Origin of the sequence: Paenibacillus hodogayensis, from assembly GCF_039536325.1 — a bacterium.
Classification (GTDB): domain Bacteria; phylum Bacillota; class Bacilli; order Paenibacillales; family NBRC-103111; genus Paenibacillus_AB; species Paenibacillus_AB hodogayensis.
This window is the reverse complement of the sequence record NZ_BAAAYO010000007.1, coordinates 1-180,985: the sequence shown is the minus strand read 5'-3', so window position 1 is coordinate 180,985 and position 180,985 is coordinate 1. Positions and strand designations below refer to the sequence as shown.

The window sequence follows — 180,985 nt, the reverse complement described above, 5'->3', positions numbered from 1 at the left end:
GCCTTTTTGTCGCTGGCCTCTATTTTGCTTTGGCTCAATTAGGTTTGAAGACACGCTCTAGTACGCCAGCTCCAGCATGATTTGAATCGACAAGGGAACCGGAGACAGGCTGTCCGTTTGGATATCGACTCCGATAGCGTCGTTCGGCAGGAACACGCCGGCGGATAGCGGATTTAACAAATACCCTTGCTCGGTGCCGTCAGCCGACTTTACCGTGAACTGGTCCGGATAAATGAAGGTGGCCTCGGTCAAACCGTTTCTCTGCAGCTTGATGCCGAGAGAGCCGGATACGATTTGTCCGTCGGCAATTACTTTGATTCTGCTGATCCAGCAGTCCCGCTCCAGCTGATAAAACCGCGTTGCCTGAAGATCGTCGAGCCTCATCGCGAGGCCGGAAGAAGGAACGTTTGCGGAAGCGGCGAACCGCAACGTCTCCTTGCGGACAGACTGCGGAGCATCGGCCGAGCTTATGCTGAAATTGCCGACCGTATGAACGATTCGGATCGGCACATCCGGACTTTGCAGGTTGATGCATTTGTCCACATGAACCGATTTGGCGTTGCCCGCATTCCGGATCGAAGCGATCGTATAGGAGTTGTCTCCGAACCGGCAGCGTTCCAGTTCGACAACACCAAGTTTTTTGGTACCGCTTTCAATTTGTACGCCATATCGGCAACTGGCAGACTGGAAGTTGGAGACGCCAGAAAAATGGCAGTCGGCAATCAGCACCTTATCCACATCGGCAAGCGTTGGTTTGATCAGAACCGCGGCATCATGATCCTCGAAATAGCAATGCTGGAACGAAGCGTTGCCAATACGAACGGATACGTTCGCATTGAATTCGCGCGAAGTGACGGGACGACTCGGATTGACCGCAAACTGGCAGCTGACGAAATCGGCGATATGGGCTCTCGTCTCGACTAACCCGTTAAACAGGCACGATTCAAAGCGGACATTATCCCACTTGGCGCCCGACGACTCCGGCTTTACGGCGTAAACTTCGGCCAGAGCATCATTGGCGAACCATTCCGAATTATAGTTGCTGCGGAAGCTGCACTGGACAAAACGAGTGCTCATTTGCGCGTAAGAGCCGGAGGATGAGATTCGCAGAGCAAGTCCGTTGGCTCCTTTGCATAGGATGCGTCGCGCTTCGAAGAATTCCTTGCAGTCTCCCACCCGCAGGCAAAACGCCTCGGGGCTGCCGTTTTTCATCCTCAGCGTAATATCCGATATGGCGATATCGACGGCATAGGAATTGCTGGACCCGAGCAATTCGAGTATGGCCCGGCCGGGCGTCTGGATCGTGCCTATAATATTCGTATTTTTCCCTTCCCCCCTTATCGAGGAAATAGCCGGTCTGGCTACTTTTCCCGTCTGTGGCGATGGTGTCCAATGAATAACGAGCGGGGATGTCGTCTTGTAATCGCCATTGGGCAAGTAGACGGAGCCTCTGTTGGCCGAAGCGGCGTCCAGTGCGGCTTGTATGGCAGAAGTATCGTCGGCGACCGCATTGCCGAGAGCACCCCACCATTGGGGAATGAGCGTTTTGCCGAACGCCTTCCCTTTCACGTTTCCGCTGCCCTGGAATACGGCTCGCGGCGGCGCATCAAACATTCCGTTTATCGTGACCTCCACGCTTGCGTCCAGGACGAGTGAAGCGCCTGCACTAAAGAACAGTCCGATATGATCCGGGAAAACGAAGCTCGAGGCAAGCCGGTAATTCCCTGGCGGGAAATATAAGGCGGCGGCTTGTCCCGCGACTGTCAGATTTATAAGATTGTACAAGGCCGATCCGTCGTCGGTGCTTCCGTCCCCTTTCGCCCCGTACTGCCGCACATTGTACCAGTCTTCCATACAACACGGAACAGTGTCATTCGGGCCGTATACATTAGAAGTGACACTCGCAGCCATCGTGTCTCCGATCCATAGGCTTGAAGAAGCCATTGCCAAACCTGCCGTTGCGCCGATAGCGACGAGCAATTTTCTGCGATCGGTCGACTGTACCCGATGCTCTTCCTGCAAACGACTTTGGTCGTTGTCTTGCTGCTGATTTCGGTTGATCATCCGTAAACCCTCCCCTATAGTCCTTTATTTATTGTACTTCCCGTTCTAACCTTGCATCTATGTATGAACATGCGTCGAATTGGTACGATTTTGCACGCTGCGGACATTCGCGGGCTCCGCTCCATCCATTCACATAAAGATAAACGCAAAACTGGCTCCAATAAAAAATCCCCCTGTTCGGCAATCATGCCGGAGACGGATCGCTCCGTTTCCTGCACAAAGAATACACCGACTTAGGGGGAAATTTCTTAACTTTGCGATCGTTTCAGGGATTCAGCCCTATTTCGCATCGTGAAAAATAATACCCAGGCTGTATCTCTTACCTGTCGTTACCGTGCTTACGCCGTGGCGAAGCGTTGTTTTATAATAGCCACGCGTTCCCGAAACGGGCCGATGACGGGTCGGAAAAATCAGACCTTCCCCTTGCTGCAGCGCGATGGCGTGACCGCGGCTTTGCGCCCGCGGTCTTTGTTCCACCAAAAGAAACTCCCCGCCCGTGTAATCTTCTTCTCGTTGATTGAGAGCGATGACGACCTGAAAGGGAAAATATACGTTTCCGTACAAGTCCTGATGCAGGCAATTGAAGCCCCCGGCTTCATATTTCAAGAGCAATGGCGTTGGGCGGTTCTGCCCCTCTCGATGGCACCGGTCGAGGAATTCCGCCAATGCAGCGGGATAAGAAGCAGGCTCGCCCAACTGCTCCAGCCAGCGATTGGCGGTTGCCGCAAGCCCCGGATACAGTCCCTCGCGCAGTTGTTCCAGCAGCAAGGGAAGAGGAGCGTTGTAATATTTGTACTCCCCGATCCCGAACCGGTAGCGGGCCATGTCAATCTTCGTTCGAAAACGCTCTTCTTCCTCATAAGTGCCGATCATTTCCGCGCACTCGGTTTTGCTGATCAAGCCGGGGAGCTTTGCGTAGCCCTGCTCATCCAGCGATTGCCCGATCAAGGCCCAATCCAAATTCGCTATGCTTGGCTTCACACCGTTCGCCGTGTTCGGCAAATTGGCCGAATTATCCGGGTTATGGGCAGCTTTCTCCGTTTCCCGTCCGGTTTGCTTCGTCATATGGGTTCACCTCAGCGTACAGTATAACCCCAACGGCGAGCTTTTGTACGTATTCTCGCATGTGACAGCAAGATAACGAAAGGACGCTTCCCGCTTTCTATTTCGTCTCTAGAAAAGTGTGGTCAAAATACGTTTTGAAATCGGGATACACATAGACCAGCGACCTTTCCAGATCGCGGCGTTCCGTACGGTCTTCATCGAAACCGAACAAGATGTCATGATCAATCTCGTAGATCGCGCCGGGCTCTTTGTCCGCGCTCCCTTTCAAGTCGATGCATAGGATGCAGCCGTACTCGCTATCCCATGTAAACGGGAGGTAACCCAGCCTGCATAACAACGGATTATACATATTTTGAATGCCGGTCAAAGGCTCGTCGCTGCCCTGCTCGGGGATGACGTCGAAGTAAGCCTGCCTCCGTTACCTTCATGTCATCGGGAATGTCCGGCCGCATCCATCTGCAGAAGCCTTGTTCGGTAACTTGACTGAAACGGGCATAATAGGTTTCAAACCCTGTTTTGACGTATTCTCTTAGATCCACCCGTAAAGCCCCTTTCCAGTTTATGAAAACGTCGATCTGCTTCTTTATTTAACCAAACAATTGACTATGGTCAAAGTCCCAATTTACACTTACTATATACGTTGAACGAATGAACTTCCTGGAAATAGCCGGCTTTCGACTCCATTCCGCTGTGTCTTTTTTCAATCCAGGAGTTGAAAACAACATGTCTGAGCAGCAAGGCAGTCCTTTCGGAATGAAAGGGGCTTCCCAAACATTCGTTCAACTTATATAGATGACTCAATGAAAAGGAGCGTACCAAACGATGACTAAGCCGAAAATTTCCACGTTTCTGATGTTTACCGGACAAGCCGAAGAGGCGATGAAGCTGTATACGACCTTATTCGAAGGCTCGGCTATCCAACATGTGCATCATAATGAAGACGGCACCATCATGCACGCCACGTTCAATATCAAAGGACAATCGTTTATGTGTATCGACAGCCAGCCGGTGCATGCCTTTACCTTTACGCCTTCCATCTCCTTGTACGTAAACTGCGACACGGAGGAAGAAATCGACCGCGTATTCGAGACGTTATCCCGGGACGGTCAAATCCTCATGCCGCTCGGCGCGTATCCGTTCAGCGAGAAGTTCGTTTGGCTGAACGATAAATACGGCGTTTCCTGGCAACTGAGCCTCGCCCGCCCAGAATAGCGGATATCGGGGAAGGGCAGAGGAAGCGGAGACCGGGATGAGCGGCCGAAATAACCGCAACTATTCGGCGCTATATTCCAGAAACACGTCCCGCCCTTCCCATTCTACAAAAAAGACCAGCTTCCCGGCCTTCCAGAACCGCGTACTGATATCCGTATAAGCCGGTCCTTCCAGCAAACCGGATAAATAGATCGGCTTCCCGTCCGGTTGCGAAGCAGGCACGGGTACGATCGCAATGTCAAACTTGGCGTTATCCCGTTCCAGCTCCACTACGACGTTCTTGCCCGATTCATCCACGAGCATCATCACGGACCGCGACTCGCCTTCCAAGCTTCCCAACGCCTGAAATTGCCCGCTGTCCCGGTCGAAGCTCATCAGCCTCAGCCGTACGCTGTCGTCATCGGCCTTCGTTTGCTTTATCAGAAACCAGACTCGTTTCCGATTTTCCGTAATACGGTACACCATATGCTCCACTTCCTCGTTAGTCCACCCTTTATCGGCCGGCACATCCGTAAGAGCGAACAGCAGCTCGCCGCGCTGGTCGTTAACCGTCGTCACCACCTCCCGGCCTCTCGCCCAGGCTGCAATGGTTGTGCTGTCCTCTTCCCGCATATCGTCGATGCGATAACCCCGCTCGTACTTCGTCAGCGTAAACGCCATCGTGCGCACCGAATAATACGGGTCCTGGGACGCATAGTCCATATTGGCCGTGACCGTCCATTTTCCTTGCTTATCTTTCGCCTTGTCCACGATCGTATAGCCGACTTGACGCGGAGAGGTCCCTTTCAAATAGCCGGGATCATAGCTGAAAAAGCTGTGCGCATACCGCTCATCGCGATAAATAAGCGCCTCGATCGCTTTACCGACCACTTCTTCCGGCGCAAGCTCCGTCGTCGACAGCGTATAGCGCACGAAATCGCGGGAAAGCTGATTGGTCTCCTTGATCTGGTACATGCCGATCTCCCGGCCATCCCGGCTCCAAGCCAGGTTTCCCACCCGGAAGTAGGGCTGGAGCGAACCTTCCTTCAGCTTCCCGTTCTCCCACGCATCGATCGCTTCATTATGGGTCACCTGCTGCTCCGTCTGCCGGTCCAGGTCGGCGATCCATACATCTTCCATTTGCAGTTCCCCGCCGCTGCGTACGTACAACACATACTGGCCGTCCGGCGAGACAACCGGTCTCCGGCCTTCGCTCCATAGACGCTCCTCTTTGGAAGCCAGCTCGCGCACGTAGATGCGGTCGTTTTTCTCGTACAGCATCTGCTTGCCGTCCTTCGTATAGCTCGGGGAAGCTCCTTTCCCGATGACGGTCTGCGTCCCCTTGTTCAGATCCGCTTCCGCAACCAGGACGGTTGCCGGATCGTCGCGCACAAAAGCCAGCTTGCTCTCGTCCGGAGACCAAGCCAATGAGCGGATCGCCGTAGAGCTCTCGGGAGCGGCTGCAGCCGTCCTGGATTGCAGCGTACTTACATTCAGCACAAAAATGTCATGTCCGATTACGTAGGCCAACTGCTCGCCGCTTGGCGAAAGCGCCAGCTCGGCAATATTGCCGTCTACCAGCTTGGTGTACGACAGTCCGCTCTGCCGGTAAATGCCTTGGCCGGGGACGGCGTAATAGGTCGTGCTTGCGTCGATGGCGGCTGCGGTACTGGGCTCCGTGCCTAAACTTTTGGCGCTGCTCCATTGCAATTGAACCAACAGTTTGTCCGCATGAACCCGACTGACAGCAGGGCCGGTCAACACATTCAAGATAAATACGATCGCTGCAATCGCACCGATAAGGCCTGCGCTTCCCCAGATCGCGGCAAGACGCCGGCGGCCTTTACGCGCTTGTTTCATTTGCAGGCGCAAACGCGGTTCATCGGCTTGGGCGTCTTGGGCGTCAACGTTCGGAGCCCTCCCTGCTTCTGTAATCAGCTTGTGCCGCAGCTGTTTCTTAAAATCAAGATCCGCCGGCAGCTGCTCATGAACGCGGCGCAAGTCGTCCACCCACTTTGGTCTGCTCTCGTCCACTAGACACCCTCCTCCATGCAGGCTGCTATTTCGCCGGCCAGCTTCTTTCGAATGCGGTGCACCCGATTGCGCATCCATTCCTCCGTCCGACCGAGGATTGCGCTCATCTCTTGATAGGTGAAGCCCATCATATATTTGAGCTGAACCATTTGACGATCCTCCTGTTTGAGCTGCTGCAAAGCTTCCTGCAGGCAGTCATTCCGGACCGATGCGGCTTGAAACAGCTCGGGAATGTGCTCCGCATCCATGCCGGCCGCCTCGGGGTCCGTCCCGTACGCCTTCTCCGTCTTTTGCCGATAGTGGTCGATAACCCGATGATGGGCGATCGTGAATAACCACGACCGTTCATGTTCCGGGATAACGCCTTGTTTGCTCGTGTACTCCATTACCTTGCGAAAAATATCGCTGACCAGATCCTCCGTATCCCACCGGTTGCCGACTCGGAACAGGACGTAACGATATACGTCATCGAAGTAACGGTCGTACAATCGCAGACATGCCTCCATTTCAATTCGTCCCTTCAGCTAGTTGTTGCCTGTTCATCCTGTATAACGGGGCGACCGTCGCTTTTGTATCACCGCAAATAAAAAAATAGTTGGATGTACCGGCGGCGGCCCGTAAATAAAGATAAAGCCTCCAATCCCGCTGTTTCCGGCGCGGCTTGGGGCTTCATTACATCCATATTGATATCCATTGCGGATCGGCTCCTACAGGTTCAATTCCAGCTATTCATCGGTTTCCCGAAAACCAAGCTTTTTGTAATCGTGCTGTATGGAGTTTAGCACATTTCAAGGCCAAAGTCATGGCGTGAAGAAGGATGGGACGAACGAATGGGATAAAAGGCAATCCATAAGAAATGCGGCATGCGCGGCTATGATACATTAGGTTTGTAGAACACTATCTACGTTGAACGAAAGATGAGGAAGTCCGTTGCATTCCCTTCTCCATTGCACTTGGCCCTTTCCTTGAAGTTATTTCGTTCAACTTATCTACCATTCAAATGGAAAGGATGTTGAAGATGGGAAGCTTGAAGCCTTATTTGATCTCGGAGGATGCCAGAGCGCAGGCCGCGTTTTATATCCAATCGCTCGGTGGCGAGATCATATCCGTAAGTACGCATGGAGAGTTGATGGGGGTACAGAACGAATTCAAGGATAAAGTCATGCACATGTGTATTCACGTAGCCGGAGGAAACTCCATCTTCATGGCGGACTCCATCGAGCCTTTTACTTCCGGAACCGGCATTTCGCTCACGATAGCGTACTCCACCGAAGCTGCAGCCGGCGAGGCATTCGCGAAGCTTGCAGCAGGCGGTAAGGTGAAGTACCCGATAGGCATGCAGCCGTTCGGCTTGTTTTTGGGAGAGCTTACGGATAAATACGGTATCGTGTGGATGATTACGGCCGAACCGAAGGCGCCTCGCCCCTGATCAGGTCTTCTCCTCTTGAAGAAGCGCAGCGTATGGCAGAGAATAAAACAGCGGCGGAACAGGTCATCATGACGTACCTGGTCCGCCGCCGTCCGTTTAACAGCCGGGTTTTGTCGTTTATGCCTATTGGTTTGATTTCCCGCTCCCCGGGGCAGGCGAACAGTCTGGGGGCGGACCGAGGATCACCGGCTTCTGGATCGGCGCAACAGTCTGCGCATAAGCAACCGGGTTGATGCAGAACGCTCGTGCCGCTACCTCGGGCGGCAGCGAGCGGAGAAAGTCGCCGCCGTATACGATATCCGGGGTCGGGACGTCGAAGATCGTCAGCAAGTGCGTGTTATCCGTCAGCGCGACAAGCCAATGGAACCAACCGGGCGGAAACTGCGACACTTGTCCCGGTCTTAGTTGATACGTCATCAATTGCTGGGTAAACGGATTGAAGACGGACGTCTGCAGTTCCCCGCTGATCAAGAACACCAGCTCTGTCGCGTTCGTATGCCAATGCGGCGTAATGACGACGCCCTGGCTCATATGAACGTTGAAGAAGCCCGTCTTGATGACGGGCAGCTGCTCGGCAAAAACCTGCGTAATGAAATTGCTCATATCCTTGGCATAGGTCAAAGTCTGATTCGAGTCGGCGGCCAGCGACAGCGACGGCGACATCAGCCCGGATTCCATCGGTCATTCCCCTCCCGCTTCTACACAAAGTCCCATATCGCGGGTAGTATATGCACGTCCGGGCAGCAATAGTCCGATTACTTTCCGCCTGCCTCCAAGTCCAGAGTCATGAACACGCTGTACGGGTCCTCCGTATAGTCGGAGAACGGTTCGCAATACACGAAGCCGCAGCTTTCGTATAGCTTCCGCGCCGGTTCGTGCGCCACCATGGACCCGGTCTCCAGGCTCAGTCGACGGTAGCCGCGCTCCCTCGCCTCCGCGATGAGAAACGCCAGCACCCTCCGCGCCACCCCTTTCCTTGTATGTCCCGATGCCGTTCGCATCGACTTCACCTCTCCGTGCCCGTCATCCAATTGCTTGATCGCGCCGCAGCCGACCAGCCGCCCCTCGTCCCAGGCGCTATAGAACGTAACGCCGGGCGCTCTCAGCCCCTCGGGATTCAAGGCATGCACGCTCTCGGGCGGCGAATGCCGCGCCATATCTTCCAGATGCTCCCGAAGCAGAGTGAGAACGTCCGTTCCCGTCAAATCGTCTTGTATGATTTTCATCGGCTGTCCTCCCGTCGCAGATCCGCCTGCTCCATCTCCAAATCCGCTGTTCACTCTCCATTCGACGAAAGCAAATCCAATTCCTTCCTGCCTCTCATGCGGACAAGGACCTTGCCACCCGTTGTGCAACTCGCTCCTTTTCACTATGATAGAGAGAGCTGTCCCGCCCGATCATCAAAATCCGCGAAAGCGGTATGCGGGTGGCGGAACGCATGCTGTGGCGCATCACCAATCCGAACGAGCGTTACGAACACATTTTACTGCAGGGCGATTTTTTCGAAGGGGTGACCGTCCAAGCGGTCGCGAGGCAAGCATGACCGGAGCGACACGCCAACGAGCGCCTTCGGCGAAAAGGCGCTCGGAATCGGCGGGGACAGCTTTGCCCCCATTCTCGCCGGGCGGACTACTGCTTCCTGGAAGACAAATGCTCGCGATCGGTCAGCAGCTTGCCCGTCTCCGCGTACCGACAGGACTCGGCGGAAACCTGGAAGGCATAAGCCCTTCTCGGCTTGTCCGTATGGTTCGTCTTGCTGTGATGCAGCGTCTCGCGATGGAAAATGACGGCGTCTCCGGGTGCCATCGGCCTGCACGGCATCCCGTTCTCCGGGTCAGCGGCACGGCGATGCTCGGCGCCCTTCTCGTTCAGGTCGGGCTGGCGGCCCTGCCGGTGGGAGCGGGGCGCGAGCCACAAGCCGGCGTTCTCCTCGCTGATCGCATCGAGCGCGATGAACCCGTTGAGCATATGGCCCAAAATATGGGTATACATATTGTCCTGATGCCATGCCAAGCCTTCGCCGCGCGGCGCAACGACCGCATACATCCCCATCCATAGCCGGACTTGGTCGCCGAGAATACGTTCGTACGTCTCGATCAGCGTCTTGGATGAGAGCATTGCCGCCGTCTCGGGGAATTGCTCCTCGCTTTTGTCGAAGTGAACAAAGGCGTTGGATTTCCAGGCGCCTCCGGCTTCGCGGTCGGCAAACTGCGCCTGCTCGCGGTTGATCCGTTCCACCGTTTCGGGGGTAATAAAGCCGGGCGCATAGAAGAAGCCTTCCCGGTAAAATTCTTCAATCATCTGTTCCGTCAGCACAAACTGGGATACGACCGAGTTACTCATGCGTACGCCTCCTTCAATGGGTTCGTACTCACTATATCGAAACGCAAACGGAAAAACCGCTCGCAACCCCGGCCTAAAGTTGTAGTATCGTACACGCCGGCGAAAGCGGCGATGGAGGCGCTTATGTTTTACGAAGAGGTCGCACTGAAGCGGGAGCTGAATTTTGTACCGAAGATCGCCCGCTTGACCGAGCACGCGATGCATGTGCACGATGCGTTGGAGGTCAGCATTTTACTGGAGAACGAGGCCAAATACCGTTTGGCGGACCGCGACTATTACGGAAAACCGGGGGACGTGTTCGTCTTTCGGCCCTTCGAGCCCCACTACAACCTGGTGCGCGACAAGGACAAGCCGGTTCGCTGGATCATGCTGCTGTTCTCCCCGGCGATCGCCCGCCACATTCCTGAGGGCGGCATGCTGCTTCGCCCCTTCTATACGGCGGCAGGCCGATTTCCGCCGTTGATTCCAGCCGACTCTCCTTGCGCTCGGGCGATCCAGCGCGCGGCGAGGGAGGCGGTCGCGGAGGAGGAACACCAGCTTTCCGGCTGGCAGGCCAAACAATTTCAATGTTTCATCGACATTCTCGTGCAGTTGTACCGCCACTACGCCGCGATGGAACTCGACTCGCACAAGCCCGACGAAGGCGTGCTCCGGGTCATCGACTACGTGCTGTCGCATTTCGGCGAAGAGCTGACGATGGACCGCCTCGTCGACATGTCGTCGTTAGGCCGGACGATTTTTTTCAGACGCTTCAAAGAAATCACCAGTCTGTCGCCGAACGCGTTCATCAGCCGGCTTCGCCTGCAAGCGGCCGTCTACATGCTCGACTACTCGGGCAAAACGGTTACCGACATCGCCTTCGAATGCGGCTTTCAATCGTTGAGCTATTTCAACAAGCAATTCAAGCCGTTCAAGGGCATGTCCCCCCGGGAGTACCGGAGCCGCAAGCGCGAAGAAGCGGACCCGGTCGCCGCCGAAGGCGACGCTTCCTTGCCCTCTCCCCGCCCGCCAGAAAGCTGAACGCGTGACTCCGCCGTACCCCTTACTCGGCTCGGCGGAGCAGTCCGCACGCCCTCTCGTCCCCAGAACGAAATCCTCCTCCGTCAGCTCGCGAAAGCGGGTCCGGCTCGAAACGATGCCGTGACCCGCTTTTTTGTGCGAGCGCTTACTTATCGGTTCAGCTCCTCCTGAATGACCTTAGCCGCCTCTTCCTCCATGGCGCGCAAGGCAGTATTGAGATCCTTCTCTCCGGCAAGAAGGGCGTTCAAATGATTCGTGTAGACGTTGCGAACCTTATTGTCATATTTGGTCAGCGGCGCCAGCGGAGAAAAAGGATTCCGTGTAATCGCTTTCCAGTTTTTATCGGCGAATACGGACTCCGATCCCAATACGTCGATGACGTCCTTCGATTTCGAAGCCATCAGCTTCCCTTTCTTCGACATTTCGATCTGATAGTCGCTTGACGTCCAAAATTGGATCGCTTCCATGGCCGCATCCGGGTTTTTCGATAGCGAGGTGACGCCGAAATAAATGGGATTGGCCCGGGAACCGGCATTCGGAGCATTGGCAAACGTCGGCATCGCGACCATATCCCAGTCCAGCGGCTTGAACTCCTCCTCCAACGCATTCGGAACCGACGCGGTGTACAAAATCATCGCCAAATTGCGATCTTTGCTGAACGAGGCCCAGTTCGGCAGCTTTTTGGCCTGCTGGTACGTTGCGGTCATCGTCGGGTTCAGGAACACGGATTGGAACAACGTTTTCCAGCGATCGTCGCTGTTGATCGTCGGTTTGTTCGTCTTCCCGTCCGCATACGGAATCGACAGCGAGTTCATACCCAAAAATTGCGCCGTTCCGTTCATGCTGAAGCCGTAATAGGAATTTTGCCCATCCGAGCGCGTCATGGTGCGGGCCAGCTCGAACAGCTGCTCCCAGGTCATGCCGTCTTTCGGATAAGCGACGCCAAACTGGTTGAAGATCGTTTTGTTATAAAACACGACCAGACTGTTCAAAGAGATGGGGATTCCGTAAAGCTTGCCGTCGAACGCTTGCTTGATGGAATCGACCGCCGTCGGCTCCAGCCGACCGAGATCGACGTTATGCTTGCGGGCCAGTTCGGTCATGTCATACATCAGATGGAATTCCTGCAATTTTTCCTCATACGGTCCCCGGCCGTGATAAAATATATCGAATTTTTCATTGCTGGCCAACATATCCGCCATGGAGGTGCCGGAAGACGCCCGGATATATTTGACGCGGATATGCGGATATTTTTTGTGCAGCGGCTCGATATAGACGCGGTTTACTTCTTCTTCCGGGTCGCCGACGTCCGAATAAAGCGTCAGCTCCACCTCCTTTGGCGTCTCCTGCTTGATGGCCGTTGGGGCGGCGTCGCCTTTCCCCGGTTTGTTGGATCCGTCGGATTCATCGCTGCAGCCGGTCAAAGCTGCCGCGGTAACGGCCGCAACAGCGACAACATGCCGAAATCCGATACGCTTTTCGGACATTCCCATGGTGAAGCCTCCCATAGTGTTCGTTTGGCCTATCCTCCACCGTTCACATTCGCCATGTCTCATCCCCTTCGAACGATCTGGTTACAGTTTAATTGAAAGCGAAGCGTAGTAACTAGTTGTAAAAAACTTTGGTTTTTTAAGGTACGATGCGGCTGCCCGCGACCTTCGAAGCCGGAAGCAGACCGGCTTTGGCCGTACCGGTCAAGCGGTCGCCATGGACAACGACGGAAAATTTCAAGAGTAATCGCATCGGCTTTCTTATACTTAACGACCAGGTCAGGCAGCCATTGTCCCATGCAGGATCGGTCATCTCGGAGAGCTCGTCCCCCTCCCGAAACGTGCCGCTGATCCTTCCGTTCGTCGTGGTCACCTCCATAACCAGCTCGAACTTCCCGACCGGAGTGGCGATGACGATGTCCCATTTTCCGTCATAAGGCGCGCTAACGTCCGTATTGACAAGGCTCACCGCCGCCTCGCCGGGAAGCTCGGCAAGCTCCGGTTGAGCTTCTTTCGTTTTTTGAATGGGCGTTATGCCTGAATTGCGCCATACGGTTCCTCTTCGCTCATATTCGAACAGCCTCTCGACGGCATGCGAAATCTGCGGTCCCAGTTCGCGCTCTACGAGATGCAGAGCGACATCGAGCCCCGAGGTAACTCCCCCTCCGGTCACGAGATTTCCATCCTCCACGACTCTGGCAAATATCGGCTTCGCACCCGTAGCCCCCAGCACCTCCATCCCCAGATGGTGGGTGACCGCATAACGATCCTCCAGCAGCCCGTCCATGGCCAGCAGCAATGAGCCTCCGCATACGGACGAAACGATCAGATCGCTTCTCTTCATCGCTTGCCTCAGCTCGTGGACCAGGTCCGTCTCCAGTGCCTGTCTCAATAAAACCGGGATCGAATCCGGACCTTCATCGTCCGGATCGACCGTTCCCATAGCGCCGGGGATAACGAGAATGCCTCCGCGCTCCACGTCGATTTTGCCGCTGCTCGGCAGGGGCGGTCCGTTCATCCCGCCTTTGACCAGTCGCTCGCCTTCGGCGCTTACGAATTCGACGCGGACTGCGCCGGTAAGCATTTTGGCTGCGGAAAATACCTCATACGGTCCGATAACGTCCATATAATCGAACCCATCGAACAAAACAATTTGTACGTTCAGCATAACGCTCCTCCTTCAAACCTTATTTCATCCATTTCTTGCGAATGACCAGCTCCGCCAGCGCCAGATTCAGCACAAAGCTGCTCCAGACAGCCGCGGTGTATGCCGTATCGTAAGGGAGCTTCAGTCCGGAATGGGCCACAGCCAGCACCACATGAATTGTCAGATTGGCAAAAGTCAAAAAGAAGCTTCGCGTCATCCACCCCGTATGCTTCGCTACTTGTTTGCGGCGGATATGGACGTACCCCAATACCGTCGTGCCGAGCCAAAGCGAGTTCAACATCAGGAACCCGAGAACGCTCAGCCAGCCGCCCGTGGCGAAGAACGAAACATAGAACCCGGGGACGACGTTCAACAGAATGGACAGGACGTAGAGACGGCCGCTCCATCTATGCAAGGCCGGCCTCTGGACACGAATCCTGCGTATCGTTCCGATCGGCCCGGTAACGAGAGAAACGACGGCAAGCCCAATATGGACGCGCAGCATCGTCCGAAAGAGCTCGGGGTCGGGCACGGGCCGATCCTTATGCGATAGAAACTTGAGGAAATCGGGATCTGTTACGAAATTTTTGGTCACTGTATGCATAATCCACATACAAGCCATAAGAGCTAACACGACGATTACGGTATTTCTGGTTCTCATTTGGCTGGACACACTTCCTTTCCTTGGAGTAGAATTCGATATATCATTTCCAGTATCGGACCGGACCGTCCGGTCCGTTGATTACATTTCAACTATATGCGATTTCGTCCGTATTTTAAACCGCAATCTTTGAACCTTTCATGACAAACCGTCCCATTGTCCAACGCCTCCGTCTTCGTGTTATGATAACTTTACCGATACCGACTATACATTTATGATGGACGGGTGATTTGACTATGGAGAAAAAGGATGCCGTTCGAGAATCGATTATTGCCCATGCGCTGCATCTGTTTAATACGAAAGGGTTCAGCCAGACGTCCATACAAGATATTATGGAGGCCGCTTCCCTCCCGAAAGGGGCCATTTACCGCCGTTTTGAAAACAAAGAGCTAATCGTGCTCGCCGCTTTTGAGCGGGCGGGGCAAATTTTGCAAGAGTTTTTCGTCCGGGCCGTCGAGCAAGCTCCATCCACCATCGACAAGCTGTTGGCCATTGCAGCGATTTATCAGGATGCCGTTCATAATCCCCCGATTCCGGGCGGCTGCCCGCTGCTGAACACCGCCATCGAGAGCGACGGTACGTTTCCCGAACTGCAGAAGCAGGCTGCCCAAGGTTTTATGGGCACGATCGCCTTTGTACAGTCGATTATTGAAGAAGGCATGGAGAAAAAGGAGCTGCGTCCCGATATCAACTCCTTTTCGCTTGCTTCCTACTTGATTACCTCGATGGAAGGGGCGATTATGGCAAGCCGCTTAACAGCAAGCAATGAACATGTTTTGTATAACATGGAATATACGAGGACTTTATTGCAGAGCTATTCGTTGCCGCAAGAATGATCCGCAACGGGAAAGGACCGGGGATGCCCCGGTCCTTCGTACATACCTACACTGCCTGCGCATCTGATGACCAAATGCGGCTATGCACAGCTGGCTTCTTATCGGGTATTTGTCGGGGCATCCATTCCAGTTTACACGAACCGTTGTGTCGACTACCAGAAAATACGATCGCTTTTGCGCTAAAAATCTTCATCGGTCAAATCCATGTGGACCCCCATGGCGGTGCGGCTGCCCTCCGCTGCGGCAAAAACGACCTGGGAAGGCGCGAAGTACGAAGCATCTCCGGCAGCGTATAATCCGGGCACCGAGGTTCTCCCCCCACTATCCGTGCGGACTCCTCCAAGTTCCGTAAGTTCGCACCCTAACAGCTCGCCAAACGGTGCGCTCGGTACAAACCGGGGAGTCACGAAGCCGCCGCTTCTCGCGACCTGCGTTCCATCCGCAAAGCGCACCTGCTCCAGACGGCCGTCCCTGCCGATAAAAGCCGCGACAGGCTGCTCGTTCACGACGGCTCCCTTCGCTTGCAGCCGCTCCTTGTGCTCGCCCGACAAATTCGCCTGGCCGTTCGTGCAGACGATCAGATCGTTGCCCCAGTTGAGCAGCAGCTTGGCCGTATGAAACACGTTCGAATATTCGGAAACAAGGACAAGCGGCTGATCCCGCAGCTCCCACCCGTCGCAAAAGGGGCAATTGAACAAGCTTTTTCCGTAAAGGGGATAAAAGCCTTCGATCTCCGGAAAAATCTCCTTCACGCCGGTAGCCAGAACCAGCTTCCGCGCTTGTATGCGAAAGCCCGACGCATCGAGCATCGCAAAGCCGGAACCGATCTTGGCAACCGAAACGACCTCGGTCCGCACATGCTCGACAGACGGATAGCGCAGCACCTCCTCGTAGGCAATGCGGCGGAACTCGCCCGGCGTTGCGCCGTCCCTCGTAATAAAGCCATGCGAGGCGTGCGTCACGGCGTTTCGCGGCCGGTTGTTGTCGATCAAAGCGACGCTGCGTCTTGCTCTTCCAAGCATCAAGGCCGCATTCAAACCGGCGGGTCCTCCGCCAATAATCGCGCAATCGTATATCATCGTGATCGGCTCCCCCACGGTAGCTTATGAACCAAGTCCGAAAGCTTCGTATTTATAGCATAATATCTCAGAGTGCAGCCGTGTCAAGAACAAGCTAAAAAAACCAACCCGGTCCGAACTGCACCGGGTTAGTCGAATGCGCCATTCCTGGCGGCAATCATTAATGCATGTCGGCGGAGCCTGCGGCTTGTCCTTCCGGCGCCTTTGTCCGGCGGATGAAAAAGCCGATCACCACGGCGACGAGCGAGATGACGAAGCCGATCCAGAACGATTGGTGAACGCCGGCGACGACTCCTTGGGCCTGCTCAGTCAAGGATGTCGGATCTGACGACGATTCCAAGTAATTTTTCGTTCCCATCGACATGATGCTGATGAACAAGGCTGCTCCGATCGCGCCCGATACTTGCGTGAGTGTATTCAGAATGGCAGTCCCGTGCGGATACAACTGAGGCGGCAGCTGGTTCAGCCCGGTCGTCTGCGCGGGCATCATCACCATCGAGATTCCGATCAGCAGCAGGATATGGACGGTGATGATGTAGCCCGTGCCGGTCGAGATCTCGAAGCCGGTAAATAAATACAAAGTGATGGCCACGAGCACGAGTCCGGGAATGACGAGCACCCGAGGGCCGAACTTATCGAGCAGCTTGCCCGCTATCGGAGCCATGATCCCGTTGACGACGCCCCCCGGAAGCAGGATCAGGCCGGATTTGAACGCAGTGAGAAGCAGAGCCCCCTGAAGGTACAGCGGAATCAGCGTCATCGTAGAGAAGAGGGTCATCATCAAGACGAACATCAGGACGGTCACGATCGCAAACATCGGATATTTGAATGCCCTCAAATCCATGACCGGCTGCTTCAGCCTCAGCTGCCTCCAGATGAACAGAAGAAGCGCGATGCCTCCGACGATCATCGGCCAGTACACTTCCGGCTTCGACCAGCCGCTCTCCCCCGCCTTGCTAAAGCCGTATACGATGCCGCCAAATCCTACCGTGGACAGCAAAATCGAGAAGACGTCGACTTTGGGCTTCGTGATCTCGGAAACGTTTCTCAAAAAAATCGCCGCAATGACGACCGAGAATGCCGCCAGCGGGAGCACCAGAATAAACAACCATCTCCAGGATAAGGAATCCAATATTAAACCGGACACCGTCGGACCGATGGCTGGAGCGAACATAATGACCAGTCCCATAAGCCCCATAGCCCCGCCGCGCTTCTCCGGTGGAAAAATAACGAGAATCGTGTTCATCATCACCGGCAGCATAAGACCGGTGCCAAGAGCCTGTACGACCCGGCCGGTGAGCAGCAGGCCGAATCCGGGCGCGACCGCCGCAAACAGCGTCCCTGCGAAAAACAAGATCATCGCCGACAAAAACATTTGCCGGGTCGTAAACCATTGCTGTAAAATCGCCGTAACCGGCACGAGGACGCCGATCACGAGCATATAGGCGGTAGTCAGCCACTGAATAGTCGAATAGGGCACGCCCAATTCTTTGACCAGATCCGGTAAGGCATTTCCGAGCAGCGTCTCGTTCAGAACCGCGACGAACGCCCCGATAATAAGCGAGAAAACGATCGGGCCGCGTTTGATTCGGCTTGCATCGATTTTGGGCGATGCCCCGCCGACATGTGAAGCATTCATTTTTCCTACTCCCTCCTGCGTATCCTTTATCTGTATTTTTCTACACTTGTATATTTAAATTTACAAATGTATATTTTATACTATACACGCTTGCCCTGACGTCAGGTCAAGAATCAATTCCGGACGGATTGTCGCCTAAATCTACAAAGGAGGACCATATGTATACGAACACGCTCGAAGTCAAAACCGATTTACGCGTAAGGCGTACCCGGAAGCTGTTGTGGAATGCGCTGAAAACGCTGTTGGAGACGCGCTCCTTCGATTCGCTCAGCGTTCAGGAAATTTGCGACGAGGCGATGGTGCATCGCACGACATTTTACAAACATTTTCAAGATAAACATGCTCTCTTATCCTTCGGAATCGAGGAGGTGAAGGAGCTGTTTAACGGGCGAAGCTATGAGGATCGGATTCGGCAAGCCATGAGATTGATCGAGGAAACGAAGCAAGTTGGCAACCTCCATATGCTACTCAATACCGAACAAGGGAACAGTTCGCTGAACTGCATTTTGCAGCAGCATGCCTCCGATTCCCTCCGCCAGCAGCTGATTGAAGCCGAGCAGAACGGAGTCCGTTTTCCCGTCCCGATCGACATTATGGCCGCCTTCATTTCTGGCGCGATTTGCTCGCTGGGCGCTTGGTGGGTCAACCAGGATAACCCCTTCACCGCCCAGGACATGGACGCCTACTTGAGCCAATTGATCAATCCCAAGACTTTCTTTCCCGAATGATGCCGATCGGCTTGCCGAATTTCGGCTTCTTCCCGCATGATCCGGCCCTCCTCCATCAGAACGAGCAAAAAGGGCTCCTAAGGTAGCCCGCACCTGAGAAAGTCCCTTTTTGCACATGAGGATTACACCGATAAATGGCGGGACCGGATTTCTTCCCGGGCCGGTCGTTCATTTTGGCTGGGGTCCATTTCGGTTCCCAGACGAGCGAAACCTCGACTTCATGGACGCCTGGGACGGCAGAGGCGGCCTCCCGTACATTCCGTACAATATCGTCGGCCAATGGACACTCGGGGATTGTCAGCGTCATCTCGATGTCAGCCCGGCCTTGGTCATTCACCGTCACTTCATAAACGAGACCCAAATCGACGATATTCACTTCCACCTCGGGATCGATCACTTCCTCCAAGGCCGTCCAAATCGCATCCTCTGTTTTCATAGTCTCCCGTTCTCCTCTCAGAAGCATTCTCGGTTTACTGCTCCGGCGTTCGATCAAGGAACAACCGGGTCACTTCCGTGTACTCGCCCCGTCTGCGCTCTTCTTCGGTAGGTTCATCCTCGAGCGTATTATGCGTATCCATGCCGGGTGCGATCGTCGGCTCGTTTTCATGGTCAGCGTCTTGATTAGTCGGCATTTCGGGCCTCCTTTAATCGATTTGGCTTTACTATACCCGGAAATCACGAAATGTAATAATGCTTTATTTATGGATTAATAAATAACAGTTGTAACGGTAACGGGTTTAATTCCCCATACCAATAGCGTGCCAAGCTGCGATTCGTCCAGAATAAAATCGAACTGAATGCGCGGTGGCCGGTCCTTTACTATTTTCCGAAAAGCCGAAAAACGATAGCCGGACGCAAAAAAAAGCCCAATTCGCATTGGGCTTTCATTTTGTTCAGCATTCATTCTGCTTTCATTCGTTCAGCTTTCTTTACCGGCATTCTCGACGAGCTCCTTCACATCCGTACCTTCCAGGATAACGGCGGCGTGCAGACCGATTTCCGGGAGGACAAAGCGGATTTGACCTTCCTCCTTGACGAAGGACAGCTCGGTGTTCCCCGGAACGACATATACGCGATCGGCTGACGCTCTGACGACGGCCTCGATTTGTCCAGCCGGCACAATCTCCTCGATGAATGTCTTCGAGCCCGCCGCTTTATCTTCCCGGACATTTGTAAAATGGATCACGATACGGGAAGACTGGCGCATCGCGTTGACTTCTACCGAGAGGGGAGCGTCGACCTTTACGAACGGATCGGGATAAAGCCTGCGCAGCCCGTTCAGGTAAAGCGTTCGCAACCAAGGCGAACCCGTTCTCCAATACGCGGATTCGATCGGGCCGGACACGTATAGGCTCGCTCCTTTGCCGTATGTATGGGCAACGACGGCCGGATGCGGCGTCGGATGAGCCGGGTGCGCGTGCTGATGGTAGACGTGACGATGCGTCTTTGCCTCCAACGCGGGGTCCGTGAACCTGGCCCATACGTCCGAGCCTTCCTTCGCCTCAATCCGGAGCGCTTTGTGAGCCGGGTCTTTCAGCAGGATCGGCATGTCCGGTATCGCTTCGGCTATCGCCGCGTCAATCGGATAAAAGTAGGACACACTGTAGCGGGACACATCTCCGAATCCGATGCCGAGTACGTCCGCCAAGCCGAAATCCGGCCTTCGCTCTCCGGCAGCGTCATACAGCGATGAGCGGTTCGAGGCCAGCAATCGTCCTCCTCCCCTGACGAATTCCCGTATCCGCTGCTCGACCGGATCGCTGATATAAGCCTGATCGGGCAAAATAAGCAGCTGGTAGCTATCGATTCGGCTCAACAGCGTCGTTTCGTCGATAATATCGAAGTGAATATGCCCTTCCGTCAATATCCGATGAATCCCTTGCAAATGCGGGTCGTCGGCCGGACCCGATAGAGCGGACGCTTCGAGCATTCGTTTGCTCTCTATCGAATAAAGGACGGCGACCATCGGCACGCTTTCAGCTCCAGTCAACCAGGGCTCGAGCGATTGGACCCATGCGTTGGATTCGCCGATTGCGTTCATGACTGCTTCCGGCACTTGTCCCCGCATAAATCCCGAGGGATAAGCGACATGGCCGAAACTGATCGACCCGCCGTTCGCGACGGCGATCGCGGCCGTCGTCCTGAGCGTTGCGGCCGGCGCGACCGTCCACTCCCCCCAGCTGCCCATCTCGCTCGGCATCATCAGCTCGAAAGGCTTGCCGAACGAACGCTTCCATCTTGCCAGCAAGCTCCCGTAAGCGTATTGCGGGGGATGAAATTCGGACGTAAAATAATCCGCATACCGATCTGCCTCCACTTGACCGAACCGAGGATCTCCGGCATGATTCCAACCGACCAGCAAAGCCCTTGATCCTTGCATTTTTGTGACCGATCCGCGTGTTGAAATAACTATTGCCAAAGGCGTCCTTCGTCATGAACGTGATCGTCTGGATGCCTGCCTGGGCCGCCTGCGCAAAATAGTCGGCCACATTCAGCTCTACTTCCGGAACGGCTTCGCCCGCGTGAAAATCGAACAACCCCCGTCGAAACGTTCGTCTGTACAAATCATTCCCCATTGCCGATTCCCTCCTTCGTTCCCCTTATCTATCCAGTTCCTGAATCGCCTTCGTCAGCTTCTCGTCCGCTTCCCTCAGCGCCGTGTTGATGTCTTTCCCGGTCGTGACCACGTCTTGGAACGCCTTCGATACGAGTACGGCGGGGTTCGTTTCGGCCGGGAACTTGTATTTGAACGGTTGAATCACGGCTAGTTTCGGCTTCGTCATCGCGATTACGTTCTTGGATTGATATTCCGCCGAATCTTGGCCGAACGCCTGCTGCACCTTCTCGTCCTTCAGTACGGATACTCTCGCATATCGGGATAGATCCGTCTGTACTTCGTTCGACAATAAGGTTTCAATCACTTGGAACGCCGCCTCTTTGTTAGGACTTGCATTCGTGATCGAGAAAACGAGGGAATCGACCCGCTGCCCGGTTCCGGGCGCTTTCGGATTGACCGGATAGGCGACGACGTCCCAATTGAAGTTTTTCACGGTTTTCAAGCTTTGCAGTGTCGCGGAATGCCCGGCCAGCATGCCTACCTCCCCTTTCAGGAACGCTTGCGTCGCTTGCGTCGGCGGATCGCTTGCCAGTATAGTCGTCGCACCGGAAATGTTGTACAGGCCGGACCACATCTCGAACAGCTGCTTCCAGCCATCCGTCTGCAAGGCGCCTTTCTTGCCCGCGAAGTCGATAAACGGCAGACCGAGCTGATACGCCCCGCGAAACAGTTCCCCCGGATACAGCCCCCAGTATTGGACGCCTCCCTCGGTTCGCGTCATTTTCGCTGCGATGGCGCGCGCGTCTTCCCACGTCATGCCGTCCTTCGGATACGGTACGCCCATTTTGTCGAACAAGTCCTTGTTGTAGAACAAGGCGAACGAGTTGTTGTAGACGGGAAGACCGATCAACTGATTCAAGCCGCTGGCAGTCTTGATCGATTCCAGAAATTCCGGACGAATTCGGTTCAGATCGAATTTTGAGCTTTTGATCACATCTTCCATATTGAATTCGACCTTCATATCGAGCAGTTGGGTCAACGCGAGCGGATAGTCGACGCTGATGTCGGGAATTTCCTTGGAGGCTGCCATATTGGCCAAGGATGTTTTGGACGAATCGACCCATTGTACCGTGAGATGCGGATACTTTTTCTTGACCGGCTCGACGATAAATCGTTTGAATTCTTCCTCGGTCAGGTGGCGTTGGGCAATTTTAACCGTGGCGGGCTTCGGACTCTCGATCTTCGGATTCTCGGTCTTCGGCTGCTCCGCCTTCGCTTCCGGGGAAGCCGGTTCCTTGTTCCCCCCGCAGGCGCCGAGCAATATGGATAGCGACAATATGGCCGCTGTTGTATAAAGCGACGATGTTCTCAACAAGTGTCACCACCTACTCAATATTTATCGGAAATCGATTGCTTTTTGCGCGAGCGTAAAAAGGCTAAGCTTATGCCGGAGCAATCGTCGTCACGGTGCCGTTCGCGCCGCGGACTTTGAGCGCTCCTTCGTGCACGTATACATACACCCCTCCCGACGGATTGTCGACAGGTTCTTCGGCCACATCGGCGATGAACATCCCGTGCGTTTTGTCGACCGTCATGTTGGGCGACGAACCGCCCATATAAATGCCGAACTGTGCCTCCGCTGCGGGCGCATAGCATAGGATGCCCTTCGGTATTTCCGTTCCCGTCCCGGTACCTTGAATCACGACGTTGCCCGAGGCAAAAGCGCCCAAAGTCGAGTTCGCGGCAGGGAAATAGCCGAACGATGCGCTGCCCAGATTGGAGGAAGTCGGACCTGCTTTCGCCTGGAACTGGGAGCTTGCGGACACGCCTCCGTTCGTGTTCGTATTTTGGATCAAGCTGGCCGAATCGAACGAAATGCTTTGGTGCAGCGTTCCCGGATCGGCTGGGCCGAAATTTTGCTGATCGGTTCCGAACTGACCGGCACTCGTCCCATTCCACCTCAGCTTGCCGCCTGCGGTAATGCCCATTCTCCATTTGATCGGGTCGGAGTACGGCTCCTGAGCATAAACCGTAAGCGCATTCAAATTTGCTCCTGCCGTATTGGACAACGCGAGCGTACCGAAATCGGTTGTCTTCGACTGATCGATCACGAACCGCTGGCCGATCGTGCGAAGCTGATTATTGGAAGCAAGCGGCCCCTTATAGATCACTTCCTGCGCGTTCGGAAACGCATAGGTGCCACCGATGATCTCGTTGTTGCTGGCCTGGTAATAGCCCGCTGGACCGTCGAAATAGAACCGTACCGGAAGCGTAAACCGCACCGTATTGCCGACAGTCGTAAACGCCCGGGGAACCGTATCGCTCGGCGATGTCGATAGTTGAAACGTACCGCCCGCCCCCGTCGAGTTGATAACGTAGTAAGCTTCCCCGTTGGCCAAGCCGACCGGGGCCGTAAGCGCTCCCAGTACGATTTTATCCCCATTATTGAACGTACGGTATAAAGGCTGGGTAAAGGTGTTCGCAGGACTTGGCGAAGCGGCCGAGTCGAAAAAGTTGCCTTTAGTGCCGGGAGCTAGGTCGGGCACCAGTCCCGATTCCCAGCGGCATCGGTCGAAGAGGCAGTATTGGGCGCCATTTGCATAAACGTGGTATTCGCTTGTATATCCTTCCAGACTGGTCCCTCTGAATCGGATGTTGGTTACCGTGGACACACCGGTGCCGTACAGAACGACGTGTCTCCATCCCGGCGTCCGGACCCCGTACATCGTACCGACCTGTTGAATTTCCCCTCCAAAAAAGTCCAGCTCATTGCAAAATGAAGCATTGATCGGACCTGTCGGTTGAATCAAATAGGCAACTTTACAGTTTTGGATAAACCCGCCATAGATCCGGTTCGATAAATTCCCGCGACCGTTGGCATCGTAATGCTGTCCTGTCTCGAAATAATAGATGCGACCCGGGTAAAGGTCGGAGCTCCACACGTTGCAGACGCGGAGCGCCTTGCTTCCTGCCGTCAAGGTCAGATTCAGCGGCTTGATCAAATCCGGCAACGTAATAATGGCGTCGATCAGGCAGTGATTGGCATCCGTTCCGCCGATGGTGATCGCGGTAGCGGCAAAGCTGTCCGGATATTTGAACACGGCGCCGCGAGCTTCCAAATGACAAAATACCGTAAACGATTGGCTGACCGCATAGGTGCCTGGAGGGATGATCAGCTTTGCCCCGGGGGATTGATATACGGGGTTCACGGTATTGTTCCTTTTGGAGTTGCAGTATTCCAGCGCCGCCGCGATTGCCGCGGAATCGTCCGTCACCCCGTCACCCTTCGCGCCGAAGTCGAGCACACTGACGCACTCACGCAGCTTCTGGCCGACTGTCCGTTCCGGCAATCCTTCCGAGACATGGTAGTCAACGCAATCGGAGTCGATATTCGGAACGCAGCCTTCCCCATAAACAGCGTTTTGTACGGAAGGCCCCCTATCGATAGCATCTGCCAATCCCGCAATCAGCGTACCGGAGGCTACGGCAACGCCGGTCACGCCGATCGACGTCAACATTTGTCTGCGGCTAATCTTCGCGTTCGCTTCGGCTTGCGCCTGATTCGCCTCTGCACCTGTGCCGTGCTTCTCTAAGTTGACGTGCTCGACTCGCTTGTTCGAATCCATGTTCATTCCTCCCAATTGTTCATGGTTTTCAGCTTGTGCCGGGAATGATAGCAGTAATCGTTTACTATACGGATATGGCATGGCGTTTATCTTGCCTAGAGGAGATCCCCTTCCTCTAATAAAGCTCTCTGTTCCCTTCTGGCAGTCTTCCTTCCCGTTTCCGATTCCGAGTCGCACTCACCCCCTTTGATTGTTATTCGAGGCTTTTAATGCCAAAAAATTATATATACTACCTTTAAATTATATATAATGTATCATATAATCTAATTATGCACAATAAGAACCTTAAGTCCGGGGGCGACCGAAACCAGCCATTGGAAAAGACATTGATCACGTTTTTTAATTCGACCGCATGGGTCCAATTCGGGTGTGTCCGGTTACACATGGTCGAGACGAGTCGGGTATGCCGATATGAGGCTACGCAAGGATAGTAAAAGGAAGGAATGATGATATGCTTCTGCAAGCACACATTCCCATGGCCGTTCAAGTCGTAATTGACGATGTCGGCTGGTGGTCGGGAACGGATGATCATGCGACGGGAGGACCGTATCGGACCGGCATGGCGCGGGATCACACCATTGAAGATTATGCGGCCATTATCGAGTTGGGCCGCAGGCTGTCAATCCGTCCCCAAGCCGCCATGATTCTTGGCGAGTGGGATCGAACCAATATGCTGCGCCGGATTCCTTCGGCAACGTGGCAAGGCGGAGCCTGGGACAACCGGCGCTGGACGGGGCCTTGGTTAGAGGAGACGGCGGAGCTCCTTAGGCAGCATCGCGGGCAAGTGGAGTTGACTTTACATGGGCTTTGTCACGAGTATTGGGATAACGGCATACCGACTCGCGCGGAATGGTTCGATTCCAACGGACAGATGCGGCCGGAGTCCGAGGTGCGCGCTCATCTGGAGGCTTGCGCGGCAATTTGGGAGCAGAACGGGCTGGGGCCGCTTCCGGAATCGTTTGTGCCTCCCGCCTATCGGTACCGCTTTCAGGACAAGGACGGTTTTGCGGATATTTTGGCCGAGTACGGCATTCGGTATTTGACAACCGTCTTCGAACGATCCGCCCCCTCATGCAGCAGACTCGTCTCGCCTTGGTTTGGCTTTGACGGACCGCTACTCGCCGTTGAGTGGCGGGCCGCCATGGGCAACGAAGCAAGCGGAGTTCTCCCCTGGTACGAAGCCGACCCCACGCTGGCAGCGACCAGAGCAATCGAAGGGCCTGTACTTGGACTTCACTGGCCGAACTTGCTGCATCCCGATCCGGCGCGAAACGGCGAGGTCATCGATCGTTGGGTCGCCTATCTGAAACCATTCGAGCTCCGTCCGGATCGCATGCTGGCCCGCAATACGGCGGAAGGCTACGCCCAACTGCTGTATCACTGGGGAACCGACCTATCGACGGAAGCCGAGGCCGTTCGGTTCGATTTCTCCCGTCTCGATTCGTGGAACCGACAGCTTCCAAGTTTCTTTACCCTGAAAATCGTTGCCGAGCGACCGCCTTGCTTGGAGTCTCCGGACGGCAGCCTACTGGTTGCGGCGCAGCCCGTCAGTCCGAGCGCCAGCTGCCATGTCTTCCGAATCGAGCGACTGGCGGACAGCGCCGGTACAATGGCCTCCAAAGCGACGCTGACTGTACGCAGCTCATAAAAAAAGCGCCGGCATCTTTTGTGCCAACGCTACTTACCTATGAACGGATCGACGACGTTTTTCCTTAATAAATTACCACAAAATCGGCGTCAGCTGATCGTACGGACCCAGGCCGGCATCATGGGGGGTGAGATCGGTATGGCTGCCGCCGTTCGTAAAGACGCGGCGGATCGCGTCCAAATAGCCGAAACCGGCCAAATTGCTCGGCATTAAAGTATGGCCTTCCGACAGCTCGCTCCAGTTGTCAAGAAGGATCAACCGGCTGCCCAGAGAAGTCGGGGCATAGCCTGGCATGAACGAGTCTCTTAGCCACGTCAAGCCCGCCTCCCAATCGGTTAGCGGAACGTTCGTTTTCCGGCTTCCGCCCCAGGGCTCGTCGCCCCAGCCTTGGGTCAGTACAGGAATCGGATCGATGATGTTCCAGCCTTTTTGCGTCGTCAATCTACTTTGCTGCAGCGCCATATCGCCCGTAGACCATGTGTACGAATACGTGTAGTCGTAACCCATATCGCGGATGGTTTGGGCCGTAGCCGCAGTTCCACGGTTCTCGGCAATAAAGATCGCTCCGTCAAACCCTTCGGCGCGCAGCGCCGCTTCGACTTCGTCGAACACAGTCGCCGTATTGCCGCCAAGCTCCGTATTGAGCTTGTCGTATTTATATACACCGATAACGGGTTTGTTATCGATCTTCAAATAAGAAGGGTTTTTGAAATAATGCTCGATCCAGAAATTGAGAACATTCGTCTTGAAGTCTGCTGCATCTTTGACGCCCGTGCCGTTCTCGAACATAATCGCGAAATGGATCCGATCCTTATATTTGGCGTTCAGAAAGCCATCATTCAACGATGCTCCGTTTCTGGACGATTTGATCGGGAAGCCTTCGCTTCCGGGCGGTCTATACCAGCAATCGTAATACAAGGAAATGCCGTGCTCGACCATGTCCTTGATCATCCAGTCCGCTACTTCGGGGTTGCCGTCCTCATAGTAGCCGTACAAAGGCAGACGATTGTCGTAGGGCTTAAGGGCGTCATATCCGAAGTGCTGTCCCTCGCGATAGCCGCCGAACCCTTGCACCCCGATGATATACGGGGATACGACGGATACCGGTTCGGGTTCGGGCACGGCACTCTCGTATTCCCCGGCGAATACGGCGATATCGTCTACCCACCATATACCGGTACCGTTCATGGATGTGGCGAAAGCAACGGCGTCCAGGTTAGCCGCCGCGCTCCGGAACGAGACTTGCGAAGCTTTGAGCACTTTGTTGACATAGATGTCGACTTTGTTCGTAACCGGATTGGCCACCACCCGCATATCGTACCAGACGTTCGCTTTATAGTTGCTCCATACGGAAACGAACGTTCCAAGCGCATCCTCGTAGCCGATATCCCCGCCGTAAGTGGCTATCGTAACGGCCGAAGCGCCGCCGCTGCGGAGCTCGGCTTTCATCCCGTCTTTCTTCTCGGGCAGCATAAACGAATATTCGGCGGTAATCTTGGCTTCTTGGGCGGTGAAGCTTCGGCCAAGCGATACGTTCGCGGAAGTACTTGTGTCGTTGAATCGGAAGGAATTGTTTTCGTGCGGCAGATCGCTTCGAATCGTCTCCACGGTTCCGCTGCCTCCCCCGCCGCTCACCGTCCAGACAGAAGGGGCGCTGCCCGCCGCCGCGGACAAGAAATCGTCGTAGACGAGATAACCTTTGTAAAGCTCTACCGCATTCAAATACATCGTTGCCAAGCCCGAAGCCGATGTATGGACATAGAAGTTGTCCAACTCGCCCGCCGCATTGCGGAAAGGCACGCCGTCGGCGGCATAGGTCGCCCCGTTTACGTAAATATCGGCTGTTTGAGCATTCAGGTCGGCCACTACTTTCACGCCGTACAGTACATTCGCGCTATAGCCCGCAAGCAGAGTGACGGCAGAGCCCCCCGCATCCTCGTAGGCGATATTGCCGCCCGAGGTCATGATTTTGACAGCCGTCGTCGTGCCGGAACGAAGCTCCCACGATACACCGTCGGCTTTGGACGGCATCATGAATTTGTATTCCAGCACAATCTGCCCTGCGGATTGCTTTAAAAACCTTCTTTGTCCAGCGACGGAGGAAGAAGCGCTCGTATCGTTGAATTTAAGCGCTTTCCCATACGAGAGTACGGGCATATCCAAAATCCGTACCGTCCCTCCGCTTTCATCGACCGTCCAGCTAGACGGAAGTTCGGCATCTTTGTTCCAATATTTGTCGTCGATCAAATGGCCTCTGTCGAGAACGCGGGGAACGGCATCGGCAAACCGAACATCGACGTCGACCGTCTGATCGAAATCGCCTTCCACGACGAATGTATCGCCGTTGCCGACATACCAATACTCTTTCGCTTTGCGGATATGGGACGCCGCATCGCCGTACTGCCCCTTCCAATAGTCGATTTCCTTTCCGTTTTGCTTCAGGGTGAACTCGCTATTGTTGGTGCTCCCCGGTTCGGTATAGGCAACGTTGACGGCGTAATACCCCGATGCTCCGCTAAACGTAAACGAGGCGCTGTTCTGCGGGTTTGCCTTGTAAACCTTAATACTATCGAAATAGAAAGTGCCCGTATGACCGCTGCCGATTCCGATCGTAAGCTTGGAAATATTCGTTGCCGGGCTTCGAAAACCGACCTGAGCATTCGTCAACGAGCCGTTTACGTATAGGTCGAACGTATTCGCATTGGTGTCCATGACGAGCTTCAGATCGTACCAGGCGCCGGCGGTAACCGCCTGAACGGTCGTCGAGACGGAGCCGTTGTAGATCTGGATATTCCCGCCATTAAACACAATGCTTGCCGCCCAGCTGCCTTTCGAGCTGCCGATATATAGCGCATTCACCCAGCCCGCAGTCTGTTCAGCCCTCACCCTCGCTTCCACCGTTGCCGTCCCGCTGAACGGCGTGAAAGTCCGGGTCGCCGACGCATCGTTCGCGGAGCTTGTTTTGCTGATCCTCGCGCTTCTATTCGTCGCATCCGGCACATTCTCCACGGTAACCGCCCCGCCTGTCGTTACCGTCGTCCATCCTGTGGGTACGCTGCCTGCCGCCATATTGTCGAACGTATCATTCACGACATCTTTGGCCCATCCGATCGTCTCTCTTCCGAAGAACACGGGTTGAACGAGCACAAAAATCAAGAGCCATATCCAGGCAATACGCTTCTTCGTTATCATGCATCTCTCCCTTTCCATTGTTCGTCTATGTTCGGGCATCGAATCGGGCCAGTCCGTTCCGTTCGGTTCGGTTCGGTTCCGGCGCGGTTATTATTTCTTCTGCTTCTCCAATTCCTTATCGGCCAATTCCTGAATTTCCCGAAGCGCGGTATTCGGATCTTTGGCCCCGCTTCCCGCTTCGCTAATGACGGTGAACATGAACTGCTCCGCTGCCGTTTCCAATAGCGGCACGGTTTTGGGAACGGGAGTGAACGGGAGCTTGAAGACCGCCTTTACATTGATGCCTTCGATGCCTGGCAAATCGGCGCCAAACTGATCTTTGGCGGTCTGCAGCTTGAGTGCGGGAGCAAATCCGATGCGGCTGTTCGCAATCTCCACTTCATCCGAGGTCAGAAATTTGATGATCTCGAATGCCTGGTCCTTATGCTGGCTTTTCGATGAAACCGCCCATGCCGCTCCAATCCCTGCGGTGCCTCTTCCGGGAGCATCCGGCCAAGTCGGCAAGGAAACGACGTTGAAGTTCAAACCGGTTTTGCGGGCATCGATAAAGGGCTGGAAATAGGCCGACCAAGGCAGCATGGCGACCGTCATACTGTAGCAGAATGCGGAACGGTTCATGACCACCTTGTTGTCCGCCGGGTAATTTCCCGGCACCTGGTAAGCGGTTCGCAAAAAGTCCAGTATCGTCTTCCATTTCGGGTCCGTGGCAAAGGTCGTTTTCCCCGTGTTCCAATCGTACACGGAAAGGCCGAATTGCTGTTTGTATATCGGATAATAGCCCGGATCGAACCCCCGATAGTTGACGCCGTTGTCCGTTCGTGTCAATCTCTTGCCCAGCTCCAGTACTTCCGGCCACGTCATGCCGTCCTTCGGATACTCGATGCCGAATCTGTCGAAAATGTCCAAATTGTAAAACATGGTAAAGCCCTCAACCTGCCACGGGATGACATACATTTCGCCGTTGTCTCCCTGCCGCCGGGCATTTTCCAGTGCTGCGTCGTCAAACCGGCTTAGATCGAATTTGTTTTTTCCGATCAGCCCGTTCAAATCGTAGGCAAGACCAAGATCTTTCACGATTTGCACGTCGTTAGGCTTGGGCAGCCAGAGCAGGTCCGGTATATTGTTATTGATGATGTGCTGCGTCAAGCTTTTCTCGATCCCATTCTTGTCCCCCAACAATTCGATGGTCACGTTCGGAAACTTCTGCTTAATCCGCTCGGTGACCTCCAGGTCGAATGTCGTTTGGAGCGCTTGCGAATAAATTTTAAGCGTAATCGGCGTATTCATATCCACGACCGACGGAACATTTCCTTGCTGCGAGCCGTTGGCGGCTTGATCGGCATCAATGGCCCCCGCTTTGCCGCAGCCGGATGTTACCAGTATCGCGAGCAGTACCGCGTATTTTGCCATTTTTTTGTTTTCTAGTCTTTTCATACAGGTCCCCTTTCTTGTTTTGAGCAGGATCAAACGACGGAGACGCCTGCAGGCGGCTGCAATTCGGCCTTGCCGTCTCGCACGCGAACCGTAAGCACGCCCGTTGCCACAGTCAGAACTAGCGTAAGATCGCGCATGCTCCGCGGAATGCGCGGGCGGAAGCGGATCGATGTCCAGCCCGGCTCGGCAGGCGTTATGCCCAGCACGTCTTCCACCAGCAGCGGAATCGGCGCGCTCGCCCACGGATGGCACAAGCTCGTGTTCCACTTCAAACGCTTCGACCATGCTTCAAAGCAGGTCGTCGCCCCTTCTCGCAGCATGTTCGCCCAGTATCCCGTCAGTTCGATGGTCTCGTTGGTTCCGGGAACATCGGCGGCTGTTACGAGATGCTTTTCCTGCGATACGATCGTATGATAAACGAATTCGTGTTCTCCGGCCGTCGCGAGCGCTTTCAAGTAAAAATAAGCCATATATACGCCGCAGCTGAGTTTCTTCTCCTTGAGAAAGGCAACGACTGCATCGCGCTGATCCCGCGGTACGAGACCAAAGCAGAGCGGAAGAGCATTCGCATGCAAGGAAGCGTGCCCGGACATTTCGGCATCGCGGAACAAGCCGGTCGACGGATCCAGGAACGCTCTCCGAAACGATTCCGCCAACGAAGCAAGCTCGTAAAGCTCCGGCTCGCCCAATTCCCGCATGATACCGTTCGTCGCTTGCATGGCTCCGTAGTAAAACGCATTGACGACATTGTGGCAGCCGTCGATAACCGGCTTCGTCAGCGGAAAATCGTAGCCATCCCGCGCATTCGGCGGCCAGTCGACCAAATTCGCTTTATCGCTCCCTTTGCGGAGCAGCCCGTCTGCGCGGGCATAACGCCTGAAATAGTTAATGATGCCGACCGCAAGGGGAGCCATCTCCCGTAAAAACGGACGATCGCCGCTGTAGCGGTAATACTGCAACAGTTGGGCCGGCCATTGCAGCGAGTAGTCCGCATATTCCTGCATCAGGTGTCCGGGGGCTACCGCCATGAAGCCGGGACAAATGCGCGACGACAGGGCAAAATCTTCAAGCGCCTTCCGGTAAAGACGAAGGTCGCCGGTCAGCAGCGCATGGGCGGGGGCTGTAATGGAGTTGTCGCCGAGATACTGCCCCTTCTCCCGCGTCGGACAATCGACGAAGTGCTCTTGAGAGCCATACTTGACCGCGTTCCGACATATGTCCCAAATACCCTGCAAGAGCGGATCATCCGATTGGAACCGACACGCCTCCTCCGGAAAAGGATAGTGACGAACGATCGCAGCGATGCTTTCCGGCTGGACCGCATCCACCCCTCCGATCACCTCCGCCAAGCGGAACCCTTTGTAATCGTAGACTTCCAGTTCGTCCTCCCCGCCGGACAGCGTCCACGCCTCGCGGTACGTGCAGTTGCAGCGCAGCTCGCAGCGCACCCCAGAGCTGTCTTCGAGCCATTCCTCCCCGCAGCGTATTTCCAACTGCTGCCCCGATAGGCCGCGCGCGATCATGGTCAACTGGCCGGTAATTTCCCGGCCGAAATCAATGAGATAGCGACCGTCTGCCGTCGTTTCCACTTTCGTCGGGGAAACCCGGTAAACGTCAACCGACGGCGTAGACTGAAGTTGCAGAATACAGTCGCTCTCCCTGCGCACGCAAGCAGGCTTCCACGCGCTGTCGTCGTAATGAAGGTGCCTCCAGTTTGCCTCCTTCAGCCTGCTGTCGATATGCTCTGCAAACTGGGTGTCGTAGCCGATCGTAGCCGCCTCGCCCGTTCCGTACTCCAAAGACTGCATGTATTTCCAGGTTGCGTCTGTCGCAACGGTCAACGTGCCGTCGCAGAACAGCTCGGCGATTACGCCTTGACGGTAATCGGCGCTGTTCAGCGAACGATTGCACAATCCTTGATAATACGCGTGGACGGCAATAACGTTCAGCCCTTCCACCAACCATTCCGTCAGATCGTAACGGTTGTAATAATAATGAAAATGATAGCCCTGCGCCGGACCTTGACCGACAAAACGTCCGTTCACAAACAGCTTGTAATAATCGTCCGCCGAAATATCGATGTAGGCCGCACGGACCGACGCTTCCAAATCGAACGTCTTGCGGACGAGCATATGAGTATGCTTCAAATCGTTGCGGTGGGCCTCGTTGTCCGGTGAATCCGACTCTTTATGCAGCAGTTGACGGGGCTCCAAGCCTACAAATCGCTCATCCGCTATCCAATGCGCACTCCATATTTTCCTAGATGACAAAACAGTTCTCTCCTTTTCTCTAAAACCAAGCGTGCCGTTAGGCGTTAGCCTTGGCATTGGAACGATATACGCTTGGCGAGCAGCCCACCTGTCTGGCGAACAACCGGTTGAAAAACGACGGACTTTCGTAGCCGACCAGAGCCGCGACTCCGATAATCGTCTCATCCGTTTCGCGGAGCAGCTGCTTGGCCCGCTCCATCCGATTCCGATGCATCGTTTCCATAACGCTCATTCCCGTTTCGTTTTTCAATATCCGGTTGAGCTGGCGGGAGCTGACGTGAAATAGTCGGGCAATCGATTCCACATCGATCGGCTGGTAGGAATGCCTCTCCAAATATCCCCCGATGCGGCGGGCTCTCATGTCGTCGCCCGGGTCCGTCGTATCGCCCGCAAACGTTTCGTTCACTTGCTTCTTATGATACCGGGACAACAAAACGAGCAGTTCGACCAGCTTCATCTTGATCAATGTGCGGTAACCGGCGCATGTCTCCTCCTGCTCCGCGATCATGCTTTCCAGAAGATGCAGAACGGTTGCCGATTCGCGTCCGGTTAATCGCAGACGATGATGAAAGCGTTTACGATCGTTCAGAAACGGAAGCACATACAGAAAATCCATAGCCGTCATCAGCTGCAGCTCGTTCAGTAACGATTCGTGGATGAGGGCCGGGGTAAACAAACAGTTGACGATGTCCAACGTTTTGCCGTTCCTGATCCTGTAGGTGTGTACTTCGCCCGGATTAATGATAAACACATCGCCGGGTCCGATTGCATAACGTTCGCCTTCGAATTCGTGGACGGCCTCGCCTTTCTCCACGTACACCAACTCCACGAAATCGTGAAAATGAGGGATGCGGTCCGAATCGTGCCGGTATTTTTTGATCCAGAACGGAAACTCGGCATCCATAAACATGCGGGTGACATACTTGAACGCCATGCTGCATCATCATCCTTCGAAATCGTTTTTTATTTTGCCGCGTCCTTCTTATTTTCCCGTGACGGCCCGCTTCGACGCACCTCCCTACTGCCCTCCTTCCGGAGCGCAATGCTTCCCCACAGCGGATGAGCCGACATCCTTTGTTCGGACATCCTTACTGTTAGAATAGATGGAACGGCGGTTGCGATCTACGCGGATTCGGACATCGCGCACGTCCAATTCGGACAACGGCATGTCCGACAAAAGAAAAGGGGCCTCGCCCCTTCTGTCTGTTCTGTTGAGTTTCACTTCAATAGCCCCATATTTAGTTCGACAAAAATAACACATATCCTTCCAATTTTGACGCGTGAAGACTGCCGCAAAAGCTGAACTTTGACCAGGTGATTCACGGAAATAGAAAGTCCGGAAGCTTGGGCTTCCGGACTTTGGACGTTTGAACGGGACCTATAGAGTCGCGAAGGCGACGTTGTTTTGGATGGACGTTCCGGCGCCCAAATCGTTGATGCCGCTTGAATCGGGGAGGGTCGTTCCGAACAATAGCTGGTTGCCGTGAATCGTGTTGTATGTTTCGGCAGGCGACGTAACGAAGATCGCGTTCGTCGATCCGTACCGGATCTCGTATTGCGAAGTGGTATCCGGCACGATCGTCCAGTTCGTGCTGCATGTGGCCGTCTTGTTTGCCCCGTTATATGCGGCGATACTACGCTTCTGGCCGATGCCCGTTCCTCCCGTGATCGTGATCAGCATCCCGTTGTATTCGCCGCTAACCGTGGAGGCTCCGGCAGCGAGAACGATCGTGTTGCCGGTTCCCGAAACCGCTGCCCCGGCATGCTTCAACCGGTTGCGGACCATATTGCCTTGTATGCTATTGTAGCTGGAGGAAGACGTCACGATCAGATCGCAGCTGTTGGTCGTTTTCCCGCATTCGTCGATCACGTTGCCTTCGAACAGGCAGTAGTTCGATTGGCTGAGCCGCAAGCTGTTCGATTGTATATTGTAAAAATGATTATTCGCCATGGCGATCGAAGAGGAAAATCTCACATCCATACCGCGATCGGTGCTGTTTTGGATTTGATTGCCCTCAATAATATGATTGGTGCTTTTATAAATATGAATGCTCCGGGCCGGGGTATCGATCCAATTGCCGCTTATCCGGACGTCGCTCGCCTGCTGCGACGAGATCCCGCCTACCAGGCCGCGGAACCGGCTAGATGCGACGACGATTTGCTTGATCGGCCCATTCATCCCGTTAAGAATCAAGTTTCCGCCGGCATTGTTGTCGAACAGACAGCTCGCAATCGCCACTCCGCTGACGGCGGTGCCGGTATCGGGTTCGATATCGATGCCCGCTTGGGGGAGCGTTCCATTCGTATTGCCGAAGTAGCAGTCGCTGAAAAGGACCCCATCTGCGGCAACGACGCTGACGCCCTGCCTGCGATTGTTGTCGCAGCGTACGTTGTGGAATGTAACGCTGCGGGCCACGTTCGTTTTTACCTGATAATAGACGAGAACGGCTCCATCGCCCCAGCAGTCGCTGATCCGGATATCGCGCACGAGCACCTGCTCCGATCCGCCGATAGCGATGCCATACCCCCATTCTCCCGACGTGCCGGTATGCTCGTTTCGCTCCCCGACGATTTTGCCTCCGCCTTCCACCGTGACGTTCCGCTTGCCGAAAATATTGATGATCGTATATCTTGGGGAAGCGCTCGGCTTTGCTTTCAGCACGGCATTTGGACTAATGACGATCGATGTATCGTCCTTGGCTTGGATTCCGGCATTAAGCTGCCCGGAAGACGCGGCATCGGCGTTGATCACGTAGGTGCCTGGCGGAATATGCACGGTTACGCCGCCGTTTCCGATCGCCCGGTTGATCGCCTCCGTATCGTCGGTCACCCCGTCCCCTTTGGCTCCGAACCATTTGACATCGACGTATCCCGGTTCCCGGATTCGTTTGAACCGCGCTCCCAGAGCGGAGACGATTACCGTGCCGGTGTTATCGACCGATGTCGTATCGGCGGCATCGTACAGGAACGGTCCCTCCTGTCCGGCGTCGATGACGTAATATACGACGTCAGCGAGAGGATTCGTTTCCGCCCTCAACTCCGCAATCGTCGTGGCGAGGCTGGGTTCCGACAGCAAATGGCTTGGTCCGTAAACCGAAGGCAATACTGAATTCCCCGTTCCGTCCGCTTTTCCTATGGAAGAACCGTACATCGCCGCAGCCGCGCCGGTCATGCCTATGGCGGCCAACAATTTCCTTCTGCTGATTTGACGTTCATCGAACATCCGGCAATCGCTCCTTTGATTTTGTACTCGCTTACATCTTGGATCTCACCATTCCGAAAACGGTTTACGCAGCTGTTATTGCGGCGCTTCCTTGATCTTCCGATTGATTTCTTCCTCAACCTCGCGCAAAATCGTATTGACATCCTTCGTGCCGCTATAAAAATCTTTGCCCAGCGCCGTCTTGTAAAATACGTCCTTGGCGATGCCGTCGTATTTGGTCACGACTGCGGGCTTCCCGATTTTATCCTTGAGAAACGCCCCCATGTTTTTCCCGGAAACTCCCGGCAAATCCGCGGCATATCCTTGCGTCGCGGCCGGACTATCCACGATCGGCACTTTCCCCTGTCTAGCCTTGGCCGTCTGCACTTCTTCCGACAACAGATAGGAAATGAGCTGGAACGCTTCGTCCTTGTGCTTGCTGCCGGGAGGAATCGCATAGAACGGCGCAATCATCTGCGTCCCGCCGCTCGGGTTGTCGGTGAATTGGGGCAGCGTGACCACATCCCAGTTCAATCCGGTGCTTGAAGCAGCCTCGACCACGGACGATACGATGTTCGCGCCGGTCCACATCGCAACCGTCTGTTCCTTGTAAAAGCTTAGGTTTTTGTAATCGTTGTTCGGCAGAAAATAAAAGCCGCCCATCACGTCCAGCCATCGTTTCCATTCCGGCGTGTTCGTTGCCGCTTTGTTCGTCTTCGGGTCGACGAATGGAAGGCCCAATTGGTTTTTCCACACCAGATTCTGGTGCTGAAAAATAAATCCTTTGTATTCCGTCCCCTCTTCCTTGCGGGATACTTTGCGCGCAAGATCGGAAATTTGTTCCCAAGTCATCCCGTCTCGCGGATAAGCGACGCCGAATTTGTCGAATATCGTTTTATTATAGAACAGTACATTGCTATTCAGCTCGAATGGCAGCAGCAGCATCTCGCCACGGTCGGAATAGGACCGCACGCTCTCCATTACGCCCGGAAGAAACCGATTTTCGTCGAAACGGTATTTTTTCATCAGCGGGGTCATGTCGGAAATGAGACCGTAGTTTTTCAAATCCCAAAACGAGCCGAGACTGAACGAGAGGAAGTCCGGGATATCCCCGACGGTCACCAGTTGATCCATTTTCAGCTCTTTCTCTTGCGTTACTTTCAAGGTCACGTTCGGATATTTCTTGGCGATCAGCTTTTGCTCCAGCTCCAGCCACTTCGTGTTGTCGTTCGTATAATAGTGCAGCGTAACGGGTTCCGAGAAGGACGGCGCCGGTGCGGGATTCGCATCGTCTCCGGAGCCCTTCTGCATGTCGCCCGCGTTTTGCGAACAGGCGGCAAGGAGAGCCGCGCTCGCGACCCCTATGCAGCCCATCCGACACATTCTTGTCAACGTCATCATCCGACTATCCCCTTTGGCATCATTTCTTCCAAGCCAGCACCTGTCTATCTTCGAGCAGTTTCGCTTGCAGCTTCGGGTATTCCACGTCCTGCACGGCGCAGCCCGCTTCCAGAGCGAGAGCGGCCGCCGTCGCCGCCGATTGCCCCAGTATCATGAATACCGGCTCCATCCGGATCGAGCCGAACGCGATATGGGAGGCGGACAAGCAAACAGGCACGAGCAAATTGACGCACTCCTCCCCTCTCGGTACGATGGCGCGATACGAAATCGGATAAGGCGCAGCGGGAACCGTTTCCACATTCCCTTCATTGACGCATCTCCCGTCAATGACGAGACGGCGGCAATTATGCGAATCCATCGTATACGCCGCCAGGCCGACCGGATCGTCCACCACGTCATATCCTCGGCAATGATGCTCGGTCATGACGACTTCCGACACCATACGGCGCGCTTCCCGGACATATAACTGCGGCGTCCAATGTCCGCTGTCCGGATATTCGTCCGCGGGAAGGCCCCATTGTCCGACTTCGCGGCGTATCGGTTCAGGTACCCGTTCGTCGTGGCTGAGGAAGTACAGCATCCCCAGATTGTAGCGGAAATGCTCCTGAAACAAACTCTCCCGGATATGCGTACCGCCTTCCGGCCACTTATCGCCGCCCCCGATATAATCGGTGGAAACCGCGCCGAAATTATTCAAATCGGTTTTCCCGTTCGGCATCGTTTTATGCAAGCGCATCGCGTCCCACACGCCGGCCTGAATATACCGGGCCAGCAGCGTATAGGTGTCCGGATCGTAACCAGGAGGCTGCGGAAACGGAATGCGGTTATCGGGCACATTCGTCAGGCATATGCGAAAGTTGTAAGCTTGCACGCTTGCATCGCCCTGCCCCTGCCGCAGAACGGGAGCGTCCGTCACGCCCGGTATCAATCCGCTGTCCGGTTTTCCCGGGATCGTATAAGGATCAACCCAAGCTTTGAAATTATGGTTCGGGTGCCCGTAATGCACGCCCCCAAGCGTTTCGCGGTAAATCGAGTTCGCTTCCCGCCCGACATGATATCCGACTCCGGCGCGTGCCAGCAGATCCCCTTCGTACGAGGCATCGATAAAGACCGCGGCCTCGAACCGGTTGCCGTTGCGCATCGTCAACTGCGTTATGTTCCCCTCGCGCATGTCCACCCTGTCCAGCTGCTGATTGAAGTAGACAGCCACCTGAGCCGATTGCAGCCAAGCTTCATAAATCCGTTTCGCAACGCTCGGTTCAAAGGTCCACTTCGTTCCATCCGGTTCCTCGCTTCCATAATGCTTGCCGACCGCTTCGTAAAATTCGCGGGCAATCCCTCCGATCGCAGCTTTATTGCCAATATCCGTCGCGCCCAATCCGCCTGCCGTCAAGCCGCCCAAATGACGGCCGTACTCGACTATGACGACGTTCAGCCCCATCCGGCGAGCTTGGATGGCTGCGGCAATCCCGGCCGAGGTCCCCCCGTAAACGCATAAATCCGCGTGTACCAAAGACGGGCTCGCTTCGACGGCCGAATTGGCTTCGTACTTGATCTTGCCAAAATCGATGCTGTGCATGGCTCCCTCTCCCCTTGCTGTGTCGATCGTCTTTTTTTGTATCCGATTTCAATTCGATTTTATTGGAATGCAAGTTTTATTTCCAGTTGAAAAATACTTGCATTTTATATAAAATGAAACTGGAAAAATTAATGGCATCCGAGAAAGGAGCTCCCGCATGCGTAAGAAGAAATCGGTTACCCTGCAAGATTTGTCCCGGAAGTCGGGACTGTCGGTACATACGGTGTCCAAAGCTCTGCGAGGTCTGTCCGGCATGTCCGAGGAGACCCGGAATCATGTCCATAAAGTCGCGCAGGAAATCGGATACCGGAGCAAGGATCAGGAACGGGTTCATGCCGTCGAACGGATTCCGCTGCATCCCCATAAGCCCTCCCGGTTCAAGATGGTTATTTCCGACTGGACCGGATCGTTCGATATGATTCACTTGATCTTAAACGGGCTGCAGGAGAAGCTGTCGGAATACGGGCATTCGATCGAAACGGTGACGATTCCTTATCGTCTCGAACCAGGCGTCACGCTGCAAAATTGGGCGAAACTGCAGCAATTGGAATATTGCGACGGCGTTTTTATTACGCCGATGATCGGGCAGGAACAGGAAGCGCATTTGCTGCGCTATTCGATTCCGCGTATCTTGATCAATTTCCCGGGGCCTGCGGCAAAGGTGGATAGCGTCGTATGGGATGTCGGGACAGCGATTCACGAATCGGTGCGTTATTTGCTGGCAAAAGGCCATACCCGAATTATGTATATTGGCAATATCTACGTTCACAGGGGATTTATTTTGCGCTGGCAGTCTTTCGTCAATGCGATGAGAGAGGCGGGCCTGGAAGTGAACCCCGACGAGCATATCACCACGGGTTCGGGAGAGCAGGTCAACTGGACGACGCGGTTAATCGATAAGCTGCAGCAAGTGCAGCCCACAGCCCTATTAAGTGCGGTCAATCACGATCTCGTCTGGATCTACAATGCTTGCAGCTTGCTCGGCAAGCGCATCCCCGACCATATTTCCCTGATCAGTCTTGCGCATACCGAGAACGCCTTTGTACCCGAGCTATCGCGGCCGCTGCTTATGATCCGGGAGGCCGGAATCCGTGCCGCCGAGCGAATGCTATGGCGAATGGCAAATCCGCATTTGCCCTACGAGCATATTTTGCTGCAGGGAGGCTTTTATGAAGGTTCGACGGCGAAGAGGCTTTGATTCCGCGCATGCAAAAAGGGCTGCTGCTCGCAGCCCTTCCGATGATTTGAGATTATTCGCCAGTCATGGGAAGACGCATCCTGCCGTTGACGGCAAGCGTATACCACTCATAAAGCTCGCGCATATTCCGCACGATCAAGTCAGGCGCCAGATCCGTTTGCCCCAGTCCAACAGGAGTGTGATCTCCCGCCAGCCAGATCGATCGCATCCCCGCCCGGCGGGCTCCCCGTATATCGGTCTCCGCATTATCCCCGACCATGATGCATTGCTCCGGGGAGCTTCCGTGCAGCCGCATGCCGCGAACGAACAAATACGGCTCCGGCTTGCCGATTATTTCCGCGGCCGTACTGCATACCGCCTCGATCGCCGCGACCAGCGCGCCCGTCTCCGGAACGCGAATGCCATCGACGCCGGGGTGGTGCAGATCGGGATTAGCTGCTACAATCATTGCCCCCCGCGCCGATTCCGCCGCGATCCATTGCAGCTTCTCGTAGGTGAAATCCACATCCCGGCTTACGGCGACGAAGTCTGCCCTCTCGTCAGAGCGGTCCGAAAGAACCGCGTGCCCGCAAGCGGCGATCGACTTCCGCAGCGCCTCGGAGCCGGCAACTTTGACCTTCGCTTTGCCATAACGTTCGGCGAGATAATAACCTACCGCATCCGCCGCGGTTACAATCTCGCCGGGAGCGACCCGGATGCCGAACCGCCGCAGCTTCGCGGCGACTTCTTCCGCAGTCTGCCGCGAGTTGTTCGTAATAAACCCGACGTTACGCCCTTCCGACCGGAGTCGTTCGAGCAGTTCCCTAGCCCCCGGCGCGGGCTGGTCTCCGTAATACACGCACCCGTCCAGGTCGAAAAAATAAGTTTGCAGCTGAGCCAGATGCCCCACGTTCACTTCGATTGCCCTCCGTTCCTGCACGGCGCATGCCGCCTACTTTTTCAACAGCGCATTGGATTGCTCGGCTGCGATCGATTTCAATCGGCGCTTCGCTTGTAACCTTCCACGCTTGCAAAAGCATGCAGCGGAATGACGGAAACGCTCGGAGTCCCGTCCTTCATGCTCACCCACAATATGCAGGGAGGAGTCCCCTTTCCGGAAAAATTCCCGTCTTTGACAGACGGCTTGCCGCCGTAAATGCTCTCGGCGTGTGAATTGTAAGCGCCTGCGCTGCCGACTTGAATGTGCGGGTTGCCGTCCTCCTCGCTCAGCTCCACGTAATGGAGATGACCCGCCGCAACCGTATATGATCTTCCCTGCAGCATGCCCATCAGGCGCTCATACTGCCGCACGTTCGTTTTCCAGCCCGGCTGATGCATGAATACAAAGGTCCAGCGAACATCTTGATTGTGCGAAAGCACCTCTCGGAAAAACTCGATTTGCCCGTCGTCGATTGTCGGAAATCCGGCCGTTTCGCGATACGGGTGCTCGCCAGCCGCCTCCAAATTCCGATGGTACGCTTCCAGAAATTGCGTCGTCAGCTCTTGGAACCGTTCCTGCTCGCGCCGGATCGAACGGATATAGCGCCTCCAGAACTCGAATTCCCCAGGCTCGCCTTCCTTCGAAGGCTCCGTATTCACGACCAGAAACAAACAGTCATGACGGCGGAAAGCGTAGTATTCGCTGCCTTTGCGCTCGCGCCACACATCCCGCATAAACTTGTTGCCGCTATAGTCGTGATTGCCAATAGTTTGGAAAAAAGGCAGCGACAGCGCCCCAATCAGCGAATCAATCTCGTCCCATTCTTCATGCGCTTCTTCCGCATCGCTGCAGTAGCCCTCCACCAAATCCCCGACGGATACGACAAAATCGGGCTGCAATGATTTGACGGCCTGCATGGCGCTTTCGAAGACGCCGGGAACGGCGATTCCCGTCCGGTCGCCGACGATCGCGAAAGCAAAGTCCGCTTTCGTTTCAGCCCGAAGCTCGCCGGTCAACGGTATTTTGCCGGTATGCGTCAGCTTATCGTCTGTAAAAAAGGCAGTGGAATTATTCAAATTTGTAAGCATCGGTATTCTCCTCTCAATTGTAAAGGGAATCATTCCCCTCTTCAGTTGTCCGCTAGCGGATCAACGGATTGGCTTGCGCGGCCGCATCCTTCATCGCTTGCTCGGGCGTCTTTTGGTTCTGCATCGCCGCCTGCACTTGGTCCGATATGATTTTCGCAAACTTCGATCCGCCCGTGCCCGGGAAATTGAACCAAGGCACCATTTGATCGACCTGATCGTAAGTCGCCTTGGCCGCAGGCTTGTCTTTCAAGTATTGCGCCATATCCGGATCGTTTAGCGAGCTCTTGCGCGATACCATATAGCCGGTCGACTTGGCGTACGGAATCGCCTGCTTCGTATCGGTCAAATATTTGATAAAATCCCACGAGGCTTCCTGCTTCGCCTTGTCTGCGGCAAATATCATCAGATTCGCCCCTCCTGCCGGTACGAACCGTTTGCCCTCGTGCATCGGGAAAGGCGCCGTGCGCAGCTCGTATTTCGCTTGGGAGCGAATCGTTTCCAAGCCGGACGAAGTATTCACGAACATGGAGATGCTTCCTTTGCTCATCGCTTCCCATCCTTGTGTGTTCGTCAGAAGCGGCATCGATTTGTCGGCGTTAATCAGATCGGAGACGTATTTCATCGTTTTGACTCCCGCTTGCGAATCGATTCCGACCGTTTTGCCGTCCGGTGCCATCATGGAGCCGCCTAACGTTTGCAGCAGCGCCTGAAACAGCCAGGCGTAATCAATGTTGACACTGACGCCGTAATGACCGTTTGTCGTCAGTTTTTTCGCGTATTCACTCAGCTCGTCCCACGTTTTTGGCGGCGCGTCGGGGTTCAGGCCGGCTTCGCGGAACTGATCTGCATTGTAGAACAGCACCGGCGTGCTGATGCCGAAAGGCATGCCGATTTGTTGGCCTTCGCTCGTCTTGCCGAGATTCAGCATGCTCGGAAAATAGTCGCTCGTATCATACGCATCTTTTTTGATGAACGGCTCGAGCGAAATGGCATGCATCGTTTCGATGGCAAATTTCGTATAGTTCAGCCCCATCGTCACGACATCGGGCATTTTTTTGGCCGCCGCCTGCACCTGCAGCTTTTCGACGATGCCGTCATAGTAGTTGGGCACGACGACCGACTTCACGATCACCTTCGTCTGCGAGCGGTTGTACGCTTCGGTCATTTTGTCGATTAATTCGGAAACGCCATGCCAGAACTCGATTTCGATTGGAGTCGCCGCAGCTGGTGCGATCGTCTCCGATGCTCCTCCATCGGCAGTGTTCTTCGCGTTACCACAGCCAGCAACGAACAAGATGAACATAAGGATCAGTACGATAGCTTGCATTCCTTTGATCGGCTTCTTCATGTTAAAGAACACCTCTTCAGATTAATTTGTCAATCTTCCATTCTCCTGTGTTCGATTGTCAAACCACGAGCCACTACTCCAACTCGTCGACGCCGTCCAGCTTGATCGGCAGAAAATGCGGCACCCCGTCACGCATGCGAACCCACAGGACACGATGGGAATCACGAAGCCCTGATCCACCGCTTTTGCCTACTTGAATATAGAGGCTGCCTTCGACATTCGTAGCTTCCAAGAAATGCAGATGCCCGGCGAAGATCGTATGCTTCCGCCCGGCGAGCAGCGTTTGCAGACGTTTGAAGGAGGCGTATTCTTTTTTCCAAAGAGGCTGGTGCATGACGACAAACGTCCACCGTACGTCTTCATTCTCCCGGAGCAGCTTCTCGAAAAAGTCGATCTGGGCGTCCTCGATACTGCCGATAATGTAGTCCTCGACGTTGGCAGGGGGAGTCCATCCGCTTTCTTCCATGTATTCGTTTAATGCTTCCGTGTACCGGTGAGGTTCCCGGCGGATCATCCGGTTCATTTCTTGCAGCGAAATCAGGATGTTTTCCGGCAGCGAGTGTTCGCCTGATTCGGTATTCGAAATGAGGAACAATACCTCTCGAACCCGTATGGCGTAATAGGTGAGACCTTTGCGCTCCCGCCATACCTTGACCATCGTCTCGCCTGCGAAATCGTGGTTCCCGACAGTCTGAAAGAAGGGGATGTTCAGGTCTCTGATCAAGGCGTCGACTACATCCCATTCTTCGTGAGCTTCCGCTTCACTCGTCCAGTAGCCTTCGACCAGATCGCCGACGGATACGACGAAGTCGGGCCGCAATCGCTTCGTCAGCGCCAAAGCTTGCTCGAAAACGCCTGGAACGGCTGCGCCCGTGCGGTCGCCCAAGATAACGAAGCTGAAATCTTCTCCTTGCGGCGCCATTGGCTCCCCGAACCACGGTCTCATCGTCGTTCGTTCCGCGAGCTCCGGAACGATCACTTGCATCCCTTTGTCTTGATTCTTCATGACGAACACTCTCCTTATTTGTGAATGAGCGGCTTTCAGCTTGTCAGCCTTTCAATCCGCTCTGCGTGAAGCTTTGGATCATATGCTTCTGAGCGACGAGATACAGCAGCATGACGGGAACCATGGACATCGTGGCGACAGCCATTGCGGCTGTCCAATTTTTGTTCGTCTCGGCTTGGAAATATTGGACGGCGAGCGGCAGCGGCATCCGCTCCGGATCCGTCAGCACAAGCAGCGGCCAGTTGAATTCGTTGTAGCTTTGGAGAAAAACAACGATCGCAAGCGTCCATATCATCGTGCCCGACAACCGGACGTATACATGCCAGAGCACCCGAAACGAGCCGCAGCCGTCGATTGTCGCCGCTTCCGCAAGCTCCTTCGGCACCGTCAGAAATGTTTGCCGCAGGAGGAAGATGACGAAGCCGCTGGCCATGTGCGGCACAACAACGCCGGCGAGCGTGTCGAGCAGATTCAGCTTGCTGACGATCAAATACGTCGGCACCATCGTCACTTGCATCGGGATCATCATCGTCATCAGCACGAACACAAACAACGCATCTCTGCCGGGAAACCGGTAGTAAGCGAATGCAAACGCGGCGCTAACGCCAATGAAAAGCTCCCCTAGCGTCTGCGTGACACCGATCTGCAAGCTGTTGGACAGCCAGCGGAAAAAGGGGATCGCGGTGAATGCCTTCACATAGCCGTGCCAATCGACGCGAGTGATTGCAAACAGGTGACCGAATGCCTCCTCCGGCGGACGCAGCGAAACGGACAGCATCCAGACGAGCGGGATGAGCGCAATAAAAGCAAGAATGGCAAGCAGCGCGTGTTTAAACGTTTCCTCGGCAAAACGCATGGATCGCATCGTGGTGCGCCCTCCTTCGCCTTTTTATTGGTAGTGGACCGTATTTCGCGACAGCCGCAGCTGCACGACCGTAACGAATGCGACCAGCAGGAACATCACGATCGATATGGCGGCGGCCTTGCCGACGTTAAAATATTGGAACGCCTCCTGATACACTTCGTACACGAGCACATTGGAGGAGTTGTTCGGGCCCCCTTTCGTCAAGATTGCAATGAGCGCAAACGACTGGAAGGAGGAAATGATGCCGACAATGACAAGAAACAAGAGAACGGGCGAAAGCAGCGGCAGCTTAATGCGGACGAGCTGTTGAAACCGGCCTGCCCCGTCGATCGAAGCCGCCTCGTACAAACCGCGGTCGATCGATTTTAAACCGGAAATGAAAAACAGCATTTCCGCGCCGAAGCTTTTCCAGATGCCGACGATCGCCACCGCCCATAGCGACGTCCCGGACTGGGAGAGCCAATTGGGTCCCCGGATGCCGAGCATGCCCAAGTTTTCGTTCACCAGTCCGTCGTGGGGATTATACATAAAGCTCCACACGAGCGCGATGACGGCGATAGAGGATACAACCGGCAAGTAGAAGACGAAGCGATACACGGCGCGTCCCCGAATCAAGCTTTCGGTAAGCAGCGCAAGCGTCAGGCCGATTGCCATCGACACGGGCAGCGTCATCAGCACATAGCGGACCGTGTTCTTCAGGACGGTCCAGAACGTTTCGTCGTGAAGCAGCTGCCGGAAGTTGTCCAGTCCGACGAACGTTCGATCCGGGCTGATCATGTCCCATTCGTGGAAGCTCAGAAACAGCGTGTACACGAACGGATAAACGAAAAAGACGGCATACAGCACAAGTGCAGGCAGCAAAAAAAGCAGCGGCTTCAGCACATAGCGGTAGCGCCAGCCTGATCGGACTGCCGGAACCCTGCGCCTGATTGAAACAGTGGTTAACGATTCCATACTCTTACTCATTCCTCCAATATCCCCATATTCAAGCGCCCAATCGCCTCGGCAGACTCGTCCCGAATCCGTACCGCAGGCTGTCCGGCGGGCACCCGTCCAGTCTTGCTTGCGGGCCGCGTCATGGATCGTCTCCCGCCGTACGGCCTCTCCCATCGTCCTCATCCGCTCCCCGAAATGCTCGCCTGCGCGGCGGTTCGGGCGGTCGACGACCCAATTGCCATGCATGCCGTGCTTGCAGCAATGGTTTCATAGTGCTGATTCCTCCTTAGTTGGCTGTTGCCGGGACAACAAAAAAAGAGAAAGTCCGTCAACAAACAGGCGCTTGCGCCTATCGTTGTCGGGAGCTTTCTCTTCGTCATCACTCCGAGCAACCGAATTTCGGTCGGATTATGCAATTTGGGGAAAATCGGTAAACGTTGCGTTCCATAACGTCTTGCTGCTTACGGACAAACAAGTGGCGCCCGCCTGCAAACTTTCGGCCGCTTCTTCCACGGTCTGGATCAGCCCGCTGGCGATGATCGGAACCCGGTCGAGCGTATCGGCGAACTGCCGAATCACTTTGGGAACAACGCCCGGCATCAGCTCAATCGCGTCCGGCAGCAGCGAATTCGCCAGCCGCAGCCCGTTCTCGAGCGCCAAGGAATCGAGGACGAACAGGTGAAGCACACCGTACAAGCCGATCTTCTTCGCTTCCTTGATTTGATGGCTCTTGGGAGAGACGATTCCGTCCGCACCGACGTATTCGGCGATAAAACTGACCGCTTCCTTGTCCGTGCTGGACAAGCCGCGGATCAGATCGAGATGGACGAAGGTGCCTTTTCCCGCTTTCTTGGCGATTCGCACGGCATGAATGATGTCATGAACCGTTCCGCCCATGAAAAAGAGATGGTCCACCTGACTTTCGATCGCCAGCTGTACATCGTCCGGCTCGCGAATGGCCGCAATAATCGGTTTTTGCCCGATACGATGAAGTAGTGTCACGAGTCCATCGTTCCTTCCTAGACTTGTTCCTGTTATTTAGCATAATGGGGTATTGTTATCGCAGTATTAACGAGAAGTCCAGATTTTGTAAAACTGGACCTTCCAAAGCTTGCGCGTTTGGAAGGCCCTTGCCCAAATCCTATAGAAGCGTCGGTCCGCCTTATGCTTCCACCGGCTCAAATTGCTGCCGGTTAAGCGGAGGCGGCGTCATCCATCCCTTATTTTTGTTCAATCGGAGCAGTCGCAGACCGATTATGGCCTTGGCGGCATGAAATTTGGCAAACAGCGCGCCGACGTCCTCGCGCATGCTGGAGCCCATGGCTTGGCTGCAGGCGGCGAGACCGACCGCGTGATCCGTGGAGATGACGGTGGCGATCTCCGCGTCGGTGAAGCGGGCTCCGACCGGAATGGCTTCCGGGTTCGCCCTGGGCTTCTCCGGCAATGTAGGGGACGGGACGATCCCGTTATCGACAAGCAGCCGGTCGCAATCCTGATGCTCCTTCCTGGCTTGATCGGCCAAATCCTCCAGCAGCTTGACGAGCTCCTTATCGCCGGCATGATTCAAATATGTCTGGTAGCAGGAGACCGCGTTTTTGGCGTTCGACGACATGCTCCACAAAAAAAAGACTTCGCCCTCATGCAGCGGCTCGTGCTTAGGATTTCCGCTCAAAATACCCATGATCTTGTTCCTCCCTGAAATAGATTCCATCGGGTATAGAATAACCTATTGGGTATTTCGCTATGCTGCGTTTTTGATAATGATCGGTAAATGCGTACCGCTTTGGCCGGCAGGAAGAAGAGAACGTCGTTCTTGATTAACTGGCATCAGGGCAAACTTCACCGTCTGCTTTTCTCCTCGCGAACGAGCAGATGTTCCAGACGGATGAGCTTCTCTTCCATACGGCGAACGGCCTGCTGGAGCTCTCTGTTTTCTTCCTCGGCCTTGAAATTGATCGCAAAATCCATAATGGCATCCTGCTTGTCTTTTTTCTGCTGCCTGTTCTGGCTCATCAAAATAATCGGGGCTTGAAACCCTGCCGTGAAAGATAAAATCAGATTAAGCAAAATAAACGGCTCCGGGTCAAAATGAAAAGTGAAGCTGAGCATATTCCACACAATCCACGAGGCAAGGAAAACAGCCATCCATATAATAAAGGTCCAGCTTCCCCCGAAGGATGCCACTTGATCCGCCAGACGCTCCGACCATTTGATACGCTTGTTATCTTCAATATCGAGTTGGCTTTTAATACTGCCCTTGTATTCCTTAACCATGTACTGAACTCTTTTGATATGTTCGCTGCTAAGCTCGTCCGGATCGATCTCTTCAATGATTAACGATTCGTCCATTTCGGTCGTTTTGACTTTGTTTTCTTCCTTCAAAGCAGGCAACCTCCTCGTCGAGTCCATTTCATTAGACTGTATTCACTACAAGTTAAGTACCCGATGCCGTCTGATTTTAAACTCAAGCACACCAAAGATCAGGAACGAGCTTATCGAGTTTTACGGGAAATATATAAATCTTGAAAACAAAAACGGCGTGCAAAATGGGTTACCCCATCTGTACGCCATTTGATAGTACACCTTTTTGATATCGAGCTTCCCTCTTCCGTTCCTTCCCCCTGGACTCTCTCTCCCCTCTCTAGCGCCGGCTCCGGTTTGCAGCCCACTGCCTGCACCCATAATAGAAAGCCAAAATACCCATGAGAAGCAGCGTCGCGATCGAGGAATGAAGCAACAGCATGGCGATGAAAACGATGGCGAGCAAGAGGCCGCTTATCCGGATGAACATGTTGCGGACGAGCACGATTCCCGCCCCGATGCCGATCAGCGTATGTATCGTCAAGAAACTGTTCGCGAACGCCACAAGCTTTTCCAAATGAAATACGTCTGCCTGTACGAGCAGAAGAACGAAGAAATTCAATATAAAAATAACGATAACCGCCGCAAAAGGAACGTTGGTTTTGGTGCGTTTGCCAAGCAGCTGCGGGAGCACCTTCTCCTTCGCTAATGAGGCCACCAGCCTCGATATGCCTCCGACATACAAAAAATAAGTCGAACAGCACAAAAACAAGGCCAAAAGCGCAATGACAAGATGGCTCCAATGGCCGAACAGCGTGTAAACGACGGCCGTGACGGTCAATTCGCCCTTCCACACTTCGCTTAGATCGGTCCACTGAATCGCCGCCGCGACTACGAGATAGACCAGCGAAATCGCCGCCATGCTGATAAGGATCGCTTTCGCGATCGTTTTCTTGGGCTCGATGACATCGGCGCTGTAGTTGCCGATAACCTCCCAGCCAAAAATAGCCCAAAACAACAACAAGAGCGCATAGCTGAAATCGCCAAGATCGAAGCTGCCGGTTATGACCATCGGCTTCGGGTAGTCCAGCAGGCTCTTGACGCCGCCCGCGAATAACACGACAGCGCACAAGATGGACATGGCAAACGCAAGCTTGCCAAGCAGATCGATGCGAGCCAGCAGCAGTGCTATGCAGACCGGCAAAACGATATAACTGACCGTGAGCGCCGAAATCCCGCTCAGCTTCTCCATATATTGCCCGGCCGTCAACAACACCGCGGACGCTCCGAACGTTACGCCAATAATGAGATAAAACGCCGCCAGACGCTTCACGTAAACGCCGAATACATGCTCGATGGCATTGGTCGTGCCTCCGTCGCCCGGGAATTGCATGCTGAGAAACCCGAACAGAAACGCGACGAGACAGCTGATGACGATAATGGCAATCCAGGCCAAAATGGCCCAATCGCCGGCAATGCCGTATACAATCGGTGGCAGAATGAATATCCCCGATCCCAGGACGGGGCCGATGATCAAGCCGCTCAGGGCGACTGGCCCCATTTTATCCGATCTCATTGTATGACGTCCCCCTGCGCGAAGCTTGGCTTCCTTTTCCATAAAGCCGTACATTCAAGCATTATACCTCGTTCGCACCTGGCGCGATACAACAAGAAATAGCCCGTTCGTTATCGGTTTTACCGATAACCAATTGATCCGGTCTCCCGAACTCGCTAAGATAGAGCTAACGATTCGCAGGGGGGACTCAAGCATGACGCTTCAACAAATGAAATATGCGGCGGAAGTGGCTCGGTGCCGTTCGATCAACCGGGCGGCCAGCAAACTGTTCGTCTCCCAGTCCAGCATCAGCAGCGCCATCAAAGAGCTGGAGTCGGAGCTGCATATTACCCTCTTCAAGCGGAGCAACCAAGGGGTGGAATTAACGCCGGAAGGGCGACAATTTCTCAGCTACGCCAACTCGCTGATCGAGCGCCATGCGTACATCGAGAGTGTGTACGCGTCCAAGCAGGTAGAGCCGGAGCTGCAGTTTTCGGTTTCGACGCAGCGATATCCGTTTGCAGTCGACGCCTTCGTGCGGCTCGTGAACGAGATTCGCGATCCCCGGTTTAATCTGACGATCCGGGAAACGAGCATGGACAAAGTGATCGACGATGTGTACACGGCGGTTTCCGATCTGGGCGTTATTTTCACCTCCAATGCGACCGAGAAAATCATCAAGCGATTTTTGCAAGCGCGGAGCATGGAATTTCATCTGATCAAGAAAATCCAGCCATGCGTTTACGTTCGAAAGGGACATCCGTTGTCCGGCAAAGCTTCGGTAAAAGCAGAGGAACTCGCCCGCTACATTTATATGGCGTTCGAGCACAAGCAAGGGGAATCGATCGATTTCTCGGAAGAATTCAATTTCATTGCCGACCGTCACCCCGATAAAGTGATCGTGGTGAACGACCGGGCGACAGCGGTGAACATCGTATGCAATACCGACGCCGTCTCCACCGGAAGCGGACTTCTGGTAGAGGAGTTCATGGACGGGCGCATGATGTCCATTCCTCTGGAGGACTACGGCGACAGGATGAAGCTGGGCTGGATCAAGCTGAAGAACCGCCATCTGAGCGCGGAAGCGGAACGGTTCGTGGACATGCTGCACGACTCGATCGAGAACGCCCTCTCGTTCACCCGGAAGGTGCGATCGCAGGTTTAGCGCGAACGCCCTGAATGCCAAATAGCCGAACGATTCCCGGGAACGTTATCCCGAACATCGCTCGGCTATTGCTGCGGCCTTACTCTCCCTCCGTCAGTTACGAAGCGGGAGCGGCATTTCTTGCAGCTCCTTGACCAGGCTGTTCAAAGCATCCGCCCGTTCATGCGCCTGTTGGGGGTCGTGGATCAACTGCTCGCTCCACTCCCATATATCCTCCAGCCGGCGCCGGCCCTGATAAAACTGCAAAAGATGCGGGTTGAGCGCAAATTCGGGATGACGCCGGCGATACGCGCCCAGAAAAGCCTCAATGTACGGCTCGTCCGCCACAAACATCAAATCGGCCTCCACCGGCGCGAGCCGCAATCCTTCCCAGTCGATCAGGATCAGCTTCCCGTCGGATACCATGAGGTTCCAGTTATGCAGGTCGGTGTGGCACAATGCGTATCGTAAAGGCTGGTCCTTCCACTCGCGAGACAATCGGTCGACGGTATCGATCAGGGCGGACAACGGCCGGACATAGGAGCGCAAGACTTCGGCGACGTCCGTCGGGACATTCGGGTATCTTCCGTCCAGAACCTGCTTGAGCGGCTCAAGAAAGGGAACCGCAAAATCCTCTTTTATCCGCTTTGCAGGTACCGGTACTTCTTCCCCGTAAGCATGAAGCTCTGCGACAATGTCCGCCAATTGCGCCACTTGATCGTCCGTTAACTCTGCCGGCCCGATCGTATCCCCTTCTATATAAGCATAAAGCAAAAAAATCCCTTCTTCGTTCTCGCACCGGTACCCGCCGCTTTTAGTTGGAAGCGGCTCGGGAATTTTTCCTTGTAACGCACTATGCTCTTGGAGCCATAGCAGCAGCGGAACGTAATCGTCGATCAGCGCGGTCCATTTCGGCGTGGACGCCCTGCTTTTCTCGTATATCTTCAAAAAATAGGTTTGGCCTTCGGCAATGACTTTGTAGGCCAGAGCCGCCCAGCCGCCCTTCTGCGGAGAAAGGTGCGACACTTTCAGCCCGTAGTGCCGCTGCACGATTTCCTTGATCTCGTTCATAGTTCCCCCCAATGGCGCTCTGCCGGATTGTTATCCTTATAAAGTTAAACCCGAACATGGCAATCCCTGCCTGCCCGAAACAGTTTCCGGACAATTCGTCAAAAGCCCATGTCCGGCCGTTATCGGAGCTGCTCTTGATCTATACAGTACCGGTTACATTGGCTTCCTTGCTGAGCAATAGCGGGATTCGCTTTGGCGTCATACCCCGCTGATCCCGGAATGGCGTTATCCTTCCAACTCTTCCCCATTTCGTCGCTGTCGAGCACATGCAGTGAAGAGGAGCGCCCCTCTGCGAAGCCGTAAATGATAGCCGTCTTCTCCTCCGAGATATAGAAGCCCGTGTCGTTTTCGCCCCTATCATCGTTTCATCAGGATATACCCATACATCGCAGCACAAGGTTATGGTAAGTTACCAGAAGAAGCTTCTAAAGGGAGGGCGTTCCAATGTCAAATCCGTTCGATTGCATTACGCAGCTTATCTTTGTCGAAACCGTAATAGAACCTGCTGATGTCATACTGATCCCCGGAGCAAGTCAACCTCAATTGATGGAAAAAGCCGCCGCGCTGTACCATTGCAAACTGGCTCCTATTCTTCTGCCATCGGGCGGTGCCACTCCTCATGTGAAAACGACGGAATGGGAGTTTTTGCGCGATATAGGACTGTCTCTAGGCGTTCCCGTAATTGATCGGACTGGAATTACGAAAGACAACTGGTTTCTGGAGGAGGATAAGATCAAACGCGTCATGACGGAGGTCGAAAAGATCGGGAGCTATTTTGGCCAGCATATTCTCTCCTGGACACGGAATACCGACTAAACTCCATTTCGAAACTGGGCTTTCAATTCCTACCGCGACAAGGGAGGACACGGATACGCGTCATCGCTCTACGTTCCACCTTTACCATTCGGATCGTTGGAGCCCGGCAAGCCGTGCGGCGGGAACAAGTCGAGCGTGGTCCGGATAAACAGCTTGACCGCGTGGGAGGATTCAGCGATGGAAGGCACCGCGAGCCGAATGTCGCGATAGGCTTCAGGATCAAGCTCCCGCTTGACAAGCCGGGAAGGGAGCGTCTTCAGCGCGAGCTCGGAAAGTATCGGAAAGCCGAGGCCTTCCTCTGCCATGTGGAGAGCCATATTGACGCTCTGAACGATGTATTTCGATTGCAAGTGGGCTTCCGCCCGCTCGAACAGGTCGACGATGGGCGACTCGTATCCCGCTTTGCACATAATGATAGGCTCCATAGACAGCCGTTTGACGGGGATGACGGGTAAGCTGCTTAACGGATGATCCTCGCGAAGCACCGCGAACATATTCTCGCGATAGAGTGGAACCGTCTCCCAGTCTCCATCCGGCGGAATGAGAAACGCTACGTCGATTACCCTCGACTCCAGCCAGCTTCTCAGCTCGTCGATGTTCCCTTCGTGCAGCTCGAACTCGATGCCCGGATGCTTCTTGGCAATGTCGCCAATAATCCGCGGAAGGAAGTGGGCGGCGGCCACGGGAAAAGCCCCGACGCGGATCGTGCCGACCTGAAGCCCTTTTTCGTCGGCCACGGCTTGATCTATCTTGGCGAACGTGCCGAGAATTTCACGGAACAGCAGGAGAATGCGCTTGCCCGCTTCGGTTACTTGCACGCCGCTGCGGCGATCGCGGAGAAGCAAAGGAACATCCAGCTCCGATTCCAGCGATGAGATCGCGCGACTGACCGCCGGCTGCGTCATATTCAGCTCAAGGCCCGCTTTCGTAAAACTTCCCGTCTCCGCGATTTTGACGAACAGCTTGATTTGCGTATTGGTCATAACGTGAATGATATGCCCCCCATAAGAAACATTTATTTTCATCATGTCAGGAAATAGTGTATCATTCAGTTTGACTCTTTAACAAGGAGAAACCTCTTATGTCAGAAGCTGCAGCACTATCCCGTAAGCAACTCCTATTCTATTTATTGTTCCTGATACTGATGTGGGGGATCAATTGGCCTTTGACGAAATACGCGCTGGAATTCTCGCCGCCGCTTCTGTTCGCCGGCCTTCGAACGCTGATCGGCGGGACTCTGCTCCTCGTCGTCGCGCTTCCTCGCTGGAGGAAGCTTCGGTTTCGGGAGACATGGCCGTATTATTTGTGCTCGGCCTTTCTAAGCATCGTTTTCTACTACGGCTTCCAAACCGTCGGCCTTCAATACATGCCCGCCGGCTTGTTCTCGGCCATCGTATTCCTGCAGCCGGTGCTGCTCGGCTTGTTTGCTTGGATGTGGCTTGGGGAGAAGATGTACACCCGGAAAATGATCGGCTTGCTGCTCGGCTTCGCCGGAGTGGCCGCGATGAGCATCGGCGGATTGACGGGAGGCGTTTCCTTCATCGGCATCCTGCTGGCCTTGGCATCCGCGCTAAGTTGGGCTCTCGGGACTGTCTACATCAAGCGCCAATCGGCCAAGGTCGACTCGTTGTGGTTGACCGCTATGCAGATCCTGATCGGCGGCGGCGTCATGACGGCGTATGGCTCGACTGTGGAGAGCTGGTCGGAGGTCCGATGGACCGGGGCATTCCTGTATGACACGCTGTTCATTTCCGTCTTCGTCATCGCCCTGGGCTGGCTCGTCTACTTCAAGCTGATCGCCTCGGGCGAGGCGTCGAAGGTCGGATCGTTCACCTTCCTCATCCCGGTCGTGTCCATCATCTGCAGCGTCCTGTTCCTGAACGAACGGCTGACGGTGAACCTGCTCGCGGGAATGGCGCTCATCGTCGCCAGCATCCTGCTCGTGAACGCGAGGCCGAGGCGGCTCTCGAGATAGGGATGTCCGGGAATTAGTGGTAATGAACATGGGGTTTAATAAGAACCGGCAATCCGAGATGAATCCATCTAATCATCCGCATTTACATTGAAGCAGTCTGAGAAAGGCCGATAGTTCCGAACGGAAACGCTAAACGAGGCAATGCCGCCTATTCGCTCGAACGATTCGTCGCGCCCCAACCCAACTGGCAAGCGGACTCGAACCTCTACAGCATCCCCCCGCCCCCGCCCGGCTTATTGGGCAAATGAACAACCACTGTCGTGCCGCTCCCCAACCGGCTATCGATCCCGATCGTTCCGCCGTGCAGGGTCACGATTTTTTTCGCGATGGCGAGCCCCAGGCCGTTGCCTCCCGCATTGCGATTGCGGGAAGGGTCTGTCTTGTAGAAACGTTCGAACACGTGGCCAAGATGCTCGGGCGCTATGCCGATCCCCGAGTCGTCAATCCGGAAGCAGATTTCTTTCGGAGTCCGGGTCAGGCTTATTTCAATACGCCCGCCGTCCGGCGTAAACTTGATGCTGTTGCCGAGCACATTCATCCACACCTGGTTCATCTGGTCCCGGTCCGCGGTAATTTTGACCGCATCGGCGAGCTCCAGCTCGATGGACAATCCTTTGACCGACCATTGGGGCTCGCACGTCACGACGACTTGCCTGATCTGCTCGTCGAGATTGTAGTTCGCCGCGTGGAACGGATGGTGTTGCGAATCGAGCGAAGCGAGGTTCAGCAAATGATCGCTCAGCCTGGACAGCCGCTCGCTCTCTGCGAGAATGATGTCCAAGTAATAGTTGCGATCGCTCTCCGCTACCAGATCGCCATGCTTCATAGCGATGGCGAACCCGGATATAGACGTTAACGGCGTCTGAATTTCATGAGAAACGTTGGATACGAAATCTTGCCGCATCTGCTCGAACTGCTTAAGCTCGCTTGCCATTTCGTTAAAGCTTTGGGTCAATTCGCCTATTTCATCCGCACGTTTCGTTTGGATCGCCACCTCGAAGTCGCCCTTCGCCAGCCGCTTGGTCGCCCGCGTCAACGCTTGAACGGGCTTCACCAAATATCTGGCGGCAATCAGAATGCAGAGGCTGCCGATGACCAGAACCAGCAGCAGAACGAACCCTATCATCCGGTTCATCACGTTTTCGTTCTGCGGGGAAAACTGCATAAACATGGCATGAGGCTGTCCGTCGTACGAAAACGGGACGCCGATATACGCGATATCGCCGGAAGAACGGTAAACGCCTCCCTCCAGTACTTGCCGTACCGCTTCGGGCCCGATTTGAATGCTTTTTGTACCTTTCAATCCGTAGTACGCAACCTGGCCGGACAATCCGTACATATGAATCGGGTAGGCGGATAATTTCACCATACTGGCCAAAAACGCCTCGCGGTCAGCGGGCTTCAACTGCTCGTAAAGACGAATGACCTCCTCGCCTGCCGCTATCATATCGTTTTGACCCGTTTGGTTAATCTCTTTCTTGAATACAAACAGCCCGATATAAAAGGAGACGATCAGGCTGAAAAGAATAACCGCCAAAAAGGTGCAAATGACGCGAACGTATAAGGTTTTGATCATGGAACGACCAGCCTGTACCCGAGGCTGCGGGCCGTTTCGATCTGGAAATGGCGAGAATCGCCGGCGAACCGCTCCCTTAGCCGTTTAATATGAACATCGACGGTGCGGTCGTCGCCTTCGTAATCGAGACCCCATATATGCGCAATCAGTTCTTCTCGGGTAAAAATCTGACCCGGGTGATTGGCCAGCTTGAATAGCAGCTCGAACTCCTTTAGCGGCAGATTCAGTATCTCTTCCCCTCGGATCACTTGAAAGTTGCGGCGGTTCAATACGATGCCGTTCAATTGGATGATCTGTGAGGATACGATCAAATACCGTTTCAGCAGCGCTTTTACGCGCAGCACCAGTTCCAGCGGGTTGAACGGCTTCGTCAAGTAATCGTCCGTCCCGAGCTGGAAGCCTTTCACCTTTTGACCCGGTTCGCCCTTGACCGTCACCATCAGGACAGGAATATCCGAATTCAGCCGTTTGATCTCTTGGCATAATGCCCATCCATCCATCTTCGGCATCATGATGTCGAGAATTACCAGATCGATTCTCGATGCTTCCATGATCGCTAGTGCTTCCATCCCGTCGCTCGCTGTCACGATGTCAAACCCTTCATTGCGCAAAAACAACGTGATAAGTTCCCGAATGCGGTCATCGTCATCCGCGACTAAAATTTTGGTCATCGCGAGCCTCCCGAACGGGCGGTTTGGGCTTACCCAAAATGCCACCCCAATAAGTTCCAATGATAGAAAAACAAGCTGGTGCCTGCTGCCGATAACGCTACAAGCGTATAATGCACGCGACCCGGCAGCGTCCAATAGCGGCGGACCCATCCCAGTATACATAAACCGATCAAGACAATTGTTAGTCCGACAAGCACTAACGGCATAACAAGGTAAAGGTGCAGCGATAACGGGATGCCGCTAAGCCGTTCCATCGTGTCCATGCCCAAGACGATAACGACCGTAGCGACGCAAGTGGCCAATGCCCAGCCGGAGGCAACCGCCGATAGCACTATGGCCCGCTTCTGCGGTTTCGGCATCGTCTTGATCCGGCGTCTGCAAACAACAAGCGCCGACAGCGCGCTAAGAAACAATATCCCCGAAATACCGAGTAAAGCATACCAGAATTGAGAGCGATCAAGCAAAGGCGTCCGTTCGAGCGGCATATACGAAAGAAAATCCAAAGCCATATGGGTGACCTTTCCCGACGAATCGGTGCGGAACCCGATCTGGTGCGCGCCTCCTACTTCCTGAAACAAATTCGGACCGATGGGTGCATACAGCTGTTGCTCGGCGCCGCTTCCCAAGGATAACCGGTTGCCCGATGCCTTGATGTTAAACTGCGACATCATGCTGAAAAACTTATCTATATGCGAATGGTTCCTTCGCGTGAACTGATAAGACCCGGCGTATTTCTCCACGTCCTTCTCTAGCTCGGCCGATACCGGCGGGACGGAGCCTTCTCGCACCGGAAAATAACGGTCGAAAAAAGCTTTCGACAACCCTTCCGAGGCCGCTCCCCCATCGCCGCCGCTATAGGATACGAAAAGGCCGATTTGCTGCTCCGGTACGAGATACAGTTCGGTAATGAATAGCGGATCAGCGCCCCCATGGGAAATGACGCGCTGCCCGTTCATGTTTAGCTCGTAGAAGCCGAGATCCATGCCCGGCAGACGCGGATCGAACTGAAAAGCGGGCGAATGCATCAATCTCGCCGTTTCCGGTTTCAGGATTCGGTTGCTGCCATATTGTCCGTTCTGCAGATGGGCGATCATGAACCGGGCCATGTCCAGCGCTGAGACCGTACCCGAACCGGCGGGACGAAACCCGCCCTCGTAGGTAGCCGGTTTGGTCGCGAATCGACCGTTCTCCCATGAGTAACCCGTTACCGCAAAAGGCTGCAAACGAGCCGGGACCGGCTCGTGGACAGTCGCGTATTTCATGCCGAGCGTATCGAAGATATGGGTTTGAACGTAATCATTATAAGAAAGACCGCTAACCTCTTCGACAATCAGCCCGGCCAACGAAGCGCCGTAATTGGAATAAGCGGCCATCTCGCCCGGAGGCCGAACGCGCTTCAGCATATGCTTAGCAAGCGTATCCGAGATCGAGCCCGGCAATTTTTGAGAGTCTGTCGTAATTTGATAGCCTACGCCTCCTTCTTCAAACCCGGCGGTATGGGTCATAAGGTGGCGCATCGTAATCGGCTGGGGATACGTTTGGGGAATGGTCAACGTCTTTAAATAAGTATTGACGTCGGCATCCAGATCGATCTTGCCCTGCTCGACCAGTTGCATGACGGCCGTCCACGTAAATAGCTTCGTGGTGGAAGCGATCCGGAACAGACTTGTTTCCGGGTCTACGGGCTTGCTTACGGCGATATCGGAATGCCCGTATCCTTTCGCGAACAGCGGCTTCCCGTCCTTGACGATTGAGATAACGGCGCCAGGGATGGTAAAGCTGTCCATATGCGTTTTCATGATATCATCGATAAATGCGCTAAGCGCGGTCGCATCGTTTAAATCCGCCGCTCCCCGCTCCGGAGTCGACGACACCGGCGCAGCGGCCCGGGTTTGGGGCGCGAACATCCACGCTCCGCCGAACAGCAGCGTGAGCAATGCGATCAAAGCGACTACTTTTTTAATTAAGGGTGACATGACAAGCCTCCAGCATTCCGGTATTTTGATTGCCAAGTCGCGACTGTAAGTAAAAGGTACCATATTAGTATGAACGGAGAGTGAACATCCTACCAGGCCTTCCATCGGACTATCAAACACGTTGAACACGTGCAAGGAATGCGGCTTACATCATGCAGTGGGCTATGCTATAATAGCTTTGTTTTATTTTTACATTTTTATCAGGAGGTTTTCTTCTATGCGGCAAATGATCATGACAAAAGGGTACACCTTAAGGGGATAACGCATCAATGACCCTATAAACTGCGGCTCCCCTTCCTGGTAAAGGGGTACGGAGCAAGTGCAACATCATAAACCAATCTATTCATCCCAATTCATCTTCTGGCTGAGCTTGTTGACGTTTTTCAGCGTCATGAACGAAACGATGTTTAACGTTTCCTTGCCGGATATTGCAGCTGCGTTTCAAATTGCGCCTTCGGCGGCCAATTGGACCAGCACCTGCTTCTCGCTTTCCTTCGCTATCGGCGTGGTCGTGTATGCCCGAATATTGGAATATACGGGGATGCGAAAGCTGCTGTTGTTCGGCATGCTCACCTATGGCTTTGGTTCGATCGTGGGGCTGCTCTGTCATTCCTGGTATCCGGGCGTGCTCGCGGGGCGCTTTTTGCAAGGAGCCGGCGCTGCGGCTGTTCCATCGCTCATTATGGTCATGATCGTCAAGGTCGTCGAGCCGGACAGACAGGGCAAGGCATTCGGCCTGATCGGCTCCGTGGTTGCTTTCGGAGAAGGGCTGGGTCCGGTCATCGGAGGCGGAATCTCCGGGTATATGCACTGGTCCTTGTTATTTGCGCCGCCGCTGCTTGCGCTGCTGGCCCTTCCTTTCGTTCTCCGCACGCTGCCCGGCGAGACTGCGGACAAACCTTCAGACAACAAAAGCTTCGATCTTGCGGGGGCGGTGCTGCTGTCCGGCGGCATCCTGGCGTTTGCGCTGTTCATGACGCTGTTCCACTGGCTGTACTTGGCGGCAAGCCTCGTGCTATTCGCGCTTCTTGCGCTGCATACCCGACGGCGGCAAGCCCCGTTTCTGGAGCCTTTCCTGTTTCGGAACAAAAGGTATATCGCCGGTGTGCTCAATGGGGCTTTGCTGCTCGGAACGGTCGCCGGTTTTATCGCCATGGTGCCTTATCTGATGAGAGCGGTATACCAGATGCCGACCGGCCTGATCGGAAGCGCCATTTTGTTCCCGGGCACGCTTAGCGTCATTCTGTTCGGTATGCTCGGAGGAATGCTGGCAGATCGCCGGGGGCATACAGTCACGATGCTGACCGGGCTCGGCATGGTTGCCGCCGGTTTTCTGATCGTCCTGTTCTTTGCGGACCGCGCGTCGTGGCTCATTGCAGGCGTCATGATCTTGACGTTCGGCGGACTTTCGTTTGTCAAAACCGTCGTCTCGGCCAGCGTGGCCCGAACGCTGAATCCGGACGAAGCGGGCTCCGGCATGGGCATGCTCAACTTTGCCTGCTTCCTGGCGGAAGGGATCGGCATTGCCGGCGTGGGCGGAATGCTGACCCGGCCGTGGCTGAGCTCCCCTCTGCTCTCGACGGTAACCGCTCCGGCGGGCGGGCTTTACAGCAATATGATGCTCGTTTTTATCGCGCTCTTGGCGTGCGGAGGCATTCTGTTCGCCGTATCGTATCCGCGGAATCGTCCGTAATACACGGCTCGGGCCGCTCCTGGATTCATGAATGACAGAAGCAAAGCTTCCGACATCCAATGCCGTTCTGGAGGTCAAAACCCAATTTAGTGGACAGTTATGAAAAACCCTATTAAACAAGCTGGCACCGGTACTCTACCGGAGTCAGCTTGTTTAATTTAATTTTCTTTGTGGTCTGTGAGGGTTGTAGAAATAGATGAAATGGACGCGAAGATGAAGGGCCAGTGGGCCTCTTCGTCCCTAACGTCTTATGAAACATGAAGAGATTTGTATGGTTTTTCACACAAGTTGTCTCCAAAGCGATTCCAATTCATGCCTGTTGTGCGAAAAATCGTACAAAAAGCAAGACGCGGCATTCAAAAAGCGAAAATTTGTACGGTATTCACTCGTCATTGCCTGGAAGAGACCGTTTCCTGTGTGAAATATCGTACAAAGCGGCGGCCTTCCTTCCAACGACCTTCTCTCCCTGTGCGCTCCAGTCAACATTGTCATGGATCAAGCGCTGATTTCGGTTTTGAGCCAGGCTTTATCTTGGAGCTGCTTTAAAAAAGTATCCGCTAGACAACGGGTTAGCGTCTAGCGGCGTCGCCATCATTGAGGTGTATCGAAATAAACATACCAGCGCGCATAGCGCGCTGGTGCTGTGCAATTGGACATTGCAGAAATAGCAGCCTTACTTTCAGATTCTCGCTTGGTACTACGGCAGCTCGTGAACCTCAATGTCATCGACCCAGGCCGGTCCGTTGGTCTGCTGGTCCATCTTGAAGTAGACAGCGACTTGCCTCGTCTGCGGCTGCGCAGTAAAGGTTGTCTGCACCTGGACCCAGTCTCCGTGCGGCACCGCCTCCGCCCAATCGTACTGCACAGACGCGCCGGTCGCATCAATTTGCCGGATGCCCAGCTCCACGGCCCCGGAGGTCGAACCGTTCTTCACCCACCCGGACAACGTATACTGCCGCCCTGACGTAACCGGCATTTCTCTGCCTACGCCCGTGTTGATGACATTCCAGCTGTTGCTTACGTCCGGGTTCAGTTTGGCCGACGCCGATCCGCTGCGAGCCGTCGTGCGATCCCACACGCCCACACGCATATGCCAACCGTCCGGGATACCCGGATCAGTAGCTTTGGCTGTTTCGAAGCCCCCGTTGTACACCTTGTTCGTATCAATACGGATCGTCAGCGGCAGATAACCATAGACCGCATCATTTACCTTGGGTACAACCGACAGTGTATAGACGCCCCGCGTCACGCTTGGAACAATCGCATTCCCCTGCACCGTCCTCGTCTCTCGCCCGGAGAGCGTTACCGCTTCCGCCAATTCGGCCGTCAAGCCGCCAGTGACCGTCCGAGCCAACTCCACAGTGATCGGTTCGGCCGAGCCGTTCTTAAGCTCAATCGCGAACGGATAAGCACCGCTTTTCTTTGTATCGATCGATTCCGGTGTCAGCTTTGCCTCAAGCAGCGGCACAATCCGAAGCGTGCGATCGGCAGTAAAATGGAGCGGCGTACCGTGATGATGGAAGTAGACCGAAGTAGAGACCGTATAGGAACCCGGTAAAACAGAATGCGGGATGACGATCGTCTCCGAGTCGGAGGCTGTAGCTTCGCTTGCGACAGAACCAACCTCCCTCTCCGTCGGCGCGATCCCGAATACGTCCGGCCAGTCAATGCGCAGCCAGGGTTCGACAGCCGCAGCGCCGCTGTTACGTATGTGCACATGTACAGTCGCCGTCTCCCCCGACACCTTCGCTGCGGCGAACGGCTGTATCTCCACTCGCATGGTCGATCTCGCGATCGGCAGCAATCTCTCATACAGATCATCCAGCAGCGCGAGCAGCAATTCCCGTTTGCCCTCCAGCACAGTATCGTTTTGCCCTTCGACCCATGACTTCAAAATGACCGTGTCGTTTAAGGCTTGGCTGGCCATGCCCGCCACCATGTCCATGTCCGGAACCGCAGCGGTCAACGCTTGCTGTATGGATTCCAGGCTAGTCGACAAATCGCCGGCTTCCTGCTGCCAATGCGTATGCGACAGCAGAACTTCTCCATCCAACATCGCTTGGATTGCCTTTTGAACATCGGACTGAAACGGGGTGATTCGGTAAACGAGCACCTGCTCGGGTCCAAGCTCGACGGTCAGTTCCTCGTCCCAGCTTTCCCACTCCCCGGGCTCGTCTCCGAACAGCAACCGAATCCGGTTGCCCGTATCGGCCAGCGGGATTTCCGCCGACTGCGCCGTTTTCGTCACATTGATCGCAATCGCGAATTGATCGCCGCCCTTGCTCCATACCCCCCATTGCACCGTCGAACCGATCTGTTCGGTTGTCTTGCTGCCATATGTCGCCAGATCGGCAATCAGCGGCAATTCGTCCTTGAAGGAGGTCAGTCCCGGCCACAGCTCGGATTCGCTCAGCTTCCAGCCCGGATCGTTGATCGAGTAATAGCCGAGCCCCCGGCTGCCGGCCAGCAACGCCTGATACGCCATATTGCGCACTTGACCGATCGTCGGCAAATAGTTCCAGGTCGTCGGTTCAGGGTAGCGGAAGGTTTGCAAGATCGTCCATACCGGCTTGACGCCGTCCGTATCCTGAATCACCTTGCGCACACCATTCCCGACTGAAGCAAGCGACCGGGGGTACGAAGTGCTGTATGGATACACATCCGTTACAAGGATGTCCGTCGCCTGGCCTGTCGAGCGGTAGGCGTACGCCTCGGATTCGACCATATAGGTTGGATGATCCGGGTCGATGGCACGGATTCGTTTGTATGCCTCCAGCAGCTCCCACTGGGGAATGCCGTTCGCAGCCGGTTCATCCATAATCATCCAGCCAAGCAGAGCCGGATGGGTTTTGAAACGGGCGACCATCTGCTCGGTCAAGGAAAAGCTTTCCTTTACTTTCAAATTGTAATAAAGCGGTTGCAATACCTTAAGGCCATTCGCCTGCGCTGTGTCAAGCAGTGTCTGCACTGTCTCCTCGCTGGAGGTGTTCACGCCTTGGATGGTATTGACTCCGATCTGCTGTATGTACGGAAGATCGTTCAACTCCGCATGGTAGGCGATCATCGGGAAAAAGGGCTGGCTGTTCACCAGAATCGGCCCGTTGTCCGGCACCGTCGTCGGGCGATTCCAGCGGTAAATGGTCTTCTCCGCAAGTTCGATCGTCTGGTTGGCCGCGTTCTTCAACTCCGCCGACAACCGGTACGGCTGACCGATCGCCAGTACATTCGGCTGGAAAGATACAGTTAGCTCCGATGCGGCGGTCATGTCCGTCTGTTCGAATACGACTGCGCTGTCGGACTCCCTCACAAGCCGGACATCCGCTTTTTTGCCTGCAAGCACCCCATCGGTCGGTCGAAGCGATACCTGAACGCTGCCGGTCTCCGCATCCGGATAATAATAGATTTGATTCGGCGCCAGGATAATTTGCGGCGCGTGCTCCGACTTTATAACGGAAGCGTCATCAAAGTACACAGTGCCGGTACCGTACAGCCGCAAATAGACATACATGTATTTCGCATGGGACGGCGCCTTTATTTCATATTCAAGCTCGTGCCACTGCCCGTCAAGACCGGAGGTCGGAGCGCCATGCGTGAATCCGGTTAGCGCCGCCTGCGGCGTAGGGGCATAGGACGAGTAGAACTCAATCTTGTAGCCGGGCGTGCCAATGACGCCGAGCGCCTTGTAAAAAGACGAGATCGTATACGTCGCCCCTTCCTCCACAGGCACCGGCTGCACCACATAGGGATTGCCTGCTGTATCGGTTTCTATTGCAATGCCGTAGCTACCCGTCTTGGATGCCGCAGCATCCACTCGCACGATGCCGTTCCATGTGTTTCCATATGGAATCCATGGCATGGCGGCTGCCGCGCTCACCGTTTCAAATCCGCCGTTCTCTAGCAAATTGTGTGTGGACTCAGCTAACACTTGCTTGCCCTCCCTCGGTAGTATCGAACATGTCAAACACAATGTCAGCAGCATGGAACACCAGATTTTGGCGCTTTTTATACTCATTCCAGTTGCCACCCGCTTCACTTATTTTTTTTCATTTGAATCTCCGCTTCGATTGCACGATTAGATGCCTCTTCCGCTTGACGCAGCGCAGTGTTGATGTCCAGCGTACCGTCCATAATACTTTTCGCTGCATTGTTCAGCGGAACATTTGTAAGTCCATCGTAGGTGGTCGGCTGGTACGGCGGCGCAAATGCACTTTTGAACACGGCTTCAATATTTTTTCCCTTCATCGACTTCATGTTCGCCCCGTACTTGTTCTTAATCGCCTCGGAGCTGAGGGCAGTAAACCGTCCATTCTCCGTTATTTTCGTCTGTATGCTATCATCCGTCAGCAGTTGGATAACCTGGAGTACCTCCTCCTTGTGCTTGCTTAGCCTAGATATCCCCAAAAAATGACCGGTGGATTGGAAGCTTGTATTCGGCCGCTCGGGAAAGCTGGGAAATTGCGTCACGTCCCAATTGAACTGTTCCGGAGTTCCATGCAGCTTTTCCAGGGCGGCAAACCTCGCATCATAGCTCGCCACCAATGGAAGTGTTTGCGTTTTCAAAAAATCATCCAACGTCGCGCCTTTATTGCCGGGAATCGAATGAATCCCTTGAATGACCTCGGCAACCTTTTTCCAGCCGTCCGTCAGAAACAACGACTTGTTCGTCACAGGATCAACACGAGGCAATGTTAGCTGGGTCGCGATCTCTCCCATCGAGCTCGTAAACAGCGCCTTGTATTGAACGCCGTTTTCGCTGCGGGCAAACCGCGTTCCTAATGTAATAATGTCTTGCCAGGTCATGCCTGCCTTCGGATATGGCACGCCGAAGCGGTCGAACAGATCCTTATTGTAGAAGGTCGCCAGGAAATTCAGCGAGAACGGAAGCGCATACAAGTTCTCGCTCTCTCCAAAAACGCGTGATGTTTGCAAGGCGGAGGGATCAAACCGATCCAGTCTTATGCCGGCTTTCTGCAGGTACGGAGTAAGGTCCTCCGCTGTCCCTAAATCCCGATGCACCTTGATCTGGTACATCGTCATAAGCATAAAATCAGGAAAGCTTCCAGCTGTGATCATTTCGCTCAGCCCGGCGTCGCTTTTCGTATTGCGCACGAGCTCCACCGTAATGTGCGGATACTTGGCTTTCACCGGCGCAGCGATGAAATTGGCAAATTCCTCGTCCGAGATCGTCGCCACATCCTGCAGCATGTACAGCGTAATCGGATCTTTCGGCTTGGAATCTGTATCGTTCGGGACGCCGCCCCCTCTATCGCTCCCCGTTTCCCCGCATCCGGCTAACAGCAGCGCGACCAAGCCCACAGACAGAATCGAACGTTTCATCTGTACCATTTGACCTCTCCTTTTCTCCTTTAAAACCTGCATCGATTTCTTGGAAAAGCGCTTTTGAAAAGAAATAAATGGAATCGCTTTCAAAACACTTTCTACAAGTGATCTTCTACAACGGATCTTCTACAATGGAGTCCTCCTTCCAAGCTCGGATTTAGAACACGTGTACAATAATAAAGGCCGTTATTACGAGTTAATAATAGCACACGTGTTCAAAAAAAGTAAAGCCATCCCATAAAAATCATTTACAGGATGGGCGGTGCAACCGACTGACGCACGACAAGCCGAGTTTTGAGCTCTTCATTCCGCCACTCTCGAGCCTGCCCCTTCACATTCCCGCTATGCCCGGTCAGCATCGCAAGCGCCAGCTCCGCCAGTGCTTGCAGCGACGGTCCTATCGTGGTCAGCGGCACCTCGAACATTTGCAGCTCCGGCACGTCGTCGTAAACGATAAGCGACAGTTCGTCGGGAATTCGTATTTTGCGCTGACGCAGCAGTTTCGCCATTTGAAAAAATACGCTTTGGCCTTCCAGCACAAATGCCGTGGGCCGGTTTGAATCGTCCAGCAGCTCGGATACCGTCCGATTATGAAAAATTTCCGTCTCGGGCTGCGTGTTGACAGGTATGAGATACTCCCGGCGAAGCTCCAGCTTGCAGTCCACGAGCCCTTCGGTAAAACCGACCAGCTTGTCGCTTGTCTCCCCGATAAAACCGATTTGCGTATGCCCCAGCGCGGCCAAATGCTTAACCGCCTCATTCACGCCGTGCCGTCGATCGATTTTCAGCAAATGGGTATCCGCTTCTTCTCCTCCGCCCATCAGCAGCATGTCTCCTTTGAACAGCTGCTTCTGCTTCAAAAACTCAGCCGAAGGCACCCAGTCGGGACCTGCCCAATAAATGACATGGTCGACGAACTGTTGATTCAGCGTCTGCATCGCTTTAACCGGATCATCCAGCGACAGCAGCACGCTGAATCCCTTTTTCGCAGCTTCATTCCGTATTTGAATGAACAAATTGTAAAAAAGCATCGAGTCGATCGCCGGCCAAATGACGCCGATGCAGTTCGATTTCCGCTCGGCCAGCCGTCTGGCGGCCAAATTCGGCACATAATCGAGCTCCTCGGCAATTTGCAGGATTCGCCTTCTTGTCTCCTCGTTGACGCCGGGATCGTCATTCAGCGCCCGGGATACGGTCGGATGACTGACACCGGCCATTCTGGCGATGTCTTTAATGGTTACTTTCACGATGAGGAACAGCTCCTTTGTTTCGCTTCCTCCTGATTATAATACACGTGTGCAATAATAGTAAACGAGAGCGCTTCTTGTCAGATGCGTTGGCCGCCGCATCTCGCAGAAATGCGGTCGCCGAATTCGGGCGCCAACCCATAGCGAAAAGCACCTCCTACCATTTTTAACGGTCATTAACACCTGGGTGTTTTACCAATGTCCATTAGAAGGGGTGCAGTTCACTGGAGTCGGAGGCTTTATCCCGTTTATCCTTTAATCCACTTTCGCCCCGTAAGAACGCAAAAAGACAACGGCCTGAGAGCTATCCATTCGAGCTCCCTTAACGTCAAACGACTTAAAATCGACGCCACTCATGATCGCTCCGCGCAAGTCTGCTCCGCGCAGCGTTGTTTTGGCCAGATTGGCTCTGGTTAAGTCGCAATTCCTCAGATCGGAATTTTCCAAATTAGCTTCATAGAGATCCGCTTCGAAAAAACGGATGTTCCTTAAATCTTGTTTGTTTAATCTTACTTGCCGGAGGTTCGTATAGGACCAATCCCCGTTCGTTAACGTGATGCCGTCCAATTTCGCATTTGAAAAGTCGGATCCTACCATTTTGCAATCGATGAATTTGGCTACGAAAAGGTTAGCTTCCATAAAATTGCAGTTTTCAAAAGCTGAACCCGTATGATTGGAAGCATTCAGCATCGCGCCATGAAAATTGCATTGTTCGAACCGGCAGCTGTTTGTATAGGTTTCCTCCATGGAAGTATGGGTAAATTGGCATCCCTTAAACGTACAGCGAAGATAATCACCGTCCCTTAGATCTTGTCCGTTAAATCGAATGGCTTCGAAATGTTGATCGACATACTGCCCCATCGTTGCGTACCTCCATGTACCTATTTAATAATCAAGCCCAAAAGACCGATGAACGAAGAGGCCTGCTGCTCTGAAATCATACAGCCGTTCAAGTCTTCGATCTCCACATTCAATCCGTCGAATCGACAGTCGCTCAGATCGATCCCTTCCAGCTTGGTGCCTGTAAAAACAGCCTGATCGATATGGCAAGCGGTAAAAAACATTTTTTGCAACGTGGAATGACTCCAGTCGGCGCCGATCAATGAACTGTTCTCCAAAGCAGCCCGCTTGAAATGGGTAAACCGGAATGATGCGTAATCGCCTATGCATGCCATGAATCGAACGCTCTGGAAGCGGCTCCTTGTAAAGTCCGTCCCTATCAGCTTGCACTGTATGAATTCCGTCCGGTGCAGAAACGAATCGGTCAGGGAAACGTTGGAGAAATCGCATTTTTCAAACACGACGTCCGTCAGCTCGAGCCCCGTCAACGAACATTCCGTAAAGGTTGTATGCCTAAACACGAATTTCTCAAACGAAACTTTCTCGGCGTGCTGACTGTCCAGAACGATATCGCTTACGGACCCTTGACTAAAATCGTCTTTCGCCCGAAGCGAGCGTACGTCATCGTTCCTGTTTTCCAGACGGTCGGGCATTTTCGGCGGGTCAATTTTGGCTGCTCCGGCGCTCATCCTTCTCCTCCTCCAACTCGTTGGCTGCCCTTTGTACGTATATCCATTTAAACGGATTCAGCGATAAATGTATATCGGATTAGCTCAGGACAAGTCGAGTTCATCTCATCAACTCGAACGAACGTTCCTGTTCATTTTATCAAACATACGTTCCTTTTTCCAGCTTGTACTGGTCATCCTTTACGCTGCTTGTTCAGGTTTCTCCGCTCCGCTTGCAAGCAGTCGGGCTCATGCCGGTCTTCTGCTTAAATTGCCTGCTGAAAAAGTAAATGCTGTGGTACCCTAACGCCTCCGCCACCTCGCTGACGCTCATCCCTTGATATTGCAGCAAATATTCCGCGCGTTCGACTTTTTTGTCAATCAGAAACGATTCGATCGTCTGCCCCATCAGCTCCTTGAATTTTAAGGCAAAATAACGCGCCGACAGTCCGGCCTTCTCTGCCAGCTTCTCGATCGTATGACCGCCCCCCGGATTTTGGCGCACGTACGATGCCGCCTCCAGCATCGTCCGGTACAGCGCATGCTTCGTCTCCGTTTCCGTCCCCCGCCCCATACGGCTACGCCTGTCGTAGGAAAGCAGCAGCAGTCGGAGCAGAATGGCCGCCTCTTCCTCGTACCCGTATTGCTTTGTCACCATCACATGGATAAAGCGGTCGAGATCGTGCTCATGTGAAGTGTCCGAGTGGCGGTCGAATCGGACAACGCTCGGCAATTCTCCCATTAGCGCCGCCAGTCCGCAATCGGCCTTCAGCGAAAAGTGGATATACGTTACCGATAGCGGCTTTTCCGGCCGGTGACTGGCGACCGTTACATCGCCCGGGCGGAACAAATAGCAGGCGCCGCGGCTCACTTGACGGGAAACGCCGTTTAACGTCACTTCGCCGACTCCTCCCCATACGTACCAGAAGTCGTAATCGTGGAAAGGAAGCTCCGAGCGGTTCCACTTCCAATTCGGTTCGCACAGAACCTTTCCATAGGACGCATCCAGCTGAATGCCAAACGGCAGCTCCGACATACTATACGCCTCTCCTTATGTAGAATAATGCAAATAATTCAGACGGTTAATGCATTTATTTTACTAGATCGTTTATCTAAAATAAACATTAGAAAACGTAAAATAAATTAAACGATGAGGTGCGTTAACGATGACAGTGGCTAAAACCCCCGAAGAAATTTCGCGAGAGCTTTACCGCTATGATCGGCTTGCCGTCAAGCTGCCGGGCTTGTCCGCCATAGGTGACGAACAACTTGCCCAATATCACCGCGAAGGCTATCTGGCCGTGGAACATGCTCTGACCTCCGACGAAGTCCAGGCCGCTCTGGAGGGGCTGCATCATATTGTGTTTATTGACAATAAAGGGGCGAAGGTGCAGTTTTCGAAGCCTGTGGCCGAGCTGACGACGGAGAAGGAGCGGGAGCTTGCGGTCCGAAAAGTATATGATTTCGTCGATTTCGAAGAGCGGCTGAAGGCGGTCGCCTACCATCCGGGCATTATAGCTGCCGTCGAGCGGCTGCTCGGCGAACGCGCCGTTCTCGCCCAGGATATGGCTTTGCTCAAGCCTCCGCAGGGCGGCGGAGAGAAGCCGTGGCACCAGGATATGGCATACGGCGGCCTGGCGTTCGATAAAGCCGTCGTCGGCGTATGGATCGCGCTGGACGAAGCGGCGTTGGACAACGGCTGCATGCATGTCATTCCCGGTTCCCATGCCGACGGGGCGACCCCGCATTATGCGATCCGCGATTGGCAGCTTTGCGATGCGCACGTCCAGGTAGAGAAGGATGTGGCCGTGCCGCTGCAGCCGGGCGGGCTTCTGTTTTTCCATGGGCTCATGAAGCACGGCACGCCTTACAACTTGTCCTCCAAGCGTCGGCGGGCCCTGCAATTCCATTATGCGGCCGAATCCGCGGTGAAGCTCGGACCGAAGGAATACAAGCGGTTTTTCACCAACGAAATGACGAATGCCGAATGTTGATGCGCAGCATGCGTTCTTGTGAGTTGGTGGAAGCAGGGCATGCGGTGCTGCTTAACGAATTGAACTGATCGTTTAATCCATGAAGAGCCAAAACCATCCTCTCGTACGAAAGGATGGTTTTGGCGTCTGGTTTGATGCGGTTATTTTTTGAATTTTTCCGTCAGCAGCTGCGCTTGCACTTCCATCTGCTTCTCGATCGAGATGGGGTCGCCGGGCAAAAAGTCTTTGACGTTAACCTGGATCACTTTGTTCCCGGTAACCGCAGGCAGACTGCGCCATACGGGGGATCGCTTCAACTCTTCCTCCAGCTTCGCGTTGTCCCCGCCCTGCCAGTCGTATACGGTCAGGAACACGTAGTCGCTTGCGTAATCCGGCAGCGCCTCCGGCGAAATTTTCAGATAGGACGGCTCCTTGTCCATGACTGCCTCCTGCACCTTGGGAGGGGCCTTCAGCTTCAACGAATTGTACAGACTGAACGTCCCCCGGCCGAACCGGTTGCCGAAAACCATAATTTCCGACTTCGGCCATATTTCCATGATCGTAAAGGTCACGTCCGGACCGATCAGCTTCGCCAATTGCTCCCGGTATTGCGCCGCCTTCGCGTCGTACTTGGCGATCCACTGCTCCGCCTTCTCCTTCTCCCCGACAATATCGGCAATTTCCCTCAACTGGTCGGGCATCGTTTTGGAGCCGTAGCTCAAAATCACCGTAGGCGCGATTTTGGAATATTCTTCGTAATTTTTTGCGCTCTCGGCGGCGTTGTTTTGCAAAATGATCAAGTCGGGATTCATGCTGAGCGCCTTTTCCAGCGATAGCGCGTTGCCCAGGTCCTCGACCCCTTCCGTCAGCCCGAGCGGCTTCAAGAAAGACGAATCTTTGAACTGGCTCAATTGATTCGAGGTCGCCCCGAGCGGCTTGACGCCCACAGCGAACAGATGCCCCATAAACTGATTGACCAGAATCCGCTTCGGATGAGTCGGGATCGTCACCTCATGCCCGGCATAATCTTTGAATACCCGGGTTTCCGCTTCTTTCGACGGCGTTGAGGGCGAGGACGATGCCTTGCCGCTGTCGGTACTCGAAGCGGAGCCGGCATTGTTCGCGGGCGAGCTTGCACCGCAAGCGCTCAACAGCGTCGCGGACAGCACGGCGGCAGCGATCATGGCGGTCATTTTACTGAATAGTTTCATCGGTTTTTTCTGCCCCTTTATAGTGACAATGAGAATCAGTTTCAATTACGAAGTATACCTGATCCTATCGCCCCTTAACATGGACAATTGTGCTTACTTTCTATGGATTATGATGGCGTGAAATGGCCCTCCGCAGCCGGACAACCCCTTCCCGAATCAATTCGGCCGTCAATCCGCCGTACCCCATTACGATCTGGCGCTCGTGCCGGCCGGGACGCAGCGCGTAATGCTCCACGGCGTACACCTGCACTCCCTCCGCCCGGATACCCTCCAGCAGCTCCCTCGTGAACCGCGTATCCGGCAGCTCTACGACGAGATGCATGCCCGCGGATTGCCCCAAAATTTTCGCCTGCGGCAGCTCCTGCCGCAAGCTGCGTACGAGCGCTTCGCGCCGCTGTCGATATATTTTTTTCATGCGCCGGATATGGCGCTCGAAGTAACCCTCCTCCATGAAGCGGGCCAAAATCAGCTGCTCCAGCGCAGAAGTGTGCCGGTCGGCAAACCATTTGAGCCGGCGGTATTCGGGAATAAGCCGCTCGGGCAGCACGGCGTAGCCGATCCGCAGGGCGGGCGACAAAATTTTGCTGAACGTACCGACGTAGACGACCCGCTCCGGCTCCAAACCTTGCATCGAGTGAACGGCGGTGCCTTCATACGTAAATTCGCTATCGTAATCGTCCTCGACGATGTAGCAATCCCGAAGCCGGGCGTACTCGAGCAATTGAATGCGCCGTTGAATCGGCATCGTGCCGCCAAGCGGGAACTGATGGGACGGAATGACGAAAATAAAATCGGGCTTCTCGTTTGCGGGCAGCTCCTCGGGTATCATTCCCTTGTCGTCGACGGGTACCGGTAATACTGTCGAGCCCGCGTAGGTGAAAATGGCCCGCATCTCGTCCGTCACCGGGTCTTCCACGGCAACGCATCCGCTTGTTTGGCCCGACAGCAGCTCCGTAATGAGGTGCAGCGCCTGCGTGGCGCCCGAGGTTATGACGATCTGGTCGGGATGACAACGGACGCCGCGCGCTTGCAGCAAATATCGCGCCAGCACGCTGCGCAGCTCGGGCACCCCTTCGGCCCTCGTATAGCCAAACACGCGCTCCGGGGCGTCCAGGCACACTTCCTTGGCCAAGCGCCCCCATACGGTTCGCGGGAAATAGTCGGCGGCCGGATGCGCCGCGCGGAAATCGATGGCCGCGTCTTCCACACCGCTTCCTGTGCCCGCAACGGCCGAAAAGGCGTTCTTCCGTTCCGTCTCCTTGTGCCGCTCGAACGAAGAACCGGGAGCGACGTAAGTGCCTGATTGCGGGCGTCCTTCCACAAAACCTTCGGCGGCCAACCGTTCATACGCCTCCAGCACGACATTGCGCGATACGCCGATACGGGTCGCCAGCTCCCGGCTGGACGGCAGTCGTTCGCCTTCCGCCAGCTCCTGCCGCAAAATGCGCGAACGCATCTGCCCATACACTTGCGCCGTCAATGGAACGGCGGCGCTTCGGTCCACGGCAAACCATAACATCGGCGATCCCCTCTTTTCTGACGCAGACTCGAACTGGTACTTTGCAAATGGCATGTTCCTGGCACTTCTGCCAACCAGTATAGCATGATAAGCTTGGAATCAAAAAAAGGAGAGTGACCGGCCATGAAAACGATCGGTTTGATCGGCGGCTTAAGCTGGGAATCGACCGCGTATTATTACCGTTATCTTAATCAAGGCATTCAAGCGAGGCTGGGGGGATTGCATTCGGCGAAATGCATGCTGCATTCCTTCGATTTTGCCGAGGTCGTACGGCTTCAGGAAACGGGACAGTGGCAGCAGGCTGCCCGGCTTCTGGCGGAAGCTGCCGCGAAGCTGGAAGCGGGCGGCTGTGAGGCGGTGCTGATCTGCTCGAACACGATGCATTCGGTCGCCGGGGTCGTCCAGGACGCCATCCGTATTCCGCTGCTGCATATTATCGACGCTACGGCGGACAACGTAAAGAAGCAGTCGATCCGCAAGGTCGGACTGCTTGGCACGCAGTATACGATGGAGCAGCCGTTCTACCGGGAGCGGCTGTTGAAGCTGGGCATTGAAGCGATCGTACCCGAGGCGGCCGACCGCGAACGGGTGCATGCGATCATTTTCGAGGAGCTGTGCCGCGGAGTGCTGAAGCCGTCATCCAGAGAAGAATATACGCAAATTATCGAGCGGCTTCGGGAGCGGGGAGCGGGGGGCGTGATTCTCGGCTGTACGGAAATCCCGCTTCTCGTTGAGCAAGGGGACAGCCCTTTGCCGCTTTTCGATACGACCTATATTCATGCCAGCGCCGCTGTGGACTTTGCCTTAGGATGAGCCGGCACCTTCAGTAGGATGACCGTCAAGCGGCCAGCCGGAGCTATTACGGCTTTATCCGCTCCCGTCGGATTCCTCAGATTGCTCCGAAAAGCTGCCGCAGCTCGCTGAGCCATTGCTCATGCCGGTAGGCGTTATTTTCGTTCCACGGGCAATCGAACCATTTGCAGGCTTTGGTTGGATGGACGCTGCCGCTTCTTACCGCGCTCAACTCTCGCCAGCCTTCGGAGCGTTCCAGCAGTCGCCAGGACATCTGCGAAGCGTCGTCCTCCCCGACATGAATGACGATCCGGTCGGCCTCGAACGCATCAAGCTGATGCACGGTAATTTCCTTGACCCATGGAATATCCTCTACGTGCCGCGCCGGCTTCCGTTCCAGGTCGTCGTAAAGCACCGTCCCGGCTCTGCGGCCCCAAGCAAGGAGCTTATGGCGGCAAATGCCCAGAATTAAAATTCGCTCCTGCCCCAGAAGGGGCGCAATGAACCGCTTGAGGTCGGCCAGCTTCCCGTCATATCGGTCCAGCCAACGCTCGGCTTCAGCGGGCTTTCCCAGAAATTCGGCCGTCAACCGGAGGTGCCGGCGCCAGGAGGCGTTTGACGGGAGAAACAGCGCAGGCGCTATTTGGCTCAACCGCTCCCGCTCCTCCTCCTCGATCAGCCGGTCCACTCCCAGAATAAAGTCCGGACGCGCCTTATGCAGCGCTTCGCGGTTAAAGTCATACTGATGGCTGAGCGATACTTTGACTTCAAAGGCGAATTTATGCCGGTATTCGTCCGTCCAATATTGGTCCATCGGGGCGGCGTAGGGAATGATCTGAAGTGCCAGCAATTGTCCGAAATTCACCCAACTGTAAGCGGCGACCTTCAACTGGCGGTTTTTCATATAGACCGCCGGCGAGAAGCCGGTTTGCTTCTTGAACGTGCTGCTGAAATACGTTTCGTTTTTATAGCCAACCCTGTAAGCCATTTGTCGAAAAGACAAATGCGGTTCGTTCTCCATCAGCCGCTTCGCTTCCGCCAGTCGAAGCTCCGTCAAGTAGTCGATGACTCCTTTGCCGAAACGATCCTTGAACAGGCGCATGAAATGGTAGCGACTCAACCCGGCGGTGTCGGCCAGACGCTCGACCGTAATCTCTTCGCGAAAATGCTTCTCCAGCTCCAGCCGGACGCACTCCAGCGCGATCGCCGTCTTGTGCTCCTGGTGCTTCAGTATCATGGCTAGCAGCTCGTGAAACCCGGCCTCGCTGCGGAACCGGTCTGCCCGGCTGCCGGAGTTCCAATGGGACAGCATCGTCTCGCATAAGCCGATCGCAACGGCAGACGGCGCAAGGCTGATTTCGCCCTGCGCCGGAAACATGGACATGCCGGTCTCGTCATCGAATAGTCGGTCATTGACGGGCTGACCGTGCGCGGTCATCGTCCGGAACCGCAGCACGTACACCCCCAGCTCGTCCCCGGGGTAAAGTCCGATCTCCACCAGCTGGCCGGGATGAGCTACGAATATAGCCCCCGGCTTCAGCGGGTAATAGCGGCCGTCCAGCACCAGCCGCCCGTCCTGAGCGGCTACCACGATCAGTACGGGACTGTCCATGACGAGGAAATCTCTCGTCCGGGGAAAGCTCAGATGGCTTTCCTGAATCGACTCGATGGAAAGCAGCTTGAACCACAGGTCGGAGAGCAGGCAACCGTCATTGCCTTCCGCTTCATTTCGCGACATAGCGGAGCACGTCCTCCACGATCAAGCCGTTGGCGATGACGTTCTGGTTGAACCAATGGCCGGAATCGGCCTCGAAGACATGACCTTGCTTGACGGCAGGCAAGTTTTTCCACAACGAATTGTCTTCCGGCGGCTTGGCGCGTCCCGGGCCGGACAGGACGAAGATATAGTCGACATCCTGCATCTCCGCCAGCGTCTCCAGCGAATACGTTTCGTAATCGCCCTTCAGCACTTTCGGCTGCTTGAAGCCAAGACCTTGGTACAGCACGGCGCCGCCGTAGAACTCGGGACCGAACAGCTTGAAGTTTTTCTCGTTGCTGCCCTGCAGCAGCACCGCCGTCTTCTCGCCTACGGTCGAGCGCAGCTTCTCCTTAGCGTCGGCCAGCTTCCGATCGTGCTTTTGCAGCGCCTGCTCGGCCTCGTTCTTCTTGCCCAACACCTCGCCCAGCTTCACGACCAGCCCGCGCCAGTCCTTCGTATCGGTAGAGAGCACGAACGTCGGGGCGATTTTGGCGAAATTTTCGTATGCGCCGCCCTTGAGATACGAGGCGTCCGGGAAAATAATCAAGTCGGGAGTGTAGCTGAGCGTCTCTTCCGGCTTCATGCCTCCGGTCATATTCAGCGAAGGGATGCCCTTCAGCTCGTTCTGCAAATATTGCTGCGGGTTGCCCTGCATCGACCATTGCGCGACCGGTTTGATGCCGAGCGCGGTGAGCGGGTCCTCGAGAAACGGCGCTATAATGCGCTTGGGCTGCGCCGGAATTTGCACCTGGTTGCCCAACGCGTCCTTCAGCGTGCGCGGGGCGGCTGCCGCTTGCTTGTCCGTACCCGCTGCAGCAGGCGTTCCTCCGGACGCCGGGGCGCCCGCTTTGGAATCGGCGGCCGAGCCGCAGCCGGCCAGCGCCAGCGATGCCGACAGCAGAAGCCCGGATAACGCGAGCAAAGGTCGCTTTCTATTTGTAAACGATTTAGTGCTTGACAAAAACATTACGTGTTCCCCCATTTGTGATAGTGATAATCATTATCGATATAAATGAGTATAATAGATGACCTCCCTTTTGTGAATAAACGAAAATGCTGATTTTCCCCGGCTCCCCCGCACAATTCCGTAATCCATGAGGGGCCGTCTCCTATCCCCCAATGTCCGCCGGCGTTCCGTCCGATATACGGAGCGGCAACCGCACAACCATCTTCGTACCCGAGCCCGCCTCGGACTCCACCCTGATGCTGCCTTGATGCGCCTCCGCGATCGCCTTGGCTATGCTCATCCCAAGCCCGGCCCCATCGGCTCCTTCTTCCGTATTCGTGCCGCGGTAGTACCGTTCGAACAAATTTCTCTTCGTCTCCTCATCCATCCCCCTGCCGTTGTCCTCCACCACGATAACCGCTTGCTGCGCGTCCTTTCCGGTGCTTACGACGATCCGTGTCCCTTCCGGGTTGTGCTTGATCGCATTCGTAATCAGATTGTCCAGCATGCGCCCGAACCACTTGGCATTGGCTTGAATGAACAAATGCTCCTCATGCTCTTCGAATACGAAGTCCACATGCCGGATCGTTACGTCATTCACATACCGCAGTACGGTTCGGCGGACAAGCTCGTTCAGCTCGATCGTTCCCCGCTGCATCTGGTCGGCATTGTTCTTCAATTGAAACGTCAAGGAAAAATCGTGGAGAAGCTCCAGCATGTAATCTCCCTTTCCGCGGATCATTCCCCCCATTTCCTTTAGCTCCGTGTCCGAGAACCGGAACTGGCCGCTCTCCAGCAAATGCCCGTAGCCTTGTATCGTCGCAAGCGGCGTCCGCAGGTCGTGGGAGATGCCGGTCATCCACTCCTCTCTCGTTTTCTCCAGACGGCGGCGCTCCTTCTCCGTTGCCTCCAGCTTGGCGGCCATGTTGTAAAAACCGGCAATGACTTCTTTGTACAAACGATACCGTAAGCGGATCGCGCCGTTTTTGCGAAACACTTTTTTACGGTCTTTCTCCGTTAACGCTTCATGGTAACGTCCCTTGCCCATCCGCGCGAACCAATCGGTAAATAACAGCAGCGGCTCGCCGTAACGGTACCCGTGCCAGATGGCGAAGGCTAGCGTCAGCAGCAGCATGCCCAAGCCCATATAAACCAAAGATACGATCACATCGTGCAAAATCGGCTGCCGAATCGCGCTGCGGCTTTCCTTCACGGTGTGCAGAATCCATGCGTTCCCGGTCGGTCCGTCATAATAGACGGAAATATCGGATGTCTGCAAAGCCGGTTCGGCGCTCATTGCTACGAGCTCCAGCGGACGATACGGCTCGCTGCGTCCCGGGGCACCCGCTGTCTGCAAGACGTTTCCTCCGGAGTCGACCACTTCGACGTAGTCGCCGGAGCTGCCCAGCTGCCTTTCCAGCTCCTGCATCGCATCTTGGCGAATAGAGCCCCCTTGGGCAAAATCGCGAACCCAGCCGCGCAGCCGATCCGCGCCCGGGTCCTCCACGCCGAGCATAAACAAAAGCCGTTTATCCGAAGTATCCAGCTCCGTCATAATCCGGTACGATTCAAAACGGCCGGTTTCCCTGATTTGCAGCAGTTCGGTCGCTCCATACGACGCCTTCACCCGGTCGGGCGTATTCGACGTATAGATGACCCGGCCTTCGCCATTGACGATTTGCAGCCAATAGCGTTCTGCCGACAACTGGTCCACCCATCGCTGGGGGATGGTGACGCGATCCCCTTCGACAGTCGCTTCCGTCGCGATGTTGGACACCGCCCCGTACGGAAACGTCCTTTTTAAATCCTGATTGACAAGGTATTGAAGCAGCAGCAGCATCCCGGCGAACAGGCAAAGCGCGACGAACACCCACAAGAAAAAAAACTGAAACGTAAAATGCATGGCGATCCTTCTGCGGATCCGGCTCATCCCTCTTTCTCCTTCATCAGCTTGTAGCCGAGTCCGCGCACGGTGACCAAATGGACGGGCTCGCCCGGGTCGGGCTCGATGCGTTCGCGGATTTTACGGATATGCACCATCACCGTGTTGTCGTCGCCGACGCCGTCGATTCCCCAGACGGCTTCGTACAGCTGCGATTTGGAGAATACCTTATTGGGATACTTGCACATATAAAGCAGCAGTTGGTAAGCCAATGCGGGAATCGCAACCGGTCTATCCCGAACGAGCAATTCCCCGGCATACTCGTCTACCGTAAACTGTCCGAATTCGTAACGATTTCGCGTATCCTCTTCTCTCGACAGAGGGGATGCGGAAGCACGGCGCAGCCTCGCTTTGATTCGGGCCGCAATCTCAAGCGGGTTGAACGGCTTGGTCACATAGTCGTCGCCGCCTGTCGCGAAGCCTGTTAACACGTCCAAGTCCGAGGTCCGTGCCGTTACATAGATCAGATGCGCATCGGACATTGCGCGAATCTTCGGCCCCAGTTCGAAGCCGGATTGATCCGGCAGCATCACGTCCAGCAAAATAATGTCCGCTTTATGCCTGCCGAGCAGCTTCAGCGCTTCCTGCGCCGTTCCGGCCTTGTATATATGATGAAAGCCTTCTTTGCGCAATACGATTTCAAGCAGTTGCAAAATGGATGTTTCGTCATCGATCAATAAGATTTTGGCGTTGTGCATACGATCCCTCCACACGCATTGTACCAGACATTCCTTAAGTTTAGCTAAACACCCCGGCATCGTTAAGGAAACGGTAAGCTTGCATTTAGGGGTCCTTCAGCACGCGCTGCTACAATCAAACACGAGGTGATCACAATGATCGAGAGAAATGGCCGCAGCGGCATCATCGACGGCTTGCGCGGGTTCAGCCTGCTGGGCATTTTGTTGGCAAACATGCTTGTTTTTCAGTACGGCATCTGGGGAAAAGACAAGTTGGAGCTGTATGCGCCCTCCTTTTCCGATACCGTCCTTCACAAGGTGCTGCTCGTTCTGGCCGAGGGCAGCTTTATGCCCATATTCACGTTCATGTTCGGCTACGGCATGATCAAGATGCAGGAAAGCCTGCTGGCGAAGGGCTTGAAGCCCAAGCGCTATTTGATCCGCCGTTTTCTGATGCTGTTCGCGATCGGCATGCTGCATAGCTATGTGCTGTGGGAAGGCGATATTTTGAGCTTTTACGGCATGATCGGCTTCTTCCTGCTGCTGTTCCTGAACCGGAAGCCGAAGACTCTCTTCGTTTGGGGGACGGTGCTGCTTGTCCTTTTCGGTCTGCTGGGGCTTGCGCCGAAGGAGGATACGAATGCGGCCTTCACCGAAGCCCAGACACGCATGGAAACGTACGTGAAACAGACGATCACCGTCTACGGTACGGGTACTTATCCAGAAATCCGGCATCATCGGCAAGCGGAGGACCCTCTCGGAGACGACGCTTTGGTTGTTATCACGATGCTGCTCGTCGTCCCGTTCTTGACCGCGCCCTTGTTTCTTTTCGGCATGTATGCGGCAAAGAAGCGGTGGTTCGACCGTCCGGAAGACGAACGCCGAGCTTACCGGAACCGGATGCTCCTCTTCCTGCCGGCGGGCTTGCTGCTGAAGGCATTGAAATATATATTGCCGGGCTATTGGTGGAGCGATGCAGGCGAGCTGCTCGGCGGCAATGTGCTGGCGCTCGGTTATCTTTTCGCCTTTGTCTGGATTTTCTCCCGAGCGAAGAGGTCGGTCTGGTTAGGCCGTTTCGAAGCGGTCGGCCGGCTCTCGCTAACGAACTATTTGCTCCAGTCCGTTATTTGCACGACGCTGTTTTACGGCTACGGGTTCGGTTGGTTCGGCAAGCTTGGCGTGCTGGCGGGGTGCGGAATCGCGTTCGCGCTCTATGCGGCTCAGCTTCTGCTCAGCACGCTGTATGTGAGACGTTTTCGCTCCGGACCGGCGGAACGGCTGCTGCGTATGGGGACGTATTTTTCCATTGCCGGAAAGCCCGGCCAGCCGAAGCCGCCGATCGCGAAGCCAAGCTGACTTTCGGAATGCGAAAGCAAATCGGCTGCCGGCCGATGGGGTTTGCAGACAACTGTCCCCATGGCCGGCAGTTTTTGCGCCTCTTGACAGTTCGCTTTGGGCATCGTTGCGTTGATGATTTAATCACGATTTCAAAATGGATAAACGAAAATACGGAATTCCTGGTGTACACGGATCAAGATTTTTATAGGGAGGTTTATCCGCAACTACAAAGCGATCTTAAGAAACATTTTTTTTGATACGACGCTTTCGCCTGCCTTATCTTACGTTAGGCAAGAGAAGTTCCGTCAAAAGCGCCAACTGCCCCTCCAACGAGATGGGATCGAAGAAAGAGTAATTGCGGTAATCCAGCTCGAAGGCCCGACCGGAAACGACTGCGGGCAGTTGACGCCATTCCGGGCGATCCGCAAGCGAAGCGATGCCCTCGCCTTCATGGATGACGAACAAAACATCGCAGCCGCCCACATAGTCCGTCAATCGCGCCATGCCGACCTCCTTTTCGATCTGCTCGCCGCTGTCGATCAATTGCCGCACCTGAACGGGCGCTTGAAAGCGTAGTCCCCGGTATACCGCCCATCCGCTGCGCCCGTATCCGTCGCCGAATATGGAAAACGAACGGCCGCCGTTCTCCACGCGAATGATGGCGGCTGCTTCCCGCTCACAGTGTAAGCCGGCACGTCTCAGCCGCTGGCGCGCGCGTGCGGCGCTTCGCTCGTATCGATGAATAAACCGTTCTGCCTCCTCTCTCCTGCCGATCAAATCGCCGATCAGTAGCGCTTCTTCGAATACGGTCCTCCTGCCGTCGTACGGGATCAACACCGTCGGCGCGATCCCCTGAAGACGGTCATAGTCCGGCAACTGCTTATTATTCATCAAAATCAGATCGGGAGCGAGCTCGGCCACCGCTTGCAGCGACAAGCCGACATCGACGATCGCCGCCTCCTGCTGGCGCAAAAACACTCTGCCCCCCCACCAGGTCAAATTGGCGCCAACAGGCGGCACGCCGAGCGAGATGAGCAGTCCGCTATAGTATAAAGCCACGATTTTCGGTCCCGCCTCCCCTCGACGGGCAAAACGGTTCGGAGACATCCCGGTCACTTGCTTGAAGCGGCGGCTGAAGTAATACGCATCTTGAAAACCGTTCCGGCCGGCAATGGCGCTGACCGGATCGGATGTCGCCAACAGTTGCTTCTTGGCCTGCTCGACGCGCAGCGCGGTCACGTACTCCGTCGGACTGCTGCCGGTCAGCAGCTTGAACCAATACGTAAATTGCCGAACGCCTAGGTTGGCACATCGTGCCAACGCCGGGATATCCAGCTTGTGCTCGGGAGCTGCATGCAATTCGTCAATCGTCTCCTGCACGGCGCTTCTGGCGTCCTTCACCGTCGGCGAATCGTTCCGGCTCCACATGTAATAGAGCAGCTCCTGCAAACGAATATGCTGTCGGAAGCCCTCAATACCGTCGGCATCGGTATGCGCTCCATAGCGATGCAGCTCGGCCAGCATAGCCTGCCATTGGCCGAAAGGCTGGATGTGGACCAACCCAGTCGGCGGCAATTCGGCTTCCTCGCCTGCCCCGGCTGCCGCATTGGTTTCATCGGGCGATCTGTCTCCTCCAACCCTCGTCCCCGCCGTCCGTCGCGCGCAAAACACAATTCGGCTGTATACGAGCTCCGACTGCCCGGAGCAGCGGCAATCCAGCAGCAGGCCGGGCTTGAGCAGCAAGCAGTCTCCTTTTTGCAGTCTCCAGCTTTTTTCATTCAACCGCCACGTCCCCTCGCCCTGCAGCACACTATACAGCTCGTAGTTTTCCGTATACGGCTTCGTACCTGGTCCGTCCGAGCTAAGCCGGATTTCCTCGACCTCCGACAGCGTAAACAAAATCGTGCGGAACGGCAGCGCTTGAAGGCTCATACCGTGTTCTCCCCCATATGTTGAGAATCATTATCAATTCATTCCCCTCCTATTGTAGTGAATCCGGCTCCCGCCTGCAACTCTTCAACGACTAGGACAAAAATAAGAGCCTGGCCCCTAAAGGTTTTCAGCGAGTGAACAAGTCCCGAATGATAGGCAAAGACGCTTCCATCACCACCGTACAGGCGGGATGAAAGCGTCTAGGTTTAACAGAGAAATCGTTTCAGCTCCTTGACCGGGTAGCGACGGTCGAGGCTTGCGGAAACAGGCAAGGTCGTTCGTCAAAAACAGAGAAGTAACTTACTTCGGCTTCGACAACAGCTGCGTGATCACATCCAGCTGCCCTTCGATCGAGATCGGATCGAAGTAGAAGAATTGCGCCTTGCTCAGTTCAATCACTTTGCCGTTTTTAACTGCGGGCAGCGATTTCCACACGCTGGACGCCTTCAGCTGCTCCGTCCCTTCGCCTTCGTCGGACAGGAATAAGTAGTCGGCATCGCCCACGTAGTCCGAGAGCTGCTCCAGCGACAGCTTCTGTACAATTTGCTTGCCGGAAGTAATGGCTTCCTTCATCTTATCCGTCACGACGAACTTCAGTCCGCGGTAGATTGGCCAGCCCCCGCGGCCGTAATTGTCCCCGAATACGGAGAAGCTGTCCCCTTTTCCGTCGGCGCGCACAATCGCCGCCTTTTTGCCTCCCCCGATCGTGTCGGCGAGCGACTTGCGCGCTGCGGACGCTTTCTGCTCGAACCGCGCCGCCAATTGATCCGCTACCTGGGGCTTGCCGATCAATTCTGCCACCAGCTTGGCGTCGTCATACGCGCTTCGGTTGGCGTCGTACGGGATCAGCACCGACGGTGCAATTTTGGAAAACTGCTCGTAATCGTTCGCATTGTTCGAATTCATGATGATCAAGTCCGGCTGAAGACCCACCACGACTTCAAGAGAAGGCGGTCCGCCCACGTCTTTAATGCCGCTCTCCTGCTGCTTCAGAAACGGACTGCCGCCCCACCATGCCAAATTGGCGCCGACCGGTTTTTCATCCAGCGCAAGCAGCATATGATGGTAGTACAAGGCAACGATTCGTTTCGGTTCGGTCGGAATTTCCACCTCGCCTTTTTCCGTCTGCACTTTGCGCGTCTTTGGCTTGGCTTCCCCCTTCGGCTGCTCGGACGTCGAGCCGGCCTGCGACGCTCCCTCGCTTCCCATCGATAAAGGGGCTCCCTGCTCTCCAGCGCCGCAAGCCGATCCCAGTACGGCCAGCGCCACCAGCAGCAGCGACAGCAGCCATGCAGCAGCAGACCTCCTTTTTCTCTCTCCACTCCGCATAATACGCCCTCCAATTGTGAGAATGATTATCACTAGAGTTCATTATAGGGAAGGCGCGAAGCCGAAACAATGGACATAACGGAGGAAATCCGGCGTTTTTTTGCGCATTTGCGTCAAATTGTACAACCTGCCTGAATGCCGTGGGCATCTTGTAACAAGGCATTCCCTGCACGACAGCATCCGCTTGACTTGGCCGGCATTATTTAATAAATTCAACAAGGAGTCGGCGGGGCGGTGAAAGTCAGCCTGATCGAGTAAGGTTGTACCGACGGCCGAGTTCGCCCGGGAGCCAAATGGCTGGGACCGCTGTAGGCGAAGAGAGGAGATCGTCTGTCGTGCTTTGGGCAATCGTCATTTTTGTGCTGGCCGGGCTCGCCGAGATTGGCGGGGGCTACCTGGTCTGGCTGTGGCTGCGGGAAGCGAAGCCGCTTTGGTATGGTATCGCCGGGAGCCTGATCCTGGTTTTGTACGGCATTATTCCTACGCTGCAAAGCTTCCCTTCTTTCGGTCGGGTATACGCGGCTTACGGGGGCGTCTTTGTCGTGCTGGCCGTGCTGTGGGGGTGGCTTGTCGATAAAAAAGCGCCCGATCTGTACGATTGGGTCGGCGCGGCCATCTGCATCGTCGGCGTATCCGTGATGCTCTGGGCGCCGCGAAGCTGAAGTACGCGCAGGGGCAGACTACACCAGCAGAAGTCAAAAAAACCGCTCGGCGGCTACGGTGACGTGAGGTCCCGATCCGGCAGAGCGGTTTTGGCTGGCGTATACCTGCTCCTTAAGCAAAAAGACTGATCAAATTGCCGTCGGGGTCTTGAACGATCGCGTAGCGCTGCCCCCAGAATGCATCCCACGGGTCGCGGTGTCCGTTATATCCGTGCTCCGTTATCTTATGAAACAGCTCATCTACCTCTCCGCGACTGTCGCACAGAAACGCCAGCTCTATGCGATGACCGGTGGGCTCGTCCCAACCGCCGTAAACGTCTCTAATCGTTTCCTGTACGTCAAAGGCCAGCCGGAAGCTGCCTTGCGCCACCTCAACATGCTTCTCGTCGTTCGCATTCTCCGGTATTTCCAATCCAAGTAGGCGGTAGAACTCCAGAGCCTTCCGCATGTCCTTCACAACGATGCCGACCATATCGAATTTAATTCCCATCACTTCAGCTCCTAACATAAGGTTTGACTTTGCGCATGCGCTTAGCGCCAGATTCGATGTATATCATACCCTTTTCCGTGCTGTCGAAATAGTAAAAAACGGACATCTTGCGATTTTTTTTCTGAACCGCCAAGCCGGTTACGGCCAGCCTATTCACCCGGCTTCCTCCGCTGCGCATGCAGCCCGTCCGCTTCCGACCACTCCGCGTACCAGACGTCCCGAGGGCTTATGATCCCTTGCTCCTTCAGCAAGGCCAGCAGCCATGCCTGATCGCGGCCGATCTCCCGGAGCGTATCTTGTTGAATATACCCCTGATCCATCACGATAAAAGCGAGATCGGCCGGTTTAGCCGGCACACCCATCTCCTCCCGCGTCGGATTGTCGATGCCGGGCATTTTCATGACGCTCAGATTGCCGTTCGTCTCGAATATCGCGTAAGCGACCTCCGTCACGCTGAATACGCTCTGCTCCCTCAGCATCATGCCGACCTGATGCATATCGAGCTTGTTGCGCTTCATCGCCCGTACGTCGATTACTCCGTTGCGGATAATGATGTCCGGTCTCCCGCTAAGCGGCACCGATAGCCAAGGAAGCAGCTGAACCGCCTTCTCCAGCGCAAGCGACAAGAACATCCATAGCGCGAGCGCGTAAAGAAGCATCGGGAGACTGGCCTCCCGGTCATAGATGGTATTGCCTACCAGCTCGCTGAGCATAAGCGAGGAGATGAAATCGAACGGCGTCAGCTGGGAAATCTCCTTTTTGCCCAACAGCCGGGCCATGATCCACAAACCGATAAAGGCCGTCGCCAGCTTGATCGTAATCCACATATAATCCATGTCCTCGCCCGCCCTCCGTGGTCGTTTACTGGATAAATACCCGGATGGCGCGCTCGTGAAGCTTGGCGGCCGCATATGCCAATCAGTATCTATGGTTCGCGCTGCCCGACTCGAGCACGATCCAAGAAGGAAGCCTGCCTCCGATTTCTCATGGAGGCAGGCTTCCTTGGACAAAGCTTGTTCACGGTCCGAATAGCTTTACCTCTGTAATGCTGTTCCAATCCGTTCCGTTGCTGGTGCCGAAGCAGACGATTTTCACGAATTTGGCGGCGGCTGCCGACGCAAGCGCGTACGCTTCCATGCCGTTTGTCGCCCTCTGCGCATACGTAAGCGTTCTGCCCGCGATTACTTGTCCGGCCCCCCGGCAGGCTGCCGCTCCAGCTCAATCAGCCAACAGTCTCTGTACGCGCCTTCGTGCCATTCGTGCTCAGGCAAATACGCTTTCTTGACGAAGCCGCACTTTTCGTACGCTCGCAAAGCGCGTGCATTCCACGCTTGCGGGTCCATCACGATCTTATCCGCTTGCTTGCTCGTCATTAAGTAATTCGCCGCGAATGCGATAAGCGCCGTGCCGATCCCCTTGTTCCAATAAGGCGTTTCGCCAATAAATTGATCCATCCCGTACAGGTTCCCGGCGAATCCTTCGTAGCCGTAGGCCTGCCGCTCTTCCTCTTCTACGACATAAAATTGCATATAGCCGATAGCTTCTTCGTTATACTGAACGATACATCCGGTTATATTCCCCGCACGGTCATAATAATGCTCCTGCACCATCGCCAGGTCGTGAGGGCGGTCCCGCCCCTCGTAATAGGCCAATACGTCCGGATCGCTCAGCCATTTGACCAACAAATCCGCATCCGTATGCGTCAAAGGTCTTATCGATAACGTTTTGCCTGCATACAGCGTCGCAGCGATCGTGTCCAATGCTGTTTTCATCCCTTTCTGCAATTGCTAGGCTTATTTCTTCTTATTCCCATTATACCAGTCTGTCATTTCCTTGACGACCGCGTTTCCTCCCTTTGCTCGCCTGAAAAGCAAAGAATACGGCCCGACCTTCGCGCCGTACCTGTTGATCGACTGAAGCCGATGAACTAAAAAAGCGAGCCGGGGAAGGCGCGGCGGATTCGTTCCGTCCTCACCCTCTTCCCGGCTCGCTTGCTTATTCTTACTTCCTTATCGTCCCGGCCTTTTGCACAGGCTGCCCCGCGCACCGCCAAGCCGCCGTCTGCCGCAAGCGCAGCGTCTTCGCTGGCCGCGCAGCTCGCTCCGTACGACCGACAATTCGGCGGAATCGTCGGCCTAGGCTCTTACAGAAAAGGCTGTCGGGCGGATCGGGATGTCCAGCTGCCGGGGCTCCTCGGACCAGTCGGCGGTAACGCTGGCCCGCTCCTTTCCGGCGGACACTGTGTAGGCAGGGATGGGCTTCCCGACCGAGAGAGCGAACAGAAACGCTCCGGCAGCCATTGTCCGGAAATCGAACGTCCGCCTGCTGCCCTCGTAAAGAACGAAGTCTAGACAAATGGTGTCCTCCTCTTGAAGCACGCTCCATTCGGGCACCGGCATGTACTGCTCGCCGTCATGGTACGAGGCGAACAGCCGTTGCAGCTTCACCGTCGTGCCTCCGATGGCGATTTCGGCCGACGCTCCAGCGGAGCGGACTTCCACTCGCTCCCTATGGCCTCCGATTTCCAGCCGAATACGCAAATCGGACGCTTCGATCGTGCCGTGCATTTTGTCCAGATTCGGATGCGTATCCCCGCCCTCCGTCAGGAAACGGATGCCGAATACGGCATCCGGGCCATTCTGGATGCATTCGAAGACAGCGGAGCAATAATCGTAGCCGTCATGCAGCACGCGCAGTTGAATCGAGGTCGGACTTCCACCGTTATCGAAGTAGCCGACGAGATTGCGGCATTGGTTCCACATGATATCCTTGCGGAATGTGCCGATCGCATAATTCGGCGTCATGTAGCTCGTCGCCTCTTTCTCCAGGCCGCGCTCCAGATCGCGGGCGTATATCCGCCGGACCGTGACCGTACGCGGTTCCCGAAACTGCGGAAAGTAGCGCTCCGGGCACGACACCCCGCTTTCGTACCATTCCGCGGAATAGCGCAGACGCTCCGGGGCGACGAAGCCGACTTGACCGTCCGTCGCCACTTGCAGGAACGACTTCGTCTCCTCGTTAAGCAGCGTACGGTAACAGCGGCTGTGCGGTCCGCTCCATTGGCCTGTCGCCGGATGGTGATGCTCTGCCGCCATCCCCCACGCCAGATCGAGCAGATCGCCGCTTAGCTGCGCAGCGCGCGGCGTGGCGGTCATTGACCGCAGACGCGACAGCTCCAGAATCGCTACAACCGCATAAGTCGGGCTGTTGTACTCCTGGAACGTTTTCAGCTCAAACGTGAATTCGTGAAACCGTTCGAGCCGCCGCAGGCCGTAATCGGCGTAAGCCTCGATGCCGTAATGCTCGCCGGCGACCAGCGTGACGAGCGCGCCCATAATGGCGATGTTCGTATAGGAGGGTCCGACGTTCCGTTTGATAATGGCGTCGCAGGCGTTGCCGATCGCTTGCTTGATCCGGCTGCGCAGCGGCTCCGGGATGCGCGGCCCGTGCCGGTATTCGGCCATCAGCAGCTGCTTGCCGCAGAAGTCGGCCCAGTTCCAGTCCGGCGGCGCCATCCGCTCCAGCGGCTCCTCGTAAAACCACGGCCATATGCCGAACGTGTCGCGGCTGCGATCCGTCTCCTGCAGTGGCAAAATCGTTTCGATCACGTCGAACGCCCGCCGCTCGTATTCGGCAAGCCCGGTATCGAGCAGCGCGAGGGCGTAGATCAGGTTCGCATAGGTGCCGTGGACGGTCTCGACGTTTTTCAGCGTCGTATGGTAACCGGGACTACTGAAAGGAACCCGCAGCAGTTTCAAGTCCGGGTTGTACTGGTCCTCCCATTCCCGGACCCGCTCCAGAAGCAGACGTTCATGATCAATCGGCTGAATCGCATTCATCAGGCATTCTCTCCTATTATTCGGGCGCTTCGTTCACCCGGAATTCGACCGGGGCGGATTCCGCCGTCCAGCCGTTGTGCCGCACGACCGCTTTCAGCGAAGCCGTGCCGTTCTTCTTGCCCGTAACCGTTCCGTATACGGACCCGTACACGGTGTTCGTTACGGTTGCTTCCAATGTATCGGGTTCGCTGCTGACCAAGCTGACCTGCGCTGCCGCCAGATTGACCGGCAAGCCCCGCATGGTGCCGCGAACGGTCGCTTCCGCCGAGATTCCCCGCGTCAGGGCCGCCACCGGCGCCTGAAGACTGACTCCATCGAACCATTGCAGCAGCATCGGGTTGAACAGCGACGATTGCTTGCCCGACCCGATTCCGCTCCCCCATTCGACATAGCCCTTTCGACTGGTACCGTCATTCTCGTTCACGACGACGGACAAGCTCAGCATGCCGTCGGTTGGGGCGATCGGCTTTAATTCCGTCCAGGGCAATGCCAGTCGATACATGGTCAGCTTGGCCGTCTCATCCCGCGTCACCTGCAGCTGCCGGTTCGTCACGGTACCGGTAGTCATGCCGGAGGGGGCCATCCACCGATAAAGCTCCGGTCCTTGCGGCGTCAAAGCCATGCCGTATTCGTACCACTGCACCGCTTCGCCGGGCGTCCCAGCGGACACCGCAAACTGGATGCTGTCTCCCTGCCACATGGCGTCGCCCGCATACGGCTGCGAGAACACGTCGTCGCGGACGCGCGCATAGACGTACAGATTCACCGTGTCGTAGCCAAACCACAGCTTGCCGCTCAGATCGTTCGGGCCGTTGTAGCCGGTAATCCGCGAGCGCACGTCGGTTACGAGATCGATGCCCTCCGAATCCGGCAAAGACGTCATTTCCTGCGAGGTATGGAAGGAAAGCGGCTTCATATCCGCCGAAGCGATGATGCGCACGCTGCCGTCGGCCCGTGTTATCGCCCCATCCTCCCAAGCGACTGCAACGGCATAATCGAGCGGCGTTCGCTCGGGCAACCCCGCAAGCGGCAAATACAGCGTTTTGACGGAATGAGCCGGTATGGCGATTCCATACGTTTGCGTGAACGATACGCCGCCAACCTTCCAATCCGCTCCCGCCAAGCGCCGTTCCGTCGGCTTTGCGTTCTCGACGCGGACCTCCAGCGCGTCCTCGCCTTCTTTTTTCACATGCTTGACCGTCATCTGCTCGGCCTTCGCGACCTGGAAGCGCTCGGAAAGCCCTGCTATCGGCTGCCCGGAACCGGTAATTCGGGCGAACGAGGCATGCGTGCCGGCCTGCCCTACCGCCGGGAACGTTACCGGGTAGCTGCCTGGTCCGTTAATGGCGATGTTTGCGGAAGCTCCCTGGAAATAGACATGGGCCGTGACCGACGTCTGCGCCGGATCGTTGGCGACAAGCGTGACGGTAATCGGATCGCCGGTATAGGCCGACGGGCTTTGAAGCGTAAACCGTGCGCCCGGAATGACGCTTTGGACTTGGCCCCGTACGAACAGCGGCTCGCCGTTCAAGGTCAATACGACCTCTCCTTCGGCGGGAGCATATTCCGCGATTCGACCCATCATGTCGGTTACGGTGACGGAGCCGGTCGTTCTCAGCGTGACGTCCTGCTTCGCAGGGGACCACATTGCCTGAACGTGCTGGCCGTCCTTCTCGAACGTATACCGGTAAATGCCGTCCGCCGTGCTTTGCCCGGTGAGGGTCGCTCCGGTAAGCTGCCGCGCCATCGTCGCATAAGCGACGTAAGCCGGCTTCGGCGTATAGGCGCCGAGCGCGTCGCCCGGATTGTGGACAATCCCGAAGTTGTGCTCGTTGTTCTGCTTATCCGTGCCGTCGTCCATCATGTCGTACCAGAACAACTTCTCGACGCCGGAGGCGATCGAGACTACATAGCTGCGGATCAAATAAGCCGCCTGCGTATTTTCGTCCACGCCCTGCGGACTCAAATGCGTCGGCCAGCCGAGCTCGGAGAACCAGATCGGAATCGTCTGTCCGTTGTTGTACGCTCGCACCAGATCGTTCAGCTGCGCGATCTCGTTCGTCAAGCCTTCCGGACTGTTCGGATAGCGGTATGGATGTACCGATAAGGTGTCCATGTAATTCAGCCCGCCCAGCGCGAATACGTCGCCCAGCCAGGCGCGGGGAATGCCCGACGTGGCCCCGCCTACGACGTTCAAATCGGGCCGTACCGCCTTTGCCGCCTCGTAGCCTTTCTTCAACAGTTCGAAATACATATCCGCCCGTGAAGCCGCCGGGCCTTTGCCGCCGAAGTACGGAAGGTCGAATTCGTTCCACATCTCCCCCGCCTTCACCTGGCTGCCGTACTTGGCCAATTGGGCTTTCACGTAGTTGGCGTAGCCGGTCCGGGCATCATCCGTATAGGGCGTCTGGAAGTTGTCGTAGAATTGGTTGCTGAAGGCGAACGTGAGGAACGGCTCGATGCCGTGCTCCTGAAAGCCCTGCATAGGCAGCGTGTGCTTCGGATTGAACGTATACGTTCCCTTGGCCAGCTCGATTTCGGACCAATAGAACGAATCCCGGGCGTGCTTCGCTCCGGCATATTTGACCAACGGAATCGATTCGCGATTCCAGCCGATGCCGTAATGCGTCTGCATGCCGAACGGAGAGTCGGCGACAGCCGTCAGATCGAACGACGGCAAGGCCGCAAACGTCGTCTCCGCGGTGCGCGTTTTGATCCCGCCCTTGTACGAATCCGCTTTCAAACGATAATAGCCGTCTTCAGGCACCGTCACGGCCAGCCGCAGACGTCCCCCGGCGACCGGACTGCTGCCGGAGGCGACCGGTTCATTCCATGCGTTGAATGCCGTCCAGCCGATCGTATCGCCGGTCGTCAATACATCGAACGCCGCGGTCCGCGTCCCCGCGAACACATTGCCGACCTGCGTCTGCGCGATCGTCAGCTCCGGCGTATCGACCTGGGCCCGCAAATCGTCGAACCAGATCGTGCCGGTCGTCCTGCCCACCTTCAGCTGCGGCTTGGACAGCTTGAAGCTGATCTTCTTCAGCGGTCCGCTCCAAACGCCGTCGTTTTTGCCGCCCCAATGCGTATAGCCGATTCCCGAAACGAAGGAGGAGATCGTCACTTTCTGCCAATCGGTCGTCGGCTGCAGCCTGACGGTCTGCTGATGGTTCTGGTTCCCGTTGTCCAATAGGATGAGATCGAATGCCGTCATATCGGCGGTTTTCACCCAGAACGACAGCTCTCTCGCATCCGTGGGCAGTACCCGCTTGAACAAATAACGCTCCAGCGTCACCCAATAATATTGGTTGAAATCGAGCTGCAGCTTCCCCGAGGCCGCGCCGGAGTGATGCACGCTCGTATCGAGACTGTACTCGCCGCTCCCGAGCGCATACGTGCTTCCGATCAAGAAGTCCCACGTCTCATCCTTGCTTTCAAAATCCGCCAAAGGCAGTTCCGTTACAGCCGCGTCGGCATTTGCCAGCGGCAACTGCCTGCCGGGAGATGCCGTCAAATCGAGCCATGCCGTCAAAAGCGCCACAATAAGCGCCAGCGCCAACGGTTTCCACGTCTTCATACCGGTCCACTCCATTCGTTAGGACGGCTGATCCCGCTCTCCCCTTTTGGCCCACTCCAACTCCCTGTATTCGCTCGGGGTCAGACCTGTCATTTTTTTGAAAATGCGCGTAAAGCTGTTCACATTGGCATAGCCGACCGCTTCGGCGATATCGCGGACTTTGCCGCTGCCGCCGGCGAGCAGCTCCTTCGATTTGGCGATACGGATTTCCATCAAATAATCGATAAAATTGCCGCCGGTATAATCCTTGAACATTTTGCTCAGATGGGAAATGCTCATATGAAACCGCTCGGACAAATAATTGAGCGACAGATCGCCGTGCATGTAATTGTCGCGGATGAACCGCGTAATTTTATCGATCGCCTCGTTCTTCTCGCGGCTGCTGCGCTTCAGGCGAATCCGCTCGATCAAGCCCGTCAGCACCCCTGCGGTAAAGTCGCGGATATGTTCCAGCGTCTCGTGCTGCTCCAACGCCTCCTGGAAGTTCTGCGCCGGAACCAGCTCATCCTGGTTCATCCCGATCTCGCCGGCCACCCCGGCCGCCTTCATCAGCAATTGCACGACAAGCTGCCGGATAATGTCGGGGGGCACGTTGGAGGTCGCCATCGCCTCGAACCAGCTTGCCACTTGCTCCCGCAGTTTGTCCTCGTCCGGCTGCTTGATCGAATCGATCATGTTGTCCGTAAGGGAGAACAGCCGGTGGAATTCGCCCGCGCTGTAATCCTGGATATCGTCTGCGGAAATAATCGTATTGTTGCCCATGACCAGCTTGTATTTGAGCGCCTCCATCGACTGCCGGTGCGACATCCGAATGTCGCGCAGCTCCCGCACCTCTCCTCCGATGCCGATCGTCACCGTTTTGCGGAAGTTTTGCTCCGCAAACTTCTTCAGCATGTCGGCGACCGCCATGGCGCGTACCGCGTGCATCTCGGGATCGTCATCCTCGAAGCTGACGATGATCGCGCATTGCCCGTCGTCCCATTCGATCGCCGCTCCGCGGCTTTCGGCATTGATCAGCTCTTCCGCCACGTTGCACAGCGCATAGGCGTACAAATGCAAATCCGCCGAGGAGCCGATAGCCGATTTCCGGTCGAATTCCGCGCTCATGACGATAAAATGATTCGGATGCAGCTGCATGCCGACCAGATCCATATACTGCTGGATGTCGCGGCTGTACGGCGGATGCTGAGTCAACAGCTCGGTATAAAGCCGCCACTTCATAAACGGCTTCGTTTCCTTGATTTGCTTCTGCAGCTGCTCGCTGTCGGACAAAATATCGTTGACGATCGTCTCCAAATAAGCGAATTCGTTGCCCTGCTTCGCTTCCGACGCGGAGAAACGCGGATGCATGCCGAGCCTGCTCGACAGGCTGGCCGCGAACCGGTTGAACGGATTGAGCGTCCAGTAGCCGACAAGCGCGGCCAGCAAAGCCGCGGCGACGAACAGGAAGGCGGCGACGACAAGCAGCACGTTGCGGATGTTGATCAGCGGCTTGTTCAGCTGAATTTCCGGAACGACGTTGACGATTTTCCAGCCCGTATAGTCCGATGTCACATAAAAGACGGTGCTCTCCTGGTCATCGGCTTTCGTCCGGAAATGCCCTTCGGCGGGACCGTTCAGTACGCCGGCCACCACGGCCGATTCGCTGGCGTCGCGCCCCAGTTTGCTTTTGTCATCATGAGATACGATGACCCCTCGACCGTCCACCATAAAGGTTTCGCCAAGTCCCTTGTGCGGGGAATCGCTCAGCAGCCCGTACAGGGCCTCTTCCTTGATGTTGACTGCGATCGCTCCCCGGCGGTAGCCGGGGGAATGGACGAGCGGATACGTTCGCACCAGCGTGGCGACATTGCGGTAAATCGGGAACGAAGAACCGTACATCGACAGCTTGCGCGTCGACAGCCAGTTCGAATAGCCCAAGTAAGGCTCGAACTGGCCGATCCATTGATAATCGTCGGGAATTTCCGAATCGAGCAGCATGTTGTTGGAAAACAGCCGCTTCTTCGTATACGAATACAGATCGATGGAGAAGACGTACTCCCCGCCATTGATGATACGGTTCAAGGAGCCGCTCAGCCGGTAGTCGTTCTCCCTGCCGGTCCCGTCGTTATCCAGCGTATCGAAAAACGTCTTGATCTCGTCGGTGCCCAGCATCTGAATCGTTTCTTTGTCGATGATCTGCAGCATCAGCTCCATCTTGTGCTCGATCTGCCCGAGCAGCGCCATATGCGTGTCGGTCAGCTCGTATTTGAGCCGGTTCGTCGTGACCCGGTACGACAGGAAGGAGATGACAAAGACGACGAGGAACAGGAGCGAGACGAGCAGCAAAACCGTTTTCTTCGTAGAACGGTATCGAAAAATGCCCATGTCCTGTTCCCCCTCGTCTATCGTTTAACGAAAATCGACTTTATTTTTGTCGTACCATTCCTGTGCCAGCTTCTCCGCATTGTCGCCGCCAAGACGCTTCCATTCCTTGCGGATGTCGTCAAGCGCTTTCTCCGCGGAATAGCTTGGCTGCGTAACCGTCTTGGCGCGGATTTCGTCGATCGTTTTCTGGAACGACGCCTTCAGCTCGTTGATCTCGGTAATGTTCGGCTGGTACGGAATGTCGCGCCGGAATTTGTTTTTGAGCGCGGTTTTGAGCGATTCGACCTCGAGCTTGGCGATCTGCTGGGACATGGCGTCCTGGGCCGCCTTGATCGGCAAGTCTTCCGGTTTCTCGATAAGCGGCTTCAACACGGCGTACTCGGCCGCGTAGGTCACTTCCTTCTTGAACTTGTCGGCGTCCAGCTTTTGCGGAATGTTGTTGACAAGCTTGTAGTGAACCCCTTCTTGACCGTACGACAGCGTAAACCAGCCTTTATCCACGAGCCAATCCAAATATTGCACGGCGGCTTTCGGGTTTTTCATGTTTTTGTTAAACGTGACGTAAATGTTGGCAGGCGTCTCCTGATACAAGCCGTACTTGCCGTATTTCGTCGATACCGGCTCCAGCGGAACCGGCTTGGCGGACGGATCGTTCAGCAGCAGATCTTTCACCATGGCAGACGCATTGCCGCCCCATTGACACATGCAAATCCCCGCCTTGCCGGTGGACCAGAGCTGCTTCGCCCGGGAATTGTCCTTATCGGTAAAATATTCCTTATCGGCCAGGCCGAGCTCGTATACTTTTTTCTCGGTAGCCAGCGAGTCGCCAAAGCGGTCCGTCGTCGGCCCGTACTTCATCTTGCCGTTCTCCAAATACCAGTCGACCCAGGTAATGCCGTGCAGCGCGTTGTAGACGTCTCCGGTCGTGTAGCCGATGATCGGCACCGTGTCGGCTTTGCCGTTGCCGTCCGGGTCCCGGTCCTTGAACGCCTGAGCGACCGCTATCAACTCGTCCATCGTCGTCGGCGTCTTTAGGCCGAGCTTGTCGAGCCAATCCTGGCGAATCCACATCCCGTGGTTGGCAATCGAGCTTACGGTGCGCTTCGTTGTAGCCGCATACATTTTGCCGTCAAAACTAATATACGGCTTCAGATCGGGATTTTCCTGCAAATACTTTTTATAGGACGTGCTGTATTTTTCGATATATTCGTCGATCGGCTGAATGACGCCTTGCGTGACCAGATTTCCGATGTAATTGCGGTCGAATTCCCAGATCAGATCGGGCGCCTGCTTGGAGGCGATCAGTACGTTCAATTTGTCCTGCGCCTGATTGCGCGGCACCGGGACGATCTTCACATTGATGCCGGACTGCTCGCGTATCCACTTCACCCAGCGGTTCTCCTCGTACGTGCCCTCGTCGCTCGACACCTGGCCGCGGTCGAACATCGAGATGCTGACCTCCTTCGGCAGCTTGTCGTACTTGTCGTCCTGCGACGAGGCCGCAGGCGTCCCCGAAGGCGTGCTTGCCGGCGTCTGATCCGCGCCCTTGCTGCATGCGGACAGCACCGTTACGGCCACCAGGCCGACCGGCAGCGCCGCCGTCAACCATCTCTTTTGTATCGCTTTCATACAAATCCCCCCTGCGCCTTTTTCCGGCAATTTAATCATATAGCAAAACATAATATTTGGACAAACGTCCGGGCAGCCGTCGCGGTTTTAACCTTTGACGGAGCCCATCAGAACGCCCTTCACGAAATGCTTTTGCAAAAACGGATAGACGCATAGGATCGGCAGGATGGCCACGACGATCGAAGCGGCACGGATGCTTTCCGGCGTGATCGTCGCCTGCATGACGCCTTCGCCGTTCATCGTGTTGAGCAGCTGCGAGCTGACGTTCTCGAGCATCTGGTACAGCTTGACCATCAGCGACACCTTGTCGGTGCTTTTGATGTAGATCAGCACGTTCATATAGGAGTTCCACCAGCCGACCGCATAGAACAGCGTCAGAGCGGCGATGACCGGCATCGACAGCGGGAGGATGATCTTCCACAAGATCGTCGCATCCGACGCCCCGTCGATCGAGGCCGATTCCTCCATCTCCTCCGGCAGCCCTTCGAAAAACGTTTTCATAACAAACATGTTGTACACGCTAATGAGCGCCGGCAGCCAAAGCCCCCAGTACGAATCGATCAGGCCGAGTGCGTTGATCAGCAGGAAGTTCGGAATCAGTCCTCCGCCGAACAGCATCGTGAATAAAATACCCCCCAGCATAACGTTCCGTCCCTTGAGGCGCCGCTTCGACAACGGATAAGCGGCCATGACGGTAAACAGCATGTTCAGGGCGGTGCCGACGACGGTGATCAGAATCGTATTCTTCATCGCGATCAGCAGCTGCCCGTCGGCGATCAGATTGACGTAAGCGTCCAGATTGAACTCGACGGGCCAAAACGATACTTCGCCGGAATTGATCGCCCGGCTGCTGCTGAACGATACGGCGACCATATTGACGAACGGCAGCAGCGTGGCGCTGGCGAACAGCGCGAGCAAGAGAGCGTTTAACCTTCCGAACCAGCGGGACGAATGCTGCATGCTACCATAACCCCCTCTCCCCCATCGCCCGGATCAGCCGGTTGACCGTCACGACCAGAATAAGCGACACGACCGATTGGAACAGGCCGAGCGCCGTCGTATAGCTGTATTGCAAACCGACGATACCCCGCTTGTATACGTACGTGCTGATAACCTCGGAAACGCCGGTGACGGCTGAGTTTTGCAGCGCGTAAATCTGCTCGAAGCCGACATCCATCATCCGCCCCATCTGCAAGACGAGCAGAATGGCCATCGTGCTGCGGATGCCCGGCAAGGTCACGTGCCAGATTTGCCGCCATTTGCGCGCACCGTCCATTGCGGCCGCTTCATACAAATGCGGATCGATGGACGACATCGCCGCGAGGTACAGAATGGTGCCGAAGCCCGCTTCCCTCCAGATGCTCGACCCGACGAAGGCGACCGGCCACCATACCGGACTGGCCATGAAATAGATCGGCTCGAATCCGAGCAGCTTGAGCAGCGCGTTGACGATACCGGTGCTCGGCGACAGCAGTGCGATGACGATGCTCCCGAGTACGATCCATGACATGAAGTGCGGGATGTACAGCAAGTTTTGCAGCAGCCGCTTGTACCACTCCTTGCGCAGCTCGTTCAGCATTAACGCCAACGCGATCGGCACCGGGAATGCGAATACGAGGTTGTAGACGTTCAGCAGCAGCGTATTTCGCAGAATCTGCCAAAAATCGCGACTCGTGAACAGCTTGCGAAACTGCTCCAGCCCGACCCACGGGCTGTTCCAGATGCCCTCGGAGAGCCGGTAATTTTTGAACGCCATCACTTCTCCGAACAGCGGGGCGTACTTGAACAATAGGAAATAAATAGCCACCGGGACTAGCAGCAGATATAGCGTCTTGTCCCTTCTCCAGCTTCGCCGCCAGCCGGCCTTGTTGCCCGGCCCCGCATGCGGCGCCGCTTCCTCTGTCGGCGCTTTGGCCAACCGTTCGGCTATCTGATCCATATCCCCCCTCCTTTGCTTGCGACTCGCTTGCTGGATCTATCGGCGGAATACCGCCGGGCGAATCGTTGAGATGACCATACCAGCCGGTGGGGCAGGAGGAAAGCTTCACTTTTTTTTCGGCAATGCACGTTTTCTTCGGGGCACGCTTCTTTTTTTGCGAATGCCTTCTTTTTTTGTTCAAAGGCGTTAAAAGCCGCCCCAGGCGGGCTGTTTCAGCATGAGGAGCTGCGAGGAAACCGTGAGCGGTGTGCCCGGAAAAGGCACTCCGCTATGGGCCGAATCGGTCCCGATCGTCCGGTATTTTCTCGGCACAAAAGGTCGCACATCGTTTTACTGCTTAACGAAGTTAAATTTTCTGTAAAGTCAAACGACCCGGATACACGAAAAAGCCGCGGACCTCGGCATATCCATCGGCATTGTTTTATAAAAATAGTTAAAAAACAAACAAAATGATTCTTATTTCCTGCCGATAAACGACATAATCCGGGATTTTATAGTTCAATGGGACCATTTTATTTTAACGCATCCGTCAATGATAATCGGCGAGCCGTATTTGCTTTTTGCCGAAAAAGCGATACTCTTAAAAGACGGCTCAACTAAATGCGTCCCTAATCAGAACAAGTCAGCGAGGATGAAAGCATTGAAAAAGAGCGACTTTCCGAACCCGTCCGCCAGTCCTTTTCAAAGACAGACGAGGTGGAGCAAAAGGTTTATAACCACCTATTGGACTGTCATTGCGGTACATGCTGTGGCGCAGCTGCTTTCATTCCTGCTGCTGCCTTATCCTGCGGATGCGCATACGTTTTATTATTCGATATTGCTTTACCCGACTCTGTTCATGGCCGGGATCGTCGCTTTGGCCCACTATATTCAGTACGTGTCCGGTAAATACGCCTACTATTCTCTACTTGTAGCCGGAACGGTCATTTCTATGGTGTTGATTCATCTGAACGCAGATATCCGGATCATGTCGGCTATAATGCTTCTGCCGATATTTGCCTCAACCTTTTTCTTTCGGCTGAGACTGACCTTTTTCTCCGCATCCCTGCAGATCGTTGGCTTTGCGGCGCTTTACGTTTGGGACGACTGGTTCCGGTCGTTCATCAGTCCGTTCGACCTGATCGCCATTCCGATTTTTATTGCGGTCAGCACCTGGGTAGCTTGCATCATTATAATAAGCGGACGCGAGGTATGGAGAAATCTGGAGCATACCCTTATCGCAAAACAGGATCTGATAGTGGAGAATGCCATCATCTCGCAACTTTCGAAGACGGACGCCTTGACCAAGCTTTTCAATCATATCGCGTTTCACGAGTTCTATGAGAAGGCGCTTGAGTTCGGAGACGAAGGAACGCCGTTTCACCTGTGCCTGATCGATATCGATAACTTCAAGACAATCAACGATACGTACGGCCACCGCGTCGGAGATATTATTTTGTCGCGGGTATCCGAGACGATCCAGGAGCGCATTTCACCGGTCGATATCGCTTGCCGGTACGGAGGAGAAGAGTTCGCCCTATTGCTGTTCGAGCAAACCTTCGACGAGGCGTACGCCGTGATTGAAAGCATCCGGCTCCGGCTCTCCCAGACGATGCACGAGGAGCTGCGAGACACGCCGGTTACGCTTAGCATCGGGCTGAAGAGCTATGCCATCACCGATACGAAGCAAAGCTTGTTCGAGGACGTGGACGCCCTGCTGTACGCAGCCAAACGGTCCGGGAAGAACAGAACGGTCACTCCGTTCCATCCCGCACCTGACGCCGAGTCGCTGGCCAAACGCGGCGCAAACAAACCGTCATCCGACATCGTTCAGGGATGAACGACTGGCCCCCCTCAAACAAAAGACGCTTCCAGCCCCGCTTATAACGGGATGTTGGAAGCGTCTTTGTTCATGATTCGGACCGACTGACCTGCCGATGCCCGATTGGAAAAGCTTCGCTCGATTAACGACCGAACGCATCAAACGGAATTTCGAATTCCGGCATGCCCGCCGCGTACGGGGTATATTCGTACTGTTCGAAATAAATGACGACCGCGTCGTTCTTGAGAAAAAAATCCCGTTCCGGCTCAATCGATTCGAAGGGCGCCAGCATCGTCAGTCCCGCCTCGCTAATATGCGTGCGGATGATCTGATTAATCGTATTCACATAGTTGGGATCGCCTTTGGCGACGTCTTTCAGCGACAACAGCTTGCCGGTTGTCAGATCGAACGTATATGGCTGCCGAACCGTCAACCCGTGTGCCCCGCCCGTAAAAATATAATAATCGACGTATAGGCTCAGCCGATCGTCCCGATTATACGTAATCCGATAATTCCCCTCATAGCTGACCGGCCGTATCGTTTCCTCCGCATTCGCAGCCGCAGCCTTGGCCAGCTCTTCCCGCCCCCACTTGGCATGCGTTTCGGCTTCCTCCTTCAGGAAGGCGTTTATGCTGTGCTGCACGTCCTCCTTGGCGAAACCGGCGATTTGCGGATAATGCACCCGAAGCGATTGCTTGGTTTGTTCCTCGGTAATAGTGGACGTCTGGATCGTCAAAATGTTCTCGGCAATCGTCTCGATGCCGATCGCCCGCGTGGCCGGATCGTACGAGATGTCGTAGCCCATCATTTCCAGAAGCAGGCGAAGCGGCACGTAGGTCGTGCCGTCCTGTATAATTGCCGGCAAGCCGTACACATGCTGATCGTTCAGCGTATAGGTGCCGCTATCCGCTTCCAGCGTCAAGGATCGTCCGCGCCCGGTTACCGTTATGATGCGCTTGGCCGCATTCCAGTCCGTCGTCAGATTCAGCTTCTCGTTCAAGGAGCGCAGGCCGATATACGTATTGCCGCTCACGTTCGCAGTCGGCAGCGTGACCGATTTGCCGTCGATGGCGATGGACCGGGAGACGAGCGTCAAGGAGCTTCCCGCCTCCGCCTGTACGTGCGCGGAAGGCAAACCGATCGCAACCGGACCGGCCGCGGCGAGCAGGAATCCCGCGCAAAGTGCGAGCAGCATGCTCCGGCTGCGCCGGACCGGCTTGCGGGCTCCGATCCGGGATGTCGTTTCATAGTCGGGTATCCGTCTCATCTGTCCTCTTCCTTTCCGTTCCGTATTTGCTGGAAAGATTAACCTTATGCGCTACATTACCCGCATTCGAGGCAGCCGACGCAGTGCTTGTCCGCCTCTTCAAGAACGGAGCGGGTCGGGCTGCGGTCTTCGCTCCAGCAGCGCGAGCGCAATCATCAGCGCCAGCATAACGACCGTCATGCCGGCAAGCATGGTCAGCGTCGAAGCGGCATCATACTTGTCCATGATCCAACCGGTCAGCTTAGGGAACAGCGCCCCTCCCAAACCGCCGAAAGCGACGAGCAGGCTCGTCGTCCTTCCCGTAAAGCCTGGCAGCAGCTGGTTGACGTAGACGAGCCCAACGGCGAATACGCCGGCCCAGACCAGACCGCTCAAACCGATAAGGAACAGGCTCCAGCCCGCTTGCCCGGTCAAACAGAGCGCGATCATGGATAGCATGCCGGCTCCCGTAGAAAACAGCAGAAAGCGCCCGTAGCCGCTGCGTTCCGCCATCCTTCCGGCGATTAGCCGCCCCGCCACCATCAGCCCCCAGAACATGCTGATTGTCGAAGCCGCTCCCGCCTCCGGCAGCCCGAGCCGTTCGATCATGATGGAAGGCAAGTAATTGGAGAAGCTCATCTCCATGCCCACATATAACATGAAAAAAAGCAGGCTTAACAGAAGAATCGGCCTGCCGGCAGCGGGATAGCGCAGTTTCGCCGGACGATCGGCGTCTTTATGCAGGTGCTGCGGCTTGCGGGCCATCAGGGCGTCGGCGCGGCCGAAGGACGTCGTCAGCCAAAGGACCATGGTCACCGCCGAGACGATAGCTACGATAGGAAACGAAAGCTCCCATATGCCGTTCTTGATCAGCAGAGCGGCAAAGATCGGCATGGCGAGCGCGCCCACGCCGAAAAACGTTTCGATAAACGTCATAGCCGACGCCTTCTTCTCCTCGACGTACTCGATAATGACCGCCCCGATAATCGCCTCCGTCATGCCAAAGCCGAAGCCCGCAAACGGCGCGATCGCCAGCATCCAGCCCCACGGAAGGAACAAGCTGTACAACGCTTCGGCTGCCGTCAAGGTTCCTAAAGCCACCAGCAGCGTATTACGCGCTCCGATCCGGCCGGACAGCCATGGCGTAATGAGCACGCCGCCCAGGAAGCCGAGAAATTGATTCATAATAAATTGGCCGCCCGATTGGTAATCGAGCCCGTACTTGGAGAGGAGCGGCTCCAGAATGGCTCCCGCCACCACGTGCGCCATGCCGATGACCAAATACGACAGGCAGCTCATCCAGATAAGCTTTTTCATGATGCACACCTTTCTTCCTGTCTCTGCCCTTAAGTATACAAGCTAATAACGTTCAAGTGTCAAGCCGTGTTGCGGCGTCCGGCAACGGCTAACCGACGCCTCACAGAAGAACAGCCCGTCTGCCCATGCGGGAGAGCCGGACTGCTCTATCGATTTCAACCTAATGATCGCGGCTGTGCGCGATTCCATCGTAATACAGCCATATCTCGAAGATAAGCAGAGAGACCGCCAGGAATAACAGCGCGTAGCCGGTCGCTTGGACTATGGCTCCATTGCCGCTGCGTCTGCGGCCCGCCTTCGCGGGAGCGGCGAACAGCCATCCGGCCCCGGCCAGCAATACGATAACGACGCCCGATGATACGATGTTAGCCAGTATGACTTCCTCCTTACCGTGTGCAGCTAACGCTCTTGAGGCTCTTGCTGCGTCAAGCCGGCGCTCCGTTATCGGTTCGCAACGATCAGACGTTCGTTTTTTGTATTCTCCGCCGCTTGTCGGATTCCTTCCGTTCACGCGAAAAAAGACTGCGGCCCCGATGAGCCGCAGTCCGGATTATTTGATTTTTTGCAGCTCCTCGGCGATCACCTTCGTCATTTTCTCGTCGGCTTCGCGCAGCACGGTGTTGACGTCCTTGCCGGCATACAGCAGGTCGGTGAAGGCGGCGATCGGAATGCCCGCCGCGCTGCCGACCGGCACGAAGCCGAACGGCTTCAGTACGGCGACCTTCGGCTTCGTGAAGGCGACGACGTTTTTGGAAGCCAACTCCGGAGTCGCTTTGCCGAATTGGGCGTTGATTTTCGGGTCCTTCAGAACGGACGATTGCAGGTTTTTGGTCATCTCCGTCTGCACCTCGTCCGACAGGATGACGGAGATGATCTGCATCGCCGCGTCCTTCACCTTGCTCGTATTGGTGACCGACATCATCGGCGAATCCACCCGCTGCCCGACGCCGGGGGCGCTCTTGTTGGACGGGTAAGTGACAACGTCCCATTTCAGATCCTTCATGGACAGCAGATCCGGCAATTGGCCGGAATAGCCGGAGAACATGGCGATCTGGCCGGTTTTGAAGCCGTTGACCGTGTTCATTTCCTTCGGCATGATCGGCGCGCCCGGGAACGTGTATAGGGTATACCAGAGCTGGAACAAGTTTTTCCATTCGTCGGTCTGAAATACCGATTTATTGTTTTTCAAATCGACGAAAGGCAGGCTAGCCTGGTAAGCGCCGCGGTACACGTTATCCGGGAAAATGCCGTAGTACTGCACGCCTCCCTCGTTCCGGGTCAGCTTGACGGCCACCTCGCGGACGTCCTCCCACGTCATGCCGTCCTTCGGATAAGCCACCCCGAACCGGTCGAATATATCTTTATTGTAATACAAGGCGAACGTATTGTTGTTCATCGGCAAGCCGGTATAATAGTTGAAGCCGTTTACAACCTTGATCGACTCCAAATATTCCGGGCTGATCCGGTTCAAGTCGATCCCTTGTTTTTTGATCAGATCGTCCATATTGTAATCGATGCCGAGCTTCGTCAGGTCGGTCAGGTTGTACGGGTAGTTGATGACCATATCGGGCGTCGTTCCTGCCGCGACCAGCTCGTTGAGGCTGGAGCCTTTATCCGCGACGTTGATGCGCTCAATCGTGATGTGCGGAAATTTCTGTTTGACCGGGTCTATAAAATAACGCTTCAGGTCGGCGTCGTTGACGATGCCCGCATGGACGGCGATCTTGACCGTGACCGGCTGGTTGTTAACCTTCGGGGTCTCGGGTGCGGCTGGCTCCTTCTTCGCCGTTTCTGTCGCATCCGAGCTTCCGCAAGCGCTTACAAAAAGAGCGAGCAATGAAAAAGAGGCTGCCGATACAAGGATCCGTGGTAATCTCAAAAGAAACACTCCTGTCCGGGTTGGGGTGAGAAGCCGGGAAGATCGGGTACTGTCGATCTAATACAAAGTCAGACCTTAAACGGTATCCTTGGAATGAACTGAATCCCTTGCACCCCAAGGGATTGTGCCTACCGGAGTACACAGGATTAGCTCTGACTTTGTACTAGTGAGGTGGGCCGCCCACCGCCCGCATCAGATTACAGACGCGGCCGAAGGGCGGAAGGAATGTGTTAGAACGTAGATGCTTTCGATGTAGCCGGACACCAGCGGGCCGTCTGCAAATAAGGCAGCAGTACGTCCAGCGCTTCATCCGTGCGGATACGCTGTAATGCGGCCGCGGCAATTGCCGATACGTACCGCGTACCTTGATCGGCCTTCGGGGCGGACAGAAGCGGCACGACATCGTCCTGACGGAGCGCACGCTTCAAGGCCGGAACGGCCGCCCCCGCTTCCGGTCCGATCCGGGCCAATGCCAAACCAGCCGTGAACCGCACATATGGATCGCGGTCTTCAAGCGCCTCGCTCAAGGCGGGTACCGTGAGCGAAACCGGCTGACGGATCGTGCCGAGCGCTTCGGCAACATGCTGGCGTATAAAGACGGAGTCGTCCTTCAGCAGCGGGAGCAGCTCCGGTACGGCCGAAGAAGCCGCTTCCCCGATTTCGCCCAAAGCAAAGGCGATTTGTCCGAGGACGTCCTTATTGGCGTACGGACGGGCCAGCGCCTCGGTTAACGCCGGAACCGCCGCCGCCCCGATCGCCGCCAACCCGTGAGCGCACAGCCGGGTAACGGAAAACGAAAGCGGGTCGGTCGCGCCGGGACCGGAATGCTCCAGCCCGGCGATCAGTGCAGGGATGCCCTTCTCGCCTAGAGCAGCCAACGCATAAGCGGCGTTAAGCGCCTCGTTCTCGTCTGCCCCGGTCAAAGCTGTCTGCAGCTCGGCATCGGACTTGCCGTCGGTCGAAGCGGCGGGCGCCGCTTGGCCGGCAGCGCGATCCTTCCAGCCCGGCGAGCCGGACATCCAATTCCACACATGGTTCCAGAGCAGCGTATTGTCCTTGACGGGCAGCATGTCGGAAGGCGTCTGCCAGACGGTTCTCCGGTTGTTCCACTCCGGTCCCTTGGGCGCCTCCATACGGAAAAACAAAAACTTGAGCATATACCGTGCGTTCGCCGACGTATTGGCCGTCGCCCTGTGCCATATATCGTAAGAAATCAATGCCATTGTACCCGCCTTGCCGATGACGGGAAGATTACCCTCTGCAGCCGTATCGGCGTGGTAGCGATTTTGCGATCCGGGTATGATGTCGGTCGGTCCCATATCGGCGGTTACATCCTGAGGATAATAGAAGATCATCGCCGACCACGGCACATGGTTGCGGGTCTTCTCATTGCCCCAGTAGTTATCCTTGTGCCATCCCCCGTCGCTCGTGCCGGGACGGTTGTAATGCCCGTGCCGGTGGGCGTGCATGATATAGTTCGGCCCCAGAATGCTGGTCAAGGCACCCTTCACCGTCGGATGGTCGAAGAAATCCTGAATTTCCGGGATGCGCGGCACGAGATTGTTGCCGAGATTGCCTTCGCTGGCATACACTTCATTCATTTTACGCAGGACGGACTGATGAAACGGCTCGGAAAAATTGGTCTGAAGCTGCAAAAAACCGTGAGCGATAAATTGCGCCATCTGTTCATCGGTTAGCAAGTGTGCAGAATTGATCATTGCGGATGCCTCCCCCAAGTTCAGTGCTATACCTTTTTGAAAACGTTATCAAAACGATTTTCCATTGCTGACTGAACGTATGACCGTGCGGCTGACCAAACGCTTTTTCACGCCTCCTGTCGGATGATTCATAATATATTATATATAATATACTCAATATTTATTTAATCGTCAATCATTCCATATACAAATTTCAGGGCTACCGATTAGCCGTATTTTCTCGTCCGGGCTTCGCCTTGGCCCCGAAATCGTTTATAGTGAATATAGCGACGAAATCGAGGTGATGCGAAATGTCCAGAATCCGAAACGGCCACGTGCTCAAACTTGCGGACGGCAGCTTTTTTATCGAGGAAGCGCCTTATCGCACAGAGGTATTGGAGGAAGCGGAAATTTACTACAAATATTTCGACCTGATGGAAGCCCAGGGCCGGGCGAACATGCGCACCGGTCTCGAATCGACAATGCAGCGGGTTTCGTTCACGATTACGCTCGTCAGCGAACCGCCCGCGATATAGATGAAGCGGACGGCCAGATTCAAGAACGCGAGGTGAGCTTTCGTTGAACGTCATCAAACAAAAGGACCGCCAGGAGCTGGACAAAAAAATTCCGTCCATGCCCTGGTATGTCGAGCAATTCGTCAACTACAAACTGCCTGACTTATCCCCCTCCTCCCTGCTGGAGTACGTGCGGGACTATGAGACGTTCTTCAACTGGCTGATGGCCGAAGGACTGTGCGACGCCACCGCCATGAAGGACGTGCCGATTGCCGTTCTGGAAAAGCTCCGCATGGAAAATATCGATACGTACCGGATGTTTTTATCCACCAAGCGGGACCAGGCGAATACGCGCACGACCATATCGCGCAAGCTGTCCTCGCTGCGCTCGCTGTTTCACTATTTGAGCCAGATTGCCGAGGATGAACAGTTTTATCCGCTGCTCAAGCGGAACGTCATGGCCAAGGTGGAGATCAAGCGGACGCACAAGCCGAAGGATACGGCGGCCAAGCTGGAGGGCAAGCTGCTGCAGGAAGCGGAAATTGTCGAGTTTATCGACTATGTAAAAATCGGCTACCCCCACACCGTGGCGCGAAACAAGCAGGCTGTATACGCCTACGAGCTGAACAAAATCCGCGACGTCTGCATCGTCAGCCTGATTCTGAACTCCGGACTCCGTGTGTCGGAGGTTGTCAATCTGAACACGGAAGATATGGATATGAAGAAAAAACTCCTTTACGTGTACCGCAAAGGGAAAAACGACGAGACGTTTAAAACCCCTGTTTACTTCCGTCAGGAGGCGATCGCCGAATTGACCGCTTACCTGGACGTGCGGGCGATCCGCTACAACCCGGACAAAAAAGAAAAAGCGCTGTTTCTCACGGTTCCCAACGGGTCGAAAGAAGGCAAGCGCATGACGAAACGGGCCATTCAGGAAATGGTGATCAAATACGCCAAATATTTCGGCAAGCCGTACTTGTCCGTCCATAAGCTGCGCCATTCGTTCGCCACCGATTATTACCTCCGCAACGATCTGTACAAAACGCAGGATCAGCTCGGCCACGCTTCGCCGGAAACGACGCAAATTTATGCCCACCTGACCGACAAGACGATGGCCGAAGCGATCGATAGATCGTAGTCCGGATTCTTTACAGACGGTATGCCGCAGCAAAAGAAAGAGGCCGAGCCTCTTTCGGCTACGGCCTTTTGCGGTACGTATCGTTTGTTACCGTTTGCGTCTCCTCCCGCTCTACTCCGATAACGTCGGCCGGACGGAACGAAGGGTTTTCTGGCAGCTCCAGCTGCGCCCGCAGCGCGTTAACGGCCGCTTGCACCGCGCTCTCCGCAGGAACGATGTACGGACTGTCCCACTTGCCGTCGATCGGAACGAAGTCGATCCGCTCCGGCTTCAGCTGGCGGAACTGGCCAATCCAATCACGCAGGACGGATTCGGGAATGTCGGTTTTCAGGCTTTGCCCGGCGATGTCCAACACTTTTCCCCACTGCGTAATGCCTCCAAGCGTCGTCAGCTTGTCGAGCAGCTGCTCCAGCACGATATGCTGCCTCTCGTTGCGGGCGATATCCGATGACTCCGCGGTGCCCTGATTCGATTTGCGGTATCGTACAAAGTCCAGCGTCTGGCTGCCGGTAAGCGTCTGCAGTCCTTTTTTCAGGTTGATGTTCGTTCCGTCCTCGTCATCGATGTAGCGCATGTCCATGTCGACTTCGAGACGCACGCCTCCCAGCGCGTCGACAAGCTTGCGAAATCCGTCGAAATTGATGACCGCCATGTAATCGACAGGCAGGCCGAGAAGATCGCCGAAAAAGCTTTTCGTATTCGTAATCGCCTCGTTCCGATCTTTGTTATAATAGTAAGCATAATAGTAGTTGGCTTTCTGCGACGACAGTCCCTTCGGCTTCAGCTGCACGTCGCGCGGCAGCGAGACGATCGTAGCGGCGCGGCGCTCCGGATTCAGGGCGGCCAGCATCATGACGTCGGTGTTCATCGATCCGCCGCCTCCTTCCCGATTGTCCACGCCGGCAATGAGGAACAGCATCGGTTTCATCGCCGGATCTTTTCCCTTGTCGGGAACGATCGGAGCCGCAGGCGCCCCTTCCCCCGCTCCGGCGGAAATCCGGCTGAGAGCCGTATCCGCCTTATGGGCCAAAATCCCGGCATAAGTCGCAGCTCCGGCAACGAGAACGCCGCATACCGCGACGGCAGCTATCGCTATTCTTTTCCATAGTCGTCTTGTCGGTGCAGCTTTCATAGCGCAGTACTCACTCCCGGAAAACCCGTTCCATGTCGGTTCATGGACGAATATGTAGAATGCGGTTCTGATTGTATAGACGATGGAAACGGTTATCGGGTTTATTGAGCCTTACCGGGAACGCGTTTCTTTCACGCTGTTGCTCGAACCGTTCAACAATGGTACACTAAGCGAAATTGTCCTTTTCATTCTATACGATAACAAGCCATTCGTCGCCCTTCCGGACCGCACAAAGGGCGTGTTGCCGATAGCAAGAAATCAGGAAAGAAACAAACGAGGTGATTCCAATGAGGCCGATCTCCGACCGGTACGAGTTGAAGCAGCAGCTTGCGCCTCTCCGCGACGGGCAGCTGTATGAAGGCAAAGATCTTTCCCTGCAGCGTACCGTGTTCGTCTATTCGCTGAAACTGCAGGACGAGCCGGCCGTCCGCGAGTACGTGCGCAAATTGGGCAGCGCGGCGCACCAAGGCGGGACCGACTCGCCCTTTCTGCATGTGCTGGATGCCGAAATCGGAACGGATTCGATCCATGTCATTATTTCCTATAAACCCGGGTGCTCGCTGCGGCAGTTTATCGCAAAAGAGCCGTATTCCTATCAGAATGCGCTGACCATGGCCGCCGATCTGGGTCAAGCGCTGCTCGACGCGGCGACCGAACGCCCTATGGACTTCTCGATTGGGGCGGATAACCTGTGGGTCACCGAAGATGGCGTCATCAACGTCATCAATACGTGGGAATGCCCGGCGGAAGGCTCTCGGCTCGCCCACGAGCTCAGCTCTCTGTTGACGCAACTGCTCGCCCATTCGCAGCAGCCGCCCGCCGGCACGGACGAAATCGCCGCTCTGCTCGGAAATGCGCTGCCGGCGCTGCCCGCGGCCAAAAAAGAGGACTTCGTGGCGACGGTACAGGACGCTTGGAAGGAGAAGCTGACGCTCGCTTCCCTGCTTCCGTTCATCCGGATGCTGCAGCCGTCCGCGCCAGGTACGGAGCCGATAAGTAGCGTTCCGTCAGCACCCGCAGCCCCGCAGACTACGCCGCTCTGGACGGAAGAGGAGCAGGAGGAGGACGACGAGCCGGTCCGGTCGCGGCGCAGATCGTTCCGGACCGGCAAGAGGCTGGCGGTCGGACTCGCGTCGGTAGTGGGAGTAGCCTTGGTCGCCGTTATTTCAGTGCCGCTGATCGACTCGCTCAACCGCAGCTCGAAGAAATCGGAGCCGGCGCCTGTCGTAGCCGAGCAGACACCGAAGACGAGCGAGCCGGTCAAGAACGTCCCCGCTCCGCCTAAGGATACGTCCCAGACTTCCGCGTCGACCAACAATCCGATCATCCCCGTACCAACGATTACCGGGCTTTCGAAGGAAGTCGCAGAGAAGCTGATGTTGGATTCGGGGCTGCGTTATGAATTTTATTTGGAGACGAACGACAAAGAAGCCGGTCTCGTGTTCAAGCAGGAGCCTTTGCCTAACGCGCAAGTCGAGAAAGGCAGCAGCGTCACGTTCTGGATCAGTAAAGGTCCGGTCAAGCAATAAATTCTATGCGCATAAGCAAAAAAGCACCGCACGAGGGGTTATTATCTCCCTTCATGCGGTGCTTTTCAGGTTGGAAGCAGCTCCGGCTTACGGAACGTTAACCACGAACGGCACGATGAACGTTTGGCCGTTTTGCTGAAATTGCCCCCATATTTTGTACGTTCCGGCTGCCGGAAAGGTCGTCATAAACGAGGCGTCGGGACCTTTCGCCTTCTCGTCGGTCGGATGCACGTGGAGATAGCGCTCCCCATCCGCGCTCAAAATGACGACGTGGCCAACCGCCCCCAAGTAAGGCTGCAAATCGGTAATCGGCTTCTTCGTCTTCGCATCGACGAGATGGAAGTTCAGCTTGATCTCCATATTGGCCATCAGATGATCGTAGGACAACGTCACTTCCTTGCCCTCCAGCGTCTTCGTCAGCTTGGCGTCGGCCGCAATCGGGACGGGAGCCGCTTTCGGACCGTCCACGGCGATCCGCTCGCTCTTGGTGACAGCCGCTCCTCCCGTCGGTACGTAGTCTGCAAACAGCTTGTATTCCCCGCCCGACGGAAAACGGGTGTCGATCTCGAATAGCCCCCCGCCCTTATAAACCGGATGAATATGGTCGAACACCGACAAATCTTGACTGACGATAATCAAATGCATCATCTTCTCGTGGTTCAGGTCGAATTTCTCGACCGGCTTTCCTTGAGCGTCCTGAATTTGCACGGAAACGGTCGTATTTGCCCCGGCCTGCGGCTTGGCGGCCGATAGCTTCCAAACCGCTTTAGTCGAGTCGGGAACAGCAGCCTCCTTGCCGTCCCCTGCATGCTGCCCATGACCGTCATGCCCGGCAGCGGCAGGGTCTGCGGCTTTGCCGCAGGCGGATACGAATACGAGCGATAAGGCTAAAGCGATTGCGGTCCAATGTCGTTTCATTGTTTTCCTCCGGACTGTAGTCGGATTCGCTGCAGCCGCAGCGCGTTCAGGACGACGGATACCGAGCTCAAGGCCATCGCGGCTCCGGCTAGCCAGGGAGCAAGAAAGCCCATGGCGGCGATCGGAATGCCGATCACATTGTAGGCGAGCGCCCAGAACAAATTTTGCTTAATGTTGCCCATCGTTCTCTTGCTCATGTAAATAGCGTCAGGAATCGCGTTCAAATCTCCGCGCATCAGCGTAACGTCGGCCGATGCGATCGCCACGTCGGTTCCCGTGCCGACCGCCATGCCGATGTCCGCCGTCGCGAGCGCTGGAGCGTCGTTGATGCCGTCCCCGACCATGGCGACATGGCGTCCGCTCTGCTGCAGTTTCTTCACCTCGGCGGCCTTTCCTTCGGGCAGCACTTCCGCAAGCACCTCGTCGATTCCGGCCTGGCGGGCGATAGCAGCAGCCGTGCGCTCGTTATCGCCGGTCATCATGACGACCTGCAGCCCCAACTCCTTCAGCCTGCTCACTGCTTGCTTCGACGTCTCCTTAATCGTATCGGAAACCGCCAGCATCCCGGCGTACGTTCCGTCCACGGCGGCAAGCATGACCGTCTTGCCCTGTTCTTCCAGTTCGGTCATCCGTGAAGCCGAATTTCCGAGCGAAATGCCGTGCTGCGCCATCAGCTTACGCGTACCGACCAGCAGATCGCGCCCTTCCGACACGGCGCGAATGCCGTAGCCCGGTATGGCTTCGAACGATTCGGATGCGGCGATGGCAATTCCCCGGCTTTCGATACCGCGTACGATTGCCTCTGCCAAAGGATGCTCCGAATTCCGCTCGGCCGCCGCAATCCAGGAAAGCAGCCGCTCCTCCGGCCACGACGATTCGAGTACGGTGTCTGTCAATTCGGGCTTGCCGTTGGTGACCGTGCCGGTTTTGTCCAGCACGACCGTCTCGATCCGGTGCGTCGCCTCCAGAAATTCTCCGCCTTTGAACAAAATACCCAGCTCCGCAGCCCGGCCGGAGCCGGCCATAATCGAGGTCGGCGTGGCCAGTCCGAGCGCGCAAGGACAAGCGATAACGAGAACGGCGATCGCCTTCTCGAGCGCCCCGGCGAAATTGCCGGAATCGACCCCGAAATACCAGACAAGGAATGTAACGATAGCAAGCCCGACCACGATCGGAACGAAAATGCCCGAGATGACGTCGGCGATGCGCTGGATCGGCGCCTTCGAGCCTTGCGCTTCCTCCACCACCCGGATAATCTGCGCCAGCGCCGTTTCCTTGCCAACTTTGGTGGCGCGAATGCGCAGCGCTCCATTGCGGTTCAAGGTCGCGCCGATCACTGCGTCGCCGGCCCGCTTGTCGACCGGAATGCTTTCCCCGGTCAGCATCGATTCGTCTACGGCGGACGATCCTTCCAGCACTTCGCCGTCGACCGGTATTTTCTCCCCCGGCTTGACGATGACGATGTCGCCGGCGATAACGTCCTCTACCGGAACGACCGCCTCCTTGCCGTCCCTCACGACGAGAGCCGTCTTGGCCTGGAGCCCCATCAGCGCCTTGATCGCCTCCGAGGAGCGGCCTTTCGCCAGCGCCTCGAACAGCTTGCCAAGCAGGATCAGCGTAATGAGCACCGCGCTCGTCTCGTAGTACATATCGACCTGATGAGCATGCTGCTCTCCGATCGAGCGCAGCGTCAAGTATAGACTGTAGAAATAGGCGGCGGACGTACCGAGCGCTACCAGCACGTCCATATTCGCGCTGCCGTTGCGCAGCGCTTTATAGGCGCCGACGTAAAACGTTCTGCCGATCACAAACTGCACCGGCGTAGCCAGCGCCAGCTGGAACCACGGATTCATAAACCATTCGGGCACCCACAGCCAGGAGGTAAAGGAGAAGTGTCCCGCCATTGCCCACAGCAGCGGCAAGGACAGGATCGCCGAGACGATCAGCTTCCGCTTTTGTCTGCCGAGTTCCTTCTTCCGTTCAGCCGCCGTGTCCTTGACTTCTTCCTTCGGTTTGGCGTGATACCCGAGCTGCTCCACTTTCTTGATCATATCGGATAGCGTCGCATCGGCCGGGGCATAATCGACTTGGGCCGTTTCCATCGCCAAATTAACGGTAGCCCGCTGAACGCCAGGCAGCTTGTTCAATCCCTTCTCGATCCGCGTAGCGCACGCGGCGCACGTCATACCAGTAATTTGCATCGTAGCCTGCCGCGTTTGAGCCGAATCGGCTGTTTGCTCGTTAGCGCTCATCTTCATCACCTTCGCTGCTTATGTTGTCATATACCCCCACGGGGTACTTTTTAGAGTAAAAGAGAGAGCCACCGTAAGATGGCTCGCTTGCTTGAGTGCGTCAGCGGATCAATCTTTCGTTCCGCTATTAGACGACGTCGTAGCCTTGATCCTCGATAGCGTCTTTAATCGCGCCGAGCGTCAGCTTGGCATCATCGTATTGGACGGCGACAGAATGGCTGGCGAGGTCTACTTTGGCAGTAGCCCCCAAGTTTTTCAGCGTGCTCTCAATAGAGTTTACGCAATGACCGCAAGACATTCCTTTGACTTGCAAATTGACGTTTTGCATATCGGTTCCTCCCTGTTCTCATAAAAGGATGCATGATTAGCAGCTGCATCTACAATATACAATACCCCCAGGGGGTATGTCAAGGCTTTAGCGTCAATTGTATTTCGGTCTTACTGATGCTTTAAATGCTGGAGCGTTTGCACGAATATTTGCTCGATATGGTTGTCGTCCAGCGAATAGTAGACGGTTTTGCCCGCTTTCCTTCTCTTGACGATGCGCAAATTGCGCAAATAACGGAGCTGATGGGATATCGCCGATTGCCCCATTTCCAACAGCACGGACAGATCGTGGACGCAAAGCTCCTTGTCCAACATCGCGTAAATAAGCTTGATCCGCGTAGGATCGCCCAGCGCTTTGAATAGATCCGCCATGCCGCTGGCCGTCGTTTCCGTTATCATCGTTTGTTTCAAGCCGAGCAGATCGGTTTCGGTCCCTGTGCAAGTATCGTCGCAGGACTCCGGGTTGAGCAGCTTCTCCAATAGGACACCACCTATACTTAATCGTAACCATTTCGTTATAGATGTATTATACCAAAAGTTGCCTGAATCGCATCCATTACTCGGTTATGAATAAAGTTTGCACTTGCAACCATACTAAATGAGACATATAATTACATATGAATACATGTTCATATATTATTTTAAGGTGGTGCTTACATATGGAACATAGCCCCGTTTATCAAACTCATCGCGGTCACGATCATCCCCATAATCATGACCACGGTCACAGCCATGGTCCCAGCGATAACCATAACCATCACGGCCATTCGCATGGAATCGGCGGCCATCACGCCCCGAACAACAAGAAGGGGCTGACGATCGCGCTGCTGATTACGGCTTCCATCATGATCCTCGAATTCGCGGGGGGCTTATGGACGAACAGTCTCGCCCTGCTGTCCGATTCCGGGCATATGCTCAGCGACGCCGGAGCGCTGGTCTTAAGCTTGATGGCCTTATGGTTTGCCGTTCGTCCGCCCGCTCCGAACAAGACGTACGGCTACTACCGGTTTGAAATATTGGCAGCCCTGTTCAATGGCGCGACTTTGTTCGTCATCGCCGGATTCATTATATGGGAAGCGTACCATCGGCTGTGGAACCCCCCTACCGTATCCAGCGGCTCGATGATCGCCATTGCCTGCATCGGGCTCTTGGCTAATCTGGCTAGTGCCTGGGCGCTGCTGCGACAAGGAGATGTCAAAGACAACATCAACGTGCGCAGCGCCTACCTTCATGTGCTCGGGGATGCCCTCGGTTCGGTAGGAGCGATCGTGGCCGGCGTGCTGATGCTGGCATTTTCCTGGTACGTTGCCGATCCGATTATTAGCGTAGTGGTGGCGCTGCTCATTCTGAAAAGCGCTTGGGGCGTCATCCGGCAAGCGATCCATATTTTGATGGAGGGGACGCCGGCGACCGTCGATTGCGCGCAGGTAAAGAAGGCTTTGCTGCAAATCGAAGGCGTCCGCGAGGTGCACGATTTCCATGTATGGACGATTACGTCCGGACTCGATTCGTTAAGCTGTCATATTGTCATCGACGAGCCTTCCGACAGCCAGACCGTTTTACAGCAAGCAATCCATATCGTAGAGCAGCAATTCCGCATTATGCATACGACCATACAAGTGGAGACGCCAGCTCTTCAGCATGGAGACATGAAGGTTTAGCGGGGAAAAGGAAGATAAGACCCGGCTGCGATCATTTTGAAAATAAACCGGATATGGGCCTCTGTTTCTTGTATAGAGGCCCGGCCGAATATCCCTTCAGTCAAATCGTCTTGATCATCCGACGGAACAGGCTTCCGCTCACTTCCAGCAATCCGTCCTCACGGTAGCCCATTTTCTCATAAAGACCATAAGCCCGCTCGTTCTCTTCCTCCACGATCAGCGAAAGCCGGGGGAACCCGTCCGCTTTTCCTTTCGCTTCGAAAGCGCGCATCAGCGCCTTGGCAACGCCTTGTCCCTGGAACGCTTCGTCAACAGCGAGCGAGTCCAAGTAGTATTCGCCTTCCTGCGCTTCCTTTACGATCGTGTAGCCGGCTTGCCCCGGCTTGACGCGAATTCGTTCCAGCAGCGGCTCGTCCAACCGCTCAGCCCGGCTGCCGTCGTACGCAACCAATAAGCCGGCTAACTGGCCTCCGCGATCGTCCACGATCGTATTCTCATAGCTGATCCGGTTCTCCCTTGAACCGAAGAAATGCTTTAACGTCTCCATCGCCTGCTCATGGTCGTTCGTGCCCGCGAGCGAATAAGCGATCGAGCCGATCGCACTGTATAACAATGCCAGCGCCTGCTCCGCGTCTTTGGCCGTCGCCTGTCTGATCATTTGTGTTCGCCTTCCTTTCCAGCTACAGGTAGTCTTACCCACTATACCATTCCGGAACCGTTGCGCCAAAAAGCAGGTTGACCAACAACGCCTATCGTTTGAACCTTTCCAAAACAAAAAAACCGGGACCCGGAGGTCACGGATTTTTGCTTTGGAACTCGGCGAAGGCGCCTGCGAACGTCTCCTTCGCCTTCAGTTCCATGTCGAATGCATTGGCATAGCTGGTAATGTAATAATCCAGAAACTGCGACTGGCCCGACGATACGTACCGGCTGAAATGATCGACTGCGTTTTTGTAGTTCTGCATGGAGGTTTGGGCATTGTCCAGACTTTCCATCAGCTTCTTGTCCAGCAATCCCTTCTGCCTCGCTTCGTTCATCGCGCTGCCGCTCGTCTCGGTTACGATCGCCCAATACCGGTCTTCGAACGATTTCCAGTAAAATTCGTTCATCGGCTTGAAATAGTGGTCGTTTTTCTTAATATCGTAAAACTCTTTGGCAATACGGATTCGCTCGCGGATTGTCGATAATTCGTCGATGTAGGCATCGATCTTCTTGGACAGATCGCGCACGCTCTGCACGAGTTTCCGTTTCTCCGGATCTTCCGCTTGGCCGGACGTTGGGCTGCCGGCCGGGCTTGAGGCCGCCGCCGTGGTCGTAACGGTCGCGGTTGCCGTCGCCTGATCCCAGCCTACCTTTGCTCCCAGCGCTTCGCTGACAACCTTCAGCGGGATGAGGGTGTTGCCCTCCATATTAATGCCCGGTACCTCGCCGCGCACCTCTTTGCCGTTGACAACCACATTCACGACCGGATACCCTTTGTATTCCCCGGTCGTTCCTGCCGCAGCGGCTACACCCGATACGGCAAGGAGCAGACCGGCCGCGGCTAGCAAGCCCGTTTTCTTCTTCATCGCTCCACCTCTCCCTTCTCTCCCCTCTATTGTAGAGGAGAATCAAGAGACAGGCAACGCCGGCATCGACTGAAGGCGGGACTGTTCTAACCGCGCGCCGTAACGCCTTGAGCACGCAAAGCCGCTTAGATTTACATTATTACATTAGCCAAGTATTAATGGAATTCGGTCAGCTTGCGCTTCACGACTCCATTCGGCGTCTCGATCGATTCATAAACCACAACATAGTTAGTCGAATTGAATTGGTTCAGTTTCAAGTTCGAGAACGTGAGCTCGTTCATGCCGTTGACCAGCTTCGTCCCGCCGAGGAAGCCGATCGATTGGGTGGACATCACCTGACCGGTCGAATCGAGCAGATCGAATTGCAGCTTGGACAAGTTGGCGTCGGCAATAATTTGCTCGTTGCGCTTCAGATCGAGATCCATCCGCAGCGTGTACGAGAACGTCGTGCTAAGTACGCTGTGGAACAGCGTTTGATTGCCGAGCTTAACTTGGTACGGGTACACGTTCCAGACGTCAGACTTCAGATCGTCCTGCTGGAACGCCGTCTTGATCGTATCCAAAGGCACCTTGCCCTTATCTTTGGCGTTGTATACCCGCAGCAGCAGCGGTCCGGACGGATCTGCCGAAGACATCAGGAACGAATAGCTGACAAGGTAGCTGCTATTGGTGGACATCTGCGCCGGCACATTCACCTGCTTCGTGCCGGAATAGACGTGGCCTGCGGCATCCACCAGTTCCAGCGTCAAGTCCGGGGTGGCGAGCACGGTCGTGTCGGCATTCGTCAGCTTCAGCTTGGCGACGGCCGTACTGAAGCCGTTGTTTTCGTTGTCGTACAGCTTCAGCTCTGAAACGGCGACGTCGACCTTCTTGTCGAGCGCCAAAGCCAGTTTGCTGCCGATCTTATAAGGGGTGCCGCTGCCCTGCGTATAAATATCCGCCTTGCCAAGATTAGCCAGCAACACGGGCGCCGTCTTGGATGTGGTGTTCGAATTGGCATTCGAATTGGAATTGGAACTCGTATTGTTGGTGCCGCTTCCGGTATTGGCGCTGTTCGACGTGCCGCCGTTCGTACCGTTGCTAGACGACCCATTGGAGGTCGTACCGTTGTTGGACGATCCGTTCGAACCTGTCCCCGTCGAGTTGGCGGCCGTGCCGGAGCTGCGTGTTTCGAACAAGGCTACCTGCATATCCGCTACCTCGACGCCTTTAGGCATCAGCGCGCTGAACGAAAACGATTCTGATCCGTTTTGAGACAAATAGGCAGTGTGAACGGCCGGATCCTCCGCCGTTACGCTGACTCCGCCATTGCTCGACTGCAGCTTGGCAGTCAGCTTCGGTACCGCGACGACCTTCGCGCCGTTGTTGGCGACGTTCGCTTTGACCGTCACCCATTGTCCGTCGTCGCTTTGCGAAACGACAGCCGACTCGACCTTCACCGAGACGGTCTCCAGTCCCTGACTGTCCGTAAGCGTACGGGCTTCGCCGATTTCCAGCGCTTTGGCCGTCCGGCCAACCGCAAGGCTGTCCAATACGATCGGAGCCGTTCCGTTCAAATAGTAAAATTGCAGCGACCAGTTGCCGCCCGACTCGGCATCGGGAAGGGCCGCGCGAATCGTCATGCGCTGCGGCTTGCCGGGAAGCAGCGATTTATCCCCCCCGTCCACCGTCGTTACCGAGACGGTCTGTCCGGCCCCATCCTCCAGCCGCAGCTTCAAGCCGGCCGGCAGCGTCAAACCGGCATCGCCGGTATTCTCGATCAACAGATCGGCGTACAGGTTCCAATCATTGTTCTCGTACACGTAATATTCGTTGCCGACGCGGAAGCTGACAGTATCGCCGCTTCCCATCGCCGCATCGACCTTGGCGAGCGGCACGAGCGCTTGCGGTACGGCCTGCGCCGCCTCGGCAAGCGCGGCTGCGACCGACAGCGAGCCGAGATCCGTCATCGATACGGTCGAGCCGTAGTTCCAGGAAAATAGCGCCACTCTCAGATCGGACGCCTGCAAGCCTTTGGGCACCCGGGCCTCGTAGGCGAACTCCTGCGTTTTGCCCGGCTGCACGCGCGCGCTCTGCTGCCCCGATAATTGCGCGGAATAGCTGTACCCGGCGGCGTCCGTGACGCGAACGCCGAAATAGTTGTAATCGACGGCGTTGGCGCTGCCGTTGTGCAGTCCGACGGCGAAGCGCAAAATCGAATCGTCGGAGCCTGCGGAAAATCTCACCTTCTCCAGTGTAAAATAAACGTCGCCGCTCACGTAGACGCCTTCCTTGCCCGCTATCGCCGCATACGGCGTTAGTGCGAAGCAAAGGATGACGAACGCCAGCATAAGCGTTCTCGCTCTTCGATGCAGGGCGCTGCGTTGGTGTCGTTTCATTGCGATTGTAACCTCCATTGAGTTAATCGAATCGAAGCGCGTCGATCGGTTTCAGACGGGACGCCTTATTGGCCGGGTACAAGCCGAAGATGACGCCGACCAGCACCGAGAAGAGCAGAGCGTACAAGCCGACATCCAGCGACAGCTCGGTCGGCTGGGACGGATTGATCAGGGGCCATGCGAGCGAGGCCGCTATGCCTAGCAGCAGGCCGAGCAACCCGCCCAGACCGCTGATAACGGTCGCCTCCATCAAAAACTGGGTCAGAATATGTCTGCGCTGCGCCCCGATCGACTTGCGGATGCCGATTTCTCTCGTCCGCTCGCTGACCGTGACGAGCATAATGTTCATGATGCCGATCCCGCCGACCAGCAAGGAGATAAGCGCGACGCTGATCATCTGATTCGTCAGCGAGCTGGACGCTTGCTTGCGCGCATTCATCAGCTCGTCTTGATTCATGATCCTAAACCCGTTGCTGCTCTTGAACTTGGCCGTCAAAAACTGGGAGATCGTGTTCTGCGCGGCAGTCAGCTGGTTGATTTCCGGAGCTTCCAAGTAGGTTGTGCGGATTTGTCCCAGCTTGAACGCCCGCCGCGCCGTCTCGATCGGCACGATGATCGAGCTGTCCGGGGACGTGCCCCCGATGCTTGAGCCTTTGGCCTTCAGCTTGCCGACAATCGTGAAGACGATTCCGTCGATGTTGACGTCCTGGCCGACCGGGTCGACTTTGCCGAACAGCGTCTCCGCGGCCTCGCTGCCGATGACCGCCACCTGGCTGCGAAACTCGACATCCGCCGGGACAAGCTCCCGGCCTTTATCGATCTCGGTTTTCATCAGCGAAAAGTAACGATCGTTCGTCCCGATGACGTTGAACGTTTCGGAGGTGCGGTCGTACTTGACGTTGGAGCCGCTCTTCGTAACCGTAGGCGCGATGGAATCGATCTCGGGCAGCATCTCCAGATCCATGAGGCTGTTGTAGTCGAGCTGCGTAGCCCGTCCGTTGCCCAGCAGGTTGACGACCAGCAGATTGGTGCCGAGGCTTTCGTACTGTTTCTCGATTTGCGCGGTCGTGCCTTGCCCGATCGAAACAAGCGTAATGACCGAGCCGACGCCGATAATGACTCCCAGCATTGTAAGCAGCGTGCGCATCGGCTTGCTCATAATCGTGCGAAGCGCCATCGTCACCAGCTCGAATATGTTCATACCTGCACCACCTGCCTTGACGCGTCGGCATTCCGCTTGTCGTCGACGATCAGACCGTCGCGAATCGAGACGACCCGCTTGGCATTGTCGGCAATATGCAGGTCGTGCGTAATGAGCACGATCGTGTTGCCTTGCTCGTTCAGTTGGATCATCAGCTCCAGCACCTCCGCGCCCGTGCGGGAATCGAGCGCGCCGGTCGGCTCGTCGGCAAGCAGCAGCGACGGCGATCCGGCCAACGCCCGGGCAATGGCTACCCGCTGCTGCTGACCGCCGGACAGTTGGCTGGGCTTGTGCTCGACGCGCGGCCCCATGCCAAGCGACTCCAGCATCGCGCGCGCCCGCTCTCTGCGTTCGCTTTTGCTGACCCCGGCATAAATGAGCGGAAGCTCCACGTTTTCCAATGCGGTCAGGCGGGGCAGAAGATTGAACTGCTGAAAAATAAAGCCGATTTTCTTATTGCGCACGACGGCCAGTTGGCTGTCGTTGAGCTTCTCGGTAGCGACTCCGTCCAGCGTGTACGTGCCGGTTGTCGGACTGTCCAGCAAACCGATCATGTTCATCAGCGTCGATTTGCCGGAACCGCTCGGACCCACGATGGCGACAAAGTCGCCGGTATTGACCGTCAGCGACACGCCGCGCAAAATTTTGACTTCTTCGTCTCCGTGGCCGTATGTCTTGTGGATATCGGTCAGTTCGATGATGTTCATGCTTATCGTCCTCCCCCGCCGCCTCCGCCGCCTTGACCTCCGCCACCTTGTCCGCCTCCGCCGCCTTGCTGAATCTGGAAGGTCGCGCCACCGCCGCCGCCACCGCCGCCTTGCGGAAAGCCGCCTTGCTGAAACTGCTGGCGCAGCGCGTCGATCTGCTGCTGAGTGCCTTGGGTGCGCTGGCGCGTAGGCACAACGACCTCGTCGCCTTCGTTAAGCCCTTCGGTTACCTCGACGCTCGTTTTACTGCGAATGCCTATCTTGATCGGCGTGTTCTCCTGCAGTGTGCCGTCCGGCTTCTTTACCGTTACGGTCGCGGCCCCGCGCTGCAGCCTCAACGCTTCGACAGGTAAGGTCAGCACGTCCTTCTTGTCCTGGATCAAAATTTCCGCGGTTCCGGTCATCCCGTATTTAAGCTGCTGATCCTTGTTCTCCACGGCGACGACGGCATCGTAATAGGTGACTCCGCTCGTCGTGGTGCCGACGGTCGACACCTGCAGCACCTCGCCAGCGAACTTCCTGCCGGCAATCGCGTCCACGCTGACCTCCGCCTTCAGCCCCGGCTTGATATTGGTCAGATCGAGCTCGTCGACCTGAATCGGCAGCGTCATGACGTCAAGGCTGGCGACGCCCCCGAATAGCGCCCCGGACTCGACCGTCCCGCCGACCGGGAATTTGGCCAGCACGTTTTGTCTCTGATTGGCGAAGTCGGTGGAGAATACGCCGTCGAACGGAGCTTTGACGGTCAAGTCGTCAACCCGCTTCTGCGCCTGATCCACCGTATTTTTTTGCCGGTCTAGGCTGGCTTGCTTGGATGTAATCGAATCTTTGAGCGAATCGTTGACGACGACGGCGATAATGTCGCCGGCTTTGACGATATCTCCGGTCTTCTTCCGCAGCTCGGAGACGGTGCCCGACGTGTCCGACAGAAAAGCGGTCGTCTTCGCCGCCTCGAGCTTGGCGGTGCCTTTGGCCTTGATCTCCCGGCCGCCTAGCACGACCGTTCCGGTCACGTCCACGCCCGCATCCAGCGTGCCGTCATTCTCCACCGCCACTTCCACATCTACGAGACGGCTGCCAGCCGCATCCGATCTCAGCTCCTTACCGACCGACGTCACGCTGCCGGTTTTCGTCAGCGAATAGCCCGTCACGGTCAGGTCGACCGGATCGCCAACCTTGAACTGGATCGCCTCCTCCATCGGAAACGGCACCTTGACGGTCAGATTGGAAACGACGGAAATCGTCCCGACCTTCGCCGATTTGTTGACCGTGGAGCCGACGTCGAAGTTCGTGCCAAGCGTCAACTTGCCCGAAGCCGGAGCGATGATCCGCAAACTTTGCTGCTGCTTGACCAGATCGTCCAGCTCCTGCCGCAAGTTCTCATAGTTCGTTTGTGCGTCCTTCAAGTTGGATTCCAGCGTTGCATTGGACACCTCAACGAGAATATCGCCCTTCTTGACCGGTTGACTGCGGGTTAGGTTGAGCGTTTTGATCGTGCCGTCGGCCGGAGCCGCGATGTTTTGCAAATTTTGCGTCGAAAACTGAGACGTTCCCGACACGGACAGACGAATGCCGCCCTTTTGAACCTTAACCGTAGAAATCACGCTTTGAGCCGCGGATTTCGGACTGCCGGGTTTGCTGACGAACCAATAAGTGCCTCCGCCTCCCGCCACGATGACTACCGCCAGAACGACCGCCCACTTGGCTCCGCGTTTAAGTGCCATATGTCCATCTTCCCTTTCCCGTCCATACGACGGTTTCTAGTTTCTACAGCCTCCGGTCGATCCGCCGCCGTAGAGGTCTTCGCCGTCCGTAGTCGACACGGACGCGCGCGCAAGACGGCCATGGCCTCCGCTTCTGCAAGATTACGCTTTCAGCAAGCGGCAAAAGCAAACGGCAGGCCTGCAGCCTGCTGGTACGAAGTCAGAGCGAATGCCGTGTATGTACGTACGCTTCAAGATCTGATTTTGTACTAGCTTGGCCCGGCCCGTCTTGACGCAGCAAACGGATCTTCTTTCACGCATGAGGAGATTATAGGCGTCAATTGTGAACCATTTATGAACAAAACCTTAAAACCAGTTAAAACTTGAACGAGCCGCCCCGAACCGGAGCGGCCCGCCATGATCGCGCTGCGCTTAGGCGTTGTTCAGAAGCTGGACAAGCCCTGCCGTATAGCTCGATTTTGCCGATGCGACATCCTTCTCCGTAAACGTGCCGTCGGCCGCATACGCATTCAGCTGAACGGCAACCGATTTGACGAGCGCGCGCAGCAGCGCATCACTGTCCGTACCGGCTGCCTGAGCCAGCGTTTGGCCTTGAGCCAGCTTTTCCAGCAGCACGTCGGCTCTCGTGCCCGCCCAAGCGGCGACGTCTGCCGCGACTTGGCTAAGCCGGCCTTCGGCGTAATCTTGCGCGGACGCGGCGACCGCTGCATCATCGGCAATCGCGACAGCCTTGCTTTGCCCGTAGCCCGGCGCCGTCAACGCCGTCTTCAACTGCTCGTCCGCCTGCAGCTTCAGCTCGTCGGCATAGCCGGCAGACAGCTTACCATTCAGCCAAGCTTCGTCGACGGCATTGCCGATCATCGCGCTGATCGAGGGCAGCAGGTCCTTCTCGGTCAGGCCGGAAGCCGTTTCGATCGACGCGCCTTCCGCCAGGTCGCTGTAGAAATCGTCATACTCGCGCGAGGACAAGGCATACGCATAGTTGACGGCAAAGCCGAGCTGGCTTGCCAGCAGCGCGTTTCCGTACTGTTCCATCCATGGCGTCGTCTCCCGATCGTAGCCCGCTTCGGCGACGATCCGGCCCAAAGCCTCCAGACCTTCGCGCTTGCGCGTATCGGCGTCGGCGCGAGCAAGTTGGCCCGCTTGAACGGACGCATCCAGATCCTGATTCAGCATACCGGCAAGCTGAGCGGCGAGAGTCGCGGCATCCTGGCCGCTTGCTTCTGCAAGACTCCTGCCGTCACGCAGCGACTGACGCAGCTCGCGCGCATTGAGCTCCAACAAGGCGGCCGTATCCTCAATGACACGGTCCAACCGGCTTTGCACGATATCCGCGCCGCCGATCAGTGCCGCCTGCACGGACGCGCTGGTCGAAGCGCCGGCAATGACAGCCCGGATCGTTGCGATAGCGGACGCTTTCGTCTGCTCGGCTTCCCCGGCAGTCAACGCCCCGTTCTCCACGTCAGCCGACAAGCTCTGGGCTAGCGATTGCAGCAAAGCGGCTTCCAGATCGCCTGCCGGAACGCCGGACGCTTCGGACAACGATTTGCCGGTCAGCACTTCCTGCCATACCGTATCGAAATCCTGATCGCCGAGCGCGGCAGCCTGAGCGACGTACGAAGACAAGTTGCGACTGGCCAAAATATCAATATACGACACCTGCTTCGTCTGTTCCGCTGCGGCGCTAGGGCCGGTCGATTCGTCAGCGGCCGGGCTCGAGCCAGTCGACTCCTCCGCGTTCGCGCTCGTGCCGGTCGTCTCGTCCGCAGTCGTGCCGGTCGACTCGTCAGCGGTCACGCTCGCGCCGGTCGTCTCGTCCGCAGCGGTGACGCTCACCGTTTCGGCCCATGCCGCTTTTGCGGGCAGAAGCGCACCTCCGGACGCCGTAAGTACAGCCGCTCCCATCAGTACGGCCAATCTCTTTTTCATCGTTTCTCTCATCTCTCTCCATCCTTCCGACGATGTATTGGTTTACCCTACGAGAAAAGTATAGGCGGCCATTATGTTGCATCTATGAACGGATGCTTAATGCCAGCTGAAAATAAGCTAAAAATACGCTTAAAACAAGCTTCCGCCTTATCGGGTCGATACCAATCCCGAATAGGGACAAAGCTTGGTACAATAAAAAAGCCGCCCTCCTCGGAGAGCGGTACGATTGCGGAGCGCTTATTGGCCTTTCAACGGCAGTTGAATATGAAAGCTGGTGCCTTCGCCCGGGCGGCTGGTCAAGGCTATTTTGCCGCCATGCAAGCCGACGATTTTTTTGACAATGGCCAGCCCGAGTCCGCTTCCGCTCCATTCGGACGTTTGGCGGGAGGCGTCCGCCTTGTAGAACCGGCGGAAAATATGCTGCTGGTCCTCCGGCGCTATCCCGATGCCGGTGTCGGCGACCGTCACAGTCGCCTGCCGCTCGTCGCCGGCCAGCGTAATGGTAATGCGGCCCTCCGGCGGCGTAAACTTGATCGCGTTGTGCAGCAGATTCATCCATACTTGGTTGAGCGAATCCTCGTCCGCAACAATGCGCAGAGCCGGCAGCTCCAGCTCGATATCGAGCTGCTTCGCCGACCAAAGCGGCTCGCAGGCGACGACGCAGCGGCGCAGCTGCTCGTCCAGCTGGATCGGCTTCGGGTGATAAGGATGGTGCTCCGAGTCGAGCGAAGCCAGCTTCAGCAAATTTTCGCTGAGCCGCGACAGCCGCTCCGATTCGCTTTCGATCAGTTTCAAATAGCCGAGCCGGTCGTCGGGATCGAGCGAGTTTTGCTGCAGCAGCTTGGAGAAGCCGCGGATCGAGGTAAGCGGCGTCTGAATGTCGTGCGAGACGTTCGAGACGAACTCCTGCCGCATTTTCTCCATCTTCTTCAGCTCCCCGGCCATATGCGTGATGCTTTCGGCGAGGACCCCGAGCTCGTCCTTCTGGCGGATGTTGAGCTTGACGTTGAAATTGCCCCCGGCTATTTTTTCCGTCGCCTCGGTTATTTTGCGCAGCGGCCGAACGAGGTAAATGGCGGCCAATACGATCAGAAACGTGCTGATCAGCAAAATCGTCCACAGGTTGCGGAAATCGAGAAAATCGAACTTTTTGAACGGCGTTTGCGACATCGAGGTGACGAACAGGGCGTAATGCTTCCCACCGTATTCAAACGGCGCCCCTACGCTTCCCTGCGGGCACGAATCGCTTTCCCCGTCCTGAAAGCTGGAGTATGAGCCTCCGTTCAGGACAAGCCGGATCGTCTCGTCGGGAATGAGACATTTGGGGGTCGCTTCCGGACGGGATACGTAGCTTTCGCCGCTGTCGGCATACAAATAAAGCTCCTGACCGCGATTGAGCTTCCCGGCGATCGAGACGGTCTGACCCAACTGCTGCGTCTCCGTCTCCTGAATGAGCCGGATCACGAGCTTGGCCGCATTTTGCAGCAGCCCCTCTACCCGGTTGTTCAGCTGATTGCGATAATAATGAGAGAACGTAAAGCTGGACAAGGCCAAGCTGCTCCATACGACAATAAAAATGACAATGGCGATGCGCAGGTACAGCGTGCGGATCACGGCTGAACCTCGAGCCGGTAGCCGAGATTGCGGATCGTAACGATCCCCACCTTCTCCGACGCGTGATGCTCGAGCTTTTCGCGAAGCCGTTTTACGTGAACGTCGACCGTTCTCGCGTCCCCTTCGTAGTCGACGCCCCATATTTGCTCGATCAACTGATTGCGGGTGAAAATGTGGCCCGGATTGCTGGCGAACTTGAACAGCAATTCGAACTCCTTCGGAGGAATCATCGAGCTTTGGCCGTTGACGGTCAGCTCGAACGTTTTCCGGTCGATCGTCACATCGCCGACCTGCACCGTTTCCGAATGCTCGATCCGGTAACGCTTCAATAAAGCTTTGACTCGCATGACCAGCTCCATCGGATCGAACGGTTTGACCAAATAATCGTCGCAGCCGAGCTGGAAGCCTTTCAGCCTCTCGGCGATTTCGCCTCTGGCGGTAACCATAATGATCGGAATATCCAGCGCCTTCTTCAGGTCGCGGCAAAAATCCCACCCGTCCATGACAGGCATCATAACATCCAGCACGATCAGATCGATTTTGACATTGGCCAGCACATCCAGCGCTTCCTGTCCGTTCGCCGACTCGAAAGTAGCGAATCCCTCCTGCTGCAAAAACGCCTTGACCAGCTTGCGTATGGCGAGGTCGTCATCCACGATAAGTATTTTGCTCATGCGTCTTATATTTCCTTTCGGTTAAGCAATAGCTTGCAGCAGCATTATAGCAAGCCAGCCTTAAAAGCAGCTTAAAAACGCCGATCCAAAATAATCCGTATGCGCCGGTCAGAACAGATCCGCCGGCGCTGACACCGGCGTCAGTTGACCAGTCGGCTCATGACGTCGGCGAAAGAGTCGTAAAGCGCATACTGGGCGTAGCCGTCGTATGGCGTTGGCGATTTGTTGATCAGCACCATCCGGTCGCCTTTATAATAGCGGATGAGCCCGGCTGCGGGATAGACGCTGAGCGACGTGCCGGCCACGATCAGCATATCGGAGTCGGCAATCGCACGCTCCGCAGCCTGGAACACGCGGTCGTCCAGGCTTTCCTGGTACAGCACGACATCGGGCTTGATCACCCCTCCGCATACCGTGCAGCGCGGCACCGGATCGCCGAGCGGCAGCCATTCCCCGAGACTGTACGAGGCCCGGCAGTCCATGCAGGCGTTGCGATGTACGGACCCGTGCAGCTCCAGCACGTTGCGGCTGCCGGCCAGCTGGTGCAGTCCGTCGATATTTTGCGTCACGAGCGCGGTCAGGCGACCCTCCACCTCCAGAGCAGCCAGCGCGAGATGGCCGGCATTCGGCTTCGCCTGCGGATGGATCATCTTGTCCCGGTAAAACCGGTAAAATTCGTCCGGATACGTCCGGAAAAAATCGCGACTCAGCATTTCCTCGGGCGGATGCTCCGTTCCGGCGGTTGTGCGGAACAAGCCGTTATGCGAGCGGAAATCGGGTATGCCGCTTTCCGTCGACGTCCCTGCCCCGCCGAAAAAAACGATTCGCGAGCTCGCCTTGACCAAACGCTTCAAATGCTCCATATCCATTGCGGGTTCCTCCCTACGATCATCGCAAGCGGTTACTCCCTATAGAAGCCGGCCGGTTTCTGCACCGGCTCGCTCCCCGCTTGCTTGGCTGACTCCATTATAGCCTACAGGGCGATGTAGCGGTATGGCAACGTGTAAGCGAACGATACGCAAAAAAGCCCCGTTCTTTGAGAACGGGACCTGAACTTCGCGGGAGGGTGGTGCCGACGGAACTGTCCGGTACAAAGTCAGAGTCGACCCTGTGTATCCTGGAAGTCCCGTCGTTGCTATGCAAGGAGTCGGTCCATTTCAAGATATCGGTTAAGGTCTGACTTTGCACCTGTTCCGTTCGTCAAGCTGCCGTCAGGCTTGCTTTCCGTTCTTCACCCAACCGGCGACCGTGACGGTGCGCTTCGCTTGATGAATGACTGCCTGACGCACGTCCTCGATCATCTTGCCGTTCTGATCGACGCTGACGCTTGTCCCGTACGGATTTCCTCCTGCGGCGTAAAGGGCCGAATCGGTATAACCCGGCGAGGCAATAATCGCGCCCCAATGGTACATTGATGTATACAGCGCGAGAATGGTTGCTTCTTGGCCGCCGTGGGAGTTTTGGGCGGAAGTCATGGCGCTTACGACCTTGTCGACCGTCTTGCCCTGGAACCAGACGCCCCCGGTCAAGTCCAGAAACTGCTTCATCTGCGAAGCGATATTGCCGAACCGCGTCGGCGTGCTGAAAATGATCGCATCCGCCCATACGATATCGTCCGTGGTAGCCGTCGGTACGTCCTTCGTCGCGTCCACATGCGCCTTCCACGCCGGGTTGGAGGCGATCGCCGCTTCCGGCGCCAGCTCCGGCACCTTGACGATCTTCGCCTCCGCCCCCGCTTCCTTCGCCCCCTCGGCTGCCCACTGGGCCAACTGATAGTTCGTTCCCGTTGAGCTGTAGTAAATGATAGCCAGCTTAATCGACATGTCAGCATCTCCTTTTGGTCGGATTGATTCCTTTAGATTATGCCTTGCTCGATAGACTGTTATTCAACGAGTTCCATTATCTGTACCCGAGACAACCGCGCGTCAAACCGGTTCGGAGCATAAAAAAACAGTCTTTCCCCGTTTCCGGGGAAAGACTGAGTCCTATCGCGTTCGAATGGCTGTCGTCGAGAACCGCCGACCGCTTCAGGCGTTCGGCCTTTCACGATCGAACGTTCCCTCAGCTTTGACGCCATCTGCGCAAATCCGGCAGATCGAACCGCTGAAGCATGCCAGGCAGCAAAATTCCAAGCAAATCGTGAGGCTCGTAGTGGCGGGAACGCACCCAGTCCGCTACGTTGTCCGGTCCGTCTTCGATCCGCAGCGCCGACACCCGATCCTCGACGGCAGCGGCCAGCTCGGCGTAAAAGCCGTAACGTCCCCGGCTGTACAGTTCCGTGCTTCCCGGCAACGTGTCCGGCAGCTGCGCGGCCATATCGAACGCCCGTTTGATATCATGCACTCGGATCGCGGCCAGACTGTCGTCGAGCCAGAACAGATCGGCCGTCAGCTTGTGCAAGGTGCCGTACCAGTTCCAGAGCGGGATCGCGTTGATCGGATGCGGCGTACAGAGACCGTCCGCCGTCACGTCCAGCACGAGCACCGCCCGTCCGCCTTCGCACGTGGCGCGAATCCAGTCGGCCTTGTCGGCAAGCGAGCGCGTTCCCTGCTCCCACAATGCGATCGTAACCGGAAGCTTCTTGCCCACGAAGGCCGGCGAGCGGAAATAAAACCCGTGATTGAATATGCCCGGCTGGCTCCACCAAATGTAGCTTTCCACAAACAAGCCGTCCGTTTCGGGAAACGTCAGGTGACGCGGATTCAGCTCCGTCGCGATGCGCGAGCCTTCGACGCGCTCGCGCAGCCAGGCGAGCGCCTCCTTGCGGCGCCGCTCGTCCGGTTGATCCGCGAGACGTTCCTCCAGCTGCCGCAGCCGTTCGACATTCTCTTCGAAGACGGCCCGGGCGTCTGGGTAATCTCCGCGCACTTGCCCGCTGCGAGTACAGTTCAGCTCCTCCTGCGGGAACGGCTGCAAGACCGGCTCCGCCGCTTCCCGGCGCTCCTCGGCTGTCAGCAAGTGGCGTGCGAAAAACGCCGCCGCCTTGTCGGCGAGCGGAGGCGAATATTGGTGCGTCGAGCGATCCTCCTCCAGAACCGGCATGTCGGCGATACCGTGCATCTCCCAGAACCGTCTCGTCCTCTCCACCGTGCGCCGCGTTCCTTCAATCGGGAAGAAATCGGCCGTCACGCCGAGCACCAGAACCGGCCGGGGAGCCATCGCCAGCACAATGTCCTCGTGATCGAAGCCCCATCGGGTCATTCCTCTCCATACTTGCTCCGCATCCTGCGCCTGACCGGCATACATGTAAGTCTCCCGGTTCATGATGAACGTCCCCGGCGCGGCCGCGGCAATGCGCGGCTCGCAGAGCATCAGCATACTCGTCTGGGTTCCCCCGCCCGAGTTGCCCGTCACGCCGATGCGCGCTTGGTCCACTTGCGGCAGGGTGCACAAATAATCGATCGCCCGCATCGCATCGTGCACGAAATACCGGGCAAGTCCGTCGCCTAGCGGCAGACACTGGCTGCCCGCGTAGTCGTGCTCTCCAGTTCCGGCGGGGATTTCGGGCTTGCCGCTCGCCGGATCGTAGTAGCTGAGCCGTTCCCCTTGCCCGATCGGATCGACCGCGAGCACGATCAGCCCTTCGGCGACAAGACGCTGGCATACTCCCTGGTAACGGTCGTATTGCTTGGCGTTGTCGGCGTGGCCGCATAGAAACATGACCGCCGCTCTCGGCTTGGTTATGCCGTCAGGCAGGTAAAGGCTGCAAGTGACATAGGTAGATGGGCGCGATTCAAATATGACTTTATCGATACGATATCCATCGCCTTGAACCGATCCGGTAACCTGCGAATTCAACGGATGGTCGGAATCGGGCAAACCGCCTACGGATTCGATCCATTTGTCGCGCATGAACGCTTGGCGAGATTGAAGCGCTTCCACCGTATCGACAGCGTCCCGATCCCGGTCGCCGCTCTCGAACGCCTTCTGCGAACGATCGTATACATATCGTTTGAACTGATCCTTCACATCGTACAGCCCCAGATGAAACTTCTCCAGCTTCTGCATGTCTTTCCTCCCTTATGCTGCTACTCGAATATAACGGTACCGAACGATTCCGGAGAATGGAAATTCACTCGGCCCGTCGGCGACCACGCCCAAAAATGTCTTGTACCCGCGCGATCATCGTCGATCCGGTAGAAGTTGATTCTCCAACGTGCCCCCGTATCCGGAGCTTTCGCGAGCGCGGCGACGGGAAGCGAAATGTCGTACAGGAAACGTCCGTCGTCTCTTTTTGCGACCGCGCTCAGCAGTCCGGCATGATCCCAGCTGACGTCGACTTGCGGAGACTGCCCCGGCTCCTTGCGGATCTGAGCGTCAAACACGACGTTGCGCGGACTGAATTCATACTCCTTGTAGTCCGTGCCATTCCCTTCCTCGTCGATAAATATTTCCACGACGTCTTCCTGGTAGATCGGGTCGTCGCGATTGACGAAATTGGCGACCACGTGGTCGTCCTCGCACTCGAAGCGTATGTACAGGGTATCCGCCGAGCGGCACATGCGCACGATCGTTTCAAGCCTCGGCGCTGAGCCGTCGATCGTCTCGCCCAGCTTGATCGGTTCAATCTCCGCCCAGGAAATATCCGGACCGGAAACGGTCGCACACCGGTATTCCGGCTGTTTCATGCTTGCAGCTCCCTTCCAAAGAAACCGATTTCTCTCAATTGCGTTTCTATTATATTACGCCTTATTTTAGCCAGTCAACAGAAAATAAGGGAAAGCAGCGGGCCCGAAGGCCTACCCGTACCGACCTCGTTCGACTGCCTAGCCGGAGCCCCGGTCCGAGGACGGACTAAGGTTCTTACTGGCCGAGAGGACGATCCGGGCGCGCGCAACACCATCGTTATTCCGGTAAAGAGAAGTCGATTCCGCATTGCTTCAAGACTGACCGAAACAATGGCGGCAGCGGAGCGGTAAACGTTCTGCCGTCGGCCAGCGAGATTTTCCAGGCATGCAGCAGCTGGTGGTTGACGTCCCCGAACGGCTTGCCGCCGTACTTCACATCGCCGAGAAGCGGGTGGCCGATGCTTTGCAGATGCGTACGGATTTGATGCGTGCGGCCGCTGATCAGCTCGACCTCGATCAGCGTATACCCTCTGCCCTTCTGCAGGGGCCGGTAGCGCGTCGTCGCTTCTTTGCCGACCGGCTCGTCCGGCGTCTCCCCGCGTCCCGGGTTCCCCGTCCCGACCACTTTCGTCCTGTTGCCTTTCTCGTCGCGGACCAGCATGGCGTCCACCGTTCCGCTTTCCGTCAGCGAGCCCTCGACAATTGTGATGTAATATTTATCCAGCTCACGCTTCTGAATCCACTGGTTCAACTGGTGCAGCATGCCCGCCGTTTTGCCGACCAGCACCAGCCCGCTCGTGTTGCGGTCGAGCCGGTTGGCCGAAGCGGGTAAAAACATCCGGCTGTCCAGTTCGCCCTTCTTGTGCAAATAGGCGTGAACGCGGGTAATGAGCGTTTCCTTCTGTTCGTTCTGATCGGGATGCGTCAGCAAGCCCGCCGGTTTGTTCACGACCAGCAGCTCCTTGTCCTCGTAAACGACATCGATGTTGGACCGGACGCCGGCGAACTTCACCTTCTTGTCCTCTGCTCCGATGCTCGCTTCGCTGAACGCCTCGTTCTCGATCCATATCGTCAGCTCGTCGCCAGCGGCCAGCTCGTATGTATCCTTCTTGCGCTTGCCGTTGACCTTCACCTTGCCTTGATCGATCATCTTGTAAATTTGTCCCAACGGGTAGTTGGGCATCATGTTGCGAATGTAGCGATGCAGCCGCTTGCCGCTTTCCGACGGCGTCACGATGCGGGTAATCATGGGTTCCAGCACTCCCCGGTACGGCTCGTAAGTCCGTTTCGTTTGAAGTTCTATCATATCACGGAAAACGCGCTCGCGGGAAATTCCGATAGCGCGTTTTCGCGATGCCGAGTTTTTCACTATGCACTTTCGCTTAGGTTCATCCCCCCGCATGCAGGGGTTATATCCGGAACCGTTCGATCGCCCTGTTCAGTTGAGCGGCCATCTCGTACAACGCCCCGGTCGAACGGTTCATGCGCTCGATGGAGGACAGCTGCGCATCGGAGGATTCCGCGATATCGCGGTAATGCCTCGCCGCTTCGCGCGATATCGCGGCCATCTCGTCGATCGCGGCGCTGACCTGCTCCGAGCCGGCCGCCATCTGTTCCGACGTAGCGGATACCTCCTGCACCTGAGAAGCGACTCGCTCCACCTCGGTCAAAATAACCCGGAAGGCGGCATCCGCCTCGCGCACGGCATCTGCGCCGGCGTGTACCTCCCTGGCTCCCGCCCTTATCGAACCGGCTACGGAAGCCGTTTCCGCCACGATGCCCTCCACCAGCCCGGCGATCTGCCGCGACGACTCCTCGGCCTGGGACGCCAGCTTGCGCACCTGATCGGCCACGACTGCGAAGCCCCTGCCCTGTTCCCCGGCGCGGGCCGCCTCGATCGCCGCATTCAGCGCCAGCAGGTGAGTCTCGGCGGCAATATGGGCCATGACCGAAACGATGCTCCCGACCTCGGCGGAACGCCGCTCGAGTCCCGCCACTTCGTCGGCCATCGCGTCTGTCGTACCGGCAATCGCCGTCATGCGCTCCATCGCATGCCCTGCGCAGAGGTTGCCTCGACGCGCCTCGGCAGTCGCCCGCAGCGACGCTTCCGCTGCCGATGCGCTCGATTCGGCGATACGCTGTACGCCTCCGCTTACTTCCTCCATCGATCCGGCGGTTTCCGCAGAACGCTGCATCTGCACAGCCGCTCCGCCGGCTACCTCGCGGATGCCCGACGTGATGCTGTTGCCCGATGCGGCAGTTTGTCCGGCATGCAGCGAAAGCTCGCGTGAAGCTTCGTTAAGCTGCCGGGCATTATCGCGGACGGCGCGAATCATGTCCGACAGATCGCCGACCATTTGCTGAAACGCCCGCGATACGACGCCGATCTCATCCTTGCGGCTCGCATCTACCTGCACGGTCAGATCGCCGGCCTGTACGAGCTGCAAAGCGCGGGTCAGCCGCTTCAGCGGACTGACAAGAATGCGGGCGAACAGCCATGTTGCGGCGACGGCCGCGATCAGCACGCAGGCGGTAATCAACAGCATCGAGCGGGTATTGCTGCGCAAACGGGCGTATACCTCGCTCCCGTCGAAATCCGCTCCGACTAAGCCGACCATCTTCCCGCTTTTGTCGATTATCGGGACATAAGCCGTTACGGTTGCTCCGTACCGGTCGTCGTTCGACAGCTCGCCAACCTGCTCACGCTGCTCGGCGAAAGCCCGAGACAGCGATACATACGGCTTGCTCTCCACGGCGCCGAACTCCGAAACGTCCTCGGTCTCCTCAAGAGGCGCCCCGTCCACGACATACACATACTCGGTCCGACCGTCCGTCGTTTTCTCGGCCATCGTATACAAATATTTCAGCCCGTTCGTTTCCTTCATATCGTTGAGCAGCAATCTCAGCTTCTTGTAGTCGTCCGAGTCCGCCCGCATGGCGCGAAAAGCGTCTGCATCGATTTTGTGAGCGGCATGGGCGGCGATCGTCTTCGCCTGATCCCCGATCGACTTGCGGATCAAATTCGCGGACGACGTGTATAGCGAATAGCTAAGCACGCATCCGGCCAGTAGCACCAGCGTGGAAAACAGCAGCAATATGCGAGTTTGCAAACTTCTCAAAACAAAACCCTCCCGACAATGACCCCATTAGATAACTCCATTTTTACAATAGTACCATTGTACTATATCGACGAAGCGGGGACTACTCCATATCGGGAAGATGAAAGTCATGTCAAAATATATTTCGCAATGGCTCGCCGAACGCCTTCGTCGCGATTTGCCGCCGTCTCCGCCCGGCACCTTTGCTTCACTTGCCAAGGAGCGTTCCCCATCGCTACGCCGAAACCGGCATATTGCAGCATGCTCAGGTCATTGTAAGAGTTCCCGATCGCCATGACGTCCTCGCGCGCAAGATGTAGAGCGCTTACGAGGCGGGCCAGCGCCTCTCCCTTGCTCGCCTGCGGGTGCATAACGTGCATCCGGCAGCCTCTCGCCCATTTCTTCTGTACCGTCTCCAAATGGTACCAGCCTCCCGACCTTTGCCGGTCGTCGACCGTAAACTTCATGACTGGCTCGTCCAGCGCCAGCACATCCCCGCAAGCCGTCCCTTCCAAGCCGCATCGCCGCAGCAAGTCCGTCTTCCCTTCGTCAAGCCCTTCCACGAAAACGTCGAACGCCGTGCTGGCATAGAAGAGAATGTCGTGCTGCCGGCAATGCGCGACCAGTCCGGCGACGTCGGCGATCGGATAGGCGAACCGGTCCGTGACCGTCAAGCCGGACAGCTCGACTGTCGCCGCGCCGTTATGGATTACAAGCGGGCCATGCAGCCCCAGCCGCTCCGCGATCGGAGCGCACTGTCGGAAGCCGCGTCCCGTGACCAGCACCACGACAACCCCCCGGCTGCTCGCTTCCTGTACCGCCTCGACCGTGCCGGGCGTTAATTCCCCTCGTTCGTCCAATAGCGTCCCGTCCACATCAAGCGCAAGCAGCCGGTAGCTCATTGTACATCCCTCCCGGAATTCCCATTTGTCCCATAAGTTTACCGGGCTGGCACCGCTGCGTCAAACGGCCTTATACATACACGTTTTTATTTTCGCGCATTTTGTCGTACAATTATCGGTATTGAAAAATGAGAGAAACGTGTGGTGTTCCTATATGAAAGATTCGAATCGACGTGCCAGACCGTCCGGCCCTACAACCCGGCAAGGACCGAAAGCAAAGACGCATGCTTCGAACAACTCGGGCAAGCGCGGCGCGGGCAGAGGGAGCGAAGTCAGATCCGGCCAAAGGCGCGACGCGCCCGCCCCGGACTTCCGCGGCAAGACCGGTAGCCCCCGTCCGGGGCGGGCCGAGCAGCCGCGACCCGGCGAACGGCAGTCGGGCGAACGCCAGCGCCGCGAAGGGAGCGGCGAACGCAAACTCGGGAATGCCCCCGCGCACCAACCGCCGAAGCAGCCGATCAGCCTGAAGGGCGCCCGCCGCAAAGGCGAATGGCTGGAGCTGAAGCTGCCCGAAGGTCTGTCCGCCGCGCCGATCGGCGTCATCATGAAGCAGCTCCCCGTCCCGGCCAAGCTGGCCGCCAAGTGGCTGGCCTCCAATGGAGTCGTCAAGCAAGGCCACCACCTGCGGCTGAAGCTCTTTCCTCAGGAGGCTCCCGGCTTTCCCGGAGATTGGGCCGACTTGAACATTTTATATGAGGACGATTTCACGCTTGTCGTGAACAAACCCGCGGGCGTGGAGGTGCACCCGAGCGTCCACGGTCAGCGGGGTACGTTGGCCCATGCCGTTGCCGCCTATTACGAAGCGTCCGGGCAGCAATGCCGCGTAAGACACATTCACCGGCTCGACAAGGAGACGACCGGACCGGTTCTGTACGCCAAAAACGAGTTCGCCCACTACGAATTCGACAAGGCGATGCGGGAAAAGCAGATCGAGCGCATCTATTTGGCCGTAGCGGAAGGCGTGTTCGAGCAGAAAAAAGGCCGGATCGATAAGCCGATCGGCCAAGACCGCCACCACTCCACCCGGCGGCGCGTAAGCGAGACCGGCGAATCGGCGGTGACGCTGTTCGAGGTGGTGGATACATTCATCGATCATACGCTCGTCCGGCTCCGGTTGGAAACCGGACGCACCCATCAGATTCGCGTCCACCTGTCGTCGATCGAGCATCCGCTGGCCGGGGACGGCATGTACGGAGGCACGCGCCGTTATATTCACCGGCAGGCGCTGCATGGCGAAAGATTGATTTGGAGACACCCGTGGTCCGGCGAGCGTATGGAAGTCAGGGCCCCGTTGTCCGAAGATATAGGCCGCGTGCTGAACGAGCTGCGCGCGGCGATGGACGAGCTATGAAAGATTGCTCGCCCGATTTAGGCCGACGCTGGCGGCTTGCGCAATCGTTTCACCAGCGTAACGGCCATGACCAATAGCAGCGGCAACGTATAAGCGGCATTGTCCAGCAGAGGCCACGTCGCGTTCACCGCCTCGTCAAGACTCATCTCGTTCGAATACATCGTGATCGAGAGCAGCAGACAGATCAGCGCTACGGGAAAAATGAGCAACCGTTCGTCCTGAAGCTTGAACAATTGCGCCAGCACCTTCGACAAGATGAATAGCATAATGGTCGATTTGATATACGAGCCGGCGATTAGCGAGAAGCCGATCACGGACTCGATCCGCTCGACGATTTCCTGGACATAGATGAGCCGGGCAAGCTGGTAAAGCGAATACTTCAGATCGCCCGACAGCGGGCCCAGCACCATGATGCTGCACAAAATCGAGGCTGCCAGAGTAACCCCGTTCAAAATAAGCGCCCAGAACAGAAATTTACCGACCTTCGTCTGCTCCTGTTTGCGTACGAACGGAAGCAGCATGGCGAACGTCGTCAGTTCGGAATAAGGGAAGCCGTAGGCGATATATGCGCCGTGGAGCACCGGCCGGATGCCGTCAGGCAGAACCGGACGCAAATACTCGGGGTGGTACAGCGGTGCGACCATCACCAGGACGACGATCGTAAAACCGAGCATCAGCATAAGCAGCAGAACCGACATGCGGGCGATGACCTCGATTCCGGCGCGGACCGTCATCGCGATTGTTGCAAAAAACAGCGTATTGATCGCATAGGTAGGCGTTTCCCTTAACATCGTGTTGTTGAAAAAACCGCCGATTTCGATGACGATGCCGGCCACGTGCCAGAACATGACGGTCACATAAGGAATGGCCAGCAGCAAGGTCAGCCATTTGCCTACCGCCGCGCGGCTATATTCGATAAAGCTCATCCGCGGGTAAACCCGGTGCAAGTAAAGAACGCAAGCGAGCAGAACCATGCCCAAGGCAAGCGCCAGGAAGAGCGACAGCCACGCCCCGTTCCGGGCGGCGTTTGTTAACGGTCCCGGAATAAGCACAATCGAGGAGCCGGTTATAAAAGCAAGAAACAGCACGCTCATCTGGATCGAGCTGACGCTTCCTTGATTGTTCATGAGCCTGCTCCTTTCCGGACTGGGACTCGCTTGGCTTCAGGACGGGACCTTCAATGACTCCACCAGTCGTCTGGCCGGCTCGCCGAATATGTAATCGATCGCTTCATCGAGATTCGGCCAGGGGACGTCCGTGACATAAAGAAAGCCGAGATACAGCATGGGCAGCATTAGCGCCGCATACGCGAGCCGGTCACGGCGTCCCGTCCGCCCCCATCTCGGCAGGTCGTGAATGAGCATGACGGCGACGAGCAGGAGCAGGAACGCAACTTTGACAGACACGGCTATCCCCCCTTTTTCCCGAAAGGCGTTCCGATGTTCATGCCGGTATTCAGCACCCTTACCTCGACGGCGACATGGAAGCGGATTGCCGCGAAGTGGTCAGGCCATGCGGGCTTCCACCGTTTCCACAAAGCCGGATTCGTTCTGAAAATACGGTTTCCGATGCCAAGCGCATCGGTTTTTTCTTTCTGAAGGCGCGCGATCGTCTTCTGGAGGTCCCGCTCGACCTGCTTGGCGATCCGCTCCTCGAATTGCTCCCCTTCTTCCCTGCTCATGAGCGCCGAACAGCGCAGTTCTCCGACGGACCCTTTTATTTTTATCCGTACGTCGACGGCGGCCTCGTTATGTTGAATGACCGGGTTGACCGACGTATCCAGAGAAAACACTTCAAACGATTCCTTGTCCGTGGGCGAATCCGGCTTGCCCGGGCAAGGAAATTCCAAAATGCCTTCCTCGTATTGGTTCGTCAGCATAAGCAAGGACTGCGTCTCCGCCGGAGTCAAAATGAAACCGACCTTCCCTTCCTTCAGAACCGCGACTCCGGCGAGCGTTACGGTTTTGGCGGCTTTCTCAAGCTGGGCGAACGGAACCGTCGCGATGCCGGTTTCGCTTTTCAACTGGATGGCGAGGTCGAATAACGGTACACGCGAGGTGTTCGCGGAATATTTGGCGGCGATCTTTTCCATTTTGCGCAGCTGCTGGCCAATCGTATACTCGATAAACGGTTTTACCGTTAAATATTCGCCCGCCTGGCCTTCGGCCACGAGCATCAGCACGGTTGCCCGCGGTTCATGATCGCGCGAGAAAAAATCGAGCACTTCCCCTGCGCTTTGTTTCCGGAGCAGCTGCTCACCGAGAAGAATGATGCGCATATGATCCCATTTCGCTTTTCGCCCGAATTGACTGGAAATATCGCGCAGCGCATCGAAAATCGTATCGCCCTGCGTCTTGATCGTGATCCCTTTGCGCGTAGGCTTTTGCGTCTCGCTCCCGGCCGACGGCACATAGAACAATGTCGTCAGCTCGAATTTGCCGCTGGCGTTCCGATCGATAGCTACCGCTTGGACATACCCGAATTCGGTTAATTCCGCTTTGTCCCAGCAGCCGGTCAGAACGAGCAGCAATAGCCCGGACAACACAACGAATGCGATCGATCTCAAGTCATTTTCCCCTTCCTCCCGGCTTTTTGTGCAAATGCCGATTGCGTGGAGAATGAAGCAGAAATTTGCGAGGGATCATGATAAATATGTCCCTCCATTGCTTAATGTCCAGCGGCGCAACCGGGGCCAGATACGGTTGGCCGAGCGAGCGCAGGGAGGTCAGATGCAGCAGCACGAGCAGAAACCCGATCATGATGCCAAGCCCCCCGAACGTTGCGGCAAGCGCCATGAGCGGAAACCGCAATATCCGCAAAGCGACAGCCAACGAGTACTGGGGCAGCGAGAACGAAGCGATCCCGGTCAAGGCGACGATAATGACCATGACCGGCGAAGCGATCTTCGCCTGAATCGCCGCCTCTCCGATGACCAGAGCTCCGACGATGCTGACGGCGGACCCGATGGGCCGCGGCAGCCGGATGCCGGCTTCGCGCAGCAGTTCGAAGAAAAATTCCATAATCAGCGCCTCGACAAAGGCCGGAAACGGAATTCCTTCGCGCGTATCCAGAATGGCCAGCAGCAGCACCGTCGGAAGCAGCTCGGAGTGAAACGTCGACAAGGCAATATAGGTGCTTGGCAGCATCAGCGCCATGACGAGCGCCCAGACGCGCAGCAGGCGGATCAGGGACGAGAAGATAAACCGGTGGTAGTAATCCTCGCTCGTCGTCAAAAACTCGAAAAAATGCACCGGGCAAATGAGAATGGTCGGCGTGCCGTTCACAAGCGCGATGATTTTGCCGTCCAAGAGCGCTGCCGCCGCGTTATCCGGCCTTTCCGTGTAACGAACCTGCGGGAAGGGCGAATAGCGCGATTCCCCGATCCATTCCTCCAAATAAGACGTTTCCATAATTTCCTCAGTGTCGATATCCGCGATCCGTCTCTTAAACTCGGACAGCGATTCCGGGTTGACCGCCCCTTCCAAATATCCGTACCCGATCGTACGGCGGCTGATCTCGCCTGCTGTCTTGAATTCGAATTTGAGCTTCGGCGATTTCAACAAGCTGCGGATCAAGCCGATGTTCGTCGTCAGGTTTTCGATTGTGCTGTTATGGGGACCTTGCACGACCGACTCGGTGATCGGTTCGCTAACCTCGCGGTGCGAAACGCCTTGGGCGTCATAGCTGACGGCTTTATTCCAGTTGTTCAAAAAGACGACCAGCCGGCCGTCCAATATATGCTGCAGCACCTGGCCGCCGTCTTCCAGTACGATGGCCGAATGAACGAGCGCGGCATGATGGGTAAGGATGAACTGAACATCCTCTAGAGACGTTTCCGTCAGCAGGCTTGTCCCTGCCGTGACAAGCTCCTGCAACGATTGTTCGATCCCTGTTACCTTCTCGTCTTTGACAAGCGTCTCCAAATAGACAGAGAATGCCGTTTGATCGAGCTGCGGACCGTAGCTCCAAGCAATCAGTTTCAGGTCTTGGCAATCGGCGTACGTCTCTTCGACCCATATGCGATTGTCGGCAAGATTGTCCGAAAGCGGGGCGGAAGGGAACTCTTCCCGCTGCAGCACCGGTCGCTGGTTGTGCTCGTTTCGTTTCCACATTGCGATTTCCTCTATATCCGCTATTTACCGGGTAGTATCCCAACAAGCTACGTCCGTTATTCGCGGCTAGCGGCAGTCCGCCGCCCCGCCTGCGCCATGTTCGCGGGACAGCAAGAAGACCGCGCATACGCTGCGCGGCCCTTGGCGTTAACCGACCTTGCCTCCCGCCATATTGCGGTACTCCGTCGGGGTTACCCCTGTCGTTGCCTTGAATACGGCAACGAAATATTTATAGTCTTTGTAGCCGACCTTGTCGGCGATCTCGAAGACGCGATCGTGCGTCTCGCTTAAATAGGCTTTCGCCCGGCCGATCCGCAGCCCATTGATATATTCGGTAAACCCGCAGCCGGCGTGCTGCTTGAAAATCACGCTGAAATAGCTCGGGGTGATTTTCAGCCATGCCGCCACCTCCGACGCTTTCAGATCGTAGTGGGCCTTCTCGCCGATATAGCCGAAAGCCCGCTCGACCAGCCAGCGGTTTTTGCCGATCGCGCCCGGCTGAAGAGAAGCCAGCATCGCCTGCAGCTCGGCCACGATAATCGCCCCGGCCGTTTCGAACGTGTTGTACAGGTGGAGATCGAACGTCTTAACTACGGGCATATCCGCCCCGTTGGAACGCATTCTGCGCAGCACGAGCAGCCGAAGCTCCTCATATAAACGGAACAGCTCCTTGACCGGAATGGCTTGGGCTTGCAGCTCCCCGATCCAACTTCGGACTTGTCGGGCCAGCTCTTCCTTATCGTTTTGGAAAAAAGACTGGATCATGCGCTTCTCCGCATCGGGGGAAAGCTCAGCGTGGCCGCTTTTCTCGGCAGCCGCAACCTCCGGCGCATACCAGACCGGGCGGCCGGGTTCGACCTCGGCATAGTGCAGGTAATGAATTGCGCTCATCCCGTGCCGCCGCGCCTCCGACCAGTCGCGAAACGTCTCCGATAGGCCGAACACCAGCCTCTCCCCCGTGTCCAGCAGCCGGGTCATGTTCGCAAGCGCTGCGGATAGCCGAGCCTCCTCCAACGGCTCGCGCTCGATGCAGAACGTCAGAAGCACATTGGCATGGTAATAAAACGACAAAGGCTCCGCACCGACCCCCGTCAACGCCGAATCGACGCTGCTCTTCCACTGCTCGAGCTCGCCGGGGGACAGCGGCTCCTCGATCCGCTCCAGCCATTGCGCGCCGCGCACCGCCTGGCTGGCTACGAAACGGTAGACGCCTTCCGGGGCGGACGGCATACTGCCGGAATCCGGCGCATAATGCGGCTTGCAGCCGTCCGCCCCGCCGCGCATCAGTTCATGCAGCAGCGCCAGCCGCTTGTCCCGCTGCCGGGAAAGCTCAAGCAGCCGCTCGCTGCGGATTTCCCCGGCGATCCGCGACACCATGCCAAGCATCTCGGGAATTTCCGCCGGCTTGAGCAAGAAATCCTCAATCCCGAGCCGGACCGCCTGGCGGGCGTACTCGAATTCCCCGTAGCCGCTCAGAATGACAAGCCGTACATGCGGCAGCGACTCCTTCACCTTCTCCGCCAATTGAAGTCCATCCATCACCGGCATACAGATGTCCGTCAAGACAAGATCGACGCCCAGCTCGGCAATGAGCTTGAGCGCTTCTTCCCCGTCATACGCCTCCCCGACAACCGCAACTCCCGCTTCTTCCCAAGGCACCGTTTCCCGCAATCCTCTGCATATGATCGGTTCGTCATCCACGATGAGCATATTCACCTGATTCATCCACTGCGCCTCCCGTTCCGCGATATGTTCAAGAAGCTTTGCTGTCCCCCGATTCGAGCCTGAACGTGAGCGGCATGCGCAGGCGTACGAACGCACCCGGCATGTCCTGTTCCGGCAGCTCCACGCCATAATCGGAGCCGTAGACGATGGAGAGCCTTTCATGAATGTTGCACAGCGCGTGGCCCAGCAGATCCTCGCCGGCTTTGCCGGTAGCGAACATCCGCTGCAGCCGCCGGATCTGCTCCGGCTCGAAGCCGCCGCCCGAATCCGCCACCTCCACGACCAGTTCATTGTCCGCCCGGAAGCAGCGAACCCGAATGAAACAGCCTTGGCGGGGCTTATAGCCGTATTTGATACTATTTTCGACGAGCGGCTGGACGATCTTCTGCAGCACGACGGCCTGTTCCAATCCGGCCTCCCAGTGAATCGCAATCTTCAAGCCCGGCCCGAGCCTTTTCTGCTGCAGGTCCAAATACGATTGCACGAATTCCAGCTCTTGGGCCAGCGTCGTCCACATCGAGGCGCGGTCCAGCCCGGTGCGAAAAAAGCGCGAGAGCAGCTCGATCAACCGGCTCGTCTCCATCGCGTTTTCGAGCCGGGCGCTCCAACGGATCATATCGAGCGTATTGTACAGGAAATGCGGGTCCATCTGCTGCTGCAAAATTTTCAGCTCGGACTCGCGTTGGCGGATTTCCAGCTTGTATTTGTTGTCGATCAATTCCTTGATCGTCTGCACCATATGGTTGAACTGGCGGCCCAGTTCCCCGATCTCGTCGCGGGAGCGCACCTCCACCTGGGCGGTGAAATCCCCTTTCTTGAGCTTGTGCGTCTCCTTGCGCAGCTCGAGAATCGGCCGGATAATCGCCCAGTCGAACCCGGCCAGCGCAAGCAGCCCGAGAATGATCATCACGATGACGAGCGTGCGCAGCGTCGCCTTCAGCGGCTGGGTCTGACCGACGATATTGTGCTCCGGCACCATCGCCACGATGCTCCAGCCTGTCGCTTTCATTTCGCGCGAGAAGACGAGATAGGCGGTTCCTCCCGATTCATACCGAAACGGAGCGCTCCCGTAAGCGGCCAATTCGCCGATCAGCTCCTGCTCCGGGTAAGGCAGCCCCACCAGCGCATGATCGCCGCTCAGCAGGACGCTTCCGTCCCGCCGCAACATGAACGTTCTCCCCAGCTCCTCCGGCACGGCCGTATTCAGCAGATTGGCGATATCCGCCTCGTCGAGCCGAATTGTCACCATCCCGACCGGCGTCACGACGTCCTCGAACGAATTGATAACGCGGAACATGGACAGCACCCGCTTCGCTCCGGTCCAGCTGCTGACGATCGGGTACGCATCGCTCCATACGGGGGAGCCTGCGCTTTCGTTCGCCTGGCCGGTCCAGAGCCCTTCCTCGCCCGTGACGGGCTCTCCCAAATCGAGCCGGCTCCCCTTAAAGCCGCGGATCGAGATCGATTTGATGTCTTTTTTGGACATCAGCTGGAAGGTCGCGAACGCTTCGATCTCCTTCTTCGCGCTGCGGATTCGCTCCAGCGTATCGGGCTGCTCGGGCATCGTCATATAATCGCGGAAAATGTCTTTGTAAATCATATAATCGGATATATCTTCCACCGTCTTGATTTTCTCGGACAAATTGATTTCGACCGTGTTCAAGTTTTTGTCCATCGAATCGGCGAACTGCCGGCTGAGTATCCGGTCGTATTCGGAAAGCACAAAATTGCCGACGATCAGCGTCGGCAACGTGACCAGTACGACAAAGATGGCGGCCGATTTCCATTTCAGGCTAAACCATTGCATGTGGACCCCGCCTTTCCCGGCAAGCGCTTGCAGCACCATTATAGTACATCCGGTCGGCGTTGTCGCAGGCAATGTCCCCCACCTCAGCAGCGCGGCCGGCAGAGGCTGAGGGGAACGGCGCTGTTCCGGTCCGCCGCACCCTTTGCCGGCCGTGCCGGGGGCCGATCAGCCTTTGACCGCCCCGGCCGTCATGCCCTGTACCAGCTGCTTCTGAAGGGCCAGGTAGAACAACACGATCGGCACGAGCGCCATCGTCAGCGCCGCCATCTGCAGCGTCTGGTTGGTCGTTTCCTTGCCGGCGAAGTTGGCCAGGCCGAGCGGCAGCGTCTTGAGCGCGGAATCGTTGATCAGCACAAGCGCGAACAGGAATTCGTTCCAGTTGTAAATAAAGTTGAGAATCACGACCGTGGCGAGCGCCGGGCGGGTCATCGGCAGGATGATCGACCAGAAGATGCGGTAAACGCCGCTGCCGTCCATCACCGCCGATTCCTCGATATCTTTCGGGAACGTGCTCATAAAGCCGACCAGGATGAACACCGTTATCGACAGATGGAACGCCGTATAAGGCAGGATGAGCGATAGCCGGGTGTCGAGCAGGCCGATTTTCTGCATCAGCAAAAAGATCGGAATGAGCGTGGCGTGAATCGGAATGACCATTCCGAGCATGAACGAGCCGTACACCCACTTACGGCCGCGAAACTCGAAGCGCGATAAAAAGTAAGATGCCAACGCCCCAAGCAGCACGGTCAAGGCGACGGAGGCGAGCGTGATGAAGATGCTGTTCCAGAAGTATGTGCCCAGGTGGGCGATTTCCCACGCTTTCGTGAAATTGTCCCATATCCACTGCTTCGGAAAGCCAAGCGGGTGCAGCGCATATTCCTGCTCTGACTTGAACGAGTTGATCGCCATCCAGAGCAGCGGCACAACGTTAAAGGCGCCTGTGGCGATCAGGAACAGGGCGATGCCTGTCGTTTTCCAGCGTTGTCGCGTCATCGTCCCCGTTTCCCCCTTTTGCCGTCTTCGTCGCGGCCCCCCGTCAGTTTGTTCGCCCCGTAGATGACGATCAGGCTGAACAGCAGGATCAGTACGGAAACCGCGCTGCCGTAACCGAAGCGGATGTTCGTGAATGTGTTGATGTACATATAGATCGTCATCACTTCCGTATTATGGGCCGGACCGCCCGCCGTCATGACGTAGATCAGATCGAAGACGCGGAAGCTGTTGCTGATCGCGAACACGACCGTTACCCATATCGTTGGCCGAATCATTGGGATCGTGATCAGCAGCACCCGCTTCCAGCCGGTTGCGCCGTCCATCATCGCCGATTCGTTGATTTCCGAAGGAATGTTTTGCAGAGCGGCCAAGTATATGACCATGTACAGCCCGCAGTTTTGCCAGATGTACGTAACCGAAAGCGAAAGCATCGCCCAGGTCGTGCTGCCGAGCCAGTTTTGCTTCCAGACGCCCAGTCCGACGAGATCGAGAAATTGGTTGATCAGTCCGGATTCGACGCCGTACATTTTTCCCCAGATGAGCGAGACGATGACCGCCGAGATGACGACGGGCAGGAAGCCGACCGTACGGAAAAAGTGTATGCCGCGCATCGTCCGGTTCAGAGCCAGCGCGAGCAGCAGCCCGAGCGGCAGTTGGCCTACCAGACCGGTCGCCATCATAATCAAATTGTTTTTGACCGAATTCCAGAACGTCGGATCGGCTAAAATTTCCTTAAAATTGTCCAAGCCGACGAAACGGACATTCGACAAGCCGTCCCAATCGACCAGCGAATAATAAAAGGACATCAGGATCGGAACGACGGCAATGCCGATGTAAATAACCAGCGCCGGCAGCAAGCCAAGCGCGATCGCCCAGGACGTTCGCTTCAATGTATGCATAACCGTCTCCCCTTCAAGATGGAATGGCTGGCGCTCTGCCGGCAGGCTGCCTCTCGGCGCGGCGGACGCTTCTCCACAGCATCCAGAAGCCGACTGCGCCAAGCGCCGATACGATCGCGCCGCCCGTATACAGGAAGCGCGGGCCCATCTCTTGCAGCAGCCAGCCTCCGACCAAGCCGGCAATCATGCCGGACAGTCCGTTCCAGGTCAAGGCATATACAGCCTGGCCGGAAGCGCGATATTGGGCGGGCACGAGCTTGGCGGTCAGCTGGGTACCGAAATAGTAGTAACAGCCGAATGTGACGCAGTGGCTCATCTGAATCCAAATGACCGGAACGGCGCTCTGCACGGTGGACATGAACAGCCAGCGAACGGCGAACAGGACGCTCGCCGCCGACAGCAAGCCGATCATGGCGCCAGGCTTCTTTCCGGTCCATCGGTCGAACAGCAGAAAAGCAGGCACCTCAAGCACCGTGGACAAAAACACGGACCAGCCGATCAACGTCTCCGAACCGCCTAGCTCCGACATGCGCAGCGAGACGAACGTGGAGTTCACCGAGTTCGGTACGGAAATCAGCACCCCCAGCGCGAAAAACGCGACCAGCGTTTTGTTGCCGAACACGCGGCCGTAATCGCGCAGCGAGAAAGCCGCTCCCCTACCGGCGCTCCCTCCGCGCGGAAGCAGGAAGCCGATGCCGATCGAGGCGAGCAGCATGGCGCCGTATACGTAGCCGAGCTTGCCGATCCCGAGTCCGCCCAGCAAAGGCGCCGCGGCCACCGCCACGACCGACCAGCCGAACGACCCCCACGAGCGGAACGAGCCGAAGCGTTTCCCCGTCCCTTCGATGGCATTCAGGATCAGACTGTTGCTTTGCGAGAACAACGAGCTTTGAAAGAAGAAGAACAACAGCATGGCCAGCGAGATGGCCGTCACGCCCGAAGCCTGGAATACCGTCTGGGAGGCGATGAAATTGCCGGCCATCATCAGAAGGAGCACGAGCCTGATATTTTGCAAACGATCGCTCCAGTAGCCCCAGAACGGGTTGCCGATAATCGAGATGAGCGGCCCTCCGGCCATAATGAGTCCGATCTCGATCTTGGACAGTCCGATATCCCGGAAATACAAGGGCAAGAACGTGAACAGGACGGCCATCGCCCCGTAGACGGCAAAAGTATACGCTTTAAGTACCTTCATCCCATAGGAACCGCGGCCGACCGGGACAAGGCGCGGACTTCCTCCGCGTTTACCTCGCCGCCTCTCGCATCTGCCGCATAGATGCCTTCGCTGATCAGCATCGTATCGAGAGCGATCCGCGCGGTAGGCAGCAGCTCGACCCTTCCCTGCAAAGCTGCTATCCAATGCTGCTGCGACGAATCGTAAGCGTCCTCATTCGGATTCATCCGGTGACGGCGAATGTCCATCCGGTCCATATCGAGCGTGCTGTCGAGGTCGAGATCGGCGATTGTCGTATGAAAGCTGAACGGGGCCGTCGGCTTGGCTGAATCGTAAGCCGGCAGCCGGATGCCGCCCTTGGAGCCGACGATGCTGCTTCCTTCGTAGCCGCCCAGGTGAACCGACCACGCTTCGTTGATGTCCATCGTCAGTCCGTCGCGGAAGGTGACAAAGCCGAGCGCCAGCTCCTCGACATCGAAGCCGCTGCTTTCCCGTCGCGCCGCATCCATCTCCATCTCCTGATACAGCTTGCCGGTTATCCGGGATATGTCCGGGGTTCCGAGCAAATAAAGCAGCTGGGCGATGTGATACACGCCCATATCGAGCAGCGCGCCGCCTCCTGCCGTTTCCTTGCGCGTAAACGGCGCCGCGCCGAAGCCGTCCACGAAAGGCCGGCCGCGCCGGCGGAACCCGTTGGAGCGCGCATGGTACAGCTTACCCAGCGAGCCGGCATCGATCAGCGACTTCGCCGCCTTCGTTTCCTTCTTGTACAGCGTACTCAGCTGAACGTGCAGCTTCTTGCCCGTCTCCTCCGCCGCCTCGCTCATCGCCCGGCCGTCCGCATACGTTCCCGCGATCGGCTTCTCGCAATAGACGTGCTTGCCTGCCCGCATCGCCGCAATGGCGACCGGAGCATGGAAGTTATTGTGCAGACAGACGTCCACGGCATCCAGATCGTCGCGGGCAAGCATCGCGCGGATATCCGCGTACAGATGAGGAATGCCGTATTGTCCCGCCGCCTGAGCGGCCGCCGCTTCATTAATATCGCAGACGGCAACCAGCTCCGCGCCGTCAATCGCCGCATATTGCTCCATATGGCTCTTTCCGATAATACCGGCTCCGATAATGCCGATCCGGACACGTTCCATTTTCCGTTCCACTCCCATCCTCCAGGTGCTGATTGTATATATTTAATGATATTAACTATTTGTTTTAGCAAGGTTGCCTTTTTCGGCTAACACCGTTTTCTGCACATCGGCCAGCGCCCACCCGATCTCATCGTACGGGTTTGCCGAAGGATTGTATTCGACGGCCCAGTCCCCGGCGTAACCATCGGCAAGCAGCAGATGCGCCTTCTCCGGCAAGCTTCGTTCGTTCAGCGTGCGGATGTCCACATGAATGTGGTAGGCATGCGCGGCTACGTCGCCGTCCCCCCCGCTGCCCTCCTTCCAACGTCCGAGATGCAGCAAGATGCCGAATGCGGGATGATCGACGGCTTCCGCCAGCCGCTTCATCCAGCGGGCATCGGTGGATTGCCCCATATGATTTTCCGGTCCTACGCGCATCCCGCAGCTGGCCGCCAGTTCCGCATATTCGCGAAACGTATCGACCGTGTAGGCGAAGGCGTCCTCCGTCATCGTCTCCGTGTTGCGGTAACAGGCGTCGATCCGGATCGTCTTCGCCTTCAGCAGATGCGCTGCCCGGATTTGCCGCAGCGCGTTGGATTTCAGCGCCGCACGCACCTGCTCGTCGGGCTCCCATACATGCGCCCTGTCTATGGCGATGTTCGATAACCGCAGTCTTCGTTCCTCCAGCGCCGCGCGAATGTCGTGAAGCACCTCGTCGTTTGCCGGCGTCCACACGTATTCGGAACGCTCCTCGTAAAGGCCGTTCCATAAGTCGACCGTTTCGAGGCCGTAACGGTGCTTCACCGTTTCCAGATAGCCGAAGACGTTCATCCGGCCTGCACTGATCTCGCCCCAGAACGAGAAAGCGCCAAGCGATATATCCATCATGATCCCTCCGCCTGAACCGCCGCGCGTCTTGCGCCGCTTCGGTACTGTGCCGGAAAGCGGCGCGCCGCGGTCGTTAGTGCTGTTGCCCGCAATGATGTTTATTTGGCTTTATCCTGTGCCGCCTGCATTTCCTTCGCGACCTGCTCGGCCGTCTTCTGCTTGGTCGTGATCGCTTGCAGTCCGTTCTCGAATACGTCCTTGACCGCGATCGGCGCTACCGAATCGAATACCGGAGCGGTCCCCTTGCCGGTCAGCTCCATCATTTCCTTCAAATATTTACTCGTCTCCGCAGGCAGATCCACGCGGGCCGGTACGACGATGCCTTTCTTGAGCAGCGTCTGATACAGCTCTTTGCCGTAAAAATATTGCATGAACTTTAAGGCGGCGGCTTTCTTGTCGCCATCCAGCTTCGCATTCAGGCCGATTCCGTATTGAATGACGCCCGCGCTTTTCTTCGGATCGCCTTTGCCGCCTTCCACGGACGGGAACAGCGCGATGCCGAAATTGTCGCCTTTCGGATTTTCGTGGCGGAATTTGGAATCGATTGTCGAGCTAGTAATATGGATGGCCGCTTTGCCTTGCATGAAGTAGTCCTGCACCTGCACGACGTCCATCGTATTCAGATCGGAGTTGAACGCATCGAGCTTCGTGAACTCCTCAATCACGTTCAGCGCCTTGATAAAATCCGGATCGGTATATTTCGCTTCGCCCTTGTTGACCTTGTACAAGAAGTCGCTTCCCGTGAACCGGTCCCCGATGGCCGACATCCACGACGATTGCAGCGGCCAGCGGTCTTTGTTGCCGAGCGCCAGCGGCGTAATGCCCGCGGCCTTCAGCTTCTTGATCAGCTCGATCAGATCGGCGTACGTTGTGGGGAACTGGTTGTAGCCGACTTTGGCCAAAAGCTCTTTGTTGTAATAGACGATATCCACGAACGTCTGCTTTGCCGGAAGCGCGTACTGTTTGCCGTCCGATTTGAAGCCCGCCAGCGCGTCGTCGGGCAGTATCCCTTTCCATGTGCCCATAATTTCGTCAATTGGCATCAACACACCGCCCGAGACGAGCGGCTCCATCTCGACGCCCGGGAACAAAATGAACATGTCGGGCAGCTTCTTGCCCGCAGCCAGCGTACGCAGCTTCGTCCGGTATTGTTCGGAAGGCACGCCTTCTTCATCGATTTTAATATCCGGGTTATCCGCCTGGAATTGTTTGATGCGATCTTTATAAATGCCGTTGTCCACATTCGGACTCGTCCAGTTGTACATGATGGACAAAGTGACCGGCTCTTTTTTCGTATTCGTGCTCGGCGCGTTCGTTCCGGAATTAGCTTGATTTCCCGTGCCCGATGACCCGCAGCCTGCGGCGGTGAGCGCAAGGCCGGAGGCGATGCCTGCCGCCAGCGCCGATTTGATCCATTTCGTTGTCATTCGAGTCCCCTCTTTCCGTATCCTCGTTTACCGTTCCACGAACGCCTGCAGGGTATGCCGTGTTGCTCTTATTATAAACGCTTACATGTAAGCGATACCATCCGACTCCATTTCAAAAACATCCGTTTTTTTTAACGGATATGAGGAGTTGAAACAAGCTAACGGAGCAGCAAAGCCATCCCTTCGGGAATGAAACGCGGCAGATTTGCAAGGAAAAAACAAAGAACCGGAGACCATCGTCTCCGGCAATACGATTTCCAATTTCCCGGGCAAGCGCAAAAGTCGCTAAAATGCGTACCGATCCGACCACCTGCTGTCCGGCGCCGTCGATTCCGGGCGTCTTCAGGCGGAATCGGGACGAAGTCTGCCTTTGTCCTAGTCGGCTTTGTCGATCCATACCGTCTTGTCCTGCACCGGCCCACGCGTTTTTACCGGCAAAGGAAGCTTCGGAACGCCCAAGTATACGAAGGAGACAAGCTGCTCGCCTTCCTGCAGGCCGAATGCCTTCTGCATCGTCGGGTGATACATCGGATCTCCCGTTCTCCATACCGCCCCCAGCCCGAGCGCATGAGCGGCCAACAGCATATTTTGCACGGCGGCATGAGCGGCCGCCATTTCTTCCACCAGCACCGCTTGCGGCTTGTCGCTTGGCGATACCGCTACGGCGATGACGACAGGCGAGCGGTACGCCTTGGCCCCCTGTTTCGTCCGGAACTCTTCCTCGTTCTCTACCGGCCCTTTAGCCAGCGCCTGCTCCAGCGCGATATCGGCATACGCCTTGGCCAGCACGCCGCGCCCTTCCCCGGTCATGACGTAAAACCGCCAAGGCTCGGTCAAATGATGACAGGGCGCCCAATTGCCGGCTTCCAGCACCTGCTCGATCTTCTCCCTCTCAATCGGCTCCTCCGTCACTGCGCCAACCGATCTGCGTCCGCTTATCGCTTCCCATACGTTCATATGTGCCACTCCTTCATTTTTAATGGAAATGTAAAAAAAGTCCCCTGCGTGCGTTGCCCTATCAGACCAGCTTTACGGTCCATGACGCTTCCTTAATCCAACTCCGCCCGATAAATTCCCGGCCCCTGACGACGACCTTGTCCGCGAACACTTGTACATATAATCCTTGGGCGACATGCTCGCGGAGCGGCTGGTATTGTACGTCCAGCACCCGGCCTACCGAGGAATTATGAAACCAGTGAAACGTCTCCTTGATGTAATGCTCCCGACCGTTCTGCAAGTCCTGATGCGTATGGCCGGAAAAGACGAATACGTTCGGATGAGGCTTTAAAATGTCGCGGAACTCCTTCGCGCGGATCAGCGAATGGGTGCCGCCGTTCTGGCCGATCGCCGGCAGCGGCTGGTGAATCATGACGAACGCCGGCTTGCGGTCCTGCCGCTCGGCCAATCGATCCTTCAACCAAGCCAGCTGCTCGTCGGAATACCAGGCGCCCTCGATGACTTCCGGCTTTTCCTGCACGTAAGCCTCTTGCGACAGCAGCAGGACGCGGCAGCCGTTGAGCAATACTTCCGAATACGGCTTGTCGAGCCGGAAATGCTTCATAAACGCTTCGCGGGAACTTGCATCGGTCATGCCGTTAGGCGCCGTTTCCTTGCTCCACGCTCCTGCTTTGTTGATCCATATGCGGTAGTAGTCGTGATTGCCCATATTGGCGTATACCGGCGGCAGCTTGTAGTCCTTCATAATGCTGCGGAATTGCGCGTAATCTTTATCCGTGCCCGACTCGGTTACATCCCCGGTAATAAGCACCGCCTGGATCTTGGACTCGAAGGCGAGCATATCGTCGAACGCCCGGCGCAGATTGTCCCCTGGGGTTGCGACCCCGCTGTTCACGTGCAGATCGCTTAAGACGAAAAAAGACAGCGCCGCACCCGAGCCGTCGTTCGGATTGCCGATCTCCGCTCGCTCGCCCTTGATCCCGTGCGGCAGATCGCCGAATGCATCGGCTTCGTCCTCCTCCGTATCACGGGGCGCGTTCAGCCTGTAGTTCCATAATCCGCCGGCGGTGACGACCGCCATGAAAGCCGCTGCGGCCGATCTTTTCAGAAACGTTCTCCGGTTCATGCCCTTTTCCTCCGCAGCCGTCCGCTTCTACAGCTCGTCGTAGAGCGGGTTCAAATTCTCGCTGCCGGTCAGGTGCACGAGCACATCCGTAAGCAGCTCGATCTCCTGCTCGATATCGTTCAGGCTGACCGTTTCGACCGGCGAATGCATGTAGCGCAGCGGCAGCGAGACGAGCGCAATCGGTACGCCTCTTCCCGTCGTGCGAATCATATCCGCATCGGTGCCGGTTTTGCGCGGAGTCAGCTCCAGCTGCAGCGGGATGCCGAGCCTCTGCGCGCTATGCTCCAGCAGACGGTTGACTTTCCGGTTAATCGGCGCTCCCTTCGCAAGCACCGGCCCTCCATCCAATACGACGGACTGATGCTTCGAGGAGGCCCCCGGGTAATCCGTGGCGAACGTCACGTCGACGGCGATCGCCAGATCCGGCGAAATGCCGGAAGCCGCGAAATAAGCGCCGCCCATATTCGTTTCTTCATTGACCGTGCTTGCCGCATAAACGCCGACGCGGACGCCTTTGGCCGCAGCCCGTCGCAGCGTCTCCGCCACGATAAAAGCGCCGGTCCGGTTGTCCAGACCGCGCCCGCAGAGCCGGTCGTTGCGCAGCAGCTCCGGCTCCCGCTTGTACACCGCCAGATCCCCGACCTGCACGATACCCGCGAGCTCTTCCTTGCCCGCCGCCCCGCAATCGATGAACAAATCGTCGAATTCGACATCGTTCTTCAGCCCGCCGTGGTGCTGCGCATTCGCTCCGAATACGCCAGTCAGTCGGCCCCCGGTTCCGAGTATGTCCACCTTCATGCCGACGGCCAGCTTGGGGCTGATCCCGCCCAGCGCATCCACATAAATGAAGCCGCGATCGTCGATTCGGCTGACGATCAGCCCGATCTCGTCGCAGTGGCCGGCAAGCAGCACTTTGAACGGCGCCTCCGGGTTCAGCACGCCCACGGCGTTGCCCGCCATATCGGTGCGGACGTCGTGCGCGAACGGCTTCACGTAATCGATCCATTTTCGCTGGACGTCCCATTCCTGGCCGGATGGAGAAGGCGTGGCAAGCAGCTCGAGCAAAAATCGCTTCGCTTGTGAATCCATGGCTGGCACATCCTTTCAGGTATAGTCCACACTTTACCATCATAGCGGGTTGCGAGCCCATTTTCCAGCGGCAGCCTGTTTCACACGAGACCGTGATTTCGGGTAAACGAAAAAGCCGAAGCGTTTTAAACGCTCCGACCAATTTCATTCGAGAACCTGCTCCAGCTGCGGCCGGGATATCAAGCGGACGCCAGCTGTGCCTGATTGATCCTGATATCAACCTTTCACCGCGCCCATCGTGGCGCCTTCCATAATCCAACGCTGGCAAAATACGTACATCAGCACCGAAGGCACCATCGCGATCATCACCCCGGCAAACATCGTAACCCAGTCCGCCGTATACTGCATCATCTGGTCGGCTTGGTACATATTGACGCCGATCGTGTACTTCTTCGGATCGCTCAAGTAAATGAACGGTCCGAGAAAATTGTTGTACAAGCCGAGGAACTTGAATATCGCCACCGTCACGATGCCCGGCATCGCCAACGGAACGATAATGCGGCCGAACACCTGGAACAACGAAGCGCCGTCCATCGTCCCGCTCTCCTCCAGCTCCTTCGGAAGCGATTGCATAAACCCGCCGAGCAGCATAAGGAAGAAGACGCTCTCTCCGAAGCTGTCGAGTATGATCAACCCGGTCAAGCTATTCGTCAAATGCAAGTCGCGCATCAGCACGTATTGCGGAATGAGGGCGTTGATCCCCGGCAAAAACAGCGATAGCATAATGACGCCCCACACCAGCTTCCGGCCCTTGAATTCCATACGGGTCAGCGCGTAAGCATTTAATGTCGTTAAGAATGTGCCGAGAACGAGGCTCACCCCTACGTAATACAGCGTGTTGAGCATGGCTCCGCCCAAATTGTATTTGTCCCAGGCCGTTTTATAGTTGCTCCACTTGAGCGTTTCCGGAAATGCCCATACGTTCTGGAAAAATTCCTGGTTCGTCTTCAGCGACTCGTACAAAACCCAAGCGAGCGGGAATAAAATCGTCAGCGACCAGACGATCAGCACGATTCGCCAAAACCAGTCGATGGCCGTACGCCGTTCCGTCAATCGCTCCACCTCCCTTTATAGGCAAAACTAAGGTTCGATTGTTAATATTCATACGATTGGTTAGGGAGCAGCTTGTCGACGAGCAGCTTCGCGCCCACCAGAATAACGAACAAGAACATGCCGATCGCCGAAGCGTAGCCGTAGTTGTGCGCTTCGTTCCCGAAAGCCAGATTGAACATGTACAAGCCGATGACGTCCGTCGAGCCGGCCGGACCGCCGTTGGTCAAGATAAGCACCTTGTCGAAGCTTTTCAGCGTTCCGAGGACAAGGAAGATGGCGCTTACGCGAATAATCGGGGAAATGAGCGGAATTGTGATGCGGAACAGCCGGGTCATATGTCCCGCGCCTTCCATAACCGCCGATTCGTACAACGATTTCGGAATCGTAATCATCGCGTTCATGAAAATAACGACATAAAGTCCGACGCCGGCCCATACGAATGGCGGAACGATGGCGGAAAGCGCCGTTCTCGTATCCCCGAGCCAGTAAAAACCGTTCATATCGATGCCGACCAAGTGAAGAAGTCCATTCAGCAAACCAAAGCTTCCATCGTATATAAACGCCCACAGCAAAGCGACGACGACCGTGGACAATACGTTCGGGAAGAAGAACAGCACCTTGAAAGCTTTAGTCCCCTTATAGCCTTTATTGGTCAGCAAATACGCGAGAAACAGCGAGATGCCGATAACGAGGACAGGAATGGTTACCATATAGAACAAATTGTGCAAAAGCGCCCGCCAAACGTATTTGTCCTGCAGCATCGCGGTATAATTGTCCAGCCCGACGAACTTCGGGGCGGAAATGCCGTTCCAGTTCAACAGCGAATAATAAACGGATAAGAGATTCGGATACAACGTAAACAATACATAGCCGGCAAAAGCGGGCGTGACCGCCAGCAAAATAAAAATCGTGCGCTGCACATTCGCTTTTTGCATCATGCGGCCCCGTTTCGGGTTGGCTGTCTTCGTTTCCGTGTAAGAGGTCGCCACGGTTCAGCGCTCCTTTCGCGCAAGTCCGATCCGCTGCAAGGAGCTTGTGCGGACTAGCCGCACGCCCCCTGCCGGAATCGAAACGTTATTTTTTCTGAGCTTGGGCGTCTATCGCTTTCTTCAGCAGCTCCTCGGCTTCCTGCAGCTTAGGCAGCGGCTCCTGCTTGCCGATGGCGATTTGCGAGATCGCTTCGTTGATAACTTTCAAGGACTGCTGATAAGCGGGATCGGTCAAGCTAACGTTGCGGAAGCCGCTTTCCAGCATGACCTTGTTTTTCTTCATATACTCGTACATCGCTTTCGGCGCATCCTGGATTTTGGCCGCTCTGGCCGCGTCGTCGGAGAAATCTTTGCGCGCCGGCAGCATGCCGCCTTTTTCCGCGATGACCGATTGAACGGACAAGTTCCACAACCATACGTTGAATTCCTTGGCCCATTTCTTATTCAACTCCGGCTTGGCCGCCCAGATGTAGTTCCCGTTGCCCGCGGACAGACGAATCCAGATCGTGTCGTCCGCCTTGTTCGTCATCGGCACGCTCATGAAACCCCATTTGAAATCGGGCGGCGTGGACTCCTTCATTTCGTTCTGTACCCACGTTCCGGTCGACACCATAGCCGCTTTGCCTTGAATGACCTGCATTTGCGATTGCGTATGGTTGAGGGCGGATACACCTTCGGGGAAGTAACCTTTCTTGCCCATTTCGTAAATCTTGTTCCAACGTTCGACACTTTCGGGGGACGTATGATTAGGAAGCTTGAAACTGCGGAAATCGTCTTCGAATTTTTTCAGGTTGCCGTTCGCTTCGGCTAGCTCGAACAGCTTCCACGCTCCGAAAGCGTTCTCGATATAGGTTGGATACACGCCCGGGAACGTTACCGGAATGACGCCCTTCGCTTTGATCGCTTCGCAAAGCTTCATGAACTCGTCCCATGTTTTCGGGTTTTGGTTCCAGCCGTTTTGCTCGAACAGCGCTTTGTTGTACATCAGTCCCCCGGCGGTACCGGCGACGGGCAGCGCATACGTCTTGCCCATTACGCGCGGAGCCGACGCATATTCGCCATCGAGAGCGATATCTTTCAGCGTTTTGCCGCCCCCGTCATACGCCTTGCGATCCCATAGATCTTCCTGCGGCTCCAGCTTGCCTGCGGCTACAAGCGCTTCCACGCCGCCCGGAATGTTGCCGGAGAACAGATCGAACATATCGCTGTCGTTGTTGGCGGCGATCTTCGTTCCCGTGATCGTATCAATCTTCGGAGAGTATACGACCTCGAAGCTGACATTCGGAAACTTTTCTTTAAATGTGTTCATGGCGAAATCGAACCATTCGCGCCCCATTCCGCTTTCAAAGAAACCGACCTTCAATGTAACTTTCTGATCTTTGGGTAGTCCGTTTTCCGTATAAGCAGCTCCTTGAGACGTTCCGTTCTGCGGAGCAGGGGCGGCATCCTTGGCCGGCTCTTGAGCCTTGGCACAGCCGACTGCGGAAAGTGCGACGAGAGATAACGCAAGTGCAGTCGAAATCGATTTCATTTTCACTTTCATGCGAACCCTCCTTTTATATAGGCAACCTCGGGTCTTTCCAACAATATTCCCTGTATCTCGACATTTTCTGCTTGAAACGAACCGGCCGGCTCGTTCAGTAACTTATCATTTTGCCGACTGTTCCGTAAATATTTGATTTTTTACGGCATAAGCATTTTTGTTGGTCGGGCGCCACAGGGACGCAAAAAAGCGGAATCCGTTATCCCGCCGACGTCGCGCCTTTGCTGCGACAGTCTGCGTACGGTCCCGCTCCCCTTATATACGTTTTCTTACCGATAGCCGTTTTTTTGTTTATATCGTTTCCGGAAGCTCTTTGCGATAGCTGCCGGGCGTCGTTCCCGTCTGCTTCTTGAAGGCGCGGATAAACGATAGCGCATTCGTGTAGCCCACTTCTTCCGCAACGTGCTGCACCGCGTCTTCCGTTTCCTTGAGCAGCCGGGTCGCCTTCTCGATGCGGATCTGGGTGACGTAATCGATAAATTTGACGCCGAACTCTTCCTTGAAAATACGGCTCAAGTAACTAGCGTTGTAGCCGAACTGCTCGCTCACCGAAGCAAGCGACAATTCCGGATTGCCGTATTGCTCGGCAATATATTGTTTGATGTTTTGCAGCATATGATGCGACGATTTTTTCTCCCGGAGCCGCCGCATCTCCTCGAACGCTTCGACGAGCAGCGCATCCAGCTCCCCGTATATCGCATCGAGCGTCTCGTGCCGCTCCATGATCCGGTCGATGCGAAGGGCGGCGGAAGAATTCCAAATATCCTGAAACTCCGCGGGAAGTTCCATCATTTCGCGGTGCAAATGGACCGTCAGCATCGTAAATACATTGTAGAGGTCGTCTCTCGTAAACAAGCTGTTGCGGATCGAGCGGTAAAAACTATGCAGCCGTTCTTCCCACGCCGGATCGCCGGCGCGGAACGACTGGCAAAGCAGCCGGATTTCCTCAAGCTGCTTGAACGTTTCCCCGTGCGGCACTTGCGTATCGGCCTCCACGATAATCCGGTTCGCGCCGAGCGACGATTTGTAGCCGAGCAGCCTGGAAGCGAGCCGGAACGACTCGGGCAGCCGGGCAAGCTCAGGGTATACGCCGCCGATCCCGGCCGTTACGGTGAACGACATGTTGTCGCCGATCCACTCTCGCAGCTTATCGGAGAGGGAGACAGCCGTCTCCTCGGCGCCTTCCTTGCCCGCCAATTGCAGCAGGACGGCAAAACGGTGCGGGTTGACCCACTCCCCGTACAGCGCCAGGCGCATGTCTCCGGCAATTTCGCGTAGCACGTTGCCGATCACCTGCTTCAACAACTGCTGATCGCGGCGGTTGTACTTCGCCGTAAACTCCTGAAACTGGTCGATTTCGAACAGCATGACGGTCATGCAGGTAGAGTCGTCCCCGCTTAAGCCGAGCAGCTCCATATTCTGGAGCTTGTCGCCCATGCCTCCCTCGCCCTCCAACAGATGGAGGAAAACGTGCCTGCGGCGGTATACGATATTTTCTTCGTCCTTAACCTGGAGCATACTATGCTCGTCCAGAAGCTGATCGATCGCGTTCTCGATATATTTGAACTCGTCCTTCCGCTCGTCCAACTGCAGCTTGCGGCTCTTGAGCCGCGCATACGCCTCGATGCGACTTGCCCATGTCAGGATCGGGCGGTAATGGCGCCGCGTGACCAGCACGAACCAGACGGCGCCCAGCGCCACGACGATAAAGCCGAGCGTGATCCACACGTAGAACAGCGACGAAACCCAATCGAGAATGCTCGATTTGTAGATGCCGACTCTGACGGACCAGCCCGTATAGTCCGAGCGGATATGCGCCAGCTCCTTGCCCGAATCCGGAACGGCACCCTCTTGGCCGGACGGTCCGGTCGACGCCTTCGACGCGATCAATTTGCCCGATTCGTCGATCAGCTCCACGAAATTGAGCTTCGATTCGGACATGCTGCCGATCATTTCGCTCAGTTTGGCTGTGCTGACATGCACGACCAGCAGACTGCGGTCCGATAAATCGGCAATCCTGACCAGACTGACGACGTCGGCGCCGCCAAAGCCGGGACTTTCCTGGTAGAACCGCTTATTTTCCCAATGGAAGGGCCGCAGGCTGGATATCCTCGAACCGATAAATTCCTTGTCCCCGAAAGCGTTCAGACCCGAGATGGAGGAAGGAGTCAGTACCGTAGCGTCCTTCGTCCGGTACAAATAGATCGAGTGCACGAGCGGCTGCTTGCGGATAATGGCCCCTAGAGCGGCCGCGGCCTCGTAATCGACCTGTCGCCGTTCCGAAGCGGGAATGTCCGCGAAAAACTGCGTCAGCTTCTCGTTATCCCGCAGTTCGCCGCTGATCATCTCGTCGACGCCTCGCAGCACCCCGTCGATCGTCTGGCTAATCGTATGCGACAGCAGCGTATTCGCTTTCATGGCCGAACGCGTCGACATTTCGTTCAACGACAAATAAGCCAGAAACAGCAGCGTCGCGACTATGAGAAAAAAGACGGGCAAATAAGACAACAGCAGTCGTTGAAATCCGTTCGTTTTTTTCATAGAGTCCCCCGTGAGAGCGCTATTCATCATTCCTTAATTGTAACCCGTTCGCTTCAACCTTGTAAACGGCGGACAGGCTGACATCTATATCCGCTCTTTCCTTCTGTACGAAAACACGATAACATATATAGAATAGATTATCCATTCGGGAGGAACATGCTTTTGAACAGAAAGCTCAGGCTGTACCTAGGATTGGCAACGGCGGTGCTCCTCGCAGGAGCGGCTTTATGGATCGGGCTCGCCGTCGCCAACAATGGTGCCGGTGCCCGTCAGCCGCATGCTGCAGGACCGGACGGCTCCGCTATGACCTTGCATCTGCTGATAGGCGGCCCCGCTACGTCCCGCCTTCCGGCCCCCGAACGTGATTTTGTCCGGCAGGCCATCGAGCGCAAGTTCAACGTCCGCTTGTCGGTTACGTACACCGAGCCGGGCAACGACTACGAAACGAAGATCGCCGCCCTGCTCTCTGCGAACGATCCGCCCGACATGTGGCTAGAGCTTAGCGCGGACGGCGGCGCCCAGCATGCGCTGGACAATGTGCTGGCGGATATGACCTACTATGTGACGCCGGAAAAGATGCCGCATTATTTTAAATACTGGATGAACGAGTCCGAGCTGCGCCAATACCAGTTCCACAATAAGTTCGCCCGCGCTCCGATTCCGTATGACAAAAGCTCCTACCGCTCCTACTACATCCGCAAGGATTGGCTGGACAAGCTGGGTTTAGACGTGCCGGACAGCTACGAGCGTTATTACAACGTACTGAGAGCGTTTACGTTCAACGACCCGGACGGCAACGGCAGGGCGGATACATACGGATTCACGACCGCCGGCAACGGCTCCCGCCTTTCCACGGATTGGCCGGAATATGTGAAGAACGGCCTGCTGTATCCGGCCTATTATGCCGATAACCGGCTGATCGACATGCAGATGGACTCGAAGGTGGAACAGGTCGTCACCGACATCTTGCGTGCTATGGGCGATGGCGTCGTCGACCCCGACTGGTTTCTGAACAAAGGGCGCCAGCATATCGACAAGGCCGTTCAAGGAAAAGTCGGCATCGTGCTGGGCGATACGCTGGATTTCGCGTTCGACGCCAATCCGGACAGCCTTCAATCCCGCAGCAGGGCTATCAATCCGGCGGCGGATTGGGTGCCATTCAATCCGTTCGGCAAACAGGCGATTGCGACAGCTTCGACGCCGCAGTATCCTTTCGTATACGCCAACAATGCCGCCGGCCTGAACCCGGAAAAGCTGGAGCGGATTTCGCAGATTTTGGACTGGCTGTCGGGCGAAGAAGGGTTTATTTTGACCCACTACGGACTGGAAAATGTGCACTATACGCGAAAAGGATCGACCCTTACGCTCATTCCGGCCAAGATCGACGAGGATATTGTCCAAAACGGAGATTTTCTGAAAATATGGGATTTCTTCACGCCGGACACGCCGCATGTTCTCGGGTTGACCGTGATCGATCCCCGCCGAACGGAACGCGACCGGCGGATCGCCGACACACTCGGCCGAATTCCCGTTTACGGCGGACTGGGAACGACGCTTACTCCGCCGCTCGGCATCAGCGTGGAAGCAATGCGCGCGCGCCAGAACGAGCTGCAGGTAAAGATGGTATTCGCCGACAAATCCGCGAAGCGGTGGCCGGAATACCGGGAGCAAATTATGACGGGCTACAACGGCAACGTCATATTCCGTCAATACGAAGAGAAGATCCGGCAGGCGCAGTCGATGCGTCCTGCCGCCAATTAGCCCCATTGCGCAAAGTCGGCGGATCCGCCAGTGGATAATGCTGCCATGCTTTTGGTAAGATGGAGGTACATCAAATAAAGGTTGTGAACGAAATGGGTGTCAGATTCAACCGCGAGTACCGCGACATCGTCCGCGATTTCGGGACGGCGCTCGGACAAATCGACAATTGCTATGAAATGTTCGAGATGGAGCGCGACGATTGGGAAAGTCTGGATCGCGAAGAGCAGATCGAATTTTTGCGGACGTTGGCGGACGATATTTTCTACGGCCTCGGCTCGGAGCCGTTAATCGAAGTCGGCGAAGGCAAGGTGCAATACGACTCGTCCAATCATATTATACGCGTATGGACCGATTCGCAGATCGTCCATCTGATCAAGCTCGTCTAGCCCGGACAAGCCGGGCAGCGGCCAGCTCCGCGCTCGCCAAACCGTTCGTTTCGAAGGTATGCCCCGCAGGGCAGCTTCGGGCGGACGGTTTTTGCGCTTGTTGCAACTTCGTGCGGAGGGCAAAGGCGGATGCGCAATGTCCTCTGCATGGGACAGGCTCCGCCGCTCATACACTGGTAGGGAAGCGCTTAGGCCGAGGCAGACAGGAAGGAGGCCCGCCCCTATGAGTGAAGCTCCCCACCGTTTCTGGAAAAAGCTGCGTTCTCAAGCCAACCAAACGCTCGGCGATCAGTTTTGGAACGACATTGCCGGGCTTCTTCCGAACGCTCAGCCGAGAACGGACGTTTTCCAGACGGATGACCGCTTTATCGTCGTGATCGAGCTGCCGGGCTGCCGGATCGAGGAATCCGTCAAGCTTTCGGTACATAAAAACATGCTGCACATCCGCGGCGATCTCGTCTGTCCGTATCCGGTGGAAGAGGACGGTTTGCTTGTTGCCGAACGGTTTTTCGGCCCGTTTCACCGCAAAATCCCTTTGCCGCCCGGAACGGCGGCGGAAGGCATGAGAGCCCGCAGCAAGGACGGACTGCTGACCGTGGAGTTCTTCCGCACGAAGCCGTCCGATGAGGCCATCGATATTGCGATCGACCGGCCAGACGCAGGCGCGGCGGACGATCCTCCGCTTCCCGAACGTCCCGAACAAGGAGGTTAAATCGAATATGGTACGTATTCGCTTTGAATCGATCGAGATCGATACCGTCTCGGAAAGCTCGTCCGTCAACAGCGGCATCAACGTGCTGCTTGGCCGAGTCAGCACGGAACGGAGCAGCGAAGCGATGGGTTCAGTCGACGGCAAAGGCAATAAGCTGACAGACGGGCTGTACGTCAGAAGGCGTCGAGCGGACGATCGCCCGAACGGGGGCGGCTGATGGCGGCCTCGTTGTTCTCGCCCAATTTCGTTATCGGCCGCATCGATATCGGCAGTGTAGAAGGCGCGTCCTGCGTCAACATGGGCAACAACTTCCCCTCTCACTTCCAAAGCAGCAAGAAACAGAATCAAGGCTTCGGGGAAATTAGCGGCAACAACAACACGCTGTCCGAGACGCGTTCGGCGCTGGACGATTCCGATTTCTTGGACTGGATGTCCGGCGAAGCGGCCCCGGATATTCCGGAAGCGGTCCGCGACTGGTTCGCCGGGCTTGTCCGGGAAGCGTCGCAGCAGGCCGACATCGGGCAAGACAAATAACGCGAATGCGGACATGGGCCGGAATTCGCCGGCTATCCGTTTTCGCGTAGACGAGCGTATGTGGGAGCGCGCTGCCTTGTTCCATCGGGTACAGCATCAAGCGCGAGATATGCCGGGCACAGCTGGCTCAGGCCTGTCGCAGCGTTTATTCCCATGCCCCGGTTCCGCTAAAAACCGGCGGCGTACTACAGCAGCCCCGATTCCCGGAACACGGTCGGCGCGCCGCAATCCGCGCAATACGCAGCGTCCTGCCGGTTTACTTTGGAGCAGCCCTTATGCAGAGGGCTCTTTTTTTTCGAACAACGGTTCACGAGCGGCGCACCGCAGCGGACGCAATGCCTGTCGCTTTTCTCCGGCTGATGTCCGCAGCGAACGCAAGGGTCTTTCTCCTTCTGGTCTGCCATGCCGACCGCCTCCGCAGCCTATACCCGCAATTGCGGTTTTGCCATATTGTATGCGACAGAGGCGCAGCCGGTATAGGCCCATTTCCCGCATACTCGCGGCAAGAGACCGTACGGATGCATCCGTGCGGCCTCTGATGAAAGTTTGCTTGTTTTCGCCGGAACGCCGGATCAGCCCCCCTCCATAAAACGAATCGGAATTTCTTTGGCGACTACAGCTTCCTCGCGCGGCAGGGTCACCTCGATGACGTTCTGTTTGTATACCGCCTTGGCTCCGTCTACACGAACCGGAACGGCCAGCCTTACCGTCTTCTCCTCGCCGCCGGGAAGTCCTGCCAGCCGCAGCTCATGGGGCATCGCCGCCAACCGCAACTGCCTCGGCTCCATGTCGGCGGACAAGCGGATGCGCACGATGAGCGCCCGGTGGGTCTCGAATACGTTGCAGGCGAGCGACGATTGCCTGGACTCCGCCGTCGGCTGCGCGGTCCGGCCGTTATCGGACGGTCCGGGGACCGCATCCGCCAGTATCCCCTTTACATATCGGTCCACCCAAGGGATCGGGCCGCCGGGATTGCCATGGAGCGCCTCCTTCCAGCCGTTTCCGCCGAAAAAGCTGTTCTGAAAGCCATCCCAGTCGAACGGCCCCCCGCCCGGACCTGTTTTTTCTTCATCCGATCTGGCCAACCGATCGCCTCCCTTCAGCCAACGATTTCGCCGGCTTCTGCTCTTCCTGTTCGCGGTCACATTCATGACGCCTGCGGGACCGTCTGCTTGCTCAGGAAAACATCGCGGTCGTCGATCGGCGTATCGATCAGATCGTTATCGTAAATGACGTTCACATTGCGCGTAACTTGATGGCCCTCGCCCGAAATGCCCGAGAAGCTGGCGTTCGTCTTGCTGTGCGAGCTCCAGCCGTATTGCAGATTCGTGCCCACAAAGATGCCCGAATTCGTCTCCATCGCATTGACGACAATCCGGTCGAACTGAACGAGAAAACTCGTACCCGGCACAGCCAGCGCCTCCTTCCTACGATTGAATGCTCGGACCTCCGTCCCTGTCGAAGCCGTCGAAGATGAGCGTATCCAGGAAATCGTTGTCCGACAGCAAATTCAAATTGGCGGCAAACGTGCTGCCGCCGCCAAAACCGTTCGTTATCGATCCGATCGAATACTGGTTTTTGTTGTGCGAATCCCAGCCCGGCGCAGCCGTCTCTCCGACGAACACGGCGGCGTTCGTCTCTTGAGCGTTCACGTAAATTCCGTTGAAAATAATAGTTCCCGGCATTCCGTTCCCTCCGTTGATCGTAGTCGTAACTCATACATATGCCCGCAACGCATTGTCCTATGCGGAAACCGGCACAAGATGCGCATGCTTTTCCCGGTTCTCCCATATAATGTACGAGACAGATTGTCTGAATTAAGCGGTGAACCGGCCGGCTGCCCTGCACGGGCGGCTTCTGCCGGACCAACTTCGACGGGACAAGCGGGGAATCGTTATGTGGAACTGGTTGTCGCGGCGCGGCAAAACGGCATCCGTCTCCAGCGACCGAGCGGAGTGGAGCCGGCTGGAGCAAAAAATCGAACAGCTGGAGCGGACGCTGCTGCTGCTTGCCAAGGAGACGCGCAAGCAAAACATCGTCGTGCGGCAGCTCCATATTAATCAGCCCGTTGTAGAGCAGGTCACGTTTCGGCTCGACGCTTTAGATATCGAGGAGCTGAGCGGGTCATTGAACTTGGGGAACAATTTCGACGTGCAGTTCGACCCGCAAACGCTGTTTCGCAGCGGGAACGGCGCAGGCAAGGCGGGAGACAAAAACGGCGGGTCCGACAAGACTGCAGATAAAGCCGGCAGTGTCGGCAGAGCGCCAGACAAAACCGGCAGTGTCAGTAAAGCGGCAGATAAAGCCAGCAGCGTCAGTAAAGCGGCAGACAAAGCCGGCAGCGTCGGCAAAGCGCCAGACAAAGCCGGCAGCGTCAGTAAAGCGGCAGATAAAGCCAGCAGCGCATCCGGTCCGGCCGCTTCTGCCGGCAAACCGGTCCCTTCCGGGGAGCCCGACGCTTCTCCAGGACGAGGCACTGCCCCGCTGGAGCGTACCCCGTCCGGCTACTCCTACCGGACGTCCCCGGCCTCCGCTTCGGTTCGCACGTCTGCGCCCAACCGCAACAGCCCTCCGCCGCGTAAGCTGTAGGAACGAAACGTCGGAAAGGAGCGGCCGCTTTGTCCTACAGCTCTATCGTATTCAACCGCATTCGCGTCAACGAGATGGGCGAGAATTGCGGCGTCTTCATCGGCAACAATATAGCCTCGTTGTGGGGCTCTTTCAGCAAGCAGCAGACCGGCTTCTCGCAGCAGGGAGGAACGGCGAGCGGTAACCGGACGTTGTTCCGCAACCGTGACGTCTTCGACATGATCGCGATCGGTCCGTCAATTTGCCGGGTCCGCCCGCGTATCCGGCCGAACCCTCAGGGACGCACGGTGTCGGACGCTCGTAACAGGACGAGCAGCAAGCATGCGCGCAAACAAACGCGTGGCCGTCAGCGGTCGCAAACCCAAACGCGCCGACGGCTTCGCAAAACCGGACGGAACGATAAGGGGATAGCGCTTACAAAAAAATAGAAAACCGAACCCGATTGCCGGGTTCGGCTATCCATTACGGTCGAGCGTCCCTAAAGTGTGGACGGCATCAGTTGACCGATTTGCGTTCGTTTTCTTTTCTGCTTTCGGCAGTATTCGTTTCCTCTGCCTCGGCGATCATTTGCCGGCTTCCCTTGCGGAATTCCCGCATCGTATCGCCGATCGCGCGTCCCAGTTGCGGGAGCTTGGACGGACCGAACAGCAGCAAAGCGATCAATACGATCAAGACGAGCCCTGTCCAACCGATGTTGAAAGGCATGCGAATTCCCTCCTTATACTCAAAGCAAAAGCCCAGCCCTGCTTTAACCATAACAGACAGCCCGACCGAGAGCAATCCCCCGGGCGAACCAAAGCCGTATTTTTTTTCAAATCGAACGCGGACACCGGCTGAAGCTTGGCTCATTTCGGTACGCCGGGTGCTCGAAGCTGCGAATTCGGGTTGCCACCCAGCTAACCATCCGCGCCTCGTTTTTGACATTTGAATACCCACGCCGGAGGAACGTTCAACCACGTATACCCCGTATCCATGGACGGAAAGCGCGATTGGAAGCTCCCTTTAAGCAGCGGCGTATATTGAAAGGCAACAAACGTCCCCTTATCGGCCAAACTGGCGTGAATCGCGTCGAACAGCTTCTCCCGCAAATCCCTTGAGAAATTGGCAAAAGGCAAGCCCGACACGATCAAATCAAACGGACATCCCCTCTCCCGGACGTTTTCCTCCAGACGTAGGGCATCGTCCACAATGCTCAGATGCGGATACTGCCGATTCAGCCCGAGCCGAAACGACTCGTTTTTCTCGAATAGCACCAATTCGCTGGAGCTGCTGCGACGCTGCTCGATTTGCCGGGTAAACACGCCTGTTCCGGGCCCCAGTTCGGCGATCCGCTTCAGTTTATGCCACGGGATCGCGGGCGGAAGCATCTTTCCCGTCAGAAAGCGAGAGCTAGGCAGGACACTGCCGACCTGCCCTGCATTCGCCATAAATTCGCCAATAAACGAGGCTTTCTTCATCCTATCGCAACCTTCTTCTCCAGCAAGTAAACGCTGCCGCCAAAGCAGGCTGCGCCAACAAAAACGAACACAAGCAGTGGGGGCAAATTAGCCGCAGCGACGACCGTAACGAGCAGACCCGCGACGAAGACGAGAAAGGCGATGCCGATAGACAGCTTGCGGGAGCACTTGCCTAGCAGCATGCTGAAGAAGCACAATAAGACGAGGCAAGTCGCAGCGATCATCAAATGGGCTGCCAACCACAGCTTCCCCCAAGTGAGCGTGATTAACGGCTCCGCGCGAAACAGCATCCCGTCGCTGAGAACGTACTGAACGCTCAAGCCAACCGCCGTCACTCCTGTTATGAGAAGCGCCTCCAGCAAAATAGCCATGCATTTGGCCGTCACCAGATGTGCGCGAGGTACCGGAATCATCAGAATCAACACGATCGAGCGTTGCTTCCATTCCTCCCTCCAGATCGAGAAACCATGGACGAGCGGAGCAAGCAGCATCACGCAATAAACAACGATGTTCAAGGTCATGACGAACGCCAGTTGATCGCGGTCCATGAACAGCTGCAGCAGTGAAAGGAGGACGTTAAGCACCACAAGCGCGGCGACGATAATAAGCCATTCGTTTCGGCGGTTCCGTAGTTCGGTTTTCAGCAAGCGGCTAAATGCGTGCACCTTCATGCGCCTCCTTCAATAGGTCCATCAAGGACATGTGTCTTTCCTGCTTCAGCGTTTCTACGTGACCTTGCAGCAGAAGCTTTCCTTCATGAATGAACATAATATCGTCCAGCATCGTTTCCACCTCGAGAACTTCATGGGTCGTAACGAGAATCGTTTGCCCTTCGTCCATAAAATCTTCCACGATCGCCTGCGCGATCTGCTCCCGGGCGAACGGATCGATTCCGGCAAAAGGTTCGTCCAGCAGCAAATATTTAGCTTGACGGCTGAGCGCCAGCAGCAGCTTCATCTTCGCCCGTGTTCCTTTGGAGGCATCCTGCATAACCGCTTGCTTCTGCAAGCCGAAAAAATCGAGCAGACTCGCTGCCTTCCCCTCATCCCAATCCCAGTAAATATCTTTCATATAACGCATCGCATCGGATAGCTTCATCCACGGGTACCATACGTCCGTATCGGGCAAATACGTCACCAGCCCTCTTGTCGCCAGCCCAGGGCGTTTTCCGTCAATCGTTATGTCGCCGCGATCGAGGCGCAGCAGACCGGCAATAGCCTTCAATGCAGTCGATTTCCCCGCTCCATTCGTCCCGAATATCCCGACAATGCATCCTTCCTTGACCGCAAAGGACAGATCGTCCAGCGCCTTCTGTTTGTCGAACGTTTTGACCGCCCGATCCATGATGATCATTGCCCGCTCCCCTTCTCCAAATAAGTTTTCACCAGCAGCAGTATTTCCTCGTTCGATTTCCCGAAGGACCGCATCATATCGACGCTCTCTCGTAAAGTCGCGTTCAGCGCCTCTTCCCGAAGCTGATCCAGCACAGCGATATCCCCTGTCATAAAGCTTCCTTGTCCTCTGGCCGTCACGATCAAATTCATATCCTCCATTTCGCGGTAAGCTCTCTGGATCGTATTCGGATTAACTCCCAGGTTCTTGGCCAGCTCCCGCCGGGACGGAATTTCCTGCCCGGGCTTGTAGGTGCCGTTCATAAACTTGAGCTTGATATCGTCAATAATTTGCGCATAGATCGGTTCCTTCTGATTGAATTCCATTGTCTCCTCCATTCCTCGATCAGTATCACTGTATTAATTAATTAATACAGTACCACGCGACTAACATACTGTCAATGCCTCTATAGGAAACAGGCCCCGCAGCCCGGTATTGCCCCTGTTTATCGGCAGTCTTTAAAAACGATTGACAAAGAATGATAAGGGAAATTATACTAACGATTACAAAAAAGCCGCCTCATGATGCAGGCAGCTTGGTACTCGTTTATGGAGGGGGAATAAAGATGGAGAGCGTAATCGATTATTACTCCGGCTTCGACGAGTGGGGACGACTGGACCGGGAGCCTCTGGAGTTTACAATCAACTGGCATTACATCAAACAATACTTGCCCCCCTCCGGCAAAGTGCTGGATAACGGCGCAGGCCCCGGCAAATACGCGATGCGTCTGGCCGAACACGGGTACGACGTGACGCTGACGGATTTAACACCGAAGCTGGTCGAGCTGGCCCGCCAGCGCGCCGCCGAACAGAACATGACGGATCGATTCGACGGATTTCGCGTCTTGAATGCCACGTGTCTGGAAGGCATACCCGACGAAGCCTTTGACGCCTCCCTGATGCTCGGTCCTTTATACCATTTGCAGCAGCCGGACGACCGGACGGCAGCCGTTCATGAGCTGCACCGGGTGACCAAGCGGGACGGTCTCGTGTTCGTGGCGTTTCAAAGCCGGACGAGGATGATGCTCACCTCCCTGCGTTTCCCCCAACAGTGGAAACCGCTCGATACGATAAAGGCTATTTCCCACTTCAAGGAAAGCGGCATTTTCAATCATGCGGATAAAGGACGGTTCACGGGCGCTTATTATTACAATATAGAGGATATCCGCCCCTTTATGGAAAGTCACGGGTTCGAAACCGTGGATTTGATCGGCTCGTCGGGCATCGCTCCGCTGCTGACGGACGAACAAAAGCAATATTGGGCCGAACGCGGACAATCCGACCGGCTGCAGGAGCTGCTCTTTGAAACCGCGCGGGACCCGTCTATTCTGGGAATATCCTCCCATCTGCTTTATATCGGACGCCGGCGCGGGATATAGCGATTTTCACGGGCCCAGGCGGGCACCCTTGCGATCGCTGCCCGAGGCGATGCTCAAGCATGAATTCGTCCACGGCTCCGCGGCTGCTCTTCATCATCATGTGCTCGCCCAGCTACTAAAATGTTGCCCGTTACACAGCGAGGCTGCCGATTCATGGGCCTGTTGACAAACATACCGGCAGCCTCGTTCATATGAACATTGAGCTATCTCACCCCAATAGTTAACTTCTCTTCGAATACTCCATTAACCAACAATTCTTTCGTTCACCTTCATGCCACTCGTTGCTGGGTAGCACCTTTATTTTTTTGAAGCCACACTTTTCATAGCACGAAATGGCCCGCACGTTCCAAGTCTGCGGGTCCATTACACTCGCTATCTTCCTGGGGGAAAAAAATCTCCTTAACCATCTCAATATCATGAGGACGGTCCCTTCCTCCGTAATATTGCAGTACTAATGGGTCGGAAAGCCATTTCACAAGGTAATCCACATCATTATCGGCTAATTTACGAACTCGAAGGTTTTCCGTTTGGAACATCAGCAGCTAGAACTCCCCCCATTGACATATGGTTTATATTACCCTATCAATATGAGTCTTGTCGTTTTGAAGAAAGATGGTGAATATAATAAATTTTGACCCGATATCGTTACAGTTCCGTTGATAATCTATAGCTTCGGCACACGCTATTGGGTCTGTCCTACTAGTTCAAAATCCACGTTTATTACTCGTTAAACAGCCTTGACAATAAGTTATATGCTGGACTTACTTCCCACGTTTCATACGGAACAAAACTCTTTGCTTTCATGGCATCAAGCGTACGAGATTTTTGTTGTGGACGGGTTATGTATTGGTCTATATTAGATTCATTTATTTCGATATACCTGGCTTCTTGAATTTCTTCTGGTTGTATATGAATTTCTCCACTTACGTACTCCGCTTTAAAAACAACCGATAAAACATGCTTCGTTGCATTATAATAGACACCTGTTATGCCTATAGGACGTATCGTTATCCCAGTCTCCTCTAGAAACTCCCTACAAACCGCTTTGTCCAATGATTCACCTACCTCAACATTTCCACCAGGCATTTCCCATGTATCCGAACGCCAATGAGTCCTAAGTAATAAAACCTCATTTTGGGGGTTCATTAATAAGGCGGAAACCGCAACGATGTGCTTAGGATGTTCATATTCCATTCAACATCACTCCATAATATATGGTTGCTTGATTTTACCGGATTATCCCTATGCATTAACTGATTAGTCGTTAGCGTACAGTTATAGTTGAAACTCCACATAAAATGGATGGAGTTCTTCATTCAAACAAAACTCGATTCTCTGCCTGAAATTACCCCAAGTCACCATCTCTAACGCAACTTCGAGTGGGAAAAAGCCTACTTCCAGAGACTCAGGAGATGTTGTTAATTCTCCACCGACTGGTCTGCCTAAAAATAAGGTGTTACAAATGGACTGAGGTACATTCTGAAAAATGCCGCAAAATTTCGTTACTTCTATCTCTATACCGCTCTCTTCCTTTGTTTCCCTGATAGCGGCATTTTTCAACGATTCCCCTTCTTCAACTACGCCCCCTGGCATTTCCCAGCCTCGATCAGGGCCCTTTATTAATAATATTTCGTTAAGCTCATTAAGCACAATTGTTGCTGCGGAAACAAAATGTTTTGAAGTCATCTGATCTGTCCCCCATTCTCTAATGAATGTTATTAACGGTTCTATTAATAACCGCCTGGACATCGCTATCGCTATTTATGCCAAATTGGCGATTAGCTTCTCCTTCGTCTGTTCTCCGTCTCCATTTCTTCAGGAATTAAGGACTTACAATCAATTTTAACATCAAAATCCTCACTCCATAACTAACGTTTCCCTAATAATTTCCTAACAACCAAAGCCAAACATAATTGTTTCGACGGAAAACGGCGGAAGGAGAATTCGAAGCGGTCAAATAAAATGGGTTTCGCGGCTGTCCGTTCCTTGTAAAACAACTGCATCTCAGCATTAATTGTGGTCGCCATCGTACTATTCGAAATCTCGTAAAAACGTTTCAAATTGTTGAACAAGATTTGCCACTTGACTGTATCGGCCATTTCATCGGCAACCGGGTTAATAATAGGGTGGGACCACGCATGGTCGCGCAGCACAGACAAGTAGTTAGTTCCGGGTCCGACCAGTCCGTGTGAACTACCCTCCCCAACTGCGCGTCCATGTCAAACTTTCCGTCCTCCATTCAATTTATTATGTAGAAAATAGGCAGATAGTGAAAACAGGAATGATAAAAACTTTTATATACGTTTCTACACACTATCTACATAATTTATGTATATGCATATCTTTCTCGATGTCAACCATTGGAATTCGATTGATAAAAAAAGACGTTCCTGCCCACTCTCGTCGTGGTTTTGGAAACGTCCTTACTGCATTTTGGTCGTTGGATACGCATCCATTAACAAACCTTAGTTGCCGTAAGCCGCCCGAACCGCATCCTGCTTATCAAGCAGCTCCGCCACCCGGACGCGCAGTTCCTCCTCTCCGATCAAGCCAGAGTATAGCAGCTGCAGCAGCTCGCGCATCGCTTCGATCGTCTCGTAGCGCAGCCCGTACTGCCGCTGGCTCCGATAGGACGGAATAATCTCCCGGTACAGATTGTAGCGGGCCGGCTTGTGCACCTTTGGCTCCGACGCGCCGTCGGCGACCGCGGAACCGGGAATACTGAGTGTATTGCGGCGAACGATGGCTTGCGCCTCGCGAGAAGTCATAAACTCAACGAATGTGCGGGCCGCCTCCGGAACCGCTGTTTTGCGGTGGATGGACAGTCCGATCCATAGCAGCATAGTCCGCGGTTTCGAAATGTGCGGCAATGGCGCGATATCGTACGAAACCTTATCACCCAAGCCGTTCAGCAAAAAATAGGTCGTCATAAGCATGGACAGCTTGCCCTCGGCGAACAACGTCTGCATAGCCGATACGTCAAGAAAGCTCGGAACGACTCCGTCCGCCTTCATCAAGTGACAGCAGTACGTTAAAGCAGCGGTGAGCTCCTCTGCCTCCGGATGCCATCCGGGCGAATGCACCGGATCGGAAGAGCACTGCATCCAGATCGTCGGCCAACGGTTATTGCCGGCCAAGAAGCTGGCGGCGAATCCGTACCTTCCATTTGGATTCGATAGCTCCGCTGCCGCCTCCAGCAATCGTTCCCACGTCCAGCCGCTGTCCGGCTCGGGAAGCCCGGCCTCCCGGAAATGCTCCGGATTGTAAGCGAGAATGATCGGCGAAAAAACAAGAGGCTGGGCGTAGCCGATTCCGTCAACAAGCAGCTCCTCGCGCAGAAACGGATACGTGTCGTCCGAAAGCCGCATCGGCTCCAGTACGTTAAGCCGATTGTGCTCCCGGGCGTGCTGGTAGTAAATTTGGTTGATCATCATCACGTCGAACCGGCCGGATATCATGAGATCGTCGATCGTATCGAACGAATAGTTATTCGAGATGGAAATCGGACGGATCTCAATGTGCGGATGCTCTTTGTGAAACAAGGCAAGCAGCGCGGCCAAGTCGACATCCCGGTACATCGTGTCGTGAAACCCGAAATGAACCGTCTCCTTCTTGACCACCTTGCTGCCAACCCGGCGTATTTTGATCAGCAAGCCTTCTGCCGCCAGTTGGTCAAGCCCTTTTGCCACCGATTTGTAGCTCACATCGAACTGCTCGGCAAGTCTTTCTTCCGAAGGCAAAAAGGACCCGGGCGCATAAATACCTGTCTCGATATCGCGGCGTAGCGTGGCGACCATTTCGTTCATGCGGTCTCTGAAAGTACTTCGGCTCGGCTTTGAATTCATTGCTTACTCCCTGCCTGATTCCATTTGGATTTTGGATTTCTCCAAAATCTTATCAATTCGCGCCGTTACTTTCAAGTGCTGCCTACTATCTACGGAACAACTAACCCTGAGCTGCTCCGTTCCGAAAGCACCTTCATTAATGAATAAACGAAAGTATTTCCATCTTAATCCACTCCCTAAAAATCTTTTTCATTGACAACTCCCAAAAATCGATTTAAATTTGATACTGATAATCATTATCAAATTTTCTTCTTGAACGTTTCATCGAATCACCAGCCAAACACTTAGATTAAAGAAAAGGTAGGGTACGCAAATGAATGCAATACGAAAAGTAACATTTAAATCATCAATCATCTCGGCTGTACTTGTGATCGCACTGGCGGGTTGCAGCGGGAAGCAATCAACCCCAGCGTCCGATCCCGCTCCGAGTACGAGCGCTCCCGCAAGCACCACAGCGCCCAAAACAGAAGCACCCGCTTCCACAAATGCAAATGTTCAATATCCGATCACGATCAAGCATGCTTTTGGCGAGACGGTTATTGCCAGCAAGCCGAAACGGGTCGTTACCATTCAATGGGCCAATCACGATGTCGCTCTCGCGCTCGGCGTTGTCCCTGTAGGCTTCTCGGCTGCCAATTTCGGCGTTCAGGATACCAGCGGGCTTTTGCCTTGGACCGCTAAAAAACTCAAAGAACTTGGTGTGGACAAACCTAATGTGTTCAAGGATACGGACGGCCTTGATTTTGAGGCTATTGCAAAAGCGTCCCCGGATGTCATTCTTGCCGCCTACTCCGGCATAACGAAGGAAGACTATGCCATTCTTAGTAAAATCGCACCGGTTGTCGCTTATCAGTCCAAACCTTGGGTAGCCACATGGCGCGAGCAAGTACTGTTTAACGCAACAGGCATGGGCATGAAAGCGGAAGGCGAGAAGCTCATTAAGGACACCGAGAACCTCATTAAGGAGAAAGCCGGCAAATTCCCTGAGCTTAAAGGCAAAAAAGTCGTATGGGTCAACTTCTCGGCCAAAGATTTGTCCAAATTAAATATTTATACGCCCGTAGACCCTCGCGGTGCTTTTCTGATTGAGCTGGGGCTGGCTTATCCGGAAAGCTTTACGAAAAAGATTACGGATCCTACCAGCTACTCTTTCAAATTAAGCGCTGAAAATGCCGATGCCCTCAACGATGCCGATATCATCATCGGGTATGGCGATGAAAGCTTATTAAACGCGGTTAAAGCAGATCCCCTGCTGAGCAAAATCCCGGCCGTCCAAAGAGGCTCTGTTCTGATGATCGGTAACGGCTCGGCTTTGGCTGCTTCCGGAAATCCTAATCCGCTTTCGATCGCATATACCATTGATGAGTACTTGGGATTAATAGCAGGAGCTATTAGCAAAGTGAAATGAACAGTTCATCGGTTTCAAACAACAATCGGTTAAGCACCCATACTCCGAGCCATTTTAAGACGATTCTGGTCATTTGTATGGTTTTGCTCGGCGTATGCGTGCTTGCCTCGCTGGTCTTAGGCTCTCGGCCGATCCGATTTCATGAGTTGATCGACGGTTTATTTCATCACGACGTAGACTCCTACGGGGCCAATGTGGTTCGCAAGCGGATTTCCCGAACCGTCTTCAGTCTATGCTGCGGCGCGGCGCTTGGCGTTTCCGGAGCGCTTATGCAAGCAGTCACTCGCAACCCGATCGCAGACCCGAGCATACTGGGCGTGAACACGGGCGCTTCCTTGTTTGTCGTTTGCGGAATTGCGTTCCTGAACATCAACACGGCGACTCAATACATATGGCTGGCTTTGGCCGGGGCTGCGATTACTGCCGTTTTCGTATACGGAATCGGCTCCATGGGACGCGGCGGGGCAACGCCCATTAAGCTTGTTTTGGCGGGAGCCGCCACAAGCGCCGCCTTGGCCTCCCTGGTCAGCGCCATCATGATTCCGCGCTCCTATGTCATGGATCAATTCCGGTTTTGGCAGGTGGGCAGCGTCGGCTCGGCAACCTGGGACGGTATTGCTACGTTCGCCCCGTTTCTGATCGTCGGCATAGTGGGCGGTTTCCTGTCTGCCCCGGCACTCAATGCGCTCGCACTGGGAGACGATGCCGCGACCGGGCTCGGCGTTCGAACGGGAACGTTGAGGCTTTTTGCGGCTCTGGCGGGTGTGCTGTTATGCGGCGCAGCTACTGCGCTTGCGGGACCCATCGGCTTTGTCGGGCTTCTATCCACTCACGTCATGCGCCTTATTCTTGGCCCCGACCTGCGTTATGTTATTCCGATGTCCGCTATTTCAGGAGCGATCATTTTGACGGTATCCGATGTGTGCGGCAGACTGATCGGCAGTCCTGGTGAGCTTGAGGTCGGCGTCGTTACTGCGTTCCTAGGAGCTCCGATCCTAATCCTATTAGCGGTTAGATCGAAAGTGCGTTCATTATGAAAACGACTACATCGATTGAATTTATTTTGTCGGGCCGACGTCAGAGACGCCGCCGTTGGATCCTGGTTACGGGTCTGCTGGCGGCACTTGCATGCCTTCTTTGCTGCGCCATGCTTGTACTGGGAAGCACCATTTATCCCGTTCAAGATGTCCTTCGGGCGCTCTTGGGAGAACAGATCAAAGGCGTATCTTTTGTGGTAAGCACGATACGTCTGCCGAGAATGCTGGCAGGTCTTTTTGCCGGATTCGCTTTCGGCATTGCCGGACACACCTTCCAGACGATGCTGCGTAACCCCTTGGCGAACCCGAATGTGATCGGGATTACGTCCGGTTCGAGCGCGGCGGCTGTGTTTTGCATCATCGTCCTTCATACGAGCGAAGCCGTGATTTCCGTCGCTTCGGTGATTGCCGGTCTTGCTACCGTTCTATTCATTTATGTGTTATCCAGAGGAAAGGCATTTTCGGTCGGGCGACTCATCCTGGTCGGAATAGGCATTCAGGCCATGCTTGACGCCCTGATCTCCTATCTGTTATTGGTTGGCGCGGAACAGGATATTCCGGCAACGTTCAGATGGCTCGCCGGCAGCCTCAACGGCTCTCAAATGGACGAGTTGCCCCCTCTTGTTATTACGGTTTTTATATTCGCCCCTATCCTTATAGTGCTGGGCAAACATCTAAGCATGCTGGAGCTTGGAGAACAATCGGCCGCTTCACTCGGAGTGAGCACGGACAAGACAAGAATTGCGCTCATTTTCAGTTCCGTCTGCATGATTGCTCTTGCTACCGCTACCACCGGACCCATCGCTTTTGTCGCCTTCCTTTCGGGACCGATCGCGAAAAGACTGGCCGGCGTCGGCTTCCCGAACGCCATTCCGGCAGGCCTTGTTGGCGTTAATCTGGTGTTGGCGGCAGATCTCATTGGACAATTTGCTTTTGAGTACAGATTCCCTGTGGGCATCATAACCGGATTGCTTGGGGCTCCGTATCTGATCTTCTTGCTAATCCGAATGAATCAAAAGGGAGATTTATAATGAAGCCGACACATCGTTATCAAGCCGAACAAGTCGTAGCAGGCTATGATAATAAAACGGTTATCCATGGAGTAAGTCTTGTTATTCCAAGTAATCAAATCAGCGTGATTATCGGAGCAAACGCCTGCGGCAAGTCTACGCTTCTCAAAACATTGGCACGGCTTATCAAGCCGGCATCCGGCCACATCACGCTTGACGGAAAGCCGATCGCCCACATTCCGGCCAAACAATTGGCTCGAGTTGTAGGACTGCTGCCGCAATCGCCCATAGTGCCGGAAGGAATTTCTGTGGCCGATTTGGTTGGACGGGGAAGGTTTCCGCACCAATCCTTATTTGGCGGATGGACCAAAAAGGATTACGAGGCCGTGGCCGAGGCGATGCGAATTATGGATATCACGGAGCTGGCCAATCGTAATATCGACGAGCTTTCCGGCGGTCAAAGACAGCGCGTCTGGATTGCTATGGCTCTGGCGCAGCAAACCGATATTTTATTTCTCGATGAACCGACAACGTTTCTGGACATCACCTATCAAGTTGAAATTTTGGACCTGCTTACGGAACTGAACCGCAAGCACGGCACTACGATTGTCATGGTGCTTCATGATATCAACTTGTCCGCGCGTTATGCCGACCATATTTTTGCGCTTCATCAAGGAAAGCTCGTAGCCGAGGGCGAACCGTCCAAGGTTGTTACAAGCAGCCTAGTTAAAGACATTTTCGGGCTTGACTCCACCGTGATCGAAGACCCGATTTCGGGCTCTCCTTTGGTAGTGCCAATTGGACGCTATCATGTTAATGGAAACGCATAGAGGCATCTGTCGACCTATCCAGCATCAATACGAGCCTTGAAGGCCAAACAGACACGCACTAAAGTGGCAAGCGTAACCGGCTGTGGGACTCAAACTCGAGGAGCGCACACAACGAGCTCTAATCAAACGGGCGCCGATTGAGTATCGGCGCCCGTTTATTGCTATTTTTTTTTCAGTATGGTCTCTTAATCTGCCCGTTCGCTTAATGGATCGACCTTTGCACTAGAGCGTGTCTTCAAACTATAAATTAATGCTAAAAGATGGTAAACTTCTCGTATGAG

The 180,985-nt window shown here is 55.7% G+C and carries 154 protein-coding genes; 33 read left to right on the top strand and 121 right to left on the bottom strand.

Annotated features, from left to right (window positions below; genetic code table 11):
- Positions 1 to 57 precede the first annotated feature (57 nt).
- From ABD796_RS15850 to ABD796_RS15840, 3 genes are all read right to left on the bottom strand, one after another.
- On the bottom strand, positions 58 to 2,064 hold the full coding sequence (locus ABD796_RS15850) for a glycosyl hydrolase family 28-related protein (protein WP_344909125.1): 2,007 nt from the start codon (positions 2,062 to 2,064) through the stop codon (positions 58 to 60).
- Positions 2,065 to 2,343: 279 nt separating this feature from the next.
- Entirely contained in the window at positions 2,344 to 3,129 is a 786-nt protein-coding gene (locus tag ABD796_RS15845) for a 2OG-Fe(II) oxygenase (protein ID WP_344909124.1), read from the bottom strand.
- Positions 3,130 to 3,226: 97 nt separating this feature from the next.
- The gene (locus ABD796_RS15840; RefSeq protein ID WP_344909123.1) at positions 3,227 to 3,496 is read right to left on the bottom strand and encodes an SMI1/KNR4 family protein; all 270 of its coding nucleotides are present in this window, start codon (positions 3,494 to 3,496) and stop codon (positions 3,227 to 3,229) included.
- A gap of 455 nt (positions 3,497 to 3,951) precedes the next feature.
- Between ABD796_RS15840 and ABD796_RS15835 the strand changes: the two genes are divergently transcribed.
- Positions 3,952 to 4,341, top strand: coding sequence for a VOC family protein (locus ABD796_RS15835; RefSeq protein ID WP_344909122.1), 390 nt, complete (start codon positions 3,952 to 3,954; stop codon positions 4,339 to 4,341).
- 60 nt (positions 4,342 to 4,401) lie between these two features.
- Here ABD796_RS15835 and ABD796_RS15830 read toward each other — a convergent pair whose 3' ends face one another.
- Positions 4,402 to 6,354, bottom strand: a complete 1,953-nt coding sequence (locus ABD796_RS15830) for a hypothetical protein (protein WP_344909121.1) — start codon at positions 6,352 to 6,354, stop codon at positions 4,402 to 4,404.
- A complete protein-coding gene (locus tag ABD796_RS15825; RefSeq protein ID WP_344909120.1) occupies positions 6,354 to 6,860 on the bottom strand; it encodes an RNA polymerase sigma factor in 507 nt (168 codons plus the stop codon). The genes ABD796_RS15830 and ABD796_RS15825 overlap by 1 nt, the downstream gene beginning before the upstream one ends.
- 512 nt (positions 6,861 to 7,372) lie before the next feature.
- On the opposite strand from ABD796_RS15825, the gene ABD796_RS15820 reads away from it, so the two are divergent.
- Positions 7,373 to 7,783: a VOC family protein gene (locus ABD796_RS15820; protein ID WP_344909119.1), complete on the top strand. Its 411-nt coding sequence runs from the start codon at positions 7,373 to 7,375 to the stop codon at positions 7,781 to 7,783.
- 123 nt (positions 7,784 to 7,906) lie between these two features.
- Here the strand turns inward: ABD796_RS15820 and ABD796_RS15815 are convergent, their stop codons facing one another.
- The 3 genes from ABD796_RS15815 to ABD796_RS15805 all read right to left on the bottom strand — a co-directional run bounded on the left by ABD796_RS15815 (position 7,907) and on the right by ABD796_RS15805 (position 10,126).
- Positions 7,907 to 8,461 (bottom strand): cupin domain-containing protein, encoded by a 555-nt coding sequence (locus tag ABD796_RS15815; RefSeq protein WP_344909118.1) that lies wholly within the window; start codon positions 8,459 to 8,461, stop codon positions 7,907 to 7,909.
- Positions 8,462 to 8,538: 77 nt separating this feature from the next.
- Positions 8,539 to 9,009 carry a GNAT family N-acetyltransferase gene (locus ABD796_RS15810; protein WP_344909117.1) on the bottom strand — a complete coding sequence of 157 codons (471 nt, stop codon included), beginning with the start codon at positions 9,007 to 9,009 and terminating at the stop codon, positions 8,539 to 8,541.
- Positions 9,010 to 9,412: 403 nt separating this feature from the next.
- Complete coding sequence (locus ABD796_RS15805) at positions 9,413 to 10,126, bottom strand: phytanoyl-CoA dioxygenase family protein (RefSeq protein ID WP_344909116.1); 714 nt, start codon at positions 10,124 to 10,126, stop codon at positions 9,413 to 9,415.
- Between the two features lie 123 nt (positions 10,127 to 10,249).
- On the opposite strand from ABD796_RS15805, the gene ABD796_RS15800 reads away from it, so the two are divergent.
- A complete protein-coding gene (locus tag ABD796_RS15800; RefSeq protein ID WP_344909115.1) occupies positions 10,250 to 11,146 on the top strand; it encodes an AraC family transcriptional regulator in 897 nt (298 codons plus the stop codon).
- Positions 11,147 to 11,295: 149 nt separating this feature from the next.
- Here ABD796_RS15800 and ABD796_RS15795 read toward each other — a convergent pair whose 3' ends face one another.
- The 3 genes from ABD796_RS15795 to ABD796_RS15785 form a co-directional block, all read right to left on the bottom strand.
- Positions 11,296 to 12,639 carry an ABC transporter substrate-binding protein gene (locus tag ABD796_RS15795; RefSeq protein ID WP_344909114.1) on the bottom strand — a complete coding sequence of 448 codons (1,344 nt, stop codon included), beginning with the start codon at positions 12,637 to 12,639 and terminating at the stop codon, positions 11,296 to 11,298.
- A gap of 136 nt (positions 12,640 to 12,775) precedes the next feature.
- Positions 12,776 to 13,804 carry a DJ-1/PfpI family protein gene (locus tag ABD796_RS15790; protein WP_344909113.1) on the bottom strand — a complete coding sequence of 343 codons (1,029 nt, stop codon included), beginning with the start codon at positions 13,802 to 13,804 and terminating at the stop codon, positions 12,776 to 12,778.
- A 19-nt stretch (positions 13,805 to 13,823) separates the two neighbouring features.
- Positions 13,824 to 14,444 carry a DUF2306 domain-containing protein gene (locus ABD796_RS15785; RefSeq protein WP_344909112.1) on the bottom strand — a complete coding sequence of 207 codons (621 nt, stop codon included), beginning with the start codon at positions 14,442 to 14,444 and terminating at the stop codon, positions 13,824 to 13,826.
- Positions 14,445 to 14,680: 236 nt separating this feature from the next.
- Between ABD796_RS15785 and ABD796_RS15780 the strand changes: the two genes are divergently transcribed.
- Positions 14,681 to 15,280, top strand: coding sequence for a TetR/AcrR family transcriptional regulator (locus tag ABD796_RS15780; RefSeq protein WP_344909111.1), 600 nt, complete (start codon positions 14,681 to 14,683; stop codon positions 15,278 to 15,280).
- 179 nt (positions 15,281 to 15,459) lie between these two features.
- Here ABD796_RS15780 and ABD796_RS15775 read toward each other — a convergent pair whose 3' ends face one another.
- On the bottom strand, positions 15,460 to 16,359 hold the full coding sequence (locus ABD796_RS15775) for an NAD(P)/FAD-dependent oxidoreductase (RefSeq protein WP_344909110.1): 900 nt from the start codon (positions 16,357 to 16,359) through the stop codon (positions 15,460 to 15,462).
- A gap of 160 nt (positions 16,360 to 16,519) precedes the next feature.
- Entirely contained in the window at positions 16,520 to 17,998 is a 1,479-nt protein-coding gene (locus tag ABD796_RS15770) for a DHA2 family efflux MFS transporter permease subunit (protein WP_344909109.1), read from the bottom strand.
- A 158-nt stretch (positions 17,999 to 18,156) separates the two neighbouring features.
- Here ABD796_RS15770 and ABD796_RS15765 point away from each other — a divergent pair, with 158 nt between their 5' ends.
- On the top strand, positions 18,157 to 18,726 hold the full coding sequence (locus ABD796_RS15765) for a TetR/AcrR family transcriptional regulator (protein ID WP_344909108.1): 570 nt from the start codon (positions 18,157 to 18,159) through the stop codon (positions 18,724 to 18,726).
- A gap of 55 nt (positions 18,727 to 18,781) precedes the next feature.
- On the opposite strand, the gene ABD796_RS15760 is transcribed toward ABD796_RS15765, so the two are convergent.
- The 5 genes from ABD796_RS15760 to ABD796_RS15740 form a co-directional block, all read right to left on the bottom strand.
- The gene (locus tag ABD796_RS15760) at positions 18,782 to 19,162 is read right to left on the bottom strand and encodes a metal-sulfur cluster assembly factor (protein ID WP_344909107.1); all 381 of its coding nucleotides are present in this window, start codon (positions 19,160 to 19,162) and stop codon (positions 18,782 to 18,784) included.
- A 34-nt stretch (positions 19,163 to 19,196) separates the two neighbouring features.
- A complete protein-coding gene (locus ABD796_RS15755) occupies positions 19,197 to 19,358 on the bottom strand; it encodes a hypothetical protein (RefSeq protein ID WP_344909106.1) in 162 nt (53 codons plus the stop codon).
- 287 nt (positions 19,359 to 19,645) lie between these two features.
- The gene (locus tag ABD796_RS15750) at positions 19,646 to 21,088 is read right to left on the bottom strand and encodes a beta-galactosidase trimerization domain-containing protein (RefSeq protein WP_344909105.1); all 1,443 of its coding nucleotides are present in this window, start codon (positions 21,086 to 21,088) and stop codon (positions 19,646 to 19,648) included.
- Positions 21,089 to 21,326: 238 nt separating this feature from the next.
- The gene (locus ABD796_RS15745) at positions 21,327 to 22,655 is read right to left on the bottom strand and encodes an ABC transporter substrate-binding protein (protein WP_344909104.1); all 1,329 of its coding nucleotides are present in this window, start codon (positions 22,653 to 22,655) and stop codon (positions 21,327 to 21,329) included.
- A gap of 70 nt (positions 22,656 to 22,725) precedes the next feature.
- Positions 22,726 to 24,909: a glycosyl hydrolase family 28-related protein gene (locus ABD796_RS15740; protein ID WP_344909103.1), complete on the bottom strand. Its 2,184-nt coding sequence runs from the start codon at positions 24,907 to 24,909 to the stop codon at positions 22,726 to 22,728.
- 451 nt (positions 24,910 to 25,360) lie between these two features.
- Between ABD796_RS15740 and ABD796_RS15735 the strand changes: the two genes are divergently transcribed.
- Positions 25,361 to 26,557 carry a hypothetical protein gene (locus tag ABD796_RS15735; protein ID WP_344909102.1) on the top strand — a complete coding sequence of 399 codons (1,197 nt, stop codon included), beginning with the start codon at positions 25,361 to 25,363 and terminating at the stop codon, positions 26,555 to 26,557.
- Between the two features lie 72 nt (positions 26,558 to 26,629).
- Here ABD796_RS15735 and ABD796_RS15730 read toward each other — a convergent pair whose 3' ends face one another.
- The 7 genes from ABD796_RS15730 to ABD796_RS15700 form a co-directional block, all read right to left on the bottom strand.
- Positions 26,630 to 29,749 carry a hypothetical protein gene (locus ABD796_RS15730; RefSeq protein ID WP_344909101.1) on the bottom strand — a complete coding sequence of 1,040 codons (3,120 nt, stop codon included), beginning with the start codon at positions 29,747 to 29,749 and terminating at the stop codon, positions 26,630 to 26,632.
- 90 nt (positions 29,750 to 29,839) lie between these two features.
- Positions 29,840 to 31,183 carry an ABC transporter substrate-binding protein gene (locus tag ABD796_RS15725; protein WP_344909100.1) on the bottom strand — a complete coding sequence of 448 codons (1,344 nt, stop codon included), beginning with the start codon at positions 31,181 to 31,183 and terminating at the stop codon, positions 29,840 to 29,842.
- A 29-nt stretch (positions 31,184 to 31,212) separates the two neighbouring features.
- A complete protein-coding gene (locus tag ABD796_RS15720) occupies positions 31,213 to 33,453 on the bottom strand; it encodes a family 78 glycoside hydrolase catalytic domain (protein WP_344909099.1) in 2,241 nt (746 codons plus the stop codon).
- Positions 33,454 to 33,490: 37 nt separating this feature from the next.
- Entirely contained in the window at positions 33,491 to 34,387 is an 897-nt protein-coding gene (locus ABD796_RS15715; protein WP_344909098.1) for an AraC family transcriptional regulator, read from the bottom strand.
- Between the two features lie 444 nt (positions 34,388 to 34,831).
- Complete coding sequence (locus ABD796_RS15710; protein ID WP_344909097.1) at positions 34,832 to 36,676, bottom strand: right-handed parallel beta-helix repeat-containing protein; 1,845 nt, start codon at positions 36,674 to 36,676, stop codon at positions 34,832 to 34,834.
- Positions 36,677 to 36,751: 75 nt separating this feature from the next.
- On the bottom strand, positions 36,752 to 38,056 hold the full coding sequence (locus ABD796_RS15705; protein WP_344909096.1) for an ABC transporter substrate-binding protein: 1,305 nt from the start codon (positions 38,054 to 38,056) through the stop codon (positions 36,752 to 36,754).
- A gap of 19 nt (positions 38,057 to 38,075) precedes the next feature.
- Entirely contained in the window at positions 38,076 to 39,635 is a 1,560-nt protein-coding gene (locus tag ABD796_RS15700; protein ID WP_344909095.1) for an FAD-dependent oxidoreductase, read from the bottom strand.
- Positions 39,636 to 39,792: 157 nt separating this feature from the next.
- On the opposite strand from ABD796_RS15700, the gene ABD796_RS15695 reads away from it, so the two are divergent.
- Positions 39,793 to 40,833, top strand: a complete 1,041-nt coding sequence (locus ABD796_RS15695) for a LacI family DNA-binding transcriptional regulator (RefSeq protein WP_344909094.1) — start codon at positions 39,793 to 39,795, stop codon at positions 40,831 to 40,833.
- 52 nt (positions 40,834 to 40,885) lie between these two features.
- On the opposite strand, the gene ABD796_RS15690 is transcribed toward ABD796_RS15695, so the two are convergent.
- The 10 genes from ABD796_RS15690 to ABD796_RS15645 all read right to left on the bottom strand — a co-directional run bounded on the left by ABD796_RS15690 (position 40,886) and on the right by ABD796_RS15645 (position 50,872).
- A complete protein-coding gene (locus ABD796_RS15690) occupies positions 40,886 to 41,752 on the bottom strand; it encodes an HAD-IIA family hydrolase (RefSeq protein ID WP_344909093.1) in 867 nt (288 codons plus the stop codon).
- Positions 41,753 to 41,808: 56 nt separating this feature from the next.
- Positions 41,809 to 42,840, bottom strand: a complete 1,032-nt coding sequence (locus ABD796_RS15685) for a metallophosphoesterase family protein (protein WP_344909092.1) — start codon at positions 42,838 to 42,840, stop codon at positions 41,809 to 41,811.
- 52 nt (positions 42,841 to 42,892) lie between these two features.
- Entirely contained in the window at positions 42,893 to 44,188 is a 1,296-nt protein-coding gene (locus ABD796_RS15680; RefSeq protein WP_344909091.1) for an ABC transporter substrate-binding protein, read from the bottom strand.
- 73 nt (positions 44,189 to 44,261) lie between these two features.
- Entirely contained in the window at positions 44,262 to 45,194 is a 933-nt protein-coding gene (locus ABD796_RS15675) for a metallophosphoesterase family protein (RefSeq protein WP_344909090.1), read from the bottom strand.
- Positions 45,195 to 45,237: 43 nt separating this feature from the next.
- Entirely contained in the window at positions 45,238 to 46,059 is an 822-nt protein-coding gene (locus tag ABD796_RS15670) for a carbohydrate ABC transporter permease (RefSeq protein WP_344909089.1), read from the bottom strand.
- A gap of 24 nt (positions 46,060 to 46,083) precedes the next feature.
- Positions 46,084 to 47,241, bottom strand: coding sequence for a carbohydrate ABC transporter permease (locus tag ABD796_RS15665; protein ID WP_344909088.1), 1,158 nt, complete (start codon positions 47,239 to 47,241; stop codon positions 46,084 to 46,086).
- A 162-nt stretch (positions 47,242 to 47,403) separates the two neighbouring features.
- Entirely contained in the window at positions 47,404 to 47,997 is a 594-nt protein-coding gene (locus ABD796_RS15660; RefSeq protein ID WP_344909087.1) for a glycerol-3-phosphate responsive antiterminator, read from the bottom strand.
- A 160-nt stretch (positions 47,998 to 48,157) separates the two neighbouring features.
- Positions 48,158 to 48,676: a DUF3231 family protein gene (locus ABD796_RS15655; RefSeq protein WP_344909086.1), complete on the bottom strand. Its 519-nt coding sequence runs from the start codon at positions 48,674 to 48,676 to the stop codon at positions 48,158 to 48,160.
- A gap of 158 nt (positions 48,677 to 48,834) precedes the next feature.
- A complete protein-coding gene (locus ABD796_RS15650) occupies positions 48,835 to 49,377 on the bottom strand; it encodes a DUF1003 domain-containing protein (RefSeq protein WP_344909085.1) in 543 nt (180 codons plus the stop codon).
- Positions 49,378 to 49,636: 259 nt separating this feature from the next.
- On the bottom strand, positions 49,637 to 50,872 hold the full coding sequence (locus ABD796_RS15645) for an APC family permease (RefSeq protein ID WP_344909084.1): 1,236 nt from the start codon (positions 50,870 to 50,872) through the stop codon (positions 49,637 to 49,639).
- Between the two features lie 193 nt (positions 50,873 to 51,065).
- Between ABD796_RS15645 and ABD796_RS15640 the strand changes: the two genes are divergently transcribed.
- Entirely contained in the window at positions 51,066 to 52,016 is a 951-nt protein-coding gene (locus tag ABD796_RS15640) for a LysR family transcriptional regulator (RefSeq protein ID WP_344909083.1), read from the top strand.
- A gap of 93 nt (positions 52,017 to 52,109) precedes the next feature.
- Here the strand turns inward: ABD796_RS15640 and ABD796_RS15635 are convergent, their stop codons facing one another.
- Entirely contained in the window at positions 52,110 to 53,066 is a 957-nt protein-coding gene (locus ABD796_RS15635) for a phosphotransferase enzyme family protein (protein ID WP_344909082.1), read from the bottom strand.
- Positions 53,067 to 53,510: 444 nt separating this feature from the next.
- Between ABD796_RS15635 and ABD796_RS15630 the strand changes: the two genes are divergently transcribed.
- Positions 53,511 to 53,882: a YdcF family protein gene (locus ABD796_RS15630; protein ID WP_344909081.1), complete on the top strand. Its 372-nt coding sequence runs from the start codon at positions 53,511 to 53,513 to the stop codon at positions 53,880 to 53,882.
- 68 nt (positions 53,883 to 53,950) lie between these two features.
- Here the strand turns inward: ABD796_RS15630 and ABD796_RS15625 are convergent, their stop codons facing one another.
- Complete coding sequence (locus ABD796_RS15625) at positions 53,951 to 54,865, bottom strand: LysR family transcriptional regulator (protein WP_344909080.1); 915 nt, start codon at positions 54,863 to 54,865, stop codon at positions 53,951 to 53,953.
- 98 nt (positions 54,866 to 54,963) lie between these two features.
- Here ABD796_RS15625 and ABD796_RS15620 point away from each other — a divergent pair, with 98 nt between their 5' ends.
- A complete protein-coding gene (locus ABD796_RS15620; protein ID WP_344909079.1) occupies positions 54,964 to 55,857 on the top strand; it encodes a DMT family transporter in 894 nt (297 codons plus the stop codon).
- Between the two features lie 205 nt (positions 55,858 to 56,062).
- On the opposite strand, the gene ABD796_RS15615 is transcribed toward ABD796_RS15620, so the two are convergent.
- Genes ABD796_RS15615 through ABD796_RS15605 form a run of 3 tightly spaced genes read right to left on the bottom strand, consistent with a single transcriptional unit; the run spans position 56,063 to position 60,080 of the window.
- On the bottom strand, positions 56,063 to 57,433 hold the full coding sequence (locus tag ABD796_RS15615) for a HAMP domain-containing sensor histidine kinase (RefSeq protein ID WP_344909078.1): 1,371 nt from the start codon (positions 57,431 to 57,433) through the stop codon (positions 56,063 to 56,065).
- Complete coding sequence (locus tag ABD796_RS15610) at positions 57,430 to 58,104, bottom strand: response regulator transcription factor (protein WP_344909077.1); 675 nt, start codon at positions 58,102 to 58,104, stop codon at positions 57,430 to 57,432. The genes ABD796_RS15615 and ABD796_RS15610 overlap by 4 nt, the downstream gene beginning before the upstream one ends.
- 29 nt (positions 58,105 to 58,133) lie before the next feature.
- Complete coding sequence (locus ABD796_RS15605; protein ID WP_344909076.1) at positions 58,134 to 60,080, bottom strand: serine hydrolase domain-containing protein; 1,947 nt, start codon at positions 60,078 to 60,080, stop codon at positions 58,134 to 58,136.
- A 319-nt stretch (positions 60,081 to 60,399) separates the two neighbouring features.
- Between ABD796_RS15605 and ABD796_RS15600 the strand changes: the two genes are divergently transcribed.
- The gene (locus ABD796_RS15600) at positions 60,400 to 61,773 is read left to right on the top strand and encodes an MFS transporter (RefSeq protein WP_344909075.1); all 1,374 of its coding nucleotides are present in this window, start codon (positions 60,400 to 60,402) and stop codon (positions 61,771 to 61,773) included.
- Positions 61,774 to 62,470: 697 nt separating this feature from the next.
- On the opposite strand, the gene ABD796_RS15595 is transcribed toward ABD796_RS15600, so the two are convergent.
- The 6 genes from ABD796_RS15595 to ABD796_RS15570 form a co-directional block, all read right to left on the bottom strand.
- Complete coding sequence (locus ABD796_RS15595; protein ID WP_344909074.1) at positions 62,471 to 65,698, bottom strand: carbohydrate binding domain-containing protein; 3,228 nt, start codon at positions 65,696 to 65,698, stop codon at positions 62,471 to 62,473.
- Between the two features lie 104 nt (positions 65,699 to 65,802).
- The gene (locus tag ABD796_RS15590; protein ID WP_344909073.1) at positions 65,803 to 67,119 is read right to left on the bottom strand and encodes an ABC transporter substrate-binding protein; all 1,317 of its coding nucleotides are present in this window, start codon (positions 67,117 to 67,119) and stop codon (positions 65,803 to 65,805) included.
- Positions 67,120 to 67,361: 242 nt separating this feature from the next.
- A complete protein-coding gene (locus ABD796_RS15585; protein ID WP_344909072.1) occupies positions 67,362 to 68,360 on the bottom strand; it encodes a LacI family DNA-binding transcriptional regulator in 999 nt (332 codons plus the stop codon).
- Between the two features lie 255 nt (positions 68,361 to 68,615).
- Complete coding sequence (locus ABD796_RS15580) at positions 68,616 to 69,221, bottom strand: pentapeptide repeat-containing protein (protein WP_344909071.1); 606 nt, start codon at positions 69,219 to 69,221, stop codon at positions 68,616 to 68,618.
- Between the two features lie 20 nt (positions 69,222 to 69,241).
- On the bottom strand, positions 69,242 to 69,889 hold the full coding sequence (locus ABD796_RS15575; protein ID WP_344909070.1) for a pentapeptide repeat-containing protein: 648 nt from the start codon (positions 69,887 to 69,889) through the stop codon (positions 69,242 to 69,244).
- A 193-nt stretch (positions 69,890 to 70,082) separates the two neighbouring features.
- The gene (locus tag ABD796_RS15570; protein WP_344909069.1) at positions 70,083 to 70,904 is read right to left on the bottom strand and encodes an AraC family transcriptional regulator; all 822 of its coding nucleotides are present in this window, start codon (positions 70,902 to 70,904) and stop codon (positions 70,083 to 70,085) included.
- Between the two features lie 130 nt (positions 70,905 to 71,034).
- On the opposite strand from ABD796_RS15570, the gene ABD796_RS15565 reads away from it, so the two are divergent.
- Positions 71,035 to 71,862 (top strand): phytanoyl-CoA dioxygenase family protein, encoded by an 828-nt coding sequence (locus ABD796_RS15565; RefSeq protein WP_344909068.1) that lies wholly within the window; start codon positions 71,035 to 71,037, stop codon positions 71,860 to 71,862.
- Positions 71,863 to 72,002: 140 nt separating this feature from the next.
- Here the strand turns inward: ABD796_RS15565 and ABD796_RS15560 are convergent, their stop codons facing one another.
- The gene (locus ABD796_RS15560) at positions 72,003 to 73,052 is read right to left on the bottom strand and encodes an ABC transporter substrate-binding protein (protein WP_344909067.1); all 1,050 of its coding nucleotides are present in this window, start codon (positions 73,050 to 73,052) and stop codon (positions 72,003 to 72,005) included.
- A 100-nt stretch (positions 73,053 to 73,152) separates the two neighbouring features.
- Positions 73,153 to 74,571 (bottom strand): MocR-like pyridoxine biosynthesis transcription factor PdxR, encoded by a 1,419-nt coding sequence (gene pdxR / locus ABD796_RS15555; protein ID WP_344909066.1) that lies wholly within the window; start codon positions 74,569 to 74,571, stop codon positions 73,153 to 73,155.
- 123 nt (positions 74,572 to 74,694) lie between these two features.
- On the opposite strand from pdxR, the gene ABD796_RS15550 reads away from it, so the two are divergent.
- Entirely contained in the window at positions 74,695 to 75,384 is a 690-nt protein-coding gene (locus tag ABD796_RS15550) for an aspartate/glutamate racemase family protein (RefSeq protein ID WP_344909065.1), read from the top strand.
- A gap of 76 nt (positions 75,385 to 75,460) precedes the next feature.
- Here ABD796_RS15550 and ABD796_RS15545 read toward each other — a convergent pair whose 3' ends face one another.
- The 4 genes from ABD796_RS15545 to ABD796_RS15530 all read right to left on the bottom strand — a co-directional run bounded on the left by ABD796_RS15545 (position 75,461) and on the right by ABD796_RS15530 (position 80,708).
- A complete protein-coding gene (locus ABD796_RS15545; protein ID WP_344909064.1) occupies positions 75,461 to 77,101 on the bottom strand; it encodes an AraC family transcriptional regulator in 1,641 nt (546 codons plus the stop codon).
- Entirely contained in the window at positions 77,088 to 78,044 is a 957-nt protein-coding gene (locus tag ABD796_RS15540; RefSeq protein WP_344909063.1) for an ABC transporter substrate-binding protein, read from the bottom strand. The genes ABD796_RS15545 and ABD796_RS15540 overlap by 14 nt, the downstream gene beginning before the upstream one ends.
- A gap of 187 nt (positions 78,045 to 78,231) precedes the next feature.
- Complete coding sequence (locus ABD796_RS15535) at positions 78,232 to 79,998, bottom strand: sensor histidine kinase (RefSeq protein WP_344909062.1); 1,767 nt, start codon at positions 79,996 to 79,998, stop codon at positions 78,232 to 78,234.
- Positions 79,995 to 80,708, bottom strand: a complete 714-nt coding sequence (locus ABD796_RS15530; protein ID WP_344909061.1) for a response regulator transcription factor — start codon at positions 80,706 to 80,708, stop codon at positions 79,995 to 79,997. Before ABD796_RS15530 ends, ABD796_RS15535 begins: the two co-directional genes overlap by 4 nt.
- A 135-nt stretch (positions 80,709 to 80,843) precedes the next feature.
- Here ABD796_RS15530 and ABD796_RS15525 point away from each other — a divergent pair, with 135 nt between their 5' ends.
- Positions 80,844 to 82,043 (top strand): DUF418 domain-containing protein, encoded by a 1,200-nt coding sequence (locus ABD796_RS15525; protein ID WP_344909060.1) that lies wholly within the window; start codon positions 80,844 to 80,846, stop codon positions 82,041 to 82,043.
- Between the two features lie 258 nt (positions 82,044 to 82,301).
- Here the strand turns inward: ABD796_RS15525 and ABD796_RS15520 are convergent, their stop codons facing one another.
- A complete protein-coding gene (locus ABD796_RS15520) occupies positions 82,302 to 83,957 on the bottom strand; it encodes a helix-turn-helix domain-containing protein (RefSeq protein WP_344909059.1) in 1,656 nt (551 codons plus the stop codon).
- Between the two features lie 300 nt (positions 83,958 to 84,257).
- Positions 84,258 to 85,286: an ABC transporter substrate-binding protein gene (locus ABD796_RS15515; RefSeq protein WP_344909058.1), complete on the bottom strand. Its 1,029-nt coding sequence runs from the start codon at positions 85,284 to 85,286 to the stop codon at positions 84,258 to 84,260.
- Between the two features lie 335 nt (positions 85,287 to 85,621).
- Between ABD796_RS15515 and ABD796_RS15510 the strand changes: the two genes are divergently transcribed.
- Positions 85,622 to 85,948 (top strand): YnfA family protein, encoded by a 327-nt coding sequence (locus ABD796_RS15510; RefSeq protein ID WP_344909057.1) that lies wholly within the window; start codon positions 85,622 to 85,624, stop codon positions 85,946 to 85,948.
- Between the two features lie 112 nt (positions 85,949 to 86,060).
- On the opposite strand, the gene ABD796_RS15505 is transcribed toward ABD796_RS15510, so the two are convergent.
- The 9 genes from ABD796_RS15505 to ABD796_RS15465 all read right to left on the bottom strand — a co-directional run bounded on the left by ABD796_RS15505 (position 86,061) and on the right by ABD796_RS15465 (position 99,789).
- On the bottom strand, positions 86,061 to 86,438 hold the full coding sequence (locus tag ABD796_RS15505) for a VOC family protein (RefSeq protein WP_344909056.1): 378 nt from the start codon (positions 86,436 to 86,438) through the stop codon (positions 86,061 to 86,063).
- Positions 86,439 to 86,587: 149 nt separating this feature from the next.
- Positions 86,588 to 87,274, bottom strand: coding sequence for a DUF421 domain-containing protein (locus tag ABD796_RS15500; RefSeq protein ID WP_344909055.1), 687 nt, complete (start codon positions 87,272 to 87,274; stop codon positions 86,588 to 86,590).
- Positions 87,275 to 87,619: 345 nt separating this feature from the next.
- Positions 87,620 to 88,198 (bottom strand): GNAT family N-acetyltransferase, encoded by a 579-nt coding sequence (locus ABD796_RS15495; RefSeq protein ID WP_344909054.1) that lies wholly within the window; start codon positions 88,196 to 88,198, stop codon positions 87,620 to 87,622.
- Between the two features lie 375 nt (positions 88,199 to 88,573).
- Positions 88,574 to 90,277 (bottom strand): hypothetical protein, encoded by a 1,704-nt coding sequence (locus ABD796_RS15490; protein WP_344909053.1) that lies wholly within the window; start codon positions 90,275 to 90,277, stop codon positions 88,574 to 88,576.
- 16 nt (positions 90,278 to 90,293) lie between these two features.
- Positions 90,294 to 93,854, bottom strand: coding sequence for a hypothetical protein (locus ABD796_RS15485; RefSeq protein ID WP_344909052.1), 3,561 nt, complete (start codon positions 93,852 to 93,854; stop codon positions 90,294 to 90,296).
- 18 nt (positions 93,855 to 93,872) lie between these two features.
- Positions 93,873 to 96,221 carry a helix-turn-helix domain-containing protein gene (locus tag ABD796_RS15480; RefSeq protein ID WP_344909051.1) on the bottom strand — a complete coding sequence of 783 codons (2,349 nt, stop codon included), beginning with the start codon at positions 96,219 to 96,221 and terminating at the stop codon, positions 93,873 to 93,875.
- Between the two features lie 24 nt (positions 96,222 to 96,245).
- Positions 96,246 to 97,850, bottom strand: a complete 1,605-nt coding sequence (locus ABD796_RS15475) for an extracellular solute-binding protein (protein WP_344909050.1) — start codon at positions 97,848 to 97,850, stop codon at positions 96,246 to 96,248.
- An 87-nt stretch (positions 97,851 to 97,937) separates the two neighbouring features.
- Positions 97,938 to 98,810, bottom strand: coding sequence for a carbohydrate ABC transporter permease (locus ABD796_RS15470; protein WP_344909049.1), 873 nt, complete (start codon positions 98,808 to 98,810; stop codon positions 97,938 to 97,940).
- Position 98,811: 1 nt separating this feature from the next.
- Positions 98,812 to 99,789: an ABC transporter permease gene (locus ABD796_RS15465; protein ID WP_344909048.1), complete on the bottom strand. Its 978-nt coding sequence runs from the start codon at positions 99,787 to 99,789 to the stop codon at positions 98,812 to 98,814.
- 640 nt (positions 99,790 to 100,429) lie between these two features.
- Here ABD796_RS15465 and ABD796_RS15460 point away from each other — a divergent pair.
- Positions 100,430 to 101,608 carry a GGDEF domain-containing protein gene (locus tag ABD796_RS15460; RefSeq protein ID WP_344909047.1) on the top strand — a complete coding sequence of 393 codons (1,179 nt, stop codon included), beginning with the start codon at positions 100,430 to 100,432 and terminating at the stop codon, positions 101,606 to 101,608.
- A 124-nt stretch (positions 101,609 to 101,732) separates the two neighbouring features.
- Here ABD796_RS15460 and ABD796_RS15455 read toward each other — a convergent pair whose 3' ends face one another.
- The 5 genes from ABD796_RS15455 to ABD796_RS15435 all read right to left on the bottom strand — a co-directional run bounded on the left by ABD796_RS15455 (position 101,733) and on the right by ABD796_RS15435 (position 107,750).
- Entirely contained in the window at positions 101,733 to 102,857 is a 1,125-nt protein-coding gene (locus ABD796_RS15455; protein WP_344909046.1) for a PdaC/SigV domain-containing protein, read from the bottom strand.
- A 99-nt stretch (positions 102,858 to 102,956) separates the two neighbouring features.
- On the bottom strand, positions 102,957 to 104,153 hold the full coding sequence (locus tag ABD796_RS15450) for an MFS transporter (protein ID WP_344909045.1): 1,197 nt from the start codon (positions 104,151 to 104,153) through the stop codon (positions 102,957 to 102,959).
- A gap of 160 nt (positions 104,154 to 104,313) precedes the next feature.
- A complete protein-coding gene (locus ABD796_RS15445; RefSeq protein WP_344909044.1) occupies positions 104,314 to 104,664 on the bottom strand; it encodes a hypothetical protein in 351 nt (116 codons plus the stop codon).
- A gap of 39 nt (positions 104,665 to 104,703) precedes the next feature.
- On the bottom strand, positions 104,704 to 106,032 hold the full coding sequence (locus tag ABD796_RS15440) for an ABC transporter substrate-binding protein (RefSeq protein ID WP_344909043.1): 1,329 nt from the start codon (positions 106,030 to 106,032) through the stop codon (positions 104,704 to 104,706).
- A 230-nt stretch (positions 106,033 to 106,262) separates the two neighbouring features.
- Positions 106,263 to 107,750, bottom strand: a complete 1,488-nt coding sequence (locus tag ABD796_RS15435) for a HEAT repeat domain-containing protein (RefSeq protein WP_344909042.1) — start codon at positions 107,748 to 107,750, stop codon at positions 106,263 to 106,265.
- 290 nt (positions 107,751 to 108,040) lie between these two features.
- Here ABD796_RS15435 and ABD796_RS15430 point away from each other — a divergent pair, with 290 nt between their 5' ends.
- Positions 108,041 to 108,265 carry a hypothetical protein gene (locus ABD796_RS15430; protein WP_344909041.1) on the top strand — a complete coding sequence of 75 codons (225 nt, stop codon included), beginning with the start codon at positions 108,041 to 108,043 and terminating at the stop codon, positions 108,263 to 108,265.
- Positions 108,266 to 108,308: 43 nt separating this feature from the next.
- The gene (xerS, locus tag ABD796_RS15425; protein WP_344909040.1) at positions 108,309 to 109,382 is read left to right on the top strand and encodes a tyrosine recombinase XerS; all 1,074 of its coding nucleotides are present in this window, start codon (positions 108,309 to 108,311) and stop codon (positions 109,380 to 109,382) included.
- A gap of 58 nt (positions 109,383 to 109,440) precedes the next feature.
- Here xerS and ABD796_RS15420 read toward each other — a convergent pair whose 3' ends face one another.
- Positions 109,441 to 110,514 carry an LCP family protein gene (locus ABD796_RS15420; RefSeq protein ID WP_344909039.1) on the bottom strand — a complete coding sequence of 358 codons (1,074 nt, stop codon included), beginning with the start codon at positions 110,512 to 110,514 and terminating at the stop codon, positions 109,441 to 109,443.
- 287 nt (positions 110,515 to 110,801) lie between these two features.
- Here ABD796_RS15420 and ABD796_RS15415 point away from each other — a divergent pair, with 287 nt between their 5' ends.
- Positions 110,802 to 112,043, top strand: a complete 1,242-nt coding sequence (locus tag ABD796_RS15415; RefSeq protein ID WP_344909038.1) for a PASTA domain-containing protein — start codon at positions 110,802 to 110,804, stop codon at positions 112,041 to 112,043.
- Between the two features lie 87 nt (positions 112,044 to 112,130).
- On the opposite strand, the gene ABD796_RS15410 is transcribed toward ABD796_RS15415, so the two are convergent.
- The 4 genes from ABD796_RS15410 to ABD796_RS15395 all read right to left on the bottom strand — a co-directional run bounded on the left by ABD796_RS15410 (position 112,131) and on the right by ABD796_RS15395 (position 116,020).
- Positions 112,131 to 112,961 carry a hypothetical protein gene (locus ABD796_RS15410; RefSeq protein WP_344909037.1) on the bottom strand — a complete coding sequence of 277 codons (831 nt, stop codon included), beginning with the start codon at positions 112,959 to 112,961 and terminating at the stop codon, positions 112,131 to 112,133.
- Entirely contained in the window at positions 112,958 to 115,213 is a 2,256-nt protein-coding gene (locus ABD796_RS15405; protein ID WP_344909036.1) for a heavy metal translocating P-type ATPase, read from the bottom strand. Before ABD796_RS15405 ends, ABD796_RS15410 begins: the two co-directional genes overlap by 4 nt.
- Positions 115,214 to 115,340: 127 nt before the next feature.
- Positions 115,341 to 115,541: a copper ion binding protein gene (locus ABD796_RS15400; protein WP_344909035.1), complete on the bottom strand. Its 201-nt coding sequence runs from the start codon at positions 115,539 to 115,541 to the stop codon at positions 115,341 to 115,343.
- Between the two features lie 110 nt (positions 115,542 to 115,651).
- Positions 115,652 to 116,020 carry an ArsR/SmtB family transcription factor gene (locus ABD796_RS15395; protein ID WP_344909034.1) on the bottom strand — a complete coding sequence of 123 codons (369 nt, stop codon included), beginning with the start codon at positions 116,018 to 116,020 and terminating at the stop codon, positions 115,652 to 115,654.
- Between the two features lie 179 nt (positions 116,021 to 116,199).
- Here ABD796_RS15395 and ABD796_RS15390 point away from each other — a divergent pair, with 179 nt between their 5' ends.
- On the top strand, positions 116,200 to 117,201 hold the full coding sequence (locus tag ABD796_RS15390) for a cation diffusion facilitator family transporter (protein ID WP_344909033.1): 1,002 nt from the start codon (positions 116,200 to 116,202) through the stop codon (positions 117,199 to 117,201).
- Positions 117,202 to 117,301: 100 nt separating this feature from the next.
- On the opposite strand, the gene ABD796_RS15385 is transcribed toward ABD796_RS15390, so the two are convergent.
- The 16 genes from ABD796_RS15385 to ABD796_RS15310 all read right to left on the bottom strand — a co-directional run bounded on the left by ABD796_RS15385 (position 117,302) and on the right by ABD796_RS15310 (position 137,564).
- On the bottom strand, positions 117,302 to 117,859 hold the full coding sequence (locus ABD796_RS15385; protein ID WP_344909032.1) for a GNAT family N-acetyltransferase: 558 nt from the start codon (positions 117,857 to 117,859) through the stop codon (positions 117,302 to 117,304).
- A 136-nt stretch (positions 117,860 to 117,995) separates the two neighbouring features.
- Positions 117,996 to 118,769 (bottom strand): stalk domain-containing protein, encoded by a 774-nt coding sequence (locus ABD796_RS15380; RefSeq protein ID WP_344909031.1) that lies wholly within the window; start codon positions 118,767 to 118,769, stop codon positions 117,996 to 117,998.
- Positions 118,770 to 118,924: 155 nt separating this feature from the next.
- A complete protein-coding gene (locus ABD796_RS15375; RefSeq protein WP_344909030.1) occupies positions 118,925 to 121,147 on the bottom strand; it encodes a hypothetical protein in 2,223 nt (740 codons plus the stop codon).
- 22 nt (positions 121,148 to 121,169) lie between these two features.
- Positions 121,170 to 122,348 carry an ABC transporter permease gene (locus ABD796_RS15370; protein ID WP_344909029.1) on the bottom strand — a complete coding sequence of 393 codons (1,179 nt, stop codon included), beginning with the start codon at positions 122,346 to 122,348 and terminating at the stop codon, positions 121,170 to 121,172.
- On the bottom strand, positions 122,345 to 123,055 hold the full coding sequence (locus tag ABD796_RS15365) for an ABC transporter ATP-binding protein (RefSeq protein ID WP_344909028.1): 711 nt from the start codon (positions 123,053 to 123,055) through the stop codon (positions 122,345 to 122,347). The genes ABD796_RS15370 and ABD796_RS15365 overlap by 4 nt, the downstream gene beginning before the upstream one ends.
- 2 nt (positions 123,056 to 123,057) lie before the next feature.
- Positions 123,058 to 124,779: an efflux RND transporter periplasmic adaptor subunit gene (locus tag ABD796_RS15360; RefSeq protein ID WP_344909027.1), complete on the bottom strand. Its 1,722-nt coding sequence runs from the start codon at positions 124,777 to 124,779 to the stop codon at positions 123,058 to 123,060.
- Between the two features lie 411 nt (positions 124,780 to 125,190).
- Positions 125,191 to 126,720, bottom strand: a complete 1,530-nt coding sequence (locus tag ABD796_RS15355) for a hypothetical protein (protein WP_344909026.1) — start codon at positions 126,718 to 126,720, stop codon at positions 125,191 to 125,193.
- Positions 126,721 to 126,945: 225 nt separating this feature from the next.
- Positions 126,946 to 128,322: a sensor histidine kinase gene (locus ABD796_RS15350; RefSeq protein WP_344909025.1), complete on the bottom strand. Its 1,377-nt coding sequence runs from the start codon at positions 128,320 to 128,322 to the stop codon at positions 126,946 to 126,948.
- Entirely contained in the window at positions 128,319 to 128,996 is a 678-nt protein-coding gene (locus tag ABD796_RS15345) for a response regulator transcription factor (RefSeq protein ID WP_344909024.1), read from the bottom strand. The genes ABD796_RS15350 and ABD796_RS15345 overlap by 4 nt, the downstream gene beginning before the upstream one ends.
- 140 nt (positions 128,997 to 129,136) lie before the next feature.
- A complete protein-coding gene (locus ABD796_RS15340; RefSeq protein WP_344909023.1) occupies positions 129,137 to 129,865 on the bottom strand; it encodes an NAD-dependent protein deacylase in 729 nt (242 codons plus the stop codon).
- Between the two features lie 342 nt (positions 129,866 to 130,207).
- The gene (gene wrbA / locus ABD796_RS15335; protein WP_344909022.1) at positions 130,208 to 130,819 is read right to left on the bottom strand and encodes an NAD(P)H:quinone oxidoreductase; all 612 of its coding nucleotides are present in this window, start codon (positions 130,817 to 130,819) and stop codon (positions 130,208 to 130,210) included.
- 238 nt (positions 130,820 to 131,057) lie between these two features.
- Positions 131,058 to 133,004, bottom strand: coding sequence for an alpha/beta hydrolase (locus ABD796_RS15330; protein ID WP_344909021.1), 1,947 nt, complete (start codon positions 133,002 to 133,004; stop codon positions 131,058 to 131,060).
- A 20-nt stretch (positions 133,005 to 133,024) separates the two neighbouring features.
- Positions 133,025 to 133,624, bottom strand: a complete 600-nt coding sequence (locus ABD796_RS15325; RefSeq protein WP_344909020.1) for a carbohydrate-binding family 9-like protein — start codon at positions 133,622 to 133,624, stop codon at positions 133,025 to 133,027.
- Positions 133,625 to 133,841: 217 nt separating this feature from the next.
- Positions 133,842 to 134,813, bottom strand: a complete 972-nt coding sequence (locus tag ABD796_RS15320) for an RluA family pseudouridine synthase (protein ID WP_344909019.1) — start codon at positions 134,811 to 134,813, stop codon at positions 133,842 to 133,844.
- 160 nt (positions 134,814 to 134,973) lie between these two features.
- Complete coding sequence (locus ABD796_RS15315; RefSeq protein WP_344909018.1) at positions 134,974 to 136,683, bottom strand: methyl-accepting chemotaxis protein; 1,710 nt, start codon at positions 136,681 to 136,683, stop codon at positions 134,974 to 134,976.
- A 107-nt stretch (positions 136,684 to 136,790) separates the two neighbouring features.
- Complete coding sequence (locus ABD796_RS15310) at positions 136,791 to 137,564, bottom strand: Cof-type HAD-IIB family hydrolase (RefSeq protein ID WP_344909017.1); 774 nt, start codon at positions 137,562 to 137,564, stop codon at positions 136,791 to 136,793.
- A gap of 154 nt (positions 137,565 to 137,718) precedes the next feature.
- Here ABD796_RS15310 and ABD796_RS15305 point away from each other — a divergent pair, with 154 nt between their 5' ends.
- Positions 137,719 to 138,915: an RluA family pseudouridine synthase gene (locus ABD796_RS15305; RefSeq protein WP_344909016.1), complete on the top strand. Its 1,197-nt coding sequence runs from the start codon at positions 137,719 to 137,721 to the stop codon at positions 138,913 to 138,915.
- Positions 138,916 to 138,932: 17 nt separating this feature from the next.
- Here ABD796_RS15305 and ABD796_RS15300 read toward each other — a convergent pair whose 3' ends face one another.
- The 19 genes from ABD796_RS15300 to ABD796_RS15210 form a co-directional block, all read right to left on the bottom strand.
- Positions 138,933 to 140,042 carry a GerAB/ArcD/ProY family transporter gene (locus ABD796_RS15300; protein ID WP_344909015.1) on the bottom strand — a complete coding sequence of 370 codons (1,110 nt, stop codon included), beginning with the start codon at positions 140,040 to 140,042 and terminating at the stop codon, positions 138,933 to 138,935.
- A 36-nt stretch (positions 140,043 to 140,078) separates the two neighbouring features.
- Positions 140,079 to 140,321 (bottom strand): hypothetical protein, encoded by a 243-nt coding sequence (locus ABD796_RS15295; RefSeq protein WP_344909014.1) that lies wholly within the window; start codon positions 140,319 to 140,321, stop codon positions 140,079 to 140,081.
- A 2-nt stretch (positions 140,322 to 140,323) separates the two neighbouring features.
- Positions 140,324 to 141,481 carry a Ger(x)C family spore germination protein gene (locus tag ABD796_RS15290; RefSeq protein ID WP_344909013.1) on the bottom strand — a complete coding sequence of 386 codons (1,158 nt, stop codon included), beginning with the start codon at positions 141,479 to 141,481 and terminating at the stop codon, positions 140,324 to 140,326.
- Position 141,482: 1 nt separating this feature from the next.
- Positions 141,483 to 143,027 carry a spore germination protein gene (locus ABD796_RS15285; protein ID WP_344909012.1) on the bottom strand — a complete coding sequence of 515 codons (1,545 nt, stop codon included), beginning with the start codon at positions 143,025 to 143,027 and terminating at the stop codon, positions 141,483 to 141,485.
- Positions 143,028 to 143,174: 147 nt separating this feature from the next.
- Positions 143,175 to 144,752 (bottom strand): response regulator, encoded by a 1,578-nt coding sequence (locus ABD796_RS15280; RefSeq protein ID WP_344909011.1) that lies wholly within the window; start codon positions 144,750 to 144,752, stop codon positions 143,175 to 143,177.
- A 28-nt stretch (positions 144,753 to 144,780) separates the two neighbouring features.
- Entirely contained in the window at positions 144,781 to 146,559 is a 1,779-nt protein-coding gene (locus ABD796_RS15275) for a cache domain-containing sensor histidine kinase (RefSeq protein WP_344909010.1), read from the bottom strand.
- 165 nt (positions 146,560 to 146,724) lie between these two features.
- Positions 146,725 to 147,552: a carbohydrate ABC transporter permease gene (locus tag ABD796_RS15270; protein WP_344909009.1), complete on the bottom strand. Its 828-nt coding sequence runs from the start codon at positions 147,550 to 147,552 to the stop codon at positions 146,725 to 146,727.
- Positions 147,549 to 148,451 carry a carbohydrate ABC transporter permease gene (locus ABD796_RS15265; protein ID WP_344909008.1) on the bottom strand — a complete coding sequence of 301 codons (903 nt, stop codon included), beginning with the start codon at positions 148,449 to 148,451 and terminating at the stop codon, positions 147,549 to 147,551. The genes ABD796_RS15270 and ABD796_RS15265 overlap by 4 nt, the downstream gene beginning before the upstream one ends.
- A 13-nt stretch (positions 148,452 to 148,464) precedes the next feature.
- Positions 148,465 to 149,646: an MFS transporter gene (locus tag ABD796_RS15260; protein WP_344909007.1), complete on the bottom strand. Its 1,182-nt coding sequence runs from the start codon at positions 149,644 to 149,646 to the stop codon at positions 148,465 to 148,467.
- Positions 149,643 to 150,785 carry a Gfo/Idh/MocA family protein gene (locus tag ABD796_RS15255; RefSeq protein WP_344909006.1) on the bottom strand — a complete coding sequence of 381 codons (1,143 nt, stop codon included), beginning with the start codon at positions 150,783 to 150,785 and terminating at the stop codon, positions 149,643 to 149,645. Before ABD796_RS15255 ends, ABD796_RS15260 begins: the two co-directional genes overlap by 4 nt.
- A 39-nt stretch (positions 150,786 to 150,824) precedes the next feature.
- Positions 150,825 to 151,640: a sugar phosphate isomerase/epimerase family protein gene (locus ABD796_RS15250; protein WP_344909005.1), complete on the bottom strand. Its 816-nt coding sequence runs from the start codon at positions 151,638 to 151,640 to the stop codon at positions 150,825 to 150,827.
- 98 nt (positions 151,641 to 151,738) lie between these two features.
- Entirely contained in the window at positions 151,739 to 153,067 is a 1,329-nt protein-coding gene (locus ABD796_RS15245; RefSeq protein WP_344909004.1) for an extracellular solute-binding protein, read from the bottom strand.
- 375 nt (positions 153,068 to 153,442) lie between these two features.
- Positions 153,443 to 154,024: a nitroreductase family protein gene (locus ABD796_RS15240; RefSeq protein WP_344909003.1), complete on the bottom strand. Its 582-nt coding sequence runs from the start codon at positions 154,022 to 154,024 to the stop codon at positions 153,443 to 153,445.
- 61 nt (positions 154,025 to 154,085) lie between these two features.
- The gene (locus ABD796_RS15235) at positions 154,086 to 155,150 is read right to left on the bottom strand and encodes a metallophosphoesterase (RefSeq protein WP_344909002.1); all 1,065 of its coding nucleotides are present in this window, start codon (positions 155,148 to 155,150) and stop codon (positions 154,086 to 154,088) included.
- Between the two features lie 27 nt (positions 155,151 to 155,177).
- Positions 155,178 to 156,239: a M20/M25/M40 family metallo-hydrolase gene (locus tag ABD796_RS15230; protein ID WP_344909001.1), complete on the bottom strand. Its 1,062-nt coding sequence runs from the start codon at positions 156,237 to 156,239 to the stop codon at positions 155,178 to 155,180.
- 216 nt (positions 156,240 to 156,455) lie between these two features.
- Complete coding sequence (locus ABD796_RS15225) at positions 156,456 to 157,301, bottom strand: carbohydrate ABC transporter permease (RefSeq protein ID WP_344909000.1); 846 nt, start codon at positions 157,299 to 157,301, stop codon at positions 156,456 to 156,458.
- Between the two features lie 32 nt (positions 157,302 to 157,333).
- Positions 157,334 to 158,281 (bottom strand): carbohydrate ABC transporter permease, encoded by a 948-nt coding sequence (locus ABD796_RS15220; RefSeq protein WP_344908999.1) that lies wholly within the window; start codon positions 158,279 to 158,281, stop codon positions 157,334 to 157,336.
- An 85-nt stretch (positions 158,282 to 158,366) separates the two neighbouring features.
- On the bottom strand, positions 158,367 to 159,824 hold the full coding sequence (locus ABD796_RS15215) for an extracellular solute-binding protein (protein ID WP_344908998.1): 1,458 nt from the start codon (positions 159,822 to 159,824) through the stop codon (positions 158,367 to 158,369).
- Between the two features lie 291 nt (positions 159,825 to 160,115).
- On the bottom strand, positions 160,116 to 162,365 hold the full coding sequence (locus ABD796_RS15210; protein ID WP_344908997.1) for a helix-turn-helix domain-containing protein: 2,250 nt from the start codon (positions 162,363 to 162,365) through the stop codon (positions 160,116 to 160,118).
- Between the two features lie 162 nt (positions 162,366 to 162,527).
- Here ABD796_RS15210 and ABD796_RS15205 point away from each other — a divergent pair, with 162 nt between their 5' ends.
- The 5 genes from ABD796_RS15205 (at position 162,528) to ABD796_RS15185 (ending at position 165,758) form a co-directional block, all read left to right on the top strand.
- A complete protein-coding gene (locus tag ABD796_RS15205) occupies positions 162,528 to 164,126 on the top strand; it encodes an extracellular solute-binding protein (RefSeq protein ID WP_344908996.1) in 1,599 nt (532 codons plus the stop codon).
- Between the two features lie 92 nt (positions 164,127 to 164,218).
- Positions 164,219 to 164,512: a hypothetical protein gene (locus ABD796_RS15200; protein WP_344908995.1), complete on the top strand. Its 294-nt coding sequence runs from the start codon at positions 164,219 to 164,221 to the stop codon at positions 164,510 to 164,512.
- Positions 164,513 to 164,735: 223 nt separating this feature from the next.
- Positions 164,736 to 165,224, top strand: coding sequence for an Hsp20/alpha crystallin family protein (locus ABD796_RS15195; protein WP_344908994.1), 489 nt, complete (start codon positions 164,736 to 164,738; stop codon positions 165,222 to 165,224).
- A 7-nt stretch (positions 165,225 to 165,231) separates the two neighbouring features.
- Positions 165,232 to 165,441 (top strand): hypothetical protein, encoded by a 210-nt coding sequence (locus tag ABD796_RS15190; protein ID WP_344908993.1) that lies wholly within the window; start codon positions 165,232 to 165,234, stop codon positions 165,439 to 165,441.
- The gene (locus ABD796_RS15185; protein WP_344908992.1) at positions 165,441 to 165,758 is read left to right on the top strand and encodes a hypothetical protein; all 318 of its coding nucleotides are present in this window, start codon (positions 165,441 to 165,443) and stop codon (positions 165,756 to 165,758) included. The genes ABD796_RS15190 and ABD796_RS15185 overlap by 1 nt, the downstream gene beginning before the upstream one ends.
- Positions 165,759 to 165,943: 185 nt before the next feature.
- Here the strand turns inward: ABD796_RS15185 and ABD796_RS15180 are convergent, their stop codons facing one another.
- The 4 genes from ABD796_RS15180 to ABD796_RS15165 all read right to left on the bottom strand — a co-directional run bounded on the left by ABD796_RS15180 (position 165,944) and on the right by ABD796_RS15165 (position 167,443).
- Entirely contained in the window at positions 165,944 to 166,162 is a 219-nt protein-coding gene (locus ABD796_RS15180) for a hypothetical protein (protein ID WP_344908991.1), read from the bottom strand.
- Between the two features lie 168 nt (positions 166,163 to 166,330).
- Entirely contained in the window at positions 166,331 to 166,843 is a 513-nt protein-coding gene (locus ABD796_RS15175) for a hypothetical protein (protein ID WP_344908990.1), read from the bottom strand.
- Positions 166,844 to 166,905: 62 nt separating this feature from the next.
- Positions 166,906 to 167,169, bottom strand: coding sequence for a hypothetical protein (locus ABD796_RS15170; protein ID WP_344908989.1), 264 nt, complete (start codon positions 167,167 to 167,169; stop codon positions 166,906 to 166,908).
- 16 nt (positions 167,170 to 167,185) lie between these two features.
- Positions 167,186 to 167,443, bottom strand: a complete 258-nt coding sequence (locus ABD796_RS15165) for a hypothetical protein (protein WP_344908988.1) — start codon at positions 167,441 to 167,443, stop codon at positions 167,186 to 167,188.
- 211 nt (positions 167,444 to 167,654) lie between these two features.
- On the opposite strand from ABD796_RS15165, the gene ABD796_RS15160 reads away from it, so the two are divergent.
- Together ABD796_RS15160 and ABD796_RS15155 are read left to right on the top strand one after the other, a co-directional pair.
- On the top strand, positions 167,655 to 168,347 hold the full coding sequence (locus ABD796_RS15160; protein ID WP_344908987.1) for a hypothetical protein: 693 nt from the start codon (positions 167,655 to 167,657) through the stop codon (positions 168,345 to 168,347).
- A gap of 29 nt (positions 168,348 to 168,376) precedes the next feature.
- Entirely contained in the window at positions 168,377 to 168,775 is a 399-nt protein-coding gene (locus tag ABD796_RS15155; protein ID WP_344908986.1) for a hypothetical protein, read from the top strand.
- A gap of 67 nt (positions 168,776 to 168,842) precedes the next feature.
- Here ABD796_RS15155 and tatA read toward each other — a convergent pair whose 3' ends face one another.
- From tatA to ABD796_RS15130, 5 genes are all read right to left on the bottom strand, one after another.
- Entirely contained in the window at positions 168,843 to 169,052 is a 210-nt protein-coding gene (gene tatA / locus ABD796_RS15150; RefSeq protein WP_344908985.1) for a twin-arginine translocase TatA/TatE family subunit, read from the bottom strand.
- Between the two features lie 191 nt (positions 169,053 to 169,243).
- Complete coding sequence (locus ABD796_RS15145; protein ID WP_344908984.1) at positions 169,244 to 169,804, bottom strand: class I SAM-dependent methyltransferase; 561 nt, start codon at positions 169,802 to 169,804, stop codon at positions 169,244 to 169,246.
- Positions 169,801 to 170,469 carry an ABC transporter permease gene (locus ABD796_RS15140; protein WP_344908983.1) on the bottom strand — a complete coding sequence of 223 codons (669 nt, stop codon included), beginning with the start codon at positions 170,467 to 170,469 and terminating at the stop codon, positions 169,801 to 169,803. The genes ABD796_RS15145 and ABD796_RS15140 overlap by 4 nt, the downstream gene beginning before the upstream one ends.
- Entirely contained in the window at positions 170,456 to 171,157 is a 702-nt protein-coding gene (locus ABD796_RS15135; RefSeq protein ID WP_344908982.1) for an ABC transporter ATP-binding protein, read from the bottom strand. Before ABD796_RS15135 ends, ABD796_RS15140 begins: the two co-directional genes overlap by 14 nt.
- On the bottom strand, positions 171,154 to 171,522 hold the full coding sequence (locus ABD796_RS15130) for a GntR family transcriptional regulator (RefSeq protein WP_344908981.1): 369 nt from the start codon (positions 171,520 to 171,522) through the stop codon (positions 171,154 to 171,156). Before ABD796_RS15130 ends, ABD796_RS15135 begins: the two co-directional genes overlap by 4 nt.
- A gap of 239 nt (positions 171,523 to 171,761) precedes the next feature.
- Here ABD796_RS15130 and ABD796_RS15125 point away from each other — a divergent pair, with 239 nt between their 5' ends.
- Complete coding sequence (locus ABD796_RS15125; RefSeq protein ID WP_344908980.1) at positions 171,762 to 172,574, top strand: class I SAM-dependent methyltransferase; 813 nt, start codon at positions 171,762 to 171,764, stop codon at positions 172,572 to 172,574.
- Between the two features lie 720 nt (positions 172,575 to 173,294).
- Here the strand turns inward: ABD796_RS15125 and ABD796_RS15120 are convergent.
- The 4 genes from ABD796_RS15120 to ABD796_RS15105 all read right to left on the bottom strand — a co-directional run bounded on the left by ABD796_RS15120 (position 173,295) and on the right by ABD796_RS15105 (position 176,380).
- A complete protein-coding gene (locus ABD796_RS15120) occupies positions 173,295 to 173,768 on the bottom strand; it encodes an NUDIX hydrolase (RefSeq protein WP_344908979.1) in 474 nt (157 codons plus the stop codon).
- Positions 173,769 to 173,849: 81 nt separating this feature from the next.
- Positions 173,850 to 174,260 carry an NUDIX hydrolase gene (locus ABD796_RS15115; RefSeq protein WP_344908978.1) on the bottom strand — a complete coding sequence of 137 codons (411 nt, stop codon included), beginning with the start codon at positions 174,258 to 174,260 and terminating at the stop codon, positions 173,850 to 173,852.
- Positions 174,261 to 174,442: 182 nt separating this feature from the next.
- On the bottom strand, positions 174,443 to 174,733 hold the full coding sequence (locus ABD796_RS15110; protein ID WP_344908977.1) for a hypothetical protein: 291 nt from the start codon (positions 174,731 to 174,733) through the stop codon (positions 174,443 to 174,445).
- Between the two features lie 306 nt (positions 174,734 to 175,039).
- Positions 175,040 to 176,380, bottom strand: coding sequence for an extracellular solute-binding protein (locus ABD796_RS15105; RefSeq protein WP_344908976.1), 1,341 nt, complete (start codon positions 176,378 to 176,380; stop codon positions 175,040 to 175,042).
- Between the two features lie 352 nt (positions 176,381 to 176,732).
- Here ABD796_RS15105 and ABD796_RS15100 point away from each other — a divergent pair, with 352 nt between their 5' ends.
- Genes ABD796_RS15100 through ABD796_RS15085 form a run of 4 tightly spaced genes read left to right on the top strand, consistent with a single transcriptional unit; the run spans position 176,733 to position 180,704 of the window.
- Positions 176,733 to 177,827 carry an iron-siderophore ABC transporter substrate-binding protein gene (locus ABD796_RS15100; protein ID WP_344908975.1) on the top strand — a complete coding sequence of 365 codons (1,095 nt, stop codon included), beginning with the start codon at positions 176,733 to 176,735 and terminating at the stop codon, positions 177,825 to 177,827.
- Positions 177,824 to 178,864 carry a FecCD family ABC transporter permease gene (locus ABD796_RS15095; RefSeq protein ID WP_344908974.1) on the top strand — a complete coding sequence of 347 codons (1,041 nt, stop codon included), beginning with the start codon at positions 177,824 to 177,826 and terminating at the stop codon, positions 178,862 to 178,864. Before ABD796_RS15100 ends, ABD796_RS15095 begins: the two co-directional genes overlap by 4 nt.
- A complete protein-coding gene (locus tag ABD796_RS15090; protein WP_344908973.1) occupies positions 178,861 to 179,895 on the top strand; it encodes a FecCD family ABC transporter permease in 1,035 nt (344 codons plus the stop codon). Before ABD796_RS15095 ends, ABD796_RS15090 begins: the two co-directional genes overlap by 4 nt.
- Positions 179,895 to 180,704, top strand: a complete 810-nt coding sequence (locus ABD796_RS15085) for an ABC transporter ATP-binding protein (protein ID WP_344908972.1) — start codon at positions 179,895 to 179,897, stop codon at positions 180,702 to 180,704. The genes ABD796_RS15090 and ABD796_RS15085 overlap by 1 nt, the downstream gene beginning before the upstream one ends.
- Positions 180,705 to 180,985: the final 281 nt, after the last annotated feature.

Coding starts and splice junctions, on each gene's coding strand:
- ABD796_RS15850 (WP_344909125.1), bottom strand. CDS start 2,064: ATGATCAACCGAAATCAGCAGCAAGACAACGACCAAAGTCGTTTGCAG.
- ABD796_RS15845 (WP_344909124.1), bottom strand. CDS start 3,129: ATGACGAAGCAAACCGGACGGGAAACGGAGAAAGCTGCCCATAACCCG.
- ABD796_RS15835 (WP_344909122.1), top strand. CDS start 3,952: ATGACTAAGCCGAAAATTTCCACGTTTCTGATGTTTACCGGACAAGCC.
- ABD796_RS15825 (WP_344909120.1), bottom strand. CDS start 6,860: ATGGAGGCATGTCTGCGATTGTACGACCGTTACTTCGATGACGTATAT.
- ABD796_RS15820 (WP_344909119.1), top strand. CDS start 7,373: ATGGGAAGCTTGAAGCCTTATTTGATCTCGGAGGATGCCAGAGCGCAG.
- ABD796_RS15815 (WP_344909118.1), bottom strand. CDS start 8,461: ATGGAATCCGGGCTGATGTCGCCGTCGCTGTCGCTGGCCGCCGACTCG.
- ABD796_RS15810 (WP_344909117.1), bottom strand. CDS start 9,009: ATGAAAATCATACAAGACGATTTGACGGGAACGGACGTTCTCACTCTG.
- ABD796_RS15805 (WP_344909116.1), bottom strand. CDS start 10,126: ATGAGTAACTCGGTCGTATCCCAGTTTGTGCTGACGGAACAGATGATT.
- ABD796_RS15800 (WP_344909115.1), top strand. CDS start 10,250: ATGTTTTACGAAGAGGTCGCACTGAAGCGGGAGCTGAATTTTGTACCG.
- ABD796_RS15795 (WP_344909114.1), bottom strand. CDS start 12,639: ATGGGAATGTCCGAAAAGCGTATCGGATTTCGGCATGTTGTCGCTGTT.
- ABD796_RS15790 (WP_344909113.1), bottom strand. CDS start 13,804: ATGCTGAACGTACAAATTGTTTTGTTCGATGGGTTCGATTATATGGAC.
- ABD796_RS15785 (WP_344909112.1), bottom strand. CDS start 14,444: ATGAGAACCAGAAATACCGTAATCGTCGTGTTAGCTCTTATGGCTTGT.
- ABD796_RS15780 (WP_344909111.1), top strand. CDS start 14,681: ATGGAGAAAAAGGATGCCGTTCGAGAATCGATTATTGCCCATGCGCTG.
- ABD796_RS15775 (WP_344909110.1), bottom strand. CDS start 16,359: ATGATATACGATTGCGCGATTATTGGCGGAGGACCCGCCGGTTTGAAT.
- ABD796_RS15770 (WP_344909109.1), bottom strand. CDS start 17,998: ATGAATGCTTCACATGTCGGCGGGGCATCGCCCAAAATCGATGCAAGC.
- ABD796_RS15765 (WP_344909108.1), top strand. CDS start 18,157: ATGTATACGAACACGCTCGAAGTCAAAACCGATTTACGCGTAAGGCGT.
- ABD796_RS15760 (WP_344909107.1), bottom strand. CDS start 19,162: ATGAAAACAGAGGATGCGATTTGGACGGCCTTGGAGGAAGTGATCGAT.
- ABD796_RS15755 (WP_344909106.1), bottom strand. CDS start 19,358: ATGCCGACTAATCAAGACGCTGACCATGAAAACGAGCCGACGATCGCA.
- ABD796_RS15740 (WP_344909103.1), bottom strand. CDS start 24,909: ATGGATTCGAACAAGCGAGTCGAGCACGTCAACTTAGAGAAGCACGGC.
- ABD796_RS15735 (WP_344909102.1), top strand. CDS start 25,361: ATGCTTCTGCAAGCACACATTCCCATGGCCGTTCAAGTCGTAATTGAC.
- ABD796_RS15730 (WP_344909101.1), bottom strand. CDS start 29,749: ATGATAACGAAGAAGCGTATTGCCTGGATATGGCTCTTGATTTTTGTG.
- ABD796_RS15725 (WP_344909100.1), bottom strand. CDS start 31,183: ATGAAAAGACTAGAAAACAAAAAAATGGCAAAATACGCGGTACTGCTC.
- ABD796_RS15715 (WP_344909098.1), bottom strand. CDS start 34,387: ATGGCGTTCAAGTATGTCACCCGCATGTTTATGGATGCCGAGTTTCCG.
- ABD796_RS15710 (WP_344909097.1), bottom strand. CDS start 36,676: ATGTTCGATGAACGTCAAATCAGCAGAAGGAAATTGTTGGCCGCCATA.
- ABD796_RS15705 (WP_344909096.1), bottom strand. CDS start 38,056: ATGATGACGTTGACAAGAATGTGTCGGATGGGCTGCATAGGGGTCGCG.
- ABD796_RS15700 (WP_344909095.1), bottom strand. CDS start 39,635: ATGCACAGCATCGATTTTGGCAAGATCAAGTACGAAGCCAATTCGGCC.
- ABD796_RS15695 (WP_344909094.1), top strand. CDS start 39,793: ATGCGTAAGAAGAAATCGGTTACCCTGCAAGATTTGTCCCGGAAGTCG.
- ABD796_RS15685 (WP_344909092.1), bottom strand. CDS start 42,840: ATGCTTACAAATTTGAATAATTCCACTGCCTTTTTTACAGACGATAAG.
- ABD796_RS15680 (WP_344909091.1), bottom strand. CDS start 44,188: ATGAAGAAGCCGATCAAAGGAATGCAAGCTATCGTACTGATCCTTATG.
- ABD796_RS15675 (WP_344909090.1), bottom strand. CDS start 45,194: ATGAAGAATCAAGACAAAGGGATGCAAGTGATCGTTCCGGAGCTCGCG.
- ABD796_RS15670 (WP_344909089.1), bottom strand. CDS start 46,059: ATGCGATCCATGCGTTTTGCCGAGGAAACGTTTAAACACGCGCTGCTT.
- ABD796_RS15665 (WP_344909088.1), bottom strand. CDS start 47,241: ATGCATGGCAATTGGGTCGTCGACCGCCCGAACCGCCGCGCAGGCGAG.
- ABD796_RS15655 (WP_344909086.1), bottom strand. CDS start 48,676: ATGGGTATTTTGAGCGGAAATCCTAAGCACGAGCCGCTGCATGAGGGC.
- ABD796_RS15645 (WP_344909084.1), bottom strand. CDS start 50,872: ATGAGATCGGATAAAATGGGGCCAGTCGCCCTGAGCGGCTTGATCATC.
- ABD796_RS15640 (WP_344909083.1), top strand. CDS start 51,066: ATGACGCTTCAACAAATGAAATATGCGGCGGAAGTGGCTCGGTGCCGT.
- ABD796_RS15635 (WP_344909082.1), bottom strand. CDS start 53,066: ATGAACGAGATCAAGGAAATCGTGCAGCGGCACTACGGGCTGAAAGTG.
- ABD796_RS15630 (WP_344909081.1), top strand. CDS start 53,511: ATGTCAAATCCGTTCGATTGCATTACGCAGCTTATCTTTGTCGAAACC.
- ABD796_RS15625 (WP_344909080.1), bottom strand. CDS start 54,865: ATGACCAATACGCAAATCAAGCTGTTCGTCAAAATCGCGGAGACGGGA.
- ABD796_RS15620 (WP_344909079.1), top strand. CDS start 54,964: ATGTCAGAAGCTGCAGCACTATCCCGTAAGCAACTCCTATTCTATTTA.
- ABD796_RS15615 (WP_344909078.1), bottom strand. CDS start 57,433: ATGATCAAAACCTTATACGTTCGCGTCATTTGCACCTTTTTGGCGGTT.
- ABD796_RS15610 (WP_344909077.1), bottom strand. CDS start 58,104: ATGACCAAAATTTTAGTCGCGGATGACGATGACCGCATTCGGGAACTT.
- ABD796_RS15605 (WP_344909076.1), bottom strand. CDS start 60,080: ATGTCACCCTTAATTAAAAAAGTAGTCGCTTTGATCGCATTGCTCACG.
- ABD796_RS15590 (WP_344909073.1), bottom strand. CDS start 67,119: ATGGTACAGATGAAACGTTCGATTCTGTCTGTGGGCTTGGTCGCGCTG.
- ABD796_RS15580 (WP_344909071.1), bottom strand. CDS start 69,221: ATGGGGCAGTATGTCGATCAACATTTCGAAGCCATTCGATTTAACGGA.
- ABD796_RS15575 (WP_344909070.1), bottom strand. CDS start 69,889: ATGAGCGCCGGAGCAGCCAAAATTGACCCGCCGAAAATGCCCGACCGT.
- ABD796_RS15570 (WP_344909069.1), bottom strand. CDS start 70,904: ATGTCGGAGCTGCCGTTTGGCATTCAGCTGGATGCGTCCTATGGAAAG.
- ABD796_RS15565 (WP_344909068.1), top strand. CDS start 71,035: ATGACAGTGGCTAAAACCCCCGAAGAAATTTCGCGAGAGCTTTACCGC.
- ABD796_RS15560 (WP_344909067.1), bottom strand. CDS start 73,052: ATGAAACTATTCAGTAAAATGACCGCCATGATCGCTGCCGCCGTGCTG.
- pdxR (WP_344909066.1), bottom strand. CDS start 74,571: ATGTTATGGTTTGCCGTGGACCGAAGCGCCGCCGTTCCATTGACGGCG.
- ABD796_RS15550 (WP_344909065.1), top strand. CDS start 74,695: ATGAAAACGATCGGTTTGATCGGCGGCTTAAGCTGGGAATCGACCGCG.
- ABD796_RS15545 (WP_344909064.1), bottom strand. CDS start 77,101: ATGTCGCGAAATGAAGCGGAAGGCAATGACGGTTGCCTGCTCTCCGAC.
- ABD796_RS15535 (WP_344909062.1), bottom strand. CDS start 79,998: ATGAGCCGGATCCGCAGAAGGATCGCCATGCATTTTACGTTTCAGTTT.
- ABD796_RS15530 (WP_344909061.1), bottom strand. CDS start 80,708: ATGCACAACGCCAAAATCTTATTGATCGATGACGAAACATCCATTTTG.
- ABD796_RS15525 (WP_344909060.1), top strand. CDS start 80,844: ATGATCGAGAGAAATGGCCGCAGCGGCATCATCGACGGCTTGCGCGGG.
- ABD796_RS15520 (WP_344909059.1), bottom strand. CDS start 83,957: ATGAGCCTTCAAGCGCTGCCGTTCCGCACGATTTTGTTTACGCTGTCG.
- ABD796_RS15515 (WP_344909058.1), bottom strand. CDS start 85,286: ATGCGGAGTGGAGAGAGAAAAAGGAGGTCTGCTGCTGCATGGCTGCTG.
- ABD796_RS15505 (WP_344909056.1), bottom strand. CDS start 86,438: ATGGGAATTAAATTCGATATGGTCGGCATCGTTGTGAAGGACATGCGG.
- ABD796_RS15500 (WP_344909055.1), bottom strand. CDS start 87,274: ATGGATTATATGTGGATTACGATCAAGCTGGCGACGGCCTTTATCGGT.
- ABD796_RS15490 (WP_344909053.1), bottom strand. CDS start 90,277: ATGAATGCGATTCAGCCGATTGATCATGAACGTCTGCTTCTGGAGCGG.
- ABD796_RS15485 (WP_344909052.1), bottom strand. CDS start 93,854: ATGAAGACGTGGAAACCGTTGGCGCTGGCGCTTATTGTGGCGCTTTTG.
- ABD796_RS15480 (WP_344909051.1), bottom strand. CDS start 96,221: ATGGGCATTTTTCGATACCGTTCTACGAAGAAAACGGTTTTGCTGCTC.
- ABD796_RS15475 (WP_344909050.1), bottom strand. CDS start 97,850: ATGAAAGCGATACAAAAGAGATGGTTGACGGCGGCGCTGCCGGTCGGC.
- ABD796_RS15470 (WP_344909049.1), bottom strand. CDS start 98,810: ATGCAGCATTCGTCCCGCTGGTTCGGAAGGTTAAACGCTCTCTTGCTC.
- ABD796_RS15465 (WP_344909048.1), bottom strand. CDS start 99,789: ATGGATCAGATAGCCGAACGGTTGGCCAAAGCGCCGACAGAGGAAGCG.
- ABD796_RS15455 (WP_344909046.1), bottom strand. CDS start 102,857: ATGAGACGGATACCCGACTATGAAACGACATCCCGGATCGGAGCCCGC.
- ABD796_RS15450 (WP_344909045.1), bottom strand. CDS start 104,153: ATGAAAAAGCTTATCTGGATGAGCTGCCTGTCGTATTTGGTCATCGGC.
- ABD796_RS15435 (WP_344909042.1), bottom strand. CDS start 107,750: ATGATCAATTCTGCACACTTGCTAACCGATGAACAGATGGCGCAATTT.
- ABD796_RS15430 (WP_344909041.1), top strand. CDS start 108,041: ATGTCCAGAATCCGAAACGGCCACGTGCTCAAACTTGCGGACGGCAGC.
- ABD796_RS15420 (WP_344909039.1), bottom strand. CDS start 110,514: ATGAAAGCTGCACCGACAAGACGACTATGGAAAAGAATAGCGATAGCT.
- ABD796_RS15415 (WP_344909038.1), top strand. CDS start 110,802: ATGAGGCCGATCTCCGACCGGTACGAGTTGAAGCAGCAGCTTGCGCCT.
- ABD796_RS15410 (WP_344909037.1), bottom strand. CDS start 112,961: ATGAAACGACATTGGACCGCAATCGCTTTAGCCTTATCGCTCGTATTC.
- ABD796_RS15405 (WP_344909036.1), bottom strand. CDS start 115,213: ATGAGCGCTAACGAGCAAACAGCCGATTCGGCTCAAACGCGGCAGGCT.
- ABD796_RS15400 (WP_344909035.1), bottom strand. CDS start 115,541: ATGCAAAACGTCAATTTGCAAGTCAAAGGAATGTCTTGCGGTCATTGC.
- ABD796_RS15390 (WP_344909033.1), top strand. CDS start 116,200: ATGGAACATAGCCCCGTTTATCAAACTCATCGCGGTCACGATCATCCC.
- ABD796_RS15385 (WP_344909032.1), bottom strand. CDS start 117,859: ATGATCAGACAGGCGACGGCCAAAGACGCGGAGCAGGCGCTGGCATTG.
- ABD796_RS15380 (WP_344909031.1), bottom strand. CDS start 118,769: ATGAAGAAGAAAACGGGCTTGCTAGCCGCGGCCGGTCTGCTCCTTGCC.
- ABD796_RS15375 (WP_344909030.1), bottom strand. CDS start 121,147: ATGAAACGACACCAACGCAGCGCCCTGCATCGAAGAGCGAGAACGCTT.
- ABD796_RS15370 (WP_344909029.1), bottom strand. CDS start 122,348: ATGAACATATTCGAGCTGGTGACGATGGCGCTTCGCACGATTATGAGC.
- ABD796_RS15365 (WP_344909028.1), bottom strand. CDS start 123,055: ATGAACATCATCGAACTGACCGATATCCACAAGACATACGGCCACGGA.
- ABD796_RS15360 (WP_344909027.1), bottom strand. CDS start 124,779: ATGGCACTTAAACGCGGAGCCAAGTGGGCGGTCGTTCTGGCGGTAGTC.
- ABD796_RS15355 (WP_344909026.1), bottom strand. CDS start 126,720: ATGAGAGAAACGATGAAAAAGAGATTGGCCGTACTGATGGGAGCGGCT.
- ABD796_RS15345 (WP_344909024.1), bottom strand. CDS start 128,996: ATGAGCAAAATACTTATCGTGGATGACGACCTCGCCATACGCAAGCTG.
- ABD796_RS15340 (WP_344909023.1), bottom strand. CDS start 129,865: ATGGATATGGAGCATTTGAAGCGTTTGGTCAAGGCGAGCTCGCGAATC.
- wrbA (WP_344909022.1), bottom strand. CDS start 130,819: ATGTCGATTAAGCTGGCTATCATTTACTACAGCTCAACGGGAACGAAC.
- ABD796_RS15330 (WP_344909021.1), bottom strand. CDS start 133,004: ATGCAGAAGCTGGAGAAGTTTCATCTGGGGCTGTACGATGTGAAGGAT.
- ABD796_RS15325 (WP_344909020.1), bottom strand. CDS start 133,624: ATGAAACAGCCGGAATACCGGTGTGCGACCGTTTCCGGTCCGGATATT.
- ABD796_RS15320 (WP_344909019.1), bottom strand. CDS start 134,813: ATGATTACCCGCATCGTGACGCCGTCGGAAAGCGGCAAGCGGCTGCAT.
- ABD796_RS15310 (WP_344909017.1), bottom strand. CDS start 137,564: ATGAGCTACCGGCTGCTTGCGCTTGATGTGGACGGGACGCTATTGGAC.
- ABD796_RS15305 (WP_344909016.1), top strand. CDS start 137,719: ATGAAAGATTCGAATCGACGTGCCAGACCGTCCGGCCCTACAACCCGG.
- ABD796_RS15300 (WP_344909015.1), bottom strand. CDS start 140,042: ATGAACAATCAAGGAAGCGTCAGCTCGATCCAGATGAGCGTGCTGTTT.
- ABD796_RS15285 (WP_344909012.1), bottom strand. CDS start 143,027: ATGTGGAAACGAAACGAGCACAACCAGCGACCGGTGCTGCAGCGGGAA.
- ABD796_RS15280 (WP_344909011.1), bottom strand. CDS start 144,752: ATGAATCAGGTGAATATGCTCATCGTGGATGACGAACCGATCATATGC.
- ABD796_RS15275 (WP_344909010.1), bottom strand. CDS start 146,559: ATGCAATGGTTTAGCCTGAAATGGAAATCGGCCGCCATCTTTGTCGTA.
- ABD796_RS15270 (WP_344909009.1), bottom strand. CDS start 147,552: ATGACGCGACAACGCTGGAAAACGACAGGCATCGCCCTGTTCCTGATC.
- ABD796_RS15265 (WP_344909008.1), bottom strand. CDS start 148,451: ATGCATACATTGAAGCGAACGTCCTGGGCGATCGCGCTTGGCTTGCTG.
- ABD796_RS15260 (WP_344909007.1), bottom strand. CDS start 149,646: ATGAAGGTACTTAAAGCGTATACTTTTGCCGTCTACGGGGCGATGGCC.
- ABD796_RS15250 (WP_344909005.1), bottom strand. CDS start 151,640: ATGATGGATATATCGCTTGGCGCTTTCTCGTTCTGGGGCGAGATCAGT.
- ABD796_RS15245 (WP_344909004.1), bottom strand. CDS start 153,067: ATGACAACGAAATGGATCAAATCGGCGCTGGCGGCAGGCATCGCCTCC.
- ABD796_RS15240 (WP_344909003.1), bottom strand. CDS start 154,024: ATGAACGTATGGGAAGCGATAAGCGGACGCAGATCGGTTGGCGCAGTG.
- ABD796_RS15235 (WP_344909002.1), bottom strand. CDS start 155,150: ATGAACCGGAGAACGTTTCTGAAAAGATCGGCCGCAGCGGCTTTCATG.
- ABD796_RS15230 (WP_344909001.1), bottom strand. CDS start 156,239: ATGGATTCACAAGCGAAGCGATTTTTGCTCGAGCTGCTTGCCACGCCT.
- ABD796_RS15215 (WP_344908998.1), bottom strand. CDS start 159,824: ATGAAAGTGAAAATGAAATCGATTTCGACTGCACTTGCGTTATCTCTC.
- ABD796_RS15210 (WP_344908997.1), bottom strand. CDS start 162,365: ATGAAAAAAACGAACGGATTTCAACGACTGCTGTTGTCTTATTTGCCC.
- ABD796_RS15200 (WP_344908995.1), top strand. CDS start 164,219: ATGGGTGTCAGATTCAACCGCGAGTACCGCGACATCGTCCGCGATTTC.
- ABD796_RS15195 (WP_344908994.1), top strand. CDS start 164,736: ATGAGTGAAGCTCCCCACCGTTTCTGGAAAAAGCTGCGTTCTCAAGCC.
- ABD796_RS15190 (WP_344908993.1), top strand. CDS start 165,232: ATGGTACGTATTCGCTTTGAATCGATCGAGATCGATACCGTCTCGGAA.
- ABD796_RS15185 (WP_344908992.1), top strand. CDS start 165,441: ATGGCGGCCTCGTTGTTCTCGCCCAATTTCGTTATCGGCCGCATCGAT.
- ABD796_RS15180 (WP_344908991.1), bottom strand. CDS start 166,162: ATGGCAGACCAGAAGGAGAAAGACCCTTGCGTTCGCTGCGGACATCAG.
- ABD796_RS15165 (WP_344908988.1), bottom strand. CDS start 167,443: ATGCCGGGAACTATTATTTTCAACGGAATTTACGTGAACGCTCAAGAG.
- ABD796_RS15160 (WP_344908987.1), top strand. CDS start 167,655: ATGTGGAACTGGTTGTCGCGGCGCGGCAAAACGGCATCCGTCTCCAGC.
- tatA (WP_344908985.1), bottom strand. CDS start 169,052: ATGCCTTTCAACATCGGTTGGACAGGGCTCGTCTTGATCGTATTGATC.
- ABD796_RS15145 (WP_344908984.1), bottom strand. CDS start 169,804: ATGAAGAAAGCCTCGTTTATTGGCGAATTTATGGCGAATGCAGGGCAG.
- ABD796_RS15135 (WP_344908982.1), bottom strand. CDS start 171,157: ATGATCATCATGGATCGGGCGGTCAAAACGTTCGACAAACAGAAGGCG.
- ABD796_RS15130 (WP_344908981.1), bottom strand. CDS start 171,522: ATGGAATTCAATCAGAAGGAACCGATCTATGCGCAAATTATTGACGAT.
- ABD796_RS15125 (WP_344908980.1), top strand. CDS start 171,762: ATGGAGAGCGTAATCGATTATTACTCCGGCTTCGACGAGTGGGGACGA.
- ABD796_RS15120 (WP_344908979.1), bottom strand. CDS start 173,768: ATGGAATATGAACATCCTAAGCACATCGTTGCGGTTTCCGCCTTATTA.
- ABD796_RS15115 (WP_344908978.1), bottom strand. CDS start 174,260: ATGACTTCAAAACATTTTGTTTCCGCAGCAACAATTGTGCTTAATGAG.
- ABD796_RS15105 (WP_344908976.1), bottom strand. CDS start 176,380: ATGAACGAAATGGTCGCCACGCTACGCCGCGATATCGAGACAGGTATT.
- ABD796_RS15100 (WP_344908975.1), top strand. CDS start 176,733: ATGAATGCAATACGAAAAGTAACATTTAAATCATCAATCATCTCGGCT.
- ABD796_RS15095 (WP_344908974.1), top strand. CDS start 177,824: ATGAACAGTTCATCGGTTTCAAACAACAATCGGTTAAGCACCCATACT.
- ABD796_RS15090 (WP_344908973.1), top strand. CDS start 178,861: ATGAAAACGACTACATCGATTGAATTTATTTTGTCGGGCCGACGTCAG.
- ABD796_RS15085 (WP_344908972.1), top strand. CDS start 179,895: ATGAAGCCGACACATCGTTATCAAGCCGAACAAGTCGTAGCAGGCTAT.